Source organism: Streptomyces sp. NBC_01381 (assembly GCF_026340305.1).
In the GTDB taxonomy this organism is placed as follows: domain Bacteria; phylum Actinomycetota; class Actinomycetes; order Streptomycetales; family Streptomycetaceae; genus Streptomyces.
Window position 1 is genome coordinate 623,941 of sequence record NZ_JAPEPI010000001.1, and the last position, 230,686, is coordinate 854,626.

General features: G+C 69.6%; 202 protein-coding genes, 3 tRNA genes, 2 pseudogenes and 1 riboswitch (1 of these 208 cut by a window edge). Of the genes and pseudogenes, 102 read left to right on the top strand and 105 right to left on the bottom strand.

The genetic code is table 11. The features are described 5' to 3' along the window. Positions 1–331: 331 nt before the first annotated feature. Positions 332–1,360, top strand: a complete 1,029-nt coding sequence (locus tag OG453_RS03055; RefSeq protein ID WP_266869686.1) for an endonuclease/exonuclease/phosphatase family protein — start codon at positions 332–334, stop codon at positions 1,358–1,360. A 38-nt stretch (positions 1,361–1,398) separates the two neighbouring features. Further along, positions 1,399–3,363: an FUSC family protein gene (locus OG453_RS03060; RefSeq protein ID WP_266864239.1), complete on the top strand. Its 1,965-nt coding sequence runs from the start codon at positions 1,399–1,401 to the stop codon at positions 3,361–3,363. Between the two features lie 108 nt (positions 3,364–3,471). Here the strand turns inward: OG453_RS03060 and snpA are convergent, their stop codons facing one another. Continuing rightward, positions 3,472–4,143 (bottom strand): snapalysin, encoded by a 672-nt coding sequence (gene snpA, locus OG453_RS03065; protein ID WP_266864241.1) that lies wholly within the window; start codon positions 4,141–4,143, stop codon positions 3,472–3,474. Between the two features lie 200 nt (positions 4,144–4,343). On the opposite strand from snpA, the gene OG453_RS03070 reads away from it, so the two are divergent. Together OG453_RS03070 and OG453_RS03075 are read left to right on the top strand one after the other, a co-directional pair. Beyond that, positions 4,344–5,303 (top strand): LysR family transcriptional regulator, encoded by a 960-nt coding sequence (locus tag OG453_RS03070; RefSeq protein WP_266864242.1) that lies wholly within the window; start codon positions 4,344–4,346, stop codon positions 5,301–5,303. A gap of 216 nt (positions 5,304–5,519) precedes the next feature. After that, positions 5,520–6,686 (top strand): hypothetical protein, encoded by a 1,167-nt coding sequence (locus tag OG453_RS03075; protein WP_266864244.1) that lies wholly within the window; start codon positions 5,520–5,522, stop codon positions 6,684–6,686. Between the two features lie 71 nt (positions 6,687–6,757). Here the strand turns inward: OG453_RS03075 and OG453_RS03080 are convergent, their stop codons facing one another. Beyond that, positions 6,758–8,848 carry a PhoX family phosphatase gene (locus OG453_RS03080; RefSeq protein WP_266864246.1) on the bottom strand — a complete coding sequence of 697 codons (2,091 nt, stop codon included), beginning with the start codon at positions 8,846–8,848 and terminating at the stop codon, positions 6,758–6,760. Positions 8,849–9,094: 246 nt separating this feature from the next. Between OG453_RS03080 and OG453_RS03085 the strand changes: the two genes are divergently transcribed. Both OG453_RS03085 and metG read left to right on the top strand, forming a co-directional pair. Then, a complete protein-coding gene (locus tag OG453_RS03085; protein ID WP_266864248.1) occupies positions 9,095–10,420 on the top strand; it encodes a VWA domain-containing protein in 1,326 nt (441 codons plus the stop codon). A 109-nt stretch (positions 10,421–10,529) separates the two neighbouring features. Further along, complete coding sequence (gene metG / locus OG453_RS03090; protein WP_266864250.1) at positions 10,530–12,161, top strand: methionine--tRNA ligase; 1,632 nt, start codon at positions 10,530–10,532, stop codon at positions 12,159–12,161. 204 nt (positions 12,162–12,365) lie between these two features. Here metG and OG453_RS03095 read toward each other — a convergent pair whose 3' ends face one another. Together OG453_RS03095 and OG453_RS03100 are read right to left on the bottom strand one after the other, a co-directional pair. Beyond that, complete coding sequence (locus OG453_RS03095; protein ID WP_266864252.1) at positions 12,366–13,268, bottom strand: hypothetical protein; 903 nt, start codon at positions 13,266–13,268, stop codon at positions 12,366–12,368. Positions 13,269–13,301: 33 nt separating this feature from the next. After that, complete coding sequence (locus tag OG453_RS03100) at positions 13,302–13,703, bottom strand: ATP-binding protein (protein ID WP_266864254.1); 402 nt, start codon at positions 13,701–13,703, stop codon at positions 13,302–13,304. Between the two features lie 232 nt (positions 13,704–13,935). Here OG453_RS03100 and OG453_RS03105 point away from each other — a divergent pair, with 232 nt between their 5' ends. From OG453_RS03105 to OG453_RS03115, 3 genes are read left to right on the top strand one after another with little or no spacing between them, the layout of a single operon-like run. Beyond that, on the top strand, positions 13,936–14,787 hold the full coding sequence (locus OG453_RS03105) for a helix-turn-helix transcriptional regulator (protein ID WP_266864256.1): 852 nt from the start codon (positions 13,936–13,938) through the stop codon (positions 14,785–14,787). Positions 14,788–14,795: 8 nt separating this feature from the next. Next, the gene (locus OG453_RS03110; RefSeq protein ID WP_266864258.1) at positions 14,796–14,984 is read left to right on the top strand and encodes a DUF397 domain-containing protein; all 189 of its coding nucleotides are present in this window, start codon (positions 14,796–14,798) and stop codon (positions 14,982–14,984) included. Further along, positions 14,981–15,166 (top strand): DUF397 domain-containing protein, encoded by a 186-nt coding sequence (locus OG453_RS03115; protein WP_266864260.1) that lies wholly within the window; start codon positions 14,981–14,983, stop codon positions 15,164–15,166. Before OG453_RS03110 ends, OG453_RS03115 begins: the two co-directional genes overlap by 4 nt. A 4-nt stretch (positions 15,167–15,170) precedes the next feature. Here the strand turns inward: OG453_RS03115 and OG453_RS03120 are convergent, their stop codons facing one another. Together OG453_RS03120 and OG453_RS03125 are read right to left on the bottom strand one after the other, a co-directional pair. Further along, positions 15,171–15,959, bottom strand: coding sequence for a class I SAM-dependent methyltransferase (locus tag OG453_RS03120; protein ID WP_266864262.1), 789 nt, complete (start codon positions 15,957–15,959; stop codon positions 15,171–15,173). Next, entirely contained in the window at positions 15,956–16,429 is a 474-nt protein-coding gene (locus OG453_RS03125) for a MarR family winged helix-turn-helix transcriptional regulator (RefSeq protein WP_266864264.1), read from the bottom strand. Before OG453_RS03125 ends, OG453_RS03120 begins: the two co-directional genes overlap by 4 nt. 123 nt (positions 16,430–16,552) lie before the next feature. On the opposite strand from OG453_RS03125, the gene OG453_RS03130 reads away from it, so the two are divergent. After that, positions 16,553–20,302: a hypothetical protein gene (locus tag OG453_RS03130; protein WP_266864266.1), complete on the top strand. Its 3,750-nt coding sequence runs from the start codon at positions 16,553–16,555 to the stop codon at positions 20,300–20,302. Between the two features lie 16 nt (positions 20,303–20,318). On the opposite strand, the gene OG453_RS03135 is transcribed toward OG453_RS03130, so the two are convergent. Then, entirely contained in the window at positions 20,319–20,906 is a 588-nt protein-coding gene (locus tag OG453_RS03135) for a TetR/AcrR family transcriptional regulator (protein ID WP_266869687.1), read from the bottom strand. Between the two features lie 117 nt (positions 20,907–21,023). Between OG453_RS03135 and OG453_RS03140 the strand changes: the two genes are divergently transcribed. Then, on the top strand, positions 21,024–21,899 hold the full coding sequence (locus OG453_RS03140; protein WP_266864268.1) for an NAD(P)-dependent oxidoreductase: 876 nt from the start codon (positions 21,024–21,026) through the stop codon (positions 21,897–21,899). 191 nt (positions 21,900–22,090) lie between these two features. Then, positions 22,091–22,879 carry a metalloregulator ArsR/SmtB family transcription factor gene (locus OG453_RS03145; RefSeq protein ID WP_266869688.1) on the top strand — a complete coding sequence of 263 codons (789 nt, stop codon included), beginning with the start codon at positions 22,091–22,093 and terminating at the stop codon, positions 22,877–22,879. Positions 22,880–22,888: 9 nt separating this feature from the next. Here OG453_RS03145 and OG453_RS03150 read toward each other — a convergent pair whose 3' ends face one another. Then, entirely contained in the window at positions 22,889–24,301 is a 1,413-nt protein-coding gene (locus OG453_RS03150; RefSeq protein WP_266864270.1) for a serine hydrolase, read from the bottom strand. A 171-nt stretch (positions 24,302–24,472) separates the two neighbouring features. Between OG453_RS03150 and OG453_RS03155 the strand changes: the two genes are divergently transcribed. From OG453_RS03155 to OG453_RS03165, 3 genes are all read left to right on the top strand, one after another. After that, entirely contained in the window at positions 24,473–25,186 is a 714-nt protein-coding gene (locus tag OG453_RS03155) for a TetR/AcrR family transcriptional regulator (protein ID WP_266864272.1), read from the top strand. A 91-nt stretch (positions 25,187–25,277) separates the two neighbouring features. Continuing rightward, entirely contained in the window at positions 25,278–25,457 is a 180-nt protein-coding gene (locus OG453_RS03160; RefSeq protein WP_266864274.1) for a hypothetical protein, read from the top strand. 48 nt (positions 25,458–25,505) lie between these two features. After that, positions 25,506–26,081, top strand: a complete 576-nt coding sequence (locus OG453_RS03165; RefSeq protein WP_266864276.1) for a DinB family protein — start codon at positions 25,506–25,508, stop codon at positions 26,079–26,081. 30 nt (positions 26,082–26,111) lie between these two features. Here OG453_RS03165 and OG453_RS03170 read toward each other — a convergent pair whose 3' ends face one another. The 6 genes from OG453_RS03170 to aspS form a co-directional block, all read right to left on the bottom strand. After that, positions 26,112–26,909, bottom strand: coding sequence for a L,D-transpeptidase family protein (locus OG453_RS03170; RefSeq protein WP_266864278.1), 798 nt, complete (start codon positions 26,907–26,909; stop codon positions 26,112–26,114). Between the two features lie 78 nt (positions 26,910–26,987). After that, on the bottom strand, positions 26,988–27,791 hold the full coding sequence (locus OG453_RS03175; protein WP_266864280.1) for a hypothetical protein: 804 nt from the start codon (positions 27,789–27,791) through the stop codon (positions 26,988–26,990). Next, complete coding sequence (locus OG453_RS03180) at positions 27,784–28,287, bottom strand: SigE family RNA polymerase sigma factor (protein ID WP_266864282.1); 504 nt, start codon at positions 28,285–28,287, stop codon at positions 27,784–27,786. Before OG453_RS03180 ends, OG453_RS03175 begins: the two co-directional genes overlap by 8 nt. Before the next feature lie 164 nt (positions 28,288–28,451). Next, positions 28,452–29,429: an intradiol ring-cleavage dioxygenase gene (locus OG453_RS03185; protein WP_266864284.1), complete on the bottom strand. Its 978-nt coding sequence runs from the start codon at positions 29,427–29,429 to the stop codon at positions 28,452–28,454. A gap of 106 nt (positions 29,430–29,535) precedes the next feature. After that, positions 29,536–30,531, bottom strand: a complete 996-nt coding sequence (locus OG453_RS03190) for a helix-turn-helix transcriptional regulator (protein ID WP_266864286.1) — start codon at positions 30,529–30,531, stop codon at positions 29,536–29,538. Positions 30,532–30,659: 128 nt separating this feature from the next. Continuing rightward, a complete protein-coding gene (gene aspS / locus OG453_RS03195; protein WP_266864288.1) occupies positions 30,660–32,444 on the bottom strand; it encodes an aspartate--tRNA ligase in 1,785 nt (594 codons plus the stop codon). Between the two features lie 163 nt (positions 32,445–32,607). Between aspS and OG453_RS03200 the strand changes: the two genes are divergently transcribed. Further along, a complete protein-coding gene (locus OG453_RS03200; RefSeq protein ID WP_266864290.1) occupies positions 32,608–34,794 on the top strand; it encodes a SpoIIE family protein phosphatase in 2,187 nt (728 codons plus the stop codon). Here the strand turns inward: OG453_RS03200 and OG453_RS03205 are convergent. Then, positions 34,791–35,795, bottom strand: coding sequence for an AI-2E family transporter (locus OG453_RS03205; protein ID WP_266869689.1), 1,005 nt, complete (start codon positions 35,793–35,795; stop codon positions 34,791–34,793). The genes OG453_RS03200 and OG453_RS03205 overlap by 4 nt on opposite strands. Before the next feature lie 201 nt (positions 35,796–35,996). On the opposite strand from OG453_RS03205, the gene OG453_RS03210 reads away from it, so the two are divergent. Continuing rightward, a complete protein-coding gene (locus OG453_RS03210) occupies positions 35,997–36,323 on the top strand; it encodes a GYD domain-containing protein (RefSeq protein ID WP_266864292.1) in 327 nt (108 codons plus the stop codon). A 29-nt stretch (positions 36,324–36,352) separates the two neighbouring features. On the opposite strand, the gene OG453_RS03215 is transcribed toward OG453_RS03210, so the two are convergent. Both OG453_RS03215 and OG453_RS03220 read right to left on the bottom strand, forming a co-directional pair. Then, complete coding sequence (locus tag OG453_RS03215; protein ID WP_266864294.1) at positions 36,353–37,324, bottom strand: pirin family protein; 972 nt, start codon at positions 37,322–37,324, stop codon at positions 36,353–36,355. A gap of 159 nt (positions 37,325–37,483) precedes the next feature. Further along, positions 37,484–37,972, bottom strand: coding sequence for an SseB family protein (locus OG453_RS03220; RefSeq protein ID WP_135331823.1), 489 nt, complete (start codon positions 37,970–37,972; stop codon positions 37,484–37,486). Between the two features lie 145 nt (positions 37,973–38,117). Here OG453_RS03220 and OG453_RS03225 point away from each other — a divergent pair, with 145 nt between their 5' ends. The 5 genes from OG453_RS03225 to OG453_RS03245 all read left to right on the top strand — a co-directional run bounded on the left by OG453_RS03225 (position 38,118) and on the right by OG453_RS03245 (position 46,671). Next, positions 38,118–39,944 (top strand): acyl-CoA dehydrogenase, encoded by a 1,827-nt coding sequence (locus OG453_RS03225; protein ID WP_266864297.1) that lies wholly within the window; start codon positions 38,118–38,120, stop codon positions 39,942–39,944. Between the two features lie 988 nt (positions 39,945–40,932). Further along, positions 40,933–42,288 carry a M18 family aminopeptidase gene (locus OG453_RS03230; RefSeq protein ID WP_266864299.1) on the top strand — a complete coding sequence of 452 codons (1,356 nt, stop codon included), beginning with the start codon at positions 40,933–40,935 and terminating at the stop codon, positions 42,286–42,288. A gap of 75 nt (positions 42,289–42,363) precedes the next feature. Beyond that, positions 42,364–45,306 carry a BTAD domain-containing putative transcriptional regulator gene (locus OG453_RS03235; protein ID WP_266864301.1) on the top strand — a complete coding sequence of 981 codons (2,943 nt, stop codon included), beginning with the start codon at positions 42,364–42,366 and terminating at the stop codon, positions 45,304–45,306. 123 nt (positions 45,307–45,429) lie between these two features. Then, positions 45,430–46,077 (top strand): DUF4232 domain-containing protein, encoded by a 648-nt coding sequence (locus OG453_RS03240; RefSeq protein ID WP_266864303.1) that lies wholly within the window; start codon positions 45,430–45,432, stop codon positions 46,075–46,077. Between the two features lie 99 nt (positions 46,078–46,176). Further along, positions 46,177–46,671, top strand: coding sequence for an LURP-one-related/scramblase family protein (locus OG453_RS03245; RefSeq protein WP_266864305.1), 495 nt, complete (start codon positions 46,177–46,179; stop codon positions 46,669–46,671). Here OG453_RS03245 and OG453_RS03250 read toward each other — a convergent pair. Further along, complete coding sequence (locus tag OG453_RS03250; RefSeq protein ID WP_266864307.1) at positions 46,668–47,471, bottom strand: carbon-nitrogen family hydrolase; 804 nt, start codon at positions 47,469–47,471, stop codon at positions 46,668–46,670. The genes OG453_RS03245 and OG453_RS03250 overlap by 4 nt on opposite strands. Positions 47,472–47,607: 136 nt before the next feature. On the opposite strand from OG453_RS03250, the gene OG453_RS03255 reads away from it, so the two are divergent. Further along, the gene (locus OG453_RS03255; RefSeq protein WP_266864309.1) at positions 47,608–48,432 is read left to right on the top strand and encodes a maleylpyruvate isomerase family mycothiol-dependent enzyme; all 825 of its coding nucleotides are present in this window, start codon (positions 47,608–47,610) and stop codon (positions 48,430–48,432) included. A gap of 67 nt (positions 48,433–48,499) precedes the next feature. On the opposite strand, the gene OG453_RS03260 is transcribed toward OG453_RS03255, so the two are convergent. Together OG453_RS03260 and OG453_RS03265 are read right to left on the bottom strand one after the other, a co-directional pair. Then, positions 48,500–49,795, bottom strand: a complete 1,296-nt coding sequence (locus OG453_RS03260) for a nitrate/nitrite transporter (RefSeq protein WP_266864310.1) — start codon at positions 49,793–49,795, stop codon at positions 48,500–48,502. A 94-nt stretch (positions 49,796–49,889) separates the two neighbouring features. Beyond that, positions 49,890–50,573: a GntR family transcriptional regulator gene (locus OG453_RS03265; RefSeq protein WP_266864312.1), complete on the bottom strand. Its 684-nt coding sequence runs from the start codon at positions 50,571–50,573 to the stop codon at positions 49,890–49,892. 156 nt (positions 50,574–50,729) lie between these two features. Between OG453_RS03265 and OG453_RS03270 the strand changes: the two genes are divergently transcribed. Then, on the top strand, positions 50,730–51,620 hold the full coding sequence (locus OG453_RS03270) for a D-alanyl-D-alanine carboxypeptidase family protein (protein ID WP_266864314.1): 891 nt from the start codon (positions 50,730–50,732) through the stop codon (positions 51,618–51,620). A 73-nt stretch (positions 51,621–51,693) separates the two neighbouring features. Here OG453_RS03270 and OG453_RS03275 read toward each other — a convergent pair whose 3' ends face one another. Genes OG453_RS03275 through pdhA (OG453_RS03285) form a run of 3 tightly spaced genes read right to left on the bottom strand, consistent with a single transcriptional unit; the run spans position 51,694 to position 55,345 of the window. After that, complete coding sequence (locus OG453_RS03275) at positions 51,694–53,172, bottom strand: dihydrolipoamide acetyltransferase family protein (protein WP_266864316.1); 1,479 nt, start codon at positions 53,170–53,172, stop codon at positions 51,694–51,696. An 11-nt stretch (positions 53,173–53,183) separates the two neighbouring features. Further along, the gene (locus OG453_RS03280) at positions 53,184–54,164 is read right to left on the bottom strand and encodes an alpha-ketoacid dehydrogenase subunit beta (protein ID WP_266864318.1); all 981 of its coding nucleotides are present in this window, start codon (positions 54,162–54,164) and stop codon (positions 53,184–53,186) included. 2 nt (positions 54,165–54,166) lie between these two features. Continuing rightward, on the bottom strand, positions 54,167–55,345 hold the full coding sequence (gene pdhA / locus OG453_RS03285; protein ID WP_266864320.1) for a pyruvate dehydrogenase (acetyl-transferring) E1 component subunit alpha: 1,179 nt from the start codon (positions 55,343–55,345) through the stop codon (positions 54,167–54,169). Positions 55,346–55,779: 434 nt separating this feature from the next. Between pdhA (OG453_RS03285) and OG453_RS03290 the strand changes: the two genes are divergently transcribed. The 3 genes from OG453_RS03290 to OG453_RS03300 all read left to right on the top strand — a co-directional run bounded on the left by OG453_RS03290 (position 55,780) and on the right by OG453_RS03300 (position 57,988). After that, positions 55,780–56,442 (top strand): response regulator transcription factor, encoded by a 663-nt coding sequence (locus OG453_RS03290; protein WP_323178597.1) that lies wholly within the window; start codon positions 55,780–55,782, stop codon positions 56,440–56,442. A gap of 51 nt (positions 56,443–56,493) precedes the next feature. Then, positions 56,494–57,438 (top strand): NADP-dependent oxidoreductase, encoded by a 945-nt coding sequence (locus tag OG453_RS03295; RefSeq protein WP_266864324.1) that lies wholly within the window; start codon positions 56,494–56,496, stop codon positions 57,436–57,438. Between the two features lie 109 nt (positions 57,439–57,547). Continuing rightward, positions 57,548–57,988, top strand: coding sequence for a pyridoxamine 5'-phosphate oxidase family protein (locus tag OG453_RS03300; protein ID WP_266864326.1), 441 nt, complete (start codon positions 57,548–57,550; stop codon positions 57,986–57,988). A 102-nt stretch (positions 57,989–58,090) separates the two neighbouring features. Here the strand turns inward: OG453_RS03300 and OG453_RS03305 are convergent, their stop codons facing one another. Further along, a complete protein-coding gene (locus tag OG453_RS03305; protein ID WP_266864328.1) occupies positions 58,091–59,671 on the bottom strand; it encodes a protein kinase in 1,581 nt (526 codons plus the stop codon). 291 nt (positions 59,672–59,962) lie between these two features. Here OG453_RS03305 and OG453_RS03310 point away from each other — a divergent pair, with 291 nt between their 5' ends. Further along, positions 59,963–61,603, top strand: coding sequence for a protein kinase (locus tag OG453_RS03310; protein WP_266864330.1), 1,641 nt, complete (start codon positions 59,963–59,965; stop codon positions 61,601–61,603). A gap of 107 nt (positions 61,604–61,710) precedes the next feature. On the opposite strand, the gene OG453_RS03315 is transcribed toward OG453_RS03310, so the two are convergent. From OG453_RS03315 to pdhA (OG453_RS03355), 9 genes are all read right to left on the bottom strand, one after another. Then, complete coding sequence (locus tag OG453_RS03315; protein WP_266864332.1) at positions 61,711–62,253, bottom strand: bacterial proteasome activator family protein; 543 nt, start codon at positions 62,251–62,253, stop codon at positions 61,711–61,713. Between the two features lie 86 nt (positions 62,254–62,339). Further along, complete coding sequence (locus OG453_RS03320; RefSeq protein WP_266864334.1) at positions 62,340–62,735, bottom strand: hypothetical protein; 396 nt, start codon at positions 62,733–62,735, stop codon at positions 62,340–62,342. Positions 62,736–62,926: 191 nt separating this feature from the next. Then, positions 62,927–63,904 (bottom strand): NAD(P)H-quinone oxidoreductase, encoded by a 978-nt coding sequence (locus OG453_RS03325; RefSeq protein WP_266864336.1) that lies wholly within the window; start codon positions 63,902–63,904, stop codon positions 62,927–62,929. Positions 63,905–63,943: 39 nt separating this feature from the next. Next, positions 63,944–65,065 carry a TrkA family potassium uptake protein gene (locus OG453_RS03330; protein ID WP_266864338.1) on the bottom strand — a complete coding sequence of 374 codons (1,122 nt, stop codon included), beginning with the start codon at positions 65,063–65,065 and terminating at the stop codon, positions 63,944–63,946. After that, complete coding sequence (locus OG453_RS03335; RefSeq protein ID WP_266864339.1) at positions 65,053–66,972, bottom strand: molybdopterin molybdotransferase MoeA; 1,920 nt, start codon at positions 66,970–66,972, stop codon at positions 65,053–65,055. Before OG453_RS03335 ends, OG453_RS03330 begins: the two co-directional genes overlap by 13 nt. Further along, on the bottom strand, positions 66,969–67,931 hold the full coding sequence (locus tag OG453_RS03340) for an NTP transferase domain-containing protein (protein WP_266864340.1): 963 nt from the start codon (positions 67,929–67,931) through the stop codon (positions 66,969–66,971). Before OG453_RS03340 ends, OG453_RS03335 begins: the two co-directional genes overlap by 4 nt. Before the next feature lie 74 nt (positions 67,932–68,005). Then, complete coding sequence (locus OG453_RS03345; RefSeq protein WP_266864341.1) at positions 68,006–69,496, bottom strand: dihydrolipoamide acetyltransferase family protein; 1,491 nt, start codon at positions 69,494–69,496, stop codon at positions 68,006–68,008. Beyond that, the gene (locus tag OG453_RS03350) at positions 69,496–70,524 is read right to left on the bottom strand and encodes an alpha-ketoacid dehydrogenase subunit beta (protein WP_266864343.1); all 1,029 of its coding nucleotides are present in this window, start codon (positions 70,522–70,524) and stop codon (positions 69,496–69,498) included. The genes OG453_RS03345 and OG453_RS03350 overlap by 1 nt, the downstream gene beginning before the upstream one ends. Beyond that, positions 70,521–71,693 carry a pyruvate dehydrogenase (acetyl-transferring) E1 component subunit alpha gene (pdhA, locus tag OG453_RS03355; RefSeq protein WP_266864345.1) on the bottom strand — a complete coding sequence of 391 codons (1,173 nt, stop codon included), beginning with the start codon at positions 71,691–71,693 and terminating at the stop codon, positions 70,521–70,523. The genes OG453_RS03350 and pdhA (OG453_RS03355) overlap by 4 nt, the downstream gene beginning before the upstream one ends. Before the next feature lie 190 nt (positions 71,694–71,883). Here pdhA (OG453_RS03355) and OG453_RS03360 point away from each other — a divergent pair, with 190 nt between their 5' ends. Next, positions 71,884–72,444, top strand: a complete 561-nt coding sequence (locus OG453_RS03360) for an Lrp/AsnC family transcriptional regulator (RefSeq protein ID WP_266864347.1) — start codon at positions 71,884–71,886, stop codon at positions 72,442–72,444. 4 nt (positions 72,445–72,448) lie between these two features. Here OG453_RS03360 and OG453_RS03365 read toward each other — a convergent pair whose 3' ends face one another. After that, positions 72,449–73,042 carry a TetR/AcrR family transcriptional regulator gene (locus OG453_RS03365; protein WP_266864348.1) on the bottom strand — a complete coding sequence of 198 codons (594 nt, stop codon included), beginning with the start codon at positions 73,040–73,042 and terminating at the stop codon, positions 72,449–72,451. Then, a complete protein-coding gene (locus OG453_RS03370; protein WP_266864349.1) occupies positions 73,039–74,550 on the bottom strand; it encodes a 3-hydroxyacyl-CoA dehydrogenase in 1,512 nt (503 codons plus the stop codon). Before OG453_RS03370 ends, OG453_RS03365 begins: the two co-directional genes overlap by 4 nt. Positions 74,551–74,745: 195 nt before the next feature. On the opposite strand from OG453_RS03370, the gene paaN reads away from it, so the two are divergent. Next, positions 74,746–76,437 carry a phenylacetic acid degradation protein PaaN gene (gene paaN / locus OG453_RS03375; RefSeq protein WP_266864350.1) on the top strand — a complete coding sequence of 564 codons (1,692 nt, stop codon included), beginning with the start codon at positions 74,746–74,748 and terminating at the stop codon, positions 76,435–76,437. Positions 76,438–76,452: 15 nt separating this feature from the next. On the opposite strand, the gene OG453_RS03380 is transcribed toward paaN, so the two are convergent. Genes OG453_RS03380 through OG453_RS03390 form a run of 3 tightly spaced genes read right to left on the bottom strand, consistent with a single transcriptional unit; the run spans position 76,453 to position 79,300 of the window. Continuing rightward, complete coding sequence (locus OG453_RS03380) at positions 76,453–77,241, bottom strand: RNA methyltransferase (protein WP_266864351.1); 789 nt, start codon at positions 77,239–77,241, stop codon at positions 76,453–76,455. Then, on the bottom strand, positions 77,238–78,500 hold the full coding sequence (locus OG453_RS03385) for an HTTM domain-containing protein (RefSeq protein WP_266864353.1): 1,263 nt from the start codon (positions 78,498–78,500) through the stop codon (positions 77,238–77,240). The genes OG453_RS03380 and OG453_RS03385 overlap by 4 nt, the downstream gene beginning before the upstream one ends. Further along, the gene (locus OG453_RS03390; RefSeq protein ID WP_266864355.1) at positions 78,497–79,300 is read right to left on the bottom strand and encodes a DUF5819 family protein; all 804 of its coding nucleotides are present in this window, start codon (positions 79,298–79,300) and stop codon (positions 78,497–78,499) included. The genes OG453_RS03385 and OG453_RS03390 overlap by 4 nt, the downstream gene beginning before the upstream one ends. A gap of 225 nt (positions 79,301–79,525) precedes the next feature. Between OG453_RS03390 and paaA the strand changes: the two genes are divergently transcribed. From paaA to OG453_RS03420, 6 genes are all read left to right on the top strand, one after another. After that, the gene (gene paaA / locus OG453_RS03395; protein WP_266864357.1) at positions 79,526–80,524 is read left to right on the top strand and encodes a 1,2-phenylacetyl-CoA epoxidase subunit PaaA; all 999 of its coding nucleotides are present in this window, start codon (positions 79,526–79,528) and stop codon (positions 80,522–80,524) included. Continuing rightward, positions 80,521–80,811: a 1,2-phenylacetyl-CoA epoxidase subunit PaaB gene (paaB, locus tag OG453_RS03400; protein ID WP_135336541.1), complete on the top strand. Its 291-nt coding sequence runs from the start codon at positions 80,521–80,523 to the stop codon at positions 80,809–80,811. The genes paaA and paaB overlap by 4 nt, the downstream gene beginning before the upstream one ends. Next, positions 80,808–81,548, top strand: a complete 741-nt coding sequence (gene paaC, locus OG453_RS03405; protein WP_266864360.1) for a 1,2-phenylacetyl-CoA epoxidase subunit PaaC — start codon at positions 80,808–80,810, stop codon at positions 81,546–81,548. Before paaB ends, paaC begins: the two co-directional genes overlap by 4 nt. After that, the gene (gene paaD, locus OG453_RS03410) at positions 81,542–82,075 is read left to right on the top strand and encodes a 1,2-phenylacetyl-CoA epoxidase subunit PaaD (RefSeq protein ID WP_266864362.1); all 534 of its coding nucleotides are present in this window, start codon (positions 81,542–81,544) and stop codon (positions 82,073–82,075) included. Before paaC ends, paaD begins: the two co-directional genes overlap by 7 nt. Then, on the top strand, positions 82,075–83,145 hold the full coding sequence (locus OG453_RS03415; RefSeq protein WP_266864364.1) for a 2Fe-2S iron-sulfur cluster-binding protein: 1,071 nt from the start codon (positions 82,075–82,077) through the stop codon (positions 83,143–83,145). The genes paaD and OG453_RS03415 overlap by 1 nt, the downstream gene beginning before the upstream one ends. A 135-nt stretch (positions 83,146–83,280) precedes the next feature. Then, positions 83,281–84,414 (top strand): acyl-CoA dehydrogenase family protein, encoded by a 1,134-nt coding sequence (locus OG453_RS03420; RefSeq protein ID WP_266864366.1) that lies wholly within the window; start codon positions 83,281–83,283, stop codon positions 84,412–84,414. Between the two features lie 64 nt (positions 84,415–84,478). On the opposite strand, the gene OG453_RS03425 is transcribed toward OG453_RS03420, so the two are convergent. From OG453_RS03425 to OG453_RS03435, 3 genes are all read right to left on the bottom strand, one after another. Continuing rightward, positions 84,479–84,808, bottom strand: a complete 330-nt coding sequence (locus OG453_RS03425) for a rhodanese-like domain-containing protein (RefSeq protein WP_266869690.1) — start codon at positions 84,806–84,808, stop codon at positions 84,479–84,481. A gap of 56 nt (positions 84,809–84,864) precedes the next feature. After that, complete coding sequence (locus OG453_RS03430) at positions 84,865–85,755, bottom strand: J domain-containing protein (RefSeq protein ID WP_266864368.1); 891 nt, start codon at positions 85,753–85,755, stop codon at positions 84,865–84,867. Between the two features lie 124 nt (positions 85,756–85,879). Beyond that, a complete protein-coding gene (locus OG453_RS03435) occupies positions 85,880–87,346 on the bottom strand; it encodes a DUF2252 domain-containing protein (RefSeq protein ID WP_266869691.1) in 1,467 nt (488 codons plus the stop codon). A 201-nt stretch (positions 87,347–87,547) separates the two neighbouring features. Here OG453_RS03435 and OG453_RS03440 point away from each other — a divergent pair, with 201 nt between their 5' ends. Next, the gene (locus OG453_RS03440) at positions 87,548–87,706 is read left to right on the top strand and encodes a hypothetical protein (RefSeq protein ID WP_266864370.1); all 159 of its coding nucleotides are present in this window, start codon (positions 87,548–87,550) and stop codon (positions 87,704–87,706) included. Positions 87,707–89,068: 1,362 nt separating this feature from the next. On the opposite strand, the gene OG453_RS03445 is transcribed toward OG453_RS03440, so the two are convergent. Both OG453_RS03445 and OG453_RS03450 read right to left on the bottom strand, forming a co-directional pair. Next, on the bottom strand, positions 89,069–89,233 hold the full coding sequence (locus tag OG453_RS03445; protein WP_266864372.1) for a hypothetical protein: 165 nt from the start codon (positions 89,231–89,233) through the stop codon (positions 89,069–89,071). Positions 89,234–89,472: 239 nt separating this feature from the next. Next, complete coding sequence (locus OG453_RS03450) at positions 89,473–89,850, bottom strand: helix-turn-helix transcriptional regulator (RefSeq protein ID WP_266864374.1); 378 nt, start codon at positions 89,848–89,850, stop codon at positions 89,473–89,475. Between the two features lie 98 nt (positions 89,851–89,948). Between OG453_RS03450 and OG453_RS03455 the strand changes: the two genes are divergently transcribed. Next, positions 89,949–91,211, top strand: a complete 1,263-nt coding sequence (locus tag OG453_RS03455; protein WP_266864376.1) for an MFS transporter — start codon at positions 89,949–89,951, stop codon at positions 91,209–91,211. Between the two features lie 122 nt (positions 91,212–91,333). On the opposite strand, the gene OG453_RS03460 is transcribed toward OG453_RS03455, so the two are convergent. Then, complete coding sequence (locus tag OG453_RS03460; protein ID WP_266864378.1) at positions 91,334–91,981, bottom strand: ScbR family autoregulator-binding transcription factor; 648 nt, start codon at positions 91,979–91,981, stop codon at positions 91,334–91,336. 228 nt (positions 91,982–92,209) lie between these two features. On the opposite strand from OG453_RS03460, the gene OG453_RS03465 reads away from it, so the two are divergent. The 15 genes and pseudogenes from OG453_RS03465 to OG453_RS03530 all read left to right on the top strand — a co-directional run bounded on the left by OG453_RS03465 (position 92,210) and on the right by OG453_RS03530 (position 108,502). Then, on the top strand, positions 92,210–93,151 hold the full coding sequence (locus OG453_RS03465) for a ScbA/BarX family gamma-butyrolactone biosynthesis protein (protein WP_266864380.1): 942 nt from the start codon (positions 92,210–92,212) through the stop codon (positions 93,149–93,151). After that, positions 93,145–94,248, top strand: coding sequence for an oxidoreductase (locus tag OG453_RS03470; RefSeq protein WP_266864382.1), 1,104 nt, complete (start codon positions 93,145–93,147; stop codon positions 94,246–94,248). Before OG453_RS03465 ends, OG453_RS03470 begins: the two co-directional genes overlap by 7 nt. Further along, positions 94,245–94,946: an HAD family phosphatase gene (locus OG453_RS03475; protein WP_266864383.1), complete on the top strand. Its 702-nt coding sequence runs from the start codon at positions 94,245–94,247 to the stop codon at positions 94,944–94,946. The genes OG453_RS03470 and OG453_RS03475 overlap by 4 nt, the downstream gene beginning before the upstream one ends. 85 nt (positions 94,947–95,031) lie before the next feature. Beyond that, the gene (locus OG453_RS03480; protein ID WP_266864385.1) at positions 95,032–95,661 is read left to right on the top strand and encodes a TetR/AcrR family transcriptional regulator; all 630 of its coding nucleotides are present in this window, start codon (positions 95,032–95,034) and stop codon (positions 95,659–95,661) included. A gap of 263 nt (positions 95,662–95,924) precedes the next feature. Then, a pseudogene (locus OG453_RS45315) lies at positions 95,925–96,089 on the top strand (LysR family transcriptional regulator); the annotation flags it as partial. A 51-nt stretch (positions 96,090–96,140) separates the two neighbouring features. Continuing rightward, positions 96,141–96,812 carry a LysR substrate-binding domain-containing protein gene (locus tag OG453_RS03485; protein ID WP_266864387.1) on the top strand — a complete coding sequence of 224 codons (672 nt, stop codon included), beginning with the start codon at positions 96,141–96,143 and terminating at the stop codon, positions 96,810–96,812. Between the two features lie 328 nt (positions 96,813–97,140). Beyond that, entirely contained in the window at positions 97,141–98,139 is a 999-nt protein-coding gene (locus OG453_RS03490) for a nitronate monooxygenase family protein (protein ID WP_266864389.1), read from the top strand. Positions 98,140–98,182: 43 nt separating this feature from the next. Continuing rightward, positions 98,183–98,773 (top strand): YciI family protein, encoded by a 591-nt coding sequence (locus tag OG453_RS03495; RefSeq protein ID WP_266864391.1) that lies wholly within the window; start codon positions 98,183–98,185, stop codon positions 98,771–98,773. Positions 98,774–98,834: 61 nt separating this feature from the next. Next, the gene (locus OG453_RS03500) at positions 98,835–100,268 is read left to right on the top strand and encodes an FAD-binding protein (RefSeq protein WP_266864393.1); all 1,434 of its coding nucleotides are present in this window, start codon (positions 98,835–98,837) and stop codon (positions 100,266–100,268) included. 29 nt (positions 100,269–100,297) lie between these two features. Then, positions 100,298–101,230: a hypothetical protein gene (locus OG453_RS03505; protein ID WP_266864395.1), complete on the top strand. Its 933-nt coding sequence runs from the start codon at positions 100,298–100,300 to the stop codon at positions 101,228–101,230. Beyond that, entirely contained in the window at positions 101,227–102,000 is a 774-nt protein-coding gene (locus OG453_RS03510) for an alpha/beta fold hydrolase (RefSeq protein ID WP_266864397.1), read from the top strand. The genes OG453_RS03505 and OG453_RS03510 overlap by 4 nt, the downstream gene beginning before the upstream one ends. Continuing rightward, positions 101,997–103,796 (top strand): isocitrate/isopropylmalate family dehydrogenase, encoded by a 1,800-nt coding sequence (locus tag OG453_RS03515; RefSeq protein ID WP_266864399.1) that lies wholly within the window; start codon positions 101,997–101,999, stop codon positions 103,794–103,796. The genes OG453_RS03510 and OG453_RS03515 overlap by 4 nt, the downstream gene beginning before the upstream one ends. Next, a complete protein-coding gene (locus tag OG453_RS03520) occupies positions 103,789–104,649 on the top strand; it encodes a DUF6282 family protein (protein WP_266864401.1) in 861 nt (286 codons plus the stop codon). Before OG453_RS03515 ends, OG453_RS03520 begins: the two co-directional genes overlap by 8 nt. A gap of 97 nt (positions 104,650–104,746) precedes the next feature. Beyond that, positions 104,747–107,448 (top strand): annotated as a pseudogene (ppc, locus tag OG453_RS03525) (phosphoenolpyruvate carboxylase). A gap of 16 nt (positions 107,449–107,464) precedes the next feature. Further along, complete coding sequence (locus tag OG453_RS03530) at positions 107,465–108,502, top strand: MBL fold metallo-hydrolase (RefSeq protein WP_266864404.1); 1,038 nt, start codon at positions 107,465–107,467, stop codon at positions 108,500–108,502. A gap of 884 nt (positions 108,503–109,386) precedes the next feature. On the opposite strand, the gene OG453_RS03535 is transcribed toward OG453_RS03530, so the two are convergent. After that, positions 109,387–109,473 (bottom strand) — tRNA-Leu (locus OG453_RS03535). Positions 109,474–109,848: 375 nt separating this feature from the next. On the opposite strand from OG453_RS03535, the gene OG453_RS03540 reads away from it, so the two are divergent. The 6 genes from OG453_RS03540 to pknB all read left to right on the top strand — a co-directional run bounded on the left by OG453_RS03540 (position 109,849) and on the right by pknB (position 118,028). After that, positions 109,849–110,736 (top strand): DUF3662 and FHA domain-containing protein, encoded by an 888-nt coding sequence (locus OG453_RS03540; protein ID WP_266864406.1) that lies wholly within the window; start codon positions 109,849–109,851, stop codon positions 110,734–110,736. A 10-nt stretch (positions 110,737–110,746) separates the two neighbouring features. Further along, entirely contained in the window at positions 110,747–111,268 is a 522-nt protein-coding gene (locus OG453_RS03545) for an FHA domain-containing protein (protein ID WP_135332252.1), read from the top strand. A 120-nt stretch (positions 111,269–111,388) separates the two neighbouring features. After that, a complete protein-coding gene (locus OG453_RS03550; protein WP_266864410.1) occupies positions 111,389–112,945 on the top strand; it encodes a Stp1/IreP family PP2C-type Ser/Thr phosphatase in 1,557 nt (518 codons plus the stop codon). A gap of 26 nt (positions 112,946–112,971) precedes the next feature. Beyond that, a complete protein-coding gene (locus OG453_RS03555) occupies positions 112,972–114,399 on the top strand; it encodes an FtsW/RodA/SpoVE family cell cycle protein (protein WP_266864412.1) in 1,428 nt (475 codons plus the stop codon). Next, positions 114,396–115,859 carry a penicillin-binding protein 2 gene (locus OG453_RS03560; protein WP_266864414.1) on the top strand — a complete coding sequence of 488 codons (1,464 nt, stop codon included), beginning with the start codon at positions 114,396–114,398 and terminating at the stop codon, positions 115,857–115,859. The genes OG453_RS03555 and OG453_RS03560 overlap by 4 nt, the downstream gene beginning before the upstream one ends. Positions 115,860–116,027: 168 nt before the next feature. After that, a complete protein-coding gene (gene pknB, locus OG453_RS03565) occupies positions 116,028–118,028 on the top strand; it encodes a Stk1 family PASTA domain-containing Ser/Thr kinase (RefSeq protein ID WP_266864416.1) in 2,001 nt (666 codons plus the stop codon). Between the two features lie 84 nt (positions 118,029–118,112). Here the strand turns inward: pknB and OG453_RS03570 are convergent, their stop codons facing one another. From OG453_RS03570 to OG453_RS03595, 6 genes are read right to left on the bottom strand one after another with little or no spacing between them, the layout of a single operon-like run. After that, a complete protein-coding gene (locus OG453_RS03570) occupies positions 118,113–118,850 on the bottom strand; it encodes a class E sortase (RefSeq protein WP_266864418.1) in 738 nt (245 codons plus the stop codon). A gap of 24 nt (positions 118,851–118,874) precedes the next feature. Further along, a complete protein-coding gene (locus OG453_RS03575; RefSeq protein ID WP_266864420.1) occupies positions 118,875–120,122 on the bottom strand; it encodes a class E sortase in 1,248 nt (415 codons plus the stop codon). Next, a complete protein-coding gene (locus OG453_RS03580; RefSeq protein WP_266869692.1) occupies positions 120,119–120,766 on the bottom strand; it encodes an aminodeoxychorismate/anthranilate synthase component II in 648 nt (215 codons plus the stop codon). The genes OG453_RS03575 and OG453_RS03580 overlap by 4 nt, the downstream gene beginning before the upstream one ends. Before the next feature lie 2 nt (positions 120,767–120,768). After that, entirely contained in the window at positions 120,769–121,011 is a 243-nt protein-coding gene (locus OG453_RS03585; RefSeq protein WP_266864422.1) for a hypothetical protein, read from the bottom strand. After that, complete coding sequence (locus OG453_RS03590) at positions 120,962–121,660, bottom strand: class E sortase (RefSeq protein ID WP_266869693.1); 699 nt, start codon at positions 121,658–121,660, stop codon at positions 120,962–120,964. Before OG453_RS03590 ends, OG453_RS03585 begins: the two co-directional genes overlap by 50 nt. A 38-nt stretch (positions 121,661–121,698) precedes the next feature. Then, entirely contained in the window at positions 121,699–122,469 is a 771-nt protein-coding gene (locus tag OG453_RS03595) for a DUF881 domain-containing protein (protein ID WP_266864424.1), read from the bottom strand. A 92-nt stretch (positions 122,470–122,561) separates the two neighbouring features. Between OG453_RS03595 and crgA the strand changes: the two genes are divergently transcribed. After that, complete coding sequence (gene crgA, locus OG453_RS03600; protein WP_266864426.1) at positions 122,562–122,819, top strand: cell division protein CrgA; 258 nt, start codon at positions 122,562–122,564, stop codon at positions 122,817–122,819. 302 nt (positions 122,820–123,121) lie between these two features. On the opposite strand, the gene OG453_RS03605 is transcribed toward crgA, so the two are convergent. Together OG453_RS03605 and OG453_RS03610 are read right to left on the bottom strand one after the other, a co-directional pair. Beyond that, complete coding sequence (locus OG453_RS03605) at positions 123,122–124,018, bottom strand: rhomboid family intramembrane serine protease (protein ID WP_266864428.1); 897 nt, start codon at positions 124,016–124,018, stop codon at positions 123,122–123,124. A 115-nt stretch (positions 124,019–124,133) separates the two neighbouring features. Next, positions 124,134–124,667 (bottom strand): peptidylprolyl isomerase, encoded by a 534-nt coding sequence (locus tag OG453_RS03610; protein ID WP_266864430.1) that lies wholly within the window; start codon positions 124,665–124,667, stop codon positions 124,134–124,136. A 279-nt stretch (positions 124,668–124,946) separates the two neighbouring features. Here OG453_RS03610 and OG453_RS03615 point away from each other — a divergent pair, with 279 nt between their 5' ends. Further along, positions 124,947–125,681, top strand: a complete 735-nt coding sequence (locus OG453_RS03615; RefSeq protein WP_266864432.1) for a DUF5324 family protein — start codon at positions 124,947–124,949, stop codon at positions 125,679–125,681. A 146-nt stretch (positions 125,682–125,827) separates the two neighbouring features. Then, positions 125,828–125,989 (top strand): hypothetical protein, encoded by a 162-nt coding sequence (locus OG453_RS03620; RefSeq protein ID WP_266864434.1) that lies wholly within the window; start codon positions 125,828–125,830, stop codon positions 125,987–125,989. Between the two features lie 185 nt (positions 125,990–126,174). On the opposite strand, the gene OG453_RS03625 is transcribed toward OG453_RS03620, so the two are convergent. Continuing rightward, positions 126,175–128,739, bottom strand: a complete 2,565-nt coding sequence (locus tag OG453_RS03625) for a glyoxal oxidase (RefSeq protein ID WP_266864436.1) — start codon at positions 128,737–128,739, stop codon at positions 126,175–126,177. Positions 128,740–129,494: 755 nt separating this feature from the next. Between OG453_RS03625 and OG453_RS03630 the strand changes: the two genes are divergently transcribed. Beyond that, complete coding sequence (locus OG453_RS03630; RefSeq protein WP_266864438.1) at positions 129,495–130,241, top strand: hypothetical protein; 747 nt, start codon at positions 129,495–129,497, stop codon at positions 130,239–130,241. Between the two features lie 352 nt (positions 130,242–130,593). Here OG453_RS03630 and hutH read toward each other — a convergent pair whose 3' ends face one another. Both hutH and OG453_RS03640 read right to left on the bottom strand, forming a co-directional pair. After that, positions 130,594–132,234: a histidine ammonia-lyase gene (gene hutH / locus OG453_RS03635; protein ID WP_266864440.1), complete on the bottom strand. Its 1,641-nt coding sequence runs from the start codon at positions 132,232–132,234 to the stop codon at positions 130,594–130,596. A gap of 375 nt (positions 132,235–132,609) precedes the next feature. Continuing rightward, positions 132,610–132,682: transfer RNA gene (locus tag OG453_RS03640), tRNA-Ala, on the bottom strand. Between the two features lie 182 nt (positions 132,683–132,864). Here OG453_RS03640 and OG453_RS03645 point away from each other — a divergent pair. Beyond that, complete coding sequence (locus OG453_RS03645) at positions 132,865–133,413, top strand: DNA-binding protein (protein WP_266864442.1); 549 nt, start codon at positions 132,865–132,867, stop codon at positions 133,411–133,413. A gap of 49 nt (positions 133,414–133,462) precedes the next feature. Further along, positions 133,463–134,920, top strand: coding sequence for a serine/threonine-protein kinase (locus OG453_RS03650; RefSeq protein WP_266864444.1), 1,458 nt, complete (start codon positions 133,463–133,465; stop codon positions 134,918–134,920). A 70-nt stretch (positions 134,921–134,990) separates the two neighbouring features. On the opposite strand, the gene OG453_RS03655 is transcribed toward OG453_RS03650, so the two are convergent. After that, on the bottom strand, positions 134,991–136,439 hold the full coding sequence (locus OG453_RS03655) for a hypothetical protein (RefSeq protein ID WP_266864445.1): 1,449 nt from the start codon (positions 136,437–136,439) through the stop codon (positions 134,991–134,993). Between the two features lie 129 nt (positions 136,440–136,568). Continuing rightward, positions 136,569–136,697, bottom strand: a complete 129-nt coding sequence (locus OG453_RS03660) for a DLW-39 family protein (protein ID WP_003999697.1) — start codon at positions 136,695–136,697, stop codon at positions 136,569–136,571. 337 nt (positions 136,698–137,034) lie between these two features. On the opposite strand from OG453_RS03660, the gene OG453_RS03665 reads away from it, so the two are divergent. After that, on the top strand, positions 137,035–137,367 hold the full coding sequence (locus OG453_RS03665) for a DUF6344 domain-containing protein (RefSeq protein WP_266864446.1): 333 nt from the start codon (positions 137,035–137,037) through the stop codon (positions 137,365–137,367). 265 nt (positions 137,368–137,632) lie between these two features. Here OG453_RS03665 and OG453_RS03670 read toward each other — a convergent pair. From OG453_RS03670 to dnaA, 9 genes are all read right to left on the bottom strand, one after another. Next, positions 137,633–137,706 (bottom strand) — tRNA-Ile (locus tag OG453_RS03670). Between the two features lie 106 nt (positions 137,707–137,812). Then, positions 137,813–138,514, bottom strand: coding sequence for a DUF3566 domain-containing protein (locus tag OG453_RS03675; protein WP_266864448.1), 702 nt, complete (start codon positions 138,512–138,514; stop codon positions 137,813–137,815). 18 nt (positions 138,515–138,532) lie between these two features. Continuing rightward, on the bottom strand, positions 138,533–141,142 hold the full coding sequence (gyrA, locus tag OG453_RS03680) for a DNA gyrase subunit A (RefSeq protein WP_266864450.1): 2,610 nt from the start codon (positions 141,140–141,142) through the stop codon (positions 138,533–138,535). Positions 141,143–141,185: 43 nt separating this feature from the next. Then, positions 141,186–143,207, bottom strand: coding sequence for a DNA topoisomerase (ATP-hydrolyzing) subunit B (gene gyrB, locus OG453_RS03685; protein ID WP_266869694.1), 2,022 nt, complete (start codon positions 143,205–143,207; stop codon positions 141,186–141,188). 319 nt (positions 143,208–143,526) lie between these two features. Further along, a complete protein-coding gene (locus OG453_RS03690) occupies positions 143,527–144,090 on the bottom strand; it encodes a DUF721 domain-containing protein (protein WP_266864452.1) in 564 nt (187 codons plus the stop codon). After that, positions 144,087–145,208, bottom strand: coding sequence for a DNA replication/repair protein RecF (recF, locus tag OG453_RS03695; protein ID WP_266864454.1), 1,122 nt, complete (start codon positions 145,206–145,208; stop codon positions 144,087–144,089). Before recF ends, OG453_RS03690 begins: the two co-directional genes overlap by 4 nt. 52 nt (positions 145,209–145,260) lie before the next feature. Further along, a complete protein-coding gene (gene gnd / locus OG453_RS03700) occupies positions 145,261–146,136 on the bottom strand; it encodes a phosphogluconate dehydrogenase (NAD(+)-dependent, decarboxylating) (protein WP_266864456.1) in 876 nt (291 codons plus the stop codon). An 89-nt stretch (positions 146,137–146,225) separates the two neighbouring features. Continuing rightward, the gene (gene dnaN / locus OG453_RS03705) at positions 146,226–147,356 is read right to left on the bottom strand and encodes a DNA polymerase III subunit beta (protein WP_135332056.1); all 1,131 of its coding nucleotides are present in this window, start codon (positions 147,354–147,356) and stop codon (positions 146,226–146,228) included. Positions 147,357–148,228: 872 nt separating this feature from the next. Continuing rightward, entirely contained in the window at positions 148,229–150,127 is a 1,899-nt protein-coding gene (dnaA, locus tag OG453_RS03710) for a chromosomal replication initiator protein DnaA (RefSeq protein ID WP_266864459.1), read from the bottom strand. 367 nt (positions 150,128–150,494) lie between these two features. Here dnaA and rpmH point away from each other — a divergent pair, with 367 nt between their 5' ends. The 9 genes from rpmH to OG453_RS03755 all read left to right on the top strand — a co-directional run bounded on the left by rpmH (position 150,495) and on the right by OG453_RS03755 (position 157,437). Next, the gene (gene rpmH, locus OG453_RS03715; protein WP_006381191.1) at positions 150,495–150,632 is read left to right on the top strand and encodes a 50S ribosomal protein L34; all 138 of its coding nucleotides are present in this window, start codon (positions 150,495–150,497) and stop codon (positions 150,630–150,632) included. A 20-nt stretch (positions 150,633–150,652) separates the two neighbouring features. Continuing rightward, positions 150,653–151,024: a ribonuclease P protein component gene (rnpA, locus tag OG453_RS03720; RefSeq protein ID WP_266864461.1), complete on the top strand. Its 372-nt coding sequence runs from the start codon at positions 150,653–150,655 to the stop codon at positions 151,022–151,024. Further along, the gene (gene yidD, locus OG453_RS03725; RefSeq protein ID WP_135332059.1) at positions 151,021–151,380 is read left to right on the top strand and encodes a membrane protein insertion efficiency factor YidD; all 360 of its coding nucleotides are present in this window, start codon (positions 151,021–151,023) and stop codon (positions 151,378–151,380) included. Before rnpA ends, yidD begins: the two co-directional genes overlap by 4 nt. Before the next feature lie 3 nt (positions 151,381–151,383). After that, positions 151,384–152,679, top strand: coding sequence for a membrane protein insertase YidC (gene yidC / locus OG453_RS03730; protein WP_266864464.1), 1,296 nt, complete (start codon positions 151,384–151,386; stop codon positions 152,677–152,679). Between the two features lie 13 nt (positions 152,680–152,692). Beyond that, positions 152,693–153,208 carry a R3H domain-containing nucleic acid-binding protein gene (locus OG453_RS03735; RefSeq protein ID WP_266864465.1) on the top strand — a complete coding sequence of 172 codons (516 nt, stop codon included), beginning with the start codon at positions 152,693–152,695 and terminating at the stop codon, positions 153,206–153,208. A gap of 99 nt (positions 153,209–153,307) precedes the next feature. Further along, positions 153,308–154,024, top strand: a complete 717-nt coding sequence (rsmG, locus tag OG453_RS03740; protein ID WP_135332062.1) for a 16S rRNA (guanine(527)-N(7))-methyltransferase RsmG — start codon at positions 153,308–153,310, stop codon at positions 154,022–154,024. A gap of 301 nt (positions 154,025–154,325) precedes the next feature. After that, positions 154,326–155,402 carry a ParA family protein gene (locus tag OG453_RS03745; protein WP_266864468.1) on the top strand — a complete coding sequence of 359 codons (1,077 nt, stop codon included), beginning with the start codon at positions 154,326–154,328 and terminating at the stop codon, positions 155,400–155,402. Beyond that, positions 155,399–156,514, top strand: coding sequence for a ParB/RepB/Spo0J family partition protein (locus OG453_RS03750; RefSeq protein WP_266864469.1), 1,116 nt, complete (start codon positions 155,399–155,401; stop codon positions 156,512–156,514). The genes OG453_RS03745 and OG453_RS03750 overlap by 4 nt, the downstream gene beginning before the upstream one ends. A 305-nt stretch (positions 156,515–156,819) precedes the next feature. Further along, positions 156,820–157,437 carry a GNAT family N-acetyltransferase gene (locus OG453_RS03755; protein WP_266864471.1) on the top strand — a complete coding sequence of 206 codons (618 nt, stop codon included), beginning with the start codon at positions 156,820–156,822 and terminating at the stop codon, positions 157,435–157,437. 118 nt (positions 157,438–157,555) lie between these two features. On the opposite strand, the gene trxA is transcribed toward OG453_RS03755, so the two are convergent. The 7 genes from trxA to OG453_RS03790 form a co-directional block, all read right to left on the bottom strand. Next, positions 157,556–157,888 carry a thioredoxin gene (gene trxA, locus OG453_RS03760; protein WP_135332065.1) on the bottom strand — a complete coding sequence of 111 codons (333 nt, stop codon included), beginning with the start codon at positions 157,886–157,888 and terminating at the stop codon, positions 157,556–157,558. Positions 157,889–157,931: 43 nt separating this feature from the next. Continuing rightward, on the bottom strand, positions 157,932–158,891 hold the full coding sequence (gene trxB, locus OG453_RS03765) for a thioredoxin-disulfide reductase (protein WP_266864473.1): 960 nt from the start codon (positions 158,889–158,891) through the stop codon (positions 157,932–157,934). 184 nt (positions 158,892–159,075) lie between these two features. Next, positions 159,076–160,062 (bottom strand): hypothetical protein, encoded by a 987-nt coding sequence (locus tag OG453_RS03770; RefSeq protein WP_266864475.1) that lies wholly within the window; start codon positions 160,060–160,062, stop codon positions 159,076–159,078. Further along, entirely contained in the window at positions 160,059–160,781 is a 723-nt protein-coding gene (gene sigM, locus OG453_RS03775) for an RNA polymerase sigma factor SigM (RefSeq protein ID WP_266869695.1), read from the bottom strand. Before sigM ends, OG453_RS03770 begins: the two co-directional genes overlap by 4 nt. Positions 160,782–160,827: 46 nt before the next feature. Then, entirely contained in the window at positions 160,828–162,537 is a 1,710-nt protein-coding gene (locus OG453_RS03780) for a protein kinase family protein (RefSeq protein ID WP_266864477.1), read from the bottom strand. A 118-nt stretch (positions 162,538–162,655) separates the two neighbouring features. After that, a complete protein-coding gene (murJ, locus tag OG453_RS03785; protein WP_266864479.1) occupies positions 162,656–164,920 on the bottom strand; it encodes a murein biosynthesis integral membrane protein MurJ in 2,265 nt (754 codons plus the stop codon). A gap of 46 nt (positions 164,921–164,966) precedes the next feature. Beyond that, on the bottom strand, positions 164,967–167,336 hold the full coding sequence (locus tag OG453_RS03790; RefSeq protein WP_266869696.1) for a DUF6049 family protein: 2,370 nt from the start codon (positions 167,334–167,336) through the stop codon (positions 164,967–164,969). 192 nt (positions 167,337–167,528) lie between these two features. Here OG453_RS03790 and OG453_RS03795 point away from each other — a divergent pair, with 192 nt between their 5' ends. Next, positions 167,529–168,971, top strand: coding sequence for a CCA tRNA nucleotidyltransferase (locus OG453_RS03795; RefSeq protein WP_266864481.1), 1,443 nt, complete (start codon positions 167,529–167,531; stop codon positions 168,969–168,971). A 100-nt stretch (positions 168,972–169,071) separates the two neighbouring features. Here the strand turns inward: OG453_RS03795 and OG453_RS03800 are convergent, their stop codons facing one another. The 4 genes from OG453_RS03800 to OG453_RS03815 all read right to left on the bottom strand — a co-directional run bounded on the left by OG453_RS03800 (position 169,072) and on the right by OG453_RS03815 (position 172,813). Further along, positions 169,072–169,536, bottom strand: coding sequence for a hypothetical protein (locus OG453_RS03800; protein WP_266864483.1), 465 nt, complete (start codon positions 169,534–169,536; stop codon positions 169,072–169,074). A gap of 113 nt (positions 169,537–169,649) precedes the next feature. Further along, positions 169,650–170,906 carry an MFS transporter gene (locus tag OG453_RS03805; RefSeq protein WP_266864485.1) on the bottom strand — a complete coding sequence of 419 codons (1,257 nt, stop codon included), beginning with the start codon at positions 170,904–170,906 and terminating at the stop codon, positions 169,650–169,652. A 78-nt stretch (positions 170,907–170,984) separates the two neighbouring features. Next, positions 170,985–172,067, bottom strand: coding sequence for an inositol-3-phosphate synthase (locus OG453_RS03810; protein ID WP_266864487.1), 1,083 nt, complete (start codon positions 172,065–172,067; stop codon positions 170,985–170,987). 59 nt (positions 172,068–172,126) lie between these two features. Continuing rightward, positions 172,127–172,813: a PadR family transcriptional regulator gene (locus tag OG453_RS03815; protein WP_266864488.1), complete on the bottom strand. Its 687-nt coding sequence runs from the start codon at positions 172,811–172,813 to the stop codon at positions 172,127–172,129. 374 nt (positions 172,814–173,187) lie between these two features. Here OG453_RS03815 and OG453_RS03820 point away from each other — a divergent pair, with 374 nt between their 5' ends. Further along, complete coding sequence (locus OG453_RS03820) at positions 173,188–175,938, top strand: transglycosylase domain-containing protein (RefSeq protein WP_266864490.1); 2,751 nt, start codon at positions 173,188–173,190, stop codon at positions 175,936–175,938. Between the two features lie 134 nt (positions 175,939–176,072). Continuing rightward, the gene (locus OG453_RS03825) at positions 176,073–177,620 is read left to right on the top strand and encodes a glycosyltransferase family 87 protein (RefSeq protein WP_266869697.1); all 1,548 of its coding nucleotides are present in this window, start codon (positions 176,073–176,075) and stop codon (positions 177,618–177,620) included. 90 nt (positions 177,621–177,710) lie between these two features. Here the strand turns inward: OG453_RS03825 and OG453_RS03830 are convergent, their stop codons facing one another. From OG453_RS03830 to OG453_RS03840, 3 genes are all read right to left on the bottom strand, one after another. Beyond that, entirely contained in the window at positions 177,711–178,742 is a 1,032-nt protein-coding gene (locus OG453_RS03830) for an alanine racemase (RefSeq protein WP_266864492.1), read from the bottom strand. A gap of 102 nt (positions 178,743–178,844) precedes the next feature. After that, positions 178,845–179,966: a peptidoglycan bridge formation glycyltransferase FemA/FemB family protein gene (locus tag OG453_RS03835; RefSeq protein ID WP_266864493.1), complete on the bottom strand. Its 1,122-nt coding sequence runs from the start codon at positions 179,964–179,966 to the stop codon at positions 178,845–178,847. Positions 179,967–180,111: 145 nt separating this feature from the next. After that, positions 180,112–180,423, bottom strand: a complete 312-nt coding sequence (locus OG453_RS03840; RefSeq protein ID WP_266864494.1) for a hypothetical protein — start codon at positions 180,421–180,423, stop codon at positions 180,112–180,114. Positions 180,424–180,699: 276 nt separating this feature from the next. Here OG453_RS03840 and rpsF point away from each other — a divergent pair, with 276 nt between their 5' ends. The 4 genes from rpsF to rplI all read left to right on the top strand — a co-directional run bounded on the left by rpsF (position 180,700) and on the right by rplI (position 182,444). After that, a complete protein-coding gene (gene rpsF, locus OG453_RS03845; RefSeq protein ID WP_006604399.1) occupies positions 180,700–180,990 on the top strand; it encodes a 30S ribosomal protein S6 in 291 nt (96 codons plus the stop codon). 80 nt (positions 180,991–181,070) lie between these two features. Continuing rightward, positions 181,071–181,685, top strand: coding sequence for a single-stranded DNA-binding protein (locus OG453_RS03850; protein ID WP_266864496.1), 615 nt, complete (start codon positions 181,071–181,073; stop codon positions 181,683–181,685). 57 nt (positions 181,686–181,742) lie between these two features. Then, positions 181,743–181,979, top strand: coding sequence for a 30S ribosomal protein S18 (gene rpsR / locus OG453_RS03855; protein WP_003949403.1), 237 nt, complete (start codon positions 181,743–181,745; stop codon positions 181,977–181,979). Positions 181,980–181,997: 18 nt separating this feature from the next. After that, positions 181,998–182,444: a 50S ribosomal protein L9 gene (gene rplI / locus OG453_RS03860; RefSeq protein WP_266864498.1), complete on the top strand. Its 447-nt coding sequence runs from the start codon at positions 181,998–182,000 to the stop codon at positions 182,442–182,444. A 99-nt stretch (positions 182,445–182,543) separates the two neighbouring features. Here the strand turns inward: rplI and OG453_RS03865 are convergent, their stop codons facing one another. Further along, positions 182,544–183,881 carry an MATE family efflux transporter gene (locus OG453_RS03865; RefSeq protein WP_266864499.1) on the bottom strand — a complete coding sequence of 446 codons (1,338 nt, stop codon included), beginning with the start codon at positions 183,879–183,881 and terminating at the stop codon, positions 182,544–182,546. 459 nt (positions 183,882–184,340) lie between these two features. On the opposite strand from OG453_RS03865, the gene dnaB reads away from it, so the two are divergent. Then, the gene (dnaB, locus tag OG453_RS03870; RefSeq protein ID WP_266864501.1) at positions 184,341–185,816 is read left to right on the top strand and encodes a replicative DNA helicase; all 1,476 of its coding nucleotides are present in this window, start codon (positions 184,341–184,343) and stop codon (positions 185,814–185,816) included. A 102-nt stretch (positions 185,817–185,918) separates the two neighbouring features. Here the strand turns inward: dnaB and OG453_RS03875 are convergent, their stop codons facing one another. Further along, complete coding sequence (locus tag OG453_RS03875) at positions 185,919–186,482, bottom strand: dihydrofolate reductase family protein (RefSeq protein ID WP_266864503.1); 564 nt, start codon at positions 186,480–186,482, stop codon at positions 185,919–185,921. On the opposite strand from OG453_RS03875, the gene OG453_RS45090 reads away from it, so the two are divergent. After that, a complete protein-coding gene (locus OG453_RS45090) occupies positions 186,381–186,734 on the top strand; it encodes a VOC family protein (RefSeq protein ID WP_323178648.1) in 354 nt (117 codons plus the stop codon). The genes OG453_RS03875 and OG453_RS45090 overlap by 102 nt on opposite strands. A 36-nt stretch (positions 186,735–186,770) precedes the next feature. Here the strand turns inward: OG453_RS45090 and OG453_RS03885 are convergent, their stop codons facing one another. Continuing rightward, positions 186,771–188,288: a PLP-dependent aminotransferase family protein gene (locus OG453_RS03885; RefSeq protein ID WP_266864504.1), complete on the bottom strand. Its 1,518-nt coding sequence runs from the start codon at positions 188,286–188,288 to the stop codon at positions 186,771–186,773. Positions 188,289–188,316: 28 nt separating this feature from the next. On the opposite strand from OG453_RS03885, the gene OG453_RS03890 reads away from it, so the two are divergent. Together OG453_RS03890 and OG453_RS03895 are read left to right on the top strand one after the other, a co-directional pair. Further along, complete coding sequence (locus OG453_RS03890; RefSeq protein WP_266864505.1) at positions 188,317–189,177, top strand: methyltransferase domain-containing protein; 861 nt, start codon at positions 188,317–188,319, stop codon at positions 189,175–189,177. 54 nt (positions 189,178–189,231) lie between these two features. Next, on the top strand, positions 189,232–190,614 hold the full coding sequence (locus tag OG453_RS03895; protein WP_266864507.1) for a serine hydrolase: 1,383 nt from the start codon (positions 189,232–189,234) through the stop codon (positions 190,612–190,614). 69 nt (positions 190,615–190,683) lie between these two features. Here OG453_RS03895 and OG453_RS03900 read toward each other — a convergent pair whose 3' ends face one another. Together OG453_RS03900 and OG453_RS03905 are read right to left on the bottom strand one after the other, a co-directional pair. After that, positions 190,684–191,136, bottom strand: coding sequence for a GNAT family N-acetyltransferase (locus OG453_RS03900; protein WP_266864509.1), 453 nt, complete (start codon positions 191,134–191,136; stop codon positions 190,684–190,686). A gap of 40 nt (positions 191,137–191,176) precedes the next feature. Next, complete coding sequence (locus tag OG453_RS03905) at positions 191,177–191,635, bottom strand: MarR family winged helix-turn-helix transcriptional regulator (RefSeq protein WP_135331205.1); 459 nt, start codon at positions 191,633–191,635, stop codon at positions 191,177–191,179. A 140-nt stretch (positions 191,636–191,775) separates the two neighbouring features. On the opposite strand from OG453_RS03905, the gene OG453_RS03910 reads away from it, so the two are divergent. Together OG453_RS03910 and OG453_RS03915 are read left to right on the top strand one after the other, a co-directional pair. Beyond that, the gene (locus tag OG453_RS03910; RefSeq protein WP_266864514.1) at positions 191,776–192,984 is read left to right on the top strand and encodes an MFS transporter; all 1,209 of its coding nucleotides are present in this window, start codon (positions 191,776–191,778) and stop codon (positions 192,982–192,984) included. Positions 192,985–193,036: 52 nt separating this feature from the next. After that, entirely contained in the window at positions 193,037–193,462 is a 426-nt protein-coding gene (locus tag OG453_RS03915; protein WP_266864516.1) for a heme-binding protein, read from the top strand. Between the two features lie 130 nt (positions 193,463–193,592). Here the strand turns inward: OG453_RS03915 and OG453_RS03920 are convergent, their stop codons facing one another. Then, complete coding sequence (locus OG453_RS03920; RefSeq protein WP_266864518.1) at positions 193,593–194,462, bottom strand: GNAT family N-acetyltransferase; 870 nt, start codon at positions 194,460–194,462, stop codon at positions 193,593–193,595. Positions 194,463–194,467: 5 nt separating this feature from the next. Further along, positions 194,468–195,019, bottom strand: a complete 552-nt coding sequence (locus tag OG453_RS03925; RefSeq protein WP_266864520.1) for a DUF2269 domain-containing protein — start codon at positions 195,017–195,019, stop codon at positions 194,468–194,470. A 76-nt stretch (positions 195,020–195,095) separates the two neighbouring features. Between OG453_RS03925 and OG453_RS03930 the strand changes: the two genes are divergently transcribed. Next, positions 195,096–195,728 (top strand): HAD family phosphatase, encoded by a 633-nt coding sequence (locus OG453_RS03930; RefSeq protein WP_266864522.1) that lies wholly within the window; start codon positions 195,096–195,098, stop codon positions 195,726–195,728. Positions 195,729–196,125: 397 nt separating this feature from the next. Continuing rightward, the gene (locus tag OG453_RS03935) at positions 196,126–197,667 is read left to right on the top strand and encodes a globin domain-containing protein (RefSeq protein ID WP_266864524.1); all 1,542 of its coding nucleotides are present in this window, start codon (positions 196,126–196,128) and stop codon (positions 197,665–197,667) included. Positions 197,668–197,687: 20 nt separating this feature from the next. On the opposite strand, the gene OG453_RS03940 is transcribed toward OG453_RS03935, so the two are convergent. The 5 genes from OG453_RS03940 to OG453_RS03960 form a co-directional block, all read right to left on the bottom strand. After that, positions 197,688–198,170 (bottom strand): NUDIX domain-containing protein, encoded by a 483-nt coding sequence (locus OG453_RS03940; RefSeq protein ID WP_266864526.1) that lies wholly within the window; start codon positions 198,168–198,170, stop codon positions 197,688–197,690. Positions 198,171–198,229: 59 nt separating this feature from the next. Further along, on the bottom strand, positions 198,230–199,135 hold the full coding sequence (locus OG453_RS03945; protein WP_266864528.1) for a LysR family transcriptional regulator: 906 nt from the start codon (positions 199,133–199,135) through the stop codon (positions 198,230–198,232). Between the two features lie 224 nt (positions 199,136–199,359). Next, positions 199,360–200,511 carry a cystathionine gamma-lyase gene (locus tag OG453_RS03950; RefSeq protein WP_266864530.1) on the bottom strand — a complete coding sequence of 384 codons (1,152 nt, stop codon included), beginning with the start codon at positions 200,509–200,511 and terminating at the stop codon, positions 199,360–199,362. A 47-nt stretch (positions 200,512–200,558) separates the two neighbouring features. Further along, positions 200,559–201,053 carry a low molecular weight protein-tyrosine-phosphatase gene (locus tag OG453_RS03955; RefSeq protein ID WP_266864532.1) on the bottom strand — a complete coding sequence of 165 codons (495 nt, stop codon included), beginning with the start codon at positions 201,051–201,053 and terminating at the stop codon, positions 200,559–200,561. Between the two features lie 9 nt (positions 201,054–201,062). Further along, complete coding sequence (locus OG453_RS03960; RefSeq protein ID WP_266864534.1) at positions 201,063–201,443, bottom strand: phage holin family protein; 381 nt, start codon at positions 201,441–201,443, stop codon at positions 201,063–201,065. A gap of 71 nt (positions 201,444–201,514) precedes the next feature. On the opposite strand from OG453_RS03960, the gene OG453_RS03965 reads away from it, so the two are divergent. The 4 genes from OG453_RS03965 (at position 201,515) to OG453_RS03980 (ending at position 203,728) form a co-directional block, all read left to right on the top strand. Further along, positions 201,515–201,832, top strand: a complete 318-nt coding sequence (locus OG453_RS03965) for a cupin domain-containing protein (RefSeq protein WP_266864536.1) — start codon at positions 201,515–201,517, stop codon at positions 201,830–201,832. A gap of 167 nt (positions 201,833–201,999) precedes the next feature. After that, positions 202,000–202,221 (top strand): DUF5326 family protein, encoded by a 222-nt coding sequence (locus OG453_RS03970; RefSeq protein ID WP_266864538.1) that lies wholly within the window; start codon positions 202,000–202,002, stop codon positions 202,219–202,221. Between the two features lie 234 nt (positions 202,222–202,455). Beyond that, positions 202,456–203,181: an IclR family transcriptional regulator gene (locus OG453_RS03975; protein WP_266869698.1), complete on the top strand. Its 726-nt coding sequence runs from the start codon at positions 202,456–202,458 to the stop codon at positions 203,179–203,181. A 103-nt stretch (positions 203,182–203,284) separates the two neighbouring features. Beyond that, positions 203,285–203,728: an SsgA family sporulation/cell division regulator gene (locus tag OG453_RS03980; RefSeq protein WP_266864540.1), complete on the top strand. Its 444-nt coding sequence runs from the start codon at positions 203,285–203,287 to the stop codon at positions 203,726–203,728. Between the two features lie 128 nt (positions 203,729–203,856). Here the strand turns inward: OG453_RS03980 and OG453_RS03985 are convergent, their stop codons facing one another. Then, complete coding sequence (locus OG453_RS03985; RefSeq protein ID WP_266864542.1) at positions 203,857–205,299, bottom strand: YibE/F family protein; 1,443 nt, start codon at positions 205,297–205,299, stop codon at positions 203,857–203,859. Between the two features lie 71 nt (positions 205,300–205,370). After that, positions 205,371–205,526: riboswitch (TPP riboswitch) on the top strand. Between OG453_RS03985 and thiC the strand changes: the two genes are divergently transcribed. Continuing rightward, positions 205,519–207,306, top strand: a complete 1,788-nt coding sequence (gene thiC / locus OG453_RS03990; protein WP_266864544.1) for a phosphomethylpyrimidine synthase ThiC — start codon at positions 205,519–205,521, stop codon at positions 207,304–207,306. It overlaps the preceding riboswitch by 8 nt. A gap of 104 nt (positions 207,307–207,410) precedes the next feature. Here the strand turns inward: thiC and OG453_RS03995 are convergent, their stop codons facing one another. From OG453_RS03995 to OG453_RS04005, 3 genes are all read right to left on the bottom strand, one after another. Then, on the bottom strand, positions 207,411–208,289 hold the full coding sequence (locus OG453_RS03995; RefSeq protein WP_266864546.1) for a hypothetical protein: 879 nt from the start codon (positions 208,287–208,289) through the stop codon (positions 207,411–207,413). Positions 208,290–208,471: 182 nt separating this feature from the next. Beyond that, positions 208,472–209,557 carry a metallophosphoesterase gene (locus tag OG453_RS04000; RefSeq protein WP_323178600.1) on the bottom strand — a complete coding sequence of 362 codons (1,086 nt, stop codon included), beginning with the start codon at positions 209,555–209,557 and terminating at the stop codon, positions 208,472–208,474. 263 nt (positions 209,558–209,820) lie between these two features. Beyond that, positions 209,821–210,942: a LacI family DNA-binding transcriptional regulator gene (locus OG453_RS04005; RefSeq protein WP_266864548.1), complete on the bottom strand. Its 1,122-nt coding sequence runs from the start codon at positions 210,940–210,942 to the stop codon at positions 209,821–209,823. A gap of 386 nt (positions 210,943–211,328) precedes the next feature. Here OG453_RS04005 and hisC point away from each other — a divergent pair, with 386 nt between their 5' ends. Continuing rightward, entirely contained in the window at positions 211,329–212,408 is a 1,080-nt protein-coding gene (hisC, locus tag OG453_RS04010; RefSeq protein ID WP_266864550.1) for a histidinol-phosphate transaminase, read from the top strand. Positions 212,409–212,444: 36 nt separating this feature from the next. Here the strand turns inward: hisC and OG453_RS04015 are convergent, their stop codons facing one another. Continuing rightward, the gene (locus tag OG453_RS04015; protein ID WP_266864552.1) at positions 212,445–212,819 is read right to left on the bottom strand and encodes a cyclophilin-like fold protein; all 375 of its coding nucleotides are present in this window, start codon (positions 212,817–212,819) and stop codon (positions 212,445–212,447) included. 254 nt (positions 212,820–213,073) lie between these two features. Between OG453_RS04015 and OG453_RS04020 the strand changes: the two genes are divergently transcribed. The 5 genes from OG453_RS04020 (at position 213,074) to OG453_RS04040 (ending at position 222,247) form a co-directional block, all read left to right on the top strand. Further along, positions 213,074–214,612 (top strand): cytochrome ubiquinol oxidase subunit I, encoded by a 1,539-nt coding sequence (locus OG453_RS04020; RefSeq protein ID WP_266864554.1) that lies wholly within the window; start codon positions 213,074–213,076, stop codon positions 214,610–214,612. Between the two features lie 15 nt (positions 214,613–214,627). Continuing rightward, on the top strand, positions 214,628–215,632 hold the full coding sequence (gene cydB / locus OG453_RS04025; protein WP_266864556.1) for a cytochrome d ubiquinol oxidase subunit II: 1,005 nt from the start codon (positions 214,628–214,630) through the stop codon (positions 215,630–215,632). A gap of 39 nt (positions 215,633–215,671) precedes the next feature. Further along, positions 215,672–219,181: a thiol reductant ABC exporter subunit CydD gene (gene cydD, locus OG453_RS04030; RefSeq protein WP_266864558.1), complete on the top strand. Its 3,510-nt coding sequence runs from the start codon at positions 215,672–215,674 to the stop codon at positions 219,179–219,181. 78 nt (positions 219,182–219,259) lie between these two features. Next, positions 219,260–220,996, top strand: coding sequence for a GAF domain-containing sensor histidine kinase (locus OG453_RS04035; protein ID WP_266864560.1), 1,737 nt, complete (start codon positions 219,260–219,262; stop codon positions 220,994–220,996). A gap of 213 nt (positions 220,997–221,209) precedes the next feature. Next, positions 221,210–222,247, top strand: a complete 1,038-nt coding sequence (locus OG453_RS04040; protein WP_266864562.1) for a M23 family metallopeptidase — start codon at positions 221,210–221,212, stop codon at positions 222,245–222,247. A gap of 82 nt (positions 222,248–222,329) precedes the next feature. Here OG453_RS04040 and OG453_RS04045 read toward each other — a convergent pair whose 3' ends face one another. From OG453_RS04045 to OG453_RS04075, 7 genes are all read right to left on the bottom strand, one after another. Beyond that, a complete protein-coding gene (locus OG453_RS04045) occupies positions 222,330–223,217 on the bottom strand; it encodes a Cof-type HAD-IIB family hydrolase (protein WP_266864564.1) in 888 nt (295 codons plus the stop codon). A 61-nt stretch (positions 223,218–223,278) separates the two neighbouring features. Further along, positions 223,279–224,202, bottom strand: coding sequence for an LLM class flavin-dependent oxidoreductase (locus OG453_RS04050; RefSeq protein ID WP_266864566.1), 924 nt, complete (start codon positions 224,200–224,202; stop codon positions 223,279–223,281). An 81-nt stretch (positions 224,203–224,283) separates the two neighbouring features. Further along, the gene (locus tag OG453_RS04055) at positions 224,284–224,850 is read right to left on the bottom strand and encodes an RNA 2'-phosphotransferase (protein ID WP_266864568.1); all 567 of its coding nucleotides are present in this window, start codon (positions 224,848–224,850) and stop codon (positions 224,284–224,286) included. 151 nt (positions 224,851–225,001) lie between these two features. Further along, positions 225,002–225,955, bottom strand: coding sequence for a MerR family transcriptional regulator (locus tag OG453_RS04060; RefSeq protein ID WP_266869700.1), 954 nt, complete (start codon positions 225,953–225,955; stop codon positions 225,002–225,004). 61 nt (positions 225,956–226,016) lie between these two features. Beyond that, entirely contained in the window at positions 226,017–226,949 is a 933-nt protein-coding gene (locus OG453_RS04065) for a metal-dependent hydrolase (protein ID WP_266864570.1), read from the bottom strand. Further along, the gene (locus tag OG453_RS04070) at positions 226,946–228,739 is read right to left on the bottom strand and encodes an SDR family oxidoreductase (protein ID WP_266864572.1); all 1,794 of its coding nucleotides are present in this window, start codon (positions 228,737–228,739) and stop codon (positions 226,946–226,948) included. Before OG453_RS04070 ends, OG453_RS04065 begins: the two co-directional genes overlap by 4 nt. Next, entirely contained in the window at positions 228,736–229,587 is an 852-nt protein-coding gene (locus tag OG453_RS04075) for a M24 family metallopeptidase (RefSeq protein WP_266864574.1), read from the bottom strand. The genes OG453_RS04070 and OG453_RS04075 overlap by 4 nt, the downstream gene beginning before the upstream one ends. A gap of 259 nt (positions 229,588–229,846) precedes the next feature. Here OG453_RS04075 and OG453_RS04080 point away from each other — a divergent pair, with 259 nt between their 5' ends. Further along, positions 229,847–230,686: the 5' portion of an ABC transporter ATP-binding protein gene (locus OG453_RS04080; protein WP_266869701.1), read on the top strand. It continues 162 nt past the right edge of the window; the window shows 840 of its 1,002 coding nt (coding positions 1–840); the start codon lies at positions 229,847–229,849; the stop codon falls past the right edge of the window.

Here is a 230,686-nt window from a genome sequence, read left to right on the forward strand (position 1 = left end):
GGCGCAGGGCGCGAGCTCCGTGACGCCATGATGGCGCATCCGCAGCGCCATTGCGAGCCACATTGGCACACCGACCGTGAACACGCCTTTGAACTGGGAGTTTTTCAGCACTCAAGCAGGGAACAGCACCTCTGGAGACGAGGTCTGGGCTCGCGGAAACGCCCGCAGCGATGTCGTCGCGACACCACTTGAGCGGCGAATTGGTGCCATCTGAGGCCCATCTGGCGCCGGCGCCGGCCGACCGGGGAAAAGGAACCCTTTCCCCGCATCCATCCGTCTCTCAGGGAAGATTCGAGAACCACCCCTACGGAGAGGCCGGTCCTTGGACAGCATGACGGCGGCAGCGGCAGGGCGGCAGGAGGAGCGGGCGGAGGGCGGCGAGCCGGCGCGGCGGCGGCTCCGGAGCCGGGGCTCCGCCTGCCTCGCCGCCCTGCTCCTGACCGGCGTCACCGGCCTCCTCGGCTTCCGCGTCGCCGACTCCGACGGCTTCACCCCCGTCCCGCAGCTCCTCGCCTTCCTCCCGTGGCTCCTCGCCCCGACCGTCGCCGCCCTCCTGCTCGCCGCCCTGGCGAGGTGGCGCATCGGCCTGGTGTGGGGAGTCCTCGCCCTCGGCGGCGTCGCCTGGTTCCTGGAGCCCTACGGCCGGGCCGACGCCCCGGACGGGCCCGCCGTCGCCGAGATCCGCGTCATGGCGTCCAACGTCGAGTTCGGGCGCGGGACCCCAGGTCTGGTCGACGCCGTCCGGAAGGAGAAACCGGACCTGCTCTTCGTCCCGGAGTGCGACTACACCTGCTCCGACACGCTCCGCGACAAGCTGCCCCGCTCCGAGTACCCGTACCGCAGCGGCAGCGAGGCGAGCGGCGCGGAGGGCTCGCTCATCGTCAGCAAGTTCCCGCTGAAGAAGGCCAGCGGCATCCCCGGCACCCTCGGCATGCCCGGCGCCGTGGCCGAGCTGAAGGACGGCCACGAGATCCGCGTCCAGCTCGCCCACCCGATGCCGCCGCTGCCCAAGCAGGTCCACGTATGGCGCTCGGAGCTCGGCGGTCTTCGCGACTACGCCGCCGCGGGCAAGGGCGGCTCCACCATCATCGGGGGCGACTTCAACGCCACCCAGGACCATGCCGCCTTCCGCGACATCCTCGACGCGGGCGGTCTGCGCGACGCCGCCCGGCTCGCGGGCTCCGCCCGCACCCCCAGCTGGCCGTCCGCCCTGATGTCCCCGCTGGGCACCCAGATCGACCATGTGCTCGCCACCCCGGACTTCTCGGCCCGTGACGCCCGCTTCCTGGAGATCGGCGACACGGACCACCGGGCCCTGGTCGTGGACCTGACGTTGCATCGGCAGAAGCAGGATCGCTGAGGTCCGGGCAAGTCACGTAAAACGGCGATAATGGGCGCATGCCCCGTCCCGAATCACCCGGCCCCGCGGGCCCCCTGAGCACACTCGCCCCGCCCGGCTGGCTGGTCAGGACGCTCAAACCGCAGTCCGCGCCCGTGCCGTGGGCCGCGGTCGCCCGCGCCTCCGTCGCGATGGCGCTGCCGCTCGTCATCGGCCTCGCGGCCGGCAAGCCCGCCTACGGAGCGCTCGCCTCCATGGGGGCGCTCTCCGGCGTCATCGGCGACACCGCCGACGCGTACCGCATGCGGATCTACAACATCGCCGTGCCGCAGCTCTTCGGCGCTCTCGGCGTCACCGTCGGCTCGCTCGTCTTCGGGCACGGCTGGGTCGCGGTCGGGGTCGTCACGCTCGTCGCCCTCGTCTCCGGGATGATGTCGACGATCGGCGCGGTGGCCTCCGTGTCGGGACTGCTCCTGCTGCTCAACTCCGTGGTGGGGGCGGGACTTCCGATGCCGGGGGAATGGTGGCTCGCCCCCGTCCTGATGACCGGCGGCGGGCTGCTCGTCCTCGCCCTCGCGCTGCTCGCCTGGCCGATGCGGTCCGGCGTCCCGGAGCGGGCCGCCGTCGCCGGCACGTACCGCAGCGTGGCCGCACTGCTCGAAGCCGCGGGCACGGACGGGTACGGCGATGCCCGCATCGCCGTCACGGCCTCGCTGAACCAGTCGTACGACCTGGTCCTCGCCCGCCGCACCCGCTCGCACGGCCGCAACCCCGAACTGGTGCGCCTGATCGCCCAGTTGAACGCGATCACCTCGGTCGTCGAGGCCGCGCCCGCCGCGCACCAGGCGGGCGTACCGCTGCCGCCGGAAGTGCCGGAAGAGGTGCGGCGGCTTGCGGACGCGATCGCCGGTCCCGGCGAAGTGACGGTCCCCGAGCCCGTGCTCCCCGAACCGGGCAGCCCCTCGGCCCGCGCCGTCGACCACGCGCTGCGCCACGTCGCCGAGACCCTCAACGACCCCGACCCGCACGGCATCGTCAACGTCGACGACCGCCTCGGCCGCCCCGCCGCCCTGCGCGTACGCGCCCGCCGCGCGGCCCGCAACGTCCTGCTGACCGGCGCGTCCTGGCGCTACGGCCTGCGGCTCGCGCTCTGCATCGGCATCGCGCAGTCCCTCGTCTCTCTGATCGAGGTGCCGCGCTCGTACTGGGTGGCGCTCACCGTCACCTTCGTCCTCAAGCCCGACTTCGGCTCGGTCTTCTCGCGCGCGGTGCTGCGGGCGCTCGGCACGGTGGCGGGGCTCGTGGTGGCGGCGGCGGTCCTCGCGGAGGTGCCGCGGGGGTGGTGGGACGTGCCGGTGATGATGGCCCTCGCCGCGCTCATCCCGGCGTTGACCCCGCGCGGCTACGGCTACCAGACGGCCGCGATCACCCCGGTGATCCTGCTTCTGTCGGACATCCTGAACCACCAGGGGTTCGGGCTCGTCGTGCCGCGCCTCGTCGACAGCCTGATCGGCTGCGCGATCTCGCTGGTGGCCGGGTATCTGCTCTGGCCGGAGAGCTGGCACACGCGGATCGGGGACCGGCTCGCGGACGCGGTGGCCGATACGGCTTCGTACGTGGAGTGCGCGTTCGGCGCCACCGAGGACCCGGCGGCGCGGGCGCGGATGCGGCGCCGTCTCTACCGGGATCTCTCCGTCATCCGTACGGAGTTCCAGCGGGCGCTGACCGAGCCGCCGCCGGTGGGGACGCGGGCCGCGGCGTGGTGGCCGCTGATGGTCGCCGTGGAGCGGGTGGTGGACGCAACTACCGCTGCGCGGGTGCGGATTCGGCATGGGGCGGCGCCGCCCGCTCCTGCGGAAGTGCCCGAAGTCGCCGCTCAGCTGCGGGAGCTGGCGCAGGGCATGCGGAACTCCGAGACCCTGGAAGAGGTCTCGGCCCATTTCACCGGCCCCAAGGACAGCGTCCTGGAGCCCCTCCGCCAGGAGGTGGCCGCGGCGCGGGCGATTGCCTCGCCGCGTGGGTAGGGAGACGGCCACAAACGCCGGACGGGCTGAGTTTCAGCCCGTCCGGCGTTTGAGGACGAACTCGGCGGAGCCGGTGATTGTCCGGTCACCGCGCTGCCGCGAGGGAAATCAGCTCACCTTGTCCAGCTTGTTCAGCTTGTCCAGGGCCTTGGCCAGGCCGTTGGCCCAGAGCTGGTCGACCCGCGCACGCTCATTCGCGTCCGGCTGCGAGTTGGTGCAGGAGGTGCCGGGGCCGCCTCCGGACATCAGCTCGCTGCAGGGGCCCTCGTAGTGGTCCGGAAGACCGAGGACGTGCCCTGTCTCGTGCGCCGTCACGCGCGTCGAGTCGTACTCCTGGTTCTGCGCGTAGTCCAAGAAGATGTACCCGTTGCCGTGGCCGTCCGTGCTCGCGTACGAGCCACGCGGGTCATTCCCCTCGCGGTACTCGAAGCTCGCACCGCCACTCCCCTCCTGGAGCTTCACATTGGACACCGCGCTGTTCCATATGGAGGTACTGCTGGCTATCTGCTGCGCGAAGGCCGGCGCACCGGAGGCGTCGTACACCACGGTGACCTGCTTCGCGCCGGGGTTGGCCGCACGCTTCTCCGCGACCGACTTCAACACGGCGTCGAAGAACGCCTTGTTGGCCGCGGCCTCCTCACCGGAGCCCGCGTACTGGGAGTACGCGGCGGTGGTGGAGGGGGAGGCCTGCGTGGGGGTCGCGGCCGTCGCCGACGTCGTGCCGAGACCGGCGACAGCGAGGCCGATGACGGACGCGACCGAGAGGTAACGCTTGTTCATGTGGGGGGCTCCCTACTCGTTCGATGAAAGGTGAACGGTTCGGTAGGGGGAGTGTCGGGGAGCCAGGGGCGTCTGGGGATGATGGCAATCGGCGATAGCGCCGGGCTATCACCCGCGCCCCCGCCGCGCCCAACTCGCGTGCTTCCCGTGGGGTTTGTGAGTCTGGTGCGCCGCCGCTCACCGCTCTACGCTCACTGACCATGGAGCTCGAGGTGAGGCACCTCCGCGCGCTGTGCGCCATCGCCGACACCGGCAGCCTGCACAAGGCCGCACGCCAACTTGGCATGAGCCAGCCGTCGTTGACCACCCAGCTGCGGCGCATCGAGAAGGAGGTCGGCGGCCAGCTCTTCGCCCGCGAGCGCACCGGCTGCCGCCCGACACCGCTCGGCCGCGTCGCCCTCAGCCGCGCCCGCCCCCTCGTCAGCGAGATGCGGGCGCTCATCAGCGAGACCAAGGCGGCCGCCGCCCGCGCCGCCGAGGGCCAGCAGCTGCGCATCGGCTCCACGGCAAGCCGTGCCATACCGGGCTGGCTGCGCCGGCTCCGCGTCCACCTGCCCGGCACCGAGCCCTCGCTCCAGATGGACGTGTCCGCGAACGCGCTGCTGCGCATGGTCGCCGACGGGCAGCTCGACATCGCCTTCGTGCACGAGGTGGAGGGCAGTCCGCTGCGGCTCCCCGAGGAACTGCGCACGCGGGTGCTCATGCAGCGCGAGCCCCAGTTCGTCTTCCTCGCGGCCGACCATCCGGCGGCCGCGCAGCCCGTCGTACACCTCAGTGATCTCGCCGACGACCGGTGGATGGTCGACCCGACCGTGGACGGCGAGTGGGACGGGCTGCTCCGCGTCCTGCGTGCGGCCGGGATCAACCCCCGTGTCCTGCACGGCGATTACCTCACCGCGTCATCCCTCGTCGCCACCGGCGAGGTGGTCACCGTCTGCCAGCCGACCTCACGGGCGAGACCCGACATGGCAGTCCGGCCGCTGCACGGCGACCCCCTCGGCGTACGACTGCTCGTGGCGGCGCGTACGGAGCAGGAGCTCGACGCGGTGTACGGCGAGCTGGAGGCCGCCTACTGGGAGGCGGCGCGGCAGGCTCCCGCCTATGGGGAGTGGCTGCTGCGGACGGGGCGGGCGGGGGACGCGCCCGCCCCGGCGGCGTGACGCGGGACCTTGGTCCCGGCCAACCGATGACCTTCGGCCAGAGCATCCCTGACCTGCAGTTTTAGCCGGTTTACGGTTCTGCGTCAGCTTATGCGGCCGGTTGTTACCTTTCCTACGGATGACGCACACACGGCGCCCGTAGCTTCATGTCTGTCGCCACCGCAAAGGGGCACAAAGACGGACAGCTCGCCCGACCAGCCACAAGGGATCTCCGCTATGCGCGCCACCCGCCGTACCTTCCGCACCGCCGCCATCGCCACCGGAGCGATCGCCGCCCTCGCCGTCCCGACCACGGCCGCCTTCGCCGCGGACGCGCCGTCCACCCCGCAGGATCACCAGGTCGCCACGGACGACCAAGGTCAGGACCAGGGACAGGACCAGGCGCAGGACCCTGGGCAGGACCAGGACACGAACCCGGGTACGGACACCGACACGGAGACGCCGCAGCCCGGCAGCTGGGAGTCGAAGGGTGTGACCGACCTCGGCAAGGGCTGGACCGCGGACGTCGAGGTCAACGCCTCCGCGCGCACGGCCAAGGCATCCATATCCCTCGACGGCGTCGCGAAGGGCTCGCTCACCGCGTACGAGAGCGCCTCAAGCACCACCATCGACGGCAACACCTTCACCCTGACCCCGGACGGCACGGCCACGGCCAAGCTCGTCGACAAGGACAAGGACAAAGACAAAGACAAGCCCGTCCCCGGCGGCTGGGTCTCCAAGGGTGTGACCAACCTCGGCAACGGCTGGGCCGCGAAGGTCGACGTCAACGCGTCCGCACGCACCGCCAAGGCGTCCATCTCCCTCAACGGCACCCCCAAGGGCTCCCTGAAGGCCTACATCAACCCTGCGAGCACCAAGATCGACGGCTGCACCTTCACGCTCTCCGCCGACGGCACCATCACCAAGAAGGCGGCCCCGAAGCCCAAGCCCAAGCCGCAGCCCGACGGCAAGCGTGTCTACGTACGCAGCGCCAAGCTGGCCGACGGCTCCCTGGCCAAGATCTACAAGCTCGGCAAGAACCACTACCAGGCCGACATCTACGCCCACGGCGCCAAGCTCGACACGCTGGACGCCAACGGCAAGTCCGTGACCGGCCGGCACAACGGCCTGTACGTCGTCCTCAACCCGGACGGCACCATCAAGTCCTGGGTCGAGGGCAAGGCCAAGCCGGCCCCGAAGCCGCAGCCCACGCAGCAGCCCCAGCACAAGACCGGCTCCGGAACGTCCACCCCGGTCGTCCCGAAGGGCGGCGTCAAGGCCGGCTCCGAAGGCGTCACCCCGGCCGCCGCGAGCACCCCGCTGATCGCGGCCGGCGGCGGCATGGCGGCGCTGGGCGCGGCGGGCCTCGGCTTCGCGCTGTACCGCCGCAAGCAGAACGACTGATCGTGTGAGTACGAGGATGGGGCACCCCGCGCCTGCGGGGTGCCCCATCCTCGTATACCTGCTGCCTACGCTCAGACGCCGATGTCGCAGCCGTCCTTGCGCCACACCGAGACCACCGACGGACGGACGATCTTGCCGGGTCCGTCGGGCCAGACGCTCGCGGGCTTCTCGACCGACGCCCCGTCGATCTCGCCCGGGTGCTGCACGGCGACGATCACGCGGCGGTCCTGGACGATCGGGCCGCAGGTCTCGGCGCCCTTCGGCATGGTGAGGAACTGCTTGAGCTCACCGCGCCGGTCACCCTTGGTCGCGACACCGAACAGGCCGTCGTGCGAGCCGAGTTGGGCGCCGTCCGTCGAGATCCACAGGTTGCCGTGCGGGTCGAAGGAGACGTTGTCCGGGCAGGAGATCGGGCTGACCTTGTCCTTCGGGAAGCCCGCGAAGTACGTCGCCGGGTCGTTCGGGTCGCCCGCGACGAGGAACAGCGACCAGGCGAAGGTGGTCGCATCGGCGCGATTGCGGCGCTCGGTCAGCTCGAGGATCTGCCCGTGCTTGTTCAAGTTCCGCGGGTTGGCCTCGTCCGCGCCGGCCTTGCCCGCCTTGCCGCGGTCGGAGTTGTTCGTCAGCGCGACGTACACCTTGCCGGTGTGCGGGGACGGCTCGATGTCCTCGGGGCGGTCCATCTTGGTGGCCCCGACCTTGTCACCGGCGAGGCGCGTGAAGACGTACACCTCTTCGGCGGTCATGCCGTCGACGTGCGAGACGGCCTTTCCGCCCGGACCCGCGGTGGCGAGCGGGATCCACGTACCGCTGCCGTCGAACTCGCCGTCGGCGGGCAGCTTGCCGGTGCCGTCGATCTCGGCGGCCGGGGAGTCGCCGGTCAGCTTGGCGACGTACAGCGTGCCCTCGTCGAGGAGGGTGAGATTGTGCTGGTGGGCGGCGCGCGAGCGGCCCTTGTCGACGCGCTTGCTGCTGACGAACTTGTAGAAGTAGTCGAACTTCTCGTCGTCGCCCATGTAGACGACGGGGCGGCCGTCGTCGGTGAGCCGCGGCTGCGCGGCCTCGTGCTTGAAGCGGCCGAGCGCGGTGCGCTTGCGCGGGGTCGACTCCGGGTCGTACGGGTCGAGTTCGACGACCCAGCCGAAGCGGTTGGCCTCGTTGGGCTCCTTGGCGAGGTCGAAGCGGTCGTCGTACCGCTCCCACTTGCGCTCGGAGGCGGCGCCGATGACGCCGTACCGCTTGAGGCGGGCCGCAGCGGTGGGGTCCGTCACCTTCTCGGCGTTGGCGAAGTACTGGTTGAAGTTTTCCTCGCCGTGCAGGGTGGTGCCCCACGGGGTGGTGCCGCCCGAGCAGTTGTTGAGGGTGCCGAGGACGGTGACGCCCTTCGGGTCGGCCTTCGTACGGACGAGCGCGCTGCCGGCGGCGGGGCCGGAGAGGCGGAACTCGCTGGTGGCGGTCAGGCGCCGGTTGAGCTGGTGGCGGGAGACGGCGGAGAGCTGCCCGCTCTTCCGCTCCTCCTCGACGACCACGACACTGAGGCCGTGCGCGGCCCAGGCGATCTCGACCTGCTCGCGGGTCGGCTTCTCGGGGTCGTACCCCTTGAACATCAGGATCTCGTCCGTGTACTCGTGATTGGCGACGAGGACCTGGCGGCCGTGCTCGCGGTGCAGCGGCAGCAGGGAGAGGAAGTCGTTGTTGTACCCGAACTGTCCGGCCTGCGCCTTCGCGGTCTGCTTGTCCGCGTCGAAGGCGGGGGCGCCGCGGAGGATGGGCTCGCCCCAGCGGATGACGACATTCTGGGCGTAGCCGTCGGGGACGGTTACGGCGTCGGTGGTGTTGGGCGCGACGGGCGTGAAGCGGAGTCCGCGCGCCCCCGTTTTGCTCTTTTGCGACGACGGTTTCTGGGCGGCCGCGGTGGCCTGCGGGGCGGCGGGACCGGCGATGACGGCGCCGCCGGCGGCACCGGCGACCGTCACGACGGCCGCGGCGCGCATCATCGAGCGGCGGCTGAGCGCGCCGGCTATGACGTCGCCGACGTACTCGTTGTCGCTGGTGTTGGGCACCTCGTGGAAGCAGGCGTCACCGCAGCGGAAACGGCAGGTCATGGCGGAACGGCCGCCGCTCCCCTGGTGCGAGGTGATGATCGGCAGCAGCTTGCGCACGGTTCCTCCGTTTTGTGGGCGTGGCTTGTTTCCGCGGCGACGCTAGGGGTGGCGGAGTGCAGGGCGGCGGACGCCGGGTGAACGGGAGGTGAACCGGGGGCGCACATAGGGCAGTTGACGTGCGGGTGAGTGGTAAGGGTGACCCTACGGCGACCCTCGCCAAGATCGCGGAAGGCGGCGGCTAACCTTACGTGTCCGCCCTGGCCAGGGGTTATCGGGAATCAACTCACGCGAAGGGGTGCACCCATGGGCATTCTGAGTGTCCTGCGGAATGCGTTCGGACGGTCGTCACGTAAGGGGGCTACGGCTGAGCCTGAGGCTGCGGCGACGCCGGAGCGTGAGGTTGAGCCGGAGCAGCGGCCGGAACAGAAGGTCTCGGTACCGGCCCCCAGCCACGAGCCGACTCCGTCGGAGGCGGCCGCGCTCGTGGCAGCGGCGTTCGACAACGTATCGGTCCCGGCCCAGCAGTCGACCGAGCCCGAGCCCGCGGCTGAAACGGCCCCCACCCCGGCGGAGGTGCCCGCTGCTTCCCCGGCACCGGAGGCAGAGGTTGTACCCACCGAGGCCGAGGCGGAGCCCGAGCTCGACGCCGCCGCTGCCCCCGAGCCGGTGACCGAAGCCGAGGCGGAGCCCGAGCCCGAGCTCGACACCGCCGCTGTGACCGCCGAGCCCGAGCCGGCCGTCGAAGCCGAGGCCGAGCCCGACGTCGACGCTACTTCTGTGACCACCGAGCCCGAGCCGGCCGTCGACGCTGCTTCTGTGGGCAATCGTCCCGCTGGGCGGGACGGGTGGGCACAGCCCGAAGCTGCCCTCGCCGATGAAGCGGCAGAGGCACCCGTGACCTCGGCAGAGCCCGAAGCCACCGTTACCGAGGAAGCCGCCGAAACGGAGCCCGAGGCCGCCAGCACCGGGAAACCCGCCACCACCCCCGCCAAGATCAAGTCCAAGGCCCCGGCACTGGCCGCCGCCTACAAGGCCGCCGGCGCCGCCCTGAAGAAGCGGGACCTCACGGGGACCCGCGCCCCGGTGTACCTGGTCCTCGACCGCTCCGGATCCATGCGCCCGTACTACAAGGACGGCTCCGCCCAGAGCCTGGGCGAACAGGCCCTCGCCCTGGCCGCCCACACGGACCCCGAAGCCACGGTCCACGTCGTCTTCTTCTCCACGGACATCGACGGCACCGGCACCCTCACCCTCCCCGAGCACGAGGGCCGCATCGACGAGCTGCACGCCGCGGCGGGCCACATGGGCCGCACCAGCTACCACCGCGCCATCGAGGAGGTCGTCACCCACTACGAGAAGTCCGACCACAAGGGCGCCCCGGCCCTGGTGATCTTCCAGACGGACGGCGCCCCCGACGCCAAGGGCCCGGCAACCCAGGCCCTCACCGACGCGGCCAAGCACCCCCTCTTCTTCCAGTTCGTGGCGTTCGGCGACCACGAGGCAAAGGGCTTCGACTACCTCCGCAAGCTGAAGGCGGACAACGCCGCCTTCTTCCACGCGGGCCCCACGCCCAAGGAGCTCACGGACAAGGAGCTGTACGAGGGCCTCCTGGCGGCCTGGCGCCCGTAGCCGCAGGACCCACAACCGCACGTCGACCAGGGGGTGGCACCGGAAGCCCCGGGTCCACCCCCTGGAATCGATGTGAGTCGATCTCCATCCGGCCGTTAGGATTTCGACCATGGCGGCCACTGGATCCGAGAAGCAGGGAGCGGACGAGAACGCAAAGGCGTTCTACGTCTCGACCCCCATCTACTACGTAAACGACGCTCCTCACCTGGGCCACGCCTACACGACCGTTGCAGGGGACGTGCTCACGCGCTGGCACCGTCAGCGCGGCGAGAAGGTGTGGTACCTCACCGGCACGGACGAGCACGGTCAGAAGATCATGCGCACGGCCGAGGCGAACGGAGTCACCCCCCAGGAGTGGTGCGACAAGCTCGTCACCGAGGCCTGGAAGCCCCTCTGGGAGCACCTGAACATCGCGAACGACGACTTCATCCGCACGACGGAGAAGCGTCACACGGACCGCGTGCAGGAGTTCGTCCAGGATCTCTTCGACAAGGGCGAGATCTACAAGGGCGGCTATGAGGGCCCGTACTGCGTGGGCTGTGAGGAGTACAAGCTCCCCGGCGACCTGATCGACGGCGAGGGCGAGTACGAGGGCCAGAAGCTCTGCCCCATCCACAAGAAGCCGGTGGAACTCCTCAAGGAGGAGAACTACTTCTTCAAGCTCAGCGAGTACGGCCCCAAGCTCCTGGAGCTCTACGCGGCGAACCCCGGCTTCATCCAGCCGGAGTCGGCCCGCAACGAGGTCGTGAACTTCGTACGCCAGGGCCTGCAGGACCTCTCGATCTCCCGCTCGACGTTCGACTGGGGCGTCAAGGTCCCGTGGGACGACAAGCACGTGATCTACGTGTGGATCGACGCGCTCCTGAACTACGCGACGGCGGTCGGCTACGGCGCGAACCAGAACAAGTTCGACGAGACCTTCCCGGCCAATGTCCACCTGGTCGGCAAGGACATCCTCCGCTTCCACGCGGTGATCTGGCCCGCGATGCTGCTGGCGCAGGGCCTGCCGGTCCCCGGCAAGGTCGCCGCGAACGGCTGGCTCATGGTCGGCGGCGAAAAGATGTCGAAGTCGAACCTGACGGGCATCAAGCCGCAGGACCTCACGTCCCACTTCGGCGTGGACGCCTACCGCTGGTACTTCCTGCGCGCGATCGCCTTCGGCAGCGACGGCTCGTTCTCGTGGGAGGACTTCACGGCCCGCTACACCTCCGAGCTCGCCAACGACTACGGAAACCTCGCCTCCCGCGTCGCGGCGATGGTCGGCAAGTACTTCGGCGGCGCACTGCCGGAGGCCACGGCCTCCGGTGACGCCGAGAAGGCGGTCCAGGAGGGCCTGGCGAAGGCCGTCACGGAAGCCGACCGCAAGATCGGCGAGGAGCTGGACTTCCAGGGCGGCATCCTGGCGATCTTCGACTTCGTGAAGCAGGTCAACGGCTACATCACGGAGCAGGAGCCGTGGAAGGTGGCCAAGGACGACTCGGAGGAGGGCAAGGCCCGCCTCGCGACCATCCTCTACACGGCGGCGGAGTCACTCCGCGCGGTGGCGGTCCTGCTGAACCCGATCATGCCGGACACCTCCCAGAAGCTCTGGGACTCCCTCGGCGCGGAGCCCCTCCTGGGCGCCCTCGCCGACCAGGACGTCCAGACCGCCGCCACCTGGGGCACGCTCCCCGCGGGCGCGACGGTGACGAAGGGCGCGGTGCTGTTCCCGCGCCTGGAGGAGCCGAAGAAGGACGCGTAGGCCCAGGCCTCGCCCCTTCCCGTACGTGAGTGAGGGCCCCGGAACCGACAGGTTCCGGGGCCCTCACTCGTGCTGCTCACTCGTCCTGCCCTGTGCTCTTGTTCGCTCTCGCCTCAGCCCCCGCACGGGTGAGGAGGCGGCCACAGGGCATGCAGAGCCTGGCGCTCCCGCTCCGTGATGCCCTCGCCCACCACGGCGTCCTGGTCAGGTTTCGTCGTCGCTGAACACCTCGGTGGCATCGGACACTTGAAGCGCCCGCCGCGCCCAGACGGTGAGCTGGTCCAGGTCGGTGCAGGCTGTCACTCGCTCGCGGACGGCGGGCGGCACGTCCAGGCCACGCCAAACGAGGTTGTTCAGAACCATCTCCGCGCGATCGTCGACCCGGCCCTCTTCCCGGCCCTCGACCCGGCCCTCGGCCCGCACCTGCTCCGCCAACGGGTGGTCGAAGAAGTACTTGGTCACCGTCATCAGTTCCTCCCAGATCTCCTTTGCCCGGGGGTCCACCAGACCGGACCGGGTGAGCTGTGCGAACGAACCCGCCGCCTCGGGGTCGATGGTCTTCAAAGCCTCAGCCAGTGCTCCCAGTATGGCGGCGGCACCCTGCCCTCTTCCATGCGTAATCGCCGAGAACACCGCAAGGGGGACATCCCGCTCGGCCACGTGCCGGTCCGCGATCACCGGCACGTTCTCCGGCCCCAGGACCAGTGGACGCACGGTGAGCGAAGGCCAGCCCGGCAGCCCGAACTGGATGGGCTTCGCGGCCCAGCGGGCCGTTGCCGCGCTCTGGGTCACGACGATCAGCACCGGCTCGCAGTGGTACTTCTCGTAGAGATACGAGAGGTAGTAGGCCCAACTCCCGCGCTTGGCCTCGTCTTTCCTGCCCTGCGACTCGATGACGAAGAGGAAGTTGCCGTCATCCGTGTCGACCCTTAACAGGCTGTCGCAGCGGCGCTCGATCGGTTCGATCTCCGTGAGGTCCACATCAAGGGCCTTGATTTCCCGGGGCTCCGGGAACGGAATGTGGAGCAGACGCTGGAGAGATCGGACCAGCAGACCGGCGTCCTTCTGGAAGATCCGGTGCAGCGCTTCATGTGACGAGCTGACCATCGGGTCCCCTTTCTTTTCGGCGTGATCAACGAGCTAGGCAGCGGAGAGTTCGCACCAGACGTACTTGCCGGAGTCGGTCGCCACGGGGTACCAGCCCCAGCCGTCGGCGCAGGCCCGTACGAGGTCCAGGCCCCGCCCCTGCTCGGCGTCCACGTCGGCGGTACGTAGGGGCGGGGCCGGTGGTGTGGGGTCGGCGTCCCACGCCCCGATGCGGAGGACTCCGTCGGAGTAGCGGAGGCGGAGAGCGGCGGGGCCTTTGGTGTGGCGTACGGCGTTGGACACGAGCTCCGTCGCCAACAGCTCGGCCAGGTCGGTGAGTTGGGACAGGCAGTGGAGCGTGAGGATGAGGCGGAGGGCGCGGCGGCAGATCGTGACTGCGCGGAGGTCGTTCGGGACGTACAGGGTGTACTCCCAGGGCGGGTCGCTTTCGGGCATGCGAGAACTCCTGTTGGCGTGAGGGAGTTGGCGGGACGCGGCAGGTGCAGGGCGGTGGCATGTCACCGCCGTCATGGCATGACGGGGTGGTGCGCTTCCGGGGTCCCGGTCTCGCAGCGTTTGCGACGCGTCACTGACGGTAGACCTCAATATTTAGGTGCTGCAAGCCATTCCCGTAACCTGGCACCCGAACGGGGCACTCCAGCAGGTGAGTTGCACAGAGGAGATGTAAATGGCGCTGCGTTCCCACCCCACCGCTCGACAACTGCGCTTGGGCGCCGAGCTGCGCAAGTTGCGCGAGGCAGCGGGCATGACGGCGCGGGAAACCGCCGCGCTGCTCGGAGTGAACGCCGCGCAGATGACCCATATCGAGTCCGGCCTGTCAGGCGTGAGTGAAGTGCGCCTGCGCCGTCTGGCGGGCCACTACGCATGCACGGACGAGGACCTGATCGGCGCCCTGACGGCCATCGCGACCGACCGCACTCGCGGCTGGTGGGAGGAGTACCGGGGTGTACTGCCACCGGTGTTCCTGGATGTCGCCGAGTTGGAGCATCACGCGACGTTCCGGCACGACGTAGAACTGCTGCACGTGCCGGGCCTGTTGCAGACCAGCGACTATGCGCAAGCGGTGTTCTCGTACACGCGACCCGAGTTCCCTGCCAGTGAACTCGAGACTCTGGTCAGCCATCGCATGAGGCGGCGCACCATCCTCGAAGGAGAGGACCCCGTCGAGTACGAAGCGATCATCCATGAGTCGGCACTACGCATCAGGGTCGGCGGCCGCAAGGCGTTCCGATCTCAACTGGACCAGCTCCTCGGCCTGTCCGAGGCGGACCACGTGACGGTGCGGGTCATCCCGTTCGATCTGGACGACTTCGCGGGCGCGAGCTGCGCCATGATGCACGTGGGCGGGCCGATTCCCCGCCTTGGCACTGTGTTGCGGGATGCCCCACACGGCACCGCGTTCATCGATTCCGAGGCCCAACTGGACCACTTTCGAACGCTCTTCCGTAAGGTGAAGAGGGCGTCACTCGACCCCGACCATTCGCGTGACTTCATCCATGAGTTGACCAAGGAACTGTGAGGCAAGCCATGGCCACCCCCGAGAACTGGCAGAAGTCGTCGTTCTCCGGCAGCGGAGACGGCAACAACTGCGTCGAACTGGCCACCACCGGCCCCCACATCCGCCTCCGCGAAAGCGACGACCCCACCACCCAACTGACCACCGCCCCCGCAGCCCTGGCCCGCCTCCTCCGCACCATCAAGGCGAACCGGCCATGAGCCCCACCGCCTGGCAGAAGTCATCCTTCTCCGGCAGCGGAGACGGGAACGCCTGCGTCGAAGTGGCCGCCACCGGCCCCCACCTCCACCTCCGCGAAAGCAACGACCCCACCACCGAACTCACCCCCGCCCCAGCAGCCTTGGCCCACCTCCTCCGTGCCATCAAGGCAACCGAGCGGTAGCCCCTCAGCCACCACCCCGCACCGCGTGCAGCACCCGCATCCCCCGCTGCCCCATCTCGCTGCTCCGTACCGTGAGGCCCGCCTCGTGACAGCGTGACTCCAGCCACGAAGCGGCGATCCGCAGCTTCGGGTAGCTGCCGGTCCGTAGTTGCCAGGTCCCGCCCTCCCGCGTGTGCAGCAGATCGTGGACCGTGGCGGTCTCCTCATCCGCGTACTCGACGAAGCAGGTCAGGAGCTTGTCCTCGGTCGCGCGGACCGGGAAGAAGCGGTCGGTGCCGTGCAGCGGTGCGGTGAGGTCGCGGTAGGTGATCACCAGGTGGCCGCCCTCGGAGAGCGCGACGGCGGCGTCTGCGAGCAGCGCGGTCACGTCGGCCCGGGTCGGGAGGTGCGTGAGGGTGTCGCCCATGCAGACGACCGCCGAGACCGTGCCCGGCGAGGTGAATTCCCGCAGGGCGGTGCGCAGATCGGCGTGGACGGGGCGGATGCCGGCGCCCGATTCCTCTACGTGCGCGGCCAGTTCAGCCAGCAGCTCCGCACTCGTGTCCACGGCCATGACCGGGGCGAACCCGAGCGCCGCCAAGGCCAGGCTCTGCGTGCCGGGGCCGCAGCCCAGGTCCACGGCGGTCGCCCCGTTCCCGGCCGGGGTGACCCCGAGGTCACGGAGCAGCTCGGTCTGCTGGGCGGCCGCCGCCGGGATGTCGCCGCCGAGCATCCAGGAGAAGTGCTCGGCCAGCAGCGTCTCGTAATGCGTGATGGCCTTGGTCGTTGTCGTCGTCGCACTTGGTTCCGTCACGCGAAGCTCCCTCGTATCCAGATGGCGAGATCTGCTAGGTGGACATTGCGGCGGGCCGCGTCGAGCTCGGCCCCGAGCGCGGCCCGGTAGGTGGGCGTGGCCTCGGCGTACCGCGAACGCCCCGCCTCGGTGAGCGCCGCACTCACGGCACGCCCGTCGCCCCGCCCGGCCACGCGCTCCGCGAGGTCCTGCGCCTCCAGGCGGGCGAGGAGGCGAGTCACGGTGCTGTCCTTCAGGCCGATGCGGTCGGCCAGTTCCCCCATGCGCATGGAGTCACCGGAATCGGCCTTGCTGAGGGCGCACAGCGCGCGATAGTCGGACAGCGGGAGGCCGTGGCGCCGCTGCAAGGTGACGTCCAACTGCCGCTCGATACGCCCGAGAAGCCGGACGGCCATGCACCAACGGTCGTCCTCGCCGTCACTCGCGAACTTGTCGGCGTCGCCCGCATCCGCCGGTGTGCGTCCACTCATGCGGGGACAGTATCTGCTTGCACAAGCAAGTAATGGGCGGGGCCTCCCATCGCGGCCCGCCCCCCTTGGCAGCCCACCCGACTTACCCTGGTGCCACCAACGCCCCGTGGACTGGGAGGACTTGTGAGCGGCGCCCGTGATGCCGGTGAGCTCGGCGATGTCGAGAATTCCGTCTCCGGCGGGCGGCAAGGCATCGTCATCCAAGGGCGGGACTTCAACGGGCCGGTCACCATCTACGGCGACTCCACCGGGCCGCGGCAGCAGCCCGCGCACTCCGCGTACTGGGAGCACGTACGGAACATCGCGCCCACCCGACTTCACGACCGTGAGGCTGAGTTGGAGGAGCTTGCCGCCTTCTGCAAGGGCATGGGCGAGCACTCCTTCGCCTGGTGGCGGGCCGGGCCCTGGGCCGGGAAGAGCGCGCTGCTCGCGTGGTTCGCGCTGCATCCGCCGGAGGGCGTCCGCGTCGTGCCCTTCTTCATCACCGCACGGCTGGCCGCGCAGAACGACCGCGGTGCCTTTGTGGAGGTCGTGCTTGAGCAACTGGCCGAGCTGGTGGGCGAGCCCGTACCGCCGCAGCTGACGGAGGCGACCCGGGAGGCGCATCTGCTGCGGCTCTTCGGGCGCGCCGCGCGGGAGTGCCGGGGGCGGGGCGAGCGGCTCGTGCTGATCGTGGACGGGCTCGACGAGGATCGGGGGGTCACGGACGGGCCCGATGCCCATAGCGTGGCGGGGCTGGTGGCGCGGGTTCCGCACGACGCGTTGCGGGTTGTTGTCGCGGGGCGGCCGAATCCTCCGTTGCCGGCCGATGTGCCGGACACTCATCCGCTGAACAGGCCTGATGTCGTACGGGAGTTGGAGCCCTCATCCTGGGCCGGGGCCGTCCGTAGCTCCGCCGAGCAGGAGCTGGGGCGGCTCTTTCGGGCCGGTGGCGATCACCTTGATGCGCTCGGGCTGCTCACCGCTGCGGGCGGTGGGCTGAGCCTCGACGATCTCGCCCAGCTGACCGGCTCGGCGCCCTTTCGCCTCCAGGACGTGCTGCGTACGGCGTCCGGCCGCACCTTTGAGGTGCGCGAGGGGGCCTACCTCCTCGCCCACCAGGAACTGCATCTCCAGGCCCGGCGGCTGATCGGCGAGGCCACGCTCGGGGAGTACCGGGAGCGACTGCACTCGTGGGCCGCCGAGTACCGGGAGCGCGGGTGGCCCCCGGAGACGCCGGCCTATCTGCTGCGCGGCTACTTCGCGATGCTGCGGGAGCACGGGGATGTGCCGCGCCTCGTCGCCCTGGCTGCCGATCCGGCCCGGCATGAGCGGCTCTACGGGGACACGGGCGGGGACGTCGCCACCCTCGCGGAGATCCGCACGGGGGAGGAGGCCATTGTCGAGGGGGGTGGGCAGCCGCTGGGGGACATGCTGCGGCTTGCCTTGCAGCGGGACATTTTGCGGCGGCGCAATGCGGCTGTGCCGCGTGAACTGCCCGAGGCATGGGCCGTATTGGGGTACGCGGATCGGGCCGAGGCCCTGGCGCGGAGCATGCCGAGCCTTGGGGGTCAGGTCTGGGCTCTCATCAGAGTCGGCAACGCCCTGCGGAAGCGGGGAGACATCGGGCGCGCCGTCGAGGTGTTGCGTCACGCGGAGGCCGCGGTCCTCCAGAAGGACCATCAGGGCCATGAACCGTGGCATTTCACCCCCATGGTGAAGACGTGGCTCGCCTGGGGCGAGTTGGAACGGGCTGTCGCACTGACGGCCTCCATCAGCTCGCATGGTGTGTTGGAGAAGGTTGTTCCGCTCGTCTCGCGCGCGCTGGCGGAGCACGGGCGGTACGACGAGGCCGAAACGTTCGCCGAGGCCGCCGAGCGGAACTACGTACGTGCCTTGGGGCTGCTCAGGGCAGCCCTCGCCGCAACAGAGGGCGGCGCGCCCGAGCGGGCAGCCGAGCTCTTCCGTAAGGCGGACGAAGCCGCGACCCGAGGCGGGGTGTACCGCTCCACCCGTCTGCTGCGGGAAATGGCCAAGGCCTATGCGGAGTTGGGCGAGGACGAGCGTGGCCTCGCGTTCGCCGACAGGCTTCAGGGCGGGGGCCAGGCCGCCGAGCCCGTCGCGCACGCCGTACGCGCGGAGATCGCGCTGGTGCTCGCGGGACGGGGGGACGTCGAGCACGCTCGGACGCTGGTGGAGGGCGTGGGGGAGGCCTCGGTCCGCTCCCTCACACACAGCGCGGACGACCTTCGGATGCAGATCGACACCTGCCTGGTCCTGATCGCCACCGGCGACTACGACCGCGCCGAGGCCATCGCCGGCACCTGGCCCTACGACGCCGACCGCGCGAAGGTCGCCCTGGCCATGGCTCAGGCCGGGGAGGCCGACCGCGCTCTGCGGCTGACAGCAGGCTGCTCCCCCGGCTTCGCGGACGGCACTGGCCTGTCCCGAGACCTGTGCCGGGCCCTGATCAGCCATGGCCGTCACGACGACGCCGCGCGCACCGCGCAGGAGCTCATCATCAGGCGCGCGAGCAGCGGCCCGGTCACCCTGGCTCTGGCCGCCGCCGGGCAGCACGGGCTCGCGCTCCGGCTGGCGGAGCCTTGGGACGGGATCCTCCCGCCGGAGCCGGTGGACCTGGCCTGGAAGTGCAAGGTCCTGCTCGCGGTCGGGCAGGCTGACGCCGCGCTGAGCCTGGCGACCACCATCCCCGCCTGGACCTGGCGGGCCGTGGGCCTGGTCGCTGTTGCCCGGGACCTCGCGACCGGGGGCCGTATCAAGGATGCCGAAGCAGTCCTCGCCCAGGCCGAGTCCGGCTACCGTGACACCACTCCTCTGCTCTCCGACCTCCACGAACGGGCCACCGCAGCCACCGCCTTGGCCGGGGCGGGCCACAGCGAACAAGCGCTGGCGCTCCTGCACCGCATCGAGCAGCGGCTGGACCTGGACCTGCGCCGGGACCTCTACCACCCCTCTCCCCGCGTCGCCATGCCCCACGCCGCCGTGGCCCAGGCACTGGCGGCCACCCGGCAGTTCGAGCGCGTCCTGAGGATGAGAGCCGCTCCCCTGTCCCACAACAGCCATACGGACCGCTGGCTGATGGCCGTCATCGAGGAGTTGGCCGCCGCGGGCCAGCCCCACCTCGCTCAGGCGCTGGTCGCCGACCTCACCCTCCAGCGGAGCCGCGATCGCGCCCTCAGTGACCTGGCCAAGCGCCATGCCGGGCACGGGCGCTTCGACACTGCCCTCGACCTGGCCTGGTCCGCACTCGCTGCTGTGGACCTCCACGTGGAGGCCATGGCCGAGATCATCGAAGGTCTCGCGCGGGACGGTCAATTGGAGCAGGCCAGGAGGCACTACCAGGAGCTCATGAAGGCAGCGGGCCGGAACTCACTGACGCGCTGCGGCCCGCAGGCGGCCGTCGCCCGAGCCGCGTTCGCCCTGGGCGACCACGCGACCATGACCGCCATGTTCGACCGGGCCCAGGAGATCGGCTCCTACGAGTCCTACCCCGGGGAGTTCGCGGGGCTCACCCGTGCCCTCGTCGCCACCGGCCAGAGCGACCGAGCCGAGGCCTTCGTGCGCGGACGTACCGGCGTACGCGACGACGAGGGCAGTTCCCTGTCCGGCCTCATCGGAGCCCTCGCCGAAGCGGGCGACATCCCCCGAGCCGAAGCCCTCGCCCAGGCCTTCCCCGCGTCCCCCCAGGCCACGGCCACCGCCTGCAAGGCCCTCGCCCTCGCCCTACCCCCCGAACGGGCAACCAAGGCCGCCGCCCTGGCGGTCCACCACAGCAACTGGATCACCGCACTCCCGGCCCTGCTGCACGCCGACCCCAGCACCCTCGACGTCCTCACGGCCCCGGACGTATGGCCCCGCCTGACCGCCTACTGAAATCCGGCGGCCCGCCTCACCGCCCGTAAGACCGCACAAGCCGGGCCAACTGCCGCCCCGCCGCCCGCAGCGGCTCCTCGCTGCGGTTGACCTGGGCCGTCACCTCGGCGCCTTCCAAGGCGCTGATCACGGTCGTCGCCACTTCCCGGGCATCCTGCGCCGCGAAACCCGCGCCCAGGAGCTTCTCCTCGACGATGGCCTCCCACCCCCGCAGCGCATCGGCGCACACCCGCTGGATCTCCGAGTCCGTGCCGAGCGTCTCCAGGGCTGCGGCCGTGACGGGGCAGCCGTCGACCCAGCCCGACTCCCGTAGCCCCACGGCAAGTTCGACCGCGCAGGCCTCGATCGCCGCCGCCGGGTCCGCCTCGCGCGCCAGCGCGTCCCGCAGCACCGCCGCGAACTCCTCGTCGCTGTACTTGATTGCCGCCACCGCGACGGCTTCCTTGCCGCCCGGGAAGAAGTGGTACACGGAGCCGAGCGTCGCCTCCGCCTCCTTGGCGATCTGCTTGATGCCGGTGCCCACATAGCCCTGCCGCTGGATGAGGCGTGCGGAGACGGACACGATCCGGTCGCGGGTGCTGAGGGCCGAGCTGCTCTGGGGCATGGGGGACATGGCCTCACCTTACCCATCATTAAGTAGAGCGTTCGTTCTAGCCGCGTGCTACGTTTTCCCCACGCGCTAGATAGAGCGATCGTTCTAGTAACTGCATGGAGTCGAATTATGCCTTCCACCCCACAGTCCGTAACCGTCATCGGTCTTGGCCCCATGGGCCAGGCCATGGCCGCCGCCTACCTCGACCGCGGCTACCGCGTCACCCTCTGGAACCGCACCCCGTCCCGCGCCGACGCCCTCGTAGAGCGTGGCGCCACCCTCGCCGAGACCCCCGAACAGGCCATCTCCGCCAATGAGTTGGTGATCCTCAGCCTGATCGACTACGACGCGATGTACGGGGTGCTCGATCAGGCCAAGGACGCCGTGGCGGGCCGGGTGTTCGTGAACCTCAGCTCCGACACCCCTGAGAAGGCGCGGGCGGGGGCCCGCTGGGTGACCGGGCTCGGCGGGATCCACCTCACCGGCGGTGTCCTGTCACCCCCTCCGCTGATCGGGACGCCGGAAACGTCGACCTTCTACAGCGGCCCGCGCGAGGCGTACGACACGCACCGCGCCGCGCTCGAAGTCATCACCGGCAAGTCCGACTACCGCGGCGAGGACCCGGGCCTGGCCGCCCTCATGTACCAGCTCAACATGGTCATCTTCTGGCCGGCGATGATCGCCTACTGGCAGGCCGTCGCCGTGGCCGCCGCGCACGGCATCACGGCGGCGGAGATCGCCCCGTACGCCGCCGAGAACTTCGCGGGCATGGGGCACTTCATCGACTTCTACGCACCCCGCATCGACGCCGGCAACCACGCCGGCGACGTGGACCGCACCTCGATGGGCCTGGCCAGCATGGAACACGTCGTCCACACCGCGGCCGACGCGGGCGTGGACACCGCGTTCCCGGAGGCGGTCCGCGACATCTTCCGGCGCGTGATGGACGCCGGACACGGGGCGGACAGCTTCAGCCGGGCGGTGGAGGTGATGCGGAAGGGGTGAGCATCCAAAGGCACGGACGCACCGGCCGGCGACCCTGACGCCGTCGGCTGACAGCCGCTTCCTCCGCCTTCCCACACCACCTGACCTGCGGCGACTGCCGTGAGCGGCTCATCGGGGTTTGACATGCAGGCATTTGCCTGCATGATGGAGATGTGAGCCAAGAGACGACCAGCGGCGGCGCGGGGCCCGACATCGACAAGGTGTTCAAGGCCCTCGCCGACCGCACCCGGCGGTATCTGCTCGACCTGCTGCGCGAGCGGGGCGGACAGACGCTGGGGGAGCTGTGCGAGCGGGTCGAGATGTCGCGGCAGTCGGCCACCCAGCATCTGGGGATCCTGGAGGCCGCGAATCTCGTCAGCACCGCACGGCGCGGCCGCGAGAAGCTCCACTACCTCAATCCCGTGCCGCTCCATGAGATCCAGGAGCGGTGGATCGACCGGTTCGAGCAGCCCCGGCTGCGGGCACTGGGCGCGATCAAGCGACAGGCGGAGGACGCCACCATGAGCAGCGAAAGCACCAGCACCAAGCCCTCGTACGTGTACGTGACGTACATCGAAAGCACCCCTGACAAGGTCTGGCACGCCCTCACCGACGCCGACCTGACCGCCGCCTACTGGGGGCACAGCAACGTCTCCGACGGGGAGTGGAAGGCCGGGTCCGGCTGGGCCCACCGGCGTATCGACGGATCGGGCATCGACGACGTCGTCGGCACCGTCGTGGAGAGCGTGCCGCCCACGCGGCTCGTCACCACCTGGGGCGACCCGAACGACCGCGACGCCGAGCCCTCGCGCGTCATCTTCGACATTCAGCCGCACGGCGGGATCGTCCGCCTCACCGTCACCCACGAGAACCTCGCGAGCGAGCAGGAGCTGAAGGATGTCGGATCGGGGTGGCCCGCCGTCCTCTCCAACCTCAAGTCGCTGCTTGAGACCGGCAGTCCGCTGCCCCAGGAGCCGTGGGAGATGCCCGCGGGCGCGTGACGGCGGGCGTCAGGAGACCTTCGGCGCCGCCCGCATCCCGATGTAGCAGCACTCCGTGCCGTCGGACAGCGTCGAGAACACCACCGGCATATAGCCCTCGCTGAAGGACGGACCCGCGCCCGTACCCGCGAAGACCGTCTCCGTCACGGCGTACAGCTCCACATCCAGCGCCGGCGAGAAGTCCTTCATGCCGTCCACGAACTCGTAGACCAGGTGGGGCGCGCCGTCTCGCTCGGAGACGGTGATGACGACACCCGCGCGCTTGTACGTGCCGACGTACCGGGAGAAGTCCACCTCCGGTGCCTGCGCGGGCGGTTCGAAGGCGTCCGGCATCCGCACGCCCGCAAGATCGCCGAGCAGCTCGCGGAAGAGGGCGGCGTAGAGCTCGCGGGCGCCGCCCCCGTTGGTGAGGAGCGAGACGACCACGCCCGCGTGCGGGACGACGCGCAGGTAGCCGTACTGGCCGATCGCCGCGCCGTCGTGGCCGTAGCCCGCGATGCCATCCCAGTCGTAGAGGGTCCAGCCGAGGCCCCAACCGTCCGCGCTGACCGTCCACTTGTCGGGTACGTCGACCACGCGGCGCTGCATCTCCTCGACGGCCCGGGCGCTCAGCAGCCGGGTCCCGTCGGGGGCCGTGCCACCGTCGAGGTGCATCTTGGCCAGCCGCGCCACGTCACCGGCGGAGACGAGGACCCTGCCGTACGGGCCCGCCGAGCGCGGCATCAGGTCCCAGGCGGGGGCCGGGTCCGGGTCCTGGCCCGGCTCCCCGAGGTGGCTCATCGCGACGCGGTACGAGAGCGCCTCCTCGGGCAGCGTCATGGAGCGTTCGAGGGCGAGGGGGGCGAAGAGGCGGTCCTTCAGGGCCTGGTCCCAGGTCAGGCCCGTCAGGACCTCGATGATGCGGCCGAGGACGTTGTAGGCGATGCCGCTGTAGGAGATCGCGGTGCCCGGGCGGCAGTCCATGGCCACGCCCTTGGCGGCCTCGACGTACCGGGCGAGACAGTCGTCGCCGCGCCCCGCGTCGTAGGTGAAATCACACGTCAACCCGCTGGTGTGGGAGAGGAGTTGGCGGGTGGTGATGGTGCGCGTCGCGTCCTCGTCGGCCGCCTCGAACTCCGGGAGGATCTCCTTCACCGGCGCGTCCAGGTCCAGTTCGCCCGCGTCGGCGAGGCGCATGATCAGCGTCGCCGTGTAGACCTTGGCGATCGAACCGGACTGGAACACCGAGTCCGTGGTCACCTCCACGCCGGTCCCGCGGTGCAGCACACCGCTCGCCAGCTCGTGGATCTCCCCGTCGACGAGCACCGCGAGTGCCGCTCCCGGCACGTGGTGGGCGGCACGCAGCTCGTCGAAGCGGGCCTGCCAGTACTCAAGGTCGAACTTCTTCCCGGGGGCGGTCTGCTGCTCCGACACGTGCGACATGGGGGCTCCTCTTCGAGGCGATGGTCGACTGATGCGTACAGTTGCGTACGGCGTGCTCTTGTTGCGAACACTGTACGCATGGACTGTACGCATGGAGGATCGTCGTACGCAAGATGCGCACAGCGTGCGCGACGGCTACCGTGGGACGCCGGAAACTCACGAGGAGGCCCCATGCCCGCCGCCGAGAAGCCGATCGCCTCGGTCTGGACCCGCCCGCGCCGCGGGCGTGAGCAGCTGAGCCGCGAGCAGATCGTGGCCGAGGCCGTCCGGCTCCTCGACGCGGACGGCCTGGAATCGCTCAGCATGCGCAAGCTCGGCACCCGCCTCGACGCGGGCGCCACCTCGCTCTACCGGCACGTGGCCAACAAGGACGAGCTGATCGAGCTGGTCGTGGACGAGGTCTACGGAGAGCTGGACTTCCCCGCCGCGGACACGGCGGACTGGCGGACGGCTGCCGCCCGCAGCGCCCAGAGCCTGCGCGCGATGATCCTGCGCCACCCCTGGGTCGCCTCCGTGCTCGGCCAGGTCGGCCTCATCCACCTCGGCCCGAACGTGACGCGGATGTCGGAGCGGATGACCTCCGTGTACGCGGCAGCCGGCTTCCCCCCGGACGAGACCGGGCAGGCCATGCGCACCGTCATCGCGTACGTCATCGGCATGGCGACCAGCGAGGCCGCGTATCTGTCGCTGATCGCCCGAAGCGGCGTGAGCGAGCAGGAGTTCGCACAGAACCTGCCATCCGACAAGGGCGGGAGCGAAGACGGAGACAGGGACGGGGACCCGCAGGTCGGGAATCCGGAGCGGGCCCGCGACGAGGGCTTCGACTACGGGCTCCAGCGCGTGCTCGACGGGCTCGAGGTGCGCCTCGGTCGCGCCACGCCCTGAACGCGTACGGGGACTCAGGGTGATCTAAGTCATGCGGGGAGGCGGCGTGACTTGACGCCGTCTTCACATTTTCCTACGTAGGCTTCACGGTATGGCCACGACTCCCTCCCCCGACCGGCGACGCACCGCCGACGAGGTCAACGAGGAGATCCGTGCGCTCTGGCTGCACGCGGGCGGACGGCTCCGCCCCGACGAGCGCCTGGTGTACGAGCGGCTTGTCACCGAATGGGCCGAGGCCGAAGCCCACGCCTCACGGGCACCCGCCGCCTGAGAAGTATCCCGGCAGCCGTTGTCAGTGGCGGCTGTCACACTCGGCCGCATGACCGAAGAAGCGGGCAGCGGCAGTCACAGCGACACACCAACATCCCTGCACTACGCGCCCCGTTGGAGCGGTGACACCCGCCGGCCGCCGCCCGGCGTGGGCGGTGAGCGGGAGGCGCTGACGACCTCCCTGGACTGGCACCGCGCCACCTTCGAGCTCAAGTGCGCGGGCCTGACCCAGGAGCAGCTCTCCCAGCGGGCGGTGTCCCCCTCCGGGATGTCGCTGCACGGGCTCGTGCGGCATCTGGCCGGGGTCGAGCGGTGGTGGTTCCGCATCCAGCTCTCGGGCGAGGACGTCCCGTTGCTCTACTACTCGGACGACGCCCCGGACCAGGACTTCGGCGACCTCACCGGCGACGCCCGGGAGGCCTTCGCCGTCTGGCACACCGAGTGCGAGCGCTCGCGGCGGATCGTCGATGCGGCCGGATCGCTGGACGTGACGGGCATCCGCAGGTCCACCGGTGAGCCGGTCTCGCTGCGCAGGGTCCTGATCAACATGATCGAGGAGTACGCGCGACACAACGGGCACGCGGACCTGCTGAGGGAGCGGATCGACGGGGCCACGGGGATGTAAGACCGCGGCATGCACCGCCGCCTGCCCTGCCTACGCGCCCAGCGCCCCCGCGTCCCCCATCACGACCACCGGCTTCCGCGCCGGGTCCAGGCTCCGCAGCAGCTCCTTCATCCGCGCCTTCGGCAGCGACACGCAGCCCTGCGTCGGGCCCCCGTGGTCCACGTGCAGCCAGATGCCGCCGCCACGCCCCGCACCCAACGGGCGCGTCCAGTCCAGCGGGGTCCTGCCCGGCTCGCGGTTGTAGTTGATGGCGATGACGTAGTCGAAGGAGCCGGCCAGCGGCTCGCCCTTGAAGCCCGTGCCGCGCGCGGTGAAGGCCGGGCCCTGGTCGTAGGGGAAGCGGGTTCCGGGGTCCGGGAGGAGGCCGCCCGCGTCGGTCAGGCCGTAGACGCCGACGGGGGATTTGCGGTCGCCCTGCACGTGGCGTGATGTCCAGCCCCGTAACCCGTTGTGCGCGGGCCAGGGGTCCGACGCCGGGCGCCAACCGGAAGCATCGGAGGGGGACTTGCGCGTGTAGAGCATCGCCGTCGCTCGGTTCGCGTCGGGGGCCTCGCCCGTGACGACCAGGGCCTGGGTCGAGGAAGCGGGTATGCGGGACCGGGTCTTCGGCCCCAACGCCGGGATCTCGCGGGGCCGTTCGGGGGTGGTCGTGTGGCTCGTCCCGGGCGCCTCGCTGACCGTCACCGCCTCACCGCTCTGGCGCCCGCCGGCCTGCGCGCCGGTTCCGCACGCGGTGAGCAGCGAGGTGAGCAGCAGGGTGAGTGCCGCGCCTGCGGCGGCGTACGCGGTGGGGTACGCGGCAGCGTGAGGGCGTCTGGAAGAAGGCATGCGGGTCTCCTGGGATGTCGCGCGAAAACAAGGGTGCGGGGGGCGCTACGGGCCTGGGTGCGGAGTGTCCGGTGAGCGTCAGGTCTTCGCCGGGGCCGTTGCCGGCGGTGAGCCCTCCGAGCCGAAATGCGCCGACCCGATGATCCGGTTCGCCTCGGCCAGGCGGGGCTTCGAGTCGCCCGGGGCCAGGCACAGGTTCGCCACGATCACTCGCCCCGGCTCCGGGGATTCGAGCACGGCCGTGAAGCTGAGCCCTCCCCCCGCCAGCGCACAGGACTTCCGCAAGGTCCCACTCGTGAACCGGGGCGGATTCGTCGCTCTCTTGTCGAGGCCGCCCTCCTTGTCGGAACGCAGTACGAGCAGCGCGCCGTCCTCCGGGTCGATACGGTCCAGCGGGTTGCACCAGCCGCCCGGCTCGTCGGGCTTGCACGGCTGCTTGTACGGGGTGAGCCGCTGCGTGCCGGCGAAGCCGAACGGCGGGCTCTTCGTCCTGTCGTCCGCGGGGACCGCAAGCGCCTGCCAGTCCGCCGGGAGACGCAGGGTCAGGCCACCGCCCAACTCCCGGTAGGTGACGTCCCGTTCACCCGCGCTCGGGCTGCTCGGCGGTGTCGCCGCCGGCGGTACCACCTCCGGGTCGGACGACGGCCGCAGCGCCTGCGGCATCAGCACCCCGGCGAGGGCGAGCCCCGCCACCGAGGCCGCCGCCCCCGCCGCGATCCTGCGCCTGCGGCTGCGCGCGGCACGCTCGCGCACGCGGGCAAGGCGTGAGGCGGGGGCCTGCGGGCGCGGGACCGCCCGCTCAAGGAACACCGTCAGCTCGCGTTCCTCGTCGTACGCGTCATGGGTGTCCTCGTCGTACGTGTCAGGGGCGTCCTCACTCACAGCGGTCCGCCTCCCTCGCCGGCAGCGCGGCACGCAGCGTGCGCAGCGCCTTCGCCGACTGGCTCTTCACCGTGCCCGGAGTACAGCCGAGGATTCCGGCCGTCTCGTCCACGCCGAGGTCCTCGAAGTAGCGAAGGACCACCACCGCCCGCTGTCTCGGCGGCAGCCGCCGCACGGCAGCGGCGAGCGACTGCTCCAGGTCCACACCCTCGTACACGTCCACCTCGCCTGCCCGCTCGGGCAGTTCGCCGTGCGGGACCTCCGCCCGCCAGTGCCGGCGCCACCACGAGGTGTGGGTGTTGACGAGGACCTTGCGTACGTACGCCTCCGGATGCTCCTGGCCGATCCGCCGCCACTTCGGCCAGACCTTCGCGAGCGCCGTCTGCAGCAGGTCCTCCGCGAGATGCGCGTCGCCCGTGAGCAGCCACGCCATCCGCAGCAGCCGCGGCCCACTGGCGGCGACGAACTCCTCGAACTCGAAGCCGCCACCTCGCATCGCATCCCCGCCGTTCTCCTCGGTCTCCCATATCCGTGGAACGCGATGGGCCGCCGATCAGGTTGCCCGCCCCCGAAAGGAGAGTCGCCCGCCCCCGGAAAGAGAAGAGGGGCCCGGAACCTTTTGGTTCCGGGCCCCGCACCTCACCGCGCCTGCGCCCAGGCCTACGACGTACCGTCGTGCGTCTCGTCCGGGTCGACCCCCATCGTGAGCGAGCCGACCACGCCCCTCTCGATGCGCCCCTTGCGGTACTTGAGCTTCAGGAGGCCGTCCTGCGTGCCGCCTCCGCCGTAGATCGTGTCCTCGTCGAGCGTCGTGCGTTCCGTCGTGCTCGTGGAGTACGGGGCCCCCTCGGCGGAGGCGAGGACCGCCGTCTCCGCGAAGAAGAACTGGCCCGTGTGGCAGGTGTGGCCGCCCTCGTAGCCGTCGTCCGTCATCTTGCCGCCGACGTGCACCTTGGTGTGGATGTGCACGGCACGGCCCCGGTACCAGCCGGGGAAGACCGTCTTGAACTCCACATGGCCGCTGTTGTCGGTGAGCTGCGTGCCCCGCAGGTAGCGCTCGTCGTCCGTCGGCGCCTCGTGGCCGCCGCCTCCGCCGCCTCCACCGGGGCCGCCGGACGGGGGCGTGCCCGTGGGAGTGCCGGAGGGAGTCCCGGTCGGCTCACCGCTGGGCGGGGTCCCGCCGCCCCCGCCGCTCAGCGACTCGTACCCCGAATAGATCCCCAGCGCGTCGCAGTGCCAGATGTCCACCGCCGCGCGCTTCAGCGGCTTGCAGGTGTCGGAGTCGATCACCTTGAGGCGCAGGGTGAAGGGGATGCCTTCGCGGTCCTCGGTGATGTCCTTCCGGATCTTGTCGGCGTCGATGTAGTACGGGCCCTCAGTCGTCTCGCCGGTCAGGCGGTAGCAGGCCTCGGCCGCCGAAGCCGTCGCCGAACCCGTCGCCGAACCGGTCGCCGAGGAACCCGCCTCCGCCGTGCCCTCCGCGTTCGCGCTCACCGCCACCGCGCCGCCGATCCCGACCGCCGCCACCGCGGCCCCGCTCGCGACCAGGACCTTGCGGCGCGTCAAGTCCCGTTTGTGGGCCGGACCTTGGGGTGTGATCGTCCGTTGCGGCTCGTCTCGTTCGCTGTTCTCCGTCATGGGCCTGGACGCTAGGGACCTCACCTGTCACAGACGTGTGCGCCGGCTGTGTGTACACACAGCAATGCGTACACACAGCAATGCGTACGCGGTCGCAGGGCACGCATCACGACGTACGCGCCAACTCCCGCCCACCCCCAGCCAGCTCCCTCCCCAGCCGCGTAGCCGCATGCAGCACCACGCCACCCTCCCGCGTACTGCTGACGAGCCCCGCATCCCGCAGCGCCGCCGCATGCCGGCTCGCGCTCGCCACCGATACACCTATCCGCAGGGCCAGTTCACTCGTCGAGTAGGGGTGGACCAGAGCCCGGATCGCCAGCGCGCGCGTGCGCCCGAGCACCGGCGTGAGGCCGTCCGTACCGTCCGTACCGGCAGCGGCACGCGGCCCCGCGCCGGTGACCGGATAGACAAGCACCGGCGGCAGTTCGGGGTCGATCAGCGTCACCGGCGTCGCGCAGAAGAAGGACGGGACGAGGGTGATGCCCCGGCCCGCGAGGTGCAGGTCACGGTCGACCGGATAGTCGGTGGTCAGCACCGGCCACGCCCACCGGACCGACGGCGAGAGGACCCCGAGCAGCTTGCCGATCCCACCGTCCAGGACCCGCCGCCCGCACACCGCCCGCTCAGCGAGGACCGTCTCGTCGAGCTCGGGCAGGCAGGGGCGAAGGAGTTCGCGGTGGTACACGGCGAGCGCGTCGAGCAGCTCCCGGCTCCGCTCGCGGTCGCCGTCTGCCAACTGACGTATCCATAAGGGGCGTTCGCGTACGCGGAAGACCGAGGCGAGGTCGTCGGCGAACATCCGGCCGCCGCCCCCCGCGATCACGTCGAGCGCGTCGGCGAAGTCCAACTGCCCCGGCGGCGTGAGGAAGTCGGGGAAGTCTCCGCGCGCCGGCACGAGCGTCGTCAGGGTGTGCAGCACGCTCCGCAGATCCCGCCTGCCCAGACGGTCGCGTACGTGGCCGAGCCAGGGCCTGCAGCGTGCGGTGCGCCGTGGCGCCTGGAGCCGGTGGAGGCTGATCGTCAGCTCCCACATGATGTCCGGGCGCGCCGCGACCGTCGTACGCGCCAGGTCCTCTGCCGTGAAGTGGATACGCAGCGCCATGCCGTCCCCCGACCATGGTTATGCGAGTGTGCGGGCTGTCACGGTAAGTGGCGCCGATAAACGACTGATGGACGCGAAGGGCCCCGGGACCGTGCCGGTCCCGGGGCCCAACTGGCCGAAGCCCAGGCTTACTTGTCCGCGTCACCCTTGCCGGAGGCGACCGGCTTGCGCAGCGCGATGTTCAGCTCGCGAAGGCGCGACTCCTCCAGCTCGGAGGGGGCGCCCATCATCAGGTCCTGCGCGTTGCCGTTCAGCGGGAACGCGATGGTCTCGCGGATGTTCGGCTCGTCCGCGAGGAGCATCACGATGCGGTCGACGCCGGGGGCGATGCCGCCGTGCGGCGGGGCGCCGAGGCGGAAGGCGCGGAGCATGCCCGCGAACTCCTGCTCGACCGTCTCGCGCTCGTAGCCCGCGATCTCGAAGGCCTTCAGCATGACCTCGGGCTCGTGGTTACGGATGGCGCCGGAGGACAGCTCGATGCCGTTGCAGACGATGTCGTACTGCCAGGCGAGGATGTCCAGCGGGTCCTTCTCCTCCAGGTCCTTCATGCCGCCCTGGGGCATCGAGAAGGGGTTGTGGGAGAAGTCGATCTTGCCGGTGTCCTCGTCCTTCTCGTACATCGGGAAGTCGACGATCCAGCAGAAGCGGAAGACGCCCTCTTCGAAGTGGCCCGCGCGCTTGGCGGCCTCGACCCGGACGGCCGACATGATCTTGGAGACCTCGTCGAACTCGCCCGCACCGAAGAAGACGGCGTAGCCGGGGGCCAGCGAGAGGCGCTTGGTGAGCTCCTCCACGTTCGCCTCGGTCAGGAACTTGGCGATCGGGCCGGTCAGCGAGCCGTCCTCGGCGACGCGCACCCAGGCCAGGCCCTTCGCGCCCTGCTCGACGGCGTAGTCACCGAGGCCGTCGAAGAACTTGCGGGACTGCGACGCCGTGTCCGGGACCGGGAGCGCGCGCACGTGCTTGCCCGCGAAGGCCTTGAACTCGGAGTCCGCGAAGATGTCCGTGATGTCGGTCAGCTCGAGCTGCGCGCGCAGGTCCGGCTTGTCGTTGCCGTACTTCAGCATCGACTCGCGGAACGGGATGCGCGGGAACGGCGAGGTGACGTGCCGGCCGTTGCCGTACTCCTCGAAGATCTCCGTCATCAGCTTCTCGATGGGCTGGAAGACGTCTTCCTGCTCCACGAAGCTCATCTCGACGTCGAGCTGGTAGAACTCGCCCGGCGAGCGGTCGGCGCGCGCGTCCTCGTCGCGGAAGCACGGCGCGATCTGGAAGTAGCGGTCGAAGCCCGAGATCATGAGCAGCTGCTTGAACTGCTGCGGGGCCTGGGGGAGGGCGTAGAACTTGCCCGGGTTCAGGCGGGAGGGGACGACGAAGTCGCGGGCGCCCTCGGGGGACGTCGCGGCGAGGATCGGCGTCGCCATCTCGTTGAAGCCGAGGGCGACCATCTTCGAGCGGATCGAGGCGATCACCGAGGAGCGCAGCATGATGTTGCGGTGCATGCGCTCGCGGCGCAGGTCGAGGAAGCGGTACTCCAGGCGCCGCTCCTCGTTCACGCCGTCGTCCGCATTGACCGTGAAGGGCAGCGGGGCGGCCGTGCCGAGCACCTCGACCTCGGCGGCCTCGATCTCGATCTCGCCCGTGGGCAGCTCCGGGTTCACGTTGTCCGCACCGCGCGACACGGCCTTGCCGTCGACCCGGACGACCGTCTCCTTGGAGAGCTTGTCCAGGACCTCGGCGGCCTTGGTGCCGGGGCGGGCCACCAGCTGCGTGATGCCGTAGTGATCGCGCAGATCGATGAAGAGGATGCCGCCCAGGTCTCGGCGATTGTGCAGCCAGCCGCTCAGCCGGACGTCGGAGCCGACGTCAGAGGCGCGGAGCTCGCCGCAGGTGTGGGACCTGTACCGATGCATCGTCGTTCATCCAGTCTTCGCGAATAGGGGAGAGAGCAGACAGGCACCAAGGCTACCGTCCGGGCGGAGATCGCTTTCCGGATTACCGCCGGAGGCACTCTCCGGAGGCTCCCCGGCACCCCGTCGGTGGCGCCTTCTCCGCTGATCTTCCTAAAGTGGGTCAATGCGCACTGACGATCCCCCGCAGCAGGCGGGGGACAATCCCCTGCCTCCCGTACGGGACGTCCTGACCGCCATCGCGACCGGTCTGTGGCGCTGGGACAACGCATCCGGGGTCGTCACACTCGACGCGGAGGCGGCCCGGCTCCTCGGCCTTCCCGCACGCGCGCAGACCCTCACCGAGGCGGGCGTGCGCTCCCGCTTCCACCCCGTCGACTGGAACGAGATCGACGGCATCGTCCAGCTCGCCGTCGCCGAGGGCACCCTCGCCGAGGCCCGCCTTCGGATCATGGACGAGCAGGGGCGGCGGGTCCTGCGCATCGTGCGCAGCCGCTCGAAGCCGATCGTGGACGCGGCCAATCATTCGTACGAGCTGGTCGGCACCCTGCAGGAAGTGACCGAGCCCCCGCCGGGCGCCGCCCATCGCACCCCGGTCACCGGCGACTGGCGCCGCTCCCGCGAGGCGTTCCTGCTGGACGCGGGGCGTGCGCTCGCCGAGGCGCGGTCGACCGAGGAGGTGCTCCGGGTCGCCGGCGGGCTCTCGATGCCGGGGTTCTCGCCGGACGGGCTGGGGGTCTTCGGGATCGAGGGCGACCGGCTCAAGGTCATCGGTCACCACGGTCACAAGCCGGGCGACGACACGCCCTTCATGGCGATGCCGCTGGACACCGACTATCCGGCCGCCGAGGTGGTCCGCACGGGCCGCGCGGTGTACCTCTCGTCGCCGGAGGAGTACCACGAGCGCTATCCGGCGACCTGGCCGCTGGCACAGCGCTTCGAGCGGCAGTCCTGGGCGTTCCTGCCGCTGACCGTGGCGGGACGCACGATGGGCGCCTGGCTGGCGGCCTTCGCCTATCCCGTCTCGTTCACGCCGGACGAGCGCTCGGTCCTGACGACGGTGGCCCGGATGCTGGCGCAGGCCCTGTCGCGGGCCGGGATCACCGAATCGGAGCGGGAGCTCACGGAGGGCCTGCAGCGCTCGATGCTGCCGCTGCTCGGGCCGCGGATCCCGGGGATGAGCGTGGCCGCGCGGTATGTGCCGACCGGGGGCGGGCTCCAGGTGGGCGGCGACTGGTACGACATGATTCCGCTGCCCAACGGCCGCATCGCTTTCGTCATCGGCGACGTACAGGGCCATGACGTGCGCGCGGCGGGCCTGATGGGGCAGCTGCGGATCGCCGTGCGCGCGTACGCGTCCGAGGGCCACCGCCCCGACGCGGTGCTCTCCCGTGCGACCCGCTTCCTCTCCGGGATCACGGACGGCATCACGGGCGGCTCCAGCGGCGAGGCGGGCGGCGACGGGGCCGACCCCCGCTTCGCGACCTGCCTGTACGTGGAGGCCGACCCGGCCACCGGCGTCCTGGAGATGGCCCGCGCGGGCCATCCGGAGCCTGCGATACGGATGGCCGACGGAACGGTCGTGCTGCGCGCCGCCGCGGGCGGTCTGCCGCTCGGCATCGACCCCGACGCGGACTACCCCACGACCCGGCTCGTCCTGGAGGCCGGCGAGACGATGCTGGTCTGCACGGACGGGCTCATCGAGACCGGCGGCCACGATCTGGACAGCGGCTGGACGCGGATCCGCAAGATCCTGGAGGAGTACGACGCCGCGGGTGACGGCGACGGCGGCGACGGCCTCGAAGAGCTCGCCGACACCCTCGTACAGGCCGTGCACGGGCCCTCGTCGCACTACACCACGGGCACGCTCGCGGACCGCCGCGAGGACGACATAGCGGTCCTGCTGCTGCGCAGGACAGGCCGCCCCGAGCTGCGCACGGCCGCGCGCCGCACCGTCCTGACGGTCGCGCAGGCCGAGCCGGAGCGGATCGCCGGGGCGCGGCAGCACGTCCGGGAACTCCTTCACGACTGGGCGGACCCCGATCAGGTCGACTCGGCGGTCCTGATGGTCTCCGAGATGGTCACGAACGTCCTGGTGCACACGGACGGCGACGCCCTGCTGGTCGCCGAGGTCACCGGGGAGCCGGGCACGCGCCGCCTGCGCGCGGAGGTCTCCGACAGCAGCGACGACCTGCCCCACAAACGCCACCCCGGCGAGCTGGCATCGTCCGGCCGTGGCCTGGTCCTGATGGAGCTGCTCGCGGACGCGTGGGGGGTGGATCCGCGGGGCGACGGCAAGAGCATCTGGTTCGAGCTGCACGAGGGGAACGGAAGCCCGTCCGGCGAGGCCTAGCCCGCGCCGGCGTACCGCCCCCGCAGCTCCGTGAACACCCCGAAGGCCGCCGCCGTCACCGGCACGGCGAGCAGCATCCCCAGGATCCCGGCCACCGAGGCGCCCGCGGTGATCGCCAGCATCACCACCGCCGGGTGCATCTGCACCGTCCGCGACTGGATCACCGGCTGCAGCACATGCCCCTCGAGGACCTGCACCGCGAGCACCACCCCCAGCGCCCACAGAGCGATGAACGCTCCCCGGTCGGCCAGCGCGACGAGCACGGCGACGGCCCCGGAGATGAACGCCCCCAGGTAGGGGATGTACGCGCCGATGAAGACGAGCGCCCCAAGACCCCACGCCCCCGGCACCCGCAGGATCAGCAGCCCCACGGTGATGCAGATCGCGTCGATGAGTGCGATGAAGGTGGTCCCGCGCATGAAGCCCTCGACCGCCTCGAAGGCCCGGCGGCCCATCGCCTCGACGGTGTCGGCGGTGCCGCGCGGGGCGAGCGAGCGAATGGAGCCCAGGGCTCGTTCGGAGTCGCGCAGGAAGAAGAAGACGAGCAGCAGCGCGAGGACGGCCATGGCGATCATCTCACCGACGACGCTCAGTCCGCTGATCACCCCGGACGCGGCGGATCCGCCGAACTTGCCCAGCAGGTCCTTCGCGTTGGACGCCATGTCCTCCAGCGAGGTCCCGGCCGCCCCGAAGTGCTTCGTCAGGTCGGCCGCGGCCTGCTTCAGGGAGGCGATGATCTGGTCGCCGGTGTCGATGAGGGCCTTGACCACGAAGTACAGCGCGCCGCCGACGACCGCGACGACGGCCGCGCAGGTCAGCCCGGCGGCCAGCGACCGCTGCACCTTCATCTTCAGGAGCCAGCGGTAGACGGGCCCGAGGAGTGCCGTGCCGAGGAAGGCGAGGAGCACCGGCGTGACGGCCGTCTTGAAGATGATGACGAGCCAGATCGCCACGGCCGCGACGCCGGTGACCAGCAGCAGGACGACACTCCAGGCGGCCATGCGCCGCGCGGGCTCGGGCAGAAGGGTGCTCACCCTCCTACCCGAGCACGGCCGCCGGGGCCCCGCACGTCATGTACGGCTGCATGCCGTGCACGCCGGGCACCTTCGGGGGAACCACGATCGGCCCCGGCCCTTCCACCTCCCGGCGCGGGCATCGTCGATGAAGCGAAGGGACGAGACGCGACGAAAGAGAGAGACACGATGCCGCTCTACCTGACGAGGTTCAGCTACACGCCGGAGACCTGGGCAAGGCTCACCGGCAACCCCGAGGACCGCTCACAGGCCGCCCGGTCGTACATCGAGTCCGTCGGCGGGAAGCTGCACGGCTTCTGGTACGCCTTCGGAACGCACGACGGCTACAACCTCTGGGAAGCTCCGGACAACGTGTCGATGGCCTCGGTCGCCCTTGCGATCAGCGGCGGCGGCGCGCTCAGCTCGTTCGAGACGACCGTCCTCCTGAGCGTCGACGAAACACTGGACGCCCTGCGCAGAGCCGAGCAGATCAAGTACCGGGCTCCTGGCGAGTAGAGACCCACGCCAGGAGCCCGCCTCTGGGCCTACAGCCCGCCCTCGGACATGCCGTGCACCGCCGGGATCGTCCCCAGGCGGCCCTTCTGGTAGTCGTCGAAGGCCTGCTGCAGTTCCTCGCGGGTGTTCATGACGAACGGCCCGTAGTGCGCCATCGGCTCCCTGAGCGGCTGGCCGCCGAGCAGGACGACCTCCAGGTCCGGATGGTTGGAGTCCTGCTTCTCGTCCGCGCGGACCGTCAGCGAGGAACCCGCTCCGAACACGGCCGTCTGCCCCAGGTGCACGGGCCTGCGCTCCGTTCCGACCGAGCCGCGTCCCGCAAGGACGTAGACGAGACCGTTGAAGTCCGCACGCCAGGGCAGCGTGATCTCCGCGCCGGGACGCAGCGTCGCGTGGACCATCGTGATCGGCGTGTGCGTGATGCCGGGACCCTCGTGGCCGTCGAGCTCGCCCGCGATGACACGGAGCAGCGCGCCGCCGTCGGGCGTGCTCAGGAGCTGCACCTGACCGCCGCGGATGTCCTGATAACGCGGGTCCTTCATCTTGTCCTTGGCGGGCAGGTTGACCCACAGCTGAAGGCCGTGGAACAGCCCGCCGGACGCCACGAGCGACTCGGGCGGAGTCTCGATGTGCAGGAGGCCGGAGCCCGCCGTCATCCACTGGGTGTCGCCATTGGTGATGGTGCCGCCACCGCCGTTGGAGTCCTGGTGCACGAAGGTTCCGTCAATGATGTACGTGACGGTTTCGAAGCCACGGTGCGGGTGCCAGGGGGTTCCCTTCGGCTCCCCGGCGCCGTAGTCCACCTCGCCCATCTGGTCCATCATGATGAACGGGTCGAGGTACTTGTAGTTGATCCCCGCGAAGGCCCGGCGCACCGGAAAGCCCTCGCCCTCGAAACCGCTGGGGGCGTCGGTCACGGCGAGCACGGGGCGGGCCACGGCATCGCCGGACGCGGCCACGCGGGGCAGGGTCAGCGGGTTCTCGACGGTCACTGCGGGCATGTCGGTGCCTCCTTCTCGTACGCTCAGTTTAGTTGAACGTAGAACTTCTTGCCACTGGGAACGCGCGACGCCCGGAGGGCATTCCCTCCGGGCGTCAGGGCGGTGTCAGTGCGAGAAGGCTCTTCTCCTGGGTCCTGGCCGTCTGCGCAGCAATGGCGTCTAGCCATACATCCTGCGCATCGCGAAGTCGACCATCTGCTCGACGGCCTTCGCGTCGAAGACCATGCGGTGCTCGCCCTCCATGTCGAGCACGAAGCCGTACCCGGTCGGCAGGAGATCGATGACCTCCGCGCCCGTGATCACGAAGTACTTGGACTCCTTGCCCGCGTACCGCCGCAGCTCCTTGAGCGAGGTGAACATCGGGATCACCGGCTGCTGGGTGTTGTGCAGGGCGAGGAAGCCGGGGTTGTCGCCGCGCGGGCAGTAGACCTTGGACGTCGCGAAGGCCTGCTGGAAGTCCTCGGCGGACATCGAGCCCGTGGTGAAGGCACGCACCGCGTCCGCGAGGGACGGGGGCGACGGCTCGGGGTAGAGCGGGGGCTGCTGTGCGTACCCGCCCGCGCCGCCGGGCATCTGCTGCGGTGGCGGCTGGGCCCCGGGCGGGGCGTACTGCTGCTGGGCGCCAGGGCTCTGGTCGTAGCCGTACATGACCGCAAGAGTACTGAGCCCGCGCGAGTGCTGAGTCACAGATGACCCATTAGGGGTTGCTTCTTATTACTGGCGGGTAGCATCATCGTAGCTACTTGCTGGTACTGATCCTGTTGATCCCTTTTCTGCTTACGGAGCCGTCGCCATGGGGCACTACAAGTCGAATCTCCGCGACATCGAGTTCAACCTCTTCGAGGTGCTCGGCCGCGACAAGCTGTACGGCACCGGCCCGTTCGCGGAGATGGACGTCGACACCGCCAAGAGCATCCTCGACGAGCTGCGCAGGCTCGCCGAGAACGAGCTGGCCGAGTCCTTCGCGGACGCCGACCGCAACCCTCCGGTCTTCGACCCGGAGACCAACACCGCCCCGGTCCCGGAGTCCTTCAAGAAGAGCTACCAGGCCTTCATGGACTCCGAGTACTGGCGCCTGGGCCTGCCCGAGGAGATCGGCGGCACGACCTCGCCGCGCTCGCTGATCTGGGCGTACGCGGAGCTGCTGCTCGGCGCCAACCCGGCCGTGTGGATGTACTCCTCCGGTCCGGCGTTCGCGGGCATCCTGCACGAAGAGGGCAACGAGGCGCAGAAGAAGATCGCCGCGATCGCCGTCGAGAAGCAGTGGGGCTCGACGATGGTCCTGACCGAGCCGGACGCCGGTTCGGACGTCGGCGCGGGCCGCACGAAGGCCACGCTGCAGGAGGACGGCTCCTGGCACATCGAGGGCGTGAAGCGCTTCATCACGTCCGGTGAGCACGACATGTCGGAGAACATCCTCCACTACGTCCTCGCGCGCCCCGAGGGCCACGGCCCCGGCACCAAGGGCCTGTCGCTCTTCCTCGTCCCGAAGTACGAGTTCGACTGGGAGACCGGCGAGCTGGGCGCCCGCAACGGCGCCTACGCCACGAACGTCGAGCACAAGATGGGCCTCAAGGCGTCCAACACGTGCGAGATGACGTTCGGCGACCAGCACCCCGCCAAGGGCTGGCTGATCGGCGACAAGCACGAGGGCATCCGCCAGATGTTCATGATCATCGAGTTCGCCCGCATGATGGTGGGCACGAAGGCGATCGCGACGCTGTCGACGGGTTACCTGAACGCCCTGGAGTACGCCAAGGAGCGCGTGCAGGGCCCGGACCTCGCCCAGTTCATGGACAAGACGGCGCCCAAGGTCACCATCACGCACCACCCGGACGTACGCCGCTCGCTGATGACGCAGAAGGCGTACGCGGAGGGCATGCGCGCGCTGGTCCTGCACACCGCGGCCGTCCAGGACGACATCCAGATCAAGGAGGCGGCGGGCGAGGACGCGTCGGCGCTGATCGCCCTGAACGACCTGCTGCTGCCGATCGTGAAGGGCTACGGCTCGGAGCGTTCGTACGAGCAGCTGGCGCAGTCGCTCCAGACGTTCGGCGGCTCGGGGTACCTCCAGGAGTACCCGATCGAGCAGTACATCCGTGACGCGAAGATCGACACCCTCTACGAGGGCACCACGGCGATCCAGGGCCAGGACTACTTCTTCCGGAAGATCGTCCGCAACCAGGGTGCCGCGCTGAACGGCCTCGCCGAGGAGATCAAGAAGTTCCTCGCGGTCGGCACGGGCGGCGAGGCGCTGGCCGGCGCCCGCGAGGAGCTGGCCAAGGCCGCGGTCGAGCTGGAGGCCATCGTCGGCGTCATGCTGACGGACCTCGCGGCGACGGAGCAGGACGTCAAGTCCATCTACAAGGTGGGCCTCAACACGACCCGCCTCCTGATGGCCTCGGGCGACGTGGTCGTCGGCTACCTGCTCCTTCGGGGCGCGGCGGTGGCCGCGGAGAAGCTGGAGACGGCTTCGGCGAAGGATGTCGCCTTCTACCAGGGCAAAATCGCCGCGGCCAAGTTCTTCGCCACGAACGTCCTGCCGGGCGTCGCCTCGGAGCGGAAGCTCGCCGAGGGCGTCTCCCTGGACCTGATGGAACTGGACGAGGCGGCGTTCTAGCCCCTCACCTGTTCTCCCTGCGGCCCGCTTTCCCCTCCGGGGGGGGCGGGCCGCAGTGCGTCGCCTGCCCGACGGGCTTCCCCTCCGGGGGGGGGCGGGCCGTGGTGCGTTGCCTGCCCGGCGGGCCTCCCCTCCGGGGGGGCGGGCCGTGGTGCGTTGCCTGCCCGGCGGGCCTCCCCTCCGGGGGGGGGCGGGCCGTGGTGCGTTGCCTGCCCGGCGGGCCTCCCCTCCGGGGGGGGGCGGGCCGTGGTGTGTCCGCGGCGGGCATCCCCTCCAGGGAGGGAGGCCGCGGTGTGCCCACCGCTACCCCACCCATCCCGGCGCTGCGCGCCGACTCTTTCCCGCCCGCCCACCCGATTACCCGCGTCTGACACCTCGCACGGGCCGCACTGTCGCCCTGCGGATCCGCTCCTTCCTTCACGGCGCTTCGCGCCGATTACCCCACCCACCCACCCGATCACCCCGCGCAGGTAGCACTGTCACCCGGCGCCGGCGCTGCGCGCCGGATTACCCCGCGCCTGACACCTCGCGAGGGCGGGCTGTCACCCTGCGCGAGCGCATTCGTCTGCAGACCCGCTCATGCCTTCCCGGCGCTCCGCGCCGGGATACCCCGCCCACCCACCCGATTACCCCGCAGCTTCGGGTGAACGGGTGGGTGGGCGGGAGAGATCCAGCGCGGAGCGCCGGGGCAGGGCGGGACGGCGTCGCAGGCGAAGGGCGGCCACCCGATGACGCAGGGCAAACGGGCGGGTGGGTGGGGAAGATCCGGCGCGGAGCGCCGGGGCAGGGCGAGACGGCGTCGCAGGCGAAGGGCGGCCACCCGATGACGCAGGGCAAACGGGCGGGTGGGTGGGGGAGATCCGGCGCGGAGCGCCGGGGCAGGGCGGGGCGGCGGCGCAGGCGGAGGGCGGTGCGGAGGACCCCGGGTACAGAAACTCCCGTTTAAGGCCCCCCGCAGGCCCCGACACCGCTAGCTAGGCTGGAAGCCATGAGCACCCCCGCCCGCCCGTCACCCGCCGCCGCCCCTGCAAAGACCGCTGCGCGCGCCCCTCTCGTCTTCGACCGCGGCCACTCCGAAGACCTCATGACCTTCCTGGCGGCAAGCCCCTCCCCGTACCACGCAGTGGCCACCGCCGCCGAGCGGCTGGAGAAGGCCGGCTTCCGCCAGGTCGAGGAGACCGAGGCCTGGGACGGTTCGACCGGCGGGAAGTACGTGCTGCGCGGCGGCGCCATCGTCGCCTGGTACGTCCCCGAGAGCGCGACCCCGCACACCCCCTTCCGCATCGTCGGCGCCCACACCGACTCCCCGAACCTGCGGGTGAAGCCGAGGCCGGACAGCGGCGCCCACGGCTGGCGCCAGGTCGCGGTCGAGATCTACGGCGGACCGCTGCTCAACTCCTGGCTGGACAGGGACCTCGGCCTCGCGGGCCGCCTCTCCCTGCGCGACGGCAGCACCCGGCTCGTGAACATCGACCGCGCCCTGCTCCGCGTACCGCAACTGGCGATCCACATGGACCGCGGAGTCGTCGCCGACGGCCTCAAGCTCGACAAGCAGAAGCACATGCAGCCCATCTGGGGCCTCGGCGACGACGTGACCGACGGCGATCTGATCCGCTACGTCGCGGAGGAAGAGGGGCTCGCCCCCGGCGACGTAACCGGCTGGGACCTGATGACGCACCCCGTCGAGGCGCCCTCCTTCCTCGGCCGCGACCGCGACCTCATCGCGGGCCCCCGGATGGACAACCTCCTGTCGGTGCACGCCTGCACGGCCGCGCTCGCCGCCGTGTCGACGGCCGACGACGCCGGCTCCCTCCCGTACATCCCCGTACTCGCGGCCTTCGACCACGAGGAGAACGGCTCACAGTCCGACACCGGCGCGGACGGCCCGCTGCTCGGCAGCGTCCTTGAGCGGTCCGTGTTCTCGCGCGGCGGTTCGTACGAGGACAGGGCCCGCGCCTTCGCCGGAACCGTCTGTCTGTCCTCCGACACCGGCCACGCCGTGCACCCCAACTACGCGGAGCGGCACGACCCGACGCACCACCCGCGCGCCAACGGCGGCCCGATCCTCAAGGTCAACGTCAACAACCGGTACGCGACGGACGGCGCGGGACGCGCCGTGTTCGCCGCCGCGTGCGAGAAGGCCGGCGTGCCCTTCCAGAGCTTCGTTTCGAACAACTCGATGCCCTGCGGCACGACGATCGGCCCGATCACCGCGGCCCGGCACGGCATCAAGACGGTCGACATCGGTGTGGCGATCCTGTCCATGCACAGCGTGCGCGAGCTGTGCGGGGCGGACGATCCGCACATGCTGGCCAACGCGTTGGTGGCGTTCTTGGAGGGCTGAGTACGCTGGGGGTGTTCGAAACACGCACAACGACACAGGGGTTGAGGCCAGGTGGAGTTCCAGCTGCTGGGACCGGTGACAGTCGCCGGAGGCAGCGGAACGGTACCCCTGGGCCCGGCCAAGCGCCTCAGCCTGCTCGCCGCTCTGCTCCTTCGGGCGGGCACGCCGGTCTCGGTGGACGCCCTGACCGACGCGCTGTGGGACGACGAACCCCCCATGCACGCGCGCACGGTCATCCAGGGGCATGTGTCGCGGCTGCGGGCGCTCCTCGTGGAAGCGGGTCTCGATGCGTACGGCGTCGAACTCGCCACGCAGGGCGGTGCGTACGCCCTGCAGTTCCCGGAGACGCTGCTCGACGTCAGCCGCTTCGAGGACCTCGTCAAGCTCGCCGGGCAGCAGCGGGACCCGGCCGACGCGGCCCTGATGCTGCAGGAGGCGCTCGCCCTGTGGAACGGTCCCGCGCTGACCGGCACCGTGCCGACGGGGCCGATGCTGGCCGCGGCGCGGGGCCTTGAGGAGAGCCGGCTCGTGACCGTCGAGCAGCTCGCCGAGGCGTACGGACGGCTCGGCGCGCACGGCCAGGCGGTGGCGCTGCTGCGTACGGAGTCGGTGCAGCATCCGTTCCGTGAGGCGCTGGTGGCGGCGTTGATGCGGGCGCTGCAGCGGTGCGGGCGGCAGTCCGAGGCGCTGGAGTGCTTTCACCGGACGCGGGAGCGGTTGGCCGAGGAGATGGGGGTCGACCCCGGCAAGACGCTGCGGCGGGCCTATGCGGAGATCCTCGACGGCGAGCCGGACACGGGGAGCCATCCGACGCTGGCGGCGGCGATGCGTGCTTCTGGCAGGGGCGCCTCCCCGAAGAAAAGCTCTCCCTCCCACCCGCCCGTTCGCCCGGCAGCGCCTCGTGAGCAAGAGCAGCCCGCCGCCGGGGCGGGGGCCACGTCCGCAGGGGCGGCGCCCGCACCCGACCCCGCCCCCGCTGTGGGCAGGCGTTCCGCAGGGCGAGTGGGGCCTCCCCTGCTCGAGCGAAGCCGAGAGCTTGGGGAAGGGTGGGCACAGCGTTCACCGCAGGGTGCCGGTGAACAGAGGGCCCAGAACCTCCTCCCCCGGGCCCCCCGCAGCTTCGTGAGCCGCGAGGAGCAGCTCGCGGTGCTCGAAGCCGCCGTCGAGAGCAGCCCCGAAGGCTCCATCGCCCTGATCACCGGCCCCGCCGGGGTGGGGAAGACCGCCCTCGCCCTGCACTGGGCGCACCGTGCGGCCGAGCGCCACCCGCAGGGCACCCTCTTCGCCGACCTGCGGGGATTCAGCGGAGGCGAGGCCGCCCAACCCTCGTGCGTCCTACGGGAGTTCCTCCTGGCCCTGGGCGTACAGCCCCAGGACGTCCCCGGCGGCATCGAGGCCGCCGCGGCCCTGTACCGCTCCCTCGTCGCGGAGCGACACCTCCTCGTCGTACTCGACAACGCACGGGACTCCGCCCAGGTCCGCCCCCTGCTGCCCGGCACCCCCCACGTGACCACCGTCGTCACCAGCCGCAACCGCCTCGACGGCCTCATCGCCTCGGACCTCGCGCGCCCCGTCCCGCTGGGCGTGCTCGGCGAGCGGGACGCCGCCGAGCTGTTCGTCCGCGCCCTGGGGCGGACCGGCGGCGCGGACGCCACCGCCGTGCGCCAGGTCGCCCGCCTCTGCGACGGCCTGCCGCTCGCCCTGCGCATCGCCGCCGCCAGGCTCAGCGGCCGCCCGCAGTGGTCCGTCGCCGATCTCGCCGCCGAACTCGCCGACGGCCAGCGGCGGTTGGCGCTGCTCTCCGCCGAGGACACCGGCGTCGCCGCCGCCCTGCGCACCTCGGTCGACCGGCTGCCGGACGGCGACGCCTGGCTGCTCGCGTCGCTGGCCCGCGCGTTCACCCGTGACGTGGACGCGTACGCGGCGGCCGCCGTGGCGGGGACGGATGTCCCGGGCGCACACGAAGGGCTCGACCGGCTCGCCGCCGCTCATCTGATCCAGGAGGAGTCGCCGGGGCGGTACGTCCTGCACGATCTCGTACGGCTCTACGCCCGCAGCCTGGACGGACCCGCGGACGCCGACCTGCGCCTGGTGGACCACTGGCTGCGCTCCCTGGACGCCGCGGTCCATGCCATCGACACCACCGGCTACCGCGACTGCGCACTGCCCGCCGGCTGTCTGCCGGGACCGGTCCGCGCGTTCGCCGACCGGGACACCGCCCGCGGCTGGTTCGCCGCCGAGCAGGACGGGCTGCTCGCGGCGAGCGCCGCCGCCGCGGGGCTCGGCGACGACGACCGCGCCTGGCGGCTCGCCGTACTGATCTGGCCGACGGTCCTGTGGCGCCCCCACCTCGGCTGGCGGGCCCCGCTGGAGCGCGCCCTGGAGGCGGCCGGGCGGGCCGGCAGCGACGAGGGCGTCGGGCGGCTGCACTCCACTCTGGGCGTGCTGCTCGTCGAGACCGGGCACCACGAGGCGGCCCTGGGGCACCTGGAGCGCTCCCTGGATCCGCTGCACCGCGCGGGACTTCCCGAGATCGCCGCCCAGGTCCTCGTACTCATCGGCATCGCCCGCATCCACCTCGACGACCCGGAAGGCGCCCTGCGCGCCCAGGAGGAGGCCGTCCGCACGGCGCGCGAGAGCGGCCACTCCACGGCGGCGCTCCTTGAGCACCACCACGCCGCGCAGCTCGCCCTCGCCGGCGGCGACCAGGCGGCCGCCGCCGGGCACGCGGCCCGCGCGATCGCATCGGTGCCGCCGGACGAGACCGCCGGCTGGCGGCCGCTGATCTGGGAGTCGTACGGCATCGCCCTGCACCGCGCCGGGCTGCACCACGAGGCGCGCGCCGCCCTCCTGACCGCACTCACCGTGACGGAGGAGGAAGACCTTCCGGCGCGCACCGCGGGGGCGCTCACCCAGCTCGGCGAGGTGGCATCCGTGCTCGACGGGCCCGAGGGCGGGGCGGACTACCGGCGCCGCGCCGAGGAGCTGCGGCGCTCCATCCCTGACTCCTCCATGTGACCTCCGACCCCGCTCTGACCTGCGCGAACGGAACGTTAGCCAGGTGTTAGCGGGACGGCAGCGGTGGGCGGCAGGCTCCTTCTCACAGGCCCGAACCGACCGTCACACGGGGGAGTCACCACCATGCGCAGCAAGGCCCGCAAGAACACTGCCGTCGCCCTCGCGGCGGCCGCCGCCCTGTCGATCTCGCTCACCGCCTGCAACAGTGACGGCGGCGACGGTGACGGTGACGACAGCAAGGCATCCGGGTCCTCCTCATCGGTCGGCACCTCCGACTCCTCCGACTCCGCGAAGAACACGTCCGGAGGCACTGTCGGCGGCTCGTCCGTCGGCGGCGAGGCCGCTCCGGCAGGTGCCGACGACTGCACACTGGCCACCTCGAAGATCGCCATGCAGGAGACCGGCGGCTCCGCGCCCGTCGTCCTGCTCAAGATCACCAACAACGGCGACAAGCGCTGCTCGGTCTTCGGCGCCCCGTTCATCAGCGACCCGACGGCCGGCAAGAACCTCCCGGTGGCCGAGGACACCCGGCCGCAGTCCGTCGTCAGCGTCGAGCCGAACCAGTCCGCGTACGCCGCGATCGGCCTCGCGGCCAAGGAGTCCGGCGACACGCACCGCACCAAGACGTTCAACGTCACCCTCGCCACGAAGGACGGCAAGGGCACGGACGGCCACGCCTCGGTCGGCTCCCCCGGCCCCGCGGGCCTGCTCCTGGACAGCTCCTCGCAGGTCACGTACTGGCAGAGCACCTCCGAGGACGCCCTGACCTGACGGCGGCCTCCCCATGACCCACAGCCGGTCCGTGTCCTCACTTCCCCCAAGTGGCACGGGCCGGCTGTGTCGTTCCCGCCGCGGGGTAGTCATGGCGCCATGAGACTTCTCGTACGCGACAGGCTGTTCGGCATCGGCGACGACTACTGGATCGAGGACGACCGGGGCCGCAAGGTCTTCCTCGTCGACGGCAAGGCGATGCGGCTGCGCGAGACCTTCGAGCTGAAGGACATGGAGGGCCGCGTCCTCATCGACATCCGCGCCAAGATGCTGGCCCTGCGCGACACGATGGTCATCGAACGGGACGGCGAGCAGCTGGCCAGGGTCAAGCGCAAACGCCTCTCGCTCCTGCGCAACCACTACCGCGTGGAACTTGTCGACGGCACGGAACTCGACGTCAGCGGCAAGATCCTCGACCGCGAGTTCGCCATCGAGTACGACGGCGAACTCCTGGCCGACATCTCCCGCCGCTGGTTCAGCGTCCGCGACACCTACGGCCTTCACGTCGTACGAGAGGACGCGGACCCGGCCCTGCTCCTGGCCATCACGGTCTGCGTGATCCGCCTGGCGGAGAAGGAACGGGGCATGGACTAGCGCTTGGGTGTGTCCATCCCGAGGAGCCGGTCCTTCAGCGCGGGGAACTGCTCCCGAGTGACAGCGACCTTCCCAGGGTCCAGGTCGACGGTGAGGACCTCCTCACCGTCCCCCGCCTCGCAGAGCACCTCACCCCACGGATCGACGACAACACTGTGCCCCGCCTGCGGAACCCCCGCATGCGTCCCCCCGGTGCCACAGGCAAGGACGTACACCTGATCCTCGACAGCCCGAGCCCGTGCGAACAGCAGCCAGTGCTCCCGCCGCCGAGCGGGCCACCCCGCCGGCACCACGAACATCTCGGCCCCCGCATCCACAAGCCCCCGAAACAGCTCAGGAAAGCGCAGGTCATAGCAGGTGGCGAGCCCCAAGGTGGTCGACGGAAGGCGCACAGTGGCCAGCTCCGCCCCCGCCGCCATCATGACGGCCTCCCCCTTGTCGAAGCCGAACCGGTGGATCTTCCGGTAGGCGGCGGCAAGTTCACCGTCAGGGGAAAACACCAGAGAGGTGTTGTAGAGCGGCCCTTCCGGGTCCCGCTCCGGAATGGACCCGGCGTGCAGCCACACCCCCGCGTCGCTCGCCGCCTTGGCCATCGCCTCGTAGGTGGGCCCTTCCAACGGCTCCGCCTCAGTGGCGAACGACTCGTACGCGAAAGCGCCGGTCGTCCACAGTTCGGGAAGAACGACGAGATCTGATCCCTCCCGCGCACTCACCTCACGTACCAGTGAAGCGACGCGCGACCGACGGGAATTGACCGGTTCGTCCTCGTCTACGGCGATCTGGATGAGGGAGGCGCGCACACTACCACCGTCCTGGCATTCGGGCCTTCAATGCAGGCCTACGATCGTCACACGAAAGCACTGCCGGGGTGCCTGTGGGCAGCGTAACTTAGCGTCTCAGACACCCACCGCCCGCGTACGACCGTCGAGGGGTCCCGTGAGTCTCCATCCCAGCCTGCAAAACTACGCCGACGCCTGGACCCACTCAGTCACGGCGATATCCGAGCTGGTGTCGCCGCTCGCCGAGGGAGAGTGGAACTGGGCCACGCCCTGCCCCGGCTGGTCGGTGCGGGACATCGTTTCGCATGTCATTGGCCTCGACTGCGAGATGCTGGGCGACCCGCGCCCCATCCACACGCTGCCCCGCGACCTGTACCACGTACAGACCGAGGGCCAGCGGTACATGGAGATGCAGGTCGACGTGCGGCGCCACCACACCGCGCCCGAGATGACCTCCGAGCTGGAGTACACGATCATCCGCCGCTCGCGGCAGCTGCGGAACGAGTCGCGCGACCCCTCCCACAAGATCCGCGGCCCGCTCGGCAGCGAGCAGACCCTCGAACTGGCCACGCGGATGCGCGCGTTCGACGTCTGGGTGCATGAGCAGGATCTGCGTACGACGCTGAAGAAGCCCGGCAACCTGGACTCGCCCGGCGCGCTCGTCGCCCGCGATCTGCTGCTTCACGGACTGCCGAAGGTCGTCGCCAAGAAGGCGGGCGCGCCCGCGAATTCGGCGGTCGTCTTCGATGTGAGCGGTGCCGTCGAGTTCCTGCGCACGGTCCGCGTCGACGCCGAAGGCCGCGCCACGGTCGACAGCGCCCCCTCGCTCGGCCCGCTCGCGACGCTGAGCCTGGACTGGGAGACGTACTTCCGTCTGGCGTGCGGCCGTATCCCGTACGCCTCGGTGACCGACCGCATCAAGATCGAGGGCGACCACGGCCTCGGCGAGGCGATCCTGCGGGAGTTCGCGGTCACGCCGTAGCCGGACGCACGCCGCTCCCGCGAGGCAGAACCGGGCGGGAGCGGCTTGAGATGTGCGTGACGGTCGGTCAGACGGGGACGTGTACCGCCTCGACCCTGCTGGCCACGAGCCGTTCCCGCTCCCTGCGGACGGCGCGCGTCCGCAGCCGCAGGATCTGGCTCAGGCCGATCGCCTCGAGGACGAAGACCGCCGAGAAGGCGATCCGGTAGTTGTCACCGGTCGCGTCAAGCAGGACGCCGATGGCGAGCAGCGTGGTCATGGAGGCGACGAAGCCGCCCATGTTCACGATGCCGGACGCCGTGCCCTGCCGCTCCGGCGGATTCGCGGGCCGCGCGAAGTCGAAGCCGATCATGGACGCGGGGCCGCAGGCGCCGAGCACCGTGCAGAGCGCGATGAGCAGCCACATCGGGGCGTGGTCGCCGGGGTAGTGGATCGTGGCCGCCCACATGACGGCGGTCGCCGTGACCGTACCGATGGCGAGCGGCGTACGGGCCGCGTGGTGCCGGGCGACGATCTGGCCGTAGGCCAGGCCGATCACCATGTTGGACAGCACGACGAGGGTGAGCAGCGTCCCGGCCGACCCGCGCGAGAGCCCCTGCGCCTCGACGAGGAACGGCAGCCCCCACAGAAGCAGGAACACCATCGCCGGGAACTGCGTGGTGAAGTGCACCCACAGGCCGAGCCGTGTGCCGGGCTCGCGCCAGCTGAGGCCGATCTGCTTGCGCACGAAGGCCCCACCGGTGTGCCGCACGGGCGCCGGCTCATGGCCCTCGGGGTGGTCCTTGAGGAACAGCGTCATCAGTACGAGGACGACGACACCGCAGAGCGCGCTGCCGGCGAAGGCCGCGGTCCAGCCGACGGAGTGCAGCAGCCGGGCGAGGACAAGGGTCGAGACGAGGTTGCCCGCCATGCCGACGAGCCCCGCGAGCTGCGCGACCAGCGGGCCGCGCCGGGCCGGGAACCAGCGGGTGCCGAGCCGCAGGACGCTGATGAAGGTCAGCGCGTCACCGCAGCCGAGCAGGGCGCGGGACGCGAGGGCCATCGCGTACGAAGGGGAGAAGGCGAAGCCGAGCTGCCCGAGCGTGAACAGCACGACCCCGATGGTCAGCACCTTCTTGGTGCCGAGCCGGTCGACCATCAGGCCGACGGGTATCTGCATGCCCGCGTACACGAGCAGTTGGAGGATCGAGAAGGTCGAGAGCGCGGACGCGTTGACGTGGAAGCGGTCGGCGGCGTCGAGCCCGGCGACGCCGAGGGAGGTCCGGAAGATGACGGCGACGAAGTAGACGGAGACACCGATCGACCAGACGAGCACGGCGCGCTTGCCGCCGGGCGGATCACCGGGAAGGGAGACCGAACTCATCGGGACCTCCAGTAACGGGTGGGCGGGCGGGGAAAACGCCGCGAAGCGGGGAAAAACCACCCACCGGCGGACGGCGCCCCCTCAAAGAGCACCCTCATCGGACCTCGCCCCGAGCAAGGTTCTGGAACCACCCGACGTGCCGGGTGACCACCGCCTCCGCGGCCCCCGCATCCCCCGCCCGCAAAGCCTCAAGAATCTCCGCATGCTCCGCCAGCGTCTTAGCGATCCGGTCGGGATGGGACTGCATCACGGCAACCCCCATCCGCAACTGCCGGTCCCGAAGCTGGTCGTACAGCCGCGCCAGAATCTCGTTGCCCCCGCTCCGCACGATCTCGGCATGAAAACACCGGTCGGTCACAGCGGCAGCGGAAAGGTCCCCGGCGGCAGCCTGCTCCCGCTGCTGCCGCAGCAGCTCTTCAAGGCGGCCGATAAGCCCCGCAGGGGCCGGCACGGCCTTGCGGACCGAGTGCGTCTCCACAAGCAGCCGCGTCTCGACGACATCGGCGATCTCCTGCGCGGAGACCGGCAGGACCAACGCCCCCTTCTTGGGGTAGAGCCGGAGCAGCCCCTCGACCTCCAGCTTCAGGAGGGCCTCCCGCACCGGGGTGCGCGACACCCCCACGGCCTCGGCGAGCTCGCCCTCGGTGAGCAGCGTGCCGCCTTCGTAGCGGCGGTCCAGTACGCCCTGCTTCACATGCGTGTAGACGCGCTCGGCGGCGGGCGGCGGTTTGACGGCGGGGGTCGCGGAGGCGGCGGGGACGGCTGGGGCGGCAGGCATGCGCACAGCATAGATACAACACGTACGCATCACCGCGTCCATTTCACGATGCGGACATCACCCTCGCGGGGCGCATCCTTCTGCCCCCGTTGCGAGTCGTACCATCTAGCGGCACCCTCATGTGGCCGCATTCCAGGGGCATTTGGAGCATAGAACTTGAACACCCCCATTAAGGGCATTCGACGCGCATCGGCCGTCATCGTCACCGCGGGAGCGGTACTCGCGGGCGGCGCCCTCACCACGCCGGCCCACGCGGCCGCACCGCCGAAGCCGTCCATCGCCGCCAAGGGCGGCTATGTGATGAACAACGGCACGGGCAAGACCCTCTTCACCAAGGCCGCCGACACCCGCCGGTCCACCGGCTCCACGACCAAGATCATGACCGCCAAGGTGGTGCTTGCGCAGTCGAACCTCAACCTCGACTCCAAGGTCACGATCCAGAAGGCCTACAGCGACTACATCGTCAAGAACACCGCCTCGTCCGCCCGGCTGATCGTCGGCGACAAGGTCACCGTCCGTCAGCTCCTGTACGGCCTGATGCTGCCGTCCGGCTGCGACGCGGCGTACGCGCTCGCCGACAAGTTCGGCAAGGGCTCCACCCGCGCGGAACGCGTGAAGTCGTTCATCGGGAAGATGAACGCGCAGGCCAAGACCCTCGGCCTGACGAACACCCACTTCGACTCGTTCGACGGCATCGGCGGCGCCGCCAACTACTCCACGCCCCGCGATCTGACGAAGCTCGCGAGCAGCGCGATGAAGAGCTCCACGTTCCGTACGGTCGTGAAGACGAAGTCGACGAAGCAGAAGGTCACGACGAAGACCGGCGGCTACCGCTACATGTCGTGGTCGAACACGAACAACCTGCTCGGCAGCTACAGCGGCACGATCGGTGTGAAGACCGGCTCGGGCCCGCAGGCCAAGTACTGCCTGGTCTTCGCCGCGACCCGTAACGGCAAGACAGTCATCGGCACGGTCCTCACGTCCACCTCCGCGGCCAACCGCACGACGGACGCGAAGAAGCTGATGGACTACGGCTTCAAGAAGTAGCCCCACTCACGGGGATACGACGAGGGGGCCCGCCGCGTGCTGCGGCGGGCCCCCTCGTACGTTGCCGGACCTGCTACGCCCAGGTGATGAGCCGCTTGGGCTGCTCCAGGATCGCCGCCACATCGGCGAGCACCTTGGAGCCGAGCTCGCCGTCGACCAGGCGGTGGTCGAAGGAGAGCGCAAGGGTCGTCACCTGGCGCGGCTTGACCTTGCCCTTGTGGACCCACGGCTGGAGCTTGATCGCGCCGACCGCGAGGATCGCGGACTCGCCCGGGTTCAGGATCGGCGTGCCCGTGTCGACGCCGAAGACGCCGACGTTCGTGATCGTGACCGTGCCGCCCTGCATCGCGGCCGGAGACGTCTTGCCGTCCCTGGCCGTGGCGACCAACTCACCGAGGGACTCGGCCAGTTCGGGCAGCGTCTTGGCGTGCGCGTCCTTGATGTTCGGGACGAGCAGGCCGCGCGGCGTCGCGGCGGCGATGCCCAGGTTCACATAGTGCTTCTGGACGATCTCCTGATTCGCCTCGTCCCAGGCCGCGTTGATGTCCGGGTTGCGCCGGATCGCCACGAGCAGCGCCTTGGAGATGAGCAGCAGCGGGTTCACCCGCAGGCCTACGAAGGCCTTGTCCTGCTTGAGCTCCTCGACGAGCTTCATCGTCCGCGTCACGTCCACCGTCACGAACTCCGTGACGTGCGGCGCAGTGAACGCCGAGCCGATCATCGCCTGGGCGGTGGCCTTGCGGACGCCCTTGACGGGGATGCGGGTCTCGCGGGCGTCGGAGCTCACGGCGGCCGCCTGGACGGGGGCGGGAGCCTGAGTCGCCGCTGGCTGCGGCGCGGCCACGGGGGCGGGGGCTGCGGGCGCGGGGGCGGCCGCTGCCACCGCCGCGTGCACGTCCTCCCGCGTGATGATCCCGTCCGGACCCGACGGCGTGACGGCCGTCAGATCGACACCCAGATCCTTGGCGAGCTTGCGCACCGGCGGCTTGGCCAGCGGCCGCTCGCCCGCGGGCGAAGGCACAGGCGCAGAAGCGAGCGCCGATGTGCTGGTGCCGTTCAACTCGGCCTGCACGGACGCCGCGTAGTACGTACCGGCCGGCGGCTGCTCGGCCTGCTCCGGCACGGACTTGCGGGCCCGGCGCTTCGTCGAGGACGCGGCGACCCCGTACCCGACGAGCACGGGCTGGCGCCCTTCGGGAGCCGGCTCCTCGGCGGGAGCGGGCTCCTGTGCAGGGGCGGCGACCGGCTCGGCGGGCGCCGCGGCAGCTGCGGGCGCCGCGGGGGCCGCCCCGCCCGACACGTCGACCGTGATGATCACCTGGCCGACGTCGACCGTCGTGCCCTCGGGGAAGCGCAGCTCCCCCACAACACCGTTGAACGGAATCGGCAGTTCGACGGCTGCCTTGGCCGTCTCCACCTCGCACACGACCTGACCGTCGGTGACGGTGTCGCCCGGCGCCACGTACCACTTGAGGATCTCGGCCTCGGTGAGTCCCTCGCCCACGTCGGGCATCTTGAACTCGGCAAGAGCGGTGTCTGTCATCGTCGTCACGACCCTCTCCCTCAGTACGCCAGCGAGCGGTCGACGGTGTCGAGCACCCGGTCAAGGCCCGGCAGGTACTCCTCTTCGAGGCGGGCCGGCGGGTACGGGGCGTGATAGCCGCCGACCCGGAGCACCGGGGCCTCAAGGTGGTAGAAGCACCGCTCGGTGATGCGCGCCGCGATCTCCGCGCCCGTACCGAGGAACACCGGGGCCTCGTGCACGACGACAAGGCGGCGGGTCTTCTCCACCGAGGACTGCACCGTGTCGAAGTCGATCGGGGACATGGAGCGCAGGTCCACGACCTCCAGGGACTTGCCCTCCTCGGCGGCTGCCGCGGCGGCCTCCAGACAGACCTTCACCATCGGGCCGTACGCCGCGAGCGTCAGGTCGGTGCCCTCGCGGACGACCTGGGCCTTGTGCAGCGGACCCGGAATCGCGTCCTTGTCGACCTCGCTCTTGTCCCAGTAACGCCGCTTCGGCTCGAAGAAGATCACCGGGTCGTTGCTCTGGATGGCCTGCTGCATCATCCAGTAGGCGTCCGAGGAATTGGACGGCGAGACGACCTTGAGCCCCGCCACGTGCGCGAACAGCGCCTCGGGCGACTCGCTGTGGTGCTCGACCGCGCCGATGCCGCCGCCGTACGGAATGCGGATGACGACCGGCATCTTGATCTTGCCGAGCGCACGGGCGTGCATCTTCGCGAGCTGCGTGACGATCTGGTCGTACGCGGGGAAGACGAAGCCGTCGAACTGGATCTCCACCACCGGGCGGTAGCCCCGCAGGGCCAGGCCGATGGCCGTGCCGACGATGCCGGACTCGGCGAGCGGGGTGTCGATGACCCGCTCCTCGCCGAAGTCCTTCTGCAGCCCATCCGTCACCCGGAAGACGCCGCCGAGCTTGCCGACGTCCTCGCCCATGATGAGGACCTTGGGGTCGTTCTCCAGCGCCGTGCGCAGCGATTCGTTGATCGCTTTGGCAAGGGGAAGTTTCTGTACGCCCATGATCACTTACCGCCCTCGTCCGCGAAGGACGCCTGGTACGCGGCGAACTGCGCGCGCTCCTCGTCGACGAGCGCATGCCCGTCCGCATACGCGTTCTCGAAGATCGCCATCAGATCCGGATCCGGCATCGCCCGCACCACCTCTCGCACTCGCTTTCCCAACGCTTCGCTCTCCGCTTCGAGTTCCGCGAAAAATCCCTCATCCGCGTGACCTTCGGACTCGAGATAGGCCTTCAGGCGCAGGATCGGGTCCTTCGCCTCCCAGGCCACGCGCTCGTCGTCGTTGCGGTACTTGGACGGGTCGTCGGAGGTGGTGTGCGCGCCCATGCGGTACGTGAACGCCTCGATCAGCGCGGGGCCCTCGCCCGTGCGGGCCCGCTCCAGGGCCCACTTGGTGACGGCGAGCACGGCAAGCACGTCGTTGCCGTCGACCCGCACACCGGGGAAGCCGTAGCCCTGCGCGCGCTGGTAGAGCGGCACCCGGGTCTGCTTCTCGGTGGGCTCGGAGATCGCCCACTGGTTGTTCTGGCAGAAGAACACGACAGGCGCGTTGTAGACCGCGGAGAAGGTGAACGCCTCGGCCACGTCTCCCTGGCTTGAGGCGCCGTCCCCGAAGTACGCGATCACGGCCGAGTCCGCGCCGTCCTTGGCCACGCCCATGGCGTACCCGGTGGCGTGCAGGGTCTGCGAGCCGATGACGATCGTGTACAGGTGGAAGTTGTTGGTGTTCGGGTCCCAGCCGCCGTTGTTCACGCCGCGGAACATGCCGAGCAGGTTCGTCGGGTCGACCCCACGGCACCAGGCGACGCCGTGCTCGCGGTAGGTCGGGAAGACGTAGTCGTCGTCGCGCGTGGCGCGTCCCGAGCCGATCTGGGCGGCCTCCTGGCCGAGCAGCGAGGCCCACAGGCCCAGCTCGCCCTGGCGCTGCAGGGAGGTGGCCTCGGCGTCGAAGCGGCGGGTGAGGACCATGTCGCGGTACAGGCCGCGCAGGTCATCGGCGGTGATCCCGGCGACGTACTCGTCGTACTGAGCGTTCTTGACCCGCTTGCCTTCAGGGGTCAGCAGCTGTACGAGCTCGGGCTCGGTGCCCTTCTTCGGCGCGGCCTTCTTGGCGCTGGCGCGCTTCCCGCCGCTGGTACTGCTGCGGCGCGGTGTGCGCGCGGCGGTGCTCTCCACGGTCACGTGTGCTCCTCCGTCGGTCCGGCCCCCGGGATTACCGGGAAGCAGGGGGTCCCCCCTGCTCTTTAAGAGCTTGGGGGCGCGGCTCGCCTGCTCCGTGCCCGCGCACGGGGTGGGTGCGACTCGGCCGGGAACAGGCGTGACAGGTGCCCCGGCGAGCGCCCTGCACAATGCACGTTACCCAGTGCTTCCCAATTCTGTGAAACCCCATCTGACCTGCGAATTTGCTTGGATTTCCAAGTACCTGACTGCTTGGATTTCCGAGTAAATCGAGAAAGGCGGGAACACTTCCTGGTCACAGCACTGATCACAGCCTGGCAGGGGGCCGGAACACCGGCACGTTATCCCGGCCACCCCGCGCACGGGAAGAGTTCACGGGGCACAGGAAGAGATCGTCCACCCGGGCGCGGAAAGACATGGTGTGTGAGACTGACACCGTGCGCGAAGACGGAAAAATTACGGTATTCCTCCTCGACGATCACGAAGTGGTCCGGCGTGGAGTTCATGAGCTGCTCTCCGTGGAGTCCGATATCGAGGTCGTCGGCGAGGCGGGCACGGCGGCCGACGCCCTGGTAAGGATCCCGGCCACGCGCCCTGATGTGGCCGTTCTCGACGTACGGCTTCCGGACGGCAGCGGGGTGGAGGTCTGCCGCGAGATCCGTTCGCAGAACGAGGACATCAAATGCCTGATGCTCACCTCGTTCGCCGATGACGAGGCCCTCTTCGACGCGATCATGGCCGGCGCTTCCGGCTATGTGCTCAAGGCCATTCGCGGCAATGAACTGCTCACCGCCGTACGTGATGTGGCGGCCGGAAAGTCCCTGCTCGACCCGGTGGCGACGGCCCGCGTCCTGGAGCGGCTGCGCGACGGGAACAACCCCAAGGGCGACGACCGCCTCGCGAACCTCACCGACCAGGAGCGGAAGATCCTCGACCTGATCGGCGAGGGCATGACCAACCGCGCGATCGGCGAGCGACTGCACCTCGCCGAGAAGACGATCAAGAATTACGTCTCCAGCCTGCTCTCGAAGCTGGGCATGGAGCGGCGCTCCCAGGCGGCCGCGTACGTGGCGCGCCTGCAGGCGGAGAAGCACCACTGAACGGACCCGCGCACCGGCAGGGGGGCTGTTCCACCAGGAGGGTGATCCGCCATGCGAGCTGTCGCGGTCAAGGCGTTCAAGGCCGAGCCTGAGCTGATGGAACTGCCGGATCCCTTGCCCGGCCCCGGAGAAGTGCTCGTCAGGGTCGACTACGCCTGCCTGAACCCCTACGACTGGCAGGCCGCCGACGGCCTCCTCGACGGCGAGGCGCCCCACGTCTTCCCGCTCGTCCTGGGCGTCGATTTCGCGGGCCGGGTGGACGCGGTCGGGCCGGGCGCCGAGCGCTTCCACGTGGGCGAAGCCGTCTTCGGCCAGGCGTCCAGGCCGCCGATCGGCGCGGGCAGCTACGCCGAGTACGTGACGATGCCGCAGGACGCGGTGATCTCCACCGTCCCGGCGGGCCTGAGCCTGGAGAGCGCGGCGGTCCTGCCGACCGCGGGGATGACGGCGGCGCAGATCCTGCAGACCGCGGGGGTCCGCGAGTGCGCGAGCCTCCTGGTGATCGGTGCGACGGGCGGCGTGGGCACCCAGCTCACCCAGCTCGCCGCGGGCCGTGAGGTCCGTGTCCTCGCGGCGGTGCGCGGCGACGAGCGGCACCGGATGGCCGCCCTGGGGGCCGCCGTCACGATCGACACCACGTCGCGGGACCTGTCCGCCGCGGTCCGCGACGAGTACCCGCAGGGCATCGACGCCATGGTCGACCTGGTCTCCGGCGACCCGGAGTCCTTCGCCGCCAACGCCGCCCTGGTCCGGGCCGGCGGTGTCGCCCTCACCACCCGCTCCGCCGCCGACCCCGCGCAGTCGCCGCCCGGCGTCGAGGTCGTCGACTTCGACCTGCGGGCCAGCTCGGAACTGCTCGACATCCTGGCCGCCGCGGTCGTCAAGGGCGTCCTGGATGTCCCGATCGAGGCGGAGGTGCCCCTGGAGAAGGCTCCGCGGGCGATCGCCAAGGCACGGGGCGGCGGGGCGCGGGGCAAGACGGTGCTGGTGCTCTGAGGGACGTACGTGCTGTGAGCGACGTACGTGCTGTGAGGGACTTACGTCCCGACCCTCTAGGGGCGGGATCCTCTGTACTGGCACCTCCCCGTGCCCGAGGGTGGATGCCATGCCCACCGACGAACCGGACGAACAGGACGAACAGCTCGCCTACGAACTGCTCAGCCGCACCGACTACGGCCGGGTGGCGACCAGCATGCGCGCGCTGCCCTTCCTCGCCGCGGCCCGCCACATCGTCGTGGACGGGCGCATCCTGCTGCGGATGCACAAGGGGTACGGCTACCACCAGGCCTGCATCGGCAGTGTCGTCGCCTACGGAGCGGACAATCTCAACTCGGCGAGCGCCCGCACGGCACAGTGGACCGTGCAGTTCGTCGGCGTCTGCGAGGTCATCGAGCCGACCAACGACGAACTGGAGCTGTTCGGTCCGGGCCCACACTACGTGGACGGCGATCTCTACGACCCGGTCTACCTCCGCATAGAGCCGCAGCTGGCCACGGTGCACACGCTGCACGGCGGCCGGGACCGCCGGCTTCAGCACCTTCGGTAGACGGGCCCCAGAGGGGCAGAACGCGGCACGCGCGCGTGGTGCCCTTTCCGGGCTCCACGCGCGCGTGCCGTTGATCAAGCCGCTTCAGTTGCTTCGGCTGCTTCAGCCGTCGAGGCCGCCGTCCGCGCCACCGTCGGCCCCGCCCGTGGGCGGCTCCTCCGTGACGGGCGGAGTCGGCTCGTCCGTCGGCTCCGTCGGCTCGTCCGTCGGCTCGCCGGTCGGCTCATTCGTCGGCTCGCCGGTCGGCTCCGTCGGCTCGCTCTCCGTGGGCGTCGTCGGAGTGGTCGGGTCGGTGGACGGCGTCACCGGAGGCGTGTAGTCCCCCTGACCGCCCGAGCCGTCGCCCGGCACCGTCTCCTCCTCCGACGTCGACTCCTCCGGACTCTTGCTGGGCTCCTTCGATTCCGACTGCTTCGTCGGCGCCTTCGTCGGAGTGTCCTTGTCCTTCGTCTTGCCGCCGCCGGCGTTCAGCGCGACCGCGACACCCACCGCGATCGCGATGACCGCGAGCACGGCGAAGATCCACATCTTGCCGCGGCCGCCCCGGCCGTTCCCGTCGCGGTGACCGCCGTCGAAGCCGCCGTCGTCGCCGCCCGGCGGACGCAGCATCGGGCCCGGGATCTGCGCGGTGCCGGAGTCGCCCGGGTGCTGCATCGCGGTGGTGCCCGCGACGCCCATCGCCGGGGTGTGGCCGCCCTGGTGCATCCCCGCGATGTCGACGGGCCCGGTGTTCCAGGTGCCGGTGTGGCTGCCCTGCTCGCCCAGCATCTGCAGCGCGTACTGGATCAGACCGCGCATCTCCTCGGCGGTCTGGAACCGGTCGTCCGGGTCCTTGGCTAGCGAGCGCATGACGAGCCCGTCCAGCTCCGGCGGCGCCACGTCCGAAGCCTCGGACGGCGGCACGGGGATGTCCTGGACGTGCTGGTAGACCACGGACAGCGGCGTCTCACCGGTGAACGGGGGCCGCAGCGCGAGGAGTTCGTAGAGCAGACAGCCGGTCGCGTACAGGTCGGAGCGGTGGTCGACGGCCTTGCCGAGCGCCTGCTCCGGGGAGAGGTACTGGGGCGTGCCCATGACCATGCCGGTCTGCGTCATCGTCGACTGGGCGCCGTGCAGGGCGCGCGCGATGCCGAAGTCCATCACCTTCACCGCGCCGGTGTTGGTGATGATCACGTTCGCGGGCTTGATGTCGCGGTGCACGATGCCGTGCTGGTGCGAGTAGGCGAGCGCCTCGAGCACTCCGGAGACGATGATCAGGGCCTGCTCGGGGCCCGGCGCCTCCGCGTTGATCAGCAGATCGCGGATCGTCCGGCCCTCGACGATCTCCATGACGATGTACGGGACGACGTTCGGCCCGACGACGTCTTCACCGGAGTCGTACACGGCGACCACAGCATGGTGGTTGAGCCCCGCAACCGACTGGGCCTCGCGCGTGAAGCGGGCCTTGGAGACCGGGTCCTCGGCGAGGTCGGAGCGGAGCAGCTTGACGGCGACCGTACGACCCAGACGTACGTCCTCGGCCGCGAACACCTCTGCCATGCCGCCACGGCCGAGTCTGCGGGTCAGCCGGTATCGGCCGTCCCCGACAAGCCCGCCATTACCCCACAACTCCGGCGCATCTGACATACCGCCGCCAGTCGCCTCGGGGTCGGACGGGCCCTGAGCGCGCTGCGTCTGTGCCATCAGTCCTCGCCGTCGTTTCTGGTCGTGGTGCTTGGTGGTACTGGGGGAACCCGGGCCACGCTACAGCCTTAACGCGGCACGTCGGTTCGAGGTGGACCGGACATCAAACCCGCCATGGGGGTCGATGCGCAAACTTGTAACGCTTCCGAGACGCTTCTTGCGCGTACGGTCACGGAACGGGCATCGAGCTTGACGTGTCAGTGCCCTCGGGCAGACTTGGCCAGGAATAGCGGGAATCGATCACCGATCGCGGAGCCGTCCGGCACACCGCGCCGATGGGGGACGCACGACATGAGCAGCCAGGACGGCGCACAGGGACGGTATGCGGGGCGTTCGCTGGCCGGTGGCCGGTATCAGCTGCGCGATCTTCTCGGTGAGGGCGGCATGGCCTCCGTTCACCTTGCGTACGACTCGGTACTCGACCGTCAGGTCGCGATCAAGACGCTGCACACCGAGCTCGGCCGCGAGCAGTCGTTCCGCGAGCGCTTCCGCCGCGAGGCCCAGTCGGTGGCCAAGCTCACGCACACGAACATCGTCTCGGTCTTCGACACCGGCGAGGACGATCTCGACGGCGCGACGATGCCGTACATCGTCATGGAGTACGTGGAGGGCAAGCCGCTCGGCTCCGTCCTCGACGCGTCCGTCGCGCAGTTCGGCGCGATGCCGACCGACCAGGCGCTGAAGATCACCGCCGATGTGCTCGCCGCGCTCGAGATCAGCCACGAGATGGGCCTGGTCCACCGCGACATCAAGCCCGGCAACGTGATGATGACGAAGCGCAACGTCGTCAAGGTCATGGACTTCGGCATCGCCCGCGCCATGCAGTCCGGCGTCACCTCCATGACGCAGACCGGCATGGTCGTCGGCACCCCGCAGTATCTGTCGCCGGAGCAGGCACTCGGCCGCGGCGTCGACGCCCGCTCCGACCTGTACTCGGTCGGCATCATGCTCTTCCAACTGACCACCGGCCGGCTGCCGTTCGAGGCGGACTCGCCGCTGGCCATCGCGTACGCGCACGTCCAGGAGGAGCCGGTCGCTCCGTCCTCGATCAACCGCTCGCTGCCGCCGGCGCTCGACGCGATCGTCGCCCGCGCGCTCAAGAAGAACCCGAACGAGCGTTTCCCGACCGCGGAGGCGATGCGGGACGAGTGCCTGCGCGTCGCCCAGTCCTTCCAGGCGGCCGCGCCGAGCATCGTGCCGGGCGCCCAGACGGCGAGTGGCGCGGGCGTCGGCTCGGCGGTCTTCCCGCCGGTCGACACCTCGATGCCGCAGGGCGGCAACGTCCAGACGCCGTACCAGCCGGGTCCGTACGGCCCGGCCACCCCGGCCCCGGTGACCCCGGGCTACGGCTACCCGCAGCAGGCCGGCTACCAGACCCCGCCGCCCACGAACGCGTACGCACCGCAGGCCTCGCAGACCCCGCCGCCGTACACGGTCTCGCCGCAGCCGGCGCAGACGTCCGTGCAGGGCCAGGGCGGCGGCTCGGGCTCGGGCGGCGGCAAGAAGAACATGCCGGTGGTCGTCGGCTCGATCGTCGTCGCGCTGCTGGCCATCGGCGGCGTGATCGCGGCGGTCTCGCTGGGCGGCGGCGATGAGGGCGGCAAGGACCCCAAGGACAAGAAGTCGAACGCGCCGGTGGCCGGGCACCGAGGTCCGGACCGGACCAAGACGATCGAGACCGAAGAGTGCACCGAGCCGGACACGGCGTACAACGACGAGAACAAGATCAAGGTCCCGGACTTCACATTCATGGACTGGCGTTCCGTGCAGAAGTGCCTGCAGGCGGCCGGCTGGGAGTACGACAAGAGCGAGATGGACGAGAACACCTACGGGGAGGACACCGTCATGACGCAGACCCCCAAGGAAGGCTCCGACGTCGACCCGGACGACGTGGAGATCCAGTTCACCGTCTCCACGGGCAACCCCTCCTGATCACCGCCTGATCATCCACGGCAAGGCGGAGGGCCCGGTCACCTCGTGACCGGGCCCTCCGCGTTGTTCGTTCGGTATCTGGCGACCGTCTAGAGGACCTGGAGGACCTAGAGGTAAGGCCCTCCGGAGCGCCCCGCGATGCCGCCGTCCTCGTCCTCCTCGCCACCGCCCATGCCGGGCGGCAACGCGCGCCGCATCTGCTCCAGCTGCGCCCGCGCCGCCATCTGCTGCGCGAACAGGGTCGTCTGGATCCCGTGGAAGAGCCCTTCGAGCCAGCCCACCAGCTGGGCCTGGGCAATCCGCAGCTCGGCGTCGCTCGGCGTCGTCTCCTCCGTGAACGGAAGAGAGAGCCGCTCCAGCTCTTCGACGAGCTCGGGGGCGAGACCGTCCTCGAGCTCCTTGACCGAACTGGCGTGGATCTCCTTGAGCCGTACCCGGCTCGCCTCGTCCAGAGGAGCCGCCCGCACCTCCTCGAGCAGCTGCTTGATCATGCTGCCGATGCGCATGACCTTGGCCGGCTGTTCGACCATCTCCGTCACCGGGACCTCGTGGGAGTCGTCGTCTCCGCCGCCGCCGAGCGCCATTCCGTCCTGTCCGACAACCAGGACTTGGGGGCTCTCCGGCGACCGTTCGTTCCTCGGCATCTCCATGCCGCCATTCTCTCGCACCCGTACATCACACATCGGTGGTGCCCCCATAAGCCGGTGATCCACCGTGTACAAAGCCGTCGGCCGTGTCAGCCGCCGCGCAGCCGCACGGCGAAGAACCCCAGGCCGAGGCCGATCAGGACGAGGCCGCTGCCGAGCGGCAGGACGCTGAGGCCGGGGACGACGGGCTCAGCGGCGGTCTTCCGGGTGGCGTCGGAGGCGGTGGTCTTGGTGGCGGGCTGCTGCGCCAGGGACGGCCGCGGCTTCGGCTGCGGCGGGTGGGCCGGCACGGACACCGAAGGGGGCGGGGGCAACGGCTCAGCGCGTCCCGGCCTGGCCCTGCCTTCGCCGGGGATACTCCCGGCGAAGGTCTCGCTGGGGGAGGGCTCGACGGCGTACGCGGCATACGAGACGTACGAGGAGGGGAGAACGGTGGCGGTCAGGAACACCGCCGAAACCACCAACGGCTTGAGTCGTGGAGTCACCGCGCTGACCCCCTCCCGCTACCGGATCGCCAAGATCGAGAGAGATCACTGAAGCTGGGATCAAGCGTCACATAGCGGGAGAGGTCCGGCATCTCGGCGGGCCCCGGTAACGGGCCCCGTAAGGGGCGCGGGGCTGTGACATGTGCGGCTCCGCCGCGTGGGCGCGACCAGCCACAACGGGCCCGCAGAATTCAGCGAACGAGCAGCACCTTCCCAATATGCGAGCTCTCCTCAAGCACCCGATGCGCCGCCGCCGCATCAGGCAACGGCACCGTCCGGTCGACAACCGGACGCACATGCCCCGCACCGATCAGCGGCCACACATGCTCCCGCACCGCCGCCACGATGGCGGCCTTCTCCTCCAAGGGACGCGCCCGCAGCGACGCCGCCGTAATGGCGGCCCGCTTGCCCAGGAGCGTGGCGATGTTCAGCTCGCCCTTGATACCGCCCTGCATGCCGATGATCGCGAGGCGTCCGCTGGTCGCGAGGACCTGCACATTCCGGTCCAGGTACTTCGCGCCCATGTTGTCGAGGATGACGTCCGCGCCCGCGCCGTCCGTGGCGTTCTTGATCTCCTCTACGAAGTCCTGCTCGCGGTAGTTGACGAGGATGTCCGCGCCGAGTTCCCGGCAGAAGTCCAGCTTCTCCTTGCTGCCCGCGGTGACCGCCACCTTGGCGCCGACGGCCTTCGCCAACTGGATCGCCATGGTGCCGATGCCGCTGGAGCCGCCGTGCACGAGGAACGTCTCGCCGGGCCGCAGGTGGGAGATCATGAAGACGTTCGACCAGACGGTCGAGGTCACCTCGGGCAGCGCGGCCGCCGTGACGAGGTCGACGCCCTCCGGCACCGGCAGCAGCTGGCCCACGGGAACGACGACCTGCTCGGCGTAGCCGCCGCCCGCGAGCAGCGCGCAGACCTCGTCGCCGATCTCCCAGCCGGAGACTCCGGTGCCGATCGCCTTGACGCGGCCCGAGCATTCCAGTCCCGGGTACGGGGACGAGCCGGGCGGCGGGTTGTAGAAACCCTGGCGCTGGAGCAGGTCGGCGCGGTTCACGGCACTGGCCGCGACCTCGACGAGAACCTCGCCCTCACCAGGTACGGGATCGGGGACCTCGGCCCACACGAGCGCTTCGGGCCCACCGGCTTCAGGGATCGTGATCGCATGCATGCGGGCGAGGCTACTCCCCGGCGAATCCGGCCGGTTCGGCTAGGCCCGGATCCCTCCACCCGGCGGAGACGGGCGCGCGTCAGGCGTCACCGTGGCCTGCGGCGAGGCCCGCACGATGGTGATGAGACGGTCCATCAACTGCAGCTTCCCGACGGCGGGATCGTCGTACCCGAGCACCCGGTGCCCCCGCACCACACTCACGATCAGATCGTCCGTCTCCCGGACGCCCAGGCCCACCTCGGCCTTTATGACCGGCCGCTCGACGAGGTCGAGGCCGCTGCCCTGCTGGATCAGATCCTCCATGACCATGCCGGCGCTGGGGCTGAGGCAGGAGAGCCCGAGCAGCCGACCCGCCGCGCTCGCGCTGGTGATCACCGCGTCCGCGCCGGACTGCCGCAGCAGCGGCGCGTTCTCCTCCTCGCGCACCGCGGCCACGATCTTCGCCCCGCGGTTCATCTGCCGGGCGGTGAGGGCGACCAGGACGGCGGTGTCGTCGCGCTGCGTAGCGATGATGATCTGCCGGGCACGCTGCACCTCGGCACGGAGCAGCACATCACTGCGCGTCGCATCGCCGATGACACCCGCGTACCCCTCGGCGGTGGCGGCGTCGACGACCTTCGCGCTCGGGTCGACCACCACGATCTGCTCCGCCTTCAGACCGGTCGCACGGACGGTCTGGATCGCGGAACGGCCCTTGGTGCCGAAGCCGACGACGACGGTGTGTTCACGCAAGTTGGACCTCCAACGGTTCAGACGCCATTCCTCGCGCGTACGTTCCGTGAGTACTTCAAGTGTGGTCCCGACCAGGATGATCAGAAAGAGCACACGCAGCGGCGTGATCAGCAGGATGTTGCAGAGCCGCGCGCTGTCGCTGTACGGGACGATGTCGCCGTAGCCCGTGGTGGAGAGCGTGACGGTGGAGTAGTAGGCGGCGTCGAGGAAGTCGATCGCGTCGTCCGAGTTGTCGTGGTAGCCGCCGCGGTCGATCCAGACGATGAAGGTCGTCAGGGCGAGCACCCCGAGCGCGATGAGCAGCCGCTTGCCGACCTGCCGCAGAGGTCGTTCGACGACCCGTCGCGGCAGCTTGATCCGGTGGGTCACCAGATGTTCGTCGGGGTTGCGGGCGATCGCGTCCTGGCCGTGAAGTTTCACGTGAAACACACCTCGGTCGCGTAGCCGCCGCCTTCGGGCACAGCCCAGGGCAGGTCGAGAATCTCCAGCTCCTGGCCCTTGCGCGCGCCGCCGGGCGGGACCACGGCGAGCCCCTCGGCCACCGCGACGCCGCGCAGCATCGCGGGCCCGTTGTAGTGCAAGGGCAGCGCGTCGTCACCGCGGAGCGTGACGGGGACGAGCCGGGTGTCGTGCGGGTGCCCGTGCACGTCCTCGCGTACGACAGCCGTGTACGGTACCGGCACGGGGCGCCCCGAGAGTGTGCGCAGCAGGGGCTCGGCCAGGGTCAGCAGCCCCGAGACGGCGGCGAGCGGATTGCCCGGCAGCCCGACGAGGTGCTGGTCGGAGCGGATCCGTGCCAGCAGCATGGGATGCCCCGGACGCACCGCGACGCCGTCCACGAGGAGCTCGGCTTCGATGCGGCTCAGGATCGGGTGGACATGGTCGACGGGCCCGGCGGCGGTCCCGCCGGTGGTGACGATCAGATCGGCGGTGGAGGTGGTGATGGCCTGACGCAGCGCCTCGGCATCGTCACCGAGCCGCCGTACGCCGATGACGTCGACGCCGAGTGATCGCAGCCAGGGCGGCAGCATGGGCCCGAGCGCGTCCCGGATGAGACCGTCGTGGGGGAGTCCCTCGGTCAGCAACTCATCGCCCAGGATCAGGACTTCGGCACGGGGGCGGGGGACCACCGGCAGCCGGTCGTAACCGGCGGCCGCGGCGAGGCCAAGGACCGCCGGGGTCACCAGGGCACCGGGCGGCAGGAGTTGATCGCCGGAGCGGCACTCCTGGCCGCGCGGCCGGATGTCCTGCCCGTGCGCGACGTCACGCTGCGGGTGCAGCCGCCCCTTGTCGTCGATGAGTCCGTGCTCGCGGCGGATGACAGCCGTGGCTTCCCTCGGGATCCGGGCCCCGGTCGCGATCCGCACCGCGTCCCCGTCGGCGAGCGACACGGTCCCCTCCTGCCCGGCCAGAATCCCCTCGTCGAGAACGACCCAGGGCCCCGGCCCGGCGACGACCCAGCCATCCATGGCCGAGGTGTCGAAGGAGGGCAGATCGGTGAGCGCGACAACGGCCGCCGCAAGCACGAGCCCGAGCGCCTGCTCCAGGGGCACGGACGCGGGCACGACCCCGGAGGGAACGGGCCGGGGAGCCCGCGCGGCAAGGGCACGGGCGGCGGGCCAGGGGGTGATGTCGCGGTGGTTGGGGGCCTGGTTGGGGGTGCGCTTGGGGGTGCTGTGTTGGGCGGGGGTGGCGTCCGTGGCGGGGGTGCTGGGCTGGGCGGGGGTGGCGTCCTTGGCCGGGGCCCTGTGTTGGCTGGGGGCGCTGTGCCCGCTGGGGGCGCTGTGCCCGCTGGGGGCGCCCGGTGAGTTCGGGGTGCGCGAGGTGCGCGGCGTGCTCGGGGTGCTCGGGGTGCTCGGGGTGCCGCGGCCAGCCGAAGCACCGCTGTCGCCCGGCTGTTCGCCTTGCGGCGCCGGCTGACTTGGGGTGCTGTGCCCGCTGGGGGCGCTGTGCTGGCCGGGAGCGCCGGGCGAGTGCGAGGTGCGCGGCGTGCTCGGGGTCCCGCGGCCGGCCGAGGCGCCGCCGTCGCCCGGCTGTTCACCCTGCGGCGCCTGCTGACTCGGGGCGCCTTCCCCGCTGGGGGCGTCTTGCCCACCGGGGGCGCCATGCCCAGCCGGGGTGTTGTCCCCGCTCGAAGCGCCCGGCGTGCCCGGGGTGCCCCCGTCGGCCGGAGCGCTGCCCTCGCTCGGCTGCGCGCCGCCGCCCGGCGCCCGCTCGTCCGGGGCGGTCTGCGCACCCGGGACGCCGGAGGCGCCTTGTCCGCGGCGTACATAGTCGTCGTTCACCAGGGCGAGAGCCTCGTCGAGCTCGGCGTCCGGCAGTGGCTGCCCGCTCATCCGGCGTCCGGCCGGGTGGCGGCCCCGGCGTCCGGCTCCGCGGAACCGGCGCCCGGCTTGGGCTCGGCACCGCCGTCGGCGGCCTCCGCCGCCCACCGCGCGGCCAGCGCCGCCGCCTTGCGAGCCGCGTCGGCCACCGCTTCGGGCCCGGCTCCCGCCCCGCCCGCGGCGGCCGCGTACCCCACGAGGAACGTGGTCAGCGGGGCGGCCGGCCTGGCCACTCCGTGCGCCGCGTCGCGGGCGAGGTCGAGCAGGATGCCGGTGTCGACGTCGAGCTCGATGCCCAGTTCGTCCTTGACTGCGGAAATCCATTCATCCAACACGTGCCCATGCTCCCTGATACGCGCCCTGGCGGCGGCGATGTCGTCCCAGGTGTCGCAGTCGAAGGACGCTACGGGATCGGCGACCCGCGTCAGCGCGAGCCGCGCGGTGAGCCGCCGCAGCGGAAGCCCCGTCAGACCACCGTGCTCGTCCGCGAGCGCGTCGATCTCCCGCCGCAGCGCGGCACTTCGGTAGGCCGCGACCAGCGGCTGGTCCCGGCCACCGGGATCGGTGAGCACCGCACCGTCCACCGCGCCGCCCGCCACGGGATCTTCGCCGAGCGCGGCGACAAGCCGCCGCACGGTTCGCTCCCCCAGGAACGGCAGATCGGCGGAGAGCACCACCACCCGCTCCGCCGCCGTACGCCGCAGCCCCGCCTCGAGCGCGGCGAGCGGCCCCGCTCCGGCGGGCTCCTCGCGCGCCCACACCACCGGGCGCGCGGTCGGACGTGGCCCCGCGACGACGACGGTGACCCCCGCGTCGGCACACGCGCCGAGCACCCGGTCGAGCAGCGCCCGGCCGCCGACCCGGACGCCCGGCTTGTCCGCCCCGCCGAGCCGTCTGGCGCCGCCGCCCGCCAGCACCACGGCGTCGTACGGGGCGGATGCGGCGCCCTCTGGAGCCCTTTGCGCGGTCATCCCCCGAGTATGGGCGTACGAAGGATCAATGCCACCCCTCTGTACGGGGACTCACACCACTGCCCCTGCGCCCCTCACACCCCTCGCAGCAACACCGCAGGTTGCTCCACGCAGTCCGCCACGAACCGCAGGAACCCGCCGGCCGTGCCGCCGTCGCACACCCGGTGGTCGAAGGTGAGCGAGAGCTGCACGACATGCCGCACCGCCAACTCCCCTTGGTGCACCCATGGCTTGGGCACGATCCGGCCCACGCCCAGCATGGCCGCCTCGGGGTGATTGATGATCGGCGTGGAGCCGTCGACCCCGAACACCCCGTAGTTGTTCAACGTGAAGGTGCCGCCCGTCAGTTCCCCGGGCGTCAGCTTCCCGTCGCGCGCGGCCTCCGTCAGCCGGATCAGCTCCGCGTTGACGGAATCCGTGGTCCGCGTGTGGGCGTGCCGCACCACGGGGACGACGAGCCCGCGGTCGGTCTGCGCGGCGAAACCGAGGTGGACGTCGGCGAGCCGGACCACCTCGCGCGCCTCCATGTCCACCGTGGAGTTGAGCATCGGATAGCGGTCCAGCGCGGCCACGCTGATGCGGGCGAACAGGGCGAGCAGCGAGATCTTGCGGCCGTCGCCCTCCTTCACGGAGGCGTTCATCGCGGCACGCGCCGCGAGCAGTTCCGTCGCGTCGGCGTCGACCCAGCAGGTGGCCTCCGGTATCTCGCGCCTGCTGCGGGACATCTTGTCGGCCACGAGACCACGGATGCCGGTCAGCGGATGCCGGGACGCCAGTCCCGCGTGCACGGGCTCGCCGCCCGCCTCCACCAGACGGCGCGACTCGGCACGGCCCGCGCGGATGAGCTCGTCGTCCTCGCGCACGGCGGCCTTGCGCGCCATGACCCGTTGCGTCACGGCCTCGCGCACCTCGTCGCTCACCTGTCCCTCGGTGAGCTCCGCCCCGCGCTCGATCGCACGCTCCGCCGCGATGGCACCCTCCACGTCGGCCCGCGTAATCAGCCCGTCGGGTCCGGAACCCGGCAGTCCGCGCAGGTCGACGTCGTTCTCACGCGCCAGCTTCCGTACGAGGGGCGAGATCACCGGAACAGGACCGTCCACCCGCGGGCGCGTGTCCCGCACCCCGGCATCGACCGGCGCGACGGGCTCCGGCGCGGGAGCCTGCGGCGCCGCAGGCCGCGCAGTCCCCCGCACCCGCCTGCGCCGCGCCGGCGCCGCCGTCGTGCCGTACCCCACCAGGACGTTCCCCGACGACTCCTCGGCGGCAGCCGCCTGCAGGGCCCGCTCCGCAGGCTCCTCCGGAGCGTGGCTCCCGGCCGGTGCGCCCACGGCGACCGTCAACAGTGGGGCGCCCACCGGTAGTTCGGCCCCCTCCTCGCCGAACCGGGCGGTCACCACGCCCCCGTAGGGGCAGGGCACCTCCACCATCGCCTTGGCCGTCTCGACCTCGACGACCGCCTGGTCGACCGCGACGACGTCTCCGACCTGGACGAGCCAGCGGACGATCTCGGCCTCGGTCAGGCCTTCCCCCAGGTCGGGCAGCTTGAATTCGAGCACCTGCGCCATCAGCTCTCCGCCTCCCACTGCAGCCGCGCGACCGCGTCCAGGATCCGGTCCACGCCCGGCAGGTGGTGCTTCTCGAGCATCGGCGGCGGATAGGGGATGTCGAATCCCGCGACGCGCAGCACCGGCGCCTCCAGATGGTGGAAGCACCGCTCCGTGACGCGAGCGGCGATCTCCCCGCCGGGTCCGCCGAAGCCGCCCGACTCGTGCACGACGACCGCGCGGCCCGTCCGCCGTACCGAAGCGCACACCGTCTCGTCGTCGAACGGCACAAGGGAGCGCAGGTCGACCACTTCGAGGTCCCAGCCCTCGGCGACGGCCGCCTCGGCCGCCTCCATGCAGACGGGCACGGAAGGGCCGTACGTGAGGAGCGTGGCGCTGCGTCCGGTGCGCCGCACCACCGCGCGGCCTATGGGCTCCACGGTCTGCGGCGCGTCCGGGTTCCAGTCGGCCTTGGACCAGTAGAGGCGCTTCGGCTCCAGGAAGACGACCGGGTCGTCGGAGGCGATGGACGCCCTGAGCAGTCCGTAGGCGTCGGCGACCGTGGCGGGCGTGACGACATGGAGCCCCGGAGTCGCCATGTAGTACGCCTCGGAGGAGTCGCTGTGGTGCTCGACGCCCCCGATGCCACCTCCGTAGGGCACGCGCACCGTGATGGGCAGCGGCATCGCGCCCCGCGTGCGGTTCCGCATCCGCGCCACGTGCGAGATGAGCTGCTCGAAGGCGGGGTAGGCGAAGGCGTCGAACTGCATCTCGACGACGGGCCGAAGGCCGTACATCGCCATGCCCACGGCCGTCCCCAGGATGCCGGCCTCGGCGAGCGGTGTGTCCGTACAGCGGTCCTCGCCGAACTCCTTGGTGAGTCCGTCGGTGATCCGGAAGACCCCGCCGAGCGCCCCGACGTCCTCTCCGAGGACGTGCACGGTCGGATCCTCGGCCATCGAGTCACGCAGCGCGCGGCCCAGCGCCTGCGCCATGGTGGCCGGTTTTGCGGCCTTCTTGGCGGCCCGTTCGGCCGCGAGCGTGCTCATCGCGCGTTCTCCTCGCCATCCGCGCCGTCCGCGCCGACCGCGTCGTCTTCTTCGGATGCTTCGATCTCGGCCCGCAACTGGGCCGCCTGTTCCCGCAGTTGGGTGGTCTGCTCGGCGTACACGTGCGTGAACAGGTCCATGGGGTCGAGCTCGGGGTCCTGGTTCATGCGCTCGCGCAGATCGGCCGCCATGACCTCGGCGGCGTCACGGGCCACCCGCTTCCCGTCCTCGTCGAGCAGTCCTCGCTCGGTCAACTCCCGCTCCAGGAGCAGAATCGGGTCGTGGTCGCGCCAGGCCTCGACCTCGGCGTCACCTCGGTAGCGCGTGGCGTCGTCTGCGTTCGTATGGGCTTCCATGCGGTACGTCACCGCTTCGACGAGGGTGGGGCCACCGCCCTCACGCGCGCGGGACACCGCCTCGGCGAGCACCTCGTGCACCGCCGCCGCGTCGTTGCCGTCCACCAGGCGTCCCGGCATGCCGTACCCGACGGCCTTGTGGGCCAGGGACGGGGCCGCCGTCTGCTTGTCGAGCGGCACGGAGATCGCGAAGCCGTTGTTCTGCACCAGGAAGACGACGGGTGCCTGCCATACGGCGGCGAAGTTCAGCGCTTCGTGGAAGTCGCCCTCGCTGGTGCCGCCGTCGCCGACCATGGCGAGCGCGACCACGTCGTCGCCCTTGAGGCGCGCGGCGTGCGCGAGGCCCACGGCGTGCGGGAGCTGGGTCGCGAGGGGGGTGCTCAGGGGAGCTATGCGGTGCTCCCGGGGGTCGTACCCGGTGTGCCAGTCGCCTCGCAGCAGGGTCAGCGCCTGCACGGGGTCGAGGCCCCGGGCGACCGCGGCGAGCGTGTCTCGGTAACTGGGGAAGAGCCAGTCCCGCTCCTCCAGGGCCAGCGCGGCGGCCACCTCGCAGGCCTCCTGGCCGGTGCTCGAGGGGTAGACGGCGAGCCTGCCCTGCTTGGTGAGGGCCGTCGCCTGCGCGTTGTACCGGCGGCCGCGCACCAGCTCCGCGTACAGGCGGCGCAGCAGCTCCTCGTCGGCCTTGCCCGCGGCTTCCGTGCCAAGGACGCGGTACGGCTCCGCGTCGGGCAGCAGCGGCGCGGGATCGGTCCTGAGCTGCCATGCGGGTGGCGGGGTGGGCCGGTAGACGCCCCGCTGCTCCATGACCGTCATGTCGGCACCTCCATGTGGAAGCGATCTCCTCTTGGGAGCGGCAAAAGAGGCGCGGCAATGTGAGGCGCCTCACCTACCGATTGTTCGGTCGTCGGCACATTTTGGCTACAGGCACCTCCAGGCTGTGGACAAACGGTTCTCCACAGCCTGGGATGGATGCAGTACGTCCATGGTAGGGAGGCGGGGGGGCATGGCATCTGAACGAATGGCCGACGGGCACGACGGCGATCGTCCGGAAGAGCGGTCGGGCGAGCAGCCGGAAGAGCGGCTCGGCGAGCGGTCGCCCGAGCGCCAGCAAGGTCTGCCGCGCCCGCTGGACGCCATCGACCGGGACATTCTGCACATCCTGCACACGGACGGTCGCGCGTCGATACGTTCCGTGGCCGAGCGCGTCCATGTGTCACGCGCCAACGCGTACGCGCGGATCAACCGCCTCATCGACGACGGCGTGATCCGCGGCTTCGGCGCCAGGATCAACCATGAACGGGCAGGTCAGGGGGCATCCGCATACATCACGCTCAAGATCGTCCAGAACACCTGGCGCACGGTGCGCGAGCATCTGCGCACGCTGCCAGGCGCCTCCCACATCGCACTGGTCAGCGGCGACTTCGACGTACTGCTCCTGGTGCACACGCCGGACAACCGCGCGCTGCGCGAGCTGGTGCTCACCCGGCTGCAGTCCATCCCCGAAGTGCTCAGCACGCGTACGTTGCTGGTCTTCGAGGAGGACGACCTGGAGCCGGAGAGCTGAGCCGTCAGGCCGCGCTGCGCAGCCCCGCGAAGGCCAGCTGGACGACGGCGTCGGCGACCTGCTCCCCCGATGAGGCGCCGCGGGCGTCCGGGCGGTACCACTCCACGATGGAGTTGATCATGCCGAAGAGCAGCCGGGTGGCGAGGCGCAGCTCGACGTCCGAGCGCAGATCGCCGTCCGCGACGGCCTCCTTGAGCAGTGCGGCGACCTGCTGGTCGAACTCCCTGCGCCGCTCCATGGCCCACCGCTCGGTGTCCGTGTTGCCGCGCACCCGAAGGAGCAGCGTCACATAGGGCAGTTCGGCCACGAGCACCTCGACGGTGCGGCGCGTGACGTACTCCAGGCGCTGGACGGCGCTGCCCACGCGCGCGTGCTCCTCGCCGAGGATCCCGAAGAGCCCGTCGAGCGCCCGGCTCACCGCGCGGCGGAGGAGCTCCTCCTTGCCCGACACATGGTGGTAGATCGAGGACTTGGAGATGCCGGCCGCCTTGGAGAGGTGCTCCATGGACGTGCCGTCGTAGCCACGCTCGTTGAAGACCCGCACGGCCACGCCGAGCAGCGTCTCCGGGGTGTACGTGTCCCGCCGTGCGGTGGTCATGAGTATTCCTCTCGCACGGCCTGACGCCGCAGGGCCTGGGACGGTGCGTAACGCCCCGTCGGGTACTCGTCGTTCAGGACATCGAGCGACTCGGCCACCCGGTACGCGGTGAGGCGGCGGCCCCATTCGAGCGGGCCCAGCGGGTAGTTGACGCCCAGCCGCATCGCGGTGTCGATGTCCTCGGCGCTCGCCACTTCGCGGCCCACTGCGTCCAGCGCGAAGTCGACGAGCATCCACACCGTGCGGGCCACGATCATCCCCGGGGTGTGCCCGATGACGCTGACCTTCTTGCCGAGCGCCTGGAAGAGGCCGATCGCCTCGTTCAGGGCCTGCTCGCCCACCCTGCTCGACGGCGCCAGGGCGATCCGGGTCGCGGCCCGGTAGTCCAGCGCAAGGTCGAAGTGGATCGTGGGCTCCGCCGCAGCGTCGGCCGCGGTTCCGTCGGCCAGGGCGAGGTGCACGCCGCTGGGGAGCTCGATGAAGCCCGGGTAGCTCGGGACGCCCTTCCCGCGGCCCACCCGGATGCCCGCCTTCCTGATGAGGTCGACGAGCGCGTCCGCCGGGAAGAGATCGCCGTGGAGGACGACGGACTCGGGGGCCTTCGCCGGCGCCGCGGTGTGCGGCTCCGCAGGCACGGCGTCGCCCCCGTACGCGTACCAGCCCTGTCCGGACTTGCGGCCCAGGCGGCGCGATTCGACGAGGCGGCGCTGGGCGAGCGAGGGCGTGAACTTGGGGTCCTGGAAGAAGGACTCCCACACGGAGCGGGTGACCGCCTCGTTCACGTCCTGGCCGATGAGGTCGGTGAGCTCGAAGGGGCCCATCTTGAAGCCGCCGCATTCGCGCAGGACCGCGTCGATCGTGGCCGGGTCGGCGGCCCGCTCCTCGTAGAGGCGCAGTGCCTCGGCGTAGAAGGGGCGCGCGATGCGGTTGACGATGAAGCCGGGGGTGTCCGCGCTGCGCACCGGGGTCTTGCCCCAGGCCTTCGCCGTCTCGTACGCGCGCGTGGCCGCCGTTTCTTCGGTCGCGAAGCCGCTGACCACCTCGACGAGCGGGAGCAGCGGCGCGGGGTTGAAGAAGTGCAGGCCCACGAAGCGGCCGGGCTTGTCGAGGGTGCCCGCGATGGCGGTGACGGACAGGGATGACGTGTTGGTGGCGAGGAGACAGTCCTCGGCGACAATCCCTTCGAGTTCTTCGAAGAGACGCTGTTTGACGTCCAGTTGCTCCAGGATCGCCTCGATGACGAGCCCGCACCCGGCAAGCCCCGCGAGGCTCTCGACGGGCGTGAGCCGGTCACCGGCGGCGGCGTGGTCGTCGGCCGTCAGCCTGCCCTTCTCGACCAGCCTGTCCAGGCGGGCCGCGATCACTCCGGCCGCTTTCTGCGCCTGGCCCGGCACGGCGTCGTACAGCCGCACGGGGTGGCCCGCGAGCAGGGCCACCTGGGCGATGCCCTGCCCCATGGTGCCGGTGCCGACGACGGCAACGGGGCTGCTGAGCTCGAGTGCTGTCATGCTCGCGATCCTCCCGCACGAGGTGTCCGCCGGAGGGTGCGGGGTGCCCGGCGAGAACTTGTCCACAGGTTCGGCGGACCCCCTTGTCCCGACCGATCGTTCGGTTACTCTAGCTCTGTCCGTCTGTTCCTGCCCACTGCCCTGCCCGGCCCGTCGGCTCGACGAAGAGCCGGCACGACGAGGAGTTGGTCCGACATGGCCGCCGAACTCACCGCGCACCAGCTGATCGCCACCCACCGGCCCACCCTTGACCAGGCGCTGGAGACGATCCGCACGCGCGCGTACTGGTCGCCGCACCCCGAGCACCCCAAGGCCTATGGAGAGAACGGCAGCCTGAGCCTGCCGGAGGGCAAGACCGCCTTCGACGCCCTCCTGGGCGCCCGCTTCGACCTCGACCAGCCGGGCACGGACGACTGGGTGGGCGCGGAAGTCTCGCCGTACGGCCCCGAGTTGGGCATCACGTACCCCCACCCGGACATCGACACGCTGCTCCCTGCGATGCGGGCCGGAATGCGGGCCTGGCGCGACGCGGGCGCGGAAGTGCGCGCGATGGTCTGTCTGGAGATCCTCAAGCGCATCAGCGCGCGCACGCACGAGCTGGCGCACGCGGTCATGCACACCAGCGGCCAGGCCTTCATGATGGCGTTCCAGGCGGGCGGCCCGCACGCCCAGGACCGCGGCCTGGAAGCGGTGGCGTACGCGTATGTGGAGCAGGCGCGCACCCCTGATGCCGCCGAGTGGTCCAAGCCCCAGGGCAAGCGCGACCCGATCGCTCTGGACAAGCGCTTCACGCCCGTGGCGCGCGGCATCGCGCTCCTGATCGGCTGCAACACGTTCCCGACGTGGAACGGCTACCCGGGCCTCTTCGCCTCCCTGGCCACCGGCAACCCGGTCCTGGTCAAGCCCCACCCCCGCGCGGTCCTCCCGCTGGCCCTGACCGTCCGCATCGCCCGCGAGGTCCTCGCCGACGCGGGCTTCGACCCGAACCTGGTGTGCCTGGCCGCCGAGCGCCCCGGCGAGGGCATCGCCAAGACCCTCGCCGTCCGCCCCGAGATCAAGATCATCGACTACACGGGCTCGACGGCCTTCGGCGACTGGCTGGAGACCAACGCCCGCCTGGCGCAGGTCTACACGGAAAAGGCCGGCGTCAACACGGTCGTCGTCGAGTCGACGGACAACTACAAGGGAATGCTGGCCAACCTGGCCTTCTCCCTGTCGCTGTACAGCGGCCAGATGTGCACGACCCCGCAGAACCTCCTCATCCCGCGCGACGGCATCGCCACGGACGTCGGCACCAAGTCGTACGACGACGTGGTGTCCGACCTCGCCGCGTCGGTGAACGGCCTGCTCGGCGACGACGCCCGGGCGAACGGCATCCTCGGAGCCCTGGTCAACCCCGATGTGAAGGCACGCCTGGAGGCGGCCGCCGGAATCGGTGAAGTCGCCCTCCCCTCACGGGAGATCGCCAACCCAGAGTTCCCGGACGCCGTGGTCCGCACGCCGGTGATCGTGAAGCTGGACGGCGCGAAGCCGGACGCAGAAGCGGCCTACTTGAGCGAGTGCTTCGGTCCCGTCTCCTTCGCCGTGGCGGTCGACTCGGCGACGGACGCGGTGGAGCTGCTCCGCCGCACGGTGCGCGACAAGGGCGCGATGACGGTCGGCGCGTACACGACGTCGGACGAGGTGTCGCAGGCCGTGGAGGAGACCTGCCTCGAGGAGTGCGCCCAGCTCTCCTTGAACCTCACGGGCGGCGTCTATGTGAACCAGACGGCGGCGTTCTCGGACTTCCACGGCTCGGGCGGCAACCCGGCGGCGAACTCGGCCCTGTGCGACGGCGCGTTCGTGGCCAACCGGTTCCGCGTGGTGGAGATCCGCAGGGACGCCTGACGCCCGGCGGCGGGTTCAGGCCTCCGCGCCCGGAGGCCTGCCCGCCGACCAGTGGAAGAGCGCCATCCCCACACTGGTCGCCAGGTTGTAGCTGGAGACCTGGGGCCGCATCGGCAGGGACACCAAGTGGTCGGCGCGGGCCCGCAGTTGCGGGGACAGGCCACTGCGCTCGGACCCGAAGGCCAGCACGGCGTCGTCCGGCAGCTTCAGACCGCGGATGTCCTCGCCCTCCGCGTCGAGCGCGAACATCGGCCCCGCGGGCAGCTCGGAGACGTCCATCCGCTCGACGGCCGTCGCGAAGTGCAGGCCCGCGCCACCACGCACGACCGTGGGGTGCCAGGGGTCGAGCGTGCCGGTCGTGACGACCCCGGTCGCCCCGAATCCCGCGGCGAGCCGGATCACCGCCCCCGCGTTCCCCAGATTGCGCGGATCGTCCAGGACGACGACCGGAGCGGCCCTCGGCACCCGTGCCAGCGCCTCCAGATTGGCCGTCCGCGAGGGACGTACCGCGAGCGCGGCCACACCCGTCGGGTGCAGGCGCGGCACAAGATCCCGCAGCTTCTCTTCGGGAACCTGCACGAGGAGCGCGTCGAGAGCGTCCCGCACATCCGGCGCGAGCTCGTCGGCGAGGTCGAGGACGGCGGCCCTGTCGCCCGCAAGCGCCGCCGGAATCCGCGCCCCGAAGCGCAGGGCGTGCTTGATGGCGTGAAAGCCGTCGAGCAGCACGGACGTGTCGGCGAGGCCCCGCCAGGCGCGCACCGCATCGCCCGATCCGGCCACGTCATCCGCGTACGTCCCTGTCATGAAGGGAAGCCTACGCGCGCGTGCTCAGCGGCTTCCGGGGCCGCTTCCGCATCCGCCACGCGCTGCGCCGGCACCGTGCCGCCCCGGGAAAAGACGGCTCCACGCGCGCGTGCCGCCCATCCGCCCACGCGCCGCAGGAACGACGTCGGCAGGAACACCGCGTCGGCCGCGATCATCGCCAGCGAGAAGAACGGCAGCCCGAGGATGACCGCGATGACCGCGTGCTCGCAGATCATGGCGGCCAGCAGGACGTTCTTGACCCTTCTGTTGAAGAGGGTGAAGGGGAAGGCCACCTGCACGGCGACCGTTCCATAGGTCACCAGCATGATCATGAGGCCGTGCGATGCGAGCAGATCGGAGAGCGCGGGCCAGGGGGAGAAGGAGTCGAGCTGCAGCGGGTAGTAGACGGCCGTGCCGTCCTGCCAGCGGCTTCCCTGGATCTTGTACCAGCCTGCCGTCGCATAGATCAGGCACGCCTCGACCATGATCACGAGCAGTGCGGCGTTGTGCGCGAGCTTGGCGACGACGTCGAGCAGCATCCGCGCCTCGCCGCCGGGCGCGCGCCGTCCGACGGCCCACCACAGGCCCTGGATCAGCCACAGCCCCCAGAAGACAAGGAGCCAGCCGCCGCTGAGCTGCCCCAAGAGCGTCACCACGGAGAGGCCGAGGCCCAGGACCCACCACAGCACGGGCCCGACCCGGTCGACGGGCTCCGCGGGACCGCCCGCCTCCACGGCCCCCGCACGCGCGCGTGCGGCGCGCCGGGCGTCAAGGGACCAGACCTGACCGCAGCGCGTGAGGACCAGGTAGGTCGCCATCAGATGGATGACGTTGTCTCCGCCGTCGCCCATGAAGATGGAGCGGTTCTGCAGCGAGAGCACGCCGATCATGAAGAGCACGGACATCGTGCGGGTGCGCCAGCCGAGCAGGAACAGGGCGCTGCTGATGACGGCGACGGCGTAGACGAGCTCGAACCAGAGGTCGCTGTCGGACCACATCAAGGCCGTGAAGGCCTCGTTGTTGGCGATGAGCTGCTGGGCCATGTCCCAGTTCCACGGACCGTCAGGACCGTACAGCTCCGCTCGATGGGGGAACTCGCGCAACAGGAAGAACAGCCAGGTGGCGGCGAAGCCGATGCGGATCACGGCGGTCTGGTAGGGGCCGAGCGCTGATCCGCTGACGTGGCCGATACCGCGGGCGAGCTGGGAGCCGAAGCGATTGATCGGGCGTCCTCCTGTCGTCGGGCGTCCTCCCGTCATCGGGCGTCCTCCGGGTCCTTGGCCAACGGCATGTCCTCGGAGATCACGGACGACCACGGCAGCAGGCGGAACGCCGGTTTGGTGGCGACCTTCTCGTCGCTCCACTCCGGGGCCGGCACGTTGGTGGTCCTGGAGCGGACCTGGACGCGCTCGATGGCGTCGCCCTTGCCGATGGGCTCGGCACGGTCGACGCGCAGCAGCGCGATGCGGTGGAGGTAGCGCTCGGCGAGCTGACCTCGCAGGCCGCTGGGACGATTCTGCGCGTCGTGCGATCCGACGTAGAAGTCCCAAGCCCTGCGCAGCTCGTTCTGCTGGGTGTGGCTGGGCAGCAGATTGCCGTCGATGGCGGCGCTGTCCTGGGCGGAGAGGTCGTACCAGCGGGTGGTCCGGGTGGTCCCCGCCTCCGTGCGGATCTCGGCGCGGGCCTGCACCGCGATGTTCTGCTGCATCGGGTTGGGCGCGAAGAGCTTCCAGTTCTGCTCGAACTCGGGGTAGATCCAGTCGTCGACGACCTCGCCGTGCTGCTTGGTCATCGTGTTCGCGGGGGCGACATGCAGGAAGAGCATCGCGACGTGGACACAGACCGTGGCCGCGACGATCACCAGCGCGAGGACGGCCGCGATCTGATAGCGCGGCGAGAGGGCGGCGATTCCGGTGGGGGGCGCGGTGAGTCCGCTGGGGGGCGCGGAGGGGACGGCGGGGGCGTCGTCGGTGCCGGCAGGGGCGTCGTCGGTGCCGGAGGGGGCGCCGGTGGGTGGTGGGGTCGACGGCTCGCTCGCACTGTTGTCGTTCGCGTCCATTTGGCCCCGATTCCCGATCCCGCACCGTGATGCGCCCGCTGGTCCGCCCGTCACACGGCTCACTACCGCCCGCTCCGCACCGGAACGGTACTCAGGCCTGCCCGCCAGGCACAGCGTCCGTGAAGTTATCCACAGGGTTGACACCTTATGGCGCTGAGCCGCACCATTGAATTCAACGAACCGAACGATCGGTCGGTAGCTAGCTAGAGGTCGAGGGGGACCGCGATGGCGACAGCAGCCGAGCACCAGACGGCCCGGTCCGAGCCGGGCGTGACCGGGACGGACGCCGCGAGCACAGCGGCGTACGAGTCCGCGTTCGACGCCGCGGTGGCGGCCGACGAGCGGATCGAGCCCCGCGACTGGATGCCGGACGCCTATCGCGCGTCGCTGGTGAGGCAGATAGCGCAGCACGCCCACTCCGAGATCATCGGCATGCAGCCGGAGGCCAACTGGATCACGCGCGCCCCGTCCCTGCGGCGCAAGGCGATCCTGATGGCCAAGGTGCAGGACGAGGCCGGACACGGCCTGTATCTCTACAGCGCGGCGGAAACGCTCGGCACGGGCCGCGACGAGCTGCTCGACAAGCTCCACTCGGGCCGCCAGAAGTACTCGTCGATCTTCAACTACCCGACCCTGACCTGGGCCGACGTGGGCGCGATCGGCTGGCTGGTGGACGGCGCCGCGATCACCAACCAGGTCCCCCTGTGCCGCTGTTCGTACGGCCCCTATGCCCGCGCGATGGTGCGCATCTGCAAGGAGGAGTCGTTCCACCAGCGTCAGGGGTACGAATCACTGCTCGCCCTCAGCCGCGGCACCGAGGCCCAGCACGCAATGGCCCAGGACGCGGTGAACCGCTGGTGGTGGCCGTCCCTGATGATGTTCGGCCCGCCCGACGACGAGTCGTCGCACTCGGAGCAGTCGATGATCTGGAAGATCAAGCGCCACTCGAACGACGAGCTGCGCCAGCGCTTCGTGGACATCTGCGTCCCCCAGGCCGAATCCCTCGGCCTCACCCTCCCCGACCCGGACCTGTCCTGGAACGAGGAGCGCGGGCACCACGACTTCGGCCCGATCGACTGGACGGAGTTCTGGGCGGTCCTCAAGGGCAACGGCCCCTGTAACGAACAGCGGATCACCCAGCGCAAGAGCGCTCACGACGAGGGCGCGTGGGTGCGTGAGGCAGCGGCGGCGTTCGCCGCCAAGCACGGGGAGGCGAAGGCATGAGCAGCTCGACCGACTGGCCGCTGTGGGAGGTGTTCGTGCGCTCCCGCCGCGGGCTCTCGCACACCCACGCGGGCAGCCTGCACGCGCCGGACGCGGAGATGGCCCTGCGCAACGCCCGCGATCTGTACACGCGCCGCAGCGAAGGCGTCTCGATCTGGGTCGTGCCCTCCACGGAGATCACGGCCTCCTCGCCCGACGAGAAGGACTCGTTCTTCGAGCCGGCGGGCGACAAGCCCTACCGCCACCCGACCTTCTACGACATCCCGGAGGGGGTGAAGCACCTGTGACCGCGCCCGTTTCCACGACCGCCACCGCCGCGGCCATCGCCCTGGGCGACGACGCGCTGGTGCTCTCGCACCGCCTCGGGGAGTGGGCGGGCCACGCACCCGTCCTGGAGGAAGACGTCGCCCTCGCGAACATCGCCCTCGACCTGCTCGGCCAGGCCCGCATCCTGCTCTCGATGGCCGGCGACGAGGACGAGCTGGCGTATCTGCGCGAGGAGCGCGCCTTCCGCAACGTCCAGCTGGTCGAGCAGCCGAACGGCGACTTCGCCCACACCATCGCCCGCCAGCTCTACTTCTCCACATACCAATCCCTGCTGTACGGGCAGTTGGCGGGCGGGGACGGCGCGTTCGCACCGCTGGCGGCGAAGGCGGTCAAGGAGGTCGCCTACCACCAGGACCACGCCGAGCAGTGGACGCTGCGGCTCGGCGACGGGACGGCCGAGAGCCATGAGCGCATGCAGCGCGGGATCGACGCGCTGTGGCGGTTCACCGGGGAAATGTTCCGGCCGGTGGAGGGCCTCGGCGACTCCGACGGTGTCAACTGGGAAGCGTTGCGCGAGGGTTGGACGGAATCGGTGACCGCGGTCATCGAGAAGGCGACGCTGACCGTGCCCTCCGGTCCCCAGGAAGGGGCCTGGACGGCGGGTGCGGGCCGCCAGGGTCTGCACACCGAGTCCTTCGGGCGGATGCTCGCCGAGATGCAGCATCTGCACCGCAGCCACCCGGGGGCGTCATGGTGACCACGCCGACCGCACCCGAGATGCCCACCGCCCTGGAGAAGGAACTCCTGGCCATCGCAGGGTCGGTGCCCGACCCGGAGCTGCCCGTGCTCTCCCTGGCCGAGCTCGGAGTGCTCCGCGCCGTCCATGTCCGCGCACCGGGCAAGGTCGATGTCGAGCTGACCCCCACCTACACGGGCTGCCCGGCCATAGAGACCATGACCGCCGACATCGAGCAGGTCCTGCACGAGCGCGGGATGGCCGAGGTATCGGTCCGCACCGTGCTCTCTCCCGCCTGGTCGACGGACGACATCAGCGCCGAAGGCCGCCGCAAGCTGGCCGAGTTCGGCATCGCACCCCCGCGCCCGCACAGCGCCGGCGAGCCCGGCAGCTCCGGCGGTCCTGTCCCCCTCACCCTCTCGGTCCGCTGCCCGCACTGCGGCTCGACCGACACCGAACTGCTCAGCCGCTTCTCGTCGACGGCCTGCAAGGCGCTGCGCCGGTGCGTCTCCTGCCGTGAACCGTTCGACCACTTCAAGGAGTTGTGATGGCGCGCTTCCACCAGCTCCGGGTAACGGCGGTCGACCAGCTCACCGACGACTCCGTGGCCCTGACCTTCGACGTGCCTCCCGCCCTGCGCGAGGAGTATCGCTATGACGCCGGTCAGCACCTGGCCGTGCGCCGCTTCGTCGACGGCACCGAGATCCGGCGCACCTACTCGATCTGCGCACCGGCGCCGGACCCCGCAGCCCCCGAAGGGCCCCGCACTCTGCGCGTCGGGGTGCGGCTCGTCGAGGGCGGCGCCTTCTCGACGTACGCCATGAAGGAAGTCGTCGTCGGCGACGAACTGGAAGTGATGACCCCGGCAGGCCGGTTCACCCTGGAACCGGCGCCCGGGCGGTACGCGGCGGTGGTGGGCGGCAGCGGCATCACACCGGTGCTCTCCATCGTGACGACGCTTCTCGCGCGCGAGCCGGACGCCACGTTCTGTCTCATCCGGAGCGACCGCACGGCGGCGTCGACGATGTTCCTCGAAGAGGTCGCCGACCTCAAGGACCGCTGGCCGGACCGGTTCCAGCTGGTGACGGTGCTCTCCCGGGAGGAGCAGCAGTCGGGGCTCGACTCCGGGCGGCTCGACGAGGAGCGGCTCGGCAGCCTGTTGCCGGCGCTGCTGAGCGTCGGGGAGGTCTCGGCCTGGTTCCTCTGCGGTCCGTTCGGTCTGGTGCAGGGTGCGGAGAGAACGCTCCGCGGCCTCGGTGTGCCGCGACAGCGCATCCACGAGGAGATATTCCACGTGGACGACGGCCTCGCGACCCCTGCCGTCCCTGCCACGGCCCCCTCGCACAGCACCGTGACGGTCACCCTCGACGGACGCTCCGGCACCTGGCCGGTGCGCGACGGGGAGTCCCTGCTCGACACCGTGCTGCGCAACCGCGCGGACGCGCCGTACGCCTGCAAGGGCGGCGTGTGCGGGACCTGCAGGGCCTTCCGGGTCTCGGGCGAGGTGCGGATGGACCGCAACTTCGCGCTGGAGCCCGAGGAGACCGACGCCGGCTATGTCCTGGCCTGCCAGTCGCATCCCGCCACGGACACGGTGGAGCTGGACTTCGACCGCTGAGCGGTCAACGCCGCCGAACGGTCCGGCGCCCACGGAGCGGACCGCCGCTGTTCCCTTCCCATAGAACCTGTTCTATCTTGACGACTCGTCAGAAACGACGGCACGTCGGTCGACCGGGGCGCGGAGGGACAAGCAGTGGACTTCACCTTCACCGAGGAACAGCAGGCGGCCGTCGAGGCGGCGAAGGCGGTCTTCGCCTCCGTCGCCCCGGACGGAGTGCCCAGTCCCGCCCTCACCCCGGGAGCGGTGGCCGAGGACTTCGACCGCGCGCTGTGGGCCAAGCTCGCCGACGCCGACCTGCTGAGCCTGCTCCTCGACCCCGAGTACGACGGCGCGGGCCTGGACGCGATCGCCCTCTGCCTGGTCCTGCGCGAGTCGGCGAAGGTGCTCGCCCGCGTCCCGCTCCTGGAGAGCAGCGCGGCCGCGTACGCCGTACAGACCCATGGCGGCGAGGAGTTGAAGCGCCGCATCCTCGCCCCGGCCGCCCGCGGTGAGCTGGTCCTGACGGTCGCGGCGAGCGGACGCACGGGCCACGACCCCGCCGAACTCGCCGTCACCGCACGGCGGGACGGCGAAGACTGGCTGCTCGACGGCGTCCAGACGGCCGTGCCCTGGGCGCAGAACGCCGACATCGTGGTGGTGCCCGCCCACACGACCGCCGGCCGGTCCCTGCTCGCCCTGATCCCGCGCGTGCACGAGGGCCTCACCCTCGGCGAGCAGGTCTCCACGAACGGGGAGCGGCTCGGCGAGCTCCGCCTGGAGTCGGTGCGGATCGGCGCCGGCGACGTCATCGAGGCCGACGGGGCCTGGGACCGGCTGCGCGATCTGCTCGCCACCGGCACCTGCGCGCTTGCTCTCGGCCTCGGCGAGGGCGTGCTGCGGATGACCGGCGAATACACCAGCAAGCGGGAGCAGTTCGGGTTCCCCGTCGCCACCTTCCAGGCCGTGGCCGTGCAGGCCGCCGACCGCTATATCGACCTGCGCGCGATGGAGGTCACCCTCTGGCAGGCCGCCTGGCGCGTCAGCACCGGCGCGAGCGGCGCCCTGCCCGCCACGGGAGACGTGGCCGTCGCGAAGATCTGGGCCTCCGACGGCGTACGGCGGGTGGTGCAGACGGCGCAGCATCTGCACGGCGGCTTCGGCTCCGACACCGACTACCCGCTGCACCGCTACCACGCCTGGGCCAAGCAGCTGGAGCTGTCCCTCGGCCCGGCCGCGGCGCATGAGGAGGCCCTGGGCGACCTGCTGGCCGCCCACCCCCTCGGCTGAGAACGCGGCTGGGAACGCGGCTGGGAAAGTGACCGAAACCGCGGCTGACACCGCGGACGAAGAACTAGATCACGGTGCCCGGCTGGCCCTTGTCGTCGACCACGGGCCGGCCCGTGGCCTGCCAGACCTGCATGCCGCCATCGACGTTCACCGCGTCGATGCCCTGCTGCCCGAGGTACATGGCGACCTGCGCCGAGCGCGCCCCGGACCGGCAGATGACGTGGACCCTGCCGTCCTGCGGCGCGGCCTCGGTCAACTCGCCGTAGCGGGCGACGAACTCACTCATCGGGATGTGCAGCGCACCCGCGGCATGCCCCGCCTGCCACTCGTCGTCCTCGCGGACGTCAAGGAGAAAATCACCGTTCGCGAGGTCGTCGACGACGACCGTGGGCACCTGAGAACCGAAAACCATGTCTCCGACGCTACCCGAAGGCCCGCACGGTCAACCGCCTAGGCGGTGAGCCGCGCCAGCTCCGCCTCGCGCTCGGTGACCTGCGCGAGCAGCTGCTCGGCGATCTCGTCGAGCAAGGTGTCCGGGTCGTCCGGCGCCATCCGCAGCATCGAGCCGATCGCGCCCTCCTCAAGGTCACGGGCGACCACGGAGAGCAGCTCCTTGCGCTGGGCGAGCCACTCGAGGCGGGCGTAGAGCTCCTCGCTGCGGCTCGGCCGCTGCGCATCGGGCACCGGCCCCGCGGCCCACTCGTCGGACAGCTCCCGCAGCAGGGGCTCGTCCCCGCGGGCGTAGGCGGCATTGACCCGCGTGATGAACTCGTCGCGGCGGGCGCGCTCCTGGTCGTCCTGCGCCAGGTCGGGGTGGGCCTTGCGGACCAGGTCGCGGAAGAGCTTGCGGGCCTCGTCGCTCGGCCGCACCCGCTGCGGCGGCCGCACCGACTGCTCGGTCAGCATCGCGGCGGCTTCCGGGTAGAGCCCGTCCGTGTCCATCCAGCCGTGGAACAGTTCCTCGACGCCCGGCATCGGCATGACCCGCGCCCGCGCCTCGTCCGCCTTGCGCCGGTCCTCCGGGTCACCGCTGCGGGCCGCCAAGGCCTCGGCGATCTCCGCGTCCAGCTCGTCCAGGCGCGCGTACATCGGGCCGAGCTTCTGGTGGTGAAGCCGGGAGAAGTTCTCCACCTCGACCCGGAACGTCTCGACGGCGATCTCGTACTCGATCAGCGCCTGCTCGGCCGCCCGCACCGCCTTCTCGAGCCGGTCCTCGGGCCGCCCACCGGCCCCTTGCCCCGCCTCCCCGCCAGAAGCCCCCTCAGGAGCTCCGCGGTCGGCATCGGCGGACTCGGGGTCAGGTGTCTCAGGCTGCGTCGGCTCGGCTTCCGGGGTCGTCACCTGTCCAGCCTAGGTCACCGGGCAACCGCCCCAGCTGCCACGGCCCGCATCTCTCCACAGCCCTCCGTTTCCCTCCGTATCCCCTGCAGCCCTCCGTGCCCCTCATCGCCCATCACATCCGGGATCACACTCCGGACTCCGCGACCACACGCCCCTCCTTGACCGCACGCACCAGATCCGCGTGATCCGCCTCCGTCCGGTCCGCGTATGCCACGGCGAACCGCGCCACCGCCTCGTCCAGCTCCTCGCCCTTGCCGACGTACCCGGCGATCAGCCGCGGATCGGCGCTGTGCGCGTGGGCGCGGGCCAGCAGGGCCCCGGTCATCCGGCCGTAGTCGTCCAGCTGGTCGGCCGCGAGCTCCGCGGGGTCCACGCTGCCCTTGCGGTTCCTGAACTGCCGTACCTGGAAAGGCCGTCCGGACACGGTCGTCCAGCCAAGCAGGAAGTCGCTGACCACCTGCATCCGCTTCTGCCCGAGCACCACCCTGCGCCCCTCGTGCGCGACCTGGGGCACATCGAAGCCCGCCACGGGCAGATGCGGGAGCAGCGCGGAGGGCCGCGCCTCCTTGACCTGGAGCACCAGCGGCTCGCCCCGGTGGTCGAGCAGCAGCACCACATACGACCGCAGGCCGACGCTTCCCGTGCCGACGACCCGGAAGGCCACGTCCTGGATCGCGTACCGAGCGAGCAACGGCAGCCGGTCCTCGGCCAGCGTGCCCAGATACGTGCCGAGCGCCGACGTCACTTCGGCGGCCTCCGCGTCCGGTATCCGCCGCAGCACCGGAGGAGCGTCGACGAAGCGCCAGCCCGCGGTAGAGCCGTCGTCGCCCTCGACCCGCTCCGTGGACTTCGCGGCGAACTTGGCGCTCGTGTTCTGCCGGGCCTTCTCGGAGACCCGCTCCAGGGTGCCAAGCAGGTCCCTGGCGTCCGTGTGCGAGACGAGCTCCTCGTCCGCGATGGCGTTCCACGCGTCGAGCGACGGCAGCTTGGCGAGCAGCCGCATCGTGCGGCGATAGGCCCCCACCGCGTCGAAGGCCGCCTCCTCGCAGGCGTCCTCGCTCGCCCCGGCCTCGCGCCCCGCGAGCACCAGCGAGGCGGCGAGCCGCTTGACGTCCCACTCCCAGGGGCCGTGCGCCGTCTCGTCGAAGTCGTTCAGGTCGATGACCAGGCCGCCGCGCGCGTCCGCGTACAGGCCGAAGTTGGCCGCGTGCGCGTCACCGCAGATCTGGGCGCCGATCCCGGTCGCGGGCGTACGTGCGAGGTCGTACGCCATGAGTCCGGCGGACCCGCGCAGGAAGGCGAAGGGCGTCGCGGCCATCCTGCCGATCCGGATGGGCGTCAGCTCGGCCAGCCTGCTGCGGTTGGACTCCTCGACGGCGGCGACCGGGTCGGGCCGCCCGTCGTCCTCGGCGAACCACGCGTGCGCGGCGCGGCTCACCCGCTCCCGCAACGCCTTGCCCTCCCGCTTGGGCGAGGCCGGGGACGGCCACCGGGCAAACCCGTCCACCTGCGGCAGCCTCGCCCCGCCGGACCGCGTCCCATCGGACCGCACCTCGCCGGACCGCGTCCCACCGGTCTCCGCCACGACCATCGCCATTGCCTCGCCCCCGCATGCCCCGTGTCCAGGCGTCGCCCCCACGGACATCGCCTGGCCAAGACGTTACCGCCGGGCGCCGATCGGCGTCAGAGCCTGTGGATAACCCCGGCCTCCGCCGATCCGCCCTCCTTCTCCGTCTCCTTCCCCCTCGAATTCCCCCTCGAATCGGCCGAATCGGCGCCCCGATAGGGAGCCATGGAGGGCCCGTCCGGCCTGACCGTGACCAGTGCCTGCGGCTTCGGCGCGGTCGAGGGCGGCGTCGGGCTGGCCGGACCGGCGGTCAGGGTCGAAGCGCTCCGGCTCGGGGTTCTCCTCGATCTCCACCAGCGCCCAGGCAGCCGCAGCGCTTCCTGACTCCGAGGCGTCGCCGAGACCGAGTGCGGCGGCCCGGTGGCTCCACCACCCACAGTCGAGACGCCTGGTGGTAGCGCACATAGGAGAGACCGTCTCTTTTGTTCTGCGCACCGCATGCCTAGATTATTTCCACACCTCAAATTGAGCCGGGATCGCCCTTGTCGTTCTTTTTTCGAACTCCCGTCAATTAGGGCTATCGATTCCATCAAGTAATGCGTCCCCTGGAGGAACAATGCCGAACGTTGAAATTTCGGAGGAATTCGACCTCGATCTGAACGTCGAGTTCGTGTCGGCCGACTCGGTTTCCCAGTCCGCCTACAAGTCGATCGGGAGCGTCCCTTGCCCGCCCACCTACTGGCACTGTGCGGCCGAATAAGGTGAGTAGTTTCTGAGTGGTGGGGCGGCTCGTGACCGAGTCGCCCCACTTCAATGCGTCGAGATGGGGCGAGCGAGGTTCATGTTGGACGGTCGGGAATCCGAATTCGAATCGGGCGAAGTCGCACTCTTACGAGTCGCTGCCCTTCCGATGGTTTCTGCAAGATCCGCAACGGCGGAGTCCATCTCGCAGGACTGCCACTCGAATTACGAGGACTGGTTGCGGTGGAATGTAGCAAGGCTGGCCGCCGAGCCAGAGCTGTCCGCAGCGGTGCGCCTTGCAAGTCCCAGCCTCGCGGGCGAGCTGGCCAAGGTGCTCAACGGAACACCGCTCAAGCTCAAGGCCTTCAGGTCGTGGTCGACCGCGCTGAGGTCGGGGCGAGTGCACAGGCCGGTGGGGACGTGGGGAGCGTCAGCGTCAACCTGCTCCGGCCTGTTCGACTCGAGCAATTCCACGAGGGAACAGCCGAATTGACCGGCGGCCGGTGGACCGTGGGCGGCACACAGGGCCGCGCACCGGGGCGTAGGCGCGCAGGCCTCCGAGACAGCCGCCGGACCGGTCGCCAGGGGCGGATTCGCCGGCGGTACCGGCCCAGAGGCGCGGCACGAGCGGACGCGGGAAGCCAGCATGTGTCACAGCAAAGGTGACCTGTGCGACGGATGAATGGCCACCTGGCGCGCTGTTTCCGCCAGGAGCATCGGGTTGGAGGCCTGGCTCCCGAGGCGCAGAGCTCGATGGATGCCGCTGAGAGTGTTGCGAGCAAGTGGGGCTGCTGCAGGCGATGGTGCGGGGCGCACTCTCTTGATTCCTCCTCAAGTCGCGGCAGCGGGCAGTGCGGGCTCACTGCCGTCCCACCTACGCGGGAAGCGACGCCGAGGAATATACCTTCGGGAAGGTTTATTGGCGAGGTACTTTTCGAACCGCGAGAGCTGTCATCAGGCGTCACCGTGGTCGACTTGCCGCGAGGTCGGCGATCACCCCGAGCCTCAGTTCGCCGCCTCGGCCGTCCGGCGAAGGGGCCCTCGCCGCATCCCACTCCGTACATGCGCGGGGTCGAGCGAGAGCGCGAACGAGGATGCGGTGACGCCCGGAGCGAACGTCACGGCGAGCAGGGTGAGTTGGCGGCTGCGCGGTACGCCGGGTACACGCACGCGGGTCCCTTGGCAGGCCCGGTGGGGGCGGCAGAAGGCATGCGCGGCACGGTGAAGATCGAGGCGAGCCGCATGGCCGGGTGGCCGTGCCGGCACATGCGGCGGGGTCGCGGCGTCGGCAGGACCGAAGGCCGCCACGGCCGACCGGACGGCCATGCCTACCAGGCGGAAGCCGTGCGGGTCCCGAACCGGGACTGCGGCCGTGCTGCCGGATTCCGCCGCGCGTTCCTCGCGCAGGCTCAGGGCTGCGGGGTCCAGGCCGCGACCAGATCGAGGAGGCCGGGGAAGCGGGCGTTCAGGTCCTCGACGCGGACGTGACTGCGGCGTTCGAGCCCGTACTGGCGCTGGCGCGTGACGCCCGCCTCGCGCAGCACCTTGAAGTGATGGGTGAGCGACGACTTCGGCCGGTCGAGGCCGAACCAGCCGCAGGTGTGGTCGAACTGCTCGGATTCCAGGAGGAGTTTGCGGACGATCGTCAGTCGCAGCGGATCGCCGAGGACGCCGAGGACGGTCTCGAGGCGCATTTCGTCGGCAGCCGGTTCCGGTAGCGGTTCGGGCAGCCCGTGAGGCTCTGGCAGCACCTTGATGACAGGCGTGGGGCCTGCGGTCGTAGGCATAGGCAACTCCTCATAACCCGATTCCTATGTACGACTCTGATCGTACAGCATGCTAAGTTCGATCCAACTCGTACTGCAGGGTGTCGAAAGGAAGCGTCATGTCCCAGACCCGGACCTCCCCCGTTCAAGGTGTCGATGGGGGGCAGCAGAGTGGCACGACGAAGGTCGGCGAGCGGGCTTTCGCGCCGTTGTGGTGGGTGTGGTTGGCGGCGTGGCCGGTGACAGCGGTGTTCGTGCTGTCGAATGCGGCGACGCCCCTGTATGTGCTGTGGCAGCGGGACATCGGGTTCTCCAAGGGGACGCTGACCGTGGTGTTCGCGTTCTACATCGTGGGGTTGATCGGGTCGTTGCTGGTGTCGGGGGTGGTGTCGGACCGGGTGGGGCGCAAGCCGGTACTGGTTCCGGCGCTGGTGCTGGCGTTGTTGGCGTGCTTGATCTTCGCGACGGCGGCGAGCGTGGCGGCGTTGATCGTGGCGCGGTTGTTCACCGGCATCGCGGTGGGTGCGGTGGTCTCGGCGGGGATGGCGGCCGTGACGGACGTGGCGGGTCCGGAGCGCAAGCGGATCGCCGCGTTGCTGGCGTCGTGCGCGATGGTGTTCGGTGCGGGGCTCGGCCCGTTGCTGGCCGGGGTGTTGTCCGAGGTGGCGCCCGCGCCGACCGTCACCGTCTTCGTGGTCGAGGCGGTGCTGCTGATCACTGCGGTGCTGGCGGTGTGGCGGATGCCGGTGGCCCGGCCCGCGGTGGTGAAGAAGGGGACCTGGGTGCGGGTGCCTGGAGTGCCGAAGGGCAACGGCCGTCAGCTCGCCCTGGGGATCGCGGTGTTCGCGCCGGGCATTACCGCGACGTCGTTCGTGTTGTCACTGGGTCCGTCGCTGCTGTCGGGGCTGCTCGGCACCACCAGTCGGATCGTGGCCGGGGCGATGGCGTTCGTGATGTTCCTGGCGGCGACGGGGGTGCAGTTCGCGGTGCAGCGCCTCGCGCGGCGCACCATCCTGACGGCCGGCGCGGTGAGCACCACGCTGAGCATGATCACTCTGATCGTCGCGGTGCACACGTCGTCAGTGGCGGTGCTCATCGCCTCCGCACTGCTGGCGGGCGCGGGGCAGGGAATGGGGCAGCTGGGTGGACTGTCGCTGCTGAACTCCAGTGTTCCATCGCAGCGCCTGGCGGAGGCCAACGCGGCGCTGAACGTGGGAGGTTACATCCCTGCGGGCATTCTGCCGGTGTCGGCGGGTTACCTGAGTGACGCGGTGGGGCTGACCAACGGTGCCACGATCTTCGGTGTCGTACTGATGGGCCTTGCGGTCATCGGCGGTCTGGTGGTCCGCGCCACCCGACGCCAGGCGACCGACCCGGCCTGAACTCGGCCTTACGGACCGCGAGCGGTCCGGACAGGCGCGACGTGCTCCCGGGGAGCGGTACACCGCTGGACGGCGGCGGTGTACTGCTTCCCGGGAGCACTGTCAGTTGGGCGGAAGTACTCTCAGCCGGCGCGGATCGCGTGGAAGAGGAGGGCGCTCAACTCCTGCCAGCGGGGTACGACGTCCGCGCGGCTGTTGAGAACGTCGGACACGTGCTGGGAGCCGAAGAACGCGGAGACGAGGGAGCGTGCAGCCTCGTCCGGGGCGACGCCCGCCCGCAGTTCACCCGCCTCGCGGGCGGAGGTCAGCAGGGACTCGATGCGGGCGATCCAGTCGACGTACGGCGTCGGCAGCTCGACGTCGATCTGCGGACGTTCGATCTGTAGCCGGGCACCGGCCTGAACGATGACGTCGTCCTGGAAGGCCTCGGCCGCCCACTCCAGCATGCGCACAACGGTGTCTACGGGACCGAGCCCCTCATCCCTGATCTCGCCGAACATTTTCGGCCAACGCGCGTAGTGCTCATCCACGATCGCCACGGCCAGCGCTTCCTTGGTCGGGTAGTGGAAGTACACGGCGCCCTTGGTCATTTCGACCCGGTCGGCCACGTCTTTGACCGAGGTATGGCGGAATCCCCTCTCGGTGAAGAGCTCTGCGGCCCCCATCAGAACCCGGTGGCGGGTGCGGGCCGAGCGCTCCTGCTTGAGGTCGGGGCTGGCCCTGACGCGGGCTTCTTTCCGGGCGATCGCAGGGAGTTGCGGCTCTGACATGCGGGCCATCCTCTGGTTGTGGAGCGTGATCAATGAAGGGGGTGGCGCAAAACGATCCTTCTAATATACCTTCCTGCAGGTATATTTTCTCCGCGTCGCAACGGGTTGCGTCGGGACCATACCGGTGTGGCTGCCGTGGCGACTAGGGGGAGGAATCTGCGCGTGTATGCCATGTCTAAACCTGAGATACCCACCGGCGCTCCCGGGCCGGAGCGTCACTGGGGAGGGATGAGTTTCGACCGATGCGTTTCGCGTGCATCGGTCCACAAGGCAGTCGACGCGGAAGTGCTGCTGACGGACGCAGCACACATCGGAGGCGAGCGCTACGCGGTCGCGGCCGTCTGGCGCCGCGACCACTACCTCGGACACCAGGACGGTCCGGCGTCCGACCCGGTCCTGTTGATGGAGACGGCCCGACAGGCCGCGATCCACCTGTCCCACCGCTTCTTCGACGTCGCGCCCGGCCTGCCGTTCGTGCTGAGCGAGATCTCCGTCGACCTGTCCGAGGCGCTCCCGGAAGTGAGCGCGGAGCACCTCGCCGTCGGGCTCGACGTCGTCTGCCGCCGCCCCGCCGAGGGCACCCGACGCCTGCGCTTCGAGCTGACGGCTGACGTCCTGGTGCACCACCGCCCGCTCGGGCTGGTACGCGTGTGCTGGGAGCCGATGGAGCACCGTCGCTACGCCCTGCTGCGGCGGCGGGTCGAACGGGAGGCGGAGGTGACGCCATCCGGTCCCGCGCCGTCCCGCGTTCCGCTGCGACCGGCCCACGTCGGCCATCTCGCCGAGCGGGACGTCCTCATCGACACCGACCCGCTGCGGGCGAACGGGTGGTGGCTGCGGCTCGACCAGGAGCATCCCGTGCTCTTCGACCATGAGTCCGATCACGTGCCGGGCATGGCGCTCGTGGAAGCCTTCCGGCAGGCGGGCCGGGTCGCCGCAGTGGACAGGCGACCCGGAGCGAGCGGAGCGACGCTGCTCGACGTGGCGTTCAGGTCCTTCGGTGAACTGGACGCGCCGGTATCGATCACGGCGGAGCCGGTGGGGCCGGTGGGGCCGAGCGGGAGCACCTTCACGTTCCGGGCCCGCCAGGGCGACAGGGAACTCGCGCGCTCCACGGTGCGGTACGGCACACCTCTGTCCTCCCGAGCCCGCTGGGAAGAGGCATGCTGAACCGACAGGAGGCCAGGAACGCTCTAGTCGAGGTCGCGGGCCGGGACGCGCGCGGCGCCGAAGAGCGTCGCAGACTCGGCCCCGAGGTCGCGGCTGCGCTGGTTGACGCGGGGTTCCCGCGCCACTTCGTGCCGCTGAAGTGGGGCGGGGCGGCCGGGAGTTTCGCCGGGCTGCTTGCCGACGCCGCGGCCGTGTCAGAAGTCTGCGCCGCCACGGGATGGTGCGCCGCTCTGTATGCGGCGCACGGCCGGTTGGCCGCCTACCTGCCTGAGCAGGGGCAGCACGATCTTTGGGCGCATGGCCCGGACGTCCGCGTCGCGGCCTCGGTCATTCCGGCACAGGGCCGGGCCACGGCCGTGAACGGCGGCTGGCGACTCGACGGGCAGTGGAATACGGCCAGCGGGGTCGACCATGCGGAGTGGGTGCTGCTGGCTTCCTTGACTCCGGGTGACAGCGGCGTACAGGATCACCGGATCTTCGCCGTGGCTCGCGCCGAGCTCTCCGTTCGGGACACCTGGCAGTCCGTCGGTCTGCGCGGCAGCGGCAGCGGCAGCGTCGTGGCCGACGGGGTCTTCGTGCCCGCCCATCGCTCGTTCACCCTGGATACGTTGCTGCGGTCGCTGCCCGACGCGGCCCGCTGTCATCGCGTCCCCTATCCGATGGTTGCCGCGCTGATCTTCGCGGCGCCGGTGCTCGGCGCGGCGCGTGCGGCGCTGCGGGCCTGGACGGCCGAGTGCGTCCAGGGCACCCAAGCTGCGCCGCGCAGGGCGAGTCAGGTGCAGCTCCTGGCCCGTACGTCTGCGTGGATCCACGCCGCGGGCCTGCTCCTGGAGGGCGTCGCGCGGCGCGCGGACGAGGGCGACATCACCGCGCTGACGGTCGTCGAGAATCGCCGGGACGCGGCGGCCGCGGCCATCCTGTGCCGCGACGCGGTCGACGAACTCTTCCACGCCTCGGGCATGCGCGGGCAGTCGCCCGACAGCCTGCTGCAGCGGGCCTGGCGGGACGTGACGACGGCGGCGGGTCACGGCGCCCTCGCCTTCGACGGCGCGGCCGACGCGTACGCGAACGCGGTCCTGGCAGAGGGGGCGGCGTGACGACCGTGGCCGAACGGGTGCGCCCCGCCCTCGCGTTCTTCGACGTCGACGAGACGGTGATCGCCGATAAGAGCATGGTGGAGTTCTGGGAGTACTGGCTGGCCCGCAACCCGTCACGGGTCCCGGAACAGGTCGGTGATCTGCGGGCCGAGGCGGCAGCGAGCCGTAACCGCGCGGCGCTGAACCGCAGGTACTACCGGCGCTATGCGGGCGTGCCGCTTGCCGACCTGGAAGCGGCGGGCCGGCGTTGGTACGAGACCTACCGCCGCGGGGACACGGCCTTCGTACGGGCCGCCGTCGACGCCATCGCCGGGCACCGGGCCGCGGGGCACGAGGTCATCCTGGTCTCAGGGTCGATGATGCCTCTACTGGAGCCCCTGGCGCAGGAGTTGGGGGCGGCAGGGGTGCTCTGCACCGAGCTGGTCGTGCGGTCCGACGGGGCGCTGACCGGGGAGGTCCACCGCCCGATGATCGGGGAGTCCAAGGCCGAGGCCGCCGTGCGAACCATGCGGGAGCGCGGGGTGGACCCGAGCGACTGCTTCGCGTACGGCGACCACGAGAGCGACCTCGCCCTGCTGCGCGCGGTGGGCAATCCGGTGGTGGTCGGGAGCTCCCGGGCATTGAACGAGGAGGCCGAGCGCTCGGGCTGGATGGTGGTACCGGCCGGCCGGGGGCCGCTGCGGCTCGAGAGCGCGTGAAATGTCCGACGAGGCAGGGCTCCTTCAGCAGCAAAACCTTCCCGATGGTATGTATGTGCCCTCTTTAGATATGGAGGGCACAGGCATGGCCAAACAGGAACGGGCGCGGCGCACGAGGGAGAAGGTGCTGACCGCAGCGGCGGAGGTGTTCGCGGTTCAGGGGTACCGCAGCGCCACGCTCAGCACGGTCGCGGAGCGCACCGGCATGACGAAGGGCGCGCTCTACGGGCACTTCCCCTCGAAGAAGTCGCTGGCGTGGGCTCTGATCGACGAGTCCTGGCAGGGCTGGGCGAGTCTGCGGATCGAGTACGACGCCCCGGACGCCAAGGCCGAGGATGTCCTCGAGGCCCTCGTCCTGGGATTCGCTCGTCGGCTGCAGTCGGACATGCGGCTGCGGGCCACGGTCCGGCTCTCGTCCGACTGCCCGGTCCTGGCGAGCAGGCTTTCCGGCGCCCTCGGTGAGATGCGGGACATCCTGATGAAGCTGATCCAGCAGGCCCAGCGGAAGGGCGGCTTCCCGGCGTACTCGCCGGCCCTCGTCGCCCAGCTGCTGATGATCGTGATGTACGGGCTGCTGCACGTGCCCGATGAGAGCGCAGGGTACGAAGGCGCGCCCGACGGGGAGTCTCTGTGTCGATTGCTCCTCACTGCGCTGTCGGCGGAGGCGGGCGCCGGGCTCGTTCGTGAAGAAAGCGGCGCCGTTTCGGATCTGTAAAAAATACCGTCAAGAACGAATTTTTCTGTCATGCTGCGCTGGGCGCCGATGTGCGCGGGGCTACTGAGCGCGGCGCCCCTGCGCAAGCAGGGGCTACGACACTTTGGAGGAAGCGAATGAGCGTGCTGGACGAGTGGACAGGTCGGCACGCATCGGGGGGCGCGGACCTCAATTCGGAGGACCTTCACACGAGGGACCATGATGCGAGGGACAACGTTGTATTTCGCGCAGTTTCCGATGCAAGGGACGTCGACGACTTCGACATGCGACATCTTCGGTACTTTCTTACCGTAGTGCGCGCCGGAACGGTATCGGCCGCAGCCCAGGAACTCCGGATATCGCAACCGAGCCTGAGTCAACAAATAAGGCGACTGGAACAACGCGTCGGCGCCGCCCTGTTCATCCGCAGTTCGCGCGGCGTTGAGCTGACGGTTGGCGGCCGGGCTTTCCTCAGAGAAATCCAGGAAATTCCGAGTCAGTTGCGCTCGGCCATCGCCGCCGTCGCGTCGGCGCCGGGGATCTGGTCCGTCGGGGTGTGCGGCGGCGTGCCGGCGGAGGTCCTCACCGAGGTGCAGAACGGGCTGGCGGGCGGGCGCCGACGCGGTGGCGGCGCGAAGCTGCGGATGCGCTCGGTCGATGCGGCCGACCAGGGCGAACTGCTGCGGCACGGCGAGATCGCGTTCGGCATCGTGCGGCTGCCGATCCTGACGCCCCATCTGGTGCGGGCTGTGGTGTGGGACGAGCCGCTCGGTGTCGTCATGGCGCGGGAGCACGGGCTCGCCGCCCACCGGGAGCTGACCTGGAGCGACCTCGGGCGACAGCGCCTCCTCTGGTACAACGAGGGGTGCGCGCCCGGGTTCGCGGACACGGTGCCCGCGCATCTGGCCAGGCTCGGCTGGGACCCGGTGCTGCACCCCGTCGACCAGGACCAGTACGCCCTGTTCCTGCACGCGTTGCAGACGACCGCGGACCTTGTGGCCCTGCGGCCGCAGCGCACTGTGCATCGGGAGCCGCATCTGGTGTGGCGGCCGCTGCCCACCAGCAGGCCGCCCCGCGAGCGCCTCGCCGTGACCGCGCTCAGCGGTAGCCGTTCCGCTCACGTGCTGCGGCAAGTCGCCGCGGAGCGCGGTTGGGCGTTCTTCACCGAATAGTCTCCGCCACCCCCAGCCGGCGTGTGATCCGGGCCTTCCAGAGCCCGGGTCACACGCCCTTTTTTGTGTCCGTCAGCACTATAGGGGCCAGCCTATGGCTGTCACGTGGATTGCGTCTTGGACGGGCTGCGGAAGCTGTGGGTAATCTCTTGAACGTAAAAGCAGTGCGGGATTCCGGAGCGAATCTGATCCGCGGAATTATCCCGCCCGCTGCCGCATGGAATTCAACGTCGAATTCCATGACGCACTCTCGTTCCTTCTCTTGTCTCCTTTTCCCTGCCGGCCCAGTCGGGCCGTGCCCTCAGACCACCCACTCCAAGGGAGCATCGTGATCTCGACCAAGCTGACGGAGCTGCTAGGAATCGACCACCCCGTCGTCTGCGCCCCGATGGGTTCCGTGTCCGGCGGCCGACTCGCCGGCGCCGTGACCCGGGCGGGCGGCCTCGGCCTCGTCGGTGTCAGTTACGGCGACGCGGCGTTCATCGATGAGCACGTGGCGCGGGCCGCCGAGGGCGGCGGCGTCTGGGGCGTCGGCTGCGTCATGTTCACCTTCGACGACCGGCCCGGCCTCTGGGACAAGGTGCTCGGCTACGCACCGCCGGTTATCGCCCTCTCCTTCGGTGACGCCGCGCAGGTCCACAAGTACGTGGCATCCGCGGCCGACGCCGGCTCCCACGTCGTGGTCCAGGTGCATGACCCCGAGCAGGCCGCCGTCGCCGTACAGGCCGGGGCGTCGGTGCTCGTGGCCCAGGGCTCCGAGGCCGGCGGCCACCACAGGAAGCAGGCCACCCTGCCACTTGTCCCTGCCGTCCTCGAGGTCACCCGGGGTGTGGTGCCGGTGGTCGCGGCCGGCGGATTCGCCGACGGCAGGGGACTCGCGGCGGCCCTCGCGCTCGGCGCCGACGGCGTGATGATGGGGACCCGGTTCGCCGCGACCGAGGAGTCGCTGGCCACCGCCGGATTCAAGTCCCACCTGGTGTCCGCGTGCACCGCGGACACGGTCAATACCCACTCGTTCGACGTCGTGCGCGGCATTGCCTGGCCCGAGGGCCACCCGGCCCGCTCCATCAGCAACGACTTCACCCGCACTTGGACCGGACGGGACACCGAACTCGCCGCACAGCGCGCCACTGTCGAGCCGGAGTGGGCGGCCGCCGGCGCCCGGGACGACACCACGCAGCGCGCCATGTTCGCAGGCGAGGTACTCGACCTCATCCAGGACATCCAGCCCGCGGCCCAGGTCGTCCGCAGTGTCGTGGCCGACGCGGAGGAGACCCTCACCGCTCTCGCCGGGCGGATCGGCGGCCCCGCCGCCTCTGAAGCCTGACCCCTGTCCCCCGCCTTTCCTACACACACCCGTAGAGGACCCGATGATCCACGTACTGACCCTCACGTACCTCACCCCTCGCGAGACCGTCGTCGCGCACATGGCCGAGCACAAGGCCTGGCTGCGCGAGCACGGCGATCAGGGCCGGATCCTGCTCAGCGGCCCCCGGCCCGAGGGCGGCGCCGTCATCGTGACGGCCGACCTCGATGAGACGCAGGTGCGCGAGCTCATTGAGAGCGACCCCTGGCACAAGCTGGGCATCGCCTCGTACGAGCAGCTCGCCTTCGAGGGCCGTAACGCAAGCCCCGGCGTGGTCACCGCCGCCGAGCCGGACGACGGTGTCCTGCTCATCAACGTCGCCACCACCGATGACGCGCCCGCCAGTGTGGCCGCGCTCGCCTCCGCCGTGGACCACGTCGCCGCCACCGCCGACGGCTTCCGCGGCTCCCGCCTGCTGACCAGTGTCGACGGCGACGCCATCGTCAACTTCGCGGCGTGGACGGACCAGCAGCGGTTCGACGCGATCTTCGAAGACCCCGAGTTCACGCGCCGATACCAGGACTTCGCGAAGACCACGACCGGCGCCAAGTACCGCCTCTACCGCACCAGTCGGGTCATCACGCCCAACCGCTGAGCATCCCCGAAAGCCCAGATCTCCCCAGGAATCACAGGACTTACAGGACTTAGGAGAGACCATGTCAGCCCCGAACAACGCGGCGCAGTACGACCTCATCGTCATCGGGTTCGGTGCCGCCGGACTGTCGGCCGCGCTGTCCTTCGCGGAAGCCACCGAAGGCCGCGAGAACCCCGCCAAGATCGCCGTTCTCGAGCGGGCGACCAAGGAGGAGCGCGGTGGTGCCACCCGCTGGACCGGCGCGTTCCTGCGGATCACCCAGGACAAGCAGCTGGACACCGACTGGGCCGAGCACGTCGGTCGGGTCTCCGGGGGCCTCGCCGACATCGAGTACTGCCGCACCGTCGAGCGCGAGACGCACCAGACGCTGAGCTTCGTCGAGAAGCACGGCGTCGAGATCTCCTTCGACGACTTCCCGCTGCCGCACACCTTCGACGGCGGCACCCCGTCCATGACCCCGCCGGCCAGCCCGCGCGGCGGCGGCGCCTCGATCGTCGAGCACCTGGGCGCGGCTCTGGAGAAGGACCCGCGCGTCGACATCCGTTACGAGACGGAGGCGCTGCGCCTGTCGACCAGTGCCGACGGCACCGTCGACGGCGTCCTGGTCCGCACTGCCGACGGACACACCCAGCAGCTCACCGGCCGCGCCGTCGTCCTGGCCTGCGGCGGCTTCCAGGGCAACACCGAAATGCTCACCCGCTATGTCGGCGACAGGGCTTGCGACCTGCCGCTGATCGCCCCCGGCATCGCCAACAACCGCGGCGACGCGCTGCGCATGGCCCTGGAGCTGGGCGCCGACACCGCGGGCCAGTTCGACGGCATCCACGCCGAGCCCGTCGACACCCGCACCCAGAAGGCCGATTCGGTCCTGTACGGCTTCAGCACCGGCATCTTCGTCAACGGCGACATGGAGCGCTTCTTCGACGAGGGCCGCGACACCTGGGACAACACCTTCGAGCACGTCGGCCATGAGATCTGGAAGAACCAGCGGCAGGAGGCGTACTGGATCGCCGACGCCAAGACGCTCGCCATCCCCGGCATCATGAACTCGCTGCTCAGCGATGTCCCGCCGGAGCAGGCCGACTCTCTGGAGGAGCTTGCCGCCAAGCTGGGCGTCGACGCCGAGGGCCTTGAGAAGGCCGTCGCGGAGTTCAACGCGGCTGAAGGGCCCGGTGAGTTCGACCCGACCCGACTCGACGGCAAGTCCACCGTCGGCATCACCCCGCAGAAGTCCAACTGGGCCACGCCCCTGGACACCGCGCCGTTCATCGGCGTGCCGGTGACCGCTGCTGTCTGCTTCACCTACGGCGGCATCCGCACCGACGTCGACGGACGCGTCGTCACCCCGTCCGGCGCCGCCATCCCCGGCCTGTACGCGGCAGGCGAGGCCACCGGCCTCTACTACCACGCCTACCCGCCGGCCACTTCCGTGCTGCGTTCGCTGATCTTCGGCCGGCTCGCCGCCCACCACGCTGTCGCCCAGCAGTCCGTCTGACCCCACCCGCACCACCTACTGGAGGAACCATGAGCATCGTCAACATCGACGTCACCCTCCGCGACGGCGGGTACCGCAACGGCTTCAACTTCCCCCTCGACTACGCCCTCCGGCACGCCAGGCTCAGCGTCGAGTCCGGCTTCGACTGGGTCGAGATCGCCTACCGCAAGGGCTCGCTCCTGCCGGTCCCCAACATCGGACTCACCGGACGCGGCGACGACGAGTTCATCGCCGCTGTGGCCCGCGAAATCGGCGCGAACAAGGTCGCGATGATCCTCCACCCGAAGAACATCGACGACCACGACCTGCCCGCCATGTACGCCGCCGGGGCCCGCCTGGTGCGCGTCATCCTGCCGTCCAAGGGCTACGAACGGGGCCTGGAGTACATACGCCAGGCGAAGGACATCGGCTTCAACGTCGGTGTCAACTTCGCCCGCATCAGCCAGTGGGTGGGCCGCGACATCGTCGAGGTCGCCACCGCCGCCACCGACGCCGGCGCCGAGTTCGTCTACCTGGCCGATTCCAACGGCAGCCTCTCGCCCGTCGACACCACCGACCTCACCACTCTGACGAAGTCGGTCACCGGCGGCCCGGTCGGCCTGCACGCCCACAACAACCTGGGCCTCGCCCTGTCCAACGCCATCAGCGCCGTCGCCGCCGGCGCGACCTGGATGGACTCCTCGATCCAGGGCATGGGCAAGGGCCCCGGCAACCTCATCGCCGAGCAGTGGCTGGCACACCTCGACCGCACCGACGCCGAGGCCGCCGCCCGCCTCCGCCTGGGCCCCGCCCTGGAGTTGGCGGACCTGCTGCTCGCCACCGTTCCCGAGGGAACCCCCTCGCTGCCGCTGCCCGATCTGGTCCTCGGCCGCTACGACCTGCCGGTCGAGCACCGCAACGACCTGCTGGGCTGCCACCGTGAGGGCATCGCCACCGCGCGCACCCTCTCCACCGTCCGGTGACCCACGCCGGATTCGCTGTGCCGACGGCGGTCTTCGGACCGGAGACCGCCGTCGGTCCGGCACACGCACTCGTCCTCGCCCCCGTCACCCCGAGCTGGGACGAGGGGGCATTCTTCGCCCCCGTCACCCGAGTGCTTGCCGACGCGGGCCTGCGCGTGACCGTGGTCGACACGCTCTCGCTGTGGGACGAGGAAATCGACTCGCTGGACTCTCTCGTCGCCCGTTGGCGTGCGCTTCTTCCGCAGTACGGTCACGTGGACCTGATCTGCGGGAACGCGCTCGGCGGCGCGGTGGCACAGGCCCTGCTCCCCGAGGTTGCCGCCGACACAGCGGCACTGCTCGTCTCCGGGCCGGCCCGCACGGACGCCCTGCTCGAGGCCAGACTCACGGAGATCGCCGAGCTGGCCGCGGGCGGCCGCTCGGGCGACGCCCTGGCCCTGCTCAACCGGCGTGTTCAGCCCCACGGCCGCAGCCGCGTCACCGACGGCACCGCCCCGACACCGCACGACCCGAGCGCCGGGCGCCGCCTCGCCGCGGGGATGCGGATGCTGTGCGGCGTCGACGTGACGGACACGGTGCGGTCCCACCCCGGGCCGCTGCTGCAGATCGTCGGCGGCGACTCGCAGCTCGTCACCCGGCACCACACCGCGGCGGCATCGCATCACCGGGTGCATGTCATCCCGAGGACCGGCATGCGCCCCCACATCGAACGCACCGCAGAAGTGTCCGCCCTCGTCGGAACCTTCCTGCGGGAGAAGGGACTCATATGAAGAGCGTCGCTGTACTGCCCGGGGACGGCATCGGACCGGAGGTCGTCTCCGCGGCCCTCGAGGCGGTGGAGCAGCTTCGCCTCCCGCTGGACCTGCGCTTCGGTGAGATCGGCTGGGAGTGCTGGCGCCAGGAAGGCACCGTCATACCTGAGCGCACCTGGAAGCTCATCGAGGAGACCGACACCTGCCTGCTCGGGGCCATCACGAGCAAGCCACTGCGCGAGGCGGAGGCCGAACTCCACCCGACGCTGCGCGGCACGGGCCTGGACTACGTCTCCCCGGTCATCCAGCTCCGCCAGCACCTGGGTCTGTACGCGAACGTCCGGCCCATCACCGACATCGACCGGGGACAGTTCGACTTCACCGTCATCCGGGAGAACACCGAAGGGCTGTACGCCGGGTTCGACGTCCATGGGCTCGACGAGTCGCTGTGGAACGCGGTGCGCAGCCACCCGAACGCGGCTGCTTCCGGACGTGAGGCCACCAGCGTCACGCTCCGACTGCAGACCCAGTTCGGCATGGACCGCCTTCTGCGGTACGGATTCGAGTACGCCGAGCGCCACGGCCACCGGCGGCTGACCGTCGTCGACAAGCCCAATGTGCTCCGCCACAGCAGCAACCACCTGCGTGAACGTCTCGAACTGATCGCACAGGACCATCCGGACGTCGAGACCGAGATCCTCAACGTCGACGCCGTGGCGCTGTGGATGGTCCGTCGGCCGGAACGGTTCGGCGTGCTGGTGGCCGAGAACATGTTCGGCGACATCCTCTCCGACCTCGGCGCGGGTGTGATGGGCGGTCTGGGCCTCGCGTCCAGCGGCAACATCGGTGACCACGGCAGCTACTTCGAGCCGGTGCACGGCAGCGCACCGAGCATGGCGGGCCAGGGCCGGGCCAACCCCATGGCGATGCTGCTGACGATCGCCCAGATGCTCGACCACCTCGGCATGCCGGTTCCCGGACAGGAGCTGCGTGGTGCCGTCAGCAAGGTCGTGCGCGCCCGCACCACCGTCACCTACGACCTGGGGGGCACGGCCCGCACGAGCCAGGTGGCGCAGGCAGTCGCCGGTGAACTGCCGGGCCACACGGACGAGCCGGCGCCCCCGACCGCCGTCTCCACGGACGTCGTGGACCGCCTGGCCCAGCTGGACACCGCCTCGGTCTCCGATGCGCTGGACAGCATGGGCATCCCCTGCGTGCTCGCGGGCCTGGCCGCCCGGGTGCCGGGAACGCGCGCGGCGGGTCGGGCGTACACCGTCACCTACCGGCCCGTGGACGCCTCCGTCGACCGCGGGTTCCGCAATGCGGCCAACTACTTGGACGACGTACCCGAGGGCTCGTTCGTGGTGGTCGACAACGCGGCCAGCACCACCTGCACCAACTGGGGCTCCCTGCTGACGAACCTGGCGCAGCGGCGCGGTGTGCGCGGCACCGCCCTGCACGGCTCGGCCCGCGACATCGCCGAGATCCGTGCCGCCAAATACCCGCTGTTCAGCACCGGCGCAACCATGGTCAGCGGCAAGAACCGGGTGGAGCTCGCAGCGACCGGACGCGACGTTGTCATCGGTGATGTCACCGTACGACCCGGTGACATTGTCGTCGCCGACGACAACGGAGCTCTCGTCGTGCCCGCCGAGTACGCCACCGAGGTCGCGGACAGGGCGGAGCGCGTCGAGCGAACCGAGAGCGCGATCGCCCAGGCGGTCAATGGCGGCATGCGCCTCGACGAGGCCCGCCGGCAGTTCGGCTACGCCAATCCGTGGGGCGACGACGGCAAGCAGCCCTCCCGTGCCTGACCTGTCGGGACGCGTGGTGGTGGACATCCACCACCACGCCGGTCCCGACCTGTACCGGCGGCGACTCACCTCCGTAGCCGCGGGCCGGGCGTATGCCGAGGTCGGCGGCTGGGTGGTGCTCAAGAGTCACCTCACCTCGACCGCCGCCCGCGCCTGGGAGGCCCGGCAAGAGGGATTGCCCGTCTCGGGCTCGCTCGTCCTCAACGAACTGGCCGGCGGTGTCCACCCCCGCGCCATGGAACAGGCTGTCTACGCGCACGGCCCCGACAGCCCCGCCCGCCTGATCGTCCACCTGCCCACCCTGGTCGGCCCGGCGCACGCCTCCGCGCTGCGCCGCACGTCCTTCCACCCCTTGCTGGACGCCGACCGGTGGCGCGGCGACCGGGTCCTCGGCTCTGACGGGCGGCTGTGCCGCGACGTCCGCGAGGTGCTGCGTGCGGCTCGCGACCTGCCGGTCGCCGTGGCGACCGGGCACAGCGACCGGCAGGCAGCCCTACGCGTGGTCGACGAGGCAGTACGCCTCGGCCTACCGCGCCTCCTCCTCACCCACGCCACGCACCCGATGTCGGGCTTCACGCTCGACGACCTGACCGAGCTCTCCCAAGTCCCCGGCCTCTACGTCGAACTCACCGCGCTGACACTTCTGTTGGGACACCGCGATGTGGACCATCTGGGCGAACTGGTGCATGCCCACCCACGGGTGGTGTTCAGCTCCGACCTCGGACAGCCCGACCAGCCGGACGTGAAGGAATGGCTGGACCTGAGCGAACGCTGGTTCCACACAGCGCGCCTGACGAACCATCAGATAGGGGCCATCACGCGGACGAATCCCGCGAACCTGCTGAGGCCGTGAGTGGGTCTTACGGATCTCGCGGACCTCACGGACCTCATGGACCTCGTAGACCGCACAGCCCTTACGGACCTTCGCCACTCCACTCCCAGGAGCAGTCATGAACGCCCGTACGTACCATGCCGACCTGCATGCGGACATCCGACATCTCGCCGACCTGCTGGACGAGACCTTGGTCCGCCAGGAAGGCCCGGAACTCCTCGAACTCGTCAAGAGGATCCGCCAGTTGGTCCGCGAGAACGATGAGACCGCCGCTGAACTCCTGCGCGCCGCCGGGCCGGAGACCGCCGCCAAACTGGTGCGCGCCTTCTCCACGTATTTCCATCTGGCCAACGTCACCGAGCAGGTGCACCGCGGCCGCGAACTGCGCTCGGCCAGGGAACAGGCGGGCGCCGCCCTCACCCGCGTCGTCCAACACGCCGCGCACGAGGCACCCGAGGCCCTGGCGCGCGCAGTCGCGCAGCTGCAGGTACGCCCCGTCTTCACCGCCCACCCCACGGAGGCCGCACGCCGCTCGGTCCTGAACAAGCTGCGCCGCATCGCCGCACTCCTGGAGACCCAGGTGATCGCGGGAGACCGGCGCCGCCACGACACCCGCCTGGCCGAGCACATCGACCTGGTGTGGCAGACCGACGAGCTGCGGGTGGTGCGCCCGGAGGTCACCGACGAGTCCCGTAACGCGATCTACTATCTGGACGAGCTGCACACGGGCGCGGTCGGCGACGTACTGGAAGACCTGACTGCCGAGCTGGAGCAGGTCGGCGTCACACTCCCCGAGGAGACGCGGCCGCTGACCTTCGGTACCTGGATCGGCGGTGACCGGGACGGAAATCCGAACGTGACCCCGCAGGCCACCTGGGACGTGCTGATCCTGCAGCACGAGCACGGCATCAACGACGCGCTCGACCTGGTCGACGAGCTGCGCGGCCTCTTGTCGAACTCGATCCGCTACACGGGCGCGACGGAGGAGCTCCGCATGTCCCTGCGGTGCGATCTGGAGCGGCTGCCGGAGATCAGCCCGCGTTACAAGCGCCTGAACGCCGAGGAGCCGTACCGGCTCAAGGCGACCGCGATCCGGCAGAAGCTGGAGAACACCAAGTACCGCCTGGCGCACCACACTCCGCACGAGGACGGCCGTGACTACCTCGGCACCGCCGAACTGCTCCAGGATCTGACGCTGATTCAGACCTCGCTGCGCGAGCACCGGGGAGGCCTGTTCGCCGAGGGCCGCATGAACCGTACGATCCGCACGCTCTCCGCCTTCGGCCTCCAGCTCGCCACCATGGACGTACGCGAGCACGCCGACGCCCACCACCACGCCCTCGGCCAGCTCTTCGACCGCCTCGGCGAGGAATCCTGGCGCTACGCCGACATGCCCCGCGACTACCGCCAGCGCCTGCTGGCCAAGGAACTCACGTCTCGCCGTCTCCTGGGCCCGGCGCCGTTGGACGCGGCCGGCGAGAAGACTCTCGAGGTCTTCCACACGATTCAGCGGGCGTTGGACGTGTTCGGCCCCGAGGTCATCGAGTCGTACGTCATCTCGATGTGCCAGGGGGCGGACGATGTCTTCGCCGCCACCGTGCTGGCTCGTGAGGCGGGCCTCATCGACCTGCATGCCGACAGAGCGAAGATCGGCATCGTGCCGCTGCTGGAGACGACGGACGAGCTCAAGGCCGCCGACACGATCCTTCAGGACATGCTCGCCGACCCCTCCTACCGCCGTCTCGTCGCCCTGCGCGGCGACGTCCAGGAGGTCATGCTCGGCTACTCCGACTCCTCCAAGTTCGGCGGCATCACCACCTCCCAGTGGGAGATCCACCGCGCCCAGCGGCGCCTCCGTGACGTCGCGCACCGCTACGGCGTCCGCCTCCGCCTCTTCCACGGCCGCGGCGGCACCGTCGGCCGCGGCGGCGGCCCCTCGCACCATGCGATCCTCGCCCAGCCCTGGAGGGCGAGATCAAGGTGACCGAGCAGGGCGAGGTCATCTCGGACAAGTACCTGGTGCCGTCGTTGGCGAGGGAGAACCTGGAGCTGACCGTCGCGGCGACACTGCAGGCATCCGCCCTGCACACCGCGCCGCGTCAGTCGGACGAGGTGATGGCTCGGTGGGACGCCGCGATGGACGTGGTGAGCGACGCCGCGCACACCGCGTACCGCAGGCTGGTGGAGGACCCGGATCTGCCGGCCTACTTCCTGGCCTCGACCCCGGTGAACCAGCTGGCCGACCTGCATTTGGGGTCGCGGCCCTCGCGCCGCCCGGACTCCGGTGGCGGCCTGGACGGGCTCCGGGCGATTCCGTGGGTGTTCGGCTGGACGCAGTCGCGGCAGATCGTGCCGGGCTGGTACGGCGTCGGAAGCGGCCTCAAGGCGCTGCGCGAGGTGGGCCTGGACGCCGTGCCCGATGAGATGCACGAGCACTGGCACTTCTTCCAGAACTTCATCTCCAACGTCGAGATGACGCTCGCCAAGACCGACCTGCGCATCGCCAGGCACTACGTCGAGACGCTGGTGCCGGCCGAGTTGCAGCACGTGTTCGCCGACATCGAGGCCGAGCACGACCTGACCGTACGCGAGGTCCTGCGCATCACCGGAGAGAACGAACTCCTCGATGCACAGCCGATGTTGAAGCAGACCTTCGCGATCCGCGACGCCTACCTCGACCCGATCTCGTACCTCCAGGTCGCCCTGCTCAAGCGGCAGCGGGACGCGGCCGTCGCAGGCGAGCAGCCGGACCCGACCCTCTGCCGGGCCCTGCTGCTCACCGTCAACGGAATCGCCGCGGGTCTGCGCAACACCGGCTGACCAAGGAGCCCCGACCATGACACAAGACCGTATGCAAGCCCTCTCCCGCCGCGGGGTACTCCGCACAGCAGTCGCCTCCACCGCGGCGGCGGCCCTCCCGATCGCCGGCGCGCTCCCGGATGTGCACGCCGCGCGATCCCGCATCGGCTCGCTCGGCGATCAGTCGGCCGTGCGTACCCTCACCCTGGGCGACACCCGGCTCACCTATGTCGTCGACGCTGCCATGGAGTTGGACCCCGCCGGGTTCTTCCCCGCCGTCCCCGCCTCGTACTGGGCACAACACCCAGACGCGCTGGCTCCCTCCGGGCGGATCGCCGCCTCGGCTGGCGGTGTCCTCGTCGAGCGGGGCGGGCGCCGACTCCTGATCGATGTGGGGCTCGGCGCCAATGTGCTCTCGCCCTCACTCGGCGTCTCCCGTGGCGGCGCACTGCTGCGCACCCTCCGAGCTCTGCGCGTGCCGCCGAAATCCATCGACACCGTGGCCTTCACTCACCTGCACACGGACCACACCGGCGTCGGCTTCCGTGCGGGCCACGGCCAAGAGATGCACAAGGCGTTCCCGCACGCCGACTACCTCGTGGCGCGCGCCGAATGGGGCCCGTTCTGGAAACGCGAGGTGAAGGTGGGGGCACCCTCCTGGGACGGGTTCATGGTGCCGATGTCCCGCGTGCTGCGCCAGTTCGACGACGGCGCCGAAGTATGGCCCGGCGTCACCGCGCTGATCACCCCCGGCCACAGCCCGGGCCACACCACGTACGTCATCTCCGCCGGCGGCGGCCGGCGGATCCTGGTGTTCGGCGACGCCTTCCACACCCCGGCCCAGATGACCCACCCCGAGTGGCCCTCCGGCCCCGACAAGGACGTCGGCGGCGTCCTGAAGGCCCGTACGACCCTCCTGGCGCGGCTGCGCGCGCCGCGCACCTACGGGTTCGCCTTCCACTTCGGCGATCAGGCCTTCGGCCGCCTCACCCACCCGCACCACGGCACCCCGCGCTGGCGCCCCGTCCCCGCCCACGCCCTACTGCCCGCCCCGATCCGGCTGCCGCGCGCATAGCCGCGGCCGAGGCTCCGGACCTGTCGTCGCGAGCGATCGTGCCTGCATGCAATAGACCGTGCCAGGCGCCGTGGACCACGGACTGCAGACCACGGCGCCTGCGTCCGGAAGGGTCCTGGGCCGAACGTGAACAGACGGCTTCACGTCAGACAGATCTCGCCGTCTGGGAGCCGGCCCTCCCAGTAGCCGTCGATGAAGTCGGGCAGGATCGCGGGCTCCACCGGAGCACAGGTACGCGCTCGGGCATCCGATCACGGGCGCGAGGCGCAGCCACAGCAGTCCCGTCTGCTGTTGAGGGCCTGTCCACGGACAGCCCCGCCACCGCCACCGACCCCGAAGCCGGCTGGTACGTCCGCAACGCCAAGCACAAGGACCCCCTAGCCCTGGAAGACTTCGCCCCTGAACCACCTACGCGCCCCATGGCTGCCAAGAAGAAGACGAGAAGCAAGAAGAACCGGGGACGGGTGAAGAAGAAGAAGCTCTACGGCTACGACCTCACCCTCATCGCCGCCCGCGACCCCGAAGACAACGGCGCCCCTGCCAGACGGATCCACGAACGCACCGCCACTTGTTCATGCCCAAGGAACGCCCTCCCACCCGAGGCCGGCGCCAAGCTGCAACGCGTCTACTTCCGGCTACGCAACGCCATCGAAGGCATGAACGGCTTCGCCAAGGACCCCCTCCGCGAGCACATCGAACCGGGCGGAACCCGTCGCATCCGCGGTATCGCTGCCGGACGCACAGAGCAGGGCCCCAGCAGTGAGATAGCTCACCGCTGGGGCCCTGCCCCTGTGATCCTGCGGACCGCAGTCCGCCCAGAACGCGAGAAACGGGCCCCACCAGGACTTTCGTCACTGGTGAAGACCCGTTTCGTCGGTTCTTCATGGTGCGCGAGGGGGGAGTTGAACCCCCACGCCCTTTCGGGCACTGGAACCTGAATCCAGCGCGTCTGCCTATTCCGCCACCCGCGCATGGGTGTCTGTCTTTGGGTCTCTCACTTGCGGTGCGAGCGCCTGCCGACATCCAGAAGATTAGCACGCTGCCGAGGGTGGATTCACATCCGTATTCGGGGGCACCTGCCCTGGTGGTCCGTGCGGATTGCGGGCCGGCCGTCCGACTTCGGCCGGACCCGGCGATGGTCCGCAGCCGGGTGCGGGACACTGGTTTGAGGCCCCCTCTACGATCCCTGATAGAGGAGTCCGGAAGGATCCCGGAACCCTGGTGCGGGCAGCCTTGTGAGAGGCGACACTCATCGACTGGGCGGACAGGGGGAACCAGCCGATTTCCCGGCGCGTGGATACGATCAGTAAGCAGTACCAGGATGACTACGACGGAGGAGGTGCCCCATGGGAGTCATGAAGAAGTTCGAGCAGCGACTCGAAGGTCTGGTCAACGGCACCTTCGCCAAGGTGTTCAAGTCCGAGGTCCAGCCCGTCGAGATCGCCGGCGCCCTGCAGCGCGAGTGCGACAACAACGCGACGATCTGGAACCGCGAGCGGACGGTCGTCCCCAATGACTTCATCGTGGAGCTCAGCGCGCCCGACTTCGAGCGCCTGAGCCCCTACTCGGGGCAGCTCGGCGACGAGCTCTCCGGGATGGTGCGCGAGTACGCCAAGCAGCAGCGCTACAGCTTCATGGGCCCCATCAAGGTCCACCTGGAGAAGGCGGACGACCTCGACACGGGTCTGTACCGGGTGCGCAGCCGCACACTCGCGTCCAGCACCTCACAGACTCCCGAGCGCGCCCCCGCAGCACCTGCTGCACCCGCTGCACCCACAGGACCGGGCCCCGCGGACCGCAGACCCCCCGCGGGCGGTGGCTACGGCTACCCGCAGCAGCCCTCCAGCGCTCCTCCCATGCCCGCGGCGCCGCCCCCTGGCGGACGCACGGGCGGGCCCGCGCCGGTGCCGAACCGCCCCCAGGGGCCCGGCGCCGGGCCGCTTCCGGGTGCGCAGGTGCGGCGCTGGATCGAGATCAACGGCAATCGCCATCAGATCTCCCGCCCGACGCTGGTGCTGGGTCGCAGCACCGACGCCGATGTGCGGATCGACGACCCCGGCGTATCCCGCCGGCACTGTGAGATCCGGACCGGAACGCCCTCGACGATCCAGGATCTCGGGTCTACCAACGGCATCGTGGTAGACGGGCAGCACACCACCCGCGCTACGCTCCGCGACGGCTCGCGGATCGTCGTGGGCCAAACCACCATCGTTTACCGGCAAGCCGAAGGGTGAAGCGGGGGCAATGTCAGAGCTGACCCTGACGGTCATGCGGTTGGGTTTCCTAGCCGTTCTGTGGCTGTTCGTGATCGTGGCCGTCCAGGTCATCCGTAGCGACCTGTTTGGAACACGCGTCACACAGCGCGGCTCACGCCGTGAGAACGCGCGACCGCAGCAGGCCGCACGCCAGCAACAGCAGGCCGCGCCGCCTGCCCAGCGCCAGCAGCAGGGCGGTGGCAGGCAGCGCCGTGGCGCCCCCAGCAAGCTGGTCGTCTCCGAAGGCATCCTCGCGGGCACGACAGTCGCCCTGCAGGGCCAGACGATCTCGCTGGGCCGCGCGCACGATTCGACGATCGTGCTGGACGACGACTACGCCTCCAGCAGGCATGCCAGGATCTACCCGGACCGTGACGGCCAGTGGATCGTCGAGGATCTCGGGTCCACCAACGGCACGTATCTGGACCGGACCCGACTCACCACCCCGACGCCCGTTCCGCTGGGCGCGCCGATCCGCATCGGCAAGACCGTCATCGAGCTGCGGAAGTAGTACGACAATGAGCGAGCGGAGCGAGCGAGCCGACGCGGTCCACACACTGGACGCCAGCGCGCTCCCGACCGGAGGGTGGGCACCGTGCGGATGTACCCGGAGCCGACGGGCGAGGTGCGCATGAGTCTGTCTTTGCGCTTCGCCGCCGGATCGCACAAAGGCATGATCCGTGAGGGGAACGAGGACTCCGGCTACGCCGGTCCGCGTCTCCTCGCGATCGCCGACGGCATGGGGGGCCAGGCCGCGGGCGAGGTCGCGAGCTCCGAGGTGATCTCGACGCTCGTCACCCTCGACGACGACGTACCGGGATCGGACATCCTGACGTCGCTCGGCACGGCCGTGCAGCGCGCCAACGACCAGTTGCGCCTGATGGTCGAGGAGGACCCCCAGCTCGAGGGCATGGGGACGACCCTGACCGCCCTCCTGTGGACGGGGCAGCGCCTGGGCCTCGTACACGTCGGCGACTCGCGCGCGTATCTGCTGCGGGACGGTGTCCTCACGCAGATCACCCAGGACCACACCTGGGTGCAGCGCCTCGTCGACGAGGGCCGGATCACCGAGGAAGAGGCCACCACCCACCCGCAGCGCTCCTTGCTGATGCGCGCGCTGGGCAGTGGCGAGCATGTCGAACCGGACCTCTCGATCCGTGAAGTCCGCGCCGGCGACCGGTACTTGATCTGCTCCGACGGTCTCTCCGGTGTGGTCTCGCACCAGACGATGGAAGACACCCTCGCGAGCTATCAGGGCCCCCAGGAGACCGTGCAGGAGCTCATCCAGCTCGCGCTGCGCGGCGGAGGCCCCGACAACATCACGGTGATCGTCGCCGACGTCCTGGACATCGACAGCGGCGACACCCTCGCGGGACAGCTGTCCGACACCCCCGTGGTCGTCGGCGCGGTCGCCGAGAACCAGCTCCAGGCGCAGGACGACGGCGCCATGCAGACGCCCGCGGGCCGTGCGTCCGGCCTCGGCCGTCCGGTGCCGCCGCAGCCCTCCGGAGGCGGCTTCGGCCCTCCCGGGAGCGGTGACACGACGGGATACGTTCCCGAAGGGAACTTCGGCGCGTTCAGCGACGAGGACTTCGTGAAGCCCGGCGGCGGCCGCAAGTGGCTCAAGAGATCCCTCTACACAGTGCTGGCCCTCACGGTCATCGGAGGCGGCCTCTACGGGGGCTACCGCTGGACGCAGACGCAGTACTACGTAGGCACCAAGGACGAGCACGTCGCGCTCTACCGCGGCATCGACCAGGACCTTGCCTGGGTCAGCCTGTCCAAGGTGGAGAAGGACCACCCCGAGATCGAACTCAAGTACCTGCCGCCGTATCAGCGCAAGCAGGTCGAGGGCACCATCCCCGAGGGCAACCTCGACGATGCCCAGAGCAAGATCGAGGAGCTGAGCCTGCAGGCCTCCGCGTGCGAGAAGGACGCGCAGCGCCGCGAGGCCGAGCGGGAGAACGCCAAGCCCGGCGAGGGCGAGGCGGGCGGCGCGACCGGTCTGGCGGCCAAGGCCCCCACCGACGATCCGACCGACCCGGCGGACAAGAACGACACAGGCGACACGAGCGACAAGAACAGCACCACCGACAAGAACAAGTCCAAGACCGCACCGACTCCCACACCCGGCCCCAGCCTCTCCGAGGAAGAGAAGAAGCTGGTCCCGCTGTGCGGTAAGCAGTAAGCAGCCGTTGGGGGCCTTTGCACACCATGAGCAGTAGCACTACACACACGTCGACCATCGGCGCGATCGGTGCGCCGAGCCGGCGCAACACCGAGCTCGCGCTCCTTGCGTTCGCTGTCGTCATCCCGCTGTTCGCCTACATCAACGTAGGTCTCGCGCTCGACGGCGAGCTGCCGTCCGGCATGCTCGGCTACGGCTGCGGGCTCGGCCTGCTCGCGGCCGTCGGTCACATCGTGGTGCGCAGGTTCGCCGCGTACGCGGACCCGCTGCTGCTGCCGCTCGCGACGCTGCTCAACGGCCTCGGTCTGGTCGTCATCTGGCGCCTGGACCAGTCGGAGAAGCTGCAGGACCTCGCCAAGGCCGCCACCGGCCAGTTCAGCGCCTCCGCACCGAAGCAGCTGATGTTCTCGGCCATCGGCATCGCGCTCTTCGTGGCCGTGCTGCTGCTGCTCAAGGACCACCGCGTCCTGCAGCGCTACACGTACATCTCCATGGTCGCGGCCCTCGTCCTGCTGCTGCTGCCGCTGGTGCCGGGTCTCGGCATGAACGTCTTCGGCGCCCGAATCTGGATCAGCGTCGCCGGATTCTCCATCCAGCCCGGTGAGTTCGCGAAGATCGTCATCGCGATCTTCTTCGCGGGCTATCTGATGGTGAAGCGCGACGCGCTCGCGCTGGCCAGCCGCCGCTTCATGGGCATCTACCTGCCGCGCGGCCGTGACCTCGGTCCGATCATCGTGGTCTGGGCGATGTCCATCCTGATCCTGGTCTTCGAGACCGACCTCGGTACGTCGCTGCTGTTCTTCGGCATGTTCGTCGTGATGCTGTACGTCGCCACGGAGCGCACCAGCTGGATCGTGTTCGGTCTGCTGATGTCCTCGGTCGGCGCGGTGGGTGTCGCCACCTTCGAGCCGCACGTGCAAGAGCGTGTGGACGCCTGGCTGAACCCGTTCTCCGACGCCGTCATCGCCTCGACGGGCAGCGACCAGATCGCCCAGTCCCTGATGGCGTTCGGCTCCGGCGGCGTGCTCGGCACCGGCCTCGGCCAGGGTCACTCCGACCTGATCGGCTTCGCCGCCAACTCCGACTTCATCCTCGCCACCTTCGGCGAGGAGCTGGGTCTGGCCGGCGTCATGGCGATCCTGCTGATCTACGGTCTGATCGTGGAGCGCGGTGTGCGCACGGCGCTCGCCGCCCGCGACCCGTTCGGCAAGCTCCTGGCGATCGGTCTGTCCGGCGCCTTCGCCATCCAGGTGTTCGTCGTCTCCGGCGGCGTCATGGGCCTGATCCCGCTGACCGGTATGACCATGCCGTTCCTCGCGAACGGCGGTTCGTCCGTGATCGCCAACTGGGCCCTGATCGGCATCCTCATCCGTATCAGCGACACCGCACGCCGTCCTGCCCCGGCGCCCGCCCCGAACCCCGACGCCGAGATGACCCAGGTGGTCCGACCGTGAACAAGCCCCTGCGCCGGATCGCGATCTTCTGCGGGCTCCTCGTCCTTGCCCTGCTCGCCCGGGACAACTGGCTCCAGTACGTGCAGGCCGACACCCTCGCCGAGCACAAGAAGAACCGCCGCGTCTCCATCGAGCGGTACGCCCAGCCGCGCGGCGACATCATCGTCGACGGCAAGGCCATCACCGGCTCCAAGGAGTCCGGCAGCGGCGACTTCAAGTACCAGAGGACGTACAAGAACGGGCCCATGTGGTCCCCCGTCACCGGCTTCGCCTCGCAGCGCATCGGTGCCACGCAGATCGAGTCCATCGAGGACGGCATCCTCACCGGCAACGACGACCGGCTCTTCTTCACGCGCAGCCTGGACATGATCACGGGCAAGAAGAAGGAGGGCGGAAACGCCGTCACGACCCTCAACGCGCGCGCGCAGAAGGCCGCGTACGAAGGTCTCAAGGGCCGCGGCAAGGGCGCGGTCGCCGCGATCGACCCCTCCACCGGCGCGATCCTGGCGCTTGCCTCCGCTCCTTCGTACGACCCGTCGGACTTCGCGGGAATCACGAGCAAGGAAGGCAAGCTCTTCCAGAAGCTGGACAAGGACAAGGACCAGCCGCTGCTCAACCGCGCCCTGCGCGAGACGTACCCGCCCGGCTCCACCTTCAAGGCCGTCACCGCGGCCGCCGCCCTGGAGCACGGCCTGTACGACGACATCGACTCGCCCACCAAGTCCCCGCTGCCCTGGACGATGCCCAACACCCAGACCGAGCTGAAGAACGAGGGCAACATCCCCTGCAAGAACGCCACGCTGCGCGAGGCGCTGCGGGTGTCCTGCAACACCGTCTTCGGCAAGATCGGCTCGGACCTCGGCAAGGACGACATGTTGGAGACGGCCGAGAAGTTCGGCTTCAACTCCGAGCAGTTCGTCCCGGTTCGTTCCAACGCCTCCGTCTTCCCCAAGGAGATGGACAAGCCGCAGACCGCGCTCTCCTCCATCGGCCAGTTCGAGACGGCCGCGACGCCGCTGCAGATGGCCATGGTCGCCTCCGCGATCGCCAACGACGGCACGCTCATGGAGCCGTACATGGTCAGCGAGCTGCAGGCGCCGAACCTGGACGTGATCGAGAAGCACGCTCCCAAGGAGATGAGCCGGCCGCTCTCCGAGGAGAACGCGCAGAAGCTCCAGGACATGATGCAGACAGTCGTGAACGAGGGCACCGGTCGGAACGCCAAGATCGACGGCGTGACCGTCGGCGGCAAGACCGGTACGGCCCAGCACGGCGTCGACAACAGCGAGAACCCGTACGCCTGGTTCATCAGCTACGCCAAGACCGACTCCGGTTCGCCGGTTGCCGTCGCCGTGGTGGTCGAGGACAGCGCCGCCAGCCGTGACGACATCTCCGGTGGCGGTCTCGCCGCCCCCATCGCCAAGGACGTGATGCAGGCGGTTCTCGACAGCAAGAAGTGACCCCCGTCACGGCCTCTTCACATCAGTGCACGTTGCGATACCGGTCCTGTATCGGGTGACGGTCGCGGCCGGGTCACGTAAGGCGAGCCGGGTACGGTATGCCCGGACAGCACACCGCCGGACCACACATGGGTGCGGTCGGGACTGACGGAGAGGGCTGGATTAGCTATGGAAGAGCCGCGTCGCCTCGGCGGGCGGTACGAGCTGGGCCAGGTGCTCGGCCGAGGCGGGATGGCGGAGGTTTACCTCGCGCACGACACCCGTCTCGGACGCACCGTGGCGGTGAAGACGCTGCGCGTTGACCTCGCGCGCGACCCGTCATTCCAGGCCCGGTTCCGCCGCGAGGCCCAGTCGGCCGCCTCGCTCAACCATCCTGCGATCGTCGCGGTCTACGACACCGGCGAGGACTACGTGGACGGGGTCTCCATCCCGTACATCGTGATGGAGTACGTCGACGGCTCCACCCTGCGGGAACTCCTGCACTCCGGGCGCAAGCTGCTGCCCGAGCGCGCCATGGAGATGACGATCGGCATCCTCCAGGCCCTGGAGTACTCGCACCGCAATCAGATCGTCCACCGCGACATCAAGCCCGCGAACGTCATGCTGACGCGCAACGGCCAGGTCAAGGTCATGGACTTCGGCATCGCCCGCGCCATGGGCGACTCCGGGATGACGATGACGCAGACGGCCGCGGTCATCGGCACGGCGCAGTACCTCTCGCCGGAGCAGGCCAAGGGCGAGCAGGTGGACGCGCGAAGCGACCTCTACTCGACCGGCTGCCTGCTCTACGAGCTGCTCACGGTCCGCCCGCCCTTCGTGGGCGACTCCCCGGTCGCGGTGGCCTACCAGCACGTACGCGAGGAGCCCCAGGCACCGAGCGTCTTCGACGGCGAGATCACGCCCGAGATGGACGCGATCGTCCTGAAGGCCCTCACCAAGGACCCGGACTACCGCTACCAGTCGGCCGACGAGATGCGCGCCGACATCGAGGCCTGCCTCGACGGCCAGCCCGTCCAGGCCACCGCCGCCATGGGCGCGGTCGGCTACGGCAGCCACCCGGACGACCAGCAGACGGCGATGCTGCGCCCGCAGCCCGGCGGCGCCCAGACGTCGATGATGCCGCCGGTCGGCCCGGACGACGGCTACGACGATCATTCGCGCCGCCGCCAGAAGAAGAGCAGCACATCTACGGTGCTGCTGGTTCTGGCGGGGCTGCTGGTGCTGGTCGGCGCCATTCTGATCGGGAAGTGGGCGTTCACCGGGGGTGGTGGGGGCAATGACTCGCTGAAGGCTCCCAACTTCGTGGGCGAGGAATACACGGAGGCCAAGACGCAGGCCGGAAACGTCGACCTGGAGCTCGCAATCTCGGAGCGCAAGCCCTGCGCGAAGTACCCGAAGGGCGAGATCTGCAGCCAGGACCCGGGCGCCAACGCCAAGGTCAGCAAGGGCGACACCATCAATGTGGTGGTGTCGACGGGTGCGCCGAAGGTCGCGGTGCCGAACGTCATCGGTGACAACATCGACGACGCCACGGATGAGCTCGAGGGCCCCAAGTACCGGTTCAAGGTCCTGCCGAAGCGGGTGGAGTCCCCTCGGCCCGTGGGCGAGGTCCTCGATCAGGACCCGGTACTCGGTACTGAGGTCCAAAAGGGCAGCACGATCACCCTTGAGGTCGCCAAGGCGAAGACTCAGGTCCAGGTCCCTGACGTCACCGGCCTCGACTACGAAGCCGCCGCGCAGCGGATCACGGGTGAGGGCCTCACTCCCAAGCGTGAGGACGTGGCCAGCGACTCCGTCGAGGAGGGCAAGGTAATCCAGACCTCCCCGGCAGCCGGTACGAACGTCGATGACGGCTCCACCGTCACCGTCCAGGTAGCCAAGGCCGCCGAGCAGGCCACCGTGCCCGCACTCACCGGCCAGAAGCTCAAGGACGCCCGTAAGGCCATCGAGGACGCCGATCTGACGGTCGGCACCATCACGGGCCCGCAGGAAGACGACGCCCTCGTGGTCCTCTCCCAGCCCACCGCCAACGAGCAGGTCCCGCCGGGTACGGCGATCAACCTGACGACGGCGGGCGGCGACCAGGGCAACGGCGGAGGCAACGGCGGGGAAGACGACGGAGGCACCCTCTTCGGAGGCGGCACGGGCTTCCGCAGCGAAAGGGACTGACCCTCCGCAGTACACGAGAGGAGCCCCGGTCACCGCTCGCCAGCGGTGACCGGGGCTCTGTCGTGCTCGAGGTCGTGCTCGAAGTCAGTCGGCAAGCTCAGCCGGCGGCGTCCGCTTGTTGTCGACCTTCTCGATGCGCTCCAGCTCGCCCCACACGATGTAGCGGTAGTTGGACGTGTAGACCGGCGTGCACGTCGTCAGGGTGATGTAGCGGCCCGGCTTCTTCGCACCCGATTCCTTGGGGACCGGGTTCAGGACGTTCACGTTGTACTTCGAGGTCTCGGGGAGGGTCGCGTAGACCTTGTAGACGTACCACTTGTCCCGGGACTCGTAGACAATCGCGTCGCCCTCCTTGATCTTGTCGATCTTGTGGAACTTCGCGCCGTGCCCGTCGCGGTGCGCGGCCAGCGTGAAATTGCCCTCCTTGTCCTCAGGGAGGGCCGACTTGATCGGGTCTTCGTAGTAGCCCGCGACGCCGTCGTTGAGGATCTTGTTGCTGGTGCCCTTCTTGATCAGCACCTCGCCGCCGCCCATCGCGGGTACGTGCAGGAAGCCGATGCCGTCCTTGGTGTTCAGGTTCCCGGGGCCGCCCGCCCAGCGGTCGCGGACCCTGTCGCCCTGCTTGTGCGCCTCGCGGTCGGCGACGACGTTGGTCCACCACAGGGAGTAGACGACGAAGAGGCCGAGCACCAGCCCCGCGGTGATGAGGAGTTCACCGAAGACGCTGACCGCCGTGGCGATGGGCCCGCGGCCCCGCGGCCGCGGGGCGGGCGTCTCGGCCTGCTTCTCGTCGTGGTCGGCGTGGTCGGTCGTCGCTGCCACTGGATCTGCCCCGTTCTCACCGTGCTAGTTGACGAGCGCGCTCGGCTTTCCCTTGCCGCGCGGCCGTTCCTCGACCATCTTGCCCCAGACGATCATTCGATACTTACTCGTGAATTCCGGGGTACAGGTGGTCAGTGTGATGTACCGGCCGGGTTTGGTGAAGCCCGAACCCTCGGGGACCGGGGCGATCACGGAGATGTTGCCGGGGCTCGTCTGCGGCAGGATGCTCGCCATCTTGTAGACGAAGTACTTGTCCTGCGTCTCCACGACGATGGGATCGCCCGGTTCGAGCTGATTGATGTAGCGGAACGGTTCGCCGTGGGTGTTGCGGTGCCCGGCGACCGCGAAGTTGCCCTGCTTCGCTTCCGGCATCGGGGTCTTGGTGCCGCCCTCGTTGTAGTGGCCGACCATGCCGCGGTCCAGGACCCCCGACTTGTCGATGCCCTCGGCGATCGGCACGACCACGTCGAGGCGGGGGATGTGGAGCAGGGCGAAGCCTTGCCCGGGTTCGAAGGCGCCCGGCTTGCCCTTGCCCTTCGCCCACTCCTCCTGGAGGTCGTTGGCTGCGCCGTTCGCCTGCTGGTGGGCGCGGATGTTCGTCCACCACAGCTGGTACGTGACGAAGAGAAGCATCAGGACGCCGATGGTGATGAAGAGTTCGCCGACGCCCCGGCTGATCACCGTGCCCGCGGAGGGCTTCTTGGCGCGCTCGGCGCGACGGGCCTCGACGCGGGAGAGGGGGGCGGCGGACTCTGCTCTGGAGGCGGCCGGCGGGCTCCCCTTCTTGGCGGCCTTGCGGCGGGCGGCCCGGCCTCCTGTAGGGCGCTCCGGCTCCCGCTCTGGCTCTGGCTGCGGCTCTGGCTCGACTATTCGCCGGGTGTCCGCCGTGCGCAGGCCCACCGTCTCGTCGTCGAGCGGCGGCCGGGGCTGCGGCTGCGGGGCGTACGCGCCGTACAGCTCCTCGTACGTCGGTTCCCGCGCCGGCTCCGGCTCCGGCCGCTGCTCCGCCCCGTACCAGTCACGGGCGTACCCCTGAGGGTCGTACCACTCCGGCTCAGGGAACTGCGGCTCCGGCTCCGGGGCGGGCTGCCCGCTGCGGAACCACGGCGACGGATGCTGCCCCGGCAGCGGATCCGTCAGCGGATCGGCGAGATGGTCGACTGCCGCCGCGAACGCCCCGGGCTCTTCGTACGATCCCTGCTCCTCGTACGACGCGTACTGCTCGTCGTACGGAACTCCGGAGGAATCGCGCTCGGGGCGCAACGCGGTCACGCCGTGGCCCTGCCCACCACCGGGGCAAGACCGCTCGACCGACCGACCGCCCCCTCGTCCCCGCACTCCACCAGCCAGTTGGCGAGCATGCGGTGGCCGTGCTCGGTGAGCACCGACTCGGGGTGGAACTGCACGCCCTCGACCGGCAGTTCACGGTGGCGCAGGCCCATGATGATGCCGTCCTCCGTGCGCGCGGTCACCTCGAGTTCGGCCGGCACCGTGGCCGGCTCGGCGGCGAGCGAGTGATAGCGCGTCGCGATGAACGGCGACGGAAGACCGGCGAAGACACCCTTGCCCTCGTGCACGACCGGGGACGTCTTGCCGTGCAGCAACTCCGGCGCACGGTCCACGACTCCGCCGTACGCGACCGCCATCGACTGCATGCCGAGGCAGACGCCGAAGACGGGCACTCCGGTGTCGGCGCAGTGCCGCACCATGTCGACGCAGACACCCGCCTGCTCGGGGGTGCCGGGTCCCGGCGAGAGCAGGACGCCGTCGAAGCCGTCCTGCGCGTGCCGCAGCTCGACCTCGTCGTTGCGCAGGACCTCGCACTCGGCGCCCAGCTGGTACAGGTACTGGACGAGGTTGAAGACGAAGCTGTCGTAGTTGTCGACCACGAGGATGCGGGCCGGGCGTCCGTCGATGCTCACTGGCCGTCCACCGTCACGTCGTTGAAGGGGAGAAGCGGCTCGGCCCACGGAAAGACGTACTGGAAGAGCACGTAGACCACCGCGAAGACGAGCACCAGCGAAAGCAGCGCCCTTACCCATGCGTTTCCCGGCAGATGCCGCCAGATCCAGCCGTACATGCCGTCCCTTCCGTAGCCGTACGGCACCAGACTAACGGCGCAGTGCCTCCGGTTTCCCGGCCTCGACGGGCTGGGTGGCATCAAGGTGTGCCCAGACGATCAACCGGTGGCTGTGGCCCCACTCTGGCTCACAGGTCGTAAGAGTGAGGTAACGGCCCGGCCCCTCGTACCCGGACTTGCGCGGCACCGGATCGATGACACCGATGTCGCCGGGCAGCGTCTTCAGTGGCTTGTTGTCGATGCGGTACGTGAACCAGGTCGTGCCGTCGGTCAGCACCACGGGGTCGTTCGGGCGCAGCTTCGGGAAGTCCTTGAAGGGGTCTCCGTAGGTGCGGCGGTGGCCCGCCACGGAGAAGTTCCCCTTCTGGCCGAGCTGAGCGGTGTCTCCGTAGTGCCCGAGTCCCTTTTTGAGTACGTCGGTGCCGGTGCCCTGGAGCACCGGCTTGTTCCACGTGAAACCAAGCCGCGGGATGTACATCACGGCGAACGGCTTGCCCTCTTCGTAGGGGCCCGGCTTCGGAGGGCTCTCCTCGGAGCCGCCGGCAGGCTTGTCGTCCGTCCCTGTGGACATCGATCCCTGCGCCCACTGGTCCTGGAGCTGGTCGATCTGGCTGTCCATGGCGTTGTCGGCCTTCACGCCGGTCCAGAACAGGACGTACACCACGAAGAGCACGATCAACGTGCCGATGGTGATGCACAGTTCGCTGAACGTCCTCAACAGCACTCGCACCGACACCGGACGGTCCCTCCCCGGGTGCTACTCCACTGCTATTCCACGGGCTTCGCGTAGTGGAGATCCACTGTGCCCGAGTAGCCGGGAAGAGTCACCGCCCCGTCGTCGTCGACTTTCCAGCCGAGGCCGTAGGCGTTCACGTACAGCATGTAGTTCTGGATCTCCGGGGAAGCGGCGAGCGCCGTCCTCAGCTTCTCCGGGTCGCCGACCGCGGTCACCTTGTACGGAGGTGAGTAGACGCGGCCCTGGAGGATCAGGGTGTTGCCCACACAGCGGACGGCGCTGGTGGAGATGAGCCGCTGGTCCATGACCTTGATGCCCTCGGCGCCGCCCTGCCAGAGAGCGTTCACCACGGCCTGCAGGTCCTGCTGGTGGATGACCAGGTCGTTGGGCTGGGGCTCGGGGTAGCCGGGGAGCTTGGCCGTGGCGCCCGGCGGGGCGTCGGTGAGGGTCACGGAGACGGCCTCACCCTTGACCTTCTTGGTGCCCGCGTTCTTCTCCAGGGCCTTGAGCCGCGCGTCGTCGGCCTTCGTGCCGCCGTTGTCACGCTCCGCGAGCGCCTCGACGTCGTCCCGCAGCGAACCGTTGGACTCGTCCAGCTCGCCGTTCTTGTGGCTGCGCTCCTGGATGAGGTCGGAGAGCTTCAGCAGGGACGCATCCGTGCGAATGTTCGTACCCTTGGCAGTGTTGAAGCTGGTGAAGAAGATGAGGCCCGCGAGGGCGAAGACGGCAGCCGTCAGCAACCGGACCGGCCGCCAACGGGGACGGCGACCCTGACCTGTGGGGGAGTCGGCAGAATTGCTCAACGTACCCTTATCTCCTTCAGCGCCGCGGAAGCACTACGCTAACGGACGCCCGGGGGAGGGCTCAGCTCCCCGTATCGACAGGAGAGACCCTCGTGCCGAAGTCACGGATCCGCAAGAAGGCCGACGATTACACGCCGCCCGCGGCGAAGAAGGCGACGAGCATCAAGCTGACCAGCCGTAGCTGGGTGGCCCCCGTGATGCTGGCGATGTTCCTCATCGGGCTCGCCTGGATCGTTGTCTTCTACGTCACCGACGGCAAGCTGCCGATCGACCCGCTGGGCAACTGGAACATCGTGGTCGGCTTCGGCTTCATCGCCGCGGGGTTCGGCGTCTCCACGCAGTGGAAGTAGCGCGGCCCGCGCTGCTGCCGCACCGCATTCCCCGGCGGCGAGAGCAAGCCTTGCCCTGAGTTATCCACAGCGCTATCCACACTGGGGAAAAAGAAAGACGATCTGTGGATAACCCACTCGGTGTTGACGCCGGTGTGACTGCCCGATCGCCATGCAAGCCGCCGCAGGCCCCTTGTCCTTCCTGGGAAAACCCAGGTCAGCGACAAGGGGCACTGTTGTTCCCCACAGCATGCACAAGATCCGCCACACGCTGTGGACAACAGTGAGCGGGACGCACCGGCTCAGACGAGGAACACACAGGCTCAGACGAGCTGTGCGGTCCTGACGACCACGGCGGCCAGGACCACGAGCAGCACCGCGGCACAGGTCCCCCACTGCACGAGCGCCCGCCGCTCACGGGGCGCGTGCACCATCCCGTAGGCGATCGCGACACCGGCGACCAGACCGCCGACGTGCGCCTCCCAGGCGATGCCGCTCCACGTGAAGGTGAACAGCATGTTCAGCGCGAGCAGCGCGATGACCGGGCGCATGTCGTAGTTGAGGCGCCGCATCAGGACGGCGGTCGCGCCGAGCAGACCGAAGATCGCCCCGGACGCGCCGAGCGAGGCCTGGCTCGCGCCCGCGACGACATAGGTCAGGGCGCCGCCGGCCAGGCCGGAGAGCATGTACAGGGCGAGATAGCGGGCTCGGCCGAGCGCCGCCTCCAGCGGACCCCCGAGCCACCACAGGCCCAGCATGTTGAACGCGATGTGCCAAGGCTCCTGGTGCGTGAACATCGAGGTGACCAGGCGGTACCACTGGCCCTCGGCGACGCCGTCCTCCGCCACGAAGGGGTAGGGAGGCCACTCACCGACCAGGACGAGCTCGTTCACCAGGCGGTCGCCGACGGCGAGGACCGCGATGAACACCGCCACGTTGAGGCCGAGCAGGATCTTGGTGATGAGGCGCGGGTCGGCGGCGATCGAGCCGCCCGCGATGGTGCGCGGCTGGTTGGCCGCGGGCGCGTGACCGGTGCCCGAGCCCTCGCGCACGCACTCGGGGCATTGGAAGCCGACCGAAGCGCTGATCATGCACTCCGGGCAGATGGGCCGCTCGCAGCGGGTGCAGCTGATGCCGGTCTCGCGGTCCGGGTGACGGTAGCAACCGGGCAGGTGCTGCGCGTCCCGCGGCCCCTGCGGGCTGCCTGGTGCCTGATCCATGGGGTCCCCTCAATCTCCGTACGAAGGCACTGCGCGCCCACGCGTGCGAACGCACCGCCCCGCCCTTCCTTACGGATGGGCGGGGCGGTTTGGTTCCCTCGCGGGTACGCCGAGGTCAGGCGCCGCGGGTCTCGATCACCACGGACTCGATGACCACGTCGTTGACCGGGCGGTCGGTGCGCGGGTTGGTCTGCACGGCCGCGATCTCGTCGACGACCTTCTGGCTCGCCGCGTCCGTGACCTCACCGAAGATCGTGTGCTTGCGGGTCAGCCAGGCGGTCGGCGAGACCGTCACGAAGAACTGCGAGCCGTTGGTGCCGGGACCGGCGTTGGCCATGGCAAGGAGGTACGGCTTGTCGAAGGCGAGGTCGGGGTGGAACTCGTCCGCGAACTCGTAGCCCGGGCCGCCCGTGCCGTTGCCCAGCGGGTCGCCGCCCTGGATCATGAAGCCGCTGATCACGCGGTGGAAGACCGTGCCGTCGTAGAGCCGGTCCGAGGACTTCTGACCGGTCTCGGGGTTGACCCACTCACGCTCGCCCTGGGCGAGTTCCACAAAGTTCTTGACCGTCTTCGGCGCGTGGTTGGGGTGCAGCAGCACCTCGATGTCGCCGTGGTTGGTCTTCAGGGTGGCGTAAAGCTGCTCAGCCACGGTCTGCCTTCCGTTGTCTTCTGTGACGCTCCGATCCTCGCACGGACGGATTGCGACGAGTAGCCGCCGACTGGGCGCGCACAGAAGCGATCCGTGGCATTGTCGGCCAAGAACGCTTCTTGTCCCGATTTGATCAAATTGATCAGATTGATCGAGTTGCTTGAGTTGCTCGCTTGACCCGGATGCCCGCCCTCTCATGCCTGAGGGTCACCCGGAAGGCATGATCCCTGAAAGGGTGGAAAGGTGACATACCTATACGCCACCGAGGAGGAGGATCCCGTGACCCGCATCGACAGCGTGCGCGCCGCGACCGGCTCGGCCAAGGACAGCGTCCGGCACGCCGCTGAGGCGGTGGCCCCCTACGCCGGCACGGCCAAGGACCAGGCCGCTCACTACGCCCACGATGTGCGCGTAAGGCTGGCGCCCAAGGTGTCGCAGGCCGCGCATCAGGCCGCCGAACAGGCCCGTGTGCAGTACGGCGCCCACGTCGCGCCCCGCGTGGAGCAGGCGCGTACACATGTGCCGCCGAAGGTCGACCACGCCGCGCATGAGGCCGCCGTCCGTACACGCAAGGCCGCCAAGCAGACACGGAAGGCGGCCCGGCAGGCCGCCGAGTACTCGAAGCCGCGGATCGAGCAGGCCGTGGCCGCGGCCCAGCCCGTCCGTGACGAGGCCGCGTCCCGCAGTGTGGCGGCGATCGCCGCGCTGCGTGGTGACGTCTCGGCCAAGGAGATCAAGCGTCTTGTCCGCAAGCACGAACGCCGGGCCCGCGTCGGGCGCCTCGCCAAGGGCGCCGTCGTGCTCGGCCTCCTCGCGGGTGGTGCGATCGCCGCCTGGAAGTGGTGGGACAAGCAGGCCAACCCGGACTGGCTCGTCGAGCCGCCCGCCGCGACGGAGGTCCCGGACAGCACCCCGCTGAGCTCGGTCGACGGCAGCGGCCAGCAGTCCCTCGACCCCGAGGTACAGGCCAAGCAGGCCGAGGCGGAAGCCGCGGAGCGCGACGAAAAGCACTGATCCGCGTCGCGGGACCGCCGTAAGAACGCCGTAGGGCGGGAACCCAAGCTGGGGTTCCCGCCCTACGGCGTTCGGCTCCCGCTCGGAGCGGGCGAACCGGACATCGAGCCTGACAGATCTTCGGTAAACGGGGAGGATCAGGCGTCATGAGCACCGCAGAGATATCTGAGCATCCGCCGATCTACGAGCGTCTGATCCGGGAGCGCGGCGACGTACTCACCGAGACCCGGGAGGTGGCTGAGCAGGCACAGCGCCAGGCGCGTCAGGCGCTGGACTGGAGCGGGGTGCGGGGAGGACGCCTGAAATGAATCTGCAAGTCGCGGGCCATTAGCTAAACACTTGCACGCACCATGTCAGCCTATCCAAGAAAGGCCGAAGAATTCCGTCGAGCCGACCGAATCCCAGCGCATAACGATGGCACGATGAATTGAATTCCCCACCTTCGAGACACCCGGGGGAATTCGGTTCAGCGAAAATCCTCTGAGAGGTGTAATCATGCCATTCGCGCTGGCGGTCCGGTTCGTCGGGAAGGACGAGGAATCCGCGGAGGCCATCGACGAACTCGTGGCGGATGCCCTGCCCGATATCCGGAACGAGCCCGGAACGCTCCTGTACACCAACCACTCGGTGGTCGAGCAGCCCGAGTCCCCGAGATCACGTTTCTGGACGTACAAGACAGCACCTCCGAGGAAATGCCCGGCGCGTAGCACCCCATTCCGGTGGGCGGAGTCGCGCGTCGGCTCCGCCCGGTCGCTGGTCTGCGGTCTGCGGTCGGTCCCGACCAGTCCGTGCTGCCCTGCGACAGATGGACGAAGCGGGACGAGGACGGGACGCCCGTGCTGTCGACCACGACGAGTATGTAGTCGCCCGCCGGTGCCACCGCAGAGGTCTCAGGCGTACGGAACTGGATGGTCCAGCGCTCGTACGCATCGGAATCCTGGGCCGTGGTGCGCAGCCACACGTACCGCTGGTCCATGTTGTTGCCGTGGGTGGTCGAGCCGAACCGGATGAGCGCCACCTTGGACTGGGCGTCGAGACCGGCGCCGCGGGCCTGAAGGGCGACCTCCGTGTCATAACCGAGCGTGGTCCAGGCGTCGTTGGCGCCGGCCACGGCGGTGATGGCGGGGCGGGGGCCGCGGTAGAGGTACGGCGGGTAGTAGCGCTCGGCGGTGGCGTGCTCGTCGAACAGGGACTCGTTGGTGTCGGGGTCATGGGCGAACCCGCCCGTGCTGCCCGCCTTGAGCACGGTCCCGTCGGGCTGCAGCAGCGCGATCGAGTGGTAGCGCCGGTCGGTGAGTGCGGAGTCGGCGAGCCGGAAGGTCTCGCTGACCGGGTCGAAGATCTCAGAGGCGAGGACCGGCACCTTGTTCATGTCGCCCCAGCCCTTCTCGGTCCCGCCGCTCACCAGGACCGTGCCGTCGGCCATGAGGGTCGAGTCGCACAGCACCCGCGGGTGCTTCATGCCGCGCTCGATCCGCCGCCAGCCCTTCTGGCGGCTCAGGGGCTGGAACGCGTCGACGTCCAGGATCTCCGCGGTGGCCGTGCTCTTCTGCTCGTAGGTGATGTCGCGATGCTTCGTCTGCCCCTCGTGCTGGCCCCCGACCACCAGGATCCGGTGCTTGCCCGCGCCGGGCTTGAGCGGGAGCAGGACGTTCGAGCCGTACGTGGGATAGCTGCGGGAGCCCTTCCCGCGCATGGTGTAGACGGTGGGCGCCAGTACCAGCGGGGCATCGCCCTTGGCCTTGTCGTACTGGTAGAGCCAGGCGCGGTTGGTTTCGACCAGGGCGACCAGCGGCAGCGACGTGGCGGTCTTGCCGGGGAGGACGAAGATGTTGGGGTAGGCGGCCAGCTTGTCCTTCGGGCTCGCGAGCAGCTCGGGGTCGATCAGCCGCCGCGCCTCGGACCGGGGGGTCAGACTGCCGTCGGCGGGGTTGTAGATCTGGTAGTCGTTGTTGATCTGGTTCCAGTAGCCCTTGGGCAGGTCGTTCTTGGCCGCCTCGTGCGCCGGGGCCGTGCGGCTTCCGCCGGCGATCAGCATCCGGCCGTCGGGCATCGTGGTGACGGCCGGGTACCAGCGGCGGACACCCATCACCGCGGGTCGGCTCCAGGCGTTCGCAGCGTTGGGGTCGTATACATGCACGCCCACGGCGTCGTCGAGGTCCAGGTGGGCCGGGTCGACGTGTCCACCGGCGACGAGAAGCTTGCCGTCCGGCAGATGGGCATGTCCGCCGCAGAAGACGTTCCTCGGTTTGACGCCCTCGCCGCCGGTCATGGGCCGCTCACGGGTCTTCAGGGTGGTGAGGTCGAGCGCACGGGCTTCGAGCGCGCCCATGTGGAACGTCGTCCACGACCACTTGCCCGGCCGGTCGGGGTCGGGCTTCAGGTTGCCGTCGTCGTCCCTGTCGCGCGCCGGGGACCACATGATGACCTCGGCCCCGTCGCCCCTGCGGACCAGCGCGGCGTGGACGGCGACGATCTCCAGGTCCAGCAACTGGTGATCGCGGTCCGCGCCGAACCACCGTCCCCCGGCCGGCTCGATCCAGACGTCCACCACCGCGGTGGCCCGGCGCGTCCGGATCTCCAGCCGGTCGGCGGGTACGCCGGGCGAGCCGAGCCGGTGCGGAGTCACCCAGAGGTCGCTCGCGCTGCCCGCGGCGACGCGCAGCGCGACACCGTCGTTCTCCGGCTTGTCGGGCGCGGCGCCGATCCGGGTGAGCCCGGTGGTACTAGTGACGCGGATCTCGGTCGGCTCGGCCGATGCGGAAGCCGATCGGAGACCAGGGACGCGCAAGGGCAGGCGTACGGGTAGGCCTCGGCCGTTCTCGTCGAGCTTCAGGTGAATCCAGCGCCGCCCCAGGAGCGCCTCAGGACCGGTGATGTCGAGAGGTTCGAGCGATGCGGTCGCCCCTGCGGCGGATGCCCGGGATGCGCCTCCGAGCAACAGCCCGGAGGCCGTCGCCGAGAGCGCTCCGGCCAGCAGCGTGCGCCGGGTTACCGGGCTGACGTGCGGAACTCCGTCGGGTGAATTGTCTTCGGGCAGCCGGGATGATTTTGCCATCGCGAACCTCGTACTCCGGGTCGGTTTCCCTCCGGTGATTTCGGCTGCACGCCAGCAGGGGTGATCGAATCCCCTTGCAATCGCAGAATCCGCATGTCAGGGAGATTTCCGCATATCCATATCGAGGGCCGGCGAGAAACATTTCGGCATTACTTCAGCGGAAATTCGAGTGCGCCGGAAAAAAGAATAAGCGAGTCTTCTACGGGTCCGCCATCGCCACACGGTCCGCACGAGTGCATCGAGCTTGCATTCGAGCGAATCGAACGAGTGGCGCATTGTGCGACCGATCGGGCGTCAAAGGATGGTGACGATCACCTCGATCGGACACCACCGGACGCAGGAGGCTGCATGACCACCCAGCTCGCGCGGATCGACTTCGAAAAGGAGACCGGGCTCGGACCCGACGACCGGACGGGAAAGCTCCGTCCCGAGGAAAAGAAGTTCATGGAGGAGCTGCAGGGAAACATCCTCAAGAGTTACGAACGGGACCACAGCCGCCAACTCTTCATCCGGTTCGACGAGGCGACCGAGGGCAGGCACTGGCTGAAGGCCATGAGCAATTGGGTGACCTCGGCCAAGGCCCAGTGGGACCAGTCCGCCCAGCGTCACGAGATCTTCGACACCGCACGGAAGGAGCCGGACCCCGAGGCGTATCTGGGCATCGAACTGGCCGCGAACGCCAGTCCCCCCTTCGTCGGTCTGATGCTGTCCGCCAAGGGCTACGAGACCCTCGGATACGCCGTCCCTCGGCCGACATGTCCTTCAAGGCCGGTACGCGAGACAAGGACATCCGCGGGAAGCTCAAGGATCCAGAGGTCTCGTACTGGGACGAGGCGTTCCATGAGCCCTTGCACGCGCTGGTCATCGTCGCGGACGACAGCCCCGCCGTCGTGTCGAGCAAGGCGGACGAGATCCGCGAAACCGTGGAGAGAGGCCTCGGCCGTTGCGGCAAGGTCGTTCACCAGGAGATCGGAAAGGTGCTCCGCCTGCGGCCCGACGGCCCGGTACGCGAGCACTTCGGCTTCGCCGACGGCATCAGCGAGCCGCTCTTCCTCACGAAGGACATCAAGGAGGCCCAGAAGCGCGACGGGACCACCAGGTGGAACCCGGCCGCTCCGCTCAGGCTCGTCCTGGCCAAGGACCCGGTGGTCCCGAAGGACGCCGAGCCGTACGCCGACGGGGCGACAGGCTTCGGTTCGTACGTCGTCTACCGCAAGCTGCAGCAGAACGTCCCCCACTTCAACGAGCAGCGCCTCTCGCTGACCCGGGAACTCGCCAAAACGGCATGCCGGTCGCCGAACCCGCGACCGCGCACGGAGTCGACGACCCCATCCCCAACGACTTCGACTACCTGCATGACAAGAAGGGCTCGAAGTGCCCGTTCCAGGCGCACACCCGCAAGACCAACCCCCGTGGCGACCTCGAGTGGCACAACGGAGTGGATCCGAAGATGGAGCGACTCCGCCGGATCGTGCGACGCGCCATCAGCTACGAGGAGTTGACCCCCACGAGCAGGAACGTGGGGCTGCTGTTCCTGTGCGCCCAGAGCAACATCGCCGAGCAGTTCGAGTTCATGCAGGAGAGGTGGTGCAACGACGTCGACTTTTTGGTCGGCAAGAAGGAGGGCGAACACAAGACGGGACAGGACCCTGTCGTCGGCCAGGGTCATGCCAAGACCAAACCCAACTGGCCCAAGAAGTACGGGGTGGCCGGCGCCACGTTCCAGGCGGGCATCGAGGAGTCGGTGAGCCTGCGCGGCGCCGGGTACTTCTTCGTGCCCAGCATTCCCTTCCTCCGGAACGCGGACGCGGGCAAGGGGGCGGTTGAGGGTTCTGTCGGTGTGCCGGCGGTGCGTCACTTGATGCCCAGCAGTGCTTCCTCGCGCACCAGGCTGGTCATGTCCTCCAGGTCGGGGGTCATATGCCGGTCGCCGGCCAACTCCGGGACCACCGCCCGGATCGTCTTGTGGATCCTGGCCGTGCCCGCACCGAGCTGCAGTCCGTCCATGTCGGGCCGGATGAGGTCGATGCCCTGGGCGCTCATCAGCAGCTGTACGGCCAGAACCGTCTCCATGCGGTCGAGATTGGCGTGCAGATTGCGGGCGGAGGCCATCGCCATGGTGTTGTGGTCCTCCTGACCGTCCTTCGCGGGCCGGGAGAGTACGCCGGAGGGGGCGGCCCGGGTCTGCATCTCGGGGATCAGCGCCGCCGCCACGGTCTGCACCTGGACCATGCCGGAGTTGAGGCCCACCGGCGGTGAGGCGAGATCGGCGGGCAGGCCATAGCTCCACTTCGGGGACAGCAGCCTCCCCGACAGCTCGTGGGAGAGCATGCCCAGGTCGGTGATCTGCGCGTTGAGTGTGTCCAGCGCGTGCCCGATCTGGGCGCCGTCCCAGTTTCCCCCCATCACGAACTCGTGGCCCTTGCCCCCGCGGCGGGGAAAGAGCAACGGGTTCGAGGTGGAGGCGTTGGCCTCGCGCTCGATGATCCGGCGCGCCTCGTCCAGCGTCTGCCGCAGCGTGCCGGCGATGTGCGGCGCGGCACGCACGGACACCGCGTCCTGTACGCGCGGGAGCTTCTCGTGCAGGCGGGCCCGGCCCTCGTCCGTCATCCAGCCGCTGTCCTTGACCAGCTCCCGCAGCCGCCCCGCGACGGCCTCCTCGTCCGGAATCCGCCGCTCGGCGTGCGTACGGGCGTCGAGCGAACCGGCCTCGGCCCGGGTGGCCTCCAGGAACAGCGCGAACGCGTACTCGAACTGGGTGGCCAGTGACGTGCTCCGGGCCACAGCATGGACATGACGGGCCGTCAGCAGCCCGCTGCCACTGATGATCGGCAGTGCCTCGCCCGCCTTCGGCGGGAAGGAGACCGGCAGCTTCGCCTCCGCCAGAATCCTGCGCGCCGGACCGGTTCGGCCCCGGTAGCGGGCCTGTCCCTTCTCGCCGGTCAGGACGAGCCCGGCCGCGGCCATCGGCTGGAGATCTCCGGTGCCCAGCGATCCGACCTGCGGCAGCACCGGCGCCACCCCGGCATTGACCAGCGCGAGCATCCGCTCGACCAGCTTCGGCCGCACCCCCATGTGTCCGCGCGCCATGGCGTTGGCCCGCAGGACGAGGGCCAGCAGGGCCTCCCCGTCCAGTACGTCCTCCCCGACACCGGCCGCGTGTGAGAGGAGGATCCGCCGCTGGAGCTCCCGCTGCTGGTCGTCGTCGAGCGGCTTGTCCTTGAGCGGACCGAGCCCTTGGTTCCAGCCGTAGACACGCTGCCCGCCGTCGAGCGCGGTCAGCGCACCTCCCCGGGCCTGACGCATGGCCCGGGCTGCCCGGGGAGCGAGCGACAACTCGACCGGGTTGCCACGAACGATGTGCAGCATGTCCGGCAGCGTCAGCCGTGCGCCGTCCAGGGCGAGCTTCAGCGGGGCGACCGGAGCGTCGGCGACGGAGGCGGGCGCGGTGGCTGCGATCGCGGGAGCGGGCGCAGCCCCGAGAAGGGTCACCACGATGGCTGGGGAGAGGAGCAGCGCAAGCAATGCTCTCGACGCCCTGCGAGCTGTCACGGCCCGGCAAGGGCGCGCGAAGCGAAGACGGTACACGGCTGAGGTTCCTTACCGGCTCGGGGATCGGTGGGGCACTCGCCGCACACGACCAGACCCCGATAGGAACGTCATACGATCAACCCGTCGGCCCTTCCTGTCCGGCACACCGGCGCCCATCAGGTCTTTCACCCAGGTACCGCACAACCGTCCACGGGCCGGGCCGGCTCGGTCCCGCCGCCGGACCAGGTCAGGCGGAGCCGGCCGCGCAGAAACAGAGGGCCGGGGACAAAAAAAGACCCCCCTGCCTGCGTTTCCGCAGGTCAGAGGGGTTTCATCGCGTGGAGCCTAGGAGATTCGAACTCCTGACATCTGCCTTGCAAAGGCAGCGCTCTACCAACTGAGCTAAGGCCCCGAGAACGATGCGTCAGCCGGAAGGAACTCGCTCCGGTGAGCAACGCAGACCAGAGTACCGGGTCTCCCCCCGGATCTCGCAAAAGGATTGGGGGTCCCGGTGAACGACCACGCTCCGTAAGATGCTCGGCGTGGTTCGCGGCAGCGAACCACGGTTTTTTGGGGAAGCGATGGGGAGACGCAATGGACGCCGCACAACAAGAGACAACCGCGAGAGCACGGGAGCTCCAGCGGAACTGGTACGGAGAGCCGCTGGGGGCGCTCTTCCGCCGTCTCATCGATGATCTGGGCCTCAACCAGGCACGCCTCGCCGGCGTCCTCGGTCTGTCGGCGCCCATGCTGTCCCAGCTGATGAGCGGCCAGCGCGCCAAGATCGGCAACCCCGCGGTCGTCCAGCGCGTCCAGCTCCTCCAGGAGCTCGCGGGCCAGGTCGCCGACGGCAGCGTCAGCGCCGCGGAGGCGACCGACCGCATGGACGAGATCAAGAAGTCCCAGGGCGGCTCCGTACTGACCAACACCTCCCAGTCGACGACGAGTTCGGGCGCTCCCACGGTCAAGCGCGTGGTGCGCGAGATCCAGTCGCTGCTGCGTTCGGTGGCGGCGGCCGGCGACATCATCGATGCCGCGGACGCCCTCGCCCCGACCCACCCGGAACTGGCAGAGTTCCTCCGGGTGTACGGCGCCGGACGCACCGCGGACGCGGTCGCCCACTACGAGGCGCACCAGAGCTGAGCCGTCGGCCGGGCCACCGGGCGGCCCGGAGGGGGAGCGATGCGCGACCATGGGTGAGGTCTTCGCCGGCCGGTACGAACTGGTCGACCCGATCGGACGTGGGGGAGCCGGCGCGGTCTGGCGCGCCTGGGACCACCGGCGGCGCAGATATGTGGCCGCCAAAGTCCTGCAACAGAGCGACGCGCACACGCTGTTGCGCTTCGTGCGGGAACAGGCGCTCCGGATCGACCACCCCCATGTGCTCGCGCCCGCCAGCTGGGCCGCCGACGACGACAAGGTCCTGTTCACCATGGCCTTGGTCGCCGGCGGCTCGCTGGCCCATCTGGTCGGGGACTACGGCCCGCTGCCGCCCCACCTGACCTGCACGCTGCTCGACCAGCTGCTCGCAGGCCTTGCCGCCGTGCACGCCGAGGGGGTCGTGCACCGTGACATCAAGCCCGCCAACATCCTGCTCGAGGCCACCGGAATCGGGCGTCCGCATCTGCGGCTCTCCGACTTCGGCATCTCGATGCGCCTGGGCGAGCCACGGCTGACCGAGACCAACTATGTGGTGGGCACGCCCGGTTACTTCGCGCCCGAGCAGATGATGGGTGCCGAGCCGGACTTCACCGCCGATCTTTTCGCCGTCGGCCTGGTGGCGCTGTATCTCCTCGAGGGGGCCAGGCCGGACTCCAAGGCGCTGATCGAGCACTTTGCCGCGCACGGCACGCCAGGGGCCCCACAGGGCGTCCCTGAGCCGCTGTGGCAGGTCGTCGCCATGCTGCTGCAGCCGGATCCGCAGGCGCGGTTCCGCACGGCCACCGGTGCGCGCAAGGCGTTGGCCTCGGCCATCGAGCTGCTTCCCGAGCCGGGGCCCGACGACGAGCTGGTGGAGGTCTTCGACCAACTGGGCCCGCTCCCCCTGGGGTTCGGCCCGGACGGCCCGCTCACGCAGGCCCGCGGCGCCGGGCCACAACCGGGCCTCGCTCCGACCCCCGTACCGCCCCCGCACCCTCCTTCGCCGGATACGGGCAGCTCCTCGGCGACCGGAAGCTTCCACCTGCCCCCACCGCCCGATGCCCCGACGCCACCGCCGTCGGCCCCCACGCCGCCGCCTTTCGAGCCGACGCCACCACCTTTCGACCCCACACCGCCGCCGTTCGACCCCACACCACCGCCGCCGGCAGCGGCACCGGCTCCGGCGGCGCAGCACGTGCCTCTGGGGCAGCAGCCACACCCCCCGCAAGACCTGCCCCAGTACGCGGCACAGCCCCCGCATCAACTCACGCACGATCCCTCCCCCCACCAGGCTGCCGCGGCTCAAGACCCCTCACGGGCCATGGCGTCCGCCGTGCACGGGACTTACACCCCTACTCATCCATACACCGCTCACGTCCCGCAGGTTCCGCTCCAGAGCCGACCAGTTCCGCAGCGGCGGCCGGGACCGCCCGCGAAGGTGGCGATCCCGATGCTGCTCGCCGCGCTGGCGTGCTTCGCGGTGGGCATCTGGGCCCTGACCCAGATCTGATGTACGCCGGGCTCGGCGCCACGCTCAGGCCCCGCCCCCTCCAGCCCCCTCAGCGCTCTCACGGCCCCAACTACCAAGCCGGTGGCGGCCCGTACTGCGAAGGCGTCCCAGCCGACGCCCCCGCCCCCGCGGATGAAGCAGCGGCCCGCCGCCGAGCGACCAGCGTCCACCCGCCGAGCACGGCGAGCAGCACGGCACCGCCGCCGAATCCCCCGGCGACGACCAGCTTCATTCCGTCGCCGCCCCCCGCCGCGTCCCCGGCCTCGTCCCCGGCGGCCGTCCTGCCGCTCGCCGCGGCCTCCTCGTCCTGGCCGGAGACGCTGAACTCGTCCGCGGGCCGCGCCGATCCGGCGTACGCGGGCCCCGCCTTGGCCGCACCCTCGACGCTCACCCGCAGCGTCAGATCCAGCGGATCCTTGCCGAACTGCCCGGCGACCCGCGGGTTGAGATGGACCGAGAGGTAGTACCAGCCGGCGAACCGCATCCCGGCCACGTCGTCGATGGGCGAGTAGCGGTTCTCGTACGCGACGGGGGCCAGCGCGTCCAGCGCGGTGGACTTCTGCTTGCCGTCGTACGCCGTGTCCACGTCGTCGACCTTGGCGCGTACGGGATTGGACAGCGACATGACGAGCGCCGACGTCACGTACTCGTCCCCGCCCCCGCTCGAACTGCCCAGCTCGGCACTGGCGGAGACCTGCTGCCCCCAGTCCACAGGCACCCGGTAGAAGAGCGTCTGCCCCGGCTTGATCCGGTCGCCCCAGACCCCCGTCCGCAGCGCCCGGGCGTCGTTGAAGCTCGTGCCGCCTGCCCGCCGTTCACGCTCACCGCCCGGCGGCACGGGCGAGGCGGAGTTCCAGGACTCGGGCGGCGTCGTGGGAGCACCCTTGGCCAGCCCCGGCTCGGAGACGACGCTCAGCTCCGTGCCCCAGCTCTCCGCCGACGATCCGGGATCGCTGTTCCGCTCGACCACTACGTAGTACGTGCCCGCCGGCTTGCACCGGTTCTCATCGGGGCCGATCGTCCGCACCGCCCAGGCGGTGACGGGCCGTGGGCTCTGCGACGTACCGAAACGCGCGTCTCCGGAGTCGCAGTCGTTGCCGTCCGCGTCCTGCAGGGACACCTCGATGCCGTCCCCGTAGGCGACCTTGGATCCGGGCCCAGGAACAGCGGTGGCCGAGACGTACACGCTTTGTGTGGCGTCGAGTTCGAGCCGGTAGTAGAGCTTGCCCCCGCGCGTGATGGCGCTCTTGTACGTCGATCCGGGCGTCAGTTCCGCACTGCCCGTACTGCTCCTCGACCCGTCGACCGCCACGGCCTCATCGGCGTAGGCGTACGGCCCTGGCGCCCCCGCCGCCGCGGCCTGTCCCGGCAGTGCCGCCACCGCGCACAGCGCCGCTCCCGCGGCCAGCGTCGCCCGGCCTCTGCCCAGCCGCCCCATTGGATGCCACCCCTCCCCGGAGACCCAGTCGTCCCGGCGACTCATGCCCGCGCGCAGCCCCGACAATCTTTGCTGACGCAAGGAGCAAGCTTGCATACGCAAATGAATGCCCGTAAATCCCCGCGGGCCCCGCCCTCACAAGAATTCAGACAGCACAAGGCCCCGGCCACATCAGCGACCGGGGCCTTGCGAAGAGACTGTTGTCGATACTCACGAACCCGTGGGCACGGAGTCAGTCGCCTCCGTCCACAGATCCTGCTCGGCGCGATCCGCCTGGATCTGGCGGTACACGAGGAGCCCGCCGATGGCGGCCAGTGCGACCAGGAGAAGCTTCTTCACCGCGCGACCTCGTCTTTCTTGACGTAAGGGACCTCTGAAGCCCGACTATACACACCGATCGATACCGATCGGTGACCTGGATCCGCCCCAACTGCCGCACCGAACACAGCAGTAGAAGTGGACCCCGCCGCTCCGGCCGCCCCTCCGCCCCGCTGTGACATTCACCGCTCCCGGCCCCATTTCAGGCCCCTCCCGGGCCCCTTCCGGGGCCTTTTCGGCCATCCGGGTGGTGTTCATCAGAACATCGACGCGCCACGAGCGTCGGTCCACCACTCTCGACCCCACATACACATCATGAGGAAAGTACGCAAATCGCCCAACCCGAAAGTGAGACGCCGTGACCGGCACCAAGGCCATGAAGCTGTGGACCACCCTCATCACCGCCTTCCTCGCGCTCTTCGCCGCGCTGGGATTCACCACGACGGCCACGGCGGCCACGACGCCGGCACAGCAGGCCACGGAATCCTGCGAGACCGCCACGCCCCTCCCCGCACCGCTGGCGGCCTACTGGCAACTCCAGTACGAACGGTCCTTGCCGCCCACGATGAAACAGCGCATCCGCGCCGAGGCACACGGAGCATCCCCCAGCTGCAGGCACCTGCCCACGAACGACACCGAGACGGACCGCGAGACCGACGCCCAACCACGCGACCTGGCCGCGGAGCCGTAACCCCCACGGCAGCCACAGACCCTCAGCACCACAGCCCCTCAGCCTCACCACAGCACCAAAGACCCCCGGCTGGTTTCAGCCGGGGGTCTTCGCGTCCGCGTCGGGCACCGGCACCCCGAAGCCCGCGAGAACCCCGACCTCCGAACCTCGACAGCTCCTACGGGACCACGGGGACGCGTGGGCACGCGTAGGGACGCGTAGGAACAGAAGAGCCACCGGACGCCAAAGACCCCCAGCCAATACCGGCTGGGGGTCTTCGTGTCTGTGGGGCTAACAGGATTTGAACCTGTGGCCTCATCCTTATCAGGGATGCGCTCTAACCAACTGAGCTATAGCCCCGCCGCGCTGCGGTGTGTCCCGCGCGCTGACCTCTGAAGATTAGCGCACCTCCGGGCCAGTCCCAAAATCGATAGCTCCGGGGCCCCGGAACGGCGGATCCGAGAGGCTACTCGTCCTCGGCGAGCGTCAGCTCGACGCCGCCCACGAAGCCCGCGGAGAGGTTGTAGATGAACGCGCCGAGCGTCGCGAGGGCCGTGGCCAGGACGACGTCGATGACCGCGATGATCGTCGTGAACATCAGCACGCGCGGCAGGGAGAGGAAGGACTGCAGGTCGAAGCCGTTGGACTCGTTCGAGCCCGTCGCCTCGGAGATCGTGCCGCCCACCGTCGAGAAGACGCCCATGGCGTCCATGACCATCCACAGCACGGCGGCCGCGACGATCGTGCAGATGCCGAGCGCGATGGAGAGCAGGAAGCTGACCTTCATCACCGACCACGGGTCGGCCTTGGCCACCCGCAGCCGCGCCTTGCGCGTACGCGGCGTCGTGCGCGCCCCTGTGCGCGGCCTGCGCACCGAACCCGTCTGAGACCCCTGCTGGTACGCCTGCGGCGGGTGATACGGCTGGGAGGCCTGCTGCTGGGGCTGACGCTCCCCGGGCAGCGCACCCGCCGCTCCCTGCGCCCCGGCCGCGTACGCACCGTCGTACTGCGCGGACTGAGCGGGCTGCGGCCCTCGGGTGTCCGTCACCGTTCCCCCCTGGGATCCATGAGACTCGTCGGAGTCGTGAGAATCAGTGGCGGAGCCACGGACACCGTCTGTACCGGCTGAGCCGGTTCCACTTGCTCCGGCGCCCGTGGCTCCACTCACGATGACTCTCTCCTTGCGCTACTCGGCCGTGGACTCCGTGCCCTCGTCCGTACCGACGGTCGGCTCGCCGTCGGCCGATTCGTCGACGATGTCGCCGTCGACTTCCTCCGCCTCGCGCCCGGCCTCGGCATTACGAGCGATACCGACCACGGCATCGCGCTTGCCCAGGTTGATCAGTTGGACGCCCATGGTGTCACGGCCCGTCTCCCTGACCTCGTTGACTCGCGTACGAATCACACCGCCGCCCAGGGTGATGGCGAGGATCTCGTCGGTCTCCTCCGTCACCAGCGCGCCCACGAGTTCGCCGCGGTCCTCCACGATCTTGGCGGCCTTGATGCCGAGGCCACCGCGACCCTGGACGCGGTACTCGTCGACGTTGGTGCGCTTCGCGTACCCACCGTCGGTTGCGGTGAACACGAACGTACCGGGCCTGACGACATTCATCGAGAGGAGCTGGTCGCCGTCGCGGAAACTCATTCCCTTGACGCCCGAGGTCGCACGGCCCATGGGACGCAGCGCATCGTCCGTTGCGGTGAACCTGATCGATTGAGCCTTCTTGCTGATCAGCAAGAGATCGTCCTCGGCCGACACGAGCTCGGCCCCGATCAGTTCGTCGTCCGAACCGTCGTCCGTCTCACGGAGGTTGATGGCGATGACACCACCGGAGCGAGGCGAGTCGTAGTCCTTGAGCGACGTCTTCTTTACGAGGCCGCCCTTTGTGGCGAGGACCAGGTAAGGCGCCGCCTCGTAGTCACGGATCGCCAGGATCTCGGCGATCTGCTCGTCCGGCTGGAAGGCGAGCAGGTTCGCGACGTGCTGGCCGCGGGCGTCGCGTCCGGCGTCCGGCAGTTCGTACGCCTTCGCCCGGTACACCCGGCCCTTGTTGGTGAAGAACAACAGCCAGTGGTGCGTCGTCGACACGAAGAAGTGGTCGACGATGTCGTCTTCCTTGAGCTTCGTGCCGCGGACGCCCTTGCCGCCGCGCTTCTGCGAGCGGTAGTCGTCCGTCTTGGTGCGCTTGACGTAGCCGCCGCGCGTGATCGTGACGACGATGTCCTCTTCGGCGATCAGGTCCTCCATGGACATGTCGCCGTCGAAGGGCACGAGCGCCGAGCGACGGTCCTCGCCGAACTTGTCGACGATCGCCGCGAGCTCGTCGCTGATGATCTGGCGCTGCTTCTCGGGCGAGGCCAGGATCGCGTTGTACTCGTTGATCTTCGCCTGGAGTTCGTCGTGCTCGGCGACGATCTTCTGGCGCTCCAGGGCGGCGAGCCGGCGCAGCTGCATCTCGAGGATGGCGTTGGCCTGGATCTCGTCGATCGAGAGCAGGCCCATCAGGCCCTCACGCGCGATGTCGACGGTCTGGCTGCCGCGGATGAGCGCGATGACCTCGTCGATCGCGTCCAGGGCCTTGAGCAGGCCGCGCAGGATGTGCGCCCGCTCCTCGGCCTTGCGCAGCCGGAACTTCGTACGCCGGACGATGACCTCGACCTGGTGCGTGACCCAGTGCCGGATGAACGCGTCCAGCGAGAGGGTGCGCGGCACGCCGTCGACCAGGGCCAGCATGTTGGCGCTGAAGTTCGACTGCAGGTCGGTGTGCTTGTAGAGGTTGTTGAGGACGACCTTGGCGACCGCGTCCCGCTTCAGGACGATGACCAAGCGCTGGCCGGTGCGCGAGGACGACTCGTCGCGGACGTCGGCGATGCCGCCGACCTTGCCGTCCTTCACCAGGTCGGCGATCTTCTGCGCGAGGTTGTCGGGGTTGGTCTGGTACGGGAGTTCGGTGACCACCAGGCACTGGCGGTTCTGGATCTCCTCGACCGCGACGACCGCGCGCATCGTGATGGAGCCACGGCCCGTGCGGTACGCCTCCTCGATGCCCTTGCGGCCCACTACTAGTGCGCCGGTCGGGAAATCGGGGCCCTTGATGCGCTCGATAAGAGCGTCGAGCAGCTCCTCGTGCGAGGCCTCGGGGTGCTCAAGCGCCCACTGCGCGCCCGCCGCGACCTCGCGGAGGTTGTGCGGCGGGATGTTGGTCGCCATGCCGACCGCGATGCCCGCCGAGCCGTTGATCAGCAGGTTCGGGAAGCGCGCCGGGAGGACCGTCGGCTCCTGGTTGCGGCCGTCGTAGTTGTCCGTGAAGTCGACGGTGTCCTCGTCGATGTCACGGACCATCTCCATGGCCAGCGGCGCCATCTTGCACTCGGTGTAGCGCATGGCGGCCGCCGGGTCGTTGCCCGGAGAGCCGAAGTTGCCGTTGGAGTCCACCAGCGGCATCCGCATCGACCACGGCTGGGCGAGGCGCACCAGGGCGTCGTAGATGGAGGAGTCGCCGTGCGGGTGGTACGTACCCATGACGTCGCCGACGACGCGGGCGCACTTGTAGAAGCCCTTCTCGGGGCGGTAGCCGCCGTCGTACATCGCGTACAGGACGCGGCGGTGGACGGGCTTCAGACCGTCGCGTACGTCCGGCAGCGCGCGGGACACGATGACGGACATCGCGTAGTCGAGATACGAGCGCTGCATCTCCGTCTCGAGCCCGACGGGCTCGACACGCATGCCCACGCCAGGAACGATCGGTTCCTCTTCGATGATCACTTCGGGCTTCGGGGTGTTCTCGTCGGCCATTGCTGGTCAAAGTCCTTTCGAGGTGCGGCTTGTACGGGCCGACTCAGATGTCGAGGAAGCGAACGTCCTTGGCATTGCGCTGGATGAACGAGCGCCGTGCCTCGACGTCCTCGCCCATCAGCACCGAGAAGAGGTCGTCGGCCTGTGCCGCGTCGTCCAGAGTCACCTGGCCGAGCACGCGGTGCTCCTGGTCCATGGTCGTGACGCGCAGCTCCTCGGCGTTCATCTCACCGAGACCCTTGAAGCGCTGGATCGAGTCGTCCCGCACGCGCTTGCCGGCCTGCCGGCCGAGCTCGATCAGGGCGTCACGCTCGCGGTCCGAGTACGCGTACTGGAAGTCGTCGCGGGACCACTTGAGCTTGAACAGCGGCGGGCGCGAGAGGTACACGTGCCCGGCCTCGACGAGCGGCCGCATGAAGCGGAACAGGAACGTCAGGAGCAGCGTGTTGATGTGCTGACCGTCGACGTCGGCGTCCGCCATCAAGATGATCTTGTGGTAGCGGAGCTTCTCGATGTCGAAGTCCTCGTGCACACCCGTGCCGAAGGCCGAGATGAGGGCCTGGACTTCCTGGTTGTGCAGGATCTTGTCGATCCGCGCCTTCTCGACGTTCAGGATCTTGCCTCGGATGGGCAGGATCGCCTGGTACATCGGGTCACGGCCGGACTTCGCCGAACCACCGGCGGAGTCACCCTCGACGATGAAGATCTCGCACTTCGTCGGGTCGTTCGACTGGCAGTCGCTGAGCTTGCCGGGGAGGGAAGCCGACTCCAGGAGGCCCTTGCGGCGAGTCAGGTCGCGCGCCTTGCGGGCGGCGACACGGGCCGTGGCGGCCTGGATGCCCTTGCGGATGATGTCCGCGGCCTCGTTCGGATTGCGGTCGAACCAGTCCGTGAGGTGCTCGTGGACGACCTTCTGGACGAAGGTCTTCGCCTCCGTGTTGCCCAGCTTGGTCTTCGTCTGGCCCTCGAACTGGGGCTCGCCCAGCTTCACCGAGATGATCGCGGTCAGACCCTCGCGGATGTCCTCACCCGTGAGGTTGTCGTCCTTCTCGCGGAGCAGCTTCTTGTCGCGCGCGTAGCGGTTGACCAGACCCGTCAGCGCGGCCCTGAAGCCCTCTTCGTGCGTACCGCCCTCGTGCGTGTGGATCGTGTTCGCGAAGGAGTACACGCCCTCGGTGTACTGCGAGTTCCACTGCATCGCGATCTCGGCCGAGAGCATGCGCTCCTTGTCCTCGGCCTCGACGTCGATGACGGTCGGGTGAATGACCTCGCCCTTACGGGAGTTGAGGTACTTCACGAAGTCGACGATGCCGCCTTCGTAGTGGTACGTGACCGTGCGAGCCTCGACGGCCTCGTCGTCGGTCGCCTCGGCCGAGTCCGCACCCGCCGTCGCCTTCGCCGACTCGCGCTCATCAGTGAGTTTGATCGTCAAACCCTTGTTGAGGAACGCCATCTCCTGGAAGCGCCGTGCCAGCGTCTCGAAGGAGTACACGGTGGTCTCGAAGATGTCGCCGTCGGCCCAGAAGGTGACCGAGGTGCCGGTCTCCTGAGTGGCTTCGTGCCGCTCGAGCGGCGCGGTCGGGGCGCCGCTCTTGTAGTCCTGCGTCCAGCGGTAGCCGTCCGTCTTGATCTCGACGGAGAGCTTGGTGGACAGCGCGTTCACCACGGACACACCGACGCCGTGCAGACCACCGGAGACCGCGTAGCCGCCGCCCCCGAACTTGCCGCCCGCGTGGAGCACGGTGAGCACGACCTCGACGGCCGGCTTCTTCTCCACGGGGTGCATGCCGACCGGAATGCCTCGGCCGTTGTCGATGACGCGCACGCCGCCGTCGGCGAGGATCGTGACGTCGATCGCGTCCGCGTGGCCGGCCAGGGCCTCGTCGACGGAGTTGTCGACGACCTCCTGCACCAGGTGGTGCAGGCCACGCTCACCGGTCGAGCCGATGTACATGCCAGGTCGCTTGCGGACCGCGTCCAGACCCTCGAGGACGGTAATCGCGCTGGCGTCGTACGCCGTGGCTGAGGCCTCGGCGGTTCCTGCCAGGGCCTCGGTGGACGGGATGTTCTCGTTGGGGTTGCCGGAATCGGCCACGAAGCGCCCTTTCTGGCACAGCACAAGCCAAGCACCCGGCGGTGGCCGGAGCGGCTGCGTCGTTCAGCGATAGTCAGCGTTGCTCGGTGCGTCCCACAAGTGGGGCGGGATTAGCTTCCAGTCTACCGGTAGCGCCGACAGTGATGGGGGTTTGCCGGTACCTGAGTCCGCATGTGCCGTCCTGAACCGGCCTCGACCGACTCCCCATATGCGGCCCGGGGCTCTAAGAGGCTCACAGCGGCACTCAGCGCTTCGGGGTGTCAACCCCGAGCTACCACCGGAACCGGCCTCAGCCGTAGGTGTCCCCGGGGCCCGTGCTGCCGGGGGCGCGCAGGGGTCCGAAGCGGCGTGCGGGGCCACCGGGACCGAGCACTTTGATGAGGCGTACGGTGCCGTGGCCCAGGTCCTCGTTGAGGCGCGCGACCAGCTGCGGGGCCAGGAGACGCAGGTTCGTCGCCCAGGCCGTGGAGTCGCACTGCACGGTCAGGACCCGCTCGTTCTCGTCGTACCGCTGGGGGACGCAGTGCTTGGCCAGATCGTCGCCGACGATCTGCGGCCAACGGCCCATCACCCCGCCGACCGCGGCCGGCGTCTCCCAGCCGCGCTCGGTGATCAGACGGTTGATCGCGGAACCGAGCGGCAGCGGGTCGCGGCCGTCGGCGCGCGCGCCGGAGCGCAGTCCACCGCGCCGGGCCTGCTTCTTCTGCTGCGCGGCGTCGCCACGCGCGCGTGCCTGCTCCTTGGCGGCACGGAGGGCGACCCGGGCAAGGTCGACGCCGGACGGTTCGGGCGTCTTCGGCGTGTCCTGCGGTGCGTCCTTGGGGGTGCCCTTGGCGGGCTCTTCGGCGCTCACGCGCGCTCCACCGCGCCGTCCGACACCGTGTACCGCGTACCGACCAGCGCGCCCGGTACGTCGTCGTCCACGGCGGCCGTGACCAGGACCTGCTCGCCCGGCGCCACCAGCTCGGCGAGGCGCTCCCTACGGCGCGCGTCGAGCTCGGCAAAGACGTCGTCCAAGACGAGCACCGGCTCGTTGCCCTCGGCCCTGAGCAGGTCGTACGAGGCCAGGCGCAGCGCGAGGGCGTACGACCAGGACTCGCCGTGGCTCGCGTACCCCTTGGCCGGGAGCTGGCCCAGCTTCAGGAGGAGGTCGTCGCGGTGCGGGCCGACCAGCGTCACGCCCCGCTCGATCTCCTGCTTGCGGACCTCTTCGAGGGCGGCGATCAGCTGCTCGTACAGGGCGTCGCGGGTGTGGCCTTCGCCCGGCGCCGACGGCTTGTACTCCAGCGCGACGGGGCCGCCGCCGGGTGCCAGCTGTTCGTACGCCTTGTCGGTCAGCGGCTGCAGCGTGGCGATCAGGTCGAGCCGCTGTGCGAGCAGTTCGGCGCCGACGCGGGCGAGGTGCTGGTCCCAGACGTCGAGCGTCGACAGGTCCATGGAGCGCCCGCCGTGCCGCCGCGCGAGGGCCGCCGACTTCAGGAGGGTGTTGCGCTGCTTCAGTACGCGGTCGTAGTCGGACCGCACGCCCGCCATGCGCGGGGAGCGCGCCGTGATCAGCTCGTCGAGGAACCGCCGGCGCTCACCGGGGTCGCCCTTGATCAGCGCAAGGTCCTCCGGCGCGAACAGCACCGTACGGACGATGCCCAGCACGTCGCGCGGTCTGACCTGCGAGGACCTGTTGATCCGGGCGCGGTTCGCCTTGCCCGGATTGAGTTCGAGCTCGACGAGCTGCTGCCGCTCGCCCTGCCGGACCGTGGCCCTGATGACGGCACGCTCGGCGCCCATGCGCACCAGCGGCGCGTCCGACGAGACCCGGTGGCTGCCGAGCGTGGCGAGATAGCCGACCGCCTCGACGAGGTTCGTCTTGCCCTGGCCGTTGGGCCCCACGAACGCGGTGACGCCCGGATCGAGAGGGACCTCGACCCGGGCGTACGAGCGGAAGTCGGCCAGCGACAGATGCGTGACATGCATGGTTGGCGCCGACCTCCCCCGGCAAGCCTGTGCTCGGCGCACAGGCTGTGGATTACTTCTTCTCGACCGCGTGGCCGCCGAACTGGTTGCGCAGCGCCGCGATCATCTTCATCTGCGGCGAGTCGTCCTGACGCGAGGCGAAGCGCGCGAAGAGGGACGCGGTGATCGCGGGCAGCGGCACGGCGTTGTCGATCGCCGCCTCCACGGTCCAGCGGCCCTCTCCGGAGTCCTGCGCGAAGCCGCGCAGCTTGTCCAGGTGCTCGTCGTCGTCCAGGGCGTTGACCGCGAGGTCGAGCAGCCAGGAACGGATGACCGTGCCCTCCTGCCAGGAGCGGAAGACCTCACGCACGTCCGTGACGGAGTCGACCTTCTCCAGGAGCTCCCAGCCCTCGGCGTAGGCCTGCATCATCGCGTACTCGATGCCGTTGTGAACCATCTTCGAGAAGTGGCCGGCGCCGGCCTTGCCCGCGTGGACCGAGCCGAAGTCACCCTCGGGCTTGAGGGCGTCGAAGATCGGCTGGACCTTCGCGATGTTCTCGGCGTCGCCGCCGTACATCAGCGCGTAGCCGTTCTCCAGGCCCCAGACGCCGCCGGAGACGCCGCAGTCGACAAAGCCGATGCCCTTGGCCGCGAGCTCCTCGGCGTGCTTCTCGTCGTCCGTCCAGCGGGAGTTCCCGCCGTCCACGACGACGTCGCCGGGCTGCAGCAGCTCGGCCAGCTCGTCGACGGTGGACTGGGTCGCGGCCCCTGCCGGGACCATCACCCACACGACCCGCGGGCCCTTGAGCTTGCCCACAAGCTCTTCGAGGCTGTGGACATCCGCGACGTCCGGGTTGCGGTCGTATCCGATGACGGTGTGGCCTGCGCGGCGGATGCGCTCGCGCATGTTGCCGCCCATCTTGCCGAGGCCGACGAGACCGAGCTCCATCAGTGGTTCCTTAAGTAGCGATGTGGCGTGGAGGCACCTTCGTACCCGCGTCCGAGCCTACGCCCGGACCCTCGCTCACACCTGTGGGCTCAGCCGCTCAGACGTACAGGCATGATCAGGTACTTGTACGCCTCGTCGGCCTCGGCATCCAGGGCCGGCTTGCCACTCAGGAGCGCGGGCTTCGTCGACGTCGTGAACGACAGCTGGGCGACCGGGGAGTCGATCGCGCTCAGGCCGTCGAGCAGGAACGTCGGGTTGAAGGCGATCGAGATGTCGTCCCCGTCGAGCTGGGCGTCGACCCTCTCCACAGCCTGTGCGTCGTCGCTGGAACCGGCCTCGAGGATCAGCACGCCCTGCTCGAAGCTGAGCCGCACCGGGGTGTTCCGCTCGGCCACCAGGGCCACGCGCTTGACGGCCTCCACGAAGGGGGCGGTCTCGATGACGGCGATCGAGTTGAACTCCGTCGGGAACAGCGTGCGGTACTTCGGCAGGTCACCTTCGAGCAGCCGCGTCGTCGTGCGGCGCCCGGCACCCTCGAAACCGATCAGGCCCTCACCGGCACCGGAGCCCGACAGCGCGAGCGTGACCGTGTCACCGCTCGTGAGCGCCTTGGCGGTGTCCTGGAGCGTCTTGGCGGGCACCAGGGCGACCGCGGACGCCTCGGGGTCCTCCGGCTTCCACAGGAACTCGCGGACCGCGAAGCGGTAGCGGTCGGTCGAGGCCAGGGTGACCGTGTCGCCCTCGATCTCGATGCGTACGCCGGTCAGCACCGGAAGCGTGTCGTCGCGGCCGGCCGCGATCGCCACCTGGTTCGCGGCGGCGGCGAAGACCTCACCAGGGACGGTGCCCGTGGCGGTCGGCATCTGCGGCAGCGCGGGGTACTCCTCCACAGGAAGCGTGTGGAGTGTGAATCGCGAGGAGCCACAGACCACCGTCGCCCGCACACCGTCTGTGGAGATCTCCACCGGACGGTTGGGCAGGGCGCGGCAGATGTCGGCGAGCAGACGGCCGGAGACAAGAACCGTGCCCTCCTCGTCGACCTCGGCATCGACGGACACCCGCGCCGAGACCTCGTAGTCGAAGCTGGAAAGGCTCAGTGCGCCTTCCTCGGCCTTCAGCAGCAGGCCCGCGAGGACAGGCGCCGGCGGCCGGGCCGGGAGGCTGCGCGCCGCCCACGCCACCGCCTCCGCGAGTACGTCGCGTTCCACCCGGATCTTCACTTAGCCGCCCTCCTGCTGTTGCTGGCACTGGGGACCAGTCTGACGCACCGCACTGACAGTGGGTGCCCGTCGGGGTCAAGTCGTGACGAGCGGCGCCGGAGGTCCGGAGAGCAAGTTGTGCACAGGCCCCCCTTCCAAGCGAATTCCCCGGTGACTCCAAGTGGGAGTAGTAGTAGGGCCTGTGGAAACCGTGGATAACCGCGAATGCGCAGGTCAGCACCGCTTTTTTATCCACTGCGCCTGTGGGCGGGACCGGTGGACAACCGGGGGTTTCTGTGGACGGGCGGAAGTTACACACACCCGATGCACAGGCAAGGGGTACTTCTCCCCAGCCCTGTCCCCAGCTTTACCCACCTTCCCCACAGGCCAACCGACCCCCTTGGTGTGACGCCTTTCACTCGGCACGGTGACAGGGCGCGTTGCGTTGCCGAACAGTGGACAGCGGTGTGGAGAAGCTGGGGAAAGCTGGGGACAACCGGCCCGTGCCTGTGGGCGGCCGGTGGACAACGTCATGCACACCCTGTGGACGAGATTTTCATCCACACCCTGTGGAGAGTCTTCGTCCACGAATCCACAGCCACCTGACCTGGCTTGATGATCCCTCAGCAGGTTCCCCTGTGGACAGCATCTGGACAACTTCCCGGTCCCCAGGGTGTGGAGGAGAGAAAGACCGCAGATCTGTGGAGAACAGGCCTCTCAGCAGCGGAAATCGAACAGCGCGCGTGCCCAGACGGGGTCTACGCGCGCGTGCACAGGCTGCGGACAACGGCGAAGGGCGCCCCGGAATCGTTCCGGAGCGCCCTTCGGGAGGCGTGTCTCAGCGGCGCTGAGAGCGTCTGTCAGACCTCAGTCCGTCCTCTGTCGGCCCTCTGTCAGCCGTTCTTGATGCGATTGGTGAGCTCGGTGACCTGGTTGTAGATGGAGCGCCGCTCGGCCATCAGCGCGCGGATCTTGCGGTCGGCGTGCATCACGGTCGTGTGGTCGCGGCCGCCGAACTGCGCACCGATCTTGGGCAGCGAGAGGTCCGTCAGCTCGCGGCAGAGGTACATCGCGATCTGGCGTGCCGTCACCAGGACGCGGCTGCGCGAGGATCCGCAGAGGTCGTCCACCGTCAGGCCGAAGTAGTCGGCGGTCGCCGCCATGATGGCCGGCGCGGTGATCTCCGGAGAGGCGTCCTCGCCCCCAGGGATCAGATCCTTGAGCACGATCTCCGTCAGACCGAGGTCCACAGGCTGTCGATTGAGCGAGGCGAAGGCTGTGACCCGGATCAGCGCGCCCTCGAGCTCACGGATGTTGCGTGAGATGCGGGACGCGATGAACTCAAGGACCTCCGGAGGAGCGTTGAGCTGCTCCTGCACCGCCTTCTTACGAAGGATGGCGATACGCGTCTCCAGCTCCGGCGGCTGGACGTCGGTGATCAGTCCCCACTCGAAGCGGTTGCGCAGCCGGTCCTCCAGGGTCACCAGCTGCTTGGGTGGCCGGTCGCTGGAGAGCACGATCTGCTTGTTCGCGTTGTGGAGCGTATTGAAGGTGTGGAAGAACTCCTCCTGCGTCGACTCCTTGCTCGCAAGGAACTGGATGTCGTCGACGAGCAGGATGTCCATCTCGCGGTATCGCTTGCGGAAGGTGTCGCCCTTGCCGTCGCGGATGGAGTTGATGAACTCGTTGGTGAACTCCTCGGAGCTCACGTACCGCACGCGCGTGCCGGGGTAGAGGCTGCGGGCGTAGTGCCCGATCGCGTGCAGAAGATGCGTTTTGCCAAGTCCCGACTCCCCATAGATGAAGAGGGGGTTGTAGGCCTTGGCGGGCGCTTCGGCGACGGCGACCGCGGCCGCGTGCGCGAAGCGGTTGGAGGCACCGATGACGAAGGTGTCGAAGAGGTACTTCGGGTTGAGGCGCGCGGTGGGCTCGCCGGGAGCCGACGCGGGGGCCGGCTGCGCGGCCAGCGGGCCGGGGGCGCCGCCGTGCACACCGTGACCGTTGCTGTGGCCGCCGCCGCGGTGACCGGATGGGCCGCCGGAACCGGGCGCGGACGACGGCTCGGAGAGCTCGTGCCGCTCACGCCGGTCGTGGCGGTCCTGCTGGTCCTGCCGGTCGGTGCGGTGCTGTTCGTACGGGGAGTGGCTCTGCGGCGGCTGAGTCCGGTAGTCGTGCTGCGGCTGCTGGACCGGCGTCGCGTAGGGATCGCGGTCGGGGAAGCCGAGCCGGGGCTGCTGCCAGCCGTAGTCGTCCTGCTGCTGCGGCGGCTGCGGCCAGGCGCCGGGCGCGGGGCGCTGATAGTCCGGGTACGCGGGCCGGGCGTTCGGCAGCTGGTCGGGCCGCGAGCCCTGGGGGTGCTCCTCCTGGCTGCGGCGGCCGTAGCCGTCGTACGCGTCGTGTCCCTGACCGGAGCCCTGGTGCGGCTCGGGCTCTTCGTAACGCTGCTGCTGGGACTGCTGTTGCTGCTGGCCGGGCTGTTGCTGGGCGGGGGGCGCGGAAGGGCCCACCGGTTCGCCCACCGAGTCGTCGACGGTGATGGCGATGCGGATCGGACGGCCGCACTCGCGGCTCAGCGATTCACTGACGATGGGGGCGAGCCGTCCCTCGAGCACGCCCTTGGCGAATTCGTTCGGCACGGCGAGCAGTGCGGTGTCGGCGACCAGTGCCAGCGGCTGGCAGCGCTTGATCCAGCGCTCGTCCTTCGCCTCGACGCCGTGCCCACGCCCTTCCCCCAGCAGCTGTTCCAGCACTCGTGGCCACACTGCGGCAAGATCGGCAGGTACGTCAGCCACAGGGCACGCTCTCTCACGGGGTCCCACGATGGTGTGGTTCTGGGGACCGAAATCGGGATCGGCAGGGAGAAGGGAATGAATCGGAGTTTGGCCACGGTAGTCAGGGCAACCGCTGCGGTTCAAGTTGTTGTCCACAGGCTGTGCACAGTGTCTCTCCCTGACGGTCGGTTTGACCGGATGGCGTAGCCCCGCGTACCGTGACCAGGTCGAGTTGTCGATGGCTGCTGCCGCCTGCCTCCGATGGGCAAAGATCACGATCTGTGATTGTGAAGCGGTGCACTCGGTGCGTATTCGCGAGCTTCTCGTGGGCGCACGGTGACAGCCAGGCGATGTCCCGCCACCACACAATCATTTCTGGAGCCCCCGAGTGAGCAAGCGCACCTTCCAGCCGAACAACCGCCGTCGCGCCAAGACCCACGGCTTCCGCCTGCGGATGCGCACCCGTGCCGGCCGCGCCATCCTCGCGAACCGTCGTGGCAAGGGTCGCGCCAGCCTTTCCGCTTAATCGCATTAGGTCATGACGTCGTGCTGCCTACCGAGCATCGGCTGAGGCGGCGCGAAGACTTCGCGACCGCGGTACGCCGAGGACGCCGGGCCGGACGCCCGCTTCTCGTCGTCCATCTGCGTAGCGGCGCAACGGACCCGCACGTGCCTGGGGAGAGCATTCCCCCGACGCGTGCGGGTTTCGTCGTGAGCAAGGCCGTGGGCGGCGCTGTCGTACGCAACGCGGTGAAGCGCAGGCTGCGTCATCTGATGCGTGACCGGGTGGCTCTGCTGCCCCCCGGTAGCCTGGTAGTCGTACGAGCGTTGCCCGGTGCGGGCGACGCCGACCATGCACAGCTGGCCCGAGACCTGGATGCCGCTCTTCAGCGGCTGCTGGGAGGGGGCGCTCGATGAAGTACCCACTGCTGGCTCTGATCAAGCTGTACCAGTGGACGATCAGTCCGCTGCTCGGCCCGGTGTGCAAGTACTACCCGTCGTGCTCCCGCTACGGCTACCTGGCCATCGACCGGCACGGTGCGATCAAGGGAACGGCGCTCACTGCCTGGCGCATCCTGCGGTGCAATCCGTGGTCGCTCGGTGGTGTCGACCACGTCCCGCCGCGCAAGCGTCCGCGGTGGCACGAGATGCTGCGCGCCAAGTGGCGCGAACGCAAGGGCGGGCCCTCCGCCGCTGGCGTGCCCTCCGGGGAGATCTCCCCCCAGACCCCGAGCCCGGCCGCCGAGACCCCGTCCCATGCTCAAGGAGCCTGATTAGTGGACACGATTGCCAGTCTGTTCAGCTTCATCACGACACCCGTTTCCTGGGTCATCGTCCAGTTCCACGCTGTGTACGGGAAGATTTTCGGTCCCGACACGGGCTGGGCCTGGGGCCTGGCCATCGTGTCCCTGGTGATCTTGATCCGTATCTGTCTGATCCCGCTCTTCGTGAAGCAGATCAAGGCGACTCGGGCGATGCAGACGCTGCAGCCCGAGATGAAGAAGATCCAGGAGCGCTACAAGAGCGACAAGCAGCGCCAGTCCGAAGAGATGATGAAGCTGTACAAGGAGTCGGGTACCAATCCGCTCTCCTCGTGCCTTCCCATCCTGGCGCAGTCGCCGTTCTTCTTCGCGCTGTACCACGTGCTCAACAGCATCGCGACCGGCAAGACGATCGGTGTCATCGACGAGGGGCTCCTGGAGAGCGCGCGTAAGGCGCACATCTTCGGTGCTCCGCTGGCCGCGAAGTTCACCGACAGCGCCGACAAGGTCGCCTCGCTCAACGCCTCGCTGACCGACGTCCGCGTCGTCACCGCGATCATGATCATCCTGATGTCGGCGTCGCAGTTCTTCACCCAGCGCCAGCTGATGACGAAGAACGTGGACACGACGGTCAAGACGCCGTTCATGCAGCAGCAGAAGATGCTGATGTACGTCTTCCCGGTCATGTTCGCCGTGTTCGGCATCAACTTCCCGGTCGGTGTCCTCGTCTACTGGCTGACCACCAACGTGTGGACCATGGGCCAGCAGATGTTCGTGATCCGCCGGAACCCCACTCCGGGCTCCAAGGCGCAGGCCGCGTTCCTCGAGCGTCTGCAGAAGCAGGTCACGCACCACAAGAAGGTGCGGGGTCGTGGCAACACGAATGTCATCAAGGCGATCGTCGCCAAGGGCCGTGACCGCAACGAGTTCGAGCGCAAGTTCATCAACGGTCTGACCAAGGCGGGCCTCGCAGCCCAGGCCGACGGCTCCGTGGCCGAGGGCGAGAGCGCGGTTGCCACCGAGACCGAGGACGGCACTCCGGCCGCCGGTGGCGGTGCTCCCAAGCGGCAGCAGCCCAAGCGCCAGAGCAAGTCGCAGCGCCAGTCCGCGGCCGCGCACAGCACGGCCAAGTCGGAGGGCGACGCGGACGAGGACTCGGACGCCAAGACGTCGCTGGAGAAGACCAAGGACGAGCCCGAGGACGCCAAGCCCAAGGCCGGGGGCGGCAAGTCCGGGTCAGGTAACGCACGCCAAGCCAAGTCGGGGCAGCGCAAGGGCCAGCAGCGGCCCAAGCACCCGTCGAAGAAGTAGAAGGAGTCCATCCGTGACGGAAGGCACCACCGCCCCCGCCGAAGTCGAGGCCGGCGACACTCTCACCCGCCTTGAGCAGGAGGGCGAGATCGCTGCGGACTACCTCGAGGGTCTGCTGGACATCGCCGATCTCGACGGCGACATCGACATGGACGTCGAGGCCGACCGCGCCGCTGTCTCGATCATCAGCGACTCGAACAGCCGCGATCTGCAGAAGCTCGTCGGCCGTGACGGTGAGGTCCTGGAGGCGCTCCAGGAGCTGACCCGGCTCGCGGTGCACCGTGAGACCGGCGACCGCAGCCGGCTGATGCTGGACATCGCGGGCTACCGCGCCAAGAAGCGCGAGGAGCTCTCCGAGCTGGGCGCCAAGGCGGCGGCCGATGTGAAGAGCTCCGGCGAGCCGGTGAACCTCAAGCCGATGACGCCGTTCGAGCGCAAGGTCGTGCATGATGCGGTCAAGGCCGCCGGTCTGCGCAGCGAGTCGGAGGGCGAGGAGCCGCAGCGCTTCGTCGTCGTGCTTCCCGCCTGATCGCACGTCGTTCTCCCGGCCCCGTCTGTTCGCAGGCGGGGCCGGTCTTTGTCAGCCTGATAGTCAGCCACCCCAGTGCGGTACGGAAGGACGGTCCCCGTGACGGAGGCAGCGGAGCTCCCGCCGGCGCCTGAGCAGGCCCGGGCAGTATTCGGTGAGCGCTTCTCGGACGCGGTCCGATACGCGGAGTTGCTGGCCGACGCGGGAGTGCAGCGCGGTCTGATCGGCCCGCGCGAAGTGCCCCGGCTGTGGGAGCGGCACCTGCTGAACTGCGCGGTGCTCTCCGAGGTCGTGCCCGAGAACGTGACGGTCTGCGATGTCGGCTCGGGCGCAGGGCTGCCGGGCATTCCGCTGGCCCTCGTCCGGCCGGATCTGAAGATCACGCTCCTTGAGCCGCTGCTGCGGCGGACGAACTTCCTCACCGAAGTCGTCGAGCTGCTGGGCCTCGATCATGTGACGGTCGTGCGCGGCCGCGCCGAGGAGGTCCTCGGCAAGCTGCCTTCGGTCCATGTGGTGACGGCGCGTGCCGTGGCGCCGCTGGACCGGCTCGCCGCGTGGGGCGTTCCCTTGCTGCGTCCGTATGGAGAGATGCTGCTCCTCAAGGGCGATACCGCCGAGGAAGAGGTCAAGGCCGCGGGAGCCGCCCTGAGCAAGCTCGGCGCGGTGAACACCTCGGTGCTTCACGTCGGAGAGGGCGTGGTGGACCCGCTGTCCACCGTGGTGCGGGTCGAGGTCGGCGAGAGCCCCGGCGGCGTGCGCTTCGCTGCCAAGCGGGCCAAGGCGGCACGCACGGGGCGGACCCGGCGTCGTCGCTGAGCGATGCTGCCGCCAGGCGAGCGGCTACGTCGCAGTTGATCCGTCCTGACGACGAGCCGTACTCCACAAAACCTGCCAAACGTACGCATACCGGGGTGTCGCAGCTGCGGCACCCCGGCTGCCGTGCATCGTGTTTCACGTGAAACGTCGCTCACTGCTGCATGGCATCATCAGTCGCGGCCGCGCTGCTGAACCTCGCGACCGCCGTCCGCTCGGATCCCTCGATAAGGGCACCGAGTTGTCCACAGAGGTGGATTCGTCCACAGAAGACCGGGCCTCGCTGGTTCACGACCCTCAAAGCATGGGAGGCTCTGTTCATTGCGAGCCTGAAGTCGAGGAGAGTGAATCCTTGCGGTCCGACGCCAACATCGCGGGACCGATGACCGATCCGGTCCCCGGTCCCCGTACCGAGTCGGCGGGGGAGGATGTTTCACGTGAAACACCGAGCCCGATGGACGACACCCCTATCGGTCGTGCTGCCCAACTGGCGGTGGAAGCCCTTGGCCGCGCAGGCGAGGGCCTGCCGCGACCTGAGCAGACACGCGTCATGGTGGTCGCCAACCAGAAGGGCGGAGTAGGCAAGACGACGACGACCGTCAATCTCGCCGCTTCGCTCGCTCTGCACGGTGCGCGCGTCCTGGTCATCGACCTCGACCCGCAGGGCAATGCCTCCACGGCTCTGGGGATCGACCACCACGCCGAAGTGCCGTCCATCTACGACGTGTTGGTGGAGAGCAAGCCGCTCTCCGAGGTCGTGCAGCCGGTGCCTGATGTCGAGGGTCTGTTCTGCGCCCCCGCCACGATCGATCTCGCCGGTGCGGAGATCGAGCTGGTGTCGCTGGTCGCGCGGGAGAGCCGGCTGCAGCGGGCGATCCAGGCGTACGAGCAGCCGCTGGACTACATCCTCATCGACTGCCCGCCGTCGCTCGGTCTCCTGACGGTCAACGCCCTGGTGGCCGGTGCGGAGGTCCTGATCCCCATTCAGTGCGAGTACTACGCACTGGAGGGCCTCGGTCAGCTTCTGCGCAACGTCGACCTTGTGCGGGGCCACCTCAACCCGCATCTGCATGTCTCGACGATCCTGCTCACCATGTACGACGGCCGGACCCGGCTCGCCTCGCAGGTGGCGGACGAGGTGCGCAACCACTTCGGCGAGGAGGTGCTGCGGACGAGCATTCCCCGCTCGGTCCGTATCTCCGAGGCGCCGAGCTACGGACAGACCGTGCTGACCTACGATCCGGGGTCGAGCGGTGCCCTCTCGTACTTCGAGGCGGCCCGGGAGATCGCGCTCCGCGGCGTCGGCATTCGCTACGACGTACAGCACGCCCACATGGGCGCTCAGAATGACCAGCACAGCACGACGGAGGGGTTGCAGTGAGCGAGCGACGGAGAGGCCTTGGCCGTGGCCTCGGCGCCCTGATCCCTGCGGCCCCGACGGAGAAGTCGGCCGCCCAGGCCGCGGGTGGGGCTTCTGCTTCCCCCACCGCAGTACCGGTGCTCACCGCCGAGCGGGGGGTGGCGGCCGCGAAGGTGGCGGCGCTCCCGCAGAGCTCCGTTTCACATGAAACACAGGAGCCGCCGAAGGGGACGGTCGAGGCTGCTCCGGAGAACCCGGTCGGCGCGCACTTCGCCGAGCTGCCGCTCGACTTCATCACGCCCAACCCGAGGCAGCCGCGTGAGGTCTTCGACGAGGACGCCCTCGCCGAACTCGTGACCTCCATCAAGGAGGTCGGGCTTCTCCAGCCCGTCGTCGTGCGGCAGGTGGGAAGCTCGAGCTACGAGCTCATCATGGGCGAGCGGCGCTGGCGTGCCTGCCGTGAGGCGGGACTCGAGCGCATCCCGGCGATCGTCCGTGCCACGGACGACGAGAAGCTGCTCCTGGACGCACTGCTCGAGAACCTGCACCGTGCGCAGCTGAACCCGCTGGAAGAGGCCGCCGCCTACGACCAGTTGCTCAAGGACTTCAACTGCACGCACGACCAGCTGGCTGACCGGATCGGCCGTTCGCGTCCGCAGGTCTCCAACACGCTGCGGCTCCTTAAGCTGTCGCCGGCGGTTCAGCGCCGGGTCGCCGCCGGAGTGCTGTCCGCGGGTCACGCTCGCGCTCTGCTCTCCGTCGAGGACTCGGAGGAGCAGGACCGCCTCGCACACCGGATCGTCGCCGAGGGCCTCTCGGTGCGGGCCGTCGAAGAGATCGTGACCCTCATGGGCTCGCGGCCGCAGAGCGCCCCGAAGTCCAAGGGGCCGCGTGCGGGTGCTCGGGTTTCGCCGTCGCTGACGAACCTCGCCACCCGCCTCTCCGACCGGTTCGAGACCCGTGTACGGGTGGACCTCGGTCAGAAGAAGGGCAAGATCGTCGTCGACTTCGCTTCGCTGGAGGACCTGGAGCGCATTCTGTCGACGCTCGCCCCGGGCGAGGGTCCGGTCCTGAGGAACGGACTTGCCGAGGACGCCACCGAGGAAGACGCCTCGGAGGACGGCGAGGCCTGAGCCTCATCAACCGTGCTCCAGAGCGGGCCGTGTCCGGTGTGTACCGGAACACGGCCCGCTCTTTGCTTTCTTACGGTATCGATGGAATCGCATCGTGGATACGATGCGATCGGGTATGGCGCATCCAGCTGACGGCACCTCATTGGGGAGGCGGGGGCCATGCGATCGGTGAGCCGCACCGGACTGATGACCGCGGGCCTTGGGCTGGGAGCGGTCGGCGGATTCGTCGGCAGCCTGCTGAAGGAACGGAGCGCTCTGACTGCCGCCCGCGAAGCCGCTGGCGAAGGAAGTGAGGAACCGCCTTCATGGGGCGTCGGCTCGTACCGCTCACGCTGGACAACCTCCCGGACCTTCCCAAGCGCTGCCGGTCGTGCGTCTTCTGGGAACTGGACCCGGTCAGCGGCCAGGCCGCGGTAAAGGCCGGCACGCCCGAGCTGGAGAAGGAAGCCTGGATCTCCGCCGTCCTGCTGGAGTGGGGATCCTGCGGCCGCGTCGTGTACGTGGACGAGGTGCCAGTGGGCTACGTCCTCTACGCACCCCCGGCGTACGTGCCCCGGTCCACCGCGTTTCCCACGAGCCCCGTGTCGCCGGATGCCGTGCAGCTGATGACTGCGTGGATCATGCCGGACTACCAGGGCCAGGGGCTCGGCCGGGTGATCGTCCAGACGGTGGCCAAGGATCTGCTGCGCCGCGGCTTCAAGGCGATCGAGGCCTTCGGCGACGCCCGCTGGGAGAAGCCCGCCTGTGTGCTGCCCGCGGACCATCTGCTGGCGGTGGGCTTCAAGACGGTCCGCCCGCATCCCTCGTATCCCCGGCTCAGGCTCGAGCTGCGTACGACGTTGTCCTGGAAGGAAGACGTCGAGATGGCGCTCGACCGACTGCTCGGTGCTGTACAGAAGGAGCCGGTGCTCCGACCGCTCTGAGCCCAACCCTGTCATGCGAATGGGCCAACCCCGGAGGGTTGGCCCATTCGTGTTTCACGTGAAACAACGTCGCGCGGCGGCCGACGCCCGTCGGTCGGTGCCCGCCACTCATCGCTCGCTACTCGGCGATGAAGTCCGCGAGGTCGCGCTCGAGAGCGGCCTTCGGCTTGGCGCCGACGATGGTCTTGGCAACCTCGCCACCCTGGTACACGTTCAGGGTCGGGATGGACATGACGCCGTACTTGGCGGCGATGCCCGGGTTCTCGTCGATGTTGAGCTTGACGATCTCGATCTTGTCGCCGTGCTCGGCCGCGATCGCCTCGAGGGACGGGGCGATCTGACGGCACGGACCGCACCAGGCGGCCCAGAAGTCCACCAGGACGGGCTTGTCGTTCTTGAGGACGTCTTCCTCGAAGGAAGCGTCGGTCACGTTCTTCAGGGTGCCGGCCACGGCGGGCTCCTTAACTTGGTGGGGCGGTGGGGAAGAAGGGATGTCAGACGGTGGCTGCCGCGGTCTCGCTGTCCGTGAGGGCGGCGAGGAAGCGCTCGGCGTCCAGGGCGGCGGAGCAGCCGGTGCCGGCTGCCGTGATCGCCTGGCGGTACGTGTGGTCGACGACGTCACCGGCACCGAAGACACCGGTCAGGTTCGTCCGGGTCGAGGGCGCCTCGACCTGCAGGTAGCCCTCGTCGTCCAGCTCGAGCTGACCCTTGAAGAGCTCCGTACGCGGGTCGTGGCCGATCGCGATGAACAGACCCGTCACCGGCAGCTCGGAGGTCTCACCCGTCTTGAGGTTGCGCAGCGTCAGACCGGAGAGCTTCTGCTCGCCCTTGATCTCGGCGACCTCGCTGTCCCAGACGAACTTGATCTTCGGGTCGGCGAACGCGCGGTCCTGCATCGCCTTGGAGGCACGCAGGCTGTCGCGGCGGTGCACGATCGTCACGGACTTGGCGAAGCGGGAGAGGAAGGTCGCCTCCTCCATCGCGGTGTCGCCACCGCCGATCACGGCGATGTCCTGGTCCTTGAAGAAGAAGCCGTCGCAGGTCGCGCACCAGGAGACGCCGCGGCCGGAGAGCGCGTCCTCGTTCGGCAGACCGAGCTTGCGGTGCTGGGAGCCGGTCGTCACGATCACGGTCTTCGCACGGTGCACGGTGCCCGCCGTGTCCGTCACGGTCTTGATCTCGCCGCTCAGGTCGACAGCGATCACATCGTCCGGAACCAGCTCGGCGCCGAAGCGCTCGGCCTGGGCCCGCATGTTGTCCATGAGCTCGGGGCCCATGACGCCGTCCTGGAAGCCGGGGAAGTTCTCCACCTCGGTGGTGTTCATGAGCGCACCACCCGCGGTGACGGCGCCCTCGAACACCAGTGGCTTCAGCGACGCGCGTGCGGTGTAGAGCGCCGCCGTGTAGCCGGCGGGCCCGGAGCCGATGATGATCACGTTACGGACGTCGGTCACGGCTTGATTCCTCGTCTCTGGAGACTGCTGCGTACTGCTGGTGGGTGCCTGTCTCAGGTCTCTCACCCCACCCAACGGATCCTACGGGGCTTGCATTCCCGACGTGTCCGGGCGCACGTAAGCATGTCAGGGACGGCGGCATGCCCTTGCACGACCGCGCTCCTCTTGCCGGTGCGGTGAGAGGTCAGGGCCGGGCGTAGGAGTTCGTCAGCAGGATCTTGCCAGCGGCGGTGGACGACGACGGCTTGTCGGTGCACGTCGCGTCGACGACGTACGCGGAGACCTTGGTGCTGTCGGAGTCATGCGACGCCACGACGAGGTAGGCGTCCTTCCCCTTGTACGTGCCCTCCTCGGCGGCGATCGGCGTCCTGGCGCCGAGGCCTCGCTGGACGCACTCCGGCACCGAGACCGCCGCCTCACGCATCGGTGAGTTCTCCTTGGGGGACTCCGGGCTCGATCGCACGTCGAAGGACGGCTTGCCGGCTTCGGGCTCGGCAGCCGGGTTCTTGGCGAGGAGGTCGGTCACCTGGCCCTTGAGCCTCTCCTCGGAGAAGGCGTGTGCGGAGGCGGTGTGGTCCGACGAGGTGCCGGCTGTCCCGCCCGAGCCGCCGCCCAGGTTCTGCATCAACAGCGTTCCGAGGCCGATGGCGGCGGCCGTGACGACGGCCCCGAGCACGGCGGTGCGCCGACGTCCGCCCCGGAAGCGGCTCCGACGCCCAGGGCCGGTGGCCGCACGAGGGTGTCCGGCGGGCCGGTCTGCGGACGGACCGGGGGTGGGAGTGACCGCCGGCTCAGCGGAGCCGGGCGATGTTTCACGTGAAACACGCGCGCCGGTCGACGCGGTGTCGGGAGCATCGGTCTCGGTCTCGAGCGAGTCGGACGTGAAGGATTCAGACGGGAGCGACTCAGGCATGATGGAGTCCAGCAGCGCCTCCGCCGCCAGCGCCGCGTCGATGCGGCCGGCGACATCGGCGGGCATCCGGGGCGGACCCGGCAGCGTGCCGAGCATGCCGCGGATCTCCTCCAATGACGCGTAGACATCGGCGCAGAGCTCGCAGTCGTCCAGATGCCGCCGCACGTCGAGGGTGCGGGCAGGGGCGAGCAGCCCCTCCGTGAGGTCGGAGATCTCAGCGACTTCTGGGTGCCCGGCCGAGTCGGTCGTGGTCGTCACGCTCGCCCACCTCCGCCCTTCACAGCAGCTGAATCGCTTGGTCCCGCTTCCCGTGGCCCCGCTGCAGGTGGGACGGATGTCCCCTGCGTCCGGTTCCTTCCCGGGTCCGGCTTCTTGCCGTTCTGGTCCTCGCCGCCGTCTCCGCTCGGCGTACGGGTCTCCGTACGCAGGTGGGTGAGCAGCGGCAGCAGTCTGGCTCTGCCGCGCGCGCAGCGGCTCTTCACGGTGCCGGTGGGCACATCGAGCACTCGGGCCGCCTCGGCCACCGGATAGCCCTGCATGTCCACCAGGACGAGGGCGGCGCGCTGGTCGTGCGGCAGCGTGCCGAGGGCCTCGATGAGCTGGCGGTGCAGATCGCCCCGCTCGACGGGGGCCGACGCCGACTCGTGCGGCTCGAGAAGCTGCTCGAGGCGTTCGGTGTCGTCGATGGGGGAGGTCTTCCGCGATGCCGCCTTGCGCGCCCGGTCGAGGCAGGCGTTCACCGTGATCCGGTGCAGCCACGTCGTGACGGCGGACTGACCGCGGAAGGTGTGCGCGGCGCGGTAGGCGGAGACCAGGGCGTCCTGGACGGCGTCCGCGGCCTCCTCGCGGTCCCCCAGCGTGCGCAGGGCGACCGCCCACAGGCGGTCACGATGGCGCCGGACGAGCTCACCGAAGGCGTCCTTGTCGCCGGCCACATGGCTGGCCAGGAGGTCCTGGTCGCTCATCTCGCCGTGCATGGTGTCATCCACCGTCGAACCCCCTCCCCCCGGTGAGCCCAGTCCCTCAGCCCGTGAACTTCACGTCCGTGATGGCCTGCTTGTACCCCGCGGTGCTGTACTCATCACGGGGCGATTTCGGTACATCGGTCAGCCAGACGAGAACGTACTGCGTCTTGACCGGCTTCTCCGCCTTGACCTTCAAGCTGTGGCCGGTGGTCCTGGCGGTCCCGATCTCCTTCATCGCGGTCAGCGGCGTCGAGGAGGACATCGAGTCCGTGGCGTACAGCTCGACCGTCGTGTGGTCGCCCTCATAGCGGAGCCCGATCGACGCGGTCGACACGTCCTGCTCCTTGCCGAGGTCGTAGACGATGCCCACGCCCGGCTTGAAGGGCGCGAGCCGTGGACCTTCTATGAAGCTCTTGCTCCGCCAGTACGTCGAGTCGTCACCGTCGTACGTATTGGGGACGCCTTGAGGGTTCTGCGCGTCGCCCTTGGCGACGTACTCGTCGGCGTTCTCGATCTTGATCGGCTTCCCGGGCTTGGGCTTGTTCTTGTCGCCGTCGTCGGAGGTGTCCGTCGATCCGGGGTCGTCGTTCTTCCCCCGGTCCATCAGCGCGTCCGCCAGCTGCCAGCTGCCGAGGCCAAGGGCCGCGATGAGGAGCGCCGACACGGCCCACTTGAGGGCCTTGCCCGTACGGCTCTGCAGCGGGGGCGGCGGGGTCGGCACCGGCTGGGTGGCGCCGGGACGGGCCGCGGGGCGGCCGTAGGTGCCCTGCTGGTACGTCGTGCGCTGGTACTCGGGCGGGGCCGTGAACGCGGGCTCCGGAGGGCGGATGCGGGGCATCTCGCCGATGGCCTTCACCAGCTCCTCCGGCGTCGTGCACGGAGGCTCCTGGCGGGAGGCGGTCGCACCCTCGTTGACGAGCGCGCGCATCGCGAGCTCTGAGAGCCCCCTGTGCACGCCCGCACGCACCTGGTCGGGGGCGATCAGGCCGACGCCCTTGGGAAGCCCGGAGAGGCCGTACGCATCGTCCTCGTAGGGCCAGCGCTGGGTCAGCGAGGCGTACAGCAGCGCGCCGATCGCCTCCGTGTCCGTGCGCTGCGGGGTGTCCGAACTGATGCCTCGGAGCGCGGCGTTCACGGCGAGGCCGCGGATGCGGTACTGGCCGGTCGACGTCCTGAGGACGGCGCTCGGCGTCAGCCGCAGGTGGGCGAGGCCTTCGCGATGGGCGGCAGCCATGGCCTGGGAGACCTGGCTGACGAGCTGGTACGCGTCGTGCGCCTCAAGAGGCCCCGCCGCCAGCAACGCGGTGAGTTCTGTGGCGTCCGGCAGCCACTCGTGGACGACGTAGACGAGGTCGTTCTCCTCGACCGCGTCCAGGACGTGCACAAAGCGGGGATCGCCGAGCAGCGCGGACGAGCGCGCCGCGGCGAGTACCGATCGTGCCCGCGGATGGTCGGCGGGCAGCAGATGTACGCCGACGGCCCGGCGGAGTTTCTCGTCCACCGCGCGCCAGCTGCTGAAACCGTCCAGACGGGTGACGCACTCTTCGAGTCGATAGCGTCTGGCGAGCTTGTGACCGCTGTGCAGCTCGGGGGGTGATGCCGCCCCCGAGCTCGTGGGCTCGCCGGTCTCTGCTGCGCCTTCTTCTGCCGTTTCCCGCTCCCGGGTCTGGGCCACCCCGTCGGCCGTGGCCTGCTCCGCCTTCGCGGTCAGCGGCTCATCGCCGCTGTTGTCTGCCACGTCGACGGCAGCCGTGCTCCGTTCCGCCACCGTCGTTCCTGCCTCCCCATCCGTTGCGCTTCGTCAGACGCCAAAGCCAATTGTGCCCACAGTCCGGCGCTATGCACGACACGCGGTGGCCGGTGATGGTTGTGCGGACCCCTCGAACTCACCGTCCGAGGCGGCCGCGCACCATCCCGACCATGGAGTTGAGCTCCGCGATCCGCATGCGCTTCGCGGCGATGAAGAAGACGCCGAGCAGCACCGCACCGCCCACGATCAGCGCCGCCAGCGAGCCGAGGACGCCCTGACCGAGCCCCTGAGTGACCGCGTACGCGGCGGCGCCGCCGAGCAGCGCTCCGGGCAGCGAGGCGATGCCGAGACGGGCGTACGTACGCAGGACGTGGGCGCCGTCCAGGTCGCCGCCGAGACGCTTCCGCAGCCGTTGCCAGGCGACGCCCACGCCGATGGCGTAGGCGAGGCCGTAGATGGCGGCCATGCCCGTCACGGCCCAGCGGGTGGGCAGCAGGAAGTAGCAGGCCGTGGAGGCGGCGGCGTTCACGGCGGCGACGATGACCGTGTTGTAGAAGGGCGTCCGCGTGTCCTCGTAGGCGTAGAACGCACGCAGCACTACGTATTGCACGGAATAGGGGATCAGGCCGAGGCCGAAGGCCATCAGCATGTAGCCCATGTTCGTGGCCTGGGCACTGCCCGAGGAGCCGAAGATCAGCGTGCACATCGGGATGCCGAGTGCGACGAATCCGAAGGCGACGGGCACGATCGCGACCGCTGTCGTGCGCAGGCCCTGCGAGACGTCGTCGCGGACGGAGCCGGTGTCACCGTCCTGTGCCGAGCGGGACAGGCGGGGCAGCAGGGCCGCCATCAGGGAGACCGTGATGATCGCCTGCGGGAGTCCCCAGATGAGCTGGGCGTTGGCGTAGGCGGCGAAGCCGATGCCGCTCGTCGACGGCAGGTCGACGGTGGCGGCGGTGGCCAGCTGGGTGACGACGAGGGCGCCCGCCTGGTTGGCGAGCACGAACAGGATCGTCCACTTGGCCAGCTTGGCGGCCTTGCCCAGGCCGTGGCCCTTCCAGTCGAAGCGCGGACGCAGCTTGAATCCGGTCTCGCGCAGGTAGGGGATCATCGCCAGGGCCTGGACGACGAGACCGAGCAGGACACCGACGCCGAGGAGCCGTTCAGCCTCCGGCGGGATGCTGGTCACGGTCATGCCGGACGACGCCGACGATCCGTAGACCCAGATGAACATGCCGAGCGTGGCGATGATGACGATGTTGTTGAGGACCGGCGTCCACATCATCGCGCCGAACTTGCCGCGCGCGTTGAGGATCTGGCCCATCACCACATGGATGCCCATGAAGAAGATCGAGGGCAGGAAGTAGCGCAGCAGCGTTGTACCGACCTCGGTGGCCGCCGGGTCGTTCGCGACCGGCACGGACATCACCCGCACCAGCTGCGGAGCCAGCACGATGCCCAGGACGGTGAGGACGCCGAGCGCCACCATGACGAGGGTCAGTAGGCGGTTGGCGTACGCCTCGCCGCCGTCGTCGTCCGTCTTCATGGAACGCACCAGCTGCGGTACGAACACGGAGTTGAGGCCGCCGCCGACAGTGAGGATGTAGATCATCGTCGGGATCTGGTAGACGACCTGGAAGGTGTCACCGAGCAGCCCGACGCCGAGCGCCGAGACGATCAGGGCGGAACGGATGAAGCCGGTGAGACGCGAGACGAGGGTGCCCGCGGCCATCACCGCACTGGACTTCAGCAGGCTCGCCGCGCGGCCGCCGCCGCTCGACTTCGGGGCGGGCGCTGGAGCCGGGGCCGCAGGGGCGGGGACGCCCGGCGGCTCGGGCGGGTGGTAGCCACCGGGCTGCTGGTGGCCGTTGCCCTGCTGGTAGCCGTCCTGGTTGCCCTGGGGGTAGCCGCCGGGCTGCTGGTAGGCGGCGCCCTGCGGTTCGTGGTAGCCGCCCGGCTGCTGGTCGCGGAAGAGGTGGGCGAAGGCGTCCGGCTCGTGGTGCTCCTCGCCGGCCTGCGTGACCAGGTCGTCGACGCCCACGAACTGGGTCGTACGGGCATCGTCGCCGTACGGAAGGTGCCGGGTCGGACCGTCCGGCTCGGGAGCCGGGGTCTGGGCCCACACGCGGGGGTCCGGCGCGTGCTGCGGGGATGGCGGCTGGGCGTAGAGCGGCTGCGGGTCCTGGTAGTAGCCGGGGGGCGGCGGGGGGTGCGCGGCGCGGTCGTACAGCGCCTCGGTCACCGGGTCCTGGGCGCTGAGGTCCTGCGCGCGGTAGGGGTCCTGGTCATAGGCGTCCTGGAGGTACACGTCCGGGGCAGGCTGCGGTGGCATCTGCCCGTTCTCAGGGGGGCCCGAACCGCCCGCGCCCTGGCCACGGTCACCGTCGTACGGCGCGTTCATGGATACCCCACCTCATCGTCCCCGGGCCCACCGGCCACGACATCGCTCAACGGTCCACTCTCTCACCCGTGTCCGACGGGTCGGTGCTTTCCGGAGCGGTGTCCGGTGTCGGGTCACTCGGCTGCTCGGGGTCGTCGTCCCCGGTCTCGGCGCCGGACTCGCCGTCCGGGCCGTCGTCGGGTCCGTGGTCGGAGCCGTCGGCCGCGGCCTCCTCGGCCTGCTTCCGGGCGGCGCGCTTGCGCTGGGTGTACATCCGGAACCCGGCGAGCACCAGGAGCAGGACGCCACCCGCGATGACGAGCATCACGGTGAGGGTGATCTCGGTGACGTTCACGTCGAAGCGGACCACTTTGCCGTACGGCTGACCGTCCTCGGTGTAGAGCTGGGCGTAGACCGGGACCGGGCCGTTGGCGTTGGCGGTCGTGGTGAACTTCACCGACTGGGCGTGGCCGCCCGCGATCTTGACCGGCCGTTCCGAGTAGGCCTCGCCGTCGATCTTCAGTCGCGTCGGGTTCTCCGACGTGAGGCGCAGCACCATGTGGTCGACGCCCTGGACCAGGTTGTTCTGGACCGTCACTGGGATCGTCGCGCTGCGGCCCGAGAGCTTCGCGTCGGACTTCTGGATCAGCCGCACCTGCTGGGTGAGCGTCGTCAGGTAGTTCTGCACGCCCCGGCGGAACCCGTCAGCCTCTGCGGCCCGGCCACGCCACGACGTGGACATCTCGCGGTCTATGGCCCGCCCGAAGGGAGTGATGACGCGGTCGGGCTCGCTGAGGATCGTCTTGAAGCGGTCGAGGTTGTTCTGGGTGTTCTGGATGTCCTGGAAGGCCGACCTCGGCAGCTCCTGCTTGCGCAGCGACGCCGGGTAGGAGCCGGCCGACGGCACCCTGGTCGTGGCCGCCGGGTCCGGCTTGGCCTTCGCCGCAGCCGTCAGGTCCTGTGGCTCCGACCAGCGCTCGTCGGAGAGGGCGGTGAGCGCCTTCGCCATCGACTGGGCCTGGCTGGCGGTCGGCATGCGCTGCGGGGCGACGACGATGCTCCGCTGCTTGTCCGGGTCCTGCAGGGTGACCATCAGGCTCTGGGCGAGGAACTCCTGCACGGCGAGCGTGGAGTTCTCGGCCCCCGTCATGTCGCCCTGGAAGGCGGTGGAGAGCCCGGCGTCGGCCACCACGGCGGTCGTACCGCCGCCGATGGGCCGTGCGGCGTTGGGCGTGTACGGCAGCCCGCCGGTCTCGCGCAGACTGTCGCTGCGGGCGATCACCGTGTGGGCGCCGGCGGAGGTGGAGACGTCGACGATCGACGGGTCGAGGGCGCCGTTCACCGGCCACGCGAAGTCCGACCGCGGCTTGACGTGGAGGATCGTCTCCACGGCCTCGGCGCCCACGTCGGTGGCGCCCTTGAGCTGGCCGAGGGACCCGCTGACCGCCTTGCCGTTGTGGGCGAGCGAGGCGAGGTCGGGGTCGGCGAAGGGCAGCGCGACGACCTTCCCGTCCTGCACGGTCTGCTCGAGGTCGTTCAGCCACTGCTTGGCGACTGCCTGGTTCCTGCCCGCGGTGGTCGACCTGCCGTCGGCGGTCCGCACCCGGTAGCTCCGGGTCATCGCGTCGACCGAGGCCAGCAGATCGGGGTCGACGACCCAGGTGACGTCGAGCTTGCGGCCCAGCGACAGCATCAGGTCGAGGCGGCCGCCCGGGGCGATCTCCTTGGCCAGGTCGTCGTCGGTGAACACGGGCGTCTGCTGCTCGTCCGAGCCGGTCTCCGCCGTGAGGTGCGAGGTGGAGATGAGCGGCCACAGATACGTCGTCTTCGTCTTCGTGTCGGCGTCCTCCGCCTGCCACGGCAGGAAGGTCCGCTCGAAGCCGAGCACCTGGGACCACGGCTGGGCCGATGTCCGGCCGGTGAGGGAGACACCGAGCTGGTAGACGCCGTCGATGCCGAGGTCCAGCGCCTTGACCGGCACGGAGATGCTGAAGTCCGTGCGGACGCCAGGCGCCAGCTTGGAGACCTTCTCGACGTACTTGCCGCCGACCTCGGCTCCGTCGGCCCCCGGCTGGTAGCCGGTGCGCTTGGCGGCCGCGTCGATCTGGCTCCGGCCGGTCAGGGCAGGACCGAGGCGCAGGCCGACCTCGGCTCCGGTCACCGTCTGCTTGCCGTTGTTGGTGACCGTGCCGGAGACGGTGACGGTGTCGTCTTCCGTCGGGGCGGTGGGGGTCAGCGAGTTCAGCGAGACGTCGACGGTGCTGGAACCGGTGGCCTTGGCCGCCGCGCCGGGCACGGCGGCATCCGCGACCGGCGCCGCAGGAAGCTGCAGCACACCGGTCAGCAAAGGGGCCCCAGCCAGCAGCGCTGCCGTGCGCCGCAGCCACCGGCGAGCAGGTGAGGGACTGGTCCCCGGGATGTCTGCCGCCTCGGCCACGCGTTGCCCGTCCTCGTCGTCGTCAGTGGTCGTCGGTTGTGCGTCCACGCATGGTAACGAGGTGCGCTGTGGCGAAGTGCCGCGGACTGCTCCACATGATCGGAAGACCTGGCCGGGGAGGGGCGCGCGGGGCCGGAGCGGCCCGGAAAACCGGGCGGCCGGGGGTGCGCGGGCCACGTACCCTTTTCTGTTGTGCCGAACGCCAATGAAGAGAATCCCATCGCCCTGAGCCAGGTGCAGCGCCGCGCGGTCAGTGAACTACTGCGCGTGTCCCCTGTCGCGGACGACCTTGCCCGCCGTTTCCAGGAGGCCGGGTTCTCCCTTGCCCTGGTCGGCGGCTCGGTGAGAGACGCGCTCCTTGGCCGGCTCGGCAACGACCTGGACTTCACGACCGATGCCCGCCCCGAGGACGTACTGAAGATCGTCAGGCCGTGGGCGGATTCGGTGTGGGAGGTGGGGATCGCCTTCGGCACTGTCGGCAGCCAGAAGGACGGCTACCAGATCGAGGTCACCACGTACCGCTCCGAGGCGTACGACAGGACCTCGCGCAAGCCCGAGGTGTCCTACGGCGACTCCATCGAGGAAGACCTCGTACGCCGTGACTTCACCGTGAACGCGATGGCGGTGGCGCTCCCTGAGAAGGAGTTCATCGACCCGCACGGCGGTCTCGAGGACCTGTCGGAGCGCGTCCTGCGTACCCCTGGCACCCCGGAGGACTCCTTCTCCGACGATCCGCTGCGGATGATGCGGGCGGCGCGGTTCGCCGCGCAGCTGGACTTCGAGGTGGCTCCGGAGGTCGTCGCCGCGATGAAGGCGATGGCCGAGCGGATCGAGATCGTCTCCGCCGAGCGCGTACGTGACGAACTGAACAAGCTGCTCCTCTCGCCGTACCCGGCAAAGGGACTGGCTCTACTTGTCGACACAGGCATCGCCGAGCACGTTCTCCCCGAGCTCCCGGCGCTGCGTCTCGAACGTGACGAGCACCACCGGCACAAGGACGTCTACGACCACTCGCTGATCGTCCTTGAACAGGCGATGGCACTGGAGGAGGAAGGGCCGGACCTGACGCTGCGGCTCGCGGCCCTTCTGCATGACATCGGGAAGCCGCGGACGCGGCGCTTCGAGGACGACGGCCGAGTCTCCTTCCACCACCACGAGGTGGTGGGCGCCAAGATGACCAAGAAGCGGATGACGGAGCTCAAGTACTCGAACGAGCTCGTGAAGGACGTCTCCCGCCTGGTGGAGCTGCACCTGCGCTTCCACGGCTACGGCACGGGCGAATGGACGGACTCGGCGGTACGCCGCTATGTACGCGACGCGGGCCCGCTCCTGAGCCGACTGCACAAGCTGACCCGGTCCGACTGCACGACGCGCAACAAGCGCAAGGCGAGTGCGCTGTCGCGCGCGTACGACGGCCTGGAGGAGCGCATCGCCCGCCTCCAGGAACAGGAGGAGCTGGACTCGATCCGCCCCGACCTGGACGGCAACGAGATCATGCAGATCCTGGACGTACGCCCGGGGCCCGTCATCGGCCAGGCCTACAAGTTCCTGCTGGAGCTGCGCCTCGAGAACGGGCCGATGGAGCGGGACGCGGCGGTCGCGGCGCTCAAGGAGTGGTGGGCCGCGCAGGAGTGAGGTGGGGTTCGGCGCGATGTTTCACGTGAAACATCGCGCCGGGTCCGGACACGCGAAGGGGCACTGTTTCACGTGAAACAGTGCCCCTTCGCAGATGCCGTTACTTGTTCTTCAGGCAGAGCACCACGTCGTGGCTGCCGCCGGTCTGGTAGTAGGCGACCTCGGTCCCCTTGACCGCTTCGCACTTGCTGGTGCTGCTCGTGTCATCGAACTTCTCGATGACCTCGAACTCGGCGTCGCTCGAGGAGCAGTCGGTGTCCTTCATCTCGGGCTGCGACTGCGTGCCGGTGTTCTTCAGGCAGTCACCGACGGCAGTGGTCTCAGCGTCGCTCTTGCCCAACTGGAACTTGACGACAGCGATGATGATCGCGAGAACGACGAAGCCACCGATGCGCAGCAGGAGCTTCTTGCCGCGACCGCCACTCGGTGCGGCCGGAGGCGGAACCGGCGCCCCCTGGTTGTACGGCGGGTAGGGCTGCTGCGGAACGCCGGGCTGGCCCGGCTGACCGGGGTGCGGCTGCACGCCCTGGCCGTACGGATTCTGGCCCTGGGGCGGAGTAGTCACTTGGGGGTCCCCCTCGAACGAGAGCGCGATGGCGCGGATACGACGTCCGTAAGTTATAGGGGCGCAGTGGGATCTCTGAAGTCCAGAGGGGCTCTGTGGCACTGATGTGACACTTACTGCGCGTCAAATCTGGCCATAGCGGCAGCAATTGCTGCGTAGATAACGGCGACCGTGACCACCAGCGGAGCCGATCGACCGTCAGGCGGCAGTATCAGGGCCGCCACTCCTGCCGCGGCGACGAACGCGACGTTGAACAGGACGTCGTAGATGGAGAAGATCCGGCCACGGAAGCCGTCGTCCACCTCGGACTGCACCACCGTGTCCGTGGCGATCTTTGCCCCCTGGGTCGTCAGGCCCAGGAGGAACGCGGCGATGAGCAGGGGGACGGCCTCGAAGGGCAGGCCGAGTGCCGGCTCCAGGACCGCCGCCGCCCCGGCGCAGGCGGCGATCCAGCCGCCGGGGCCAAGCCGGTTCACCGCGGCGGGCGTCACCACCGCCGCCATGAAGAAGCCCGCCCCCGAGATCGCCACGGCGAGGCCAAGGAGGGCGAGCCCGTCGGACTCCGTGGACGACCAGGCGTATCGGCAGAGCATGAGGACCATGACGGACAGGGCGCCGTAGCAGAACCTCATGAGGGTCATGGCGAGCAGCGCGCGGGCGGCGGGGCGCCGCTGCGACAGATGCCGCACGCCGGCCAGCAGATCCCGCGCCGTACCGGAGAGCGCCGCGCCGAGGCGTGGCTGGACCAGCTCCGGGTCCGGGCCGAGGAGTTCTCGCGCCATGCGCAGCGAGGCGAGAGCCGCGCAGAGATACAGGACCGCCCCGAGCAGGACGACGGCCGCGTCCGAGTCGGAGACGACCAGGCGTACGGCGAACGCGAGGCCGCCGCCCGCGGTGGCGGCGAGCGTCCCGGCCGTCGGCGAGAGGGAGTTGGCCATGACAAGCCGATCGGCGTCGACCACGCGCGGCAGCGCCGCCGAGAGCCCGGCGAGGACGAACCGGTTGACGGCCGTGACGCAGAGCGCGGAGGCGTAGAACAGCCAGTCCGGCACGCCGCTCAGCATCAGCACCGCGGTCACCGAGGCCAGCGCCGCCCGCAGCAGATTGCCGTACAGGAAGACCTGGCGGCGCGGCCAGCGGTCGAGGAGCACGCCCGCGAAGGGGCCGATCACTGAGTACGGCAGGAGCAGCACGGCCATCGCGGAGGCGATCGCGGCCGGCGAGGTCTGCTTCTCCGGCGAGAAGACGACGTACGTGGCGAGCGCCACCTGATAGACGCCGTCCGCGCCCTGGGAGATCAGCCGCACGGCGAGCAGGCGTCGGAAATCCCGCAGGCGCAGCAGTATGCGCAGGTCACCGACGACAGCCATGGGGCACAGCCTCACATACGAGGAGGGTCCCCGGGCGGATTGCCCGGGGACCCTCAACACAAGTGCGACAGCTGAGCTTTAGCGCTCGACCTCGCCCTTGATGAACTTCTCGACGTTGTCGTACGCCTCGTCGTCGAAGTACTGCACCGGCGGGGACTTCATGAAGTACGAGGACGCGGAGAGGATCGGGCCGCCGATGCCGCGGTCCTTGGCGATCTTCGCGGCGCGCAGGGCGTCGATGATGACACCCGCCGAGTTCGGGGAGTCCCAGACCTCGAGCTTGTACTCCAGGTTCAGCGGGACGTCGCCGAAGGCACGGCCCTCGAGGCGGACGTACGCCCACTTGCGGTCGTCCAGCCACGCCACGTAGTCCGACGGGCCGATGTGGACGTTCTTCTCGCCCATCTCGCGGTCCGGGATCTGCGAGGTGACGGCCTGCGTCTTCGAGATCTTCTTGGACTCGAGACGGTCGCGCTCGAGCATGTTCTTGAAGTCCATGTTGCCGCCGACGTTGAGCTGCATGGTGCGCTCAAGACGGACACCGCGGTCCTCGAACAGCTTCGCCATCACACGGTGCGTGATGGTAGCGCCGACCTGCGACTTGATGTCGTCGCCGACGATCGGGACGCCCGCCTCGGTGAACTTGTCGGCCCACTCCTTGGTGCCGGCGATGAAGACCGGGAGGGCGTTGACGAAGGCGACCTTGGCGTCGATGGCGCACTGCGCGTAGAACTTCGCAGCGTCCTCGGAACCCACGGGCAGGTAGCAGACGAGGACGTCGACCTGCTTGTCCTTGAGGATCTGGACGATGTCGACCGGGGCCTCGGCGGACTCCTCGATGGTCTGGCGGTAGTACAGGCCCAGGCCGTCGTAGGTGTGGCCGCGCTGGACGGTGACGCCCTTGTTCGGCACGTCGCAGATCTTGATGGTGTTGTTCTCGCTGGCGCCGATGGCGTCCGAGAGGTCGAGGCCGACCTTCTTGGCGTCCACATCGAAGGCGGCGACGAACTCGACATCGCCGACGTGGTAGTCGCCGAACTGGACGTGCATCAGGCCCGGGACCTTGGCGTCCGGGTCTGCGTCCTTGTAGTACTCGACGCCCTGGACCAGCGAGGCGGCGCAGTTGCCCACGCCGACGATGGCTACGCGAACCGAACCCATTCCGGTTGCTCCCTGTGTGATCTGTGTATTCCGGATGAAACCCTGCGGAACGCGGGGTCTCACTTGGCGGTGTCATCGGACGGATCCGGCGGCGGGTTCACGTCCCGCCGCCGGGGCAGGCCGCCCGACTCCCCAGATGTGCTGTCTTGCCGAGCAGAGCCGTCCGGGGTGGACCGCTGCTGGTCCCGCCCCGCCCGCTCGCTCTCGATGAGCTCGTTCAGCCAGCGCACTTCGCGCTCCACGGACTCCATTCCGTGCCGCTGCAGCTCAAGCGTGTAATCGTCCAGGCGCTCCCGGGTGCGGGCCAGGGAGGCGCTCATCTTCTCCAGACGCTCCTCGAGGCGGCTGCGACGCCCCTCGAGCACCCGCATGCGTACGTCCCGCGAGGTCTGCCCGAAGAAGGCGAAGCGGGCGGCGAAGTGCTCGTCCTCGTACGCGTCGGGGCCGGTCTGCGAGAGCAGCTCCTCGAAGTGCTCCTTACCTTCCGCCGTCAGCCGATAGACGATCTTGGCGCGGCGCCCGGAGAGGGGAGCCGCGAGAGCGTCTTCGGGGGTGCTCCCCGTTTCCTCGATCAACCAGCCGTTGGCGACCAGCGTCTTGAGGCAGGGGTAGAGCGTCCCGTAGCTGAAGGCGCGGAACACTCCCAGTGACGTGTTGAGTCGTTTGCGCAGCTCATAGCCGTGCATCGGGGACTCGCGCAGCAGGCCGAGCACGGCGAACTCGAGGATGCCGGAGCGTCTGCTCATGTGTCGCCTCCCGTCTGCCAGCGTCTGTCTGCACGGTCTTTATGCCGAGCTGATGTATCGACTCGATACATCGAGACGATAGAACGGCCCTCCTCACGGGGCAAGAGGGGAAACGGTGAACGGCGTCACATCACCGATTCGTAGGAAGTAACTTGCCTGATTTGGGGTGAACTTCGGCTCTACGAGGGTTTTGACGGTGCGTAGTCTGTGCGCCATGCAGACCGCCGGGAACCAAGTGACGCCAGAGGGCGTCGTCGTCCCTGGTGTAGTGCGGATGAGCGCCGGGATGGGCGCATCCGTACTTCGGGGGGACCGGAAACCAGCCGCCGTTTCCAGGCGCGGATACCTGCGCCTGCCCGAGGAGTAATCGTTCGATGAGCGAGCACCGTCGCAAACCGCCGCAGCCGCAGGGCGGCGGACGCGCCGCGACCAGACGCGGCGTCTCCGGCGATTCGTCGGGCCGCCGCGCGGCACCGCGTGGCGCCTCTGGATCGCCCACTTCCTCAACCGGCTCGTACGGATCGGGTGCCCCCGACGGGGACCGTTCCTACGGCGGCCGGGCAGAGGCCCGTCGCGCGGCGCAGCGCAGCGGTGCCGTCGGCACGGGCGGCGGCCGCCGCAGGGCGGCCGACGGGTCCGGTGCCGGCCGCTCGGGCGGTGGTGGCGGAGGCCGGCGTGGTGGGCCCGGCGGGCCGGCCGGGCCGGGTCGCGGCAGGGGCCGCGGCGGTCAGGGACCGGCCAAGAAGCGGTTCGTCGACTACCCGCGCGCGAACAAGCAAGGTGTGCGGCGCTGGGTCCCGTCCTGGCGTCTTGTCACCGGCCTGTTCGTCGGCTTCCTCGGCAGCCTGATGGCGGTCGCCGGAATCGCCTACGCCTTGGTGGAGGTGCCGAAGGTCGACGAGGCCGCCAAGGCACAGAACAACGTCTACTACTGGGCCGACGGCAAGCAGATGGTCGCGACCGGTGGTGAGACGAACCGCCAGATCATCGACTACGAGAAGATCCCCAAGGCGATGCGGACCGCCGTCATCTCGGCCGAGAACAAGTCGTTCGAGAGCGACAAGGGCATCGACCCCATGGGCATCACCCGCGCTCTGGTCAACATGGCCAAGGGTGGAGATACGCAGGGTGGCTCCACGATCACTCAGCAGTACGTGAAGAACGCGCGCCTCAATGACCAGTCGCAGACGGTCACGCGTAAGTTCAAAGAGCTCTTCATCTCCATAAAGGTCGGCCGGACGGAATCCAAAGAGAACATCATGGCGGGGTATCTCAACACCGCCTACTACGGCCGCGGTGCCTACGGCATCCAGGCCGCGGCCCACGCCTACTTCAACCTGGACGCCAGCGAGCTGAACCCCAGCCAGTGCGCGCTCCTCGCAACGGTGCTCAAGGGCGCCACGTACTACGACCCCGCCGGCTCCCCCGAGGTCGACCCGACCGCCACGCGCGACGCGAACCTGGCACGGGCCACGAAGCGGTGGAGCTGGATCCTTGACGAAGAGGTCAAGGACGGCCACCTGACCGCTGCGGAGCGAGGCAAGTACACGGAGTTCCCCAAGCTGCAGAACCCGCGGTCCAACGCCCAGCTGGGCGGTCAGATCGGTTACCTGGTCGACCTGGCCAAGGCGTACGTGATCAACAACAGCGACGGCAAGATCACCGCCAATGACCTCCAGCAGGGCGGCTACGAGATCCACACGACCTTCGACAGGACGAAGGTCAAGGAGCTCGAGAAGTCCGTGGAGAAGGTCCGCAAGGCGAAGATCAAGCCCAAGCTGCGTCCGGAGAAGGACACCCACGTCCAGTTCGGTGGCGCCTCGGTGAACCCGAAGGACGGCGCGATCGAGGCGATCTACGGCGGTGAGGACGCGACCAAGCACTTCACCAACAACGCGGACCAGACCGGTGCGCAGGTCGGATCGACGTTCAAGCCCTTCGTGCTGGCCGCCGCCTTCAAGGACGGTAGGCGCGCCAAGGGCGGGCCGGAGATCCAGGACGCGACCCAGCGCACGATCGTCAACCCCAAGAGCCTCTACAGCGGCAAGAACAAGCTCAAGATCGAGAAGTACAACGGCGAGGTCTGGACAGACCGAGAGGGCAAGGAGTGGCTGCAGACCAACGACGGTGACGCGTCCTACAACGCCCCGAGCTACCAGATCGACCTGCGCGAGGCGATGCGGGAGTCCGTCAACTCGGCCTATGTGCAACTCGGCATGGACGTCGGCCTGGACAAGGTGAAGGAGGCGGCCATCGCCTCCGGCCTCAAGGAGAACAGCCTGGCCAGCGCCAATTACCCGTCCTTCTCTCTCGGTACGTCCTCTCCGAGCGCGATCCGCATGGCCGGCGCGTACTCCACGTTCGCTTCCCGCGGCAAGCAGAACGAGCCGTACTCGGTCAAGGAAGTCGAGCACAAGGGCAACACCGTCTTCGAGCACGAGTCGCAGACCAAGCGGGCCTTCGACCCGGACGTCGCCAACAACGTCACCGACGTGCTCAGGACCGTCGTCGAGAAGGGCACCGGTACCTCGGCTCAGCTGAGTGGCCGCCAGGTGGCGGGCAAGACCGGTACGACCGACGGCAACAAGTCTGCCTGGTTCGTCGGCTACACCCCGCAGCTGTCGACGGCGATCAGCATGTACCGCCTCGACGACAACGAGGGGAACAAGAAGCGCGAGTTCCTGGAGATGTTCGGCACGGGTGGCGAGGAGAAGATCCACGGTGCCTCGTTCCCCGCGCAGATCTGGAAGGACTACATGGAGCAGGCCCTCAAGGGTGAGTCCGTGAAGAACTTCCCCGTGCCGGAGCCCATCGGTGAGGTCGTCGGCGAGACGCCGCCGCCGAGCCCGACTCCTACGGAGACCGAGGAGCCGGAGGAGTCGCCGTCGCCGACCCCCACGGACACCGGACCGTCCGAGAGTCCGTCGGGCAGCCCCGATCCCGGTGAGTCCTGTGCCGACTGGGACTGGGAGTGCAGCAACAACGGCGGCGCCGCGGACGGCGGGACCACCGATGGGAGCACCGGCGAACCGTCACCACCGACCACAGAGGATCCAACCGGCGGTGGAGGAAGCAACGGCAACGGCAACGGCAACGGAGGCATCTTCGGAGGCCCGACCGGCTGACCGAGGCACCCCGCGTGCATGTTTCACGTGAAACACACCGTTTCACGTGAAACACGCACAGTCGATCATGAAGAGGGCCGCCACACCCGTACGGTGTGGCGGCCCTCTCCGTGTTCTCAGGCGCGTACGGCAGGATGTGCGGCATGCCCAGTGCAGAAACGACGCGCACGAGCGTGCACCAGCCCTCGAGCGGGCGGCAGCCGGAGCCCGTACGGCCGACCAAGGAGGATGAGGTCGCGGCGGCCGGCAGCGAGCTGATCGGCGGGCCCATCGGCCGCAGAGTGCTGTACGCGGCCACCTGGTGGACTCCCGTACGTGTCATCGCGCTCGTGGCCATCGGGATGTTCGCGCTCGGCATGGTGCAGAAGATGCCGTGCTACGACGGCGCCTGGTTCCAGGGCGCGAGCTCGCAGTACACGCACGCCTGCTACTCCGACATCCCTCATCTCTACCAAGGGCGCGGCTTCGCCGACGGGCTCGTGCCCTACTTCGACAAGCTGCCCGGCGACATGGAGTACCTCGAGTACCCGGTGCTGACCGGTGTGTTCATGGAGGTGGCCTCCTGGCTGACACCGGGCAGCGGCAGCATCCAGCACCAGGAGAAGTTCTACTGGATGGTCAACGCCGGGATGCTGATGGCCTGCACGGCGGTCATCGCCGTGTGCGTTGCCCGCACCCACCGGCGCCGCCCCTGGGACGGCCTGCTCGTCGCCCTGGCGCCCGCCTTCGCTCTGACGGCCACCATCAACTGGGACCTGTTCGCCGTCGCTCTCACGGCCGCCGCGATGCTGATGTGGGCACGCAAGGGGATGCTCTCCGCGGGCATCCTGCTCGGCCTGGCGACCGCCGCGAAGCTCTATCCGGCGCTGCTGCTCGGCCCACTGCTCATCCTGTGCTGGCGCGCGGGGCGCTGGCGGGCGTTCTGTATGACGGCCGGCGCCGCGGTGGGTGCCTGGCTCGTGGTGAACCTGCCGGTGATGATCGACCACGATGCCTCGGGCTTCCACATCCGCGAGGGCTGGGCGAAGTTCTACACCTTCAGCCAGGAGCGAGGGGTCGACTTCGGCTCCTTCTGGCTGATCCTCTCCCAGCGCATGGACGACCCGCTGTCCACCGACACGGTCAACACCCTCGCCACCGTCCTGATGCTCCTGGCCTGCCTGGGGATCGGAGCCCTCGGCCTGACCGCGCCGCGCCGCCCGCGCTTCGCGCAGCTGGCCTTCCTGGTGGTCGCCGCGTTCATCCTTACCAACAAGGTCTACTCGCCGCAGTACGTCCTGTGGCTGATCCCCCTCGCCGCGCTGGCCCGGCCGCGCTGGCGGGACTTCCTGATCTGGCAGGCCTGCGAGGTTGCGTACTTCCTGGGGATCTGGCTGTACCTCGCGTACACGACGAGCGGAGACGCCCACAAGGGACTGCCGACCGAGGGCTACCAACTGGTCATCGTGATCCACCTGTTGGGGACCCTGTACCTGTGCGCCATGGTCGTACGGGACATCCTCATGCCGGAGCGGGACCCGGTGCGGCGGTCCGGTGACGACGATCCGTCCGGGGGCGTCTTGGACGGTGCGCAGGACGTCTTCGTCGTTGGGCAGGCGGCCCATCCGCCCCGGCACGCGGTGCATTCAACGGAAAGGCCCGTCGTGCGGTGGGGGTCGACGACGACCGATATTTCACCCTGAGCGAACAGGTACGTACGAGAAGGGCCGGGCGCGATGTGGTCGCGCCCGGCCCTTCTCCGTGTGCTCAGCGTCGTCTAGTCAGCCACGTGATCAGCGGTCGACGATGCGGTCGAACTGCGTGGTGGTGTGCCGCAGATGGGCCACCAGCTCCTCGCCCACCTTCGGCTCCTGCGCGTCCGATGGCACGAAGAGGATGGAGACCTGCATGTGCGGCGGCTCGGCGAACCAGCGCTGCTTGCCGGCCCAGACGAACGGCGACAGGTTGCGGTTGACGGTCGCGAGGCCCGCACGGGCCACGCCCTTCGCCCGCGGCACCATGCCGTGCAGCGCCTTCGGAGCCTCCAGCCCCACGCCGTGCGAGGTGCCGCCCGCGACCACGACCAGCCAGCCGTCGGACGCGACCTTCTGCTGGCGGTAGCCGAAGCGGTCGCCCTTGGACACCTGTGTGACGTCCAGGACGGCGCCGCGGTACTGGGTGGCCTCGTGATCCCCCAGCCACAGATGCGTGCCGATACGTGCGCGGAAGCGCGTCTGCGGGAACTGCTGCTGCAGGCGCTGGAGTTCATTGGCCTTGAGATGGCTGACGAACATCGTGTGCAGCGGAAGGCGGGCCGCACGCAGCCGGTCCATCCAGCCGATGACCTCCTCGACGGCGTCCGAGCCGTCGGTGCGGTCCAGCGGCAGGTGGATCGCGAAGCCTTCGAGCCGTACGTCCTCGATGGCCGCGTGCAGCTGCGAGAGCTCCTGCTCGCTCACGCCGTGCCGCTTCATCGAGGACATGACCTCGATGACGACGCGGGCGCCCACGAGGCCGTGTACGCCGTCCAGGGACGATACGGAGCGGATGACACGGTCGGGCAGTGGCACGGGCTCCTCGCCCCGCCGGAACGGGGTCAGGACCAGCAGGTCACCGCTGAACCAGTCCTTGATCCGGGCGGCTTCGTACGTGGTGCCGACGGCGAGGACGTCGGAGCCGAAGCGGGTCGCTTCCTCCGCGAGGCGCTCGTGGCCGAAGCCGTAGCCGTTGCCCTTGCAGACCGGGACGATGCCCGGGAACTGCTCCAGCACGTGCTTGTGGTGTGCCCGCCAGCGCGCGGTGTCGACATAGAGCGTGAGCGCCATGGCCGGATCCCGGAACCTTTCTCGTGGCTGCGGTGTATCAGAGGTATGAAGACTATTTGTGGCAGTGCTCGTGGCTGTGTGAATTGTGCCGGGTCCGCGCGGTCAGCGGCGCGACATGTAGATGTCGAGCGCCTTGTGAAGCAGCTTGTTGAGCGGGAAGTCCCACTCGCCGATGTACTCGACCGCTTCTCCACCCGTGCCCACCTTGAACTGAATCAGTCCGAAGAGGTGGTCCGTCTCGTCCAGAGAGTCGGAGATGCCCCGCAAGTCATAGACGGTGGCGCCGAGCGCGTAGGCGTCGCGGAGCATCCGCCACTGCATCGCGTTCGAGGGCCTGACCTCACGGCCGATGTTGTCCGAGGCGCCGTAGGAGTACCAGACGTGACCGCCGACGACCAGCATCGTCGCCGCGGAGAGATTCACGCCGTTGTGCCGCGCGAAGTACAGCCGCATGCGGTTGGGGTCTTCGGAGTTGAGGGTCCGCCACATCTGCTGGAAGTAGCCCAGCGGCCGCGGACGGAACTTGTCGCGGATCGCGGTGATCTCGTAAAGACGCTGCCATTCGGCGAGGTCCTCGTAACCGCCCTGGACGACCTCGACACCGGCCTTCTCGGCCTTCTTGATGTTGCGCCGCCACAGCTGGTTGAAGCCCTTGAGGACCTCGTCCAGAGAGCGGTTGGCCAGCGGCACCTGGAAGACGTAGCGAGGCTGTACGTCACCGAAGCCGGCCCCGCCGTCCTCGCCCTGCTGCCAGCCCATGCGGCGCAGCCGGTCGGAGACCTCGAAGGCACGCGGCTCGATGTGCGAGGCCTCGACGTCGCGCAGCCGTTTCACGTCCGGGTTCTGGATGCCCGACTTGATCGCGGGAGCGTCCCAGCGCCGGATGACGACCGGCGGGCCCATCTTCACGGAGAAGGCGCCCTGCTGCTTCAGATGCGCCAGCATCGGCTGCAGCCAGTCGTCCAGATTCGGGGCGTACCAATTGATGACCGGGCCCTCGGGGAGGTACGCGAGATAGCGCTTCAGCTTGGGCAGCTGGCGGTAGAGCACCAGGCCCGCGCCGACGAGCTGGCCGGTCGAGTCGTCGAACCAGCCCAGGTTCTCCGAACGCCATTCACTCTTCACATCCGCCCATGCCGGGACCTGGCAATGACTTGCCGACGGCAGGCTCTGGATGTACGCCAGATGCTGCTCGCGACTGATGGTCCTCAGGGTCAGACTCATTCGGGGCGCTCCTCGGGCTGGTGTGTCCCCATGGGTACAGGGGCTCCGGCTCTCGCGCCGAAGCCTACTGTGCCCCGCGAGCGCCCCGTCTGGGCGTACGGAACTCGGCCCCCGGCCTACGTGTGGCGGGGGTGCCGAGGGCGGGTCACCAGAGCCCGCCGAAGAGGCCGCCGTGGGCCATGCCCAGGAAGAATCCGACCGCCGACGCACCGAGACCGACGATCAGGCCGAAGCGCTCACGGGTCGTCTCGGAGACGAACTGTCCCCAGGCGCCCGTGGCGATTCCCACCAGGCCGGCCCAGGAGCTGAGCAGGTGGAGGTTGTGGAACATCGCGGAGACGAAGGCGATCGCACCGAGGACCAGGGTCACGCCGAGGAGCGTGTCCTGCAGTGGATGGGCCTTGCCGTCCGTGGCGAAGAGAGAGCCGGCGGTGTTCGGTCGCAATGCCTGTGCCATGAGGCACCTCCTGCGGAAGGCGGCGCATCGTAGCGCCATACACACCCGATGTGTACAGATTCTGCCCGTCGGGCGCCGGATTTCAACCGGAAGCCATGGTGCGGGTACTCTGTACCGTCTGCACCGGTGTCTGCCCAGGCTCCTGGCAGGGCTCCAGCTCGGTCTTCCGATCGAGGAGCCCGATTGTCAGTGGCTGCCGATACCGTTGCGTACGCATCACGACCCTCCTGCCACGGAACGACCGTGGCCGCTGAGTCCAAAGGAGGTGGGTTCCACATGCGTCACTACGAAGTGATGGTCATCCTCGACCCCGATCTCGAGGAGCGCGCTGTCTCCCCGCTGATCGAGAACTTCCTCTCCGTCGTCCGTGAGGGCAACGGAAAGGTTGAGAAGGTCGACACCTGGGGCCGTCGTCGTCTCTCGTACGAGATCAAGAAGAAGCCCGAGGGCATCTACTCGGTCATCGACCTGCAGGCCGAGCCTGCGGTCGTCAAGGAGCTCGACCGCCAGATGAACCTGAACGAGTCGGTCCTCCGGACCAAGGTCCTCCGTCCCGAGACCCACTGAGCTTCCCAGCTCAGCGGCACTCGGGTTTCGAGTAGCAGCAGCAAAAGCAGCCAGCAGCAAACCCGCCGAGAGGTTCCCCCATGGCAGGCGAGACCGTCATCACGGTCGTCGGCAATCTTGTCGACGACCCCGAGCTGCGCTTCACCCCGTCCGGTGCGGCGGTCGCGAAGTTCCGTGTCGCGTCCACTCCCCGCACCTTCGACCGTCAGACCAATGAGTGGAAGGACGGCGAGAGCCTCTTCCTCACCTGCTCGGTCTGGCGTCAGGCGGCGGAGAACGTCGCTGAGTCGCTTCAGCGAGGCATGCGCGTCGTCGTGCAGGGCCGGTTGAAGCAGCGGTCCTACGAGGACCGCGAGGGCGTCAAGCGCACGGTCTACGAGCTGGACGTCGAGGAAGTCGGCGCCAGCCTGAAGAACGCCACGGCCAAGGTCACCAAGACCACCGGTCGCGGCGGCCAGGGTGGATACGGCGGCGGTGGCGGCGGCCAGCAGGGCGGCGGCAACTGGGGCGGCGGCTCCGGTGGCGGTCAGCAGCAGGGTGGCGGCGGTGCTCCCGCCGACGACCCCTGGGCGACCGGTGCGCCGGCCGGCGGCGGCCAGCAGCAGGGCGGCGGCGGTGGCTGGGGCGGAAGCTCCGGCGGCTCCGGCGGCTCCGGCGGCTCTGGCGGCGGCTACTCGGACGAGCCCCCCTTCTAGGCCTCAGGGCCAAGGGTGGGCCGTACCCACACTTCTTGATCACACAGGAGAAACACCATGGCGAAGCCGCCTGTGCGCAAGCCTAAGAAGAAGGTCTGCGCATTCTGCAAGGACAAGGTCACGTACGTGGACTACAAGGACACGAACATGCTGCGGAAGTTCATTTCCGACCGCGGCAAGATCCGTGCCCGCCGCGTGACCGGCAACTGCACGCAGCACCAGCGTGACGTCGCCACGGCCGTGAAGAACAGCCGTGAGATGGCGCTGCTGCCCTACACGTCCACCGCGCGATAAGGGAAGGGTGACCGACTAATGAAGATCATCCTCACCCACGAGGTCACTGGCCTCGGTGCCGCCGGCGAGGTCGTAGACGTCAAGGACGGCTACGCCCGTAACTACCTGATCCCGCGGAACTTCGCGATCCGCTGGACCAAGGGTGGCGAGAAGGACGTCGCGCAGATCCGTCGCGCGCGCAAGATCCACGAGATCGCGACCATCGAGCAGGCCAACGAGGTCAAGGCCCAGCTCGAGGGCGTCAAGGTCCGTCTGGCCGTTCGCTCCGGCGACGCCGGTCGTCTCTTCGGTTCCGTCACCCCGGCCGACATCGCTTCGGCGATCGAGGCTGCCGGTGGTCCGAAGGTCGACAAGCGCCGTGTCGAGCTGAACGCGCCGATCAAGACGCTGGGCGCTCACGCGACGTCCGTGCGTCTGCACCCCGAGGTTGCCGCCAAGGTCAACATCGAGGTCGTCTCCGCCTAAGCACTGCGCTTGGCAGAGTTGAACGAACATGTGGGGCCGCACCCTTCGGGGCGCGGCCCCACATGTTTCACGTGAAACGGCTCGGCGTCGTGAAACGCCTCAGCGTGTGGCGCCCGTGACGATCCAGCGGCCCGAGCGGGATCGCAGCCACAGTGTGATCATCCGTACCGCCATCATGAGCGTCATCGCTCCCCACAGTGCCGTCAGGCCGCCGCCCAGGGTGGGCACCAAGAGGGCGACGGGGACGAAGACGGCGAGCGTGGCGAGCATGGCCCAGGCCAGGTAGGAGCCGTCGCCGGCTCCCATCAGGACGCCGTCCAGGACATAGACGATGCCGCAGATCGGCTGGGCGATGGCCACCACCACGAGGGCCGGCAGCGCCGCGTCCTCGACCGCCGCGTCACTCGTGAACAGCGGGATGAACAAGGGCCGGGCCAGGACGACCAGGACGCCGAGCACGACCCCCGATGCGATGCCCCACTGCACCATCCGACGGCAGACGTCGCGCGCGCCCTGGGCGTCGTTCGCTCCCAGATAGCGGCCGACGATCGCCTGGCCCGCGATGGCGATGGCGTCGAGGGCGAACGCCAGCAGACTCCACAGGGACAGGATGATCTGGTGGGCGGCCACATCGGCGTCGCCGAGGCGGGCGGCCACCGCTGTCGCGATCATGAGGATCGCCCGCAGCGAGAGCGTACGGACGAGAAGGGGTGCGCCTGCCTGTGCGCAGGCCCTGATGCCGTCGGCGTCGGGGCGGAGTGAGGCGCCGTGGCGTCTGGCTCCGCGTACGACGACGAAGAGATACACGGCGGCCATGGCGAACTGGGCGATGACGGTGCCCCAGGCCGAACCGGCGATGCCGAGGCCCGCGCCGTACACGAGGCCCACATTGAGGACGCCGTTGGCCACGAAACCGCCGATGGCGACGTACAGCGGGGTCTTCGTGTCCTGCAGGCCGCGCAGCACACCGGTGGCGGCGAGCACGACGAGCATGGCCGGAATGCCGAGCGAGGAGATGCGGAGATACGTGACCGCGTACGGGGCGGCGGTGTCCGATGCGCCGAAGAGCTCGACGAGCGCGGGTGCGGTGGGCAGGACGACGGCGATGACGGCGGCGCCGAGCAGGAGGGCGAGCCAGATGCCGTCCATGCCCTGGCGGATGGCGGCCTGGAGATCTCCGGCGCCGACCCGTCGGGCGACGGCGGCCGTGGTGGCGTAGGCAAGGAAGACGAAGACGCTCACGGCGGTGGTGAGGAGAGCCGAGGCGACGCCGAGACCGGCCAGTTGCGCGGTGCCGAGATGGCCGACGATGGCGCTGTCGGCCATCACGAAGAGAGGCTCGGCGACGAGTGCGCCGAAGGCGGGGACGGCGAGTGCGATGATCTCTCGGTCATGCCGTCGCCGTGCGGCCTTGGGTGCCGCGGGAGCCTGTGTCATGGACACCAATGTAATCTTCCACAGGTAAGAGATGCAACGGCTAATGGACCCTTACTTGGCCTTCGGTGGGACGCTCGGTGGCGCACTGTTTGTCGCGATCTTGGTCCGACTGGGGAAGTTTTTCTTCTGCACAGCCGGTGGATGGGAACGTTGCAGGTCAGAGCCGGTTTGCGGAGAGGGCTGAGGGCTTGTTCACAGGGCTGTCCACCGGGCCGTGCACAGGTTTTGCAGGGTTCTCCACAGCATCGCGCCCGTCATCCACACCGCCTGTGGATAACCAGATTGGCTGACGGTGGCCACGGGCCTACCGTGGTGCGGCGCCCCCCTCGTCTTCAGACTGGGGAAACCCGGTAAACCCGACGCGTCAGAACCGGAGTTGGGCGACTCATTTGTCAGTGTCGTGCCGTAAGAAAGAGGGGCACGGCGAGGTCCGCGCGGCGGACGGGAGGAGGTGGCCCGGTGAGTATTTCCGAGCCTTTGGACGACCCCTGGGCCGACAGCGGTCCCAGTGATCGTCTGCCCGCCTCCCGGCGCCGCGACGGCGGCCGCAGCCGCGACGAACAGCACGAGCGGGGCCGCGAAGGCGGCGGCTGGGACGGCGGAGGCACCGCGTTCGAGCGCGTACCGCCGCAGGACCTGGACGCGGAGCAGTCGGTGCTCGGCGGCATGCTCCTCTCCAAGGACGCCATCGCCGATGTCGTCGAGGTCCTCAAGGGACATGACTTCTACCGGCCCGCGCACGAGACGATCTACACCGCGATCCTCGACCTGTACGCGAAGGGCGAGCCGGCCGACCCGATCACCACCGCCGCCGAGCTCACCAAGCGTGGCGAGATCACCAAGGTGGGCGGCGCCCCGTATCTGCACACGCTGGTGCAGACGGTGCCGACCGCGGCGAATGCCGAGTACTACGCGGAGATCGTCCACGAGCGCGCGGTCCTGCGCCGCCTCGTCGAGGCCGGCACCCGCATCACGCAGATGGGATACGCGGCTGACGGCGACGTCGACGAGATCGTCAACAGCGCCCAGGCCGAGATCTACGCGGTCACTGAGCAGCGCACCAGCGAGGACTATCTGCCGCTCGGCGACATCATGGAGGGCGCGCTCGACGAGATCGAGGCGATCGGCTCGCGCAGCGGTGAGATGACCGGTGTGCCGACGGGCTTCACCGACTTCGACTCGCTGACGAACGGCCTGCACCCGGGCCAGATGATCGTCATCGCGGCCCGTCCCGCCATGGGTAAGTCCACGCTGGCCCTCGACTTCGCACGGGCCTGTTCGATCAAGCACAACCTGCCCAGCGTCATCTTCTCCCTGGAAATGGGGCGCAACGAGATCGCGATGCGTCTGCTCTCCGCGGAGGCCCGTGTCGCGCTGCACCACATGCGCTCCGGCACCATGACGGACGAGGACTGGACGCGCCTCGCGCGCCGTATGCCCGAGGTCTCGGCCGCCCCCCTCTACATCGACGACTCCCCGAACCTGTCGATGATGGAGATCCGCGCCAAGTGCCGTCGCCTCAAGCAGCGCAGCGACATCAAGCTCGTGATCATCGACTATCTGCAGCTGATGCAGTCCGGTGGTTCGAAGCGCGCCGAGAGCCGCCAGCAGGAGGTCTCGGACATGTCGCGAAACCTGAAGCTGCTCGCCAAGGAGCTCGAAGTCCCGGTCATCGCGCTCTCGCAGCTGAACCGTGGCCCCGAGCAGCGCACGGACAAGAAGCCCCAGGTCTCCGACCTGCGTGAATCCGGATCGATCGAGCAGGACGCCGACATGGTCATCCTGCTGCACCGCGAGGACGCGTACGAGAAGGAGTCACCGCGCGCGGGCGAGGCGGACATCATCGTGGGCAAGCACCGTAACGGCCCGACGGCCACGATCACGGTCGCCTTCCAGGGCCATTACTCGCGCTTCGTGGACATGGCGCAGACGTAACAGCAGTCAGCTGCAAAGCCGAGGTCGCGTGCGCGGCGCGACCGAGCCAGCTCCTCCGGTGTCACCCGCGGAGCATATGGCCCGTGACTCCCGGACGGGCGCTCAGCGCCTCGTCTCGTACCTGGTCAGGAGCACGCCGCAGGGAAACGTCCGCGTCTCCACCAGGTTCAGGTTCACCCAGTTGTCCAGCGCGGTGAAGAACGGCGTGCCGCCGCCCACCAGGACCGGAGCGGTGGCCAGCACGTACTCGTCGATCAGCCCGGCCTGCATGGCGGCCCCGGCGAGCGTCGCGCCGCAGATGTCCATCGGGCCGCCGTCCTCGGCCTTGAGCCGGGTGATCTCGGCGACCGCGTCGCCGGTGACCAGGCGGGTGTTCCAGTCGACCTTGTCGATCGTCGAGGAGAACACCACCTTCGACATGTCCCGCCAGCGGCGCGCGAACTCGATCTCCGCCGGGGTGGCGTTGGGCTGCTGGTCGCCGGTCGGCCAGTAGGAGCTCATCGTCTGCCACAGCTTGCGCCCGTACAGCGTCAGGTCGGTCGCCTGCAACTGGTCGGACCAGAACTGGAACAGCTCGTCGCTCGGCACGCTCCAGCCGATGTCGTCGCCGGGCGCGGCGATGTAGCCGTCCAGGGTCAGGTTCATGCCGTAGATCAGTTTCCGCATGGCGCCAGCCTTCCGTGTGTCGGTCTCACGCGTACGGACCGACGCGGCGCGGGAAACTCATCGGTGCGCGATCTGAGCTCACATGTCCGACTGCATCTCGACTTCCGGCCTGATGACCAGGACGCCGAGGCGACTCGTCTGCTGGCCCATGACGCACAGCGTGTCGACAGTGGCCAGGGTGATCAATCGTGGGTTGTTCTGGCCGACCCCGAAGGCAACGAGTTCTGCATCCTTGGCCGGCGGCGGCAGTAACCCTCAACGGGCGGCTCGGCTGCTGAGAACAAGCAGTCAGGCCAAGTCCCGCACGGCGTCGCCGAGGAGCGAGATGCCCTCGGCGATGTCGGTGGCGGTGGGTGCGGCGTAGCCGAGGACGAGGCCTGGGCGGTGCGGGCGCTGGCCGTGCCAGGACAAGGGCTGGACCTTCACACCGCGCAGCAGGGCCGCCGCGGCGAGGCCGGTGTCGCGGAACGCCGCGTCGAAGGTGATCGTCAGATGCAGGCCGGCAGCGGCGCCGTGCACGACGGCGTTCGGCAGCCGGCTCCTGATCGCGGCGATCATCGCGTCCCTGCGGCGGCGATGGCGCCCCCGCAGAAGACGCAACTGGCGTTCCAGCGCGCCGGATTCCATCAGCTGGGCCAGGACGAGCTGCGGCAGTACGGCGCTGCCGAGGTCGGCGAAGCGCTTGGCGGCGACGAGCGCGTCCCGGTGCCGGGGCGGCGCGATGGCCCAGCCGATGCGCAGCGCCGGAGCGAGCAGCTTGGACACGCTGCCGGCGTACAGGACGTGCTCGGCGAGCAGGGAACGCAGGGCGGGGACCGGGGCGCGGTCGTAGCGGTGCTCGGCGTCGTAGTCGTCCTCGATGATCAGCCCGTCGTGCTCCGTGGCCCAGCGCATCAGCGCGCGCCGGCGTCGGCCGCCGAGCACGACGCCGGTCGGGAACTGGTGAGCCGGTGTCAGCAGGACGGCGGGAGCGCCCGTGGTCTCCAGTGCGTCGACGCGGATGCCGTCGCCGTCGACCGGGACGGGCGGTGTGTCCAGGCGCGCGTTGCGCAGATGCTGCCGGCCGCCGAGCGAGCCGGGGTCCTCCACGGCCACCGCGCGCATCCCGTCGTCGTGCAGCACCTGACCGGCCAGAGTGAGGGTCTGAGCCGTGCCCGCGGTGACGACGACCTCGTCCGGATCGGCGCGGATGCCCCGGCTGCGGGCCAGCCAGTGGGCGAGGGCGACGCGCAGTTCCCGGGCCCCGCGCGGGTCTCCGTATCCGAAGGCGGAGGCCGGGAGTTCCTTGAGTACGGTGCGTTCGGCGCGGAGCCACGCGGTGCGCGGGAACGCCGCGAGATCGGGCACCCCGGGCGAGAGGTCGATCCGGGCCGGCGCGGCCCGCAGCGCGTCGAAGATGTCTGTGCCGGGCGCGGTAGCGAAGAGAGTGCTCGGCGGTGGATGCGGCTGCGCGCGGGCCCTCTCTCCGTCGCCGACCCCTTTGCCCTCCGACCGGACCGTCACGGGCGCGGCGACCACCACGGTGCCGTTGCGCCCCCGCCCCGCGACATGGCCGTCCTCGCTCAGGCGCTGGTACGCCTCGGTGATCACGCCGCGGGACACGCGCAGTTCGCCCGCCAGGGTCCGGGTGGCCGGCAGCCTGCTGCCCACCGGCAGGCGGCCGTCCGCAATCGCGAGGCGCAGCCGCCGGGCCAGCCAGTCCGCGCGCCCGCCGGGCGGGGCATCGTCGATGTTCAGCTGGAGGAAGTCGGCCCCGGGGGACGGCGCTATGGACTGGTCGGCAGCATGGTCATTGGACCTGTTCACCGGGCCATAGTGACAGCAGGCTGAAGCCATGCACACGGCCACCACGAACCCCGCGCCCTCATCTCCCGCCATCCTCCCGGCAGTTGACTACGTCCACGGATACTCGGACCGCGAGGCCCGCAGGCTCGGTGACCAGGCGGACACCCTTGCCGCGCTGCTGCACGAAGGCACGGCGTATCCCGCGGGCAGCCGGGTCCTGGAGGTCGGCTGCGGGGTCGGCGCCCAGACCGTGCACCTCGTCGACTCCAGCCCCGGCGCGCACATCGTCGCCGTCGACCGCTCGGTGGACTCGCTGGCACAGGCCCGCGCCCGCGTCGAGGCCCACGCGCCCGACGCGGACGTCACGTGGTGCCGTGCCGATCTCTTCGATCTTCCTTTCCCGGATGCCGAGTTCGACCACATCTTCGTGTGCTTCGTCCTGGAGCACCTGGCCGCTCCCCGGCGTGCGCTCGCCGCGCTGCGGAGGCTGCTGCGACCCGGCGGGAGCCTCACCGTGATCGAGGGGGACCACGCGTCGGCGTTCTTCCACCCGGACAGTGCCTACGCTCGTGCGGCGATCGGCTGCCTGGTCCAGTTGCAGGCGGACGGTGGTGGAAACGGCCTGATCGGGCGGGAGTTGCAGCCTCTGGTCGCCGGGGCTGGATACGACGACGTCAGGGTGCGGGCGTGCGCCGTCTACGCGGACCGGACCCGCCCCGCGTTGGTCGACGGCTTCACCCGCAGCACGTTCACCGCCATGATCGAGTCCGTCAGGGAGGACGCGCTGGCCGCGGCGCTCATCACCGAGGCCGACTGGGACCGCGGGATCGCCGACCTGCGCAGGACCGCGGACGACGACGGGACCTTCCACTACACGTTCTTCAAGGCCACGGGTACGCGTACCGCATAGCGCGGCCGGCGGAATTCGCTCGACGCACGGCCTCTCCAAAGGTGGACTAGGGCCATGACATCACCCCGTGAAGAGCTGCTGCCCACCACCCGCCGAGCCTTGTTGCACCGCGTCGCCACCGCTCAGGCGGAGGGCCGGGCTCCCTCCCTTGTCGCCTCGGTGCTCAGGGACGGCGAGTTGGTGTGGACCGAGGGCCGCACCTGCGTCGAGGGGCATGCGCCGGACGAGAACGTCCAGTACCGCATCGGCTCGATCACCAAGACCTTCACCGCCGTCCTGGTGATGCGGCTGCGCGACGAGGGCGCCCTTGACCTCTCCGATCCCTTGGAGAAGCACCTTCCGGGCACGGCCGCGGGCGACGTCACCATTGCGGAACTGCTCGCGCACACCAGCGGGTTGGCGGCCGAGACCCCCGGGGAGTGGTGGGAGCGTACGCCCGGTGCGCAGCGTCCCGAGCTGGAAGACGTACTCGGTGAGCAGCCCTTCAAGCACCCCACGGGGCGCCGGTTCCACTACTCCAACCCCGGCTACACGCTGCTCGGTTCGCTGATCGAGGCGCTCCGGGGTGATTCCTGGGAGGCCGTGCTGCGCCGCGAGATCCTTGAGCCGCTGGGCCTGGACCGTACGAGCGCGCAGCCGCAGGCGCCGCACGCGGGCGGCTGGGCCGTCCATCCGTGGGCGGACGTGATGATGCCCGAACCCGCCGAAGACCTGGGTCTCATGGCACCGGCCGGACAGCTGTGGTCCACGACGGCGGATCTGGCCCGGTTCGGCGCCTTCCTCCTGGCGGGCGACGATCGTGTCCTGTCCGCCGATTCGGTACGGGAGATGAGTACTCCGGCGGCGCCCACGCCGCCGGGGGACTGGAACTCGACGTACGGGCTCGGCGCGCAGGTGCTCCGGGTGGACGGGCGCACGCTGGTCGGGCACGGGGGCTCACTGCCGGGCTTCATGGCCGGGCTGTGGGCGATCGAGGAGGAAGGTCTGGTGGCGGTCACGCTGACCAACTGCACCTCCGGTCCGGCCGTGACGTCGCTGGCCGCCGAGCTGCTCCTGATCGTTGCCGAGGCCGAGCCGCGCATCCCCGATGCATGGCGGCCGCTGCCCGAGCTGGACAAGGCTCTGCTGGAGCTCGCGGGGCCCTGGCACTGGGGGACGAACACCTTCGTGCTGCGGCCGGCGGCCGACGGGGCGGTCGGTCTTGCGCCCCTGGTCGGCGGGGGCCGAGGCTCGCGGTTCCGGCCGAACGGCGACGGCACCTGGACCGGGCTCGACGGCTACTTCGCGGGGGAGATCCTGCGGGTGGTGCGGCGGCCGGACGGGTCGGTGAGCCATCTCGACCTCGGCTCGTTCTTCTTCACGCGGGAGCCGTACGACACGGGCGCTCCCGTGCCGGGCGGGGTGGACCCGGAGGGGTGGCGCGGACTTCCCCAGTAGGAGCTCGGTGGGGCGTCGTGTTTCACGTGAAACACGACGCCCCACCCGTACGACACGTCAACGGCAGTGTCAGAGCTGCAACTTGAAGCCCACATGCGATGCCGTGAACCCGAGCCGCTCGTAGAAGCGATGGGCATCGGTGCGGGTGGCGTCGGAGGTCAGCTGCACCAACTGGCAGTTCTGGCGCCGGGATTCCTCGATGGCCCACTCGATAAAGCGGGTGCCGAGGCCGCTGCCGCGCTCGTCGGCGTGGATGCGTACGGCCTCGATGATCGACCGGGTGGCCCCCTTCCGGGACAGCCCGTGAATGATCGTGAGCTGAAGGGTGCCGACGACGCGTCCTTCGCGTACGGTGACGACCTGGTGCTGGTTCGGGTCGCCGGCCAGTCGCTCGTACGCGGCGAGGTACGGCGTGAGGTCGTCCGGCGACTCGCGATGGTTGCCCAGCGAGTCATCGGCGAGCATCTTCACGATGGCGGGGATGTCGTCGGCCACGGCCGGGCGTATCTCAAGATCTCCCATGAGCCGCAGCCTATGCGGCCATCTGCCGGTCGGTCAGTCCTTACGCCGGTACGCGCACCGCTTCCACGGCCCTGACCAGCGGCGCGAGCTCCGGTTCCAGTGCCGCCGCGTCGAGCGCCTCGCGCAGCGCGGTGTCATTGGTGGGCCGCGCCTCGGCGAGCAGAGCGGCGCCCGATTCGCTGACGTCGGTGTAGATGCCCCGGCGGTCGGTCGGGCACAGGTAGCGGGCGAGCAGCCCGCGGTCCTCGAGCCGGGTGACCAGGCGTGTGGTGGCGCTCTGGCTGAGCACGACGGCGTCGGCGACCTGCTTCATCTGCAGATGGCCGCCCTCCCCGTCGTGCTGCCGGCTGAGGACGTCCAGCAGGGAGTACTCGCGCACGCTCAGGCCGTGCTTGGCCTGCAGGGCGCGCTCGATGTGGGTCTCGATCTTCCCGTGGAGCAGGGAGAGCGCGCACCAGCCCTGTGCAAGGGCGGTCAGTGCGGGGTCCGTCGCTGTCATGGCTCTTGTTCCTCCGTCCCGGAGCGGCTGAATCCAGGATAGTGCACCTACGCAATATCCAGCGGTTGCAAGTATCCCGCGTCTGCAACTATTGTGGACGCAAGCTAAGCGCACCTGCAATCGTCTTGGAAGGTAGAACCATGCCTCTCGCGCTACTGGCCCTCGCGATCGGGGCCTTCGGAATCGGGACCACAGAGTTCGTGATCATGGGACTGCTCCCTGAGGTCGCGGGTGACTTCGGCGTCTCCATCCCCACGGCCGGTCTCCTCGTGACCGGCTACGCACTCGGCGTCGTCCTCGGCGCTCCCCTGATGACCGTTCTCGGCACCCGTATCCCGCGCAAGCGGATGCTGATGATCCTGATGGGCCTGTTCATCGCGGGCAATCTGCTCTCCGCCGTGGCCCCGGCCTTCGGCGTGATGCTGGCGGGCCGGGTCGTCGCCTCGCTCGCCCACGGCGCCTTCTTCGGCATCGGCTCGGTCGTCGCGGCGGAGCTGGTCGCGCCGGAGAAGAAGGCCGGAGCGATCGCCATGATGTTCACGGGCCTCACCGTGGCCAATGTGGTCGGTGTGCCGCTCGGCACTCTCGTCGGGCAGACCCTCGGCTGGCGGATCACCTTCGCCATCGTGGCCGGCCTCGGCGTCATCGGCCTCGTGGGCATCGCCAAGCTGGTCCCGGACCTGCCCAAGCCCCAGGGCGTACGGCTCCGCCATGAGCTGGCGGCGTTCCGCAACGTACAAGTACTGCTCGCCATGGCGATGACGATCCTCGGCTTCGGCGGTGTCTTCGCGGCCGTCACCTATCTCGCGCCGATGATGACGGACGTCGCGGGCTACGCGGACTCCTCCGTGACCTGGCTGCTCGTCCTCTTCGGCCTCGGCATGGTCGCGGGCAACCTGATCGGCGGGAAGTTCGCGGATCGCTCGCTGATGCCGCTGCTGTACATCTCGCTGAGCGGGCTTGCCGTGGTGCTCGCCCTCTTCACCTTCACCGCGCACAACAAGATCGCCGCAGCCGTGACCATCGCCCTGATCGGCGCCCTGGGCTTCGCGACCGTGCCGCCGCTGCAGAAGCGGGTGCTCGACCAGGCCTCCGGCGCGCCCACGCTCGCCTCGGCCGTGAACATCGGCGCCTTCAACCTCGGCAACGCCCTCTCGGCCTGGCTCGGCGGCCTCGTGATCTCCGCGGGCCTCGGCTACACCGCCCCGAACTGGGTGGGCGCGGTCCTCGCGGGCTCCGCGCTCGTCCTGGCCGTGCTCTCGGCCGTGCTCGAGCGCCGCTCGGCCACCCCGAGCCTGGTCGTCGCGGGAGCGGCCCCGCTGGAGCAGCCGACGCCCGTTCACCTCTGACCCCACCCCCCATAGCCCCCCGCGCAAGCACCACCGCACAAGGAGAATCCCCATGAGCACCACCGCCACCGCCGTCGCCCCGCTGACCATCCAGGACGCCGAGGCGCTCGTCTCCACGGCCCACCGTGCGGCTGAGGCCGCCGGTGTCATGGTCAGCGTCACCGTCCTCGACGCGGGCGGGCATCTGCTGGCCTTCCGGCGTGACGACCGGGCCGTGCTGATCTCCGGAGAGACCAGCACCCGCAAGGCGTACACGGCGCTTCAGCTCAACGCCCCGACCGCCGACCTCGTCGACCTGGTCAAGCCCGACGGCCCCTTCCACACCCTGCCCACCGCCCTCGACCGGCCGCTGCTCTTCATCGCCGGCGGCATCCCGGTCCACCGCGACGGCCGGCTGATCGGCGCCATCGGCGTCGGCGGTGGAGCGCCCGAGCAGGACCACGGTTTCGCTACGGCGGCCGTGGAGGCGCTCGCGTAGTACGTCGCCATATGCCGCCATACGTCGCCGCGCGAGCACATGACGAAAGGCCCACCCTCAAGCGCCGAGATCTGTCCGGAACTTGGGGGTGGGCCTTTCATCATGCGGTGGCCGCGTGGCCACCGCATGCTCAGCCGGCCGCCACCGTCAGCGGCGCGAAGCGACGCGACCAGTCGCCGGGCAGCTCGGGGATGCCGTACGTCATCACGGCGTTGAAGGCGATGGGCTCCAAGCCGCGTTCCTTCACCCAGGCGAGCAGCTCCTCATGGCGTACGTCGATGTCGGTGCGCAGCGGTCGGTCCGAGCCGGCGGCGAGGGAGCCGATGAGGGCCTTCGCCGTATCCGTGTCGCGGGCGATCAGCGGGCCGATGACGTGGGTCTCCATGTTCGGCCAGGCGCCCGCGTAGCCGATGATCTCGCCGTCGGCCTCCGCGACCCGCAACTGGTCGACGAAGGCCGGAAGGCGGGTGATCATGTGCGTGCGGTCGAGGCCGAAGACCTCGTGGTCGAGCCGGAGGATCGCGGTCAGGTCCTCGGCGGTGGCCGGCCGGGTGGCGACATCGGGCAGCGGGCCGTCAGCGGTGAACCGGCCGCGGACCATCTCGGCGCGGCCGGTCGTCTTGAAACCGAGCTCCTCATAGAGAGGGCGGCCGTTCGGCGTCGCGTGCAGGGTGAGCGGGGTGGTGCCGGCCTCTTCGACGACGTGGCGCATGAGGCGGCGGCCGATGCCCTTGCGGGCGTGCCGCTCGGCGACGAGGACCATGCCGATCGCTCCGAGGCCCGGGCGCTCATGCGGTCCGTACTCGGTCACCACGCAGGCGGCGATGAGGCCGCTTCCGTCGGGGTCGTCGATGCCGTGGCCCGTACCGGCCGAGAGCAGCAGCCCCCATTTGTGGTCCTCGCGTGGCCAGCCCCGGTCCTGGGAGAGGTCGGCGCAGGCGTTGACGTCGCGGAGGGTCAGCCGGCGGATGGGCAGTGCGGAGAGGGAAGGTGTCGACACTCGGGTCAGGCTGTCTGACGTACGTCCGTGACGTCCACCGGTTTGTGGGCAGAAGCACGCTGGTTCCGGCCACGTTGCTTCCGGCCACGGCGGGTCAGACCCCAGGGCTTGAGCACCGAGACGACTGTCATGAAGAGATAGGCGCTCAGGGAGACGATGGGCCCGGCGATCAGGTCGGTCGTATCCGTCACCGGGGAGCCCGCGGCCACCGTGGCGACGGTGTCGTTGATGCCCGGACGCAGCGCGAAGGCTGATAGGGCGGTGGTGGCCAGGGTCAGCCAGAACTTCGTGTAGACCCAGCGGTGCTTGGCGAGTCCCCAAGGAGTTCCGAGGGAAAGCAGCAGTCCGCTCAGCAGCGTGAGCAGCGCCAGGGGGAGCACCAGCCAGTCCGCGAAGAGCTTCATGGAGCGGGCGGCGGCTTCGGTGGTCGCGGCTGAATCCGTGGTGATGGCGGCGAAGGCGAGCGCGAGCAGCCCGAGCGTGAGCCCGAGCCAGCCCGCGGCAGCGGCTACGTGGACGACGAGGGTGGCCCGGCGAGCGGGGCGGCTTAGTTTCACGTGAAACACGGTGCCGGGAACGGCGGCCGGAGGCGTCTGGCAGCGGGAGTAACCGTGGCTACTAGCCTCGGCGTACATGCCTCGCCTTCACCTCTTCGACCTGGACGGAACGCTGCTGCACGGCACGGCGGCCCCCGTGGAGATCTCCCGTCGGCTCGGTCTCGACGCGGAGATCGCGGAGCTGGAACGCGACTTCGTGGCCCGGCGCATCGATCCGCCTCAGTACGCGGTCCGGGTGCGTGCCCTGTGGGCGGATCTCACCGAGGCGCAGGTGACGGCGGCCTTCGCAGGGGCTCCCTGGCTCTCCGGGATCCGGGAGACCTGGGCCGAGATCCGCGAGGGCGGTGACTATTGCGCCGTGATCTCGCTGTCGCCGTCGTTCTTCGTCGAGCGGCTCCTGGCATGGGGAGCGCATGCCGCGTACGGATCGCGATTCCCCTCCGTGCCGTTCACCGAGCCGGTGAATCCGGCGGGCATTCTCAATGCCGCGGCCAAGGTGAAGATCACGGACCGGCTCTGTGAAGAGTTCGGGGTGGGCAGGTCCGATTGCATCGCATATGGCGACTCGCTCTCGGACGTGGAGTTGTTCGGGGCGGTGCCGGTTTCGGTCGCCGTCAATGCGGATCAGCGGCTGGTTGGGCTCGCTACCCACTCTTATGTCGGGCGGGATCTGCGTAAGGCGTATGAATTGGTGTGCCCCGCCCGGTAATTGGCGCAATTGGCAGGCGTGGTCCGCTGAATTCCAGGTGAAGGAAGGCGGACTTGTGTGCCGGACGGCTGCCGGTATGGTCGAGTCCGGTTCGTGCCGGGTGCATCTCTGCGCACCCCTGGGGGGCACGGACGGAGGTCAACGAAGCCTAACGGGGCGAAGAGATCGAAGACCTGAACTTTCGGTTATGCGGCCGGCGCGGTGGCGATGGATGGGACGCTGCGGGGAGATGACTGCGGCCAATGTCACATTCCATCCCTACTTGTCCGTAGGGTCTGGAATCCAAGGTTCAATGCGGGCACACGGGGACACGGGGCGAGACGAAGCGGGGAAAGCAGGCAGCTTCCTACAGGGAAGTGCGCGGACCGACTGAGAGATGTTCGAGGCGAGGCACAGCATGGACTCTCCGACCACCACGTCGGCGGGCAACGGCACTTCCGGCGACAACGGCGGTGGAGGCGGCTGGTTCACCCCACGCAAGGCGCCGCAGCGCTCGGAGGACGTCGAGGCGTCGCGCCCCGCGGCCGATGAGTCCGAGACCCCGGAGGGGCGCCGTGTGGCGTTGATACGCCCCCTGAACAGGCCCGCCCCCGGGCCCGCCCCCGCGTCTCCCACAACGGAATCCGCCGCTCCCGTGGAGCCCACGCGCGACTCCGGGCCCCGGCCCGTGACCGAGGGGCGAATACCGGCAGCCCCCGAGCAGAGCGAGCCCGTCCGGGACGCGGTGGGAACGGCCACGGAGCCACCCCGCGCGGAGCCTCGTCTGGAGCGCGTGCCGGAACCGCGCCCCAAGCCGGAAGCCACGCCGCAGCCCGCGCCCGCCCCCCAGGGATCCCCCGACGCGATCCTCGTGCAGCGCACCATGGCCGAGATCGGCCCTGTCGCCGACAAGGTGACCTCGTACTTCTACGCGCTGCTCTTCACCCGGCACCCCGATCTGCGGCCCCTCTTCCCGGCGGCCATGGACACCCAGCGCGACCGGTTGCTCAAGGCGCTGCTGACCGCCGCCGAGAACGTCGACAACACCGCTGTGCTCGTCGCGTATCTGAAGAACCTCGGCCGCGGCCACCGCAAGTACGGGACGCAGCCCGAGCACTATCCGGCGGTCGGTGAGTGCCTGATCGGCTCGCTCAGCCGCTACGCGAGCGCGGTCTGGGACGACGAGACCGAGGCCGCCTGGGTCCGGACGTACACGACGATCTCCCAGGTCATGATCGACGCGGCGGCCGCGGACGAACTGCGCGCCCCCGCCTGGTGGTTCGCCGAGGTCGTCTCGCACGACCTCAGAACGCCCGACATCGCTGTCGTCACCGTCCGGCCCGACCAGCCCTATCCCTTCCTTGCCGGGCAGTACACGAGCCTGGAGACGCCGTGGTGGCCGCGGATCTGGCGGCACTACTCGTTCGCTTCGGCGCCGCGCTCCGACGGGCTGCTCTCGTTCCACGTGAAGGCCGTCCCCGCCGGCTGGGTGTCCAACGCCCTGGTGCATCACGCCCGCCCCGGTGACGTCATGCGGCTCGGCCCGCCGGCCGGTTCGATGACCGTCGACCACACCACCGACAGCGGACTGCTCTGTCTGGGCGGCGGCACCGGCATCGCCCCCATCAAGGCGCTCGTCGAGGACGTCGCCGAGCACGGCGAGCGGCGGCCCGTCGAGGTCTTCTACGGAGCTCGCACCGACCACGACCTGTACGACATCGACACGATGATGCGGCTCCAGAAGACCCACCCCTGGCTCGCGGTCCGCCCCGTCGTCGACGACCACGCACAGTTCCCGGACGCCGTGCGCGAGTACGGCCCCTGGAACGAGTACGACGCCTACCTCTCGGGTCCGCCCGGCATGATCCGCAGCGGCGTGGACGCCTTGCGGGACGTCGGCATCCCGGCCGGCCGGATCCGCCACGACTCCGTCGAGGAACTGGTGGCCGCGGGCGACTAGCCCGGTCCGGGAGCGTGCGGCTAGCCCAGGTCAGGCGCGTGCATCGCGCGTACGCCCTCGATGTTGCCGTCCAGATAGTGCCGCAGCGACAGCGGTACGAGATGGACCGAGGCGATCCCGACGCGAGTGAAGGGCACGTGGACGATCTCGTACTCGCCGCATGGCTCCTCCACCTCGGGGCCGTGCCGCAGGGCGGCGTCCATGGACTCCAGGCGGCAGACGAAGAAGTGCTGCACCTTCACACCGGTCGCGCCACCGTCCTCGCCGATGTGCTCGACGGTGTCGACGAAGCAGGGCACCACATCCGAGATCTTGGCGCCGAGCTCTTCATGGACCTCGCGGTGGAGCGCGTCGACGACGGTTGCGTCCTCCGCCTCCACGCCGCCGCCCGGAGTGACCCAGTACGGATCGACGCCGGGCTTGGTCCGCTTGATCAGGATCAGGTCGTTGCCATCGAGCAGGACGGCGCGTGCGGTGCGCTTGACCACGGGTCGGACGGTCATGGGAGAAATGTGGCCCGGACTGTTCCACGTGAAACATCGCGAACCAGGCGGAGACCCCGTCAAGCCCAGTCGACGGCAGCACGCAGCAGCCACTCGTGCGCCCGCGCGATGTGCGGCATGGCCAGCGTGCCGGTGCGTACGACGAGGAAATAGGTGCGCAGCGGGGGCACCGCCGGGTCGTGCAGGGCCACGACCTCGCCACTCTCCAGGGCGGGCGCGCACAGATAGCGGGGCAGCACGGCGAGGCCCGCGCCGGAGGCGGCGCAGGCGAGCACCGCCCGCAGGTCGGGCACGATGACGGCGCCCGATGCCGCCGGACGGGTGTCGAAGACGGCGGCCCAGTAACGGGCGACCAGCGGCAGCGACTCATGCACCTCGACCACCGGCAGGTTCTCGAGGGCGGACGCACCCTTGCGCCGCAGCTTTCCGGGGCCGATACGGGCGGCCCAGCGCCGGCCCGCGACCAGGACATGCTCCTCGTCGCAGAGCGGTGTCGCGGTGAGCAGGGCGCCGCGTGGACGGGCCGTGGTGATGGCCAGATCGTGGTGCCCCGCTGAGAGCCCTTCGAGGACCTCCTCCGCGTTGCCGAACGAGGCGCGCAGCGCGAAGCCCTGGCCGTCCTGCCCCGTCAGCGCGGTGAGGGCGGGCAGCGCCAGGGCGGCCGTGAACTCCGGCGGCCCCGCGAGGTGGAGCGTGCGTACCGAAGAGTCCTCGTCGAGCCCGGTCTCGGCGATCTCCACCAGGGCGTCGAGATGCGGGGCGGCCTTGTGCGCGAGTTCGTCGCCGATGGTCGTGGGGGTCACGCCGCGCGCCTGGCGCAGGAACAAGGGGCGGCCCAACTGCCGCTCAAGGGTGCGTATCTGGGACGTCACCGCGGGCTGCGACAGGCCGAGCAGGGCGGCGGCGCGCGTGAAGGAACCGGCCCGGTGCACGGTGACAAATGTGCGCAGCAGGGCCAGATCCATGGCAGCGCCCTCCCCTCCAGGCCCCTGGGCCGCGCCCAACTATAAATATGTCGATAGGTCTCTGTCGCTACTGTGATTGGACACTGACACAGAGTCAACTAGCCTTGTTTGCGCGGTTCTTCGCGCGCAGAACCGGGACGGTCCGAGCCACGAGGGGGGAGGCTCGGACCGTTCGTTGTGCGTAGCGGGGTACTAGCCGGGGGCCGGCAGAGCACCGGAATCGGTCAGTTGTCCGGCTCGGCGGACGCGGCCGCCTCGTCCAGCGCTCGCAGCACATCCGCCACCAGATCCGCCGGGTCCTCGGCCCCGGCAGAGAAGCGGACGAAGCCCTCCGCGACCGCGTCCCCGCCCCAGCGGCCGCGCCGCTCGGCGGTGGACCGTACGCCGCCGAAGCTCGTCGCGTCGTCCACCAGACGCAGCGCGTCGAGAAAACGATCGGCACGCGCGCGTGAGGGCAGCGTGAACGAGACCACGCACCCGAAGCGCCGCATCTGCTGCGAGGCGATCTTGTGCGAGGGATCGTCGGGCAGCCCCGGATAGCGAAGCCCGGTCACCTCGTCGCGGCCGCGCAGCGCTTCGGCGACGGCCAGGGCGTTGGCGTTCTGCCGCTCGGCGCGCAGTTGGAGCGTGGCGAGCGAGCGGTGCGCGAGCCAGGCCTCCATCGGGCCCGGAATCGCCCCGACGATCTTGCGCCAGCGCTTCACGGAAGCGGCCAACTCGGCATCGCGGCAGACGACGTACCCCAGAAGGATGTCGCCGTGCCCCGTGAGCTGCTTGGTGCCGCTGGCCACGGAGAAGTCGGCGCCGAGCTCCAGGGGACGCTGGCCCAGCGGCGTGGCCAGGGTGTTGTCGACCGCGACCAGGGCGCCACGCGCGCGTGCCGCGTCGGCGAGGCGCCGCACGTCGCACACGTCGAGCCCCGGGTTGGACGGGGTCTCGATCCACAGCAGCTTCGCGCCGTCCAGGACGTCGAGCTGGGCGTCGCCGCCGGTCGGGGCGGTGCGCACCTCGATGCCGTACGCGGCGAGCTGCTCGTGGACCAGGGGCAGGGCTTGGTAGCCGTCGTTCGGCATGACCACCACGTCGCCGGCGCGCAGCTGCGAGAAGAGCACCGCCGAGATCGCGGCCATCCCGGAGGCGAAGACCAGGGTCTCGACGTCGTCGCCGGACTCCGGCGCCTCCAACTCGCCGATGGCCCGCTCCAGGAGCGTCCAGGTCGGGTTCTCGTCACGTCCGTAGGTGTACGGCCCCGTGGGGTCGCCCGGCAGGTGGAAGTGCGCGGCGAACACCGGGCCCGGGAGCGTCGGCTCGTGTTTCACCGGCTCGGGGAGGCCGGCCCGCACCGCTCTCGTGCCGTCGCCGATTCCTGAGGCCATCCCTGAGCCCGTTCCTGCGGCTGTGCCTGCGGTTCGTGCGGAATCCGTCATGCCGCCCGCCCTTCCATCGCTTCGCGTACGGCGTCGAGCAGACCGTCGCTCGCCGCCTCGACCATTCTCAGGCACGCGTCGAAGCCGTCGTCGTCGCCGAAGTACGGGTCGGGAACGTCCAGGTCGGTGGCGGCGGGGTCGTACGAGCGCAGCAGCCGGACCTTGTCCGCGTCCGCGGGTGTCGGCGCGAGGCGGCGCAGCGTACGCAGGTGGCCGGTGTCCAGGGCGATCACCAGATCGAGGCGCGGGAACCAGGAGACCTGGAAGCGCCGCGCCAGATGATCGCTCTCGTAGCCGGCCGCCTCCAGGACGGAGACGGTGCGCGGGTCGGCGCCGTCTCCCTCGTGCCAGCCGTCGGTGCCCGCGCTCTCCACCCGGACCAGGCCGCCGAGTCCGGCCTCGTCGACCCGCGCGCGGAAGACGGACTCGGCGATGGGTGACCGGCAGATGTTGCCGGTGCAGACGAAACACACGGAGAAGGGCTGGGGCATCGGGCGGGCTCAGTCCTTGTCGTCGGGCAGGACGACGTTCATCGCCCAGGACACGACCGAGATGATCAGGCCGCCCAGGACGGCGGTCCAGAACCCGTCGACGTGGAAGCTCAGGTCGAACTTGTCGGCCAGCCACGAGGTCAGCAGCAGCATCAGGGCGTTGACCACGAGGGTGATCAGACCCAAGGTCAGGATGAACAGCGGGAAGGTGAGCACCTTCACGATCGGCTTGACCAGGAAGTTCACCAGGCCGAAGAGCAGGGCGACGATGATCAGCGTCCCGGCCTTCTTGCCGGTGCTGTCGCCGGTCAGGGTGATCTTGTCGAGCAGCCATACGGCTACGGCCAGGGCCGCCGCGTTGGCGATCGTCTTGACTACGAAATTCTTCATGTGTCTGATCGTGGCAGACGTAGGGCCGGAGCGGTCGGCCCGCGATCAGCGGCGAGGGGCGTACACGGACGATGAAGGCATTCCGACTGGATGAGCTGGAGGCGGAGCGCGCCGCGAACGACGGTGCGTATCTGCAGTTTCTGCGTGAGCGGAACATGTCGGTCGGGCTGTACGCGCTCGATGCCGGGGAGTCCGACCCCCAACTGCCCCACCAGCAGGACGAGGTGTACATGATCGTCAGCGGCCGGGCGTCGATCACCGTCGGCATGGAGACCACCCAGGTCGCGCGGGGCAGCGTCGTCTATGTGCCCGCGGGCGTGGCCCACAAGTTCCACCACATCAGCGAGGACCTGCGCGTCCTCGTGGTCTTCTCGCCGCCGGAGGGATGACTTCTCGGGGCCGGGACCTCGGGGTTCCCTAAGGGACGGATCAGGGGAGGACAAGGGATCCGAGGCCCCCGTCGAGGACTTCGCCGCCCTAGCATCGAATGCAGGAAGTCAGAGATGCAGAGACGCAGCGATGCGGAGATGCAAAGACGCGCAGAGAGGTAAGGACGATGGCAGCACAGGAGATCTTCTCGGGATTGCCGTGGTGGGTGAAGTGGATCGCGGTGCCGGTCATCGCCCTGGTCGTGTTCGGCAGCGTGATAGCGACCGTTGTCGGATTCGTTGTCGGCCTGTTGTTCAAGGCACTGATTTTCGTGGCGCTCGTCGGTGGACTCATCTACGTCGTACGGAAGTTCATAACGGGCTCGGCCTCGTCACGCAGCGATTGGTGACTTCTCGCAACAGTTCCCTCGGGCGGGGGAAGTTTCCCCGCACGGGGTCTCGGGCCGGTGCCCAGCGGTTAGAGTCCGAAATCCGACGCCGGGTCCGTCCCGCGCGCGGGCGCAATGCGCTTCCTCCCGTGTGATCGCGGGCACGGGCAGACATTCCACGCGCTTCGGGAGTGAACCTTGGCCACAGTTGATGCCGCACCTTCAACTGCCGCCGCGCCGACCCTCATCGGCTCCGTGCAGCGGGCGACGCGACTGCTGGAGGCCGCCGCCGCGCATGAGGGCGGGGCACCCGCCAAGCAGTTGGCCCGTGAGTCGGGGCTCGCGCTTCCCACGGCCTATCACCTGCTGCGCACGCTGACGCACGAAGGCTATCTGCGCCGGGAGAAGGGCCTGTTCGTGCTCGGCGAGGCCGCCGAGCGGCTGAGTGCCAGCGGGGCGCAGCAGAATCGTCGCGGCATGATCAGCGAGGCCTTGGCGCACTGGCGCGACGCCATCGGCGTACCGGTCTATTTCGCCGTCTACCGCGAGGGCGAGATCGAGATCGTGGCGGTCGCGGACACGCCCGGGATTCCGGCCGTCGAAGAGTGGGCGGACTTCCGCGAGACCGGTCATGCCCATGCGATCGGCCAGTGCCTGCTCGGCCAACTCGACGACGAGCAGCGCAAGGACCACCTCGACCGCCATCCGGTGCAGTCGATCACGCGGTACTCGGTCCGTGACGACCGGAGCTTCCTGCGCCGCCTGGACGCGATGGGGCGGATGAAACCCGTGGTGGAGCGGCAGGAGTACGCGCTGGGGACGGTCTGCGCCGCCATTCCGATCACGGCGGGCAACACGGCCGCCACGATGGCGATTTCCGTTCCCTCCTATCAAGCCGAACGGCTACTGCCCGCAGCCGATCGGTTGCAAAATGAGATCGGAAAGCTCCTAGGGGCACTCGCCTTCTCTATCAGCATCTGAAAACTCACTCCTTGTGATCTGATGTGTACGTTAAGCAAGATGCCATGGGTGTCAGGGAGTTGGTTCCTGGCCAGTCGATGTTTAGCGACGGGGTAGGCGGGCGATGCGAGAGCGCGAGTCGGTGCAGGCAGAGGTCATGATGAGCTTCCTTGTTTCCGAGGAGCTGTCGTTTCGCATCCCGGTGGAGCTGCGCTACGAGACCGGAGATCCCTATGCCGTCCGGCTGACCTTCCACCTGCCCGGCGACGCTCCTGTGACCTGGGCGTTCGGGCGGGAGTTGTTGATCGACGGGGTGGGCAGGGCGTGCGGCGACGGGGATGTGCGCATCGCACCCACCGATCCCGAGCTGCTCGAAGAGGTCCTCATCAGGCTTCAGGTCGGCGGTGACCAGGCGTTGTTCCGGGTGGGGATTCCGCCGCTGCTCGCATTCCTCGACCGTACGGACAAGTTGGTGCCGCTCGGGCAGGAGCGGGCGCTCGCCGACTTCGAGACGCACCTGGACGAGGCGTTGGACCGGATCCTCGCGGAGGAGCAGAGCGCGGGCTGACCTCCGGGGGCCAACGGGCACAGCCGGATGGCAGGTTGGTGCATTTCGCGGCATTGGCCTGGGGGGGGGGGCTCGGCGTCGGCTCCCCGTTAGCTAGCGGCCGGCCTCCGGCTCCCCCCGGGGCCACCTCACCGCTTGCGGCGTCGGCCACCGCCTCCGACGCGGCGCTGCTTGGCGGCTGCGGGAGCCGCGGGGGCCGGGGCGGCCGACGCGGCGGTGGTGCCTCCGGTGCGGTCGGCCGAGACGACCAGGGCGGCCAGTGCCGTCGTCACCGGGACCGAGGCGACCAGGCCGATCGAGCCGATCAGGGTGCGCACGATCTCCTCGGCGACCAGCTCGCTGTTGGCCACCGTGCCCACGCTGCTCTGTGCGATCGAGAAGAGCAGGAGCAGCGGCAGCGCGGCGCCGGCGTACGCCAGGACCAGGGTGTTGACCACCGAGGCGATGTGGTCGCGGCCGATGCGGATGCCCGCCCGGTAGAGGCCGCGCCAGCCCATCGTCGGGTTGGCCTGGTGCAGTTCCCAGACCGCGGACGTCTGCGTGACGGTCACGTCGTCGAGGACACCGAGTGAGCCGATGATGACGCCCGCGAGCAGCAGACCGCTCATGTCGATATCCGGGTAAAGGCCGTGAATCAGGCCCGTGTTGTCGTCCGTGTTGCCGCTCAGCGAGGCCCAGCCGATGAAGATCGAGCCGAGCAGTGCGATGAGGACGAGCGAGATCAGCGTGCCGATGACCGCGACCGATGTACGGGCCGTGAGCCCGTGGCACAGATAGAGCGCGATCAGCATGATGGCGCTGGCCCCGACCACCGCCACCACCAGCGGATTCGAGCCCTGCAAGATCGCGGGCAGGATGAAGAAGGTCAGGACGAGGAAGCTCAACGCCAGTGCCACCAGGGCCATGACACCGCGCATCCGCCCCACCACGACGACGACGAGGGCGAAGATCCCGGCGAGCAGCGCCATGGGGACGGTGCGGTCCACATCGGTGACCGAGTACTGCAGCGCCTCCGGGGCCTTGGGCTCATAGGCGACCACCACCCGCTGGCCCTCACTCAACTGCCGGGGCGCGTCCGGCTGGACGATCTCGGTGAAGGTGCGGCCCTTGTCCTTGCCGCTGGTCACCTCGACCGTCGCTTTCTTGCACATGCCCTCCGCGCGTGACTGCGCGGTCTGGCCCTCGGCGGTGGAGGTGTCCCCGGTGGGCGGCGGCTGCGAGGCGTTCACGTCCTTGCAGGGCAGCTCCTCCACCTTGGTCACCGTCGCCGACTCGGTCTGCCGGTCGAAGCCGACCCCGGTGCGCTCATGGCCCGGTGCACCACCGGGCCAGAGCACGGCGAGGCCCACGACGACCGCGGTGGCGAAAGGAATCAGCACCGCGGCGATGACCTTGCGCAGATGCTTGGAGACGGGCGCCGCCGGGCCGTGGCTGTGCGAGTGCCCATGTCCGTGGCCGCCCCCGTCGCCGCCTCCGTCCCCCCGCCCGTGCCCGTCCCCGGGCGGGGTCGAGAAGGGCGGCTGAGACGGCGGCTCGGACGGCGGGCGCGGCGGCGGCTCTGTGGTGGTCACTGCCCGATCATCGCAAGAACGGAGGGGGCCCTCTGTTCAGCACGCCCGATATGACGCTAGCGTGGGGGCACCTTTGCAAACGCGGGAGCTCGGAGCACCGGGCTGAGAGGGCGCTGAACTCCGTACGAAACGGCACGAATGGTGCCGGTGCCGTACGGGATCCGCTGCGTCGACCGCCGAACCTGTTACCGGGTAATGCCGGCGTAGGGAGTAGGTCTCATGACCACATCGGACGCACGCACGCCTGCCTCGACGCAGAACCAGAGCGACGAGGCCGGGAAGTCCATCGGCTGGCACAAGGCGTACGTCGAGGGCTCACGCCCCGATCTGCGCGTGCCGGTCCGCCAGGTGCACCTCACCAATGGCAAGGCCGTGACCCTGTACGACACTTCGGGGCCGTACACCGACGAGTCCATCGACACCGACGTCCGCAGGGGTCTCGCACCCCTCCGCGAGAACTGGATCATCGCCCGCGGCGACACCGAGGAGTACGTGGGCCGCCCGCCCCGTCCCGAGGACGACGGCATCAAGCACACCTCGCCCCGCGGCGGGCTGAAGAACCTCGACGCGGTCTTCCCCGGCCGCCCCCGCCAGCCGCGCCGCGGCCGTCAGAGCCAGGCGGTGACGCAGCTCGCGTATGCCCGTCGCGGCGAGATCACGCCCGAGATGGAGTTCATCGGGATCCGCGAGAACCTCGACCCCGAGGTCGTGCGCGCGGAGGTCGCCGCGGGCCGCGCGGTGATCCCGGCCAACGTCAACCACCCGGAGATCGAGCCGATGATCATCGGCAAGAAGTTCCTGGTGAAGGTGAACGCCAACATCGGCAACTCCGCGGTCACCTCCTCCATCGAGGAGGAGGTGGACAAGATGACCTGGGCCACCAAGTGGGGCGCCGACACGGTCATGGACCTGTCCACCGGCCGCAACATCCACACCACCCGCGAGTGGGTCCTGCGCAACTCCCCCGTCCCCATCGGCACGGTGCCGCTCTACCAGGCCCTGGAGAAGGTCGACGGCCAGGCCGAGGCGCTGACCTGGGAGATCTACAAGGACACGGTCATCGAGCAGGCCGAGCAGGGCGTGGACTACATGACGGTGCACGCGGGTGTGCGCCTTCCGTACGTCCCGCTCACCGCGCGCCGCAAGACCGGCATCGTCTCGCGCGGCGGCTCGATCATGGCCGCCTGGTGCCTGGCGCACCACAAGGAGAGCTTCCTCTACGAGAACTTCGAGGAGCTCTGCGAGATCCTCGCGGCGTACGACGTGACGTACTCGCTCGGCGACGGTCTGCGCCCCGGATCGATCGCGGACGCCAACGACGAGGCGCAGTTCGCCGAGTTGAAGACCCTCGGGGAACTCAACACGATCGCCAAGCGTCACAACGTACAGACGATGATCGAGGGCCCCGGTCACGTCCCGATGCACAAGATCAAGGAGAACATCGACCTCCAGCAGGAGATCTGCGAGGAGGCGCCGTTCTACACGCTCGGCCCGCTGACCACGGACATCGCGCCCGCCTACGACCACATCACCTCCGGCATCGGCGCCGCGATGATCGGCTGGTGGGGCACGGCGATGCTCTGCTACGTCACGCCCAAGGAGCACCTGGGCCTGCCGAACAGGGACGACGTGAAGACGGGCGTCATCACGTACAAGATCGCGGCGCACGCGGCGGACCTCGCCAAGGGGCACCCGGGCGCGCAGGACTGGGACGATGCGCTCTCGGACGCGCGCTTCGAGTTCCGCTGGGAGGACCAGTTCAACCTGGCTCTCGACCCGGTCACCGCACGGGAGTTCCACGACGAGACGCTGCCGGCCGAGCCCGCGAAGACGGCGCACTTCTGCTCGATGTGCGGGCCGAAGTTCTGCAGCATGAAGATCTCGCAGGACATCCGTCGCCAGCACGGCGGTGACCTGGCGCAGGACGAGATCGAGGCGGGCATGGAGCAGAAGTCCAAGGAGTTCGCCGCGGCGGGCAACCGGGTCTATCTGCCGATCGCGGACTGAACCGAGCAGGCCCCTGAAGCGGCCCACGAGGTTCCGGACAGCGCGAATCTGTGGGTCTCCCAACAGCCGTTGGGGGACCCACAGCCGTGCGCGTTCGCTACCCGCTACTCCGGCTTGTGGTCGGGCCCGCCGAAGTCGGGGCTTGAGAAGTCCGGACTCGAGTAGCTCGGCCGCGGCCCCGCGGAGGGACCGCCGTCCGGGCTGCTGAACCCGGGCCGGTGGTAGCCCAGTTGAGGCATGCGGCTGCTCGGGTCCGCCGACGCCGTACGGGCCACCTGTGCAGCCCCCGGATCCGCGAGCGCCTCCCGCAGGAACGGCAGGACGCCGCGCTCCAGGAGTGCCTCGCCCCAGGCTTCCCTGGCGCGGGCCACCTCCTCGTTCCGTTCGCCGTGCGAGCCGGCCTGGAGCGAGGTCGAGCCATTGCGCAGAGCGGTCAGGAGCAGGCCGATCGCAGCGACCAGGATGCCCCCTGCGGTGAGCGCGCCGAACAGCCATCCCGCGGTGAGCAGGGTGTCCGCGAAGGCGGGCTCGGGGTTGAGCATCTTCAGGATGTAGCCCACGAGCAGGAAGATCGCGGCGGCCGCCCCGGCGAGCACGGGTGCGAGCACCGCGACGACGGCGATCGCCCCCGCCCCCGCCCCTGTCTCGGCGGTGACCTCCCCCATCGTGGTGGCGAGACCGAGGCCGCCCGAGCCGGCTTCCGCCTCGCTCTGGCTGCTCCGTTCCCGTATCGATGGTGCGGCAGATCCGCTTTCGCGCAGTTTCTCGCGGACCTTCACATAGTGCGTGTACTCGGTCGTGGCAGCGGCAGTGATCAGCGCACTGGCGTTCAGTGCCATGGTGCGCAGCTGCTCGGGATTGAGCCGCTCGCCCACTGCGGCGAGATCCGGACGGTTCGGTGCGGTGCGCAGCGCCTCATCGAGGATCCGCTCGAACTCGGGGCGGTCCTCATTGAGCAGGTGTGGAGCGCTGTTCATGTGCATCCCCCGATGCTCCGTAGGGCTTGGTGGCTCGCATGGGTACGAGCCGTCGGGCAGAAACGGAGGGGAGCCTGCTACGGATAAGCCGATGGTAGAGCCGTGACGGCACGCGGTGACAGGGGGTTTCCAGAAATAGGCCCCCTGGCCAGCGTGATCCTGTAGTGGAGCGCCTGCCCAGCGAACGCTCAGCTATCCAAGGGGAGTTGGCAGACCAGTAGCTTTCCGGCCATGGTCACTCCGCCGTCCATGGCGATGGCCAGTCCGCCTGCGTAGATGTGCGGTCCCTCGATGACGGGACCGCCGCCGTCCGAATCGTCCTCGGAGCCGACATCGCCCAGCAGATACGGGATGGGGCTGTGGCCGTGGACGATGCGGTGGCCGCCGTACATGTCGAGGAGTTCGCGTACGGCCGCGGGGCCGGATTCGTCGCGGAAGGCGAAGCGCTTGGTGAACTTCCGGAAGAGGTCCCAGCACTCGTCCGCGTCGTTGCGCGTGAGTGTCTCGCGGACGGTGTCGTTCACGGCCTCGATCGAGTCGCCGTAATCCAGATAGGCGGTGGTGTCGGAGTGCATCAGGAGATGCCCGTCCTCCGCCTCGATCGCGTCCAGGCGGGCCATCCACTGCAGGTGGTGGTCCTCCAGGCGCTCCATGTCGGTCTTCTGGCCGCCGTTGAGGAGCCAGGCGGCCTGGAACGTGGCCGTGCCCGCGCCCGAGTTGACCGGGGTGTCCCCGAACCGCTTTGCGCCGAGAAGGAGCAGCTCGTGGTTGCCCATCAGGGCCTTGCAGTAGCCGCCGGCGGCGGCGGCCTGGGCGGACAGGCGCATCACGAGGTCGATGACGCCGATGCCGTCGGGGCCGCGGTCGGTGAAGTCGCCGAGGAACCACAGCCGCGCGTTGCCCGCGGACCAGTCGCCGTCGGCGTCGATGAGGCCCTGCTCCTGGAGGGCCGCGAGCAGCTCCTCCAGATAGCCGTGCACATCGCCCACGACGTACAGCGGGCCGTGTTCGTCGGACGCCGGCGCCTGTGGAGGCTCGGGCATGGCCTGCACCTCCACTTGCACGGTGTCGCCGCGGTTGATGACGGGCAGGTCGCGCTGGGTGGGGGTGTAGCCGTTGTCCGGCACCCCGGGAACCTCCCCGGGGTCGCCAGGACCCGCCGCGCCCCCCGCACTTCCGTCGACCGGACCGGTCTCATGGACGTACGCCGGTACGCGGAAGTCGCGCAGCGTCGCCGTCCGCACATCGGGTCCCTGACCGGCCCCCTGAGTCATCGACCCCTCCACCACCATTGCGCCGCATCTGCACCGAGATCGGACTGCCTGGTCGCAGCGGCCCGCGGTGTCGTCCGCCCATCATAGGAATGCGGCTCGCGCTGTGTGGTGCACCAGGGGTGGTGAATCAGTGCTGAACCCCAGTTCACCGAGGTTTTCTCCCGAATTGGGTAGGGGTTTCCCCGTAGGTCATGACCGGGCTGTGCTGGTGGGCGCCGGGCAGCGCGGGCCGACAGGGTGTCTCTCCCCGCCGGCCGGCACCGTCAACCAGGTCCGGGCGAACGGGGTGAACTGACCGTCGTACGCGGTGGACGTCGCTCGGACGAGGTGCGCACGATCAGCTCCGTCGGTATCACCTGCTCGACCGGGCGGCCCGAATCGAGCCCTTCGATGGCGTCGATGAGCAGCTGGACGACGGCCGTGCCGATGCGCCGCGGTTTCAGCGAGAGTGTGGTGATGGGCGGTTCGGTGGTGGCGTAGACCGTCGACTCACTGCAGCACACGAGCAGCAGATCGTCAGGGACGCGCAGTCCGTACCGGCGGGCGGCCGCGAGGAGATCGGTGCCGTTCGGGTCGAACAGGCCGTAGACGGCGTCGGGCCGGTCGGGTCGGGCGAGCAGCCGGTCGGCCGCGACGGCGCCGGCGCACGGGTCGTGGGCCGGATAGGACTCGTACACCGGGTCCTGTCCGACGCGCTCGCACCAGCGCAGATAGGCGGTCGTGGACAGGTGGGTGTACGTGTCGGTGGTGGTCCCGGTGAGCAGTCCGATCCGCCGGGCGCCGGCCGCCGCGAGGTGGTCGAGGATCTCGAGGACCGCCGCCTCGTGGTCGTTGTCGACCCAGGCGGTGACCGGCAGAGACCCGGCCGGGCGGCCGTCGGAGACCACGGGCAGGCCCTGGCGGACCAGCTCGCTGACGACCGGGTCGTGGTCGGAAGGATCGACGACGACGGTGCCGTCGAGCGCGACGTTCGACCAGACGTCGACCGGGCTGCGCCGGGAGGTGGCGGGAAGGATGACAAGGGCGTAGCCGCGGGCCAGCGCGGCCGAGGTCGCGGCTCTGGCCATCTCCGCGAAGTACGCGAATTCGGTGAAGGTGAAAGGTTCATCCCCGTATGTCGTCACGGTCAGGCCGATGAGGCCCGACTTGCCGGTACGGAGCGTTCGGGCCGCCGCGGAGGGGCGATAGCCCAGCCGTTCGGCGACCTCGCGGACATGGCGTCGGGTGGCATCCGGGAGGCGCCCCTTGCCGTTAAGAGCGTCGGAGACAGTCGTGATGGAGACACCGGCTGCGGCGGCGACGTCTCTGATGCCCGCTCGGCTCTGCCGGTTGCCCCGGCGGGCGGTCTCCGCTCGGCTCACCTGGTGGTTCCCTGCTGCTGTCATGGCGAGCCGATAGTAGGGCTCATGAGGGTGGGTAGTGCGGGCGCATATTCACTCGTTGACAGGCACGTTTCTGCATGGCGCTTCCGGGTCAATGACCTTGGAATGCAAGGGAGTTGGCGGGATTCGGGGGAGTCGGTCCCTTGTCGTCGCGCACGGGCCTGCCAAATGGGCGATGTTTCGAAGAGGTCTCAACTCACCTTCACGGGTGATGCGCGCCACGGAGTGAGCCACCGGCGCGTGACGTGACGGGGAGCGCTCCCCCCTCTTCGTGCGCCTTCGTACCTCGATGCCCCGGAACCCATTCGCAGCGGGGCTGAATCCTCATAAGGTGTGCAGTATTGAAGTCAGGGTGTTCAGGTGTTCAGGTGTTCAAGAGGAGGACTGCGGTGAGCGAGACGAACCCGAGGCTGCGCGCCGAGCTGGAGGGTATCCCCACCTACAAGCCCGGCAAGTCCGCCGCGGCCGCTGGTCCGGTGGCGTACAAGCTGTCCTCGAACGAGAATCCGTACCCGCCGCTCCCCGGTGTCATGGAGAGCGCGCTTGCCGCGGCCGGTTCCTTCAACCGGTACCCGGACATGGCGTGCACCGGCCTGATGAGTGAGATCGCCGACCGTTTCGGGGTGCCGGTGTCGCATGTGGCGACGGGCACCGGTTCCGTCGGCGTCGCGCAGCAGCTGCTTCAGGCCACGTGCGGACCGGGTGACGAGGTCATCTACGCCTGGCGGTCCTTCGAGGCGTACCCGATCATCACGCAGGTGAGCGGGGCGAAGTCGGTGAAGGTACCGCTGACGGCGGACGAGGTGCACGACCTGGACGCGATGGCCGAGGCCATCACCGACCGGACGCGGCTGATCTTCGTCTGCAACCCGAACAACCCGACCGGCACGGTGGTGCGCCGGGCCGAGCTCGAGCGGTTCCTCGACCGGGTGCCGAGCGATGTCCTTGTCGTCCTGGACGAGGCGTACATCGAGTTCATCCGTGATGCCGAGGTGCCGAACGGCATCGAGCTCTACCGCGAGCGTCCGAACGTCGCCGTGCTGCGTACGTTCTCCAAGGCGTACGGCCTGGCCGGCCTCCGTGTCGGTTTCGCGATCGCCCATGAGCCGGTGGCGGCCGCCCTGCGCAAGACGGCGGTGCCCTTCGGGGTGAGCCAGGTCGCGCAGGACGCGGCGGTGGCCTCGCTGCGGGCCGAGGACGAACTGATGGGCCGGGTCGGCTCGTTGGTGTCCGAGCGCACACGGGTGGTCGAGACGCTGCGGGCGCAGGGCTGGACGGTGGCCGAGACGCAGGCGAACTTCGTGTGGCTGCGGCTCGGGGAGCGCACCGCCGACTTCGCGGACGCCTGCGAGAAGGCCGGTGTGGTCGTGCGGCCGTTCGCCGGCGAGGGGATGCGGGCCACGATCGGGGAGACCGAGGCCAACGACATCTTCCTGCAGACGGCGGAGGCGTTCCGCAAGGAGCTCTGAGCCTGAGCGGCTTTGGTGCAGCGCGGTCCGGTGTGGTCAGCCGGCGGTGAGCTCGACGCGGACGGGATCGCCGGAGCGGACGGTGGCCAGCAGGCGCGGGTCGCCGTCGATCCGGCCGAGGAGATTGCACGGGCTCGCGAGGCGGCACTCGTCGCCCCGTGAGATCGGGGTGGGTCCGTAGGGGAGGGCGAGCGCGTTGCCGTCGGTCCAGAAGGCGACCGTGCCGGGCTCGACGACCTGCTGGGCGCTGTCCTCGATCGGGACGCTCACGCCCGTGTCGAAGTAGACCTCCTCGCCCCAGGTGTGGGCGGTGGAGGCGAGCGGCAGGACCTTGCCCAGGGCCTGGGCGGTCGGGGTGTCCTCGATCGTCGCGGTCAGGTGGCCTGAGGGCCAGGAGATCCGTATCTGCATGGCGCGGATTCAACAATATGTTGAAGCCGTTGGGAAGGCCCCGGGGGACGCACCCCGGGGCTTTCTTCGCGTTCCTGTCGATACGTCCCTGCGTACCGCCCGGTATGGGACCCCCCCCTACGGGTGCCGACAGGCGGTACGACATAATGCTTGTGAATGTGAACGCGTTCACAAGCGTGTCTCGTTCATCCCGGAATCAGTGGGATTAAAAGGGCAAACTGCCGATGTGATCACGGCACGTAAGGAGAAGTCGCGTGGACCTGGCTCTGGCGCCGGAAACACTGGCGCGCTGGCAGTTCGGCATCACCACCGTCTACCACTTCCTGTTCGTACCGCTCACGATCTCCCTGGCCGCCCTCACGGCGATCCTCGAGACCGCGTGGGTGCGCACGGGCAAGGAGCACTACCTCAGGGCCACCAAGTTCTGGGGGAAGCTGTTCCTGATCAACATCGCGATGGGTGTCGTCACCGGCATCGTCCAGGAGTTCCAGTTCGGCATGAACTGGTCCGACTACTCGCGCTTCGTCGGTGACATCTTCGGGGCCCCGCTGGCCTTCGAAGCCCTCATCGCCTTCTTCTTCGAGTCGACCTTCATCGGCCTGTGGATCTTCGGCTGGGACAAGCTCCCCAAGAAGCTGCACTGCGCCACGATCTGGATCGTCTCCGTCGGGACCGTCCTGTCGGCGTACTTCATCATCGCCGCGAACGCCTTTATGCAGCACCCGGTCGGCTACAAGATCGTGGAGCGGGACGGCACCAAGCGTGCGGAGCTCACCGACTTCGCGGCGGTGCTCTTCCAGGAGACGACGCTCGTCAACTTCTTCCACGTCATCTCTGCCGCCATCCTGGTCGGTGGCGCCTTCATGACCGGCATCGCGATCTTCCACCTCCGTAAGAAGCAGCACATCCGCACCATGCGGATGTCGATGCGACTCGGCCTGGTCACCGCGTTCGTCGGCACGCTGCTCACCGTCATCAGCGCCGACACCCTCGGCAAGGTCATGTACGAGCAGCAGCCGATGAAGATGTCGGCCGCCGAGGCCCTGTGGGAGACGGAGAAGCCGGCGCCGTTCTCGCTCTTCGCGTACGGCGATGTCGCCAAGGGCCACAACACGGTGGCCATCGAGGTCCCCGGGATACTGTCCTTCCTCGCCAAGAACAACTTCAGCGCCGAGATCCCGGGCATCAACGACATCAACAAGGAGTCGCAGGAGAAGTTCGGGCCCGGCGACTACCGGCCCAACATCCCCACCACGTACTGGTCCTACCGCTGGATGATCGGCTTCGGCGGCGTCTCGATGGCCCTGTGCACCGCCGGCCTCTGGCTCACGCGCAAGAAGTTCTGGCTCGCTCCGGAGCACCGCACCGGCGAGGACGACATCCCCAAGCTGATGCTCACCAAGAACAAGCAGCTTGCGCCGAAGCTCGGCAAGTGGTGGTGGCTGCTCTCCCAGTGGACGCTGATCTTCCCGCTCATCGGCACCGCCTGGGGCTGGATCTTCACCGAGACGGGGCGTCAGCCCTGGGTGGTCTACGGCGTGCTGCGCACCAGGGACGCGGTCTCGCCGGGAGTCTCGCAGGGTGAGGTGCTCACCTCGCTGATCGTGTTCACCGCGATCTACGCGATCCTCGCCGTGATCGAGGTGAAGCTGCTGCTCAAGTACGTCAAGCAGGGGCCGCCCGAGCTGACCGAGGCCGATCTCAACCCGCCGACCAAGATCGGCGGCCCGGGGTCCGGCAAGGACTCCGACGCAGATGACGACGCCGACCGGCCCATGGCCTTCTCGTACTGAAGGAGCTGATCGGACATGGAACTTCACGACGTCTGGTTCGTACTGATCGCCGTCCTGTGGATCGGCTACTTCTTCCTGGAGGGCTTCGACTTCGGGATCGGCATCCTGACCAAACTGCTCGCCCGCGACCGGGTCGAGAAGCGGGTCCTGATCAACACCATCGGTCCCGTCTGGGACGGCAACGAGGTGTGGCTGCTCACGGCGGGCGGCGCGACCTTCGCCGCCTTCCCCGAGTGGTACGCGACGCTCTTCTCGGGCTTCTATCTGCCACTGCTGATCATCCTGCTCTGCCTGATCGTGCGCGGTGTCGCCTTCGAGTACCGCGCCAAGCGGCCCGAGGAGAACTGGCAGCGCAACTGGGAGCACGCGATCTTCTGGACCTCGCTGGTCCCCGCGGTGCTGTGGGGTGTGGCCTTCGGCAACATCGTGCGCGGCGTGAAGATCGACGCCCACAAGGAGTACGTGGGCAACTTCTGGGACCTGCTCAACCCGTACGCGATCCTCGGCGGGCTCGTCACGCTGACGCTCTTCACCTTCCACGGCGCTGTATTCGCCTCGCTCAAGACGGTGGGCGACATCCGGGTCCGGGCACGGAAGATGGCGCTGGGGCTCGGCCTGGTCACGGCCGTGCTCGCGCTCGGCTTCCTGACCTGGACGCAGGTGGACAAGGGTGACGGCAAGAGCCTGGTCGCGATGATCGTGGCCGTGGTCGCGCTGGTGGGAGCGATCGGGGCGATCAAGGTGGGGCGCGAGGGCTGGTCGTTCGCGCTCTCGGGCATCACGATCGCGGCCGCTGTCGCGATGCTCTTCCTGACGCTCTTCCCGAACGTCATGCCGTCGTCGCTGAACGAGGAGTGGAACCTCACGGTCACCAATGCCTCGTCGAGCCCGTACACCCTGAAGATCATGACCTGGTGCGCAGCGATCGCGACGCCGATCGTGCTGCTCTACCAGTCGTGGACCTACTGGGTGTTCCGCAAGCGGATCGGTACGCAGCACATCGCTGACGCCGCTCACTAGGTTCTGACGTCCCGTGGTTTCCCGGAAGGTGTGTTTCACGTGAAACCGATCGACCCGCGTCTGCTCCGGTACGCCCGTGCCACCCGGTTCTTCCTGATCGCGGTGGTGGTCCTCGGAGTCGCCGGGGCGGGCCTGGTCGTGGCCCAGGCGATGCTCATCGCCGAGGTCGTCGTGGGCGCCTTCCAGCGAGGGCTCTCCGTAGGCGACTTGGGGACCCCGCTCGTCCTGCTCGCGGTGGTCGCGGCGGGACGGGCCCTCGTCTCCTGGCTGACCGAACTCGCGGCGCACCGGGCGAGCGCGGCGGTCAAGTCGGAGCTGCGGGGGCGGCTGCTCGAACGGGCCGGACAGCTGGGCCCGGGGTGGCTGACCGGGCAGCGGGTCGGCTCGCTCGTCTCGTTGGCGACGCGGGGCGTGGACGCGCTCGACGACTACTTCTCGCGCTATCTGCCGCAGTTGGGGCTCGCGGTGGTCGTGCCGGTGGCGGTGCTCGCGAGGATCGTCACCGAGGACTGGGTCTCGGCGGCGATCATCCTCGTGACGCTGCCGCTGATCCCGGTCTTCATGATCCTGATCGGCTGGGCGACACAGAACCGGATGGACCGTCAGTGGCGGCTCCTCTCCCGCCTGTCGGGGCACTTCCTGGACGTGATGGCGGGCCTGCCGACCCTGAAGGTGTTCGGGCGGGCCAAGGCGCAGGCCGAGTCGATCCGGCAGATCACGGGCGAGTACCGGCAGGCGACGATGCGCACGCTGCGCATCGCCTTCCTCTCGTCGTTCGCGCTCGAACTCCTCGCGACCCTGTCGGTCGCCCTGGTCGCGGTGACCATCGGGATGCGGCTCGTCCATGGCGACATGGATCTGTACGTGGGGCTCGTCATCCTCGTCCTGGCGCCCGAGGCCTATCTGCCGTTGCGTCAGGTCGGTGCGCAGTACCACGCGGCGGCGGAGGGGCTCTCGGCCGCCGAGGAGATCTTCGAGGTCCTTGAGACCCCGGTGCGGGCCACGGGGGAGGCGGCGGCGCCTTCGGGGACGCTGAGCGTGGAGGGCGTGACGGTCCGGTATCCGGGGCGGGCGTCGGACGCGGTCTCCGGGGTGTCGTTCGCGATGGAGCCGGGCGAGACGGTGGCTCTGGTCGGGCCGAGCGGCGTCGGCAAGTCGACGCTGCTCGATGTCGTCCTTGGCTTTGTGGAACCCGCCGAGGGGCGGGTTCGGGTCGGCGGCGTCGACCTCGCGGACGTCTCGCCCGAGCGGTGGCGTGAGCGCATCGCCTGGGTTCCGCAGCGGCCTCATCTGTTCGCCGGGTCCATCGCGGAGAACGTACGGCTCGCGCGGCCGGACGCGGACGACTCTTCCTTGCGGGGCGCATTGCGGGCCGCGGGGGCGTGGGAGTTCGTGTCCGCGCTGCCGGGCGGGGTGGAGACCGTCCTAGGGGAGGACGGGTCGGGGCTTTCCGCGGGGCAGCGGCAGCGGCTTGCGCTGGCGCGGGCTTTCCTGGCCGATCGGCCTGTGGTGCTCCTTGATGAGCCGACCGCGGCGTTGGACGGGGAGACCGAGGAGGGGGTTGTCGAGGCGGTTCGGCGGCTGGCTGTCGGGCGGACGGTGCTGCTGGTGGTGCATCGGCCGGCGTTGCTTGGCGTTGCCGACCGGGTCGTACGGCTGGGCGCCTCGGAGATCGCTGCCGCCCGGGTGCCCGTCCAGATGGGCGGCGAGGCCGACGGGCAAGGGGCTGCCGAAGGCGCTTCCGGCGACCCGGTGGTGACGGGCGATCAGGCGGGGGCCTGGGGTGGCTCGCACCCCGGGGGCGGGGTCCTGGCCCGGCTGCGGGGGATGGCGCGGCAGCGGAAGGGCAAGCTCGGGCTCGCCCTCCTGCTGGGCGCCCTTGCGATCGGCAGCTCCGTAGGGCTGATGGGCACCTCCGGGTGGCTGATCAGCCGGGCTTCGGAGCAGCCCCCGGTGATGTACCTGATGATCGCCGTGACGGCGACCCGCGCCTTCGGCATGGGGCGCGCCGTCTTCCGCTACGCCGAGCGCCTCGTCTCGCACGACGCCGTGCTGCGGATGCTGGCCGACACCCGTGTCGCCGTCTACCGGCGCCTGGAACGCCTCGCCCCCGCCGGGCTCAGGAACCGCCACCGCGGCGACCTCCTGTCCCGTCTCGTCGCGGACGTCGACGCCCTGCAGGACTACTGGCTGCGCTGGCTGCTCCCCGCGTCCGCAGCCGCCGTCGTGGGCGCCGGAGCCGTCGGCTTCACCGCTTGGCTGCTGCCGGAAGCGGGCGCCGTCCTCGCCGTCGGCCTGCTGCTCGCCGGCGTGGGCGTACCGCTGCTCTCCGGAGGCGTCGCCCGCCGCGCCGAGCGGAAGCTCGCTCCCGCGCGCGGGGTGCTCGCCACAAGGGTGGCCGATCTGCTCACCGGGACCGCCGAGTTGACGGTCGCGGGCGCGCTGCCCCGGCGTACCGCGGCGGCGAAGGAAGCCGACGCCGAGCTGACCCGGATCGCGTCACGGACCGCCACGGCCACCGCGCTCGGCGACGGACTCGGCGCGCTGGCGTCCGGGCTCACCGTGGCCGCCGCCGCCCTCGTCGGCGTACAGGCGGTGCACGACGGCCGGTTGAGCGGGGTCGCGCTCGCCGTCGTCGTCCTCACGCCGCTCGCCGCCTTCGAGGCGGTCATCGGGATGCCGCTCGCCGTGCAGTACCGCCAGCGCGTCAGGAAGAGCGCTGAGCGCGTCTACGAGGTCCTCGACGCCCCCGAACCCGTACCCGAGCCCGCCGATCCCGCACAGCGCCCGCAGACACCCTTCCCGCTGCGCGTCGAAGGGCTGCACGCCCGCTACGAGGGGCAGGACCGGGACGCCATCGCGGGTGTCGGCCTGACGCTGGAGCAGGGGCGGCGGATCGCCGTGGTCGGCCCGTCAGGCTCCGGCAAGACGACGCTCGCCCAGGTCCTGCTGCGCTTCCTGGGGACGACCGAGGGCACGTACACGCTGGGCGGCACCGAAGCGGCCGCCCTGGACGGTGACACCGTGCGCGAACTGGTCGGGCTCTGCGCCCAGGACGCGCACATCTTCGACAGCTCCGTACGCGAGAACCTGCTCATCGCGCGGAAGGACGCGAGCGACGCCCAACTGCGCGACGCGCTGACGCGGGCCAGGCTCACGGAGTGGACCGCCTCGCTGCCCGAAGGCCTCGACACCCTGGTCGGTGAGCACGGGGCGCGCCTCTCCGGAGGCCAGCGCCAGCGCGTCGCCCTGGCCCGCGCCCTGCTCGCCGACTTCCCCGTCCTCGTCCTCGACGAGCCGGCCGAGCACCTCGACCTGCCGACCGCGGACGCCCTCACCGATGACCTCCTGGCCGCCACCGAGGGACGTACGACGCTGCTCATCACGCACCGTCTCGCCGGGCTCGACGCGGTGGACGAGGTGATCGTCCTCGACGCGGGCCGGATCGTGCAGCGCGGCGCGTACGCGGACCTCGTGGCGGTGGACGGGCCGCTGGCGCGCATGCGGGAGCGGGAGAGCGCGGCGGACCTGCTGCTGACCGCCGGGTAGGACGGGCCTCCGGCGCCGACTGGGCAGGGACGTCAGCCCCGACTTTCCTCGCCAAATAGGACTAACTACTCTCAAAGCATGTCAGCCCCATCGGCCTCCGCCGCCTCACCGCCTCCCGACGGCACTCCGGACCCGATCGAGGCGGCGAAGCGGGCGACCCGCAGCCTCCAGGGGCTCTCCCCCGAGCTGACCGCGCGGGTGCCGCAGCTGCTCGAGGCGATGCGGTCGGTCGGCGCCGGGCTCGAACTGCACACCACGCTCGACCGCATCTGCGAGACGGCCGCCGAGCTCGCGGACGCCCACTACGCGGCCATCGGCGTCGTCTCCGAGGACGGCAAGGGGCTCTCGGACTTCGTCCACACCGGCATCGACGAGGAGACGGCCGAACGGATCGGGCACCTCCCCGACGGACACAAGGGGCTGCTCGGCGCCCTCATTCACCAGCCCGAGACCCTCCGCCTCGCGGACCTCTCCGCCGACCCGCGCTCCTGCGGCTTCCCGGCGAACCATCCGCCGATGCGGACCTTCCTCGGCGTCCCCATCCGCGTCCAGGGCGAGATCTTCGGCAACCTCTATCTCACCGAGAAGCGGGACGGCGCCGAGTTCAACGAGTACGACGTGCACATGGTCCGCGTGCTCGCCACGGAGGCGGGGATCGCCATCGGCAACGCACGCCTCTACGAAGCCGCCATGCAGCGCGAGCGCTGGATCGACGGCTCCGTGGCCGTCACCACGGCGCTGCTCTCGGGCAGCGACGCGGAAGAGGCCCTCTCCGTAGTGGCCGAACAAGCCCGGCATCTCGCCGACTCGGCCGCCGGGATCGTGCTGCTGCCCGAGGACGAGGGCGGCATGGAGATCGTCGCCGTCTCCTCGGACGAACCCCTGGCCGCGCTCGGCATGGTCATCCCCGCGGAGAGCCGGATCGTCACCGATCTCCTGGCCGGGGAGTCCGTGTTCGTCGACGACGCGGCCACGGACCCGCGGATCATGACCGACCTCGCCCGCGGATACGGCCCCGTGATGATGCTGCCGCTGCAGAGCGACGGCCGTGTCATGGGGACGCTCGTGACGCCACGCGCGCGTGGGGCCCGCCCGTTCAGCGAGACCGAGCGGACGCTGGCCACCCAGTTCGCCTCGCAGGCCGCGCTCGCCCTGATGATGGCCGAGGCGCAGCGCGACCGTGAACGGCTCGCCGTGTACGAGGACCGGGACCGCATCGCACGGGACCTGCACGACCTGGTGATCCAGCGCCTGTTCGCCACCGGGATGATGCTGGAGAGCGCCCAGCGCAGGTCCGTCGTCCCCGAGGTGCGGACCGGCGTGGGCAAGGCCGTCGACGAGCTCGACGTGACGATCCAGGAGATCCGTACGGCGATCTTCGCCTTGCAGCAGGGGCCCGCTGAGGCCCCTTCGGGGCTGCGTACACGTGTCCTGCGCGAGATCAACATGGCTGCCGTGCCGCTCGGCTTCAAGCCGTCGCACCACTTCGTGGGGCCCGTCGACACGGTGGTCGGCGAGCTCGCGGGCAAGAACCTCATCGCCGCGCTCCGGGAGGCGCTGTCCAACGCGTTCCGGCATGCGCGGGCCGACCGCATCGACGTCGTCGTCGACGCGACGGTGATCCTGCCCGACGGGCAGCAGGGCGTACGTCTGACGGTCTCGGACGATGGCGTCGGCATCGCGCAGGGCGGCCGGCGCAGCGGCCTGAAGAACCTCAAGAGGCGTGCGGAGTCGCTGGGCGGCGACAGTTGGTACGGGCCGGGCATCGGTGAGGACGGCGGCGGTACGACGGTGGTGTGGCAGGCGCCGTACTGAATCGGTCTCTGCGGCGGATCTGCGGGGGACTGAATCGGTCTCTACAGGTGGGGCGTTACTTGGGGTCGGCCTCTATAGGTGGGGTGTTTCCGGACCGGCCTCTCCGTAGAGCCCTGTTCGGCCGTACGGCAGTGGGCCGTTCGGGGCACCGGGTGCCCCGGGTGTACGAGTTGAGCAGGACCGGGTGAAGGCGGCGGGACAACGATCCGTGACATGCGCCTGAGCCACCGCGGTATCCACCCTCTCGTCGCCGTGTCGGTACTGCTGTGCGCGCTCCTCGTCCCCACGCCGGCCTCTGCCTCCGAAGGGCCGGGCGCCAGTGCCGAGGTGGCGCGGCTCTACGAAGAGGCGTCCGCGGCGACCGTGCACTACGAAGCGGGGCAGCGGGCCGCAGAGGTGCAGCGGGCCGAGGTCCGGAAACTGGACCGACTCCTCACGAAGGAGCAGCACGCCGTCGCGGTGCTGCACGGCGACCTCGGCCGGATGGCCAGCGCGCAGTACCGCACCGGTGGCGGACTCCCCCAGACCGCCCAACTGCTGCTCGCCGACAGCCCCGAGGAACTGATGCGAGGTCAGCGGGTCCTGTGGCAGGCGGATCTCGCGGTCAACAACGCCGTCATCAAGACCCAGCGGGCAGCCGCCAGACTCGCCGACGCCAAGCACGCGGCGGACCGGGCCAAGCGCACGCTCGACCGGCGCAACGCACATCTGGCGAAGCTGAAGCGCGGCATCGAGAGCAAGCTGGCGTCGGCGCAGTGGGCCCTTCAGGGCGAGGCCGACCGGTCCGTGGCCGCCGGGCAGTGCCGCGGTGCCGTACGCCTGGAGCAGCCGCAAATCGTCGACACGCGCGCGTGGGTGCCGCCTGTGGAGACGTACGAACTCTCGGCGGGCTTCGGCAGTGCGGGCGCGCGCTGGGCGAGCCGGCACACGGGGCAGGACTTCGCGGTCGGCATCGGGGCACCGGTGCGGTCGGTCGGCGCGGGCCGGGTGGTGAAGGTGTCGTGCGGGGGCGCCTTCGGCATCGAGGTCGTGGTGGAGCACGAGGGCGGCTACTACACGCAGTACGCGCATCTGTCCGCCGTCACCGTCGACCAGGGGGAGCTGGTGGCTCCGGGGCAGTGGGTCGGGCAGGCGGGCACGACGGGCAACTCGACGGGGCCGCACCTCCACTTCGAGGTGCGGCTCACGCCGTATCTGGGGTCCGGGATCGATCCGGCGACGTGGCTGGCCGAGCGGGGGGTGCCGCTCTGACGCCGGGCGGCTCAGTCGCTCAGCCGCTCCGGCGGTCAGGCGCTCGGGGCGGTCCCACAGGATCGGTCAGCCGGTCAGCCGGTCAGCCGGTCAGCCGGTCCTGCAGGATCTGCTCGATGACGACCGCGACGCCGTCTTCGTTGTTGGCCACCGTGCGCCCCGACGCGGCGGCGATCACGTCCGGGTGCGCGTTGCCCATCGCGTACGAAGTGCCCGCCCAGGAGAGCATCTCGATGTCGTTCGGCATGTCGCCGAAGGCGACGACCTCAGCGGGCGTGATGCCGCGCTCGGCGCAGCACAGCTCCAGGGTGCTGGCCTTGGAGACGCCGGGGCCGCTGATCTCCAGGAGCGCGCTCGGGCTCGAGCGGGTGATCTCGACGCGGCCGTCCACAGCGGCGCGGGCCACGGTGAGGAACTCGTCGGGCGCGAGCTCGGGGTGGTAGGCGAGGACCTTCAGGACGGGCTGGTCCGCGGCGTCGGAGTCCTCCGCCAGAAGCTTCTCGGCGGGCGCGACGCTCTCCCCGGGCTCCAAGTGCAGGGGCGGGTACGTCGGTTCGTGGTGCAGCCCGCCCGTGCGCTCGACCGCGAAGGACGTGCCGGGGGCCGCGTCGCGCAGGACGTGCACGACGTCGAGCGCGTCCTCGCGCCGCAGCTCCCGCAGCTTGACGAAGCGATGGCTGCCGGCGCCGCCGTGCAGATCGACGACGGCCGCGCCGTTGCCGCAGATGGCGAGGCCGTGGCCGTGGACGTGGTCGCTGACGACATCCATCCAGCGGGCCGGGCGGCCGGTCACGAAGAAGACCTCGATGCCGGCCTCCTCGGCGGCGGCTAGCGCGGCCACGGTGCGGTCAGAGACGGACTTGTCGTCGCGCAGCAGCGTGCCGTCCAGGTCCGTGGCGATCAGCCGTGCCGTGGGTCGGTGCGGGACGGAGGCGGCCGGGGTCCTGGGCCGTGGGGTAGCTGAGGTCACGCCACCGATTGTCCCGCATCTGGGTGCACGGGCGTGCGCTGGGGCGCACATTTGAGTGCCTTTACGCCCCTGGTGTGGCGCCGCCCAGCTGGACCAGGGCCTCCGTGGCGATCCGCTCGAAGAGCTTCTCGTCTGCCGCGAAGTCCGTCCCCGGCAGCGGCCAGTGCAGCACGATCTCGTTGAAGCCCAGCTCAGCGTGGTTGCCGGCGAAGTCGATGAACGCGTCGAAGGAGTCGAGAGGGCGATCCGGCGTGAATCCGGTGAGAAGGATCTTGTCGAGCTCGGCGACATCGCGGCCGATCGCCTCGCATGCGGCGCCGAGCTTCTCGGCCTGGCCGCGAATGGCTTGAAGTGACTGCTCCGGGGTGCCGTTCTCGAAGAGCTTCGGGTCGCCGGTGGTCACCCATGCCTGGCCGTGGCGCGCGGCCAGCTTCAGCCCGCGCGGACCGGTGGCGGCCACCGCGAAGGGCAGCCGGGGGCGCTGCACGCAGCCCGGGATGTTCCGCACCTCGGACGCCGAGTAGTACTCGCCGTCGTACGAAACGACGTCTTCTGTAAGAAGGCGGTCGAGCAGCGGAACGAACTCTCCGAAGTGGTCGGCCCGCTCGCGCGGCGTCCAGGGCTCCTCGCCGGTCTTGAGCAGCGAGGTGGCGTCGAAGCCGTTGCCGCCCGCGCCGATGCCGAGGGTGATCCGGCCGTCGGACACGTCGTCGAGGGTGATCAGGTCCTTGGCGAGGGTCACCGGATGCCGGAAGTTCGGCGAGGTGACCAGCGTGCCCAGGCGCAGCCGGTCGGTGGCGGCCGCGGCGGCGGTCAGGGTCGGCACCGCGCCGAACCAGGGCCCGTCACGGAAGGTCCGCCAGGAGAGGTGGTCGTAGGTGTACGCGGTGTGGAAGCCCAGCTCCTCGGCCCGCCGCCAGCGCTCCTTGCCGCCCTCGTGCCAGCGGGTGACGGGCAGGATCACTGTGCTCAGACGCAAACTCATGTATCAGAGCGTATGCCCGGTCAGTGCCGGTCGGGAAAGTGATCATTGCGGTAGGGGGCGATCAGTGGCGGTCGGGGGCGATCAGTGCCGGTCGGGAAAGCGGAGATAGCCGGGTGGCACGGCGGCGGTGAGCCAGACGCCGTTGGCGCTGACCTGGAAGGTGTGCCCGTCGCGGTGCATCGCCCCCGCGTCCACGGAGAGCACGACGGGGCGGCCGCGGCGGGCGCCGACCCGGGTGGCGGTCTCGCGGTCGGGCGAGAGATGCACGGCATGGCGGTTCATGGGCCGTAGGCCCTCGGCGCGGATCGCGGCGACATTGCGGGCCACTGTGCCGTGGAAGAGATACGCGGGCGGGGTCGCCGGCGGCAGTTTGAGGTCCACGTCGATCGAGTGGCCCTGGCTGGCGCGGATCCGGCCGTTCTCGACGGCGAAGCGCTGTTTGTCGTTGGCGGCCACCACATGGTCGAGCTCGGAGCGGGTGAAGCGGAATCCGTGCCGTGCGGCCGCGGCGATGAGGGTGTCGATCTCCACCCACCCGCTCTCGTCGAGCGTGAGACCGATCCGCTCGGGCTGATGGCGCAGGTGTTTCGACAGGTATTTCGACACCTTCACGGTGCGTCGTTCGTCGGCGGGGGGTTCTCCAATCACCCGTTCAGAGTCGCGCACGGGCCGTTCTCCCCGCACTTGATTTTCGTCCACCGACTTTTCATCGGTCGATTTGCGTCCACAGGTTTGATCCACAGCCAAGTCCAGTTATCCACAGGGGAATTGGCGATTCTGTGGACAACGCACCAGCCATTTAGGTGCTTTGAGCAACAGATCCTGGATTGGTATGAGTTGCGGCAAGTGAGTCCAATGTCCTGGCCTGCAGCTCACGTTCGGTGGCCGCCGCGATGAACGCCGCGACGTTCTCCCGACCAACCAGGGCTTCCACGGCCCGGGTTGTCGACGCGGGAAGCGCTACGGGAAGCGCCTCATCCGTACGAGATGCGGGCACTCCCGATGTGAGGTGCTGCTGGAGGTGGCGGGTGGCGAACAGACGCATGGCTCGGGCCAGTTCGGCGTCGACCGACTGCTGCGCCAGTGGCCGCAGCCGACGGACGAGCGAAGCCGCCTCTGCGGCATCTGCATCGGTCGGCGGGTGGTGGCCGAGATAGCGCGCGAAGACATGCTCGGTGGTGAACTCGAGGAAACGGGAGGCTATGTGCTCCACCTGCCCCCTCAACTCCCGCAGATGCCCGGAGATTGCCAGAAGCGGAACTCCCGCCGCGTGCAACTCCACGGCCACGGCGAGCTCTTGAGGACTCGGAACCAAGTACTCGTCGTCCCGCCCCGGCATCGGCTCCAGCACGCCGAGGGCGACCGCGTCGGCGACCGCCGCGTCGTCCGGCTTGCCGCCGAACGCCGCGTCCAGCTCAGCCCGCGTGATCCGGTCGGCCTTCTCGTCCGTCCATGGACCGCCGACCTCCGCGGCCAGCCCCAGCACACCGCCGAGACCGCGGCCCGCGTCCCAGGCCTCAAGCAGCTCCTTGATGGAGGCCAGGGTGTAGCCGCGGTCGAGCAGATCGGCGATCTGCCTCAACCGCGCCAGATGCGCGTCGCCGTACACATTGGCCCGCCCGCGCCGCTCCGGCCGGGGGAGCAGCCCCCGGTCCTGGTAGGCGCGGATCGTACGCACCGTGGCGCCGCTGTGATGCGCCAGGTCCTCGATGCGGTACTCCACCGGTCTGTGCCCCGTGCCGTGGTGCTCCACCAGTCTGTGCCCGGCGCCCGACTGCTCGTCCACGCTCCCCGCCCCTCCACGAACCCTTGTGCTAGGCGATGGCCGCCCTGCCGACAGCGGCCGCCGCGGCCCGCGCCGCGGGCGACTCGGCCAGATACTCCACGGCCCTGCGCAGGGAGCCCTCCTGCGAGGGATGGTACGACCGCCGCAGATAGCGGGGTATCGCCGCACCCAGCTCACGCCATGTGGGCAGCAGACCCTTGCGCACCGCCCTGTTGTGCTGGGCCAGGGAGTAGCGCAGGCGTCCCGCCAGCTGCGGGTCGCGGCGCATCAGATAGGCCGTGCCCCAGACCCACAGGTACAGCATCACGGGTGCCGTGACCGCCATGCCCGCGATACGACGGGCGTAGCGGGGCAGGCCCTCGCCGCCGCAGTGCTGGTACATGTCGAAGGCGACCGAGCGGTGCTCGACCTCCTCCGCGCCGTGCCAGCGCAGCAGGTCCAGCATGACCTCGTCGGCGTTCGCGTGGTCCAGGCCCTCGGCGTGCAGCACCCAGTTGCCCAGGACTGCGGTGAACTGCTCGATCGCCGCGACGACCGACAGGCGGTAGCGCAGCCACTCCTGCGTCGGTATCGGCGCCCCGAGCGGCGGCTTCTCGCCGAGGATCTTCTCGAAGAGCAGGTCGACGTACTTGGTGAACGCCGCGGTGTCGAGCCGCTGCGCAGCCAGGTGGTCGAGCACATGCGCGTGCTGCACGCTGTGCGTGGCCTCCTGGCCCATGAACCCTTTGACGTCCTTGAGCAGTACCGGATCGGTGACCAAGGGCAGGCCTTCCTTGAAGACCTTCACGAACCACCGCTCCCCCGCCGGCAGCAGCAGATGCAGCACGTTGATGACGTGGGTGGCGGTGGGCTCGTCCGGTATCCAGTGCAGCGGGGTCTCTTCCCAGTCGAAGGAGACCCGGCGCGGAACGATCGTGTAGTGCTCCTCGGTGTTCGTCTCGGCGTTCTTCTCCGTGCTCACAACGGTGGCTCCAATCGGGCTATCGCACGCAGGGCCTTGGGAGTGAAGCGGGACATGAAGTGGGCGCCGCGGGCCTCCGGAGTGACCGGGACCACCGCCTGGTTCTTGACGACCGCGCGCAGGACCGCGTCGGCGACCTTCTCCGGCGGGTAGTTGCGCAGGCCGTACAGCCGCGACGTCTTCTTCTGGCGGCGCTTCTCCTCGTCGGTGTCGACACCGACGAAGCGGGACGTCGCCGTGATGTTCGTGTTCACGAAGCCCGGGCATATCGCGGAGACCCCGATGCCCTGGCCCGCGAGCTCGGCGCGCAGGCACTCGCTGAGCATCAGGACCGCCGCCTTGGACGTGCTGTAGGCGGGCAGCGCCTTCGACGGCTGGTACGCCGCCGCGGACGCGGTGTTCACGATGTGACCGCCCTGGCCGCGCTCGGCCATCTGCCTGCCGAAGAGCCGGCAGCCGTGGATCACGCCCCACAGATTGACGTCCAGGACCTTCTTCCAGTCCTCGGCGCTCGTGTCGAGGAACGAGCCGGAGAGGCCTATGCCCGCGTTGTTCACCAGGACGTCGACGATGCCGTACTCCCCGGCGACCTTCTCGGCGAGCTTCTCCATGGCCTGCTCGTCGCTGACGTCGACCGTCTCGCCCCAGGCCTGCGGGGCGCCGATCAGGCGGGACATCTCCGCCGTGCGCGCCGCGCTCTCCGCGTCCCGGTCGACGGCCACCACGCGCGCCCCCGCCTCGGCGAACGCGAAGGCGGTGGCCCGGCCGATGCCGCTGCCCGCGCCCGTGACCAGGACCAGCTGGCCGCCGAAACGATCGGCGTGCTTCCCGGTGGCCACACTGTCGTTGGCGGGCACGCCGTCCTCGTTGGTCGTCACGAACTCGCTGATCCAGCCGGCCAGTTGGTCGGGCCGGGTGCGTGGCACCCAGTGCTTGGCCGGCAGGCTGCGGCGGACCAACTGCGGGGCCCAGAGCTCCAGTTCGTCATAGAGCCGCTCCGAAAGGAAGATGTCCCCGGACGGCGTGATGAGCTGCACGGGCGCGTGCGCGTAGGCGTCCGCGCGGGGCCTGCGCAACCGGGCGCGGACGTTGTCCCGGTAGAGCCAGGCGCCGTGCGCGGCGTCCGAGGGCAGCGACGGCGTCGGATAGTCGCCCGCCGGGACCTTCTCCACGCGCTGGAGGATCTTCGGCCACTGCTTGCCGAGCGGCCCGCGCCAGGCCAGCTCGGGGAGCACCGGCGTGTGCAGCATGTACACGTACCAGGACTTGGCGCCCTGGCCGAGCAGTTGACCGACCTTGCGCGGAGTCGGCCGGGACATCCGCTTCTTGATCCAGTGCCCGAAGTGATCGAGCGAGGGCCCCGACATCGAGGTGAAGGAGGCGATCCGCCCCTCCGTCCGCCTGACCGTGACGAACTCCCAGGACTGCACCGAACCCCAGTCGTGCCCGACCAGGTGCACCGGCTTGTCCGGGCTCACCGCGTCGGCGACGGCCAGGAAGTCGTCGGTCAGCTTCTCCAGGGTGAAGCCGCCGCGCAGCGGCTTCGGGGCCGTCGACCTGCCGTGCCCGCGCACGTCGTACAGGACGACATGGAAGCGGTCGGCGAGACGCTCGGCGACCTCTGACCACACCTCCTTGGAGTCCGGATAGCCGTGCACGAGCAGAACTGTGGGCTGCGTGGGGTCGCCGAGTTCGGCGACGCACAGCTCCACTCCGCCCGTACGCACCCAGCGCTCGCGCGCGCCGGTGAGTCCCTTGGCGACTCCGTTGGTGAATCCCCCCGTGTTCATGCGACGGCCCTTTCCTCAGCCCAGCGCCGCACATGCGGCAGATCGTCGTCCAGCCAGAAGGCGCTCTGCTCGGGGTCCTTGGAGTCGGTGACGACCAGGATCTCCTCGAACTTCGCGCCCGTACCCCTGAATCCGAGGTGCGGCTCGACCGCCCACAGCCCCTTCTGAGGCGAGTGGTCGGAGAATTTGTACGGCGACCAGAGCGGCGACCAGCCGTCCCGGTGGCCATGGATCGCGTCGCTCGCCAGGCCCTTGAGGGACTGGGTGCCGAAGCCGAAGACATGCGGCGTCAGGCGGCGCTCCTTCACCCGGTCGACCTTGTGCGCGATGACGCCGAAGGGATACGCGCGGTGGCGGTTGGCGTACCCCTGGCGGACCATGAGGCGGTCCACGTCCTCATAGATCTCGCGCAACGGGCGGCGCTCGCGCACCTCGCGCAGGATCAGCTCGCGGTGCGCCTCGAGGTCCGCGAGCAGCTTGTCGTGCACGGGGTTGAGGCCGAGACAGCCCGAGTAGCCGATATCCGCCGTATATCCCTTGTAGACCGGGGCCATGTCGAGGATGAAGGGCATCCCCGGCTCCAGCCTGCGGTTGGTGGGGAAGAACTGCAGCGGTATCCGGAAGTTCACGAACGCCGTGCGGTCCCCGAACCAGGCGAAGGGCAGGTGGAACCAGTCCCGCACGCCCCGCTCGCGCAGCCACTCACGCTGCATCCGCGCCGCCTCGCGCTCGGTCACCCCCGGCTTGAGCTGCGCCGCGACCGCCTCCGCGCATTCATACGCGAGGGTCTGCACTTCCCTGAACCCCCGCAGTTCCGCCGAGAGTTCGCCTGCCACTGCTGAGGTCATGCCACCGTCCGTCCCGTGTCCGGTCCACCCGTGTCCGGTCCATCGCCGTACGCGGTCGTAACTTGACACTGATGAATGTGACAATGCTCAGCGGCTGCGTCAATAGTTCTGCGCAACCTGCGGGACAGGTCCGGAAGATCCCCCAGGGGTCGACTTCCGGACGACCCTTACGGGCCCGTAATACTCGAGAGTGAGGGCAGGGCAAGCCCGTGGTCTGACGACTGGTGTGGTCTGCGCCACTACCGTCGAATGCGTGACTGTGATCGCGACCGAAAGCCTGAGCAAGCGGTTCCCGAGGGTGACCGCGCTTGACCGGCTCTCCATGGATATCGGGCCCGGTGTGACCGGACTCGTCGGAGCCAATGGAGCCGGCAAGTCCACACTGATCAAGATCTTGCTGGGTCTGTCCCCCGCCACGGAGGGCACGGCCGCCGTGCTCGGACTCGACGTCGCAACGTGCGGCGGCCAGATCCGTGAGCGCGTCGGCTACATGCCCGAGCACGACTGCCTGCCGCCCGACGTGTCGGCCACCGAGTTCGTCGTCCACATGGCGCGCATGTCGGGGCTGCCACCCGCCGCGGCCCGTGAGCGGACGGCGGACACCCTGCGGCACGTGGGTCTGTACGAGGAGCGCTACCGCCCCATCGGGGGCTATTCGACGGGCATGAAGCAGCGCGTGAAACTCGCGCAGGCGCTTGTGCACGACCCCGACCTGGTCTTCCTGGACGAGCCGACCAACGGCCTCGATCCCGTGGGCCGTGACGAGATGCTGGGCCTCATCCGCCGGGTCCACACGGACTTCGGCATCTCCGTCCTGGTCACCTCGCACCTCCTCGGCGAGCTGGAGCGCACCTGTGACCACGTCGTCGTCATCGACGGCGGCAAGCTGCTGCGCTCCAGCTCCACCACCGACTTCACCCAGACCACCACGACGCTGGCCGTCGAGGTGACGGACACCGACGAACACCCGGACGGCACCAGCGCGTTGCGCGAGGCACTGAAGGGGCGCGGGGTCGCCACCCACGAGGGCGGCACCCTGCCCGGCGCCGGGCACACCGTGCTGCTCGAAGCGGAGGGCGAGGAGACGTACGACCTGGTG

What these genes read in the sequence shown, in the direction of transcription:
- OG453_RS03055 (WP_266869686.1), top strand. Translation starts at nt 332, where the DNA reads ATGACGGCGGCAGCGGCAGGGCGGCAGGAGGAGCGGGCGGAGGGCGGC.
- OG453_RS03060 (WP_266864239.1), top strand. Translation starts at nt 1,399, where the DNA reads ATGCCCCGTCCCGAATCACCCGGCCCCGCGGGCCCCCTGAGCACACTC.
- snpA (WP_266864241.1), bottom strand. Translation starts at nt 4,143, where the DNA reads ATGAACAAGCGTTACCTCTCGGTCGCGTCCGTCATCGGCCTCGCTGTC.
- OG453_RS03070 (WP_266864242.1), top strand. Translation starts at nt 4,344, where the DNA reads ATGGAGCTCGAGGTGAGGCACCTCCGCGCGCTGTGCGCCATCGCCGAC.
- OG453_RS03075 (WP_266864244.1), top strand. Translation starts at nt 5,520, where the DNA reads ATGCGCGCCACCCGCCGTACCTTCCGCACCGCCGCCATCGCCACCGGA.
- OG453_RS03085 (WP_266864248.1), top strand. Translation starts at nt 9,095, where the DNA reads ATGGGCATTCTGAGTGTCCTGCGGAATGCGTTCGGACGGTCGTCACGT.
- metG (WP_266864250.1), top strand. Translation starts at nt 10,530, where the DNA reads ATGGCGGCCACTGGATCCGAGAAGCAGGGAGCGGACGAGAACGCAAAG.
- OG453_RS03095 (WP_266864252.1), bottom strand. Translation starts at nt 13,268, where the DNA reads ATGGTCAGCTCGTCACATGAAGCGCTGCACCGGATCTTCCAGAAGGAC.
- OG453_RS03100 (WP_266864254.1), bottom strand. Translation starts at nt 13,703, where the DNA reads ATGCCCGAAAGCGACCCGCCCTGGGAGTACACCCTGTACGTCCCGAAC.
- OG453_RS03105 (WP_266864256.1), top strand. Translation starts at nt 13,936, where the DNA reads ATGGCGCTGCGTTCCCACCCCACCGCTCGACAACTGCGCTTGGGCGCC.
- OG453_RS03110 (WP_266864258.1), top strand. Translation starts at nt 14,796, where the DNA reads ATGGCCACCCCCGAGAACTGGCAGAAGTCGTCGTTCTCCGGCAGCGGA.
- OG453_RS03115 (WP_266864260.1), top strand. Translation starts at nt 14,981, where the DNA reads ATGAGCCCCACCGCCTGGCAGAAGTCATCCTTCTCCGGCAGCGGAGAC.
- OG453_RS03125 (WP_266864264.1), bottom strand. Translation starts at nt 16,429, where the DNA reads ATGAGTGGACGCACACCGGCGGATGCGGGCGACGCCGACAAGTTCGCG.
- OG453_RS03135 (WP_266869687.1), bottom strand. Translation starts at nt 20,906, where the DNA reads ATGCCCCAGAGCAGCTCGGCCCTCAGCACCCGCGACCGGATCGTGTCC.
- OG453_RS03140 (WP_266864268.1), top strand. Translation starts at nt 21,024, where the DNA reads ATGCCTTCCACCCCACAGTCCGTAACCGTCATCGGTCTTGGCCCCATG.
- OG453_RS03150 (WP_266864270.1), bottom strand. Translation starts at nt 24,301, where the DNA reads ATGTCGCACGTGTCGGAGCAGCAGACCGCCCCCGGGAAGAAGTTCGAC.
- OG453_RS03155 (WP_266864272.1), top strand. Translation starts at nt 24,473, where the DNA reads ATGCCCGCCGCCGAGAAGCCGATCGCCTCGGTCTGGACCCGCCCGCGC.
- OG453_RS03160 (WP_266864274.1), top strand. Translation starts at nt 25,278, where the DNA reads ATGGCCACGACTCCCTCCCCCGACCGGCGACGCACCGCCGACGAGGTC.
- OG453_RS03165 (WP_266864276.1), top strand. Translation starts at nt 25,506, where the DNA reads ATGACCGAAGAAGCGGGCAGCGGCAGTCACAGCGACACACCAACATCC.
- OG453_RS03170 (WP_266864278.1), bottom strand. Translation starts at nt 26,909, where the DNA reads ATGCCTTCTTCCAGACGCCCTCACGCTGCCGCGTACCCCACCGCGTAC.
- OG453_RS03180 (WP_266864282.1), bottom strand. Translation starts at nt 28,287, where the DNA reads ATGCGAGGTGGCGGCTTCGAGTTCGAGGAGTTCGTCGCCGCCAGTGGG.
- OG453_RS03185 (WP_266864284.1), bottom strand. Translation starts at nt 29,429, where the DNA reads ATGACGGAGAACAGCGAACGAGACGAGCCGCAACGGACGATCACACCC.
- OG453_RS03190 (WP_266864286.1), bottom strand. Translation starts at nt 30,531, where the DNA reads ATGGCGCTGCGTATCCACTTCACGGCAGAGGACCTGGCGCGTACGACG.
- aspS (WP_266864288.1), bottom strand. Translation starts at nt 32,444, where the DNA reads ATGCATCGGTACAGGTCCCACACCTGCGGCGAGCTCCGCGCCTCTGAC.
- OG453_RS03200 (WP_266864290.1), top strand. Translation starts at nt 32,608, where the DNA reads ATGCGCACTGACGATCCCCCGCAGCAGGCGGGGGACAATCCCCTGCCT.
- OG453_RS03205 (WP_266869689.1), bottom strand. Translation starts at nt 35,795, where the DNA reads ATGGCCGCCTGGAGTGTCGTCCTGCTGCTGGTCACCGGCGTCGCGGCC.
- OG453_RS03210 (WP_266864292.1), top strand. Translation starts at nt 35,997, where the DNA reads ATGCCGCTCTACCTGACGAGGTTCAGCTACACGCCGGAGACCTGGGCA.
- OG453_RS03215 (WP_266864294.1), bottom strand. Translation starts at nt 37,324, where the DNA reads ATGCCCGCAGTGACCGTCGAGAACCCGCTGACCCTGCCCCGCGTGGCC.
- OG453_RS03220 (WP_135331823.1), bottom strand. Translation starts at nt 37,972, where the DNA reads ATGTACGGCTACGACCAGAGCCCTGGCGCCCAGCAGCAGTACGCCCCG.
- OG453_RS03225 (WP_266864297.1), top strand. Translation starts at nt 38,118, where the DNA reads ATGGGGCACTACAAGTCGAATCTCCGCGACATCGAGTTCAACCTCTTC.
- OG453_RS03230 (WP_266864299.1), top strand. Translation starts at nt 40,933, where the DNA reads ATGAGCACCCCCGCCCGCCCGTCACCCGCCGCCGCCCCTGCAAAGACC.
- OG453_RS03240 (WP_266864303.1), top strand. Translation starts at nt 45,430, where the DNA reads ATGCGCAGCAAGGCCCGCAAGAACACTGCCGTCGCCCTCGCGGCGGCC.
- OG453_RS03245 (WP_266864305.1), top strand. Translation starts at nt 46,177, where the DNA reads ATGAGACTTCTCGTACGCGACAGGCTGTTCGGCATCGGCGACGACTAC.
- OG453_RS03260 (WP_266864310.1), bottom strand. Translation starts at nt 49,795, where the DNA reads ATGAGTTCGGTCTCCCTTCCCGGTGATCCGCCCGGCGGCAAGCGCGCC.
- OG453_RS03265 (WP_266864312.1), bottom strand. Translation starts at nt 50,573, where the DNA reads ATGCCTGCCGCCCCAGCCGTCCCCGCCGCCTCCGCGACCCCCGCCGTC.
- OG453_RS03280 (WP_266864318.1), bottom strand. Translation starts at nt 54,164, where the DNA reads ATGGGCGTACAGAAACTTCCCCTTGCCAAAGCGATCAACGAATCGCTG.
- OG453_RS03295 (WP_266864324.1), top strand. Translation starts at nt 56,494, where the DNA reads ATGCGAGCTGTCGCGGTCAAGGCGTTCAAGGCCGAGCCTGAGCTGATG.
- OG453_RS03300 (WP_266864326.1), top strand. Translation starts at nt 57,548, where the DNA reads ATGCCCACCGACGAACCGGACGAACAGGACGAACAGCTCGCCTACGAA.
- OG453_RS03305 (WP_266864328.1), bottom strand. Translation starts at nt 59,671, where the DNA reads ATGGCACAGACGCAGCGCGCTCAGGGCCCGTCCGACCCCGAGGCGACT.
- OG453_RS03310 (WP_266864330.1), top strand. Translation starts at nt 59,963, where the DNA reads ATGAGCAGCCAGGACGGCGCACAGGGACGGTATGCGGGGCGTTCGCTG.
- OG453_RS03315 (WP_266864332.1), bottom strand. Translation starts at nt 62,253, where the DNA reads ATGGAGATGCCGAGGAACGAACGGTCGCCGGAGAGCCCCCAAGTCCTG.
- OG453_RS03325 (WP_266864336.1), bottom strand. Translation starts at nt 63,904, where the DNA reads ATGCATGCGATCACGATCCCTGAAGCCGGTGGGCCCGAAGCGCTCGTG.
- OG453_RS03335 (WP_266864339.1), bottom strand. Translation starts at nt 66,972, where the DNA reads ATGAGCGGGCAGCCACTGCCGGACGCCGAGCTCGACGAGGCTCTCGCC.
- OG453_RS03340 (WP_266864340.1), bottom strand. Translation starts at nt 67,931, where the DNA reads ATGACCGCGCAAAGGGCTCCAGAGGGCGCCGCATCCGCCCCGTACGAC.
- OG453_RS03345 (WP_266864341.1), bottom strand. Translation starts at nt 69,496, where the DNA reads ATGGCGCAGGTGCTCGAATTCAAGCTGCCCGACCTGGGGGAAGGCCTG.
- OG453_RS03350 (WP_266864343.1), bottom strand. Translation starts at nt 70,524, where the DNA reads ATGAGCACGCTCGCGGCCGAACGGGCCGCCAAGAAGGCCGCAAAACCG.
- pdhA (WP_266864345.1), bottom strand. Translation starts at nt 71,693, where the DNA reads ATGACGGTCATGGAGCAGCGGGGCGTCTACCGGCCCACCCCGCCACCC.
- OG453_RS03360 (WP_266864347.1), top strand. Translation starts at nt 71,884, where the DNA reads ATGGCATCTGAACGAATGGCCGACGGGCACGACGGCGATCGTCCGGAA.
- OG453_RS03365 (WP_266864348.1), bottom strand. Translation starts at nt 73,042, where the DNA reads ATGACCACCGCACGGCGGGACACGTACACCCCGGAGACGCTGCTCGGC.
- OG453_RS03370 (WP_266864349.1), bottom strand. Translation starts at nt 74,550, where the DNA reads ATGACAGCACTCGAGCTCAGCAGCCCCGTTGCCGTCGTCGGCACCGGC.
- paaN (WP_266864350.1), top strand. Translation starts at nt 74,746, where the DNA reads ATGGCCGCCGAACTCACCGCGCACCAGCTGATCGCCACCCACCGGCCC.
- OG453_RS03380 (WP_266864351.1), bottom strand. Translation starts at nt 77,241, where the DNA reads ATGACAGGGACGTACGCGGATGACGTGGCCGGATCGGGCGATGCGGTG.
- OG453_RS03385 (WP_266864353.1), bottom strand. Translation starts at nt 78,500, where the DNA reads ATGACGGGAGGACGCCCGACGACAGGAGGACGCCCGATCAATCGCTTC.
- OG453_RS03390 (WP_266864355.1), bottom strand. Translation starts at nt 79,300, where the DNA reads ATGGACGCGAACGACAACAGTGCGAGCGAGCCGTCGACCCCACCACCC.
- paaA (WP_266864357.1), top strand. Translation starts at nt 79,526, where the DNA reads ATGGCGACAGCAGCCGAGCACCAGACGGCCCGGTCCGAGCCGGGCGTG.
- paaB (WP_135336541.1), top strand. Translation starts at nt 80,521, where the DNA reads ATGAGCAGCTCGACCGACTGGCCGCTGTGGGAGGTGTTCGTGCGCTCC.
- paaD (WP_266864362.1), top strand. Translation starts at nt 81,542, where the DNA reads ATGGTGACCACGCCGACCGCACCCGAGATGCCCACCGCCCTGGAGAAG.
- OG453_RS03415 (WP_266864364.1), top strand. Translation starts at nt 82,075, where the DNA reads ATGGCGCGCTTCCACCAGCTCCGGGTAACGGCGGTCGACCAGCTCACC.
- OG453_RS03435 (WP_266869691.1), bottom strand. Translation starts at nt 87,346, where the DNA reads ATGGTCGTGGCGGAGACCGGTGGGACGCGGTCCGGCGAGGTGCGGTCC.
- OG453_RS03440 (WP_266864370.1), top strand. Translation starts at nt 87,548, where the DNA reads ATGGAGGGCCCGTCCGGCCTGACCGTGACCAGTGCCTGCGGCTTCGGC.
- OG453_RS03450 (WP_266864374.1), bottom strand. Translation starts at nt 89,850, where the DNA reads ATGCCTACGACCGCAGGCCCCACGCCTGTCATCAAGGTGCTGCCAGAG.
- OG453_RS03455 (WP_266864376.1), top strand. Translation starts at nt 89,949, where the DNA reads ATGTCCCAGACCCGGACCTCCCCCGTTCAAGGTGTCGATGGGGGGCAG.
- OG453_RS03460 (WP_266864378.1), bottom strand. Translation starts at nt 91,981, where the DNA reads ATGTCAGAGCCGCAACTCCCTGCGATCGCCCGGAAAGAAGCCCGCGTC.
- OG453_RS03465 (WP_266864380.1), top strand. Translation starts at nt 92,210, where the DNA reads ATGAGTTTCGACCGATGCGTTTCGCGTGCATCGGTCCACAAGGCAGTC.
- OG453_RS03470 (WP_266864382.1), top strand. Translation starts at nt 93,145, where the DNA reads ATGCTGAACCGACAGGAGGCCAGGAACGCTCTAGTCGAGGTCGCGGGC.
- OG453_RS03480 (WP_266864385.1), top strand. Translation starts at nt 95,032, where the DNA reads ATGGCCAAACAGGAACGGGCGCGGCGCACGAGGGAGAAGGTGCTGACC.
- OG453_RS03495 (WP_266864391.1), top strand. Translation starts at nt 98,183, where the DNA reads ATGATCCACGTACTGACCCTCACGTACCTCACCCCTCGCGAGACCGTC.
- OG453_RS03500 (WP_266864393.1), top strand. Translation starts at nt 98,835, where the DNA reads ATGTCAGCCCCGAACAACGCGGCGCAGTACGACCTCATCGTCATCGGG.
- OG453_RS03505 (WP_266864395.1), top strand. Translation starts at nt 100,298, where the DNA reads ATGAGCATCGTCAACATCGACGTCACCCTCCGCGACGGCGGGTACCGC.
- OG453_RS03515 (WP_266864399.1), top strand. Translation starts at nt 101,997, where the DNA reads ATGAAGAGCGTCGCTGTACTGCCCGGGGACGGCATCGGACCGGAGGTC.
- OG453_RS03530 (WP_266864404.1), top strand. Translation starts at nt 107,465, where the DNA reads ATGACACAAGACCGTATGCAAGCCCTCTCCCGCCGCGGGGTACTCCGC.
- OG453_RS03540 (WP_266864406.1), top strand. Translation starts at nt 109,849, where the DNA reads ATGGGAGTCATGAAGAAGTTCGAGCAGCGACTCGAAGGTCTGGTCAAC.
- OG453_RS03545 (WP_135332252.1), top strand. Translation starts at nt 110,747, where the DNA reads ATGTCAGAGCTGACCCTGACGGTCATGCGGTTGGGTTTCCTAGCCGTT.
- OG453_RS03550 (WP_266864410.1), top strand. Translation starts at nt 111,389, where the DNA reads ATGAGTCTGTCTTTGCGCTTCGCCGCCGGATCGCACAAAGGCATGATC.
- OG453_RS03555 (WP_266864412.1), top strand. Translation starts at nt 112,972, where the DNA reads ATGAGCAGTAGCACTACACACACGTCGACCATCGGCGCGATCGGTGCG.
- pknB (WP_266864416.1), top strand. Translation starts at nt 116,028, where the DNA reads ATGGAAGAGCCGCGTCGCCTCGGCGGGCGGTACGAGCTGGGCCAGGTG.
- OG453_RS03585 (WP_266864422.1), bottom strand. Translation starts at nt 121,011, where the DNA reads ATGCCACCCAGCCCGTCGAGGCCGGGAAACCGGAGGCACTGCGCCGTT.
- OG453_RS03605 (WP_266864428.1), bottom strand. Translation starts at nt 124,018, where the DNA reads ATGGATCAGGCACCAGGCAGCCCGCAGGGGCCGCGGGACGCGCAGCAC.
- OG453_RS03620 (WP_266864434.1), top strand. Translation starts at nt 125,828, where the DNA reads ATGAGCACCGCAGAGATATCTGAGCATCCGCCGATCTACGAGCGTCTG.
- OG453_RS03625 (WP_266864436.1), bottom strand. Translation starts at nt 128,739, where the DNA reads ATGGCAAAATCATCCCGGCTGCCCGAAGACAATTCACCCGACGGAGTT.
- OG453_RS03630 (WP_266864438.1), top strand. Translation starts at nt 129,495, where the DNA reads ATGTCCTTCAAGGCCGGTACGCGAGACAAGGACATCCGCGGGAAGCTC.
- OG453_RS03645 (WP_266864442.1), top strand. Translation starts at nt 132,865, where the DNA reads ATGGACGCCGCACAACAAGAGACAACCGCGAGAGCACGGGAGCTCCAG.
- OG453_RS03650 (WP_266864444.1), top strand. Translation starts at nt 133,463, where the DNA reads ATGGGTGAGGTCTTCGCCGGCCGGTACGAACTGGTCGACCCGATCGGA.
- gyrA (WP_266864450.1), bottom strand. Translation starts at nt 141,142, where the DNA reads ATGGCCGACGAGAACACCCCGAAGCCCGAAGTGATCATCGAAGAGGAA.
- recF (WP_266864454.1), bottom strand. Translation starts at nt 145,208, where the DNA reads ATGCATGTCACGCATCTGTCGCTGGCCGACTTCCGCTCGTACGCCCGG.
- gnd (WP_266864456.1), bottom strand. Translation starts at nt 146,136, where the DNA reads ATGGAGCTCGGTCTCGTCGGCCTCGGCAAGATGGGCGGCAACATGCGC.
- yidD (WP_135332059.1), top strand. Translation starts at nt 151,021, where the DNA reads ATGAAGTACCCACTGCTGGCTCTGATCAAGCTGTACCAGTGGACGATC.
- OG453_RS03745 (WP_266864468.1), top strand. Translation starts at nt 154,326, where the DNA reads ATGGGAGGCTCTGTTCATTGCGAGCCTGAAGTCGAGGAGAGTGAATCC.
- OG453_RS03755 (WP_266864471.1), top strand. Translation starts at nt 156,820, where the DNA reads ATGGGGCGTCGGCTCGTACCGCTCACGCTGGACAACCTCCCGGACCTT.
- sigM (WP_266869695.1), bottom strand. Translation starts at nt 160,781, where the DNA reads ATGCACGGCGAGATGAGCGACCAGGACCTCCTGGCCAGCCATGTGGCC.
- murJ (WP_266864479.1), bottom strand. Translation starts at nt 164,920, where the DNA reads ATGAACGCGCCGTACGACGGTGACCGTGGCCAGGGCGCGGGCGGTTCG.
- OG453_RS03805 (WP_266864485.1), bottom strand. Translation starts at nt 170,906, where the DNA reads ATGGCTGTCGTCGGTGACCTGCGCATACTGCTGCGCCTGCGGGATTTC.
- OG453_RS03810 (WP_266864487.1), bottom strand. Translation starts at nt 172,067, where the DNA reads ATGGGTTCGGTTCGCGTAGCCATCGTCGGCGTGGGCAACTGCGCCGCC.
- OG453_RS03815 (WP_266864488.1), bottom strand. Translation starts at nt 172,813, where the DNA reads ATGAGCAGACGCTCCGGCATCCTCGAGTTCGCCGTGCTCGGCCTGCTG.
- OG453_RS03820 (WP_266864490.1), top strand. Translation starts at nt 173,188, where the DNA reads ATGAGCGAGCACCGTCGCAAACCGCCGCAGCCGCAGGGCGGCGGACGC.
- OG453_RS03825 (WP_266869697.1), top strand. Translation starts at nt 176,073, where the DNA reads ATGTGCGGCATGCCCAGTGCAGAAACGACGCGCACGAGCGTGCACCAG.
- OG453_RS03830 (WP_266864492.1), bottom strand. Translation starts at nt 178,742, where the DNA reads ATGGCGCTCACGCTCTATGTCGACACCGCGCGCTGGCGGGCACACCAC.
- OG453_RS03835 (WP_266864493.1), bottom strand. Translation starts at nt 179,966, where the DNA reads ATGAGTCTGACCCTGAGGACCATCAGTCGCGAGCAGCATCTGGCGTAC.
- OG453_RS03840 (WP_266864494.1), bottom strand. Translation starts at nt 180,423, where the DNA reads ATGGCACAGGCATTGCGACCGAACACCGCCGGCTCTCTCTTCGCCACG.
- rpsF (WP_006604399.1), top strand. Translation starts at nt 180,700, where the DNA reads ATGCGTCACTACGAAGTGATGGTCATCCTCGACCCCGATCTCGAGGAG.
- OG453_RS03850 (WP_266864496.1), top strand. Translation starts at nt 181,071, where the DNA reads ATGGCAGGCGAGACCGTCATCACGGTCGTCGGCAATCTTGTCGACGAC.
- rpsR (WP_003949403.1), top strand. Translation starts at nt 181,743, where the DNA reads ATGGCGAAGCCGCCTGTGCGCAAGCCTAAGAAGAAGGTCTGCGCATTC.
- rplI (WP_266864498.1), top strand. Translation starts at nt 181,998, where the DNA reads ATGAAGATCATCCTCACCCACGAGGTCACTGGCCTCGGTGCCGCCGGC.
- OG453_RS03865 (WP_266864499.1), bottom strand. Translation starts at nt 183,881, where the DNA reads ATGACACAGGCTCCCGCGGCACCCAAGGCCGCACGGCGACGGCATGAC.
- OG453_RS03875 (WP_266864503.1), bottom strand. Translation starts at nt 186,482, where the DNA reads ATGCGGAAACTGATCTACGGCATGAACCTGACCCTGGACGGCTACATC.
- OG453_RS03890 (WP_266864505.1), top strand. Translation starts at nt 188,317, where the DNA reads ATGCACACGGCCACCACGAACCCCGCGCCCTCATCTCCCGCCATCCTC.
- OG453_RS03895 (WP_266864507.1), top strand. Translation starts at nt 189,232, where the DNA reads ATGACATCACCCCGTGAAGAGCTGCTGCCCACCACCCGCCGAGCCTTG.
- OG453_RS03900 (WP_266864509.1), bottom strand. Translation starts at nt 191,136, where the DNA reads ATGGGAGATCTTGAGATACGCCCGGCCGTGGCCGACGACATCCCCGCC.
- OG453_RS03905 (WP_135331205.1), bottom strand. Translation starts at nt 191,635, where the DNA reads ATGACAGCGACGGACCCCGCACTGACCGCCCTTGCACAGGGCTGGTGC.
- OG453_RS03910 (WP_266864514.1), top strand. Translation starts at nt 191,776, where the DNA reads ATGCCTCTCGCGCTACTGGCCCTCGCGATCGGGGCCTTCGGAATCGGG.
- OG453_RS03915 (WP_266864516.1), top strand. Translation starts at nt 193,037, where the DNA reads ATGAGCACCACCGCCACCGCCGTCGCCCCGCTGACCATCCAGGACGCC.
- OG453_RS03930 (WP_266864522.1), top strand. Translation starts at nt 195,096, where the DNA reads ATGCCTCGCCTTCACCTCTTCGACCTGGACGGAACGCTGCTGCACGGC.
- OG453_RS03935 (WP_266864524.1), top strand. Translation starts at nt 196,126, where the DNA reads ATGGACTCTCCGACCACCACGTCGGCGGGCAACGGCACTTCCGGCGAC.
- OG453_RS03940 (WP_266864526.1), bottom strand. Translation starts at nt 198,170, where the DNA reads ATGACCGTCCGACCCGTGGTCAAGCGCACCGCACGCGCCGTCCTGCTC.
- OG453_RS03945 (WP_266864528.1), bottom strand. Translation starts at nt 199,135, where the DNA reads ATGGATCTGGCCCTGCTGCGCACATTTGTCACCGTGCACCGGGCCGGT.
- OG453_RS03950 (WP_266864530.1), bottom strand. Translation starts at nt 200,511, where the DNA reads ATGGCCTCAGGAATCGGCGACGGCACGAGAGCGGTGCGGGCCGGCCTC.
- OG453_RS03955 (WP_266864532.1), bottom strand. Translation starts at nt 201,053, where the DNA reads ATGCCCCAGCCCTTCTCCGTGTGTTTCGTCTGCACCGGCAACATCTGC.
- OG453_RS03960 (WP_266864534.1), bottom strand. Translation starts at nt 201,443, where the DNA reads ATGAAGAATTTCGTAGTCAAGACGATCGCCAACGCGGCGGCCCTGGCC.
- OG453_RS03965 (WP_266864536.1), top strand. Translation starts at nt 201,515, where the DNA reads ATGAAGGCATTCCGACTGGATGAGCTGGAGGCGGAGCGCGCCGCGAAC.
- OG453_RS03970 (WP_266864538.1), top strand. Translation starts at nt 202,000, where the DNA reads ATGGCAGCACAGGAGATCTTCTCGGGATTGCCGTGGTGGGTGAAGTGG.
- OG453_RS03980 (WP_266864540.1), top strand. Translation starts at nt 203,285, where the DNA reads ATGCGAGAGCGCGAGTCGGTGCAGGCAGAGGTCATGATGAGCTTCCTT.
- thiC (WP_266864544.1), top strand. Translation starts at nt 205,519, where the DNA reads ATGACCACATCGGACGCACGCACGCCTGCCTCGACGCAGAACCAGAGC.
- OG453_RS03995 (WP_266864546.1), bottom strand. Translation starts at nt 208,289, where the DNA reads ATGCACATGAACAGCGCTCCACACCTGCTCAATGAGGACCGCCCCGAG.
- OG453_RS04000 (WP_323178600.1), bottom strand. Translation starts at nt 209,557, where the DNA reads ATGACTCAGGGGGCCGGTCAGGGACCCGATGTGCGGACGGCGACGCTG.
- OG453_RS04005 (WP_266864548.1), bottom strand. Translation starts at nt 210,942, where the DNA reads ATGACAGCAGCAGGGAACCACCAGGTGAGCCGAGCGGAGACCGCCCGC.
- OG453_RS04015 (WP_266864552.1), bottom strand. Translation starts at nt 212,819, where the DNA reads ATGCAGATACGGATCTCCTGGCCCTCAGGCCACCTGACCGCGACGATC.
- cydB (WP_266864556.1), top strand. Translation starts at nt 214,628, where the DNA reads ATGGAACTTCACGACGTCTGGTTCGTACTGATCGCCGTCCTGTGGATC.
- OG453_RS04035 (WP_266864560.1), top strand. Translation starts at nt 219,260, where the DNA reads ATGTCAGCCCCATCGGCCTCCGCCGCCTCACCGCCTCCCGACGGCACT.
- OG453_RS04040 (WP_266864562.1), top strand. Translation starts at nt 221,210, where the DNA reads ATGCGCCTGAGCCACCGCGGTATCCACCCTCTCGTCGCCGTGTCGGTA.
- OG453_RS04050 (WP_266864566.1), bottom strand. Translation starts at nt 224,202, where the DNA reads ATGAGTTTGCGTCTGAGCACAGTGATCCTGCCCGTCACCCGCTGGCAC.
- OG453_RS04070 (WP_266864572.1), bottom strand. Translation starts at nt 228,739, where the DNA reads ATGAACACGGGGGGATTCACCAACGGAGTCGCCAAGGGACTCACCGGC.
- OG453_RS04075 (WP_266864574.1), bottom strand. Translation starts at nt 229,587, where the DNA reads ATGACCTCAGCAGTGGCAGGCGAACTCTCGGCGGAACTGCGGGGGTTC.